General features: G+C 38.5%; 180 protein-coding genes, 2 tRNA genes, 1 pseudogene and 1 riboswitch (1 of these 184 running past the window's edge). Of the genes and pseudogenes, 88 read left to right on the forward strand and 95 right to left on the reverse strand.

Annotation, left to right across the window (positions count from 1 at the left end; all coding sequences use genetic code 11):
* Positions 1–1,282, forward strand: the 3' portion of a protein-coding gene (locus BVC88_RS13665; RefSeq protein ID WP_075351267.1) for a VPS10 domain-containing protein. The gene continues 1,781 nt to the left of window position 1, outside the view; only the last 1,282 of its 3,063 coding nucleotides appear in the window; its start codon lies beyond the left edge, outside the window; its stop codon occupies positions 1,280–1,282.
* Between the two features lie 133 nt (positions 1,283–1,415).
* Here the strand turns inward: BVC88_RS13665 and BVC88_RS13675 are convergent, their stop codons facing one another.
* From BVC88_RS13675 to BVC88_RS13690, 4 genes are all read right to left on the reverse strand, one after another.
* Complete coding sequence (locus BVC88_RS13675; RefSeq protein WP_075351269.1) at positions 1,416–1,865, reverse strand: KTSC domain-containing protein; 450 nt, start codon at positions 1,863–1,865, stop codon at positions 1,416–1,418.
* 267 nt (positions 1,866–2,132) lie between these two features.
* Positions 2,133–2,606: a hypothetical protein gene (locus tag BVC88_RS13680; RefSeq protein WP_075351270.1), complete on the reverse strand. Its 474-nt coding sequence runs from the start codon at positions 2,604–2,606 to the stop codon at positions 2,133–2,135.
* A 13-nt stretch (positions 2,607–2,619) separates the two neighbouring features.
* On the reverse strand, positions 2,620–3,762 hold the full coding sequence (locus tag BVC88_RS13685; protein WP_075351271.1) for a DUF819 family protein: 1,143 nt from the start codon (positions 3,760–3,762) through the stop codon (positions 2,620–2,622).
* The gene (locus BVC88_RS13690) at positions 3,762–5,282 is read right to left on the reverse strand and encodes a M20/M25/M40 family metallo-hydrolase (protein ID WP_075351272.1); all 1,521 of its coding nucleotides are present in this window, start codon (positions 5,280–5,282) and stop codon (positions 3,762–3,764) included. Before BVC88_RS13690 ends, BVC88_RS13685 begins: the two co-directional genes overlap by 1 nt.
* A 102-nt stretch (positions 5,283–5,384) precedes the next feature.
* Here BVC88_RS13690 and BVC88_RS13695 point away from each other — a divergent pair, with 102 nt between their 5' ends.
* Both BVC88_RS13695 and BVC88_RS13700 read left to right on the forward strand, forming a co-directional pair.
* The gene (locus BVC88_RS13695; RefSeq protein ID WP_075351427.1) at positions 5,385–6,485 is read left to right on the forward strand and encodes an XdhC family protein; all 1,101 of its coding nucleotides are present in this window, start codon (positions 5,385–5,387) and stop codon (positions 6,483–6,485) included.
* 7 nt (positions 6,486–6,492) lie between these two features.
* Positions 6,493–7,083: a nucleotidyltransferase family protein gene (locus tag BVC88_RS13700; protein WP_075351273.1), complete on the forward strand. Its 591-nt coding sequence runs from the start codon at positions 6,493–6,495 to the stop codon at positions 7,081–7,083.
* A 111-nt stretch (positions 7,084–7,194) separates the two neighbouring features.
* On the opposite strand, the gene BVC88_RS13705 is transcribed toward BVC88_RS13700, so the two are convergent.
* Positions 7,195–8,346, reverse strand: coding sequence for a cysteine desulfurase family protein (locus tag BVC88_RS13705; protein ID WP_075351274.1), 1,152 nt, complete (start codon positions 8,344–8,346; stop codon positions 7,195–7,197).
* Positions 8,347–8,417: 71 nt separating this feature from the next.
* On the opposite strand from BVC88_RS13705, the gene BVC88_RS13710 reads away from it, so the two are divergent.
* A complete protein-coding gene (locus BVC88_RS13710; protein WP_075351275.1) occupies positions 8,418–8,762 on the forward strand; it encodes a hypothetical protein in 345 nt (114 codons plus the stop codon).
* A 68-nt stretch (positions 8,763–8,830) separates the two neighbouring features.
* Here the strand turns inward: BVC88_RS13710 and BVC88_RS13715 are convergent, their stop codons facing one another.
* Entirely contained in the window at positions 8,831–10,993 is a 2,163-nt protein-coding gene (locus tag BVC88_RS13715) for a xanthine dehydrogenase family protein molybdopterin-binding subunit (RefSeq protein ID WP_075351276.1), read from the reverse strand.
* Positions 10,994–10,995: 2 nt separating this feature from the next.
* Positions 10,996–11,454 carry a (2Fe-2S)-binding protein gene (locus tag BVC88_RS13720; protein WP_075351428.1) on the reverse strand — a complete coding sequence of 153 codons (459 nt, stop codon included), beginning with the start codon at positions 11,452–11,454 and terminating at the stop codon, positions 10,996–10,998.
* Positions 11,455–11,724: 270 nt separating this feature from the next.
* On the opposite strand from BVC88_RS13720, the gene BVC88_RS13725 reads away from it, so the two are divergent.
* The 4 genes from BVC88_RS13725 to hrpB all read left to right on the forward strand — a co-directional run bounded on the left by BVC88_RS13725 (position 11,725) and on the right by hrpB (position 17,457).
* Positions 11,725–12,828: an MBL fold metallo-hydrolase gene (locus BVC88_RS13725; RefSeq protein ID WP_075351429.1), complete on the forward strand. Its 1,104-nt coding sequence runs from the start codon at positions 11,725–11,727 to the stop codon at positions 12,826–12,828.
* A 169-nt stretch (positions 12,829–12,997) separates the two neighbouring features.
* The gene (locus BVC88_RS13730; RefSeq protein WP_075351277.1) at positions 12,998–14,146 is read left to right on the forward strand and encodes a Gfo/Idh/MocA family protein; all 1,149 of its coding nucleotides are present in this window, start codon (positions 12,998–13,000) and stop codon (positions 14,144–14,146) included.
* Positions 14,147–14,380: 234 nt separating this feature from the next.
* A complete protein-coding gene (locus BVC88_RS13735) occupies positions 14,381–14,896 on the forward strand; it encodes a DUF2911 domain-containing protein (protein WP_075351278.1) in 516 nt (171 codons plus the stop codon).
* 65 nt (positions 14,897–14,961) lie between these two features.
* The gene (gene hrpB, locus BVC88_RS13740) at positions 14,962–17,457 is read left to right on the forward strand and encodes an ATP-dependent helicase HrpB (RefSeq protein WP_075351279.1); all 2,496 of its coding nucleotides are present in this window, start codon (positions 14,962–14,964) and stop codon (positions 17,455–17,457) included.
* Here the strand turns inward: hrpB and BVC88_RS13745 are convergent.
* Together BVC88_RS13745 and BVC88_RS13750 are read right to left on the reverse strand one after the other, a co-directional pair.
* The gene (locus BVC88_RS13745; RefSeq protein ID WP_075351430.1) at positions 17,454–18,074 is read right to left on the reverse strand and encodes a hypothetical protein; all 621 of its coding nucleotides are present in this window, start codon (positions 18,072–18,074) and stop codon (positions 17,454–17,456) included. The genes hrpB and BVC88_RS13745 overlap by 4 nt on opposite strands.
* 33 nt (positions 18,075–18,107) lie before the next feature.
* Positions 18,108–18,635: a hypothetical protein gene (locus BVC88_RS13750; RefSeq protein ID WP_075351280.1), complete on the reverse strand. Its 528-nt coding sequence runs from the start codon at positions 18,633–18,635 to the stop codon at positions 18,108–18,110.
* A 51-nt stretch (positions 18,636–18,686) separates the two neighbouring features.
* Between BVC88_RS13750 and BVC88_RS13755 the strand changes: the two genes are divergently transcribed.
* A complete protein-coding gene (locus BVC88_RS13755; protein ID WP_075351281.1) occupies positions 18,687–19,400 on the forward strand; it encodes a hypothetical protein in 714 nt (237 codons plus the stop codon).
* Positions 19,401–19,479: 79 nt separating this feature from the next.
* Here BVC88_RS13755 and BVC88_RS13760 read toward each other — a convergent pair whose 3' ends face one another.
* The 3 genes from BVC88_RS13760 to BVC88_RS13770 form a co-directional block, all read right to left on the reverse strand.
* On the reverse strand, positions 19,480–19,848 hold the full coding sequence (locus BVC88_RS13760; protein ID WP_075351282.1) for a TM2 domain-containing protein: 369 nt from the start codon (positions 19,846–19,848) through the stop codon (positions 19,480–19,482).
* Positions 19,841–20,146: a DUF2752 domain-containing protein gene (locus tag BVC88_RS13765; RefSeq protein ID WP_075351283.1), complete on the reverse strand. Its 306-nt coding sequence runs from the start codon at positions 20,144–20,146 to the stop codon at positions 19,841–19,843. Before BVC88_RS13765 ends, BVC88_RS13760 begins: the two co-directional genes overlap by 8 nt.
* A 108-nt stretch (positions 20,147–20,254) precedes the next feature.
* Entirely contained in the window at positions 20,255–21,334 is a 1,080-nt protein-coding gene (locus tag BVC88_RS13770) for an oxygenase MpaB family protein (RefSeq protein WP_075351284.1), read from the reverse strand.
* Positions 21,335–21,610: 276 nt separating this feature from the next.
* Between BVC88_RS13770 and BVC88_RS13775 the strand changes: the two genes are divergently transcribed.
* A complete protein-coding gene (locus BVC88_RS13775; RefSeq protein ID WP_075351285.1) occupies positions 21,611–22,504 on the forward strand; it encodes a TolB-like translocation protein in 894 nt (297 codons plus the stop codon).
* Positions 22,505–22,516: 12 nt separating this feature from the next.
* The gene (locus BVC88_RS13780; RefSeq protein WP_075351286.1) at positions 22,517–23,431 is read left to right on the forward strand and encodes an SMP-30/gluconolactonase/LRE family protein; all 915 of its coding nucleotides are present in this window, start codon (positions 22,517–22,519) and stop codon (positions 23,429–23,431) included.
* A gap of 179 nt (positions 23,432–23,610) precedes the next feature.
* On the opposite strand, the gene BVC88_RS13785 is transcribed toward BVC88_RS13780, so the two are convergent.
* On the reverse strand, positions 23,611–23,979 hold the full coding sequence (locus BVC88_RS13785; protein WP_075351287.1) for a nuclear transport factor 2 family protein: 369 nt from the start codon (positions 23,977–23,979) through the stop codon (positions 23,611–23,613).
* A 186-nt stretch (positions 23,980–24,165) separates the two neighbouring features.
* Between BVC88_RS13785 and BVC88_RS13790 the strand changes: the two genes are divergently transcribed.
* Both BVC88_RS13790 and BVC88_RS13795 read left to right on the forward strand, forming a co-directional pair.
* A complete protein-coding gene (locus tag BVC88_RS13790; protein ID WP_075351288.1) occupies positions 24,166–24,624 on the forward strand; it encodes a (2Fe-2S)-binding protein in 459 nt (152 codons plus the stop codon).
* 11 nt (positions 24,625–24,635) lie between these two features.
* The gene (locus BVC88_RS13795; RefSeq protein ID WP_075351289.1) at positions 24,636–26,906 is read left to right on the forward strand and encodes a xanthine dehydrogenase family protein molybdopterin-binding subunit; all 2,271 of its coding nucleotides are present in this window, start codon (positions 24,636–24,638) and stop codon (positions 26,904–26,906) included.
* A 48-nt stretch (positions 26,907–26,954) separates the two neighbouring features.
* Here the strand turns inward: BVC88_RS13795 and BVC88_RS13800 are convergent, their stop codons facing one another.
* Positions 26,955–27,662 (reverse strand): DsbA family oxidoreductase, encoded by a 708-nt coding sequence (locus tag BVC88_RS13800; RefSeq protein WP_075351431.1) that lies wholly within the window; start codon positions 27,660–27,662, stop codon positions 26,955–26,957.
* A 236-nt stretch (positions 27,663–27,898) separates the two neighbouring features.
* Here BVC88_RS13800 and BVC88_RS13805 point away from each other — a divergent pair, with 236 nt between their 5' ends.
* From BVC88_RS13805 to BVC88_RS13855, 11 genes are all read left to right on the forward strand, one after another.
* Positions 27,899–29,155 (forward strand): aminotransferase class V-fold PLP-dependent enzyme, encoded by a 1,257-nt coding sequence (locus tag BVC88_RS13805; protein ID WP_075351432.1) that lies wholly within the window; start codon positions 27,899–27,901, stop codon positions 29,153–29,155.
* A gap of 405 nt (positions 29,156–29,560) precedes the next feature.
* Complete coding sequence (locus BVC88_RS13810; protein WP_075351433.1) at positions 29,561–30,244, forward strand: GNAT family N-acetyltransferase; 684 nt, start codon at positions 29,561–29,563, stop codon at positions 30,242–30,244.
* Between the two features lie 35 nt (positions 30,245–30,279).
* Complete coding sequence (locus tag BVC88_RS13815) at positions 30,280–31,479, forward strand: argininosuccinate synthase (RefSeq protein ID WP_075351290.1); 1,200 nt, start codon at positions 30,280–30,282, stop codon at positions 31,477–31,479.
* The gene (gene argC / locus BVC88_RS13820; protein ID WP_075351291.1) at positions 31,466–32,434 is read left to right on the forward strand and encodes an N-acetyl-gamma-glutamyl-phosphate reductase; all 969 of its coding nucleotides are present in this window, start codon (positions 31,466–31,468) and stop codon (positions 32,432–32,434) included. Before BVC88_RS13815 ends, argC begins: the two co-directional genes overlap by 14 nt.
* Positions 32,435–32,482: 48 nt before the next feature.
* A complete protein-coding gene (locus BVC88_RS13825; RefSeq protein WP_075351292.1) occupies positions 32,483–33,613 on the forward strand; it encodes an aspartate aminotransferase family protein in 1,131 nt (376 codons plus the stop codon).
* Positions 33,614–33,633: 20 nt separating this feature from the next.
* Positions 33,634–34,602 (forward strand): Rossmann-fold NAD(P)-binding domain-containing protein, encoded by a 969-nt coding sequence (locus tag BVC88_RS13830; RefSeq protein WP_075351293.1) that lies wholly within the window; start codon positions 33,634–33,636, stop codon positions 34,600–34,602.
* Between the two features lie 12 nt (positions 34,603–34,614).
* Positions 34,615–35,415 (forward strand): acetylglutamate kinase, encoded by an 801-nt coding sequence (argB, locus tag BVC88_RS13835; protein WP_075351294.1) that lies wholly within the window; start codon positions 34,615–34,617, stop codon positions 35,413–35,415.
* Positions 35,416–35,424: 9 nt separating this feature from the next.
* Entirely contained in the window at positions 35,425–36,507 is a 1,083-nt protein-coding gene (locus tag BVC88_RS13840) for a M20 family metallo-hydrolase (protein ID WP_075351295.1), read from the forward strand.
* A 1-nt stretch (position 36,508) separates the two neighbouring features.
* Positions 36,509–37,843 carry an argininosuccinate lyase gene (argH, locus tag BVC88_RS13845; RefSeq protein ID WP_075351296.1) on the forward strand — a complete coding sequence of 445 codons (1,335 nt, stop codon included), beginning with the start codon at positions 36,509–36,511 and terminating at the stop codon, positions 37,841–37,843.
* Between the two features lie 225 nt (positions 37,844–38,068).
* A riboswitch (SAM riboswitch) is annotated at positions 38,069–38,177 on the forward strand.
* A 159-nt stretch (positions 38,178–38,336) separates the two neighbouring features.
* Positions 38,337–39,641, forward strand: a complete 1,305-nt coding sequence (locus tag BVC88_RS13850; protein WP_075351297.1) for an O-acetylhomoserine aminocarboxypropyltransferase/cysteine synthase family protein — start codon at positions 38,337–38,339, stop codon at positions 39,639–39,641.
* A gap of 8 nt (positions 39,642–39,649) precedes the next feature.
* Positions 39,650–40,699, forward strand: a complete 1,050-nt coding sequence (locus BVC88_RS13855; protein ID WP_075351298.1) for a homoserine O-acetyltransferase family protein — start codon at positions 39,650–39,652, stop codon at positions 40,697–40,699.
* A 20-nt stretch (positions 40,700–40,719) separates the two neighbouring features.
* On the opposite strand, the gene BVC88_RS13860 is transcribed toward BVC88_RS13855, so the two are convergent.
* The gene (locus BVC88_RS13860; RefSeq protein WP_075351299.1) at positions 40,720–41,175 is read right to left on the reverse strand and encodes a DUF2147 domain-containing protein; all 456 of its coding nucleotides are present in this window, start codon (positions 41,173–41,175) and stop codon (positions 40,720–40,722) included.
* A 60-nt stretch (positions 41,176–41,235) separates the two neighbouring features.
* Here BVC88_RS13860 and pdeM point away from each other — a divergent pair, with 60 nt between their 5' ends.
* The 9 genes from pdeM to BVC88_RS13905 all read left to right on the forward strand — a co-directional run bounded on the left by pdeM (position 41,236) and on the right by BVC88_RS13905 (position 49,555).
* Positions 41,236–41,883, forward strand: a complete 648-nt coding sequence (gene pdeM, locus BVC88_RS13865; protein ID WP_075351300.1) for a ligase-associated DNA damage response endonuclease PdeM — start codon at positions 41,236–41,238, stop codon at positions 41,881–41,883.
* A 57-nt stretch (positions 41,884–41,940) separates the two neighbouring features.
* Positions 41,941–42,831 (forward strand): cell division protein FtsX, encoded by an 891-nt coding sequence (locus BVC88_RS13870; protein WP_075351301.1) that lies wholly within the window; start codon positions 41,941–41,943, stop codon positions 42,829–42,831.
* A gap of 2 nt (positions 42,832–42,833) precedes the next feature.
* The gene (locus BVC88_RS13875; RefSeq protein ID WP_075351302.1) at positions 42,834–43,043 is read left to right on the forward strand and encodes a DUF3098 domain-containing protein; all 210 of its coding nucleotides are present in this window, start codon (positions 42,834–42,836) and stop codon (positions 43,041–43,043) included.
* A gap of 51 nt (positions 43,044–43,094) precedes the next feature.
* The gene (gene truB / locus BVC88_RS13880) at positions 43,095–43,778 is read left to right on the forward strand and encodes a tRNA pseudouridine(55) synthase TruB (protein ID WP_075351303.1); all 684 of its coding nucleotides are present in this window, start codon (positions 43,095–43,097) and stop codon (positions 43,776–43,778) included.
* Entirely contained in the window at positions 43,765–44,688 is a 924-nt protein-coding gene (locus BVC88_RS13885; RefSeq protein WP_075351304.1) for a bifunctional riboflavin kinase/FAD synthetase, read from the forward strand. Before truB ends, BVC88_RS13885 begins: the two co-directional genes overlap by 14 nt.
* 10 nt (positions 44,689–44,698) lie before the next feature.
* Positions 44,699–45,394 (forward strand): CoA transferase subunit A, encoded by a 696-nt coding sequence (locus tag BVC88_RS13890; protein WP_075351305.1) that lies wholly within the window; start codon positions 44,699–44,701, stop codon positions 45,392–45,394.
* A gap of 7 nt (positions 45,395–45,401) precedes the next feature.
* Entirely contained in the window at positions 45,402–46,061 is a 660-nt protein-coding gene (locus BVC88_RS13895) for a 3-oxoacid CoA-transferase subunit B (protein WP_075351434.1), read from the forward strand.
* A gap of 77 nt (positions 46,062–46,138) precedes the next feature.
* A complete protein-coding gene (gldC, locus tag BVC88_RS13900) occupies positions 46,139–46,477 on the forward strand; it encodes a gliding motility protein GldC (protein ID WP_075351306.1) in 339 nt (112 codons plus the stop codon).
* 312 nt (positions 46,478–46,789) lie between these two features.
* Positions 46,790–49,555: a TonB-dependent receptor gene (locus BVC88_RS13905; protein WP_075351435.1), complete on the forward strand. Its 2,766-nt coding sequence runs from the start codon at positions 46,790–46,792 to the stop codon at positions 49,553–49,555.
* Between the two features lie 664 nt (positions 49,556–50,219).
* On the opposite strand, the gene BVC88_RS13910 is transcribed toward BVC88_RS13905, so the two are convergent.
* The 4 genes from BVC88_RS13910 to BVC88_RS13925 all read right to left on the reverse strand — a co-directional run bounded on the left by BVC88_RS13910 (position 50,220) and on the right by BVC88_RS13925 (position 54,851).
* Entirely contained in the window at positions 50,220–51,074 is an 855-nt protein-coding gene (locus tag BVC88_RS13910; protein WP_075351307.1) for a PIG-L deacetylase family protein, read from the reverse strand.
* Between the two features lie 2 nt (positions 51,075–51,076).
* Entirely contained in the window at positions 51,077–54,478 is a 3,402-nt protein-coding gene (locus tag BVC88_RS13915) for a HEAT repeat domain-containing protein (RefSeq protein WP_075351308.1), read from the reverse strand.
* 173 nt (positions 54,479–54,651) lie between these two features.
* Positions 54,652–54,723 (reverse strand) — tRNA-Glu (locus BVC88_RS13920).
* A gap of 56 nt (positions 54,724–54,779) precedes the next feature.
* Positions 54,780–54,851: transfer RNA gene (locus BVC88_RS13925), tRNA-Glu, on the reverse strand.
* Between the two features lie 188 nt (positions 54,852–55,039).
* Between BVC88_RS13925 and gap the strand changes: the two genes are divergently transcribed.
* Entirely contained in the window at positions 55,040–56,050 is a 1,011-nt protein-coding gene (gene gap, locus BVC88_RS13930; protein ID WP_075351436.1) for a type I glyceraldehyde-3-phosphate dehydrogenase, read from the forward strand.
* On the opposite strand, the gene BVC88_RS13935 is transcribed toward gap, so the two are convergent.
* From BVC88_RS13935 to BVC88_RS13950, 4 genes are all read right to left on the reverse strand, one after another.
* The gene (locus BVC88_RS13935) at positions 56,047–57,108 is read right to left on the reverse strand and encodes a VOC family protein (protein WP_075351309.1); all 1,062 of its coding nucleotides are present in this window, start codon (positions 57,106–57,108) and stop codon (positions 56,047–56,049) included. The genes gap and BVC88_RS13935 overlap by 4 nt on opposite strands.
* 6 nt (positions 57,109–57,114) lie before the next feature.
* A complete protein-coding gene (locus BVC88_RS13940) occupies positions 57,115–57,828 on the reverse strand; it encodes a TIGR04283 family arsenosugar biosynthesis glycosyltransferase (protein WP_075351310.1) in 714 nt (237 codons plus the stop codon).
* Positions 57,825–58,448 carry a DUF6134 family protein gene (locus tag BVC88_RS13945; RefSeq protein ID WP_075351311.1) on the reverse strand — a complete coding sequence of 208 codons (624 nt, stop codon included), beginning with the start codon at positions 58,446–58,448 and terminating at the stop codon, positions 57,825–57,827. The genes BVC88_RS13940 and BVC88_RS13945 overlap by 4 nt, the downstream gene beginning before the upstream one ends.
* Positions 58,449–58,515: 67 nt before the next feature.
* The gene (locus BVC88_RS13950; protein ID WP_175574422.1) at positions 58,516–59,121 is read right to left on the reverse strand and encodes a TIGR04282 family arsenosugar biosynthesis glycosyltransferase; all 606 of its coding nucleotides are present in this window, start codon (positions 59,119–59,121) and stop codon (positions 58,516–58,518) included.
* Between the two features lie 179 nt (positions 59,122–59,300).
* On the opposite strand from BVC88_RS13950, the gene BVC88_RS13955 reads away from it, so the two are divergent.
* On the forward strand, positions 59,301–59,936 hold the full coding sequence (locus BVC88_RS13955; protein WP_075351313.1) for a peroxiredoxin: 636 nt from the start codon (positions 59,301–59,303) through the stop codon (positions 59,934–59,936).
* A 43-nt stretch (positions 59,937–59,979) separates the two neighbouring features.
* On the opposite strand, the gene BVC88_RS13960 is transcribed toward BVC88_RS13955, so the two are convergent.
* Together BVC88_RS13960 and BVC88_RS13965 are read right to left on the reverse strand one after the other, a co-directional pair.
* Entirely contained in the window at positions 59,980–60,639 is a 660-nt protein-coding gene (locus BVC88_RS13960) for a beta/alpha barrel domain-containing protein (RefSeq protein WP_075351314.1), read from the reverse strand.
* Positions 60,639–61,631 carry a sugar kinase gene (locus BVC88_RS13965; protein ID WP_317044977.1) on the reverse strand — a complete coding sequence of 331 codons (993 nt, stop codon included), beginning with the start codon at positions 61,629–61,631 and terminating at the stop codon, positions 60,639–60,641. Before BVC88_RS13965 ends, BVC88_RS13960 begins: the two co-directional genes overlap by 1 nt.
* A gap of 55 nt (positions 61,632–61,686) precedes the next feature.
* Between BVC88_RS13965 and BVC88_RS13970 the strand changes: the two genes are divergently transcribed.
* The gene (locus BVC88_RS13970) at positions 61,687–63,330 is read left to right on the forward strand and encodes a UxaA family hydrolase (protein ID WP_075351316.1); all 1,644 of its coding nucleotides are present in this window, start codon (positions 61,687–61,689) and stop codon (positions 63,328–63,330) included.
* 50 nt (positions 63,331–63,380) lie between these two features.
* On the opposite strand, the gene BVC88_RS13975 is transcribed toward BVC88_RS13970, so the two are convergent.
* The 8 genes from BVC88_RS13975 to BVC88_RS14010 all read right to left on the reverse strand — a co-directional run bounded on the left by BVC88_RS13975 (position 63,381) and on the right by BVC88_RS14010 (position 70,425).
* A complete protein-coding gene (locus tag BVC88_RS13975) occupies positions 63,381–64,031 on the reverse strand; it encodes a hypothetical protein (RefSeq protein WP_075351317.1) in 651 nt (216 codons plus the stop codon).
* Positions 64,032–64,156: 125 nt separating this feature from the next.
* Positions 64,157–64,441, reverse strand: coding sequence for a DUF1330 domain-containing protein (locus BVC88_RS13980; RefSeq protein WP_075351318.1), 285 nt, complete (start codon positions 64,439–64,441; stop codon positions 64,157–64,159).
* A gap of 3 nt (positions 64,442–64,444) precedes the next feature.
* Positions 64,445–65,833 (reverse strand): TolC family protein, encoded by a 1,389-nt coding sequence (locus tag BVC88_RS13985; protein WP_075351319.1) that lies wholly within the window; start codon positions 65,831–65,833, stop codon positions 64,445–64,447.
* Complete coding sequence (locus BVC88_RS13990; RefSeq protein ID WP_075351320.1) at positions 65,830–67,185, reverse strand: HlyD family secretion protein; 1,356 nt, start codon at positions 67,183–67,185, stop codon at positions 65,830–65,832. Before BVC88_RS13990 ends, BVC88_RS13985 begins: the two co-directional genes overlap by 4 nt.
* 6 nt (positions 67,186–67,191) lie before the next feature.
* Complete coding sequence (locus BVC88_RS13995; protein WP_075351321.1) at positions 67,192–68,898, reverse strand: peptidase domain-containing ABC transporter; 1,707 nt, start codon at positions 68,896–68,898, stop codon at positions 67,192–67,194.
* Positions 68,888–69,568, reverse strand: a complete 681-nt coding sequence (locus BVC88_RS14000; RefSeq protein WP_075351322.1) for a TetR/AcrR family transcriptional regulator — start codon at positions 69,566–69,568, stop codon at positions 68,888–68,890. The genes BVC88_RS13995 and BVC88_RS14000 overlap by 11 nt, the downstream gene beginning before the upstream one ends.
* Before the next feature lie 102 nt (positions 69,569–69,670).
* A complete protein-coding gene (locus BVC88_RS14005; RefSeq protein ID WP_075351323.1) occupies positions 69,671–70,036 on the reverse strand; it encodes a DUF2237 family protein in 366 nt (121 codons plus the stop codon).
* Between the two features lie 8 nt (positions 70,037–70,044).
* A complete protein-coding gene (locus BVC88_RS14010) occupies positions 70,045–70,425 on the reverse strand; it encodes a DoxX family protein (RefSeq protein WP_075351324.1) in 381 nt (126 codons plus the stop codon).
* A 97-nt stretch (positions 70,426–70,522) separates the two neighbouring features.
* On the opposite strand from BVC88_RS14010, the gene BVC88_RS14015 reads away from it, so the two are divergent.
* The gene (locus tag BVC88_RS14015) at positions 70,523–72,055 is read left to right on the forward strand and encodes a BCCT family transporter (RefSeq protein WP_075351325.1); all 1,533 of its coding nucleotides are present in this window, start codon (positions 70,523–70,525) and stop codon (positions 72,053–72,055) included.
* 4 nt (positions 72,056–72,059) lie between these two features.
* On the opposite strand, the gene BVC88_RS14020 is transcribed toward BVC88_RS14015, so the two are convergent.
* The 4 genes and pseudogenes from BVC88_RS14020 to BVC88_RS21775 form a co-directional block, all read right to left on the reverse strand.
* A complete protein-coding gene (locus tag BVC88_RS14020; protein ID WP_075351326.1) occupies positions 72,060–72,434 on the reverse strand; it encodes a DUF983 domain-containing protein in 375 nt (124 codons plus the stop codon).
* 87 nt (positions 72,435–72,521) lie between these two features.
* Positions 72,522–72,728, reverse strand: coding sequence for a hypothetical protein (locus BVC88_RS14025; protein ID WP_075351327.1), 207 nt, complete (start codon positions 72,726–72,728; stop codon positions 72,522–72,524).
* Positions 72,728–73,231 (reverse strand): DUF4920 domain-containing protein, encoded by a 504-nt coding sequence (locus BVC88_RS14030; protein ID WP_075351328.1) that lies wholly within the window; start codon positions 73,229–73,231, stop codon positions 72,728–72,730. The genes BVC88_RS14025 and BVC88_RS14030 overlap by 1 nt, the downstream gene beginning before the upstream one ends.
* A gap of 68 nt (positions 73,232–73,299) precedes the next feature.
* Positions 73,300–73,323, reverse strand: a pseudogene (locus BVC88_RS21775) (hypothetical protein).
* Positions 73,324–73,458: 135 nt separating this feature from the next.
* On the opposite strand from BVC88_RS21775, the gene serA reads away from it, so the two are divergent.
* Positions 73,459–75,351 (forward strand): phosphoglycerate dehydrogenase, encoded by a 1,893-nt coding sequence (serA, locus tag BVC88_RS14035; RefSeq protein WP_075351329.1) that lies wholly within the window; start codon positions 73,459–73,461, stop codon positions 75,349–75,351.
* Positions 75,352–75,384: 33 nt separating this feature from the next.
* Here serA and BVC88_RS14040 read toward each other — a convergent pair whose 3' ends face one another.
* The 4 genes from BVC88_RS14040 to BVC88_RS14055 all read right to left on the reverse strand — a co-directional run bounded on the left by BVC88_RS14040 (position 75,385) and on the right by BVC88_RS14055 (position 78,675).
* Positions 75,385–75,864 (reverse strand): hypothetical protein, encoded by a 480-nt coding sequence (locus tag BVC88_RS14040; RefSeq protein ID WP_075351330.1) that lies wholly within the window; start codon positions 75,862–75,864, stop codon positions 75,385–75,387.
* A 68-nt stretch (positions 75,865–75,932) separates the two neighbouring features.
* Positions 75,933–76,385, reverse strand: coding sequence for a DUF1572 family protein (locus BVC88_RS14045; RefSeq protein ID WP_089153091.1), 453 nt, complete (start codon positions 76,383–76,385; stop codon positions 75,933–75,935).
* Positions 76,386–76,410: 25 nt separating this feature from the next.
* On the reverse strand, positions 76,411–77,232 hold the full coding sequence (locus tag BVC88_RS14050) for an N-acetylmuramidase domain-containing protein (RefSeq protein ID WP_075351331.1): 822 nt from the start codon (positions 77,230–77,232) through the stop codon (positions 76,411–76,413).
* Between the two features lie 72 nt (positions 77,233–77,304).
* The gene (locus BVC88_RS14055; protein ID WP_075351332.1) at positions 77,305–78,675 is read right to left on the reverse strand and encodes a DEAD/DEAH box helicase; all 1,371 of its coding nucleotides are present in this window, start codon (positions 78,673–78,675) and stop codon (positions 77,305–77,307) included.
* 200 nt (positions 78,676–78,875) lie between these two features.
* Between BVC88_RS14055 and BVC88_RS14060 the strand changes: the two genes are divergently transcribed.
* The 8 genes from BVC88_RS14060 to BVC88_RS14095 all read left to right on the forward strand — a co-directional run bounded on the left by BVC88_RS14060 (position 78,876) and on the right by BVC88_RS14095 (position 87,210).
* A complete protein-coding gene (locus BVC88_RS14060) occupies positions 78,876–79,940 on the forward strand; it encodes a carboxypeptidase-like regulatory domain-containing protein (protein ID WP_075351333.1) in 1,065 nt (354 codons plus the stop codon).
* A gap of 16 nt (positions 79,941–79,956) precedes the next feature.
* Positions 79,957–81,801: a gamma-glutamyltransferase family protein gene (locus tag BVC88_RS14065; protein WP_075351334.1), complete on the forward strand. Its 1,845-nt coding sequence runs from the start codon at positions 79,957–79,959 to the stop codon at positions 81,799–81,801.
* Between the two features lie 137 nt (positions 81,802–81,938).
* Positions 81,939–83,444 (forward strand): amidohydrolase, encoded by a 1,506-nt coding sequence (locus BVC88_RS14070; protein ID WP_245803649.1) that lies wholly within the window; start codon positions 81,939–81,941, stop codon positions 83,442–83,444.
* 115 nt (positions 83,445–83,559) lie between these two features.
* Positions 83,560–84,096 carry a dihydrofolate reductase family protein gene (locus BVC88_RS14075; protein WP_075351335.1) on the forward strand — a complete coding sequence of 179 codons (537 nt, stop codon included), beginning with the start codon at positions 83,560–83,562 and terminating at the stop codon, positions 84,094–84,096.
* A gap of 35 nt (positions 84,097–84,131) precedes the next feature.
* Entirely contained in the window at positions 84,132–84,785 is a 654-nt protein-coding gene (locus BVC88_RS14080; RefSeq protein ID WP_075351336.1) for an SGNH/GDSL hydrolase family protein, read from the forward strand.
* A gap of 207 nt (positions 84,786–84,992) precedes the next feature.
* Complete coding sequence (locus tag BVC88_RS14085) at positions 84,993–85,439, forward strand: Rieske 2Fe-2S domain-containing protein (RefSeq protein WP_075351337.1); 447 nt, start codon at positions 84,993–84,995, stop codon at positions 85,437–85,439.
* Between the two features lie 9 nt (positions 85,440–85,448).
* The gene (locus tag BVC88_RS14090) at positions 85,449–86,393 is read left to right on the forward strand and encodes a DUF5777 family beta-barrel protein (protein ID WP_075351338.1); all 945 of its coding nucleotides are present in this window, start codon (positions 85,449–85,451) and stop codon (positions 86,391–86,393) included.
* Between the two features lie 265 nt (positions 86,394–86,658).
* Complete coding sequence (locus BVC88_RS14095) at positions 86,659–87,210, forward strand: YceI family protein (RefSeq protein WP_075351339.1); 552 nt, start codon at positions 86,659–86,661, stop codon at positions 87,208–87,210.
* 107 nt (positions 87,211–87,317) lie between these two features.
* Here the strand turns inward: BVC88_RS14095 and BVC88_RS14100 are convergent, their stop codons facing one another.
* The 4 genes from BVC88_RS14100 to BVC88_RS14115 all read right to left on the reverse strand — a co-directional run bounded on the left by BVC88_RS14100 (position 87,318) and on the right by BVC88_RS14115 (position 90,541).
* On the reverse strand, positions 87,318–88,985 hold the full coding sequence (locus tag BVC88_RS14100) for a DUF6909 family protein (protein ID WP_075351340.1): 1,668 nt from the start codon (positions 88,983–88,985) through the stop codon (positions 87,318–87,320).
* A gap of 145 nt (positions 88,986–89,130) precedes the next feature.
* Positions 89,131–89,697: a peptide-methionine (S)-S-oxide reductase MsrA gene (gene msrA / locus BVC88_RS14105; RefSeq protein WP_075351341.1), complete on the reverse strand. Its 567-nt coding sequence runs from the start codon at positions 89,695–89,697 to the stop codon at positions 89,131–89,133.
* Positions 89,698–89,739: 42 nt separating this feature from the next.
* Positions 89,740–89,958: a hypothetical protein gene (locus BVC88_RS14110; protein ID WP_075351342.1), complete on the reverse strand. Its 219-nt coding sequence runs from the start codon at positions 89,956–89,958 to the stop codon at positions 89,740–89,742.
* 40 nt (positions 89,959–89,998) lie between these two features.
* Positions 89,999–90,541: a class I SAM-dependent methyltransferase gene (locus BVC88_RS14115; RefSeq protein WP_075351343.1), complete on the reverse strand. Its 543-nt coding sequence runs from the start codon at positions 90,539–90,541 to the stop codon at positions 89,999–90,001.
* 148 nt (positions 90,542–90,689) lie between these two features.
* On the opposite strand from BVC88_RS14115, the gene BVC88_RS14120 reads away from it, so the two are divergent.
* Positions 90,690–92,630 carry an LTA synthase family protein gene (locus tag BVC88_RS14120; protein ID WP_175574423.1) on the forward strand — a complete coding sequence of 647 codons (1,941 nt, stop codon included), beginning with the start codon at positions 90,690–90,692 and terminating at the stop codon, positions 92,628–92,630.
* Here the strand turns inward: BVC88_RS14120 and BVC88_RS14125 are convergent.
* The 5 genes from BVC88_RS14125 to BVC88_RS14145 are packed head-to-tail and all read right to left on the reverse strand — an operon-like array spanning position 92,623 to position 98,439.
* Positions 92,623–93,801, reverse strand: coding sequence for a hypothetical protein (locus BVC88_RS14125; protein WP_075351439.1), 1,179 nt, complete (start codon positions 93,799–93,801; stop codon positions 92,623–92,625). The two genes, BVC88_RS14120 and BVC88_RS14125, sit on opposite strands and share 8 nt — an antisense overlap.
* 9 nt (positions 93,802–93,810) lie before the next feature.
* Entirely contained in the window at positions 93,811–95,043 is a 1,233-nt protein-coding gene (locus BVC88_RS14130; RefSeq protein ID WP_075351345.1) for a YaiO family outer membrane beta-barrel protein, read from the reverse strand.
* The gene (locus tag BVC88_RS14135; protein ID WP_075351346.1) at positions 95,040–96,500 is read right to left on the reverse strand and encodes a glycosyltransferase family 2 protein; all 1,461 of its coding nucleotides are present in this window, start codon (positions 96,498–96,500) and stop codon (positions 95,040–95,042) included. Before BVC88_RS14135 ends, BVC88_RS14130 begins: the two co-directional genes overlap by 4 nt.
* The gene (locus tag BVC88_RS14140) at positions 96,493–98,073 is read right to left on the reverse strand and encodes a hypothetical protein (protein WP_075351347.1); all 1,581 of its coding nucleotides are present in this window, start codon (positions 98,071–98,073) and stop codon (positions 96,493–96,495) included. Before BVC88_RS14140 ends, BVC88_RS14135 begins: the two co-directional genes overlap by 8 nt.
* A 6-nt stretch (positions 98,074–98,079) precedes the next feature.
* Positions 98,080–98,439, reverse strand: a complete 360-nt coding sequence (locus BVC88_RS14145; protein WP_075351348.1) for a response regulator transcription factor — start codon at positions 98,437–98,439, stop codon at positions 98,080–98,082.
* A 313-nt stretch (positions 98,440–98,752) separates the two neighbouring features.
* On the opposite strand from BVC88_RS14145, the gene BVC88_RS14150 reads away from it, so the two are divergent.
* From BVC88_RS14150 to BVC88_RS14180, 7 genes are all read left to right on the forward strand, one after another.
* Entirely contained in the window at positions 98,753–100,447 is a 1,695-nt protein-coding gene (locus tag BVC88_RS14150; protein ID WP_075351349.1) for an amidohydrolase family protein, read from the forward strand.
* Positions 100,448–100,451: 4 nt separating this feature from the next.
* Positions 100,452–101,831 carry an amidohydrolase family protein gene (locus BVC88_RS14155; protein ID WP_075351350.1) on the forward strand — a complete coding sequence of 460 codons (1,380 nt, stop codon included), beginning with the start codon at positions 100,452–100,454 and terminating at the stop codon, positions 101,829–101,831.
* 13 nt (positions 101,832–101,844) lie between these two features.
* Positions 101,845–103,146: an amidohydrolase family protein gene (locus BVC88_RS14160; RefSeq protein WP_075351351.1), complete on the forward strand. Its 1,302-nt coding sequence runs from the start codon at positions 101,845–101,847 to the stop codon at positions 103,144–103,146.
* 79 nt (positions 103,147–103,225) lie between these two features.
* Positions 103,226–104,401, forward strand: coding sequence for a C40 family peptidase (locus BVC88_RS14165; protein ID WP_075351440.1), 1,176 nt, complete (start codon positions 103,226–103,228; stop codon positions 104,399–104,401).
* Positions 104,398–106,503, forward strand: a complete 2,106-nt coding sequence (locus tag BVC88_RS14170; protein WP_075351352.1) for a M28 family peptidase — start codon at positions 104,398–104,400, stop codon at positions 106,501–106,503. The genes BVC88_RS14165 and BVC88_RS14170 overlap by 4 nt, the downstream gene beginning before the upstream one ends.
* Before the next feature lie 165 nt (positions 106,504–106,668).
* On the forward strand, positions 106,669–107,070 hold the full coding sequence (locus tag BVC88_RS14175) for a nucleotidyltransferase substrate binding protein (protein ID WP_075351353.1): 402 nt from the start codon (positions 106,669–106,671) through the stop codon (positions 107,068–107,070).
* A 10-nt stretch (positions 107,071–107,080) separates the two neighbouring features.
* The gene (locus BVC88_RS14180; protein WP_075351354.1) at positions 107,081–107,407 is read left to right on the forward strand and encodes a nucleotidyltransferase domain-containing protein; all 327 of its coding nucleotides are present in this window, start codon (positions 107,081–107,083) and stop codon (positions 107,405–107,407) included.
* Between the two features lie 88 nt (positions 107,408–107,495).
* Here the strand turns inward: BVC88_RS14180 and BVC88_RS14185 are convergent, their stop codons facing one another.
* Both BVC88_RS14185 and BVC88_RS14190 read right to left on the reverse strand, forming a co-directional pair.
* Positions 107,496–109,061 carry a S8 family peptidase gene (locus BVC88_RS14185; RefSeq protein ID WP_075351355.1) on the reverse strand — a complete coding sequence of 522 codons (1,566 nt, stop codon included), beginning with the start codon at positions 109,059–109,061 and terminating at the stop codon, positions 107,496–107,498.
* 148 nt (positions 109,062–109,209) lie between these two features.
* Entirely contained in the window at positions 109,210–110,121 is a 912-nt protein-coding gene (locus tag BVC88_RS14190; RefSeq protein WP_075351356.1) for a helix-turn-helix transcriptional regulator, read from the reverse strand.
* A 119-nt stretch (positions 110,122–110,240) separates the two neighbouring features.
* Here BVC88_RS14190 and BVC88_RS14195 point away from each other — a divergent pair, with 119 nt between their 5' ends.
* The gene (locus BVC88_RS14195; protein ID WP_075351357.1) at positions 110,241–111,827 is read left to right on the forward strand and encodes an ArnT family glycosyltransferase; all 1,587 of its coding nucleotides are present in this window, start codon (positions 110,241–110,243) and stop codon (positions 111,825–111,827) included.
* Between the two features lie 311 nt (positions 111,828–112,138).
* On the opposite strand, the gene BVC88_RS14200 is transcribed toward BVC88_RS14195, so the two are convergent.
* From BVC88_RS14200 to BVC88_RS14215, 4 genes are all read right to left on the reverse strand, one after another.
* Positions 112,139–113,002 (reverse strand): DUF5777 family beta-barrel protein, encoded by an 864-nt coding sequence (locus BVC88_RS14200; protein ID WP_075351358.1) that lies wholly within the window; start codon positions 113,000–113,002, stop codon positions 112,139–112,141.
* Complete coding sequence (locus BVC88_RS14205; protein WP_075351359.1) at positions 113,002–113,541, reverse strand: YceI family protein; 540 nt, start codon at positions 113,539–113,541, stop codon at positions 113,002–113,004. The genes BVC88_RS14200 and BVC88_RS14205 overlap by 1 nt, the downstream gene beginning before the upstream one ends.
* Positions 113,541–114,029 carry a QcrA and Rieske domain-containing protein gene (locus tag BVC88_RS14210; RefSeq protein ID WP_075351360.1) on the reverse strand — a complete coding sequence of 163 codons (489 nt, stop codon included), beginning with the start codon at positions 114,027–114,029 and terminating at the stop codon, positions 113,541–113,543. Before BVC88_RS14210 ends, BVC88_RS14205 begins: the two co-directional genes overlap by 1 nt.
* Positions 114,030–114,520: 491 nt before the next feature.
* Positions 114,521–115,132, reverse strand: a complete 612-nt coding sequence (locus BVC88_RS14215) for a hypothetical protein (RefSeq protein ID WP_075351361.1) — start codon at positions 115,130–115,132, stop codon at positions 114,521–114,523.
* Positions 115,133–115,520: 388 nt separating this feature from the next.
* Between BVC88_RS14215 and smc the strand changes: the two genes are divergently transcribed.
* Together smc and BVC88_RS14225 are read left to right on the forward strand one after the other, a co-directional pair.
* Positions 115,521–119,060, forward strand: coding sequence for a chromosome segregation protein SMC (smc, locus tag BVC88_RS14220; protein ID WP_075351362.1), 3,540 nt, complete (start codon positions 115,521–115,523; stop codon positions 119,058–119,060).
* A 317-nt stretch (positions 119,061–119,377) separates the two neighbouring features.
* Positions 119,378–119,617, forward strand: a complete 240-nt coding sequence (locus BVC88_RS14225; protein WP_075351363.1) for a hypothetical protein — start codon at positions 119,378–119,380, stop codon at positions 119,615–119,617.
* A gap of 19 nt (positions 119,618–119,636) precedes the next feature.
* Here the strand turns inward: BVC88_RS14225 and BVC88_RS14230 are convergent, their stop codons facing one another.
* Complete coding sequence (locus tag BVC88_RS14230; RefSeq protein ID WP_075351364.1) at positions 119,637–120,086, reverse strand: hypothetical protein; 450 nt, start codon at positions 120,084–120,086, stop codon at positions 119,637–119,639.
* A 25-nt stretch (positions 120,087–120,111) separates the two neighbouring features.
* Here BVC88_RS14230 and BVC88_RS21185 point away from each other — a divergent pair, with 25 nt between their 5' ends.
* Positions 120,112–120,351, forward strand: a complete 240-nt coding sequence (locus tag BVC88_RS21185) for a hypothetical protein (RefSeq protein WP_139316575.1) — start codon at positions 120,112–120,114, stop codon at positions 120,349–120,351.
* A 205-nt stretch (positions 120,352–120,556) separates the two neighbouring features.
* Here the strand turns inward: BVC88_RS21185 and BVC88_RS14235 are convergent, their stop codons facing one another.
* The 7 genes from BVC88_RS14235 to BVC88_RS14265 all read right to left on the reverse strand — a co-directional run bounded on the left by BVC88_RS14235 (position 120,557) and on the right by BVC88_RS14265 (position 130,363).
* Positions 120,557–121,765 carry a DNA cytosine methyltransferase gene (locus BVC88_RS14235; protein WP_075351365.1) on the reverse strand — a complete coding sequence of 403 codons (1,209 nt, stop codon included), beginning with the start codon at positions 121,763–121,765 and terminating at the stop codon, positions 120,557–120,559.
* Positions 121,749–124,136: a hypothetical protein gene (locus BVC88_RS14240; RefSeq protein WP_075351366.1), complete on the reverse strand. Its 2,388-nt coding sequence runs from the start codon at positions 124,134–124,136 to the stop codon at positions 121,749–121,751. The genes BVC88_RS14235 and BVC88_RS14240 overlap by 17 nt, the downstream gene beginning before the upstream one ends.
* Positions 124,129–126,726, reverse strand: a complete 2,598-nt coding sequence (locus BVC88_RS14245; protein WP_075351367.1) for an ATP-binding protein — start codon at positions 126,724–126,726, stop codon at positions 124,129–124,131. The genes BVC88_RS14240 and BVC88_RS14245 overlap by 8 nt, the downstream gene beginning before the upstream one ends.
* Positions 126,727–127,092: 366 nt before the next feature.
* Entirely contained in the window at positions 127,093–128,412 is a 1,320-nt protein-coding gene (locus tag BVC88_RS14250) for an MvaI/BcnI family restriction endonuclease (RefSeq protein ID WP_245803650.1), read from the reverse strand.
* Positions 128,393–129,580 (reverse strand): DNA (cytosine-5-)-methyltransferase, encoded by a 1,188-nt coding sequence (dcm, locus tag BVC88_RS14255; RefSeq protein WP_262481240.1) that lies wholly within the window; start codon positions 129,578–129,580, stop codon positions 128,393–128,395. Before dcm ends, BVC88_RS14250 begins: the two co-directional genes overlap by 20 nt.
* Before the next feature lie 119 nt (positions 129,581–129,699).
* On the reverse strand, positions 129,700–130,167 hold the full coding sequence (locus BVC88_RS14260; RefSeq protein ID WP_245803651.1) for a very short patch repair endonuclease: 468 nt from the start codon (positions 130,165–130,167) through the stop codon (positions 129,700–129,702).
* Positions 130,157–130,363, reverse strand: coding sequence for a helix-turn-helix domain-containing protein (locus BVC88_RS14265; protein ID WP_075351369.1), 207 nt, complete (start codon positions 130,361–130,363; stop codon positions 130,157–130,159). Before BVC88_RS14265 ends, BVC88_RS14260 begins: the two co-directional genes overlap by 11 nt.
* Before the next feature lie 99 nt (positions 130,364–130,462).
* On the opposite strand from BVC88_RS14265, the gene BVC88_RS14270 reads away from it, so the two are divergent.
* Together BVC88_RS14270 and BVC88_RS14275 are read left to right on the forward strand one after the other, a co-directional pair.
* Entirely contained in the window at positions 130,463–131,077 is a 615-nt protein-coding gene (locus tag BVC88_RS14270) for a hypothetical protein (protein WP_075351370.1), read from the forward strand.
* A 47-nt stretch (positions 131,078–131,124) separates the two neighbouring features.
* The gene (locus BVC88_RS14275; RefSeq protein WP_075351371.1) at positions 131,125–131,352 is read left to right on the forward strand and encodes a hypothetical protein; all 228 of its coding nucleotides are present in this window, start codon (positions 131,125–131,127) and stop codon (positions 131,350–131,352) included.
* A 121-nt stretch (positions 131,353–131,473) separates the two neighbouring features.
* Here the strand turns inward: BVC88_RS14275 and BVC88_RS14280 are convergent, their stop codons facing one another.
* The gene (locus BVC88_RS14280; protein ID WP_075351372.1) at positions 131,474–131,866 is read right to left on the reverse strand and encodes a hypothetical protein; all 393 of its coding nucleotides are present in this window, start codon (positions 131,864–131,866) and stop codon (positions 131,474–131,476) included.
* 260 nt (positions 131,867–132,126) lie between these two features.
* Between BVC88_RS14280 and BVC88_RS14285 the strand changes: the two genes are divergently transcribed.
* Complete coding sequence (locus tag BVC88_RS14285; RefSeq protein WP_075351373.1) at positions 132,127–133,572, forward strand: sulfatase-like hydrolase/transferase; 1,446 nt, start codon at positions 132,127–132,129, stop codon at positions 133,570–133,572.
* 797 nt (positions 133,573–134,369) lie between these two features.
* Here BVC88_RS14285 and BVC88_RS21680 read toward each other — a convergent pair.
* Both BVC88_RS21680 and BVC88_RS14290 read right to left on the reverse strand, forming a co-directional pair.
* Positions 134,370–134,504, reverse strand: coding sequence for a hypothetical protein (locus BVC88_RS21680; protein WP_262481241.1), 135 nt, complete (start codon positions 134,502–134,504; stop codon positions 134,370–134,372).
* Between the two features lie 254 nt (positions 134,505–134,758).
* Complete coding sequence (locus BVC88_RS14290; RefSeq protein WP_075351374.1) at positions 134,759–135,712, reverse strand: alpha/beta hydrolase; 954 nt, start codon at positions 135,710–135,712, stop codon at positions 134,759–134,761.
* Between the two features lie 214 nt (positions 135,713–135,926).
* Between BVC88_RS14290 and BVC88_RS14295 the strand changes: the two genes are divergently transcribed.
* Positions 135,927–138,080, forward strand: a complete 2,154-nt coding sequence (locus BVC88_RS14295) for a TIR domain-containing protein (protein ID WP_075351375.1) — start codon at positions 135,927–135,929, stop codon at positions 138,078–138,080.
* A gap of 1,545 nt (positions 138,081–139,625) precedes the next feature.
* Positions 139,626–141,179, forward strand: a complete 1,554-nt coding sequence (locus tag BVC88_RS14310) for a S8 family peptidase (protein WP_083639104.1) — start codon at positions 139,626–139,628, stop codon at positions 141,177–141,179.
* 509 nt (positions 141,180–141,688) lie between these two features.
* Here the strand turns inward: BVC88_RS14310 and BVC88_RS21190 are convergent.
* Positions 141,689–141,934 carry a hypothetical protein gene (locus BVC88_RS21190; RefSeq protein WP_139316576.1) on the reverse strand — a complete coding sequence of 82 codons (246 nt, stop codon included), beginning with the start codon at positions 141,932–141,934 and terminating at the stop codon, positions 141,689–141,691.
* 473 nt (positions 141,935–142,407) lie between these two features.
* Between BVC88_RS21190 and BVC88_RS14315 the strand changes: the two genes are divergently transcribed.
* Positions 142,408–142,995: a putative periplasmic lipoprotein gene (locus BVC88_RS14315; RefSeq protein ID WP_139316577.1), complete on the forward strand. Its 588-nt coding sequence runs from the start codon at positions 142,408–142,410 to the stop codon at positions 142,993–142,995.
* 263 nt (positions 142,996–143,258) lie between these two features.
* Here BVC88_RS14315 and BVC88_RS14320 read toward each other — a convergent pair whose 3' ends face one another.
* The 4 genes from BVC88_RS14320 to BVC88_RS14325 form a co-directional block, all read right to left on the reverse strand.
* The gene (locus BVC88_RS14320) at positions 143,259–144,338 is read right to left on the reverse strand and encodes a fatty acid desaturase family protein (RefSeq protein WP_083639105.1); all 1,080 of its coding nucleotides are present in this window, start codon (positions 144,336–144,338) and stop codon (positions 143,259–143,261) included.
* 71 nt (positions 144,339–144,409) lie between these two features.
* On the reverse strand, positions 144,410–144,595 hold the full coding sequence (locus BVC88_RS21195) for a general stress protein CsbD (RefSeq protein ID WP_139316578.1): 186 nt from the start codon (positions 144,593–144,595) through the stop codon (positions 144,410–144,412).
* Positions 144,596–144,613: 18 nt separating this feature from the next.
* The gene (locus tag BVC88_RS21360; protein ID WP_175574424.1) at positions 144,614–144,787 is read right to left on the reverse strand and encodes a hypothetical protein; all 174 of its coding nucleotides are present in this window, start codon (positions 144,785–144,787) and stop codon (positions 144,614–144,616) included.
* Between the two features lie 239 nt (positions 144,788–145,026).
* On the reverse strand, positions 145,027–145,305 hold the full coding sequence (locus BVC88_RS14325) for a hypothetical protein (protein WP_075351379.1): 279 nt from the start codon (positions 145,303–145,305) through the stop codon (positions 145,027–145,029).
* 379 nt (positions 145,306–145,684) lie between these two features.
* Between BVC88_RS14325 and BVC88_RS14330 the strand changes: the two genes are divergently transcribed.
* Positions 145,685–146,233: a hypothetical protein gene (locus BVC88_RS14330; RefSeq protein WP_083639106.1), complete on the forward strand. Its 549-nt coding sequence runs from the start codon at positions 145,685–145,687 to the stop codon at positions 146,231–146,233.
* Positions 146,230–147,225 (forward strand): alpha/beta hydrolase, encoded by a 996-nt coding sequence (locus tag BVC88_RS14335; protein ID WP_245803652.1) that lies wholly within the window; start codon positions 146,230–146,232, stop codon positions 147,223–147,225. The genes BVC88_RS14330 and BVC88_RS14335 overlap by 4 nt, the downstream gene beginning before the upstream one ends.
* Here the strand turns inward: BVC88_RS14335 and BVC88_RS14340 are convergent.
* Both BVC88_RS14340 and BVC88_RS14345 read right to left on the reverse strand, forming a co-directional pair.
* Positions 147,214–147,585: a hypothetical protein gene (locus BVC88_RS14340; protein ID WP_075351380.1), complete on the reverse strand. Its 372-nt coding sequence runs from the start codon at positions 147,583–147,585 to the stop codon at positions 147,214–147,216. The genes BVC88_RS14335 and BVC88_RS14340 overlap by 12 nt on opposite strands.
* A gap of 41 nt (positions 147,586–147,626) precedes the next feature.
* Positions 147,627–148,076 carry a GNAT family N-acetyltransferase gene (locus tag BVC88_RS14345; protein WP_075351381.1) on the reverse strand — a complete coding sequence of 150 codons (450 nt, stop codon included), beginning with the start codon at positions 148,074–148,076 and terminating at the stop codon, positions 147,627–147,629.
* 420 nt (positions 148,077–148,496) lie between these two features.
* Between BVC88_RS14345 and BVC88_RS14350 the strand changes: the two genes are divergently transcribed.
* Both BVC88_RS14350 and BVC88_RS14355 read left to right on the forward strand, forming a co-directional pair.
* The gene (locus BVC88_RS14350; RefSeq protein ID WP_075351382.1) at positions 148,497–148,946 is read left to right on the forward strand and encodes a YybH family protein; all 450 of its coding nucleotides are present in this window, start codon (positions 148,497–148,499) and stop codon (positions 148,944–148,946) included.
* A gap of 264 nt (positions 148,947–149,210) precedes the next feature.
* Positions 149,211–151,559, forward strand: a complete 2,349-nt coding sequence (locus BVC88_RS14355; RefSeq protein ID WP_083639107.1) for an outer membrane beta-barrel family protein — start codon at positions 149,211–149,213, stop codon at positions 151,557–151,559.
* Between the two features lie 410 nt (positions 151,560–151,969).
* On the opposite strand, the gene BVC88_RS14360 is transcribed toward BVC88_RS14355, so the two are convergent.
* The 4 genes from BVC88_RS14360 to BVC88_RS14380 form a co-directional block, all read right to left on the reverse strand.
* Complete coding sequence (locus BVC88_RS14360) at positions 151,970–152,446, reverse strand: Dps family protein (RefSeq protein ID WP_075351383.1); 477 nt, start codon at positions 152,444–152,446, stop codon at positions 151,970–151,972.
* Between the two features lie 534 nt (positions 152,447–152,980).
* A complete protein-coding gene (locus BVC88_RS14370; RefSeq protein ID WP_075351385.1) occupies positions 152,981–154,000 on the reverse strand; it encodes an aldo/keto reductase in 1,020 nt (339 codons plus the stop codon).
* Between the two features lie 48 nt (positions 154,001–154,048).
* On the reverse strand, positions 154,049–156,274 hold the full coding sequence (locus BVC88_RS14375) for an alpha/beta hydrolase family protein (RefSeq protein ID WP_075351386.1): 2,226 nt from the start codon (positions 156,272–156,274) through the stop codon (positions 154,049–154,051).
* 88 nt (positions 156,275–156,362) lie between these two features.
* Entirely contained in the window at positions 156,363–157,112 is a 750-nt protein-coding gene (locus tag BVC88_RS14380) for a DUF6090 family protein (RefSeq protein WP_075351387.1), read from the reverse strand.
* A gap of 397 nt (positions 157,113–157,509) precedes the next feature.
* Between BVC88_RS14380 and atpD the strand changes: the two genes are divergently transcribed.
* The 9 genes from atpD to BVC88_RS14425 are packed head-to-tail and all read left to right on the forward strand — an operon-like array spanning position 157,510 to position 164,113.
* The gene (atpD, locus tag BVC88_RS14385) at positions 157,510–158,931 is read left to right on the forward strand and encodes a F0F1 ATP synthase subunit beta (RefSeq protein ID WP_083639108.1); all 1,422 of its coding nucleotides are present in this window, start codon (positions 157,510–157,512) and stop codon (positions 158,929–158,931) included.
* 7 nt (positions 158,932–158,938) lie between these two features.
* On the forward strand, positions 158,939–159,322 hold the full coding sequence (locus BVC88_RS14390) for a F0F1 ATP synthase subunit epsilon (protein WP_075351447.1): 384 nt from the start codon (positions 158,939–158,941) through the stop codon (positions 159,320–159,322).
* A 1-nt stretch (position 159,323) separates the two neighbouring features.
* Positions 159,324–159,644 carry an AtpZ/AtpI family protein gene (locus BVC88_RS14395; protein WP_075351389.1) on the forward strand — a complete coding sequence of 107 codons (321 nt, stop codon included), beginning with the start codon at positions 159,324–159,326 and terminating at the stop codon, positions 159,642–159,644.
* The gene (locus BVC88_RS14400; protein WP_075351390.1) at positions 159,637–159,945 is read left to right on the forward strand and encodes an ATP synthase subunit I; all 309 of its coding nucleotides are present in this window, start codon (positions 159,637–159,639) and stop codon (positions 159,943–159,945) included. Before BVC88_RS14395 ends, BVC88_RS14400 begins: the two co-directional genes overlap by 8 nt.
* Entirely contained in the window at positions 159,935–160,642 is a 708-nt protein-coding gene (locus BVC88_RS14405; RefSeq protein WP_075351391.1) for a F0F1 ATP synthase subunit A, read from the forward strand. The genes BVC88_RS14400 and BVC88_RS14405 overlap by 11 nt, the downstream gene beginning before the upstream one ends.
* Positions 160,635–160,904, forward strand: coding sequence for a F0F1 ATP synthase subunit C (locus BVC88_RS14410; protein ID WP_075351392.1), 270 nt, complete (start codon positions 160,635–160,637; stop codon positions 160,902–160,904). Before BVC88_RS14405 ends, BVC88_RS14410 begins: the two co-directional genes overlap by 8 nt.
* A gap of 9 nt (positions 160,905–160,913) precedes the next feature.
* Positions 160,914–161,687, forward strand: a complete 774-nt coding sequence (locus tag BVC88_RS14415) for a F0F1 ATP synthase subunit delta (RefSeq protein ID WP_075351393.1) — start codon at positions 160,914–160,916, stop codon at positions 161,685–161,687.
* 3 nt (positions 161,688–161,690) lie between these two features.
* The gene (locus tag BVC88_RS14420; protein ID WP_075351394.1) at positions 161,691–163,235 is read left to right on the forward strand and encodes an alternate F1F0 ATPase, F1 subunit alpha; all 1,545 of its coding nucleotides are present in this window, start codon (positions 161,691–161,693) and stop codon (positions 163,233–163,235) included.
* Positions 163,235–164,113: a F0F1 ATP synthase subunit gamma gene (locus BVC88_RS14425; RefSeq protein WP_075351395.1), complete on the forward strand. Its 879-nt coding sequence runs from the start codon at positions 163,235–163,237 to the stop codon at positions 164,111–164,113. The genes BVC88_RS14420 and BVC88_RS14425 overlap by 1 nt, the downstream gene beginning before the upstream one ends.
* Before the next feature lie 52 nt (positions 164,114–164,165).
* Here BVC88_RS14425 and BVC88_RS14430 read toward each other — a convergent pair whose 3' ends face one another.
* Complete coding sequence (locus tag BVC88_RS14430) at positions 164,166–164,861, reverse strand: class I SAM-dependent methyltransferase (protein ID WP_083639109.1); 696 nt, start codon at positions 164,859–164,861, stop codon at positions 164,166–164,168.
* Positions 164,862–165,148: 287 nt separating this feature from the next.
* Between BVC88_RS14430 and BVC88_RS14435 the strand changes: the two genes are divergently transcribed.
* A complete protein-coding gene (locus tag BVC88_RS14435; RefSeq protein WP_075351396.1) occupies positions 165,149–165,676 on the forward strand; it encodes a hypothetical protein in 528 nt (175 codons plus the stop codon).
* Positions 165,677–165,798: 122 nt separating this feature from the next.
* Here BVC88_RS14435 and BVC88_RS14440 read toward each other — a convergent pair whose 3' ends face one another.
* From BVC88_RS14440 to BVC88_RS14460, 5 genes are all read right to left on the reverse strand, one after another.
* Positions 165,799–167,151 (reverse strand): hypothetical protein, encoded by a 1,353-nt coding sequence (locus BVC88_RS14440; protein WP_075351397.1) that lies wholly within the window; start codon positions 167,149–167,151, stop codon positions 165,799–165,801.
* Between the two features lie 80 nt (positions 167,152–167,231).
* The gene (locus BVC88_RS14445) at positions 167,232–168,833 is read right to left on the reverse strand and encodes a SulP family inorganic anion transporter (RefSeq protein ID WP_075351398.1); all 1,602 of its coding nucleotides are present in this window, start codon (positions 168,831–168,833) and stop codon (positions 167,232–167,234) included.
* Between the two features lie 40 nt (positions 168,834–168,873).
* On the reverse strand, positions 168,874–170,808 hold the full coding sequence (locus BVC88_RS14450; RefSeq protein ID WP_075351399.1) for a proton-conducting transporter transmembrane domain-containing protein: 1,935 nt from the start codon (positions 170,806–170,808) through the stop codon (positions 168,874–168,876).
* Positions 170,808–173,306 carry a YbcC family protein gene (locus tag BVC88_RS14455; protein WP_075351400.1) on the reverse strand — a complete coding sequence of 833 codons (2,499 nt, stop codon included), beginning with the start codon at positions 173,304–173,306 and terminating at the stop codon, positions 170,808–170,810. Before BVC88_RS14455 ends, BVC88_RS14450 begins: the two co-directional genes overlap by 1 nt.
* A 97-nt stretch (positions 173,307–173,403) precedes the next feature.
* Positions 173,404–173,778, reverse strand: coding sequence for a hypothetical protein (locus BVC88_RS14460; RefSeq protein ID WP_139316579.1), 375 nt, complete (start codon positions 173,776–173,778; stop codon positions 173,404–173,406).
* 575 nt (positions 173,779–174,353) lie between these two features.
* Here BVC88_RS14460 and BVC88_RS14465 point away from each other — a divergent pair.
* Both BVC88_RS14465 and BVC88_RS14470 read left to right on the forward strand, forming a co-directional pair.
* Positions 174,354–174,947 carry a DJ-1/PfpI family protein gene (locus BVC88_RS14465; protein ID WP_075351402.1) on the forward strand — a complete coding sequence of 198 codons (594 nt, stop codon included), beginning with the start codon at positions 174,354–174,356 and terminating at the stop codon, positions 174,945–174,947.
* Complete coding sequence (locus BVC88_RS14470) at positions 174,944–175,261, forward strand: antibiotic biosynthesis monooxygenase family protein (protein WP_075351403.1); 318 nt, start codon at positions 174,944–174,946, stop codon at positions 175,259–175,261. Before BVC88_RS14465 ends, BVC88_RS14470 begins: the two co-directional genes overlap by 4 nt.
* Positions 175,262–175,267: 6 nt before the next feature.
* Here the strand turns inward: BVC88_RS14470 and BVC88_RS14475 are convergent, their stop codons facing one another.
* Both BVC88_RS14475 and BVC88_RS14480 read right to left on the reverse strand, forming a co-directional pair.
* Entirely contained in the window at positions 175,268–175,777 is a 510-nt protein-coding gene (locus BVC88_RS14475; protein WP_083639110.1) for a hypothetical protein, read from the reverse strand.
* A gap of 11 nt (positions 175,778–175,788) precedes the next feature.
* Positions 175,789–176,361 carry a hypothetical protein gene (locus BVC88_RS14480; RefSeq protein WP_075351404.1) on the reverse strand — a complete coding sequence of 191 codons (573 nt, stop codon included), beginning with the start codon at positions 176,359–176,361 and terminating at the stop codon, positions 175,789–175,791.
* Positions 176,362–176,471: 110 nt separating this feature from the next.
* Between BVC88_RS14480 and BVC88_RS14485 the strand changes: the two genes are divergently transcribed.
* Both BVC88_RS14485 and BVC88_RS14490 read left to right on the forward strand, forming a co-directional pair.
* Positions 176,472–177,098: a hypothetical protein gene (locus BVC88_RS14485; RefSeq protein ID WP_075351405.1), complete on the forward strand. Its 627-nt coding sequence runs from the start codon at positions 176,472–176,474 to the stop codon at positions 177,096–177,098.
* A gap of 1 nt (position 177,099) precedes the next feature.
* On the forward strand, positions 177,100–178,170 hold the full coding sequence (locus BVC88_RS14490; protein WP_075351406.1) for an alpha/beta hydrolase: 1,071 nt from the start codon (positions 177,100–177,102) through the stop codon (positions 178,168–178,170).
* Positions 178,171–178,217: 47 nt separating this feature from the next.
* Here the strand turns inward: BVC88_RS14490 and BVC88_RS14495 are convergent, their stop codons facing one another.
* Genes BVC88_RS14495 through BVC88_RS14510 form a run of 4 tightly spaced genes read right to left on the reverse strand, consistent with a single transcriptional unit; the run spans position 178,218 to position 184,659 of the window.
* Complete coding sequence (locus BVC88_RS14495; RefSeq protein ID WP_075351407.1) at positions 178,218–180,119, reverse strand: sialate O-acetylesterase; 1,902 nt, start codon at positions 180,117–180,119, stop codon at positions 178,218–178,220.
* 40 nt (positions 180,120–180,159) lie between these two features.
* Positions 180,160–181,473 carry a xylose isomerase gene (gene xylA / locus BVC88_RS14500; RefSeq protein WP_075351408.1) on the reverse strand — a complete coding sequence of 438 codons (1,314 nt, stop codon included), beginning with the start codon at positions 181,471–181,473 and terminating at the stop codon, positions 180,160–180,162.
* Between the two features lie 31 nt (positions 181,474–181,504).
* A complete protein-coding gene (locus BVC88_RS14505) occupies positions 181,505–183,004 on the reverse strand; it encodes a xylulokinase (RefSeq protein ID WP_075351409.1) in 1,500 nt (499 codons plus the stop codon).
* Between the two features lie 11 nt (positions 183,005–183,015).
* Complete coding sequence (locus BVC88_RS14510) at positions 183,016–184,659, reverse strand: sodium/sugar symporter (protein WP_075351410.1); 1,644 nt, start codon at positions 184,657–184,659, stop codon at positions 183,016–183,018.
* A 544-nt stretch (positions 184,660–185,203) separates the two neighbouring features.
* On the opposite strand from BVC88_RS14510, the gene sdaAB reads away from it, so the two are divergent.
* Genes sdaAB through BVC88_RS14525 form a run of 3 tightly spaced genes read left to right on the forward strand, consistent with a single transcriptional unit; the run spans position 185,204 to position 188,553 of the window.
* Positions 185,204–185,881, forward strand: coding sequence for an L-serine ammonia-lyase, iron-sulfur-dependent subunit beta (gene sdaAB / locus BVC88_RS14515; RefSeq protein WP_075351411.1), 678 nt, complete (start codon positions 185,204–185,206; stop codon positions 185,879–185,881).
* An 8-nt stretch (positions 185,882–185,889) separates the two neighbouring features.
* Positions 185,890–187,233: a TolC family protein gene (locus BVC88_RS14520; RefSeq protein ID WP_075351412.1), complete on the forward strand. Its 1,344-nt coding sequence runs from the start codon at positions 185,890–185,892 to the stop codon at positions 187,231–187,233.
* 3 nt (positions 187,234–187,236) lie between these two features.
* A complete protein-coding gene (locus tag BVC88_RS14525) occupies positions 187,237–188,553 on the forward strand; it encodes an efflux RND transporter periplasmic adaptor subunit (protein WP_075351413.1) in 1,317 nt (438 codons plus the stop codon).
* Between the two features lie 52 nt (positions 188,554–188,605).
* Here BVC88_RS14525 and BVC88_RS14530 read toward each other — a convergent pair whose 3' ends face one another.
* The 3 genes from BVC88_RS14530 to BVC88_RS14540 are packed head-to-tail and all read right to left on the reverse strand — an operon-like array spanning position 188,606 to position 191,970.
* The gene (locus tag BVC88_RS14530) at positions 188,606–189,184 is read right to left on the reverse strand and encodes a Maf family nucleotide pyrophosphatase (RefSeq protein WP_075351414.1); all 579 of its coding nucleotides are present in this window, start codon (positions 189,182–189,184) and stop codon (positions 188,606–188,608) included.
* Entirely contained in the window at positions 189,174–190,472 is a 1,299-nt protein-coding gene (locus BVC88_RS14535) for a DUF1015 domain-containing protein (protein WP_075351415.1), read from the reverse strand. The genes BVC88_RS14530 and BVC88_RS14535 overlap by 11 nt, the downstream gene beginning before the upstream one ends.
* A gap of 1 nt (position 190,473) precedes the next feature.
* The gene (locus tag BVC88_RS14540) at positions 190,474–191,970 is read right to left on the reverse strand and encodes an acetyl-CoA carboxylase biotin carboxylase subunit (protein ID WP_075351416.1); all 1,497 of its coding nucleotides are present in this window, start codon (positions 191,968–191,970) and stop codon (positions 190,474–190,476) included.
* Positions 191,971–192,147: 177 nt separating this feature from the next.
* Here BVC88_RS14540 and BVC88_RS14545 point away from each other — a divergent pair, with 177 nt between their 5' ends.
* Entirely contained in the window at positions 192,148–193,398 is a 1,251-nt protein-coding gene (locus BVC88_RS14545; protein ID WP_075351417.1) for an aminotransferase class I/II-fold pyridoxal phosphate-dependent enzyme, read from the forward strand.
* A gap of 102 nt (positions 193,399–193,500) precedes the next feature.
* A complete protein-coding gene (locus tag BVC88_RS14550; protein ID WP_075351418.1) occupies positions 193,501–193,677 on the forward strand; it encodes a histone H1 in 177 nt (58 codons plus the stop codon).
* Positions 193,678–193,737: 60 nt separating this feature from the next.
* On the opposite strand, the gene BVC88_RS14555 is transcribed toward BVC88_RS14550, so the two are convergent.
* On the reverse strand, positions 193,738–195,579 hold the full coding sequence (locus BVC88_RS14555; RefSeq protein ID WP_075351419.1) for a M1 family metallopeptidase: 1,842 nt from the start codon (positions 195,577–195,579) through the stop codon (positions 193,738–193,740).
* 168 nt (positions 195,580–195,747) lie between these two features.
* Between BVC88_RS14555 and BVC88_RS14560 the strand changes: the two genes are divergently transcribed.
* Entirely contained in the window at positions 195,748–198,885 is a 3,138-nt protein-coding gene (locus tag BVC88_RS14560) for a VPS10 domain-containing protein (protein WP_075351420.1), read from the forward strand.
* 62 nt (positions 198,886–198,947) lie between these two features.
* Here the strand turns inward: BVC88_RS14560 and BVC88_RS14565 are convergent, their stop codons facing one another.
* Complete coding sequence (locus tag BVC88_RS14565; protein ID WP_217694761.1) at positions 198,948–211,445, reverse strand: HYR domain-containing protein; 12,498 nt, start codon at positions 211,443–211,445, stop codon at positions 198,948–198,950.
* Positions 211,446–211,492: the final 47 nt, after the last annotated feature.

Here is a 211,492-nt window from a genome sequence, read left to right on the forward strand (position 1 = left end):
TCAAGACGGAGGGAAAAACTGGGTGGATATTACACCGAAAGACTTACCGAAATTTTCTAGGATCAGTATCATTGATGAGGGGAAATTTAGACCTGGAACGCTTTATTTCGCAGCCAATCGCTACCAAGTTGATGATCGACAGCCTTATGTCTTTAAAACTGATGACTTTGGTAAAACCTGGACAAAAATTATTTCGGGAATTGAAGATGGACACTTTGCGCGAGCAATTCGAGAGGATTTAGAAAAGCCAGGATTGCTTTATTTAGCTACAGAGCATGGAGTTTATGTTTCCTTTAACGATGGAGAAATATGGCAGTCATTGCAGCTTAACCTTCCAGATACCCCAATACGCGATTTAGTGCTGAAAAATGACGATGTGGTATTGGGTTCTCATGGCCGTGGCTTCTGGATTTTGGATGATATCCGACCACTTCGTGCAGCAGTTGAAACCACCTCTAAAAATGAAGTAACCCTTTATAAGCCAGCCAACCCTATTCGTGGAGTTTACGATGCAGCAATACAGTATTACTTACCAGAGAAGGTAGATTCCCTGAAAATAGAAATTCTTGATTCTGATGGAAATCTAATCAACACCTACACTGCATACGGAGATTCTACAGCCCGAAATGCCCCAAAGCGTAATGCTGGACTGAACACCTTTATCTGGGATATGCGCTATCCTGGATCTACTGTTTTTGATGGGATGATCATTTGGTCGGCAAGACCTCAGCGAGGCCCTTATGCTCCTATCGGAACTTATCAAGTGAAGCTGACGGCATTGGGTAATACGCATGCTACTGATTTTGAGTTAGAGATGGATCCGAATCTTGAAGGAGTCACGGTTGATGATTTGCAAAAGCAATTTGATCTAGCTATGATGATCCGAGATAAAGTATCCGAGGCCAATGAAGCCGTGATTTTGATCCGTCAGATTGAGTCTCAAGCAGAAGCATTGGATGCTGCGCAAAAGAAGAAGATCGAAAAGGAACTTAATGCTCTTTTAAGCAAACTGCAGCTGATCGAAGAAGATCTCTATCAGGTGAAGAATCAAAGTGGGCAAGATCCATTAAACTTCCCAATAAAGCTGAATAATAGATTAGCATCCCTTCAGAGAAGTGTAGAAACTGGTCAAGCCAGACCAACTGATGCAGCCTATGTGGTTTTTGAAGAACTTTCTGGAGAATTGGAAAATCATCTCGCAAAATTGGATGAGTTGCTTTCAAAGGATCTGAAAAAGTTAAATGATGTACTACCAAATAAAATCACAATTGATAAGAAGTGATTTTAAGATTTCTCTTGATGCTAAAAAGTCTGTAAGGATTTTACTTCGAGAAATTATTCTTATTGGACAAAATAAAAAATGGCTTTCTGATCTCAGAAAGCCATTTTTTTGTTTAATTATTGAAGAAGCAAATTTATGCTTCCACCAAGGTCTTCTTTGATTTCCGATAGAGATGAGAACTCAGGATGTTTCTTCTTGCAAATCGATAAGCATTGTCTGCACTGAGAAATTTAGTGTAGGTGTTTTTTGAAACTCCAAAATACTCGTAAGTATTTCCATCCAGAAATGTAATTTCCAGAACGAGATTTTTATAATGAAAATCTTCAATACCTGTCTGAGTCGCAGTTATAGTGTATTCTTCAAGATTGGAAGCAATTGTTTCAGGAGCGATACTGACTAAAAAATGGTACCCATCAATTATTTTGGTACTCTTTTCCTGAGCTTCTTTTGCTCGTTCATCCCCTTCTTGGAATTTGTCAGGATGCCATTCTTTAACGAGATTCCGGTAAGTAGTTTTTAGCTCTTTCAGATCAATTGGTCCCTCGATACTAAATAACTTTTTGTATTCATTAATGCGCTTCATAGAATCTCTCTTAAAATTTGCGCAAAGTTACTCATATAATTTTTGAAAATGCTAAAACATGAATTCCTAAGCGTTTACCTGAATTAAGATTAATTCCTTCCATATTTTTCAATACAAAAATTGGTGTATTAATTAATCTGTAAATTATTATTTTGATTTATCCCTTGATTAAATAGCTCAGTTAATTTGTGTTTTGGTAATTCTAAAATTTCAAAAATCCAATATACCAATCACATGAAGATATTGTAAATCAATTAAATACAGGAATTAAGTCAAGTCCTCTATCCTACCCTCATAGTCAAATTGCAAATCTTCGTGAAGTCCGTCTATAAGTTTCACTGCCTTTTTGACTTGCATTTGGTAAATATTATCAAGTACGGCATGCCGATGATCCAAAAAGCCATTTTCTTTTAATTGCTCACAAAAAAACAAGATTACTTCAATCTGATCTGTCTTATTTTTAGTCAGCTTGAGCAGTTTATTCATTTTTCTTCGAATCTTCTGTGCTGATTTTTTAGCGTAATAGTAATGATCTGCCCGGGCATTTTGGAATTCGTTTGCTAAATCCTCCTGAGCCATTTCCACAAATAAACCCGGGTTGTCTTTTTCATTCAGTTTAAAAAACAGAAAGGATTTATTGTCCCTGCTAAACTTCGAAAGTTCCAAGATCACTTCTATCAGTTCCTTTTCAGGTAAGTAAGAAAGTTCTTTTTTAAGCTGTGCTAAACTCGGGATTTTCATTCCTGATTTTCTGTTAGATATTTTGAAAAAGATAGATCGTCAACATTCCCCATCCTGTACCTGTGACCATACTCAATATCGCCAACAAGACCGCATGAGGCATCAAATCTTTCCGAAAAGCCGCTGTGACAGCCGGTGCGGTGGAGATTCCACCCAAATTAGCCATTGAAGCGATTGGTACCCAAACCAAGTTTAACTTTAAAATTTTTGCGCAAATCAGCATCCCTACAAAATGTAGAATTAGCCAGACCACCACAAGCAATACGAAAACCAAGGGTAAACTCAGATTGCTGAAATCCAATCGCAAACCCAAAATCGCCATAACCAATACTATACAAATCCCTCCCAATTGAAGAGAAAAGCGGGTATTCCAAAGTTTGAAGATGTTTCCCAATACTAAACCAATTATGGATAGGCTGACTACCATTCCAAGAAAGGAAATGTTTAAAATGAAAATCAATGAAGCTATTCCAAAGAATATTAAAAGGGTGATCCAAGGATAGATTTTCCTTCCACTACTTTTCAAATCAACCGTTGATTGATCTGGAATCGGGTCATTGATTCCAAGCAGTGTACTTAAGGTTTCCCCTTTTTTAATGAATTGAAACATCAAAATCGTCCAGATATTCACCAAGATATTATCTAGAACCAATACCGAAAGAAAAAGTGACTCCGGCGTTTGAGCTAATTCTTTTAAAATTAATTGGCTGGTACTTCCTCCGATCCAACCTCCAACAATTGGTACTAATCCTTTCCAATAACTTTGACCAACAAATAGATCTGAAGACACAGGATCTACACCTGAAAATATCAAAACCAAAATCACCGGAAGTGTGGCGATGATGGCTGAGCCAACAAAAAACAGAACCAAAGGCCTAACACCTACTATGGCCAATTGTCTTAATGGCAAAGCGCTCATCACTGCTAGCAGTGTAATTGGGATGATCCAGTTTCGACTTAAGGAATGCAAATAAACTCCGGACAGATCCCATCCGAATAGATGTGTAAATCCCGCTGGGATCACATATGCAAAGAGAATTGCAGGAAACCAGTCTAATATTTTTTCTACAATTCGATTTTTTACTTTACTGATTCTCAGTACGAAAATCACTGTCAGTAAAACAATCGCCGTAGCTATCCAGTCAAGATTTTCCATTAATCAAATGATTGACTTAAGATTCCAAGACAGGTCTGGATTCCTTCCAAATAATTTCCCACTCGGATATTTTCATTAGGCGCATGAATGCTGTTGTCTGGGTTTGGGATTCGAACAGAAACAGCGGGAATTCCCAAGATATTGATAAAAGGCGCCATTGGTTGTGAGCCTCCCGTCAGCCTGGTTTTAATGTAGTTTTCCCCAAAAACCAGACTCATTCCCTTTTCCAGCCAGTTTCCGAAATCAGATTCCATTTCTGCCCGGAAAGGTTCTGAGCCGATCCGATAGTCAAATGAAATCAATTTTGAATAAATCTTTCGCTCCTGATCTGAAGGCTCACCTTCCACAAAATGATAGCCTTGATCTGCAATAAATTGTCTGACTAGTTCCACCTGCCGCTCTGCCGGAGTTTCTTTCACAGTGCGCATATCGATTTCGATGATGGCTTCGGATGGAATTATGGTACGTACCTCCTTACCTACCCAAGCTGCCCGCATACCCCGAACATTCAGCGAAGGGAATTGCATGGCTTCCTGATAGCTAGTACCTACTTTTTCAGCTTCAGCGATTCCGAGCTCATTTTGAATTTGTTCCATACTTTCGGGAACGGCTGCCATAGCTTTCAGATCAGATTCTGTAAAATTCACGCCATCATAAAAACCTGGAATCAGTACTTTTCCGGATTCATCTTTCATAGCTGAGAGTAATCGAGCTGCGGCAAAAACTGGGTTTGGAGCGAAATTTCCATACTGGCCACTGTGGAGATCATCATTTGCGCCAAATATTTTCAAGGTGATGGTTGCAATTCCTCTTGCTCCAAAAGCCAAATTGGGAAGGTTGGAAAAGTGACGAGTTCCATCCATAATAAGGATTCCATCTGCTGCAAAGAGCTTCTTATTTTCAGCCACAACTTTGGCAAGTTCTGGTGAACTTATTTCTTCCTGAAAATCCAGGATAAACTTCAGATTGACTGCTGGAGCAATTCCCTTTTGTCTGAGAATATCCAAAGCAGATAGAAACGTCATGGTTGGACCTTTGGAGTCGGACGCCGAACGAGCGAAAATCTTCCATTCTGGATCTATTTTTCCATCTAGAAAATTCCAGTTGATTGCCTCCCAATTCCCATTTATCTCCTCCATCAATTCAGGAATGTATGGGCTTTCTTGATTCCAAGCAGAAGAATCTACGGGCTGCCCATCAACTTGCATGTAAACAAGAATTGTTTTCTTTTTCGGGTCATTTTTACCTTGAGCAAAAAGATGCGGAACTCCGTTTGATGTCAATATTTGGGTTTTATAACCTCGCTTTTCCAAAGCTGCTTTAGTCCAATCCAAATTCAATTGAATGTCGGAAGGCACCTTTCCATTATTAGGAAGGCTTAGATACTCCTGAAATTCGAAAAGTGAACTCCTCAACTGGGCAGTTGAGGCTTCTATTATCTCGGATTTGCTGAGTTGAGCATTCGCTTGGATGATTGAGATAAAAAACAGAAGTATTAGCGCAGATACAGCGTGTTTCATTCTTTAAAGATTAATCCCCGATTATACAGATTTTTCTTCTGGCATTCGGAAGTATCCTCTATTTTTATGCTGAACGATTTTAATCGATATCAAAGATTTTCTATGAACGAGCAAAAATCCATTATAAAAGCCTACCAATCAGCTAAAAAGAATCAACTTAAAGTTGCACTTGCAACTGTTGTCCAAGTCGATGGCTCTGCTTACCGAAGGCCTGGAGCTAGAATGCTAATTACAGAAGCAGGTGAACTGACCGGTGCCATCAGTGGCGGATGCCTGGAAGGCGATGCGCTTCGCAAAGCACAAACCGTGATTTTTCAGCAGGAATCTATGTTGGTAACCTACGACACTACTGATGAAGATGATCAGAAATTCGGTATAGGTTTAGGGTGTAATGGTATCATTCATGTATTAATCGAACCGATTGATTTCCAGGATGAATTGAACCCGGTAGCGCTTCTTCAAATGGCGATAGAAGATCGTGAATTGGGCGTTTTAGCAACTATTTTCTCTGTAAGAAATGCTAGATCAGCACAAATTGGAACCCGATTTTTAAAGAAAGGTGATACAAACAGGAAGAAAGTAAATGGAATAGAACCGCCAGTTTTGGGACTAATTGAATCCGTATTTTACAATCATTCTTCAATAAAAAGCGAAATTTTAGCACTGGATCAATCTCATTCAATCTTCATTGAAGTGATACATCCACCGATTCAATTATTACTTTTTGGTGCTGGAAATGATACTATTCCTGTTGCCAAAATGGCTAATTTACTGGGTATTGAAGTTGTCTTAATCGATGGTAGAGCCAATCAGGCTACCGAATCCCGGTTTCCTACAGTTATAAAAATTAAAGTTTCCCCACCTGAAACAGCGCTGGAAGGAATAACTATTGATACTCATACTGTGGCTTTGTTGATGACTCATAATTTCGAATACGAGGCTACAGTTCTCGAAGCTCTCCTTTCTAAAAAACTATCTTATGTTGGGATTTTGGGACCAAAGAAAAAATCGGAAAAGCTACACGAACGCTTAACTTCTAAAGGACTAGAATTGGACTGGAGTAATGTGTTTGGACCGATTGGTTTGGACATCGGTGCGGAGAACTCTGAAGAAATAGCTTTGTCCGCTTTGTCAGAAATAAAAGCAGTTCTCGATGGAAAAATGGGTACCTTTCTGCGTGATAAACAAGGTCCAATACATTAAATAATACATGGAAAAAGCTAAAACCGGAATCATTATTCTCGCTGCAGGCGAATCTTCAAGATTGGGATATCCCAAGCAAATAGCTCAATACAAAGGAAAAACATTGCTTCAGTATGCAATTGATGCTGCTTTGGAAGCTAAAGTTGAGAAGCAAATATTGGTTTTGGGAGCGAATAAAGACGAGATAAAAAAGACTTTTAGAGGTGATTCTATTCCCAACATTCCAAATCAGGATTGGGAAAAAGGAATGGCTTCCAGTATGCAAAAAGGCTTGGATTATTTATTGAAGTTTGATGCTCCTGATCAGGTGATTATCATGCTTTGCGATATGCCGTATGTGGATTCCAAGTTGCTGAAGAAACTGATTGCTTCACAAAAGAAGACTGGAAAAGGTATTGTTGCCTGTGAATATTCAGAAACGGTAGGCGTTCCCATTCTTTTCACAAAAGCTTATTTTAAGGAATTGAAAGCACTTTCAGGAGATGAGGGTGCAAAAAAAGTTGCTCTTGCACACGAAGATGATTGTGCACTAGTTAAATTTCCAATGGGTAAAGTTGATGTGGATACGGAAGAAGATTTAAGAGATTTGAATCTTTAGGATTCTTGTCCTTGCTGCGTAGTGTTGGGGAACTGAGGGAAAGTTGAACCAAACGGTCAACGCTATTTAGGGAAGTACACTAGTCAAAAATCTTATATCCTAAATCTTAAATCAAACATTTTCCCCTCTCAACTCACCCACCACTTCCTTAACCCAATCAATAGCGTCTAGAATCTCTATTTCACTAGTCTGAAATCCCAGGCTGAAACGAATCGAAGCTCTCCCTAAATCCGAATTCAAACCCATCGCTTGAAGAACATGGCTTGGTTTTGGCGAAATACTCGTGCAAGCTGAACCAGAGCTCACTGCGACTTTCAGGCAGACTTTTCGGAGTAGCTCCTCTCCTTCTACTCCTCCGAAAGCAATATTGGTAACATGAGACAATCTATTGGATTGACTTCCATTCAAAAATGTGTTAGGGATTTCTAAGAGCTTATTTTCAAGCAAATCTCTTAGCTTTTCCAGCCGCTCACTTTCTTCATTTATAGCTTGAAACCGCATTTCTGAAGCCTTCCCCATCCCAACTATTCCAGGGACATTTAAGGTGCCGGATCTAAAACCTTTCTCATGTCCTCCTCCGATTTGTTGCGGAGTAGGCTTAGGTAAATCATGATTATGACGGATATACAATGCTCCTACCCCTTTTGGTCCATAAAACTTATGCGCTGAAATCGCCATCAAATGCACACCAGATAGCGAAATGGGGATTTTACCCACTGCTTGAACTCCATCCACAAAAAGAATTACTTGATGTTCGTTCGCTATTTCGGCTATTTCTTCAACGGGATGAATTACTCCTGTTTCATTATTCGCCCACATCAATGCGATCATTTTGGTCTCTGCTCGTATTGCGCTCTCCAGCTCCTCCAGATCAATCTTTCCTTCTGAATCAACTTTCAAATAAGTGATTTGAGCCCCTTTTTTCTCTAAAGAATCCAAACAATCCAAAACAGCTTTATGCTCCGTTTTGCAACTGATAATGTGAATCGGCTGGTCTTCAAAGACATCAAATATTCCTTTTAAAGCAAGGTTAATCGATTCAGTCGCCCCGGAAGTAAAAATGATCTCTTTTGGTTTTGCTCCAATCAAGTTTGCAACCTGTTCTCTTGCTACTTCAACTGCATTTTCGGCTACCCATCCATAGGGATGTGATTTGCTGGCCGCATTGCCAAAGTGAGTCCCAAAGAATGGAAGCATTGCCTCAATCACTTCCGGGTAGCAAGGTGTGGTTGAATTATAATCTAGGTAAATGGGGTAATTCATGAGTTCAAAATAGCTTAATATCCTCGTTTTTCTAGGTTTTGTAGTTTTGTATCTTTGAGAAAACTACGCATATGCAAGAAACCTGGACATTTGATTATTCAGATTCTTTAAACTCCAATAATCTCTCAGAATTCCTTAAGTCTAAATCAAAAGATTTAGGAATCTTTCTTTCCTATTATTATAAAAGAGACGGCGCCTTGGCTGAAAATGTAGATGTAAAATCAAAGCCGATTTTTGAGACACCAACCAGTGGGAATCTAATCTTGGAATTTGATTTAATCCATTTCAATGCTTGTCTAGGCATACACGAGAAAGAAATATCAGAGATGAAAATTAGATTTGAGATGAATGAAAGAGCAAATCAATTGATATTGACGGGAGCTTATTGGCCGGAAAGAGGAATGGATGAGATTTGATTTATCGATTGAAAATGAAAAAAGCCTTCTGAATTTAGATTCAGAAGGCTTTTAGATTTCAAGGAAAACTATGCTCTCCGAATTGCTAATTTGATATCCGAAAATTCCTCCTGTTCAATAAATGGTTGGCTTCTCAACCTTCTTCCCGTGGCAGTAAAGATTGCATTTGCAATCGCTCCTCCCGTAGGTGGTAAAGCTGGCTCTCCCAATCCAGTAGGGTCATATCCGGAATCCACATAGTGAACATCGACTTGTGGGACCTCTTTCATCCTTATTAGTTTATAGGAATCAAAGTTTTTCTGAGTTGGTAATCCATCTACGAAAGTCAGATTTCCATACATAGCATGTCCCATACCATCTACGATTCCACCTCTTACTTGATGATCGGCACCCGTGGTATTGATTACCATTCCGCAGTCTGTTGCAGCAGTGATTTTCTTCAAAACAGGGCTTCCGTTTTCTATCTCGATATCAGCCACTTGGGCCACGTAGGTTCGATGAGAGAAATAAACACTGAACCCTTGTTTTACATTTGGATTTTTACCCCAATTAGATTTTTCTTTTACTTTATTGATTACGCCTATCATGCGATCTACATCATAGCCAGGCTCTCCGGTGGGATTATTCTTGGCTTTGTTCAATAAGTTTAATCGAAACTCCACAGGATCTTTGCCTGCTTCAAGCGCAACTTCATCCAAGAAAGATTGCTCCGCATAAGCAAGAAAATTAGTAATAGGTGCTCTCCAGGCATTTGTAGTAATTGGAGAATTATGCTCAACACTCTCTACTTTATAATTTGCTACGGCAGCTGCAGGGAAATTGTCTTGTCTGGTGCTATTTCCAGAATTAATTCCTGCACCTTTTAACTTGTATCCGATCATTTCGCCTGCCTCGTCTAATGCAGCTTCGAATCTATATCTAACAGCCGGCCTGTAAGCTCCTCCAGTTAAATCATCTTCTCTGCTCCACGTCACTTTAACGGGAGCATTCATCATTTTGGAAATTTGAACGGCTTCAGCTACATAGTCAGCACGTAGTCTTCTACCGAATCCACCACCAAGCCGTGTGATTTCTACGGAAATATTTTCTGCAGGAATTCCTAAAATCTCAGCAGCAGTTTGTCTAGCTCGATCCGGAGTCTGAGTAGGTCCTATAAGTTCGGCCTTATCACCCTGAACATGAGCAAAGAAATTCATCGGCTCCATCGGTGAATGCGATAAGAAAGGACACTGATATTCAGCAGTAACGATTTTTGCAGCAGACTTAAAAGCCTGATTGACATTTCCATCCTCTCTTCGAACAGTACTTTTTCCTGTATCCAACATTTCCCGGAAGATCCTATTATGGTCTTCTGTGCTTTCTACGGCACCGTCTGCTTCATATTCCACTTTTAACAGCCTTTTGGCCTTCATCAGTGGCCAAGTAGATTTTCCTACTATCGCTACATTGTTTTCAAATTGAATCACATCCGTGACACCATTTATGTTTTTAGCTTCAGAATCATCCACCGATTTAATTTTCATTCCGAAAGGTGGTCTTTGCACCATGGCATGAAGCATTCCTTCGCGGTAAAAATCTAATCCGAAAAGTGGTTTCCCGGTAAAAATTTCAGGATTATCTACATTTTTAACAGCTGTACCAATAATTGTAAAATCCTTCTTGTCCTTAAGAGTAATCTCCTCAGGTGCAGTCATGGTAGATGCGAGTTCAACAAACTCACCAAAATGACCTGACTTTTTTGAAGCCTTATGAGAAATAATGCCCTTCTCCACAGTGATTTCGGATGCAGGTACTTTCCATGTTTCAGCTGCGGCAGCTACTAAAACAAACTTTGCAGTAGCTCCTGCTTTTCGCAATCGTTCCCAGCTATGCGGCATTGCTCCTGATCCTCCGGTCAATTGCCTATCGTATTTCTCTGTATCCAAATTTGCCTGTACGACACGTACTCTATTCCAATCTGCTTCCAATTCTTCGGCAACAACCATTGGAAAGGAAGTTTTAATATTTTGACCTAGTTCGGGATTTGGTGAATAAATCACCACATCTCCTGTTGGAGAAATGGAGAGGTATCCATTAAAACTCTTAGCCTGTGAGAGTATTTGCTCTGTTGTCAGAACCTCAACTTTTGGAGAATCACAGCTCATCCAATTAAAGCCAATAAACAATCCACCTGCCGTTGTTCCGGCAATTTTGAGAAAGTCTCTTCGATTTGTTTTTAATCCTGTAGCCATAATTATTTGATTTTAGCAGCTGTTGCAACAGCTTCTCTGATTTTATGATAAGTGCCACAACGACAGATATTTCTATTCATTGCCTCATCAATTTCTTCCATGCTAGGGCTTGGGTTTTTATCCAAAAATGCAGCAGCATTCATAATTTGACCAGCTTGGCAATAGCCACATTGTGCTACATCAATTTCATTCCAGGCCTTTTGTACCGGATGATCTCCGTCTTCAGAAAGCCCTTCGATAGTAATGATCTCATCTCCTTCCAAACTTGAGGCTGGAGTGATACAAGAAAAAATTGCCTCACCGTTTCGGTGAACTGTGCATGCACCGCATTGTGCTATACCACAGGAATATTTAGTCCCGACTAGTCCTAAATGATCCCTCAATACCCATAAGAGCGGAGTGTCATCTTCCACATCAACGGTATGGGATTTTCCATTGACTTTAAGGTTTAATGTTGCCATGATCGATTTTTTGAATTCAAGCATAAGTTAAAGAAAATCAAGGTTTGAGCGAAATTCCAGTTGATATTAACTTGAATTTTTGATGAATTGCGCTATGATCGGATGAGTGAAGGGAATTTCTTCTTTTCAAATTAATAATTTGGTTCATGAAAATTGTTTTTTCTGTCCTGCACCTTTTTGGGTTCATTCTAGTTACTACCCCAACGAAGTCAAAAACAGATTTCTGAGCCCTTTATGTCCAAATTCATTTTCAAAATCGCCAAAATCTTAATGGTATCTTTTATAATAATCGTAGCGACCTTCATTCTTCTTGGGGTTTTATTCGTCAGGCTGAGTCCGGAATTTGGAGGTACACCATCGGAACAAAAAATATCAGAATACGAGCAATTAGACTATTTTTCGGATGGCAAATTTTCTAACCTTATCCCAACAACGATGGATATGGACTTTGGAAAAACGATAAAAATGCTTCCCAAATTTTTTAAAAATGATCCAAGTCGAGTGCCGTCTTTTGAGTTGCCCATAGTGAGTCGGGATTCTTTAGAATTGGTTGCTGATAGCCTACCGACAAGATTGGTTTGGTTTGGACATTCTGCATTTTTGCTCCAAATCGACGGAAAAAATATTCTGATTGATCCGATGCTTGGGGAAGTGCCTGCTCCAAATCCCCTTCTTGGTAAAAAGCGGTTTTTCAAAGATTTACCTATCGAAATAGAAAAACTTCCTCAAATCGATCTGATTATAATTTCGCATGATCATTACGATCATTTGGATTATGGATCTATCCAAAAGTTAAAAGAGAAAACGAAGCAGTTTTATGTGCCGCTTGGTGTTGGAGCTCATTTCGAGCGCTGGGGAGTGTCAACAGATCAGATTCATGAAATGAAGTGGTGGGAAGAAGCGGAAGTGGATGGACTTTCTTTAGCATTTACACCTTCGAGACATTTCTCTGGTAGAGGGGCCACTAATCGATTTTCCACTCTTTGGGGTTCTTGGGTGATCAAAGGCAAGGACGATAATATCTATTTCAGTGGAGACGGTGGATATGGGCCACACTTCAAAGAAATAGGTGAGAAATATGGTCCTTTTGACTTTGCAATGATGGAGTGTGGACAATACAATGAGAATTGGAAAGAAATCCATATGATGCCTGAGGAAACTGCGATGGCTGGCCAGGACGTCAATGCAAAAGTTATCATGCCTATTCATTGGGCTGCTTTTACATTGGCGATGCATTCTTGGACAGATCCTGTGGAGCGCGTAACCTTGAAGGCACAGGAAATTAATCAGCCTCTTTTTGTTCCTAAAATTGGAGAATTTATAAATCTCAAAGATTCCTTATGGACCAAAGAAGAATGGTGGATTAAACCCTAATTAAACTATATCCCCTGTATCTTCGACATAAAATTATTTCAATGTAAATGAACCAGATTTGAATTCCTTAATGAAATTTTTGAGCTTGTTGAGTGTTCAAAAATCCTTTTTATTGAGCCAAAATTACTAATTTGAACTTTTGAAAAATTATTAACCCAACCTAAAACCTATGTCTCAGACAATTAAAGCAGCAATAGTAGGAACTGGATTTATCGGACCTGCTCACCTTGAAGCCCTCAGAAGACTTCCATATGTAGAAGTAACAGCCCTTGTCGAAGTCAATCAGCAATTGGCAGATGAAAAGGCTAAAATGCTCGGTATTCCAAATGCCTACACTTTTGAGGATATGCTCAAACAATCAGATATTGATGTAGTGCATATCTGTACACCTAATTTCCTTCACTTTGCGCAAGCAAAAGCTGTTTTATTAGCAGGAAAGCATGTGATCTGTGAGAAACCTTTGGCTGTTAAGATTGACGAAGCAGAAGAATTGGTAGCCTTGGCTGCTGAAAAAGGGCTTGTCAATGCGGTTCATTTCAACCTTCGTTATTATCCCATGGTCCGCCAGATGAAAACCATGCGTGAGAAAGGCGAACTTGGAGAAGTGTATTCGGTGATGGGCTCTTACCTTCAGGATTGGCTTTTCTTACAAACTGATTACAATTGGAGACTGGAGCCAGACAAATCGGGAGATTCGAGAGCTATTGCAGATATTGGGTCCCATTTATTGGATATCACCGAGTATGTGACTGGATTGAAAATTACGGAGGTAATGGCAGATTTCTCTACGGTTCATAAGACTAGATTGAAACCTTTGAAAGCAATAGAAACTTATTCTGGCAAAATGCTTTCAATGGATGATTATCAGGAAGTACCTATCAATACTGAAGATTACGCAACTGTTTTATTACGATTTGATAATGGTAATAAGGGTTCGATTACTGTTTCCCAAGTAAATGCAGGAAGAAAGAATCGATTGAATGTAGAAATTTCAGGTTCCAAGTCAAATTTTGAATTCAATTCAGAACGACCAAATGAACTTTGGATTGGCAAGCGTGAGACTGCTAATGGGCACCTGATGAAAGACCCATCTTTGCTTCATCCAGAAGCTTCAGCCTTAGTTAGTTTCCCAGGAGGTCATAACGAGGGTTTCCCAGACACATCGAAGCAAATGTTTAAGGAGGTCTATGCTGCAATCCATGAGGGAAAACAGCCTGAAAAACCTTCTTTCCCAACTTTTGCAGATGGATTACGTGAATTGATCATTGGTGAGCGAATCATCGAAAGCAATAAAAAGCAAGCTTGGGTTGCCGTTTAGGAAGTTTTAAATTATTGCTAATTGTCTTTAAAAAGACTCTTAGATTAAATTATATGTATATCCGATTTTCTGCCAGTAAATAGCTAAAAGCAATAAAAGAAGGGGATAAAGTTAGCATTGATGCTTCTTCGGTCTTCTAGCCAAATGAGCAAAGAATTTTATGTTACTGGCAAGATTGCGGATAATCAGAATTTGAATTATTAACCCTTTATTTATTTCTATAATTATCGCAAAATGAAAAACATGAATTTCACAAAAAACCTTCTTGCATTTGTCTTAATGGCATTTGTAAGTATTTCAGCTTTCGCTCAAGACAAACCAAGCCCAGCAAAAACTGCCGAAGGAATGGTTGGCGATGCGAAAGTTACAATCAACTATTCATCGCCTGCAGTAAAGGGCAGAACAGTTTGGGGAGAATTAGTTCCTCTCGGAGAAGTTTGGAGAGCAGGTGCCAATGAGGCAACTACTTTCACCACATCAAAAGACATCATGGTAGAAGGAAAGAAACTTCCGGCAGGTACTTATAGCTTTTTTATCATTCCGGGTGAATATGAATCTACTTTGATTTTCAATAAAGTAGCAAAGCAGTGGGGAGCATTTAATTACGATTCTAAAGAAGATGCTTTGAGAGTGTCAGTGCCCTCTCAACAGACTTCTACTATGGAGGAGCGATTGGTTTATGAAGTAATGCCAAGCGTTTTTGAGATCAGATGGGAATATGGAAAAGCCGCAGCCAAGCTAGGCATGTAATTCTTTTCTAGATATTCAATGAGCCACAGGGAAAAATCCTTGTGGCTTTTTTATTTTTGCACCTCATGCTTAAAAACTTCGATTACAACTCCTTTGATCTTCCAGTTGCGGAAATCATCCCACAAGTTCAAACTCATTTTTCGAATCATAATTCTCTGATTATCCAAGCCCCTCCTGGAGCTGGTAAAAGCACCTTGCTCCCACTTGCCCTTTTGGATCAGCCTTGGCTAGCCGGAAAAAAGATCATTATGCTTGAGCCTAGAAGATTGGCTACCAAAAGCATTGCGCAGCGAATGGCCAGCATGACAAATACCCAACTCGGTGATTTGATTGGTTATCGAATTCGATTTGAATCTGCAATTTCTAAAAACACCCGATTGGAAGTGATTACGGAAGGAATACTTACACGAATGCTTCACTCGGATAATGCTTTGGAAGATGTCGGGATGGTTATTTTTGATGAATTTCATGAGCGAAATCTGCATTCAGAAGTTGCATTGGCCCTTTGCAGAGAAGTGCAGCAAGTGCTTCGTCCGGATTTGAAGATTCTTTTGATGTCAGCCACAATAGATGCCAAAGAGTTATCAGGTTTGCTGAATTCTAAAATTATTGAAAGCAAGGGAAGGCAATTTCCAGTTGAGGTGAATTTTGCTAGCGAAGTTGACGAATATGCAATTGGTGAAGATACCGCAAGGCAAATTATTCCCTTGACCAAAGTTCATGAAGGAGATTTTTTGGTCTTTTTACCCGGTCAAGGGGAGATCAAAAAAGCGCAGGAGATTTTAAGAAAAGCACTTCCAAGTGATTTGGTTTTACCACTTTATGGACAGCTCTCACCCGGAGAACAAAATCGTGCTATTATGCCTGATTCAACGGGAAAGCGAAAAATCGTTCTTTCTACAGACATTGCTGAAACATCCTTGACGATCGAAGGGGTCAAAGTTGTTGTAGATTCAGGTTTTGCTAAATCATCCAAATTTGACCCAAGAACTGGGCTTTCCAAGTTGGTATTGCATCGAATCAGCAAGGATTCTGCAGATCAGCGAAGTGGCCGTGCAGGAAGATTAACTGCGGGCCATAGCTATAGGCTTTGGACAAAAGCAATACAGAATCAGCTTAATGAATTCCGTACTCCAGAACTCATGGAAGCAGATTTGACAGCTTTGGTATTGGATATGAAAGCCTGGGGGAAACAGGATATCAGATCAATGACTTGGCTCACTCCACCTCCCTCAGGCACTTTGGCTTTAGCTGAAAAGACTTTGGAAACGATTGAGGCAATTCAAAACGGAGATCTAACTCCTCATGGCAAAGAAATTCATGCCTTGCCAAGTCATCCAAGAATTGCTCATATGCTCCTTTTTGCGAAGCAGCATGATCAGCTTTGTTTGGGAACTGACATTGCGGCTATTTTAGAGGAGCGGGATCCTTTGCCTCAGGATTCAGGAGTTGATTTGAATTTGAGAATTGAAGCTTTACGAAGATTCAGAAGTCGTGGTGCGAGCATTTCCCGAATTAAAAAGATCGAGAAAGTCGCAGCTTCCTATCGTAGGATGTTTAAAATAGATCCTGAAAACACCCCTGTTGATCCTTGGCAAACAGGCTTGCTTTTAGCATATGCTTATCCTGAGCGAATTGCAGCTGCAAGACCTGGAAATAATGCTCAGTTTCAACTTGCAAATGGTAAAATAGCCGCAATCGGACATCGGGATGATTTGGCACATGAATCCTGGCTTGCGGTGGCTCATCTTGATGCTCGGGAAGGTATGGGAAAAATCTGGATGGCAGCTCCTCTGAATCCCAAGGATTTGATGCCTATGGTCAAGACCAAAGAAATCATCTCTTGGGATCGTAAAAAAGGGGGCTTAGTAGCATTGACTGAAGTTCGGATTGGTGCCATTGTGCTAGGAAGTCGTCCTTTGGCCAAAATTGAAAAAGGAGATGCCACGCAAGTAATTTTGGAGGCAATTCGAGAAGAAGGCGAATATTTATTGAATTTTGATGAGGATGCTGATCAATTGATTCTTAGAGTAGCTAGTCTCAGAAAGTGGAATCCGACTCAGGATTGGCCTGATTGGTCAGTGGCCAACTTGTGTGAAAAACCTGAAAACTGGATTGAACCTTATATTTCTGGAATTACTAAAAATGAGGATTTTAAGAAACTCAATATTTCCAAAATCTTACTTCATAGTCTTGATTTTGAACTACAGCAGGAATTGGATAAGCTAGCGCCTTCCATAATTACTGTTCCCTCAGGAAGTGATATAAAAATTGAATACAGAACAGATGGAGATGCTCCGCTCCTTTCGGTTAGACTTCAGGAGCTTTTTGGCTTATTGGAAACTCCAAAAGTAAATAATGGCAAAATTCCACTTCTGATCGAAATGCTTTCTCCCGGATATAAACCGGTACAACTGACTCAGGATTTGAAGAGCTTTTGGAACAATGGCTATTTTGAGGTGAAGAAAGAACTGAAAAGAAGATATCCGAAGCATGAATGGCCAGAGGGTCCCATTTCAGCTGAGGCGGTAAGGGGTGTTAAGCGAAAAAATCCGAATTAATCCAAATTATCCAAGTAATCGAGAAACTGAAGGAATGAGGCCAAGGTAAATGGAGTCATATCCTTTTCTCGGATTTGCATTAGAAAACTTTTCCTTACTTCCGGATAATCTTTTGGATTGTAAATTTTACAAAGAGCGGTTGCTCTAAATGCGTTATAGACAAAATTTTGGGTTTTAAAGGAATTATTCCTTTGTTCAACGAATGCACGCTCCAGATTTAGAGGGTTGATCATTTCATCCAACCATTTGAATCCGTCTGTAACGAAAAAAGACTCGGTCTTCATGATAGCTTCTGACAACTCCCAATCATTTTCAATTGTAAAACGCTTGGGTAATTTCTTCCCAATTTTATTGAGCGTTTGAATCATCGTAATAGACCTTTCAGCATAATCTTTTAGAGTTGGCAAGAACTTATGGATTATCATCTCTACTTTATCAATCCTCACTCCGAGGTTGTATTCTAAAAAACTCTGATCTGAATAGTCTGTATAATGGACAAAAATTACCTGCTTTCCATGAGGAAAATCCTTTTCAAAAAGCATTAAGGATTCAATGAATTTAAAGCCAAAATCTTTAAAAAAAAGGTCATGAATTGAGACTAAATCAATTTTGCGCATAGTATTTAAACAGCACATTTTTGATTTTGTTGTCTAATCTTCAGAAAATAATTCTCTCATTTCCAGCAGTATGGGTTCGATCTCCATCCTTTTTACGGCAACACTTCCTTCATCTTCAGGATTGTGTAGATAATGATTCCAGTGCTTCTCTGCTTTTCTTATTGTGCGGGGGGTAATATCAAATTCCACTTCATCGAGATAGTCTTTGGCAAGTGTTGAGGCTTTGAAATTTCCAAAAAGATAAACCCGGAACACATCCACAAACCGCTGGCTTAAATCAAACAATTCCAAAACCTGAACAAATACACCTTGATGAGCCCTGTTTTTTTTGTCATTGATTGCTTCAAAAATTGCATCCAAAGATTCCTCATTAAAGCTTGAATTCGAAAGCGCTCGACAAGCTAAGTATGCAACCTCCCATTGATCTCCTTTCACCAGTTCGATCAATCGATCCCTACCTGATTCATCAACTAATTTCCCGACTTTATCTGCGAAAAAATAGGCTTCTTTCTCATTAGGATCAGACATCTTAGCAATTAATCGATCGATTTCGGCTTCCATTGATTTTAAGTTTAATTTGTACAAATATACTTGAATTGCTTTTCCTCCATTATGAATTCCGCAAATCCGATAAAGATTAGTCTAGAATCTTATTTTCAATTAATCCAAAAAGGAAAGGAATTGAATCTGGAAAGGAATTATTTCTCAGAAAAGCATCAGCTCCAATTTTGGAATTCGACGGAATGGTTGTTCAAAGTGATGCTTCCATGGAATAGAATTCCTGATGCTATGGGTGATTTGAAGCCAAAGGATGACCACCATCTAGGATTAGTAATGATTCGAGCTGGAATTGCTACCACTGGCTACTTTCATAATGATGTGATGATTGATCACAAGGTATTCAGAGCCTACATGATTCGTCAAAAACAAGGGAAAAGTCAAATTAAATATTTGAAAACCAAAGGGAAATCAAGAGCTGGTTCGAGATTAAGATTAGGAGAAAGTGAGCGGTTTTTTGAAGAAATAAACGAGCGATTGACTAACTATTCTGATGAATTTCCAATCGATATGTGGGGAATCAGCTGTGCTAAAACCTTATTACCATATTTTTATTCAAGTGAACCTGCCCCACCTTTTGCAAAAGATCAGGAAAACCTAATCTCTATCCCCTTTCATGTGCAGCAACCTGATTTTGAAACCTTGAAGAAAATGCATCAAAAATTGAATCAAATTCATGTTATTTTTTCAGAGAAGGGAATGGAAGTCTTCGAAAATACGCCTTTGGTAGGTGCCATTAAATCTTCTCCCGAGGAAGAGGATTGGTAATAGATCTTTCGGTCCAAAAATAGAAAAGCCAGAATTTCTTCTGGCCTTTGGTTGGTGGTGTTAAGTAAGCAATCAGGTTTTAGTTTGTTTCACCTGGATAGTTGGCATTCAGCATATTCATAGTCTCATGTGCGACTTTAATGTTGTATTCATAAGCTAGGCTTTTGTAATTCACCAAATCCACGATTGTACCGATGAAACAAAGACCTACGGTGAGGATATAAAGGATTCCTAGTCCAATCTGTCCGAGGATGAATCGATGCAAACCTGCGAATCCAAAGAAACCAAGTAAGGTCAAGATCAGAATCATTTGAGAGTCTTTTCTTCTTGCACGATATACTTGAGCAAATAGAGAAGCTTGATCTTCATCCATACTTTTCATCAGTCCCTGGATATATCCAAGTTCCATTCCTTCCAATTCTGGAAGATGTCTCAATACATTAGCCATAGTTGTGTGTTGTTTTAAGGTTGTTTATTAAAGTCCAAATTCGAGAGAAAATCACCAGATAGGCAAACATTGCCAACGGATGCATAGACCAGGATTCTTGAAAATCTCCTTTGAGAAGCAGATTCATCGAACGACCCAACCCACATCCAGGGCACCAATCAAATCCCAACTGATCTAATGGGCAAAGGCTCATGTGATCTCCAGAATATGGATTGATGAAATAGATTGCAATAAGGCTTCCGATCCAGAATATCAATTCTAAAGGCAGTTGCTTTATCCATCGGGTGATTTCTTTCATGCCAGTAGAAATACGAAAAAGATGCCATTTGTCAAAAAGTGGCTTTTCAAGCTAATTTAAAGGAATGCCAAAATAAGAATGAATTGGATCGTACAAAAAAGTGTTCGATTATGAACGCTTTAACTCTGGGAGTTGGATACTCAGCTTTTTACCAAAGTTTGCTTTTTGGTTGAATTCAAATTGCTTTACGATTTGAGCATAGCTTTTATTTGAACCATAATTTTTCCACCCACTAAATTTAAACACCAAACCCAACAATTCTCCATTTACTGGTTGGGGAGTATAAATACCCAATGCTTTTGAAGCTTCTTTTCCTAAGAAAAAATTTAGAATCGGGATTACCTGAGATGCGATTAACTGATCTGGTATAGTTGATTTGTAATAATTGATTAAAGCAGTTATCAATCTGTTCCCAGCATCTGATTCGCGCAAATGACGCTTTCTGATGAGTTTTTCCAGTTCAAAAGCTTCTTTGGAATTATCCGGCCAATAATTGGTATCTATTCCCATCAGCTTTCCCACCCATTTCCAATAGGTCATCAGTAAATCGACATCCTCATTGGAAACCTTAAAACCCATTTTCTTCCAACCTCGAATCACAATAAGGCTAAATGTCAAATTGGTACCGATTAAATCTTCTTGGTTAATAGGTTTTCCAAATGCGTTATTCCAATCTTTTGAATAATGTGAAATGAAATACCTGCTAAAAGCATGAATCAGGCGAACTTTAGCGCAGGTTAAGTAAGCCTTCTTTTTGCTCATAAAGGCTTCTGGTTCGAAAATGTCTAGGATAAACCCACCAGTCTCTCCAAGCCGCTGACCGATATCATCCAAAATCCGCTTGGATCTCACGAGAACTTCTGCCCCATCTCCAAAAGCATAAGCATAGGGCAAGGAATAAAAGCCGAGCATAGCCAAATACAAATCTCCTTTATCATTGAATAATTCCTGCCCTTTCTCTAAAATCTCAATAGGAATTTCTTTTTGATTCAGGAAAAAGTTGAAAAAATCCTGAAACTCCAGCGGAAATGAATCTTCAATTTTGGAGGGGATTTCTTCCCAGGAATTAATTAAAGTGATTAATTCTGGATTTTTCACCAATTGACTAACTAGCTGATCTGCAATTGGATCTTGACGTGATCTTAGTAGATCAAATTCGGAATTGGTGTATAGTTCTAATTTGCTCACATCTTTCTAACCTTGTTTTTGTATTTTGGTTGATCAATTTTAAAAAATAGATGAAATACCATGAGAAAAGTTCTTTCACTGAGGAATGTCCCGATAAATATCGGGATTAGGGCATTCTATATTACCGCTAAAAAGCAAATTATAACTTGATGAAATCGAGCATGACAATAATGTCACACAGTGGGATGTCTCGATGGCTATCTGGATCGAAATGCGAGATTCCCCCGAAACAAGTTCGGGGCAGGCTATGTGGCCAAATAGAAAAATTATAAACACATGAAAAATATCTTTTCGTTGACTCTTTTTATTTTCTTAATACTTTCGATGTCGGTATCAGCACAAGGCAGTTTTGACCTCTGGGTGGTAGAAACTTCAGGGAAAGGGGGGAAATTGGAACTCAATCCAGAAACTGCATATGCATTGACAGATCGTCCGGAATATGACAACCAGCCTAGCTTTATAAATGAATATCAGATGGTTTTCTCAGCCGCTGATGAAAATGGTAATTTTGATATTATAGCCTATAATTTTGAGTCAAAAAAATTTACTAACCTAAGTAAAACTTCAGATAGAAATGAAAATTCTCCGAGGATTACAGATTGTGGAATGTATATCGCAGCAGTAGTATCTGAACCTGACAAAAAACAACGAATTTGGCTTTATCCGACCAGTTTTGAACCTGCTGAATTGCTTTATGACGACATTGAGCCAGTTGGGTATTATGATTGGTATAATAATAAAGCAGCGATGTTTATCTTGGGAAACCCAAATAAACTCGTCTATGCGGAAAGTAGAGATAATCTGATCGAGATAGACACTGAAATCGCCAGATCGATAAATCGAAGACCTAAAACCAGTTCGATTACCTATCTTTCAACTCGCGAATTCATGGATTCTGAAGATTCCAAGGCCTTTAAATTAAAAAGCTATGATATTGAATCTAAGGAACGCAAGGATTTGGGATATGGATTGCCTGGATCTCAAGATTTTATTTGGATTGACAAAAACTATCTGTTGATGGCTCAAGGAAATACTATTTATAAACGAAGATTTTCAGATGAGACCTGGGAAGTAATTGGTACAATCACTACTGATACACATCAAAATATAAGCAGATTAGCATATAGCGAGGATTTAAATGTGCTCGTGATTGCGATGGAACGAAAATAATAAACACCCAATATGAACCTGTTAAAATCAACCTTAGTCCTTTTCTCGCTCTTTTTGGTACAAGCTGCAATAGCTCAAATCGAGGATAAAAGAGGAATTGTTGCAAAGAATGCTGAGTTAGTCAAAGTCCAAGATGGATTTTCCTTTACAGAGGGTCCGGCTACGAATCGTTTTGGAGACGTTTTTTTTACTGATCAACCAAACAATCGAATTCATAAGTGGAATGCAATCACGAATGAAATTACTGTATTCAAAGAAGATGCGGGTAGATCTAATGGTCTTTATTTCATGTTAGACGGAAGTCTTTTGGCAGCAGCAGATGAAGAAAATCAGCTTTGGATGATCGGTAAGGATGGTTCTGAAGAAGTATTGGTTTCTGTATTTAGAGGAAAGAAGCTAAATGGACCAAATGATATCTGGTTACGTCCGAAAGGAGGAATATATTTCACGGATCCACTTTATGCCCGTCCTTATTGGGATGGTATAAGAGGAAAGGAATCTGAGCAAGATGGAGAACACGTCTATTACCTCTCACCTGACAAATCTGAGCTATTTCGGGTAGCAGAAGATTTGGTCAAACCCAACGGAATCATAGGTTCACCAGATGGTAAAACTCTTTATATAGCGGATCCAGGTGCAAAAAAGACCTATAAATATGAAATCCGTGAGGATGGATATCTGATTAATAAAGAACTGTTTTGTGAAAGTGGATCAGATGGTATGACAATCGATGATCGGGGTAATGTCTATTTGACAGGAGATGGAGTGAAGGTTTTTGATCGGAAAGGAGAGCAGATTGCACATATTAAAGTACCTGCAAAGTGGACTGCAAACGTTACTTTCGGAGCATTAGACCGAAAAACTTTATTTATAACTGCCTCTGACGCGGTATATACTTTGAAAATGAAAACTCATGGCGTTTGGTGAGTTTTATATGCCAAAGGATTCAAGTGCTTAAAAGAGCATTTTTCTAACTATCCCAGCTGATTGATATTTTAGAAATTCAATAAAAAATACTTAAAGGTATGAGAGTAAATTTCATTTCTGTTTATTCAATAAAAAGGGAAAGCGTCAACTTTCCCTTTTTACTTTATTGATACTTAACCTTATGTAGTTTGATTATAATGTGTTGAAACCAATTTCCATCCTTCTTCACGCTCTATCCAAACGTCCAAGAAATTCATATTCTTAGATTCCATTTGACCTTTTACAGAAAAAGTAAAAGCACCTTCGCCCTGAACTACAGCTGAAGTTCCATAAACTCTTGCGATAGTATTTTGAAAATCAATCTCTTTTAAGACGCATTCTTCAGATCGAATTTTTTCAATCAATTCTTCTTTGGTATTTACTTTTCCATGAGAATTAAACATTAAACCATTATCGTCAAAAATGTGAGTTAGGTGGTCAAGGTTTAGAGTCTCCCAGATTTCAAATTTCTTTCTGGTAAGATCTAAAAGATTAGATTCTGTAAGCATAAAATGTAATTAGGGTGATAATAAAAGGGTGAATTTGTTATTATCAAAACTTAGACCAAAAGGTAAAAAAGAAGTTTGTAAGTAATTAATTCTTTGATGTTTAATTTTTTTGATGTGTCTTATTGTTTGAATTTAGTAAAGATATTCTAGGCCAAAGAGTTTATATTTATCCTAAAATCACAAATTATGGCTCTTTTCAATCTAAATATTAACGGAAAATCCCATCAAGTAGACTTGGATCCTAACACCCCTATTTTGTGGGTTTTGAGGGATCATCTCGATTTAGTAGGTACTAAATTCGGCTGTGGTATCGCACAATGTGGTGCCTGTACAATTCACTTGGATGGTACAGCGATCCGTTCCTGCCAGCTTCCTATTTCTGCAGTTGAAGATTCTCAAATCACTACTATCGAAGGACTCTCCAAAGATGGAGATCATCCGCTTCAGCAGGCTTGGATAGAACATGATGTCCCTCAATGCGGCTACTGCCAGGCTGGTCAAATCATGACTGCTGCCGCCCTACTAAAGGAAAATCCTAACCCAACTGATGCTGATATCGAAAATGCAATGAACGGTAATATCTGTCGCTGCGGTACATATACAAGAATCAAAGCTGCAATCAAAACAGCTGCTAAATCAGCCTAAAAATAGAGATTATGACATTGATAGATAAAAAATTAAATAGAAGATCTTTCCTGAAAGTTTCTACACTGGCAGGAGGAGGAATGATGTTGAGCTTTAGTTGGCTGGCAGGTTGTAAACCTACTCCAGAGGAAGTTTTGACTATGCCAAAAGAATGGTTTGAATTAAATAGTTATATCAAAATCGGGGAGAATGGTGCGGTTACCTTATTCAACCCAAATCCCGAATTTGGTTCAAACGTTAAAACTTCCCTCCCAATGATCCTTGCGGATGAATTGGATGTGGATTGGAAAAATGTATTCGTTGAACAAGCGGATTTTTACCCAGAACGATTTGATCGACAATTTACAGGAGGTAGCCAAGGTATCCGTCAGGGTTGGACACCTCTTAGAACGGCAGGTGCTACAGCCAGACAATTAATTGTAAATGCCGCAGCACAAACTTGGAATGTATCTGCTGCTGAAATAACCACTTCGGCAGGAATGGTGGAACATAAAGCCTCTGGAAAAAAAGCCGGATATGGTGATATGGCTTCTTTAGCTGGAACTTTAGAAGCTCCAGATCCAGAGACCGTTAAGTTGAAGGATATTGCTGATTTTAATATCATTGGAACTTCAAAAAAGAATGTAGATGGCCCGAATATCGTAACGGGTAAGCCACTATTTGCTATAGACCACAAAGTAGAAGGAATGAAGTACGCTGCGATCGTGCAGCCTCCCGCTTTTGGAATGCAGTTGAAATCTTTTGACAAAAATTCTGTGACGTCAATGCCAGGAATTCAGGATGCTTTCGAAGTCAAAATTTTTAAAGACGATTATGGTAGAAACTTTTTTGACACCACTAGTTTTCCTTCACTCATTGCGATAGTTGGTAATTCAACTTGGGAAGTTTTACAAGCAAAGAAAAGTATAAAAGCAGAATGGGAAAAAGCACCTGAGAGCACTTTCCCATTGGCAGGAAGAGGCGGCCAAGTTGTGGACGTCAAAGTTCCTGAAGGATTAGAGAACTCTACCACGCACAAAGCAAAAATGAATGAGTATATCACCAAATCAGGTAATATTCTTCGTAAAGACGGGGACCCTGAAGGTGCATTTAAAAAAGCTGCAAGAGTTTTGGAAAGAACCTATTCTGCACCATTTCTGGCACATAATACAATGGAACCAATGAATGCTTTTGCGGATGTCAATGGCGATAAAGCAATCATTTATGGACCAACACAAGCCCCTGAACTGATCAGGCAAACTATTGCAAATAGTCTTGGGCTTCCAATTGAAAATATTCAGATCAACTTAGCAAGAATGGGAGGAGGATTTGGCCGTAGAGCTTATAGCCATCACCTGACAGAAGCCGCTTTGATTTCCCAGAAAATTCAAGCGCCTGTGAAAATGGTTTATACCCGTGAAGATGACATGAGCGCAGGTGTTTATCGACCGACTTATTCTGCAACTTACAGAGCTGCTTTGGATGAAAACAATAACCTACTTGCTTTACATGTAAAGGCAGGAGGAATTCCAGAATCTCCGATACACGCCAATAGATTCCCTGCTGGAGCAATTGATAATTATTTGGCGGAAGGATGGCAGATCGAATCAAACATCACAATTGGAGCTTTCCGTGCACCTAGATCTAATTTTATCGCTGGAGCAGAGCAATCCTTTTTGGATGAATTAGCTGAAGAAATGGGAAAGGATCCAATAGAATTCCGTTTGGAATTGCTAAAGCGAGCTGAAACAAACCCTGTGGGTGAAAACAATGATTACGATCCTAAGAGATATGCAGGAGTCTTGGAATTGGTAAGAGAGAAATCTAACTGGTCAAATACTACTGCAGGTATATCTAGAGGGGTATCGGCCTATTTTTGTCACAACTCCTATGTGGCTGAAGTGGTTGACATCAGCATCAAAGACAGGCAGCCAGTGGTTGAAAATGTATATGCTGCTGTGGATTGTGGAATTGTCGTCAATCCAGATTCCGCAGCAAATATGGGGGAAGGTGCAATCGTAGATGGAATAGGAAACGCTTTTTATGGAGAGTTGACATTTGAAAACGGTGCTCCAACAAAGCGGAACTTTGATACCTATAGAATGATCAGACACAAAGAAGCACCTAAAAAAATTGAAGTTCATTTTGTGCAAAATAACGAAGCACCAACTGGGTTGGGAGAACCACTCTTCCCTCCTGTTTTCGCAGCTTTGGGAAATTCACTTTATAAGGCAACGGGAAAACGATTGTATGAGCAGCCGTTCCAGCCACAACTTCTTGAAATGGAGAACCTAAGAATGTGATTAAGATAGACTTAGGAAGATTATAAACTATAAAAAATTAAATGGGGACTAACAGTCCCCATTTATGTTACAAGCCTCGCTGTCATCGCTGCCGGTCATCTGAATCGGCTGATTCGTTTTTTCATATTCGCTCCAAGCTTTTTCCAAGGTCTGAGTAAAAACCTCATCTGCTTGAGCTCCTGAGATTCCAAACTTCCGATCTAAGACAAAGAAAGGAACTCCCCTTACTCCCAACTGACGCGATTCATAAATATCCGTTTCAACGGCATTTTCATAAGCGCCAGTTTCCAATGCTTTTTTGATGGTATCCTCGGTCAATCCGATTTCTATTCCCAAAGAAATGAGCGTATTAAAATCATCTACATTTTTCCCTTCAGAGAAATATGCAGCTAATAATCGCTCTTTCATCTCATTTCCCTTTCCTGCTGATTTTGCGAGATGAATCAATTGATGAGCATTTCTTGTGTTAGCAACTACAGCATTTTCAAAATCAAAATCTAAGCCTTCCGATTTAGCCATTTCAACCACATTAGCAGTGATTTCGCGTGTTTGATCCAAAGTCCAACCTTTTGAAGCTGCTAAATGCTCCAGTGTACTTACAGATGTATCGGTTTTTTGATCAGGATTTAACTGAAAACTTTTCCATTCTATTTCTATCGCATCTTTTTGAGGAAATTTAGCCAGTGCTTTTTCCATCTTCCGTTTCCCGATATAGCAAAAAGGACAAACTACATCAGACCATATTTCTATTTTCATTTCTATTTTATTTACTTGAAAGGAAATTGAAAAAATAATGAAAGAGTTCAAATCTATCAGAAATTGAAAACCAAAGAATGTCCTTCTTGTGCCATGGAAATTGACGAGAAAGCAAGCATCTGCCCTATTTGTCAATTTGAATTCCCGAAAAGATCTCCCTGGATTACCTGGGTTGCCATTCTTCTTTTAATTATTTTTATTTTAAGCTACGTTCTCTAATCTTAACTCACTGTATGATGAATAAACGCTCTTTTCTCAAAAGTTTGGCATTTCTAGGAATTGGTTCTGGTTCGATTTTTAATTCCAAAGCTTCAGAATTCGAAGGCTTTGCCAATTTAGATTTCTCTTCTGCTGATTTCTGGGATCAAATTCGTGCGTCATACAAACTCAAACCAGAATACATAAACTTGGAGAATGGATATTATTGCTTTCTCCCACAGGAAACGCTGGAAAAATATATCACTCATATCCGGGATGTGAATTATCAAGCGTCATACTACATGCGGACGGTACAATGGGAAAATAAGGCGAAAAGTGCTGCAAAGCTGGCTGAGTTGGTTGGGGCTAGTCCTGAAGAAATTGTGCTTACGCGAAATACAACGGAGTCATTGGACTTGATCATTTCGGGTTTTCCATGGAAAGCCGGAGATGAAGCGATCGTGAGTAATCAAGATTATGGAAGTATGCTTTCCATGTTTGATTTGCAGGCTAAGCGCAGTGGTATCAAAATCATCCGAATCGATATTCCGATGCACCCTGAAGACGATGAAGATATTGTGGCAGCCTATGAAAAAGTGATTACCTCCCGGACCAAACTGTTAATGGTCCCTCATATTGTCAATATTACAGGGCATATTCTTCCAATTAAAAAAATAACTGAAATGGCCCATTCCCATGGGGTCGAAGTGATGGTGGATGGAGCACACGCTGTAGGACATTTTAAGTTTAATATTTCAGATTTGGGAGTTGATTATTATGGTTCTAGCCTTCACAAATGGCTTTCAGTGCCATTGGGAGCCGGAATGCTTTATGTGAAAAAGGATAGGATTTCAAAGCTTGAGCCACTTTTGGCGCCTTTTGATCTAAAATTGGAGACAATCGGATACCTCAATCATATAGGTACACACCCAGTAGCAACGGACTTGGCAGTAATAGACGCGATTGATTTTCATGATAAAATCGGCAGTCAGCGCAAAGAAGAACGACTGCGATACATTCAGCGCTATTGGTCTGATCAAGTCAGAGATTTGCCCGGAGTGAACGTGAATACACCTAAAGACCCTTGGAGGTCTTGCGGAATTGCGAATGTAGGATTGGAGGCATATTCCCCTTCAGAAATGGCTACGATCCTAATGGAAAAGTATCAGATCTATACCGTAGCTATTGATGGCGTAGGTGTAAGAGGCTGCAGAATTTCGCCAAATATTTATACCAGTGAAAAAGAATTGGACCAATTTGTACTCGCTTTGAAGGAAATGTCAGGTAATTCTTAAGTATCAAATTGAATATTTGATAAATTTCGCCGAACATTCATCGGATTTATTTGAGATTATTCATAATTAGGATGGTTTTCACATAAAATTTATAATAAATAAGCTGTAGGTTGATTTTTTTTGCAAATTTTCTTGCAATTCGTTTTCAAACCATTGAATTTTACTGGCTCAAATGAATTTCAAAACACAGATAGCGCAAACCTTCACTCAACCTTCAAAAAAAGGTGTTGAATTGTTGGCTATTGCTTTTTTATCTCCTTTAGTGAGGAGACATAGTTTTTTTATTAGGGCTTGACCCTTATAATAATTTGATTTTCCTGCGCGGAAAATTTTCTCGCCCATTATTTATTTCATTGATTTATTTCTAATCCCCCGAAGAGCTCGGACTTATACATGCATTTATCCATGGATAATATTTCATTTCAAATTTTAGTTGCCAATCCTTCTCATAAGAAATACTCATCTACAATTACGGATGAGATGGAAAATTCTGCAAAAGCTCGTGGAACAGGAATCGCAAAACGGACTCCCGAATATGTTGAGACCAAAATGGACGAAGGCAAGGCAATAATTGCTTTGACACAAGATGGCACTTGGGCGGGATTCTGCTACATCGAAGCTTGGGGCCATGGAAAATATGTTGCCAATTCAGGTTTGATTGTAGCTCCTGAGTTTCGGAAATACGGTTTAGCAAGAAAAATCAAGCGGGAAATTTTCAAGCTTAGTCGTTTGAAATATCCTGATTCCAAGATTTTTGGACTGACTACCGGTGCAGCTGTAATGAAAATCAATTCAGAATTGGGCTATATTCCTGTATCCTATTCGGACTTGACAGATGATGAAGCCTTTTGGAAAGGCTGTCAAAGTTGTGTGAATTATGAAATCCTGATGAGTAAAAGCAGGCAAAACTGTATCTGTACAGCGATGCTTTTTGATCCTCAGGCAAAGAAAAATAATACAGAGGACCTGGCACTACGGGATGATTTCAAAAAGGAAATCAATTTGTTTAATCGCTGGGTAAGACTTAAGAAATATGTGATGCTTAAATTGACCAAGTCGAAAGACTCAATAAATAGCTTCTTTTTATAATATTCTCCCGATTCAATGGAGTAAACCTATTTAAGATGAAAAAGATTGTATTGGCTTATAGTGGTGGCCTTGATACCACATTTTGTGCTTTGCACCTCTCCCGAGATCTTGGATACGAGGTTCATGCTGTTATTGTAAATACTGGTGGTTTTTCTGAAGAAGAACTGAAAGCTATCGAAACAAGAGCCAATAGCCTCGGCGTAGCTTCTTTCCATATTTTGGATGTGGTTGAAATCTATTATGAAGAGGTGATCAAATATTTGATCTTTGGAAATGTGCTAAAAAATCAGACCTATCCCCTATCAGTTTCCGCTGAGCGAATTCTTCAGGCAAAATCTCTGGCAGAATATGCGAAATCCATTGGAGCAAAAGCTGTTGCTCATGGATCAACTGGAGCAGGAAACGATCAGGTTCGGTTTGATATGATTTTTCAGACTATCGTGCCAGATATTGAAATCATCACTCCTATCCGGGATTTGAAGCTTTCCCGTCAGGAAGAAATCGAATACCTGAAAAAGCATGGTGTAGAAATGAACTTCGAAAAAGCCGCTTATTCAATTAATAAAGGTATTTGGGGGACTTCTGTTGGTGGAAAAGAGACCTTGACATCGGCTGATTATCTTCCTGAGGAGGCTTGGCCAACTCAGGTGACTGAGCATGATCCAAAGGAATTGACATTGACTTTTGTTCAAGGAGAATTGAAAGGGGTGAATGGAAAGAAATTTGAATCTTCAACAGCTGCAATACAGGAAGTTCAGGCACTTGCTGCTCCTTATGGAATTGGTCGTGATATTCACGTGGGTGATACCATTATCGGCATCAAAGGTCGTGTAGGATTTGAAGCAGCGGCACCTTTGATAATTATAAAAGGTCATCAATTGCTAGAGAAGCATACCTTAACGAAATGGCAACTTTTCTGGAAAAATCAATTGTCAGAATTCTATGGAAATCATCTCCATGAAGGCCATTACTTAGATCCTGTAATGCGAAATTTGGAGGCCTTCCTAGCCGATACGCAGACTTTTGTAAATGGCGATGTCCGAGTGATGCTCCATCCATATCGATTCACACTTCTTGGAATAACTTCGGAAAATGACCTCATGTCCAATAAATTTGGAAGCTATGGGGAAATGAACAAAGGCTATACTGCTGAGGATGTGAAAGGATTTACACGAATTTTAGGCAACCAAACTTCAATTTTCCATAAAGTAAATCATCCTGATGAAGCAAATTAAAACAGCCATCATCGGAGCAGCTGGATATACTGGAGGAGAATTACTTCGTCTTTTGGTTCATCATCCTGCTTGTGAGTTGGTTTATGTACATAGCAATAGTCAAAAAGGAAAAAAAGTATCTGTGGTTCATCCTGATCTGATTGGGGATTGTGAGCTGGTTTTTACTGACGAGGTTCAAACAGAAGGTATTGAAGCAGTTTTCTTGGGTCTTCCTCACGGAGAAACGAAAGGCTTCCTTGAAAAACATTCATTCAATCCAGAAACTGTTATTATCGATTTATCTACAGATTTCCGGAATGAAGCACATGGCTTTGTTTATGGACTTCCTGAAGTCAATAAATCAAAGATTCAAAAAGCTAAGCGTATAGCCAACCCGGGGTGTTTTGCTTCTGCCATTCAACTTGCTTTATTACCAGCTGTTGCCAAAGGTTGGGCGAAAAATCAGATCCATATTTCAGGAATTACAGGAAGTACTGGTGCAGGAAAAAAGTTAGCTGAAACTTCACATTTCAGCTATAGAACAGGAAATATGTCTGTTTACAAGTTGTTTGACCACCAACATCTAGCGGAGATTTCACAAACCTTTTCCCAAGTTAATACTGACTTTGATTCGGAATTGCTCTTTGTCCCATACCGCGGTAATTTCACAAGAGGAATTTGGATCACTGCTTATTTACCTTTTGAAGGTACGATTGAAGAAGCTTTGAGTGCTTATCGAGAATTTTATGTTGGAGCAGCCTTCACCCATGTCTCTGATCAGGATATTGATTTAAAGCAAGTGGTAAATACCAATAAATGTATCATCCATCTTCAGGTGAAAAAGGGTCAATTGGTGATCTATTCAGTTATTGATAATCTTTTGAAAGGAGCTTCCGGACAGGCAGTTCAGAATTTCAATCTTGCTTTTGGATTAGATGAAAAAGAAGGATTAAGATTAAAAAGTATTGCATTTTAATTCAGAAAGCTGAAATCAGAAATCAATTTTCGTAAATCGTAATTAGAAATGAAATTATTTGATGTTTATCCGCTAATGCCTGTTACAATTACCAAAGCTGCGGGTGCAAAACTTTGGGATGATCAGGGACAGGAATATCTGGATTTATATGGTGGGCATGCAGTAATATCGATAGGACATACACATCCTCATTTTGTGAAGCGGATCAAAGAGCAGTTGGATCAAATTGCTTTTTATTCGAATTCGGTTCAAATTCCAATTCAAAAGGAATTTGCCTCAAAATTAGCAGAGTTGTCCTGCCTGCATGAATATCAGCTTTTCCTATGTAATTCAGGAGCAGAGGCCAATGAGAATGCCATGAAAATGGCCTCATTTACCACGAATAAACCTGGATTTATTTCATATTCTGGTGCATTTCATGGTCGTACTTCCGGAGCAGTTGCCTTAACTGATAATCCGAAAATCATTGCCCCTTGTAACGCACGCGAAGATTTTCATATTCTTCCTTGGGAAGATTTGGAGTCAACCGAAGAAATTTTAAAAGAGGGGAATATTGCAGGAATTATCATCGAAGGGATTCAGGGCGTTGGTGGAATTCAGGTTCCATCATCTGAATTTTTGCAAGGAATTTCGGCACTTGCCAAAAAGTATGGCGCAAAATTGATTTTGGACGAAGTCCAATCTGGATATGGCCGCACCGGAAGATTTTTTGCACATCAATGGGTAGAAGGAATTATGCCTGATTTGATCAGCATGGCCAAAGGAATGGGAAATGGTTTTCCTATCGGTGGAATTCTGATATCACCGGAATTCAAATCTGCATATGGGATGCTTGGGACCACTTTCGGAGGCAATCATTTGGCCTGTGCTGCTGGACTTGCCGTTTTGGAAGTTTTGGAATCCGAAAAATTGATTCCTCAGGCTACAGTTCTTGGAAACCGCTTAATGGATGAATTAAAGGAGATTCCTGGTGTGACTGATGTGAGAGGTTTGGGACTTATGATAGGGATAGACTTAGATCGCGAGGCAGGACCCGTACGGACAGAGTTGGTTCAGAAGTATCATATTTTTACCGGAAGTGCAGCTGGAAAACATACTATTAGGCTTCTTCCTCCTTTAAATATCGAGTGGAATCAGTTAAATTCGTTTATAGTCGGATTAAAAGAAATACTTAGCTAATCATTTTCAATTTGAATTAAATGCCAAATATTATTAAGCCAGTCTCACATTTTACAAAATTTGAATCTTTTGAATTAGGTACTCAGTTGATTGATTTGGCATTAAAGTACAAATCAAATCCAGCTCTTGATCAGCAGAAAGGAAAAGGAAAACGAATTGGATGTATTTTTCTTAACCCCTCACTGAGAACACGTGTCAGCACTCAGTTGGCCGCCTTGAATTTGGGATTAGAACCTATTGTCCTCAATATGGATAAAGAAGGTTGGGCACTGGAAATGAATGAGGGGGCTATTATGAATAAGGGTACTGTTGAGCACATCAAAGATGCAGCGGCTGTACTTGGTTCTTATTTTGATATTTTAGCTATTCGGGCTTTTCCTTCTTTAACTAACAGAGAAGAAGATATCAATGATTTCGTATTTAATCAGTTCGTGAAATATTCTGGGAAGCCTGTAATTAGCCTTGAGTCTGCAATTCGTCATCCCTTGCAAAGCTTAGCCGATCAAATTACGATACAAGAGCAAACTAAAGGAGAAAAGAAACCAAAAATAGTCCTCACTTGGGCTCCCCATATCAAAGCAATTCCGCATGCAGTAGCCAACAGTTTTGCTGAGTGGACTTTAGGGATGAATCATGATTTGACTATAACACACCCTGAAGGGTACGAACTTGATGAGCAATTTACCAGAGGGGCAAAAATAGAGTACAACCTGAAGACAGCTCTTGAAAATGCGGACTTTGTGTATGTTAAGAATTGGTCTTCTTTTAACGATTATGGAAAGATTCTACAGACAGATCCAAACTGGATGCTTACAGAATCCCATTTGAAAAATGCGCCAAATGCGAAAGTGATGCACTGCCTGCCTGTAAGAAGAAATGTGGAACTCTCAGATGAAATTCTAGACGGTCATCGCTCACTTGTACAAGAACAGGCTAAAAACAGAATTTTTGCTGCTCAGGCGGCAATCAGTTTTCTCTTAGACCAGTAAAATAGTTCAGTCATGAAAATCAGTATTATTAAAATCGGAGGAAACGTAATTGATTATCCTGAGAAGCTGGAAGAGTTTTTAGTGCTTTTTGCCAAGTTTCCCGGCCACAAGATTCTTGTTCATGGTGGTGGGATCATGGCATCCAGATTTGGAGAATCCTTAGGTGTAATGCCTGAAATGGTAGACGGAAGAAGAATTACGGATAAAGACACGTTGGACGTGGTCACCATGGTATATGCTGGCTTGATTAATAAAAATATTGTTGCAAAGCTTCAGGCCCTACATGTAAATGCGATTGGTATGACAGGAGCTGATGGTAATATTATACGGTCAAAAAAACGTCCAGTCAAAGAAATTGATTATGGTTTTGTAGGTGATATTCAAGAGGTTAATACTACTCTGATTGATCATTTACTTTCGGGTGATTTATTGCCTGTGATTAATGCAATCACCCATGATGGAAAAGGTCAATTACTCAATACTAACGCTGATAGTATTGCTTCAGCTTTAGCGACAAGTCTGGCGGTGGATCACCAGGTCAACTTGTACTTTTGCTTTAATAAAAGTGGAGTTTTAATAGACGAAAAGAACGAGAATTCTATCATTCCATTGATAAACGAGGATATCTACAAAGAACTGAAGAAGGAAAAGGTGATCCACTCCGGAATGATCCCAAAGTTGGATAATGCCTTTGAGGCACTCCGAAAAGGTGTTAATTATGTCTGGATTGGAAAAGCTGAAAATCTGCATCTAGCTGCCAAGGGTAAGCTATCCGGAACCATCATCGAGCAGCAGCGATATGACCTTTACTAATTTACAAAATTGAAAAATCATCCAATCCTGCATAAAGAAGCAGTCTCTCTCCTATCTGAACTGATCGCTACGCCATCTTTTTCGCGGGAAGAAAAACATACCTCTGGGATTATTGAGGATTTCCTGATTGAAAGAGGATGTGTAGTAGAACGATCCGGAAATAATGTTTGGGCTTTTGCTGCACCTTTTGATCGAAATAAATCAACTGTTTGGTTGAATTCACATCATGACACAGTCAAGCCTAATTCAGGTTATACCATTGATCCTTTTCAACCCTTAATTAAAGACAATAAACTTTTCGGGCTTGGAAGTAATGATGCAGGAGCTTCACTGGTTTGCCTACTTTCAGCCTTTATTCATTTTTTAGGTATAGACCTTCCTTTCAACTTGGTCATGATTGCTTCGGCAGAAGAAGAGATTTCCGGAAAAGATGGTATTGCTTCAATCATAAGTCAATTACCACCCTGTGACCTTGCTATTGTTGGTGAACCTACAGAAATGGCTGTGGCAGTAGCTGAAAAAGGACTAATGGTTATTGATGCTAAAACTTTTGGAAAAGCTGGACATGCAGCAAGAGAAGAAGGAGAAAATGCGATTTATTTGGCTTTGGATGATCTTCAAAAAATCAAATCTTTTGAATTTTCAAGAGGCTCGGAGTTTTTGGGTAAATCTAAAGTTTCCGCAACGGTAATACATGCCGGACAGCAACATAATGTGGTTCCTGATGTCTGTGAATTCGTTTTGGATGTCAGAGTAACCGATGCCTACACACTTGAAGAGGCGCTAGAAGAGCTGAAGGATCAGTTAGCAGCAGAACTAAAGCCAAGATCAATGCGACTCCAATCTTCACGGCTTCCCAAGGAACATTTTGCTTGGAGTTTAATTGAAAATCTAAAGCTTAAAACTTATGGAAGCCCAACGCTATCCGATCAGGCATTAATCCCCTACCCGTCTATCAAAATGGGCCCTGGAGATTCAGCAAGATCGCATACAGCAAATGAATTTATTTATTTGAACGAAATTCAAGAAGGAATTAATGGCTATATCCAACTCCTGGAAGCCTATTCTGACTTGATTAATAATACTATTTGAAATGAAACTTTGGCAAAAAAATACTGGAAGTAAAAAAGAAGTTGAATCATTCACCATCGGTAGAGATCCTGAATTTGATTTGAGTCTTGCTCCCTTTGATGTTTTGGGTTCTATGGCCCATGCAGAGATGCTTAGTATGATTGGACTATTAACGAAAGAAGAAAATCAAATTCTTCAAAAAGGACTTCGGGATATTTACTACGAGATAGAAAGAGGTGAATTCCAAATTGAAGAAGGTGTTGAAGACGTTCATTCTCAAGTGGAATTTTTGCTTACAGAGCGCTTTGGGGATGTTGGAAAAAAGCTTCACAGTGGAAGAAGCCGTAACGATCAAGTTTTGGTGGATTTGAAATTATATTATCGAGCAGCCATACGGGAATTAGTCAATGATTCATCTGAATTATTCGATTTGCTTTTAAAACTCGCAGAAAAGCACAAAGATGATCTCATGCCTGGCTACACGCATACTCAGCTAGCTATGCCGTCTTCGTTTGGACTTTGGTTTGGATCAATTGCAGAAGGATTAAGCGAAGATCTGGGCTTACTCAAAGCTGCATTTGATCTTTCTAATAAGAATCCCTTGGGGTCTGCAGCTGGCTACGGTTCAAGTTTTCCATTAAATCGTACGATGACTACCGAGTTGCTTGGCTTTGCAGATCTTCATCACAATGTCATTAATGCACAAAATAGCAGAGGAAAGACAGAGCGTACTCTCGCATTTGCAATGGCGGGTTTAGCAGGAACCTTGAATCGGATGGCTGCAGATGTCTGTGTTTTCATGAATCAGCATTTTGCATTTGTTTCTTTCCCGGATGAACTCACTACTGGAAGTAGCATTATGCCACACAAGAAAAATCCGGATGTATTTGAATTGATTCGTGCGAAAACCAATCAAATTCAGGCTATTCCAAATACTGTAAATCTCCTACTTACCAATACTACTACAGGGTATCACAGAGATTTGCAATTACTTAAAGAAGAAATTTTTCCAGGAATAGCCTCGTTGAAGTCTTGTCTTGAGATGAGTACCTTTATGCTTAAATCCATCCGAATCAGGGAAAATATTCTCTTAGATCCATTCTATAAGCACCTCTTCTCAGTGGAAGTAGTCAATGAACTGGTATTAAAAGGTATCCCATTTCGTGATGCCTATAAAAAGGTAGGCCTTGATATAGAAAAGGGGGATTTTACACCAGACCAGACTAATTTGAATCATACGCACGAAGGAAGTATTGGTAATTTAAATCTCAAGGAGATTCAAGAAAAAATGAATCTAGCAATTAGGCAATTTAGATTTGAAGAAATTGATAAGGCAATTATGGGTCTTTTAACTTAAGGGAAAACAATTCTTCACAAATATTATAGGGTTATATATTATTCTGTCATTAGACATTAATACAAATAATTAATTTTTAAAATGGATATTATCTATGTTTAAATTTCAATTATTATTCATTTTTTAATAGTTCGAAAAAGTAATTTCTCATCTTTCTGATTAAAAAATTTTGATTTGAAAGGACTCCTGCTTTTATTTGCGGAGTCCTTTCACTTTTTGTGCTGGGATTTATAAAGAAGAGGCGAGAGACAGGCTCTATGACCCTCTGGCAACCTGGAAAGTCCAAGGTGCCAATTCCTGCCAGGTAAGCTATTCTTATTTGGAACTATAAATTCTTTGCAATATGCACATTGGATTTACCACTAGATTTCTTTCTTCCCGATTTCTCCCCGATCATAAATTATCGGCTGTTTTTATGCATTTGATTCAGTCTTAAGACTATTTCAATCTAAAATCTTGTTTTCAATATTCTAAAATCAAATCCCTTTATACCATGTCAACTAACTATCGTTTCGAAACATTACAGCTGCATGCTGGACAGGAACCCGATCCTACTACCAACTCAAGAGCAGTTCCTATTTATCAAACTACTTCATACGTATTCAATTCTGCTGAGCACGGAGCAAATCTTTTTGGCCTGAAGGAGTTTGGGAATATCTATACCCGAATCATGAATCCCACCACCGATGTTTTTGAAAAGCGAATTGCAGCTTTGGAAGGCGGTGTGGCGGCTGTTGCCACCAGTTCGGGACAAGCTGCCCAATTTCTAGCTTTAAATAATATTTTGGAGGCAGGAGACAATTTGGTCTCAACTACATACCTCTATGGGGGGACTTATAATCAATTTAAAGTTGCTTTCAAGAGGATAGGAATCGAGGCTCGTTTTGCCAAGGGTCATTCACCGGAAGCTTTTGAAGCCCTGATTGATGATCGTACTAAAGCTATATATATTGAAACGATAGGTAATCCTGAGTTTAATGTCCCAGACTTTGAGGCAATCGCTGCCGTGGCAAAAAAACATGACATTCCATTAGTAGTTGATAATACCTTTGGTGCTGGCGGATATTTATTCCAACCGCTAGCTCATGGAGCTAATATTGTAACTAGCTCAGCCACAAAGTGGATTGGAGGCCACGGGACATCTATTGGTGGAATCATTGTTGATGGTGGAAATTTCAATTGGGGGAACGGCAAATTCAAGCAATTTTCTGAGCCATCTGAAGGTTATCACGGCCTTAATTTTTGGGAAGTATTTGGAGAGAACAACCCTCTTGGCCTACCTAACATTGCTTTTGCTATCAGAGCAAGAGTAGAAGGACTCCGAGATTTCGGCCCAGCGATCAGCCCTTTTAATTCCTTTCAGCTTTTGCAAGGCGTAGAAACGCTCTCGCTTCGAGTCCAAAGAACGGTTGACAATGCACTTGCACTTGCAAAATGGCTTGAATCACATCCCAAAGTTCAAAAAGTAAACTATCCTGGACTGGAATCATCGCCTTATCATCAAGTGGCTAAAAAATATTTGAAAAACGGGTTTGGCGGAGTATTGAGTTTTGAAATCAAAGGAGATAAAGAGGCTACCTCTTCATTGATCAATAACCTAAAGCTGATTTCTCATTTGGCAAATGTAGGAGATGCAAAAACATTGATCATTCAGCCATCAGCTACCACCCATCAGCAACTTTCGGATGAGGAGCAATTGGCATCTGGAGTTACTCCAAATTTGTTAAGAATTTCATGTGGGATAGAGCATATTGAGGATATTAAAGATGATCTTCAACAGGCTTTTGATAAACTTTAAATTTATAAATGAACCTCAAAAGTGAATACGCATCTATTTCTATGATTCAAGGTTTGTTTCATTCTAATTCTTCTTTATCACTCGAATCCGGGGAAAGCCTCCCCGAATTCGAGTTGTTTTACACTACTTATGGCCAAATGAATGCAAGTAAATCCAATGTGGTATGGGTGATTCATGCATTGACGGGTGATAGTAATGTGACAGATTGGTGGAACGGGCTTATTGGGGAGGATAAATTCTTTGACCCTAGTACCCACTTCGTCATATGTGCGAATTTGATTGGTTCCTGTTATGGTTCCACAAATCCACTAAGTGAAAATCCTAATTCAGGAAAACCATACTATTATGATTTCCCACAATTAACTACTCGAGATCAGGCAAATGCCTTGGAGTGTTTGCGAACTCATTTAGGAATTACTCAAATCAATACTTTGATTGGTGGGTCACTTGGAGGTCAGGTAGGATTGGAATGGGCTATTATTCTGGGAGGGAAATTATCTAATGCCATAATTCTGGCATCCACAGCGAAGTCATCCCCGTGGGTAATTGGATTCAATGAAACACAACGTATGGCAATTGAGTCAGATTGTTCTTGGGGAAATGAAGACGAAAACGCCGGAAAAAAAGGTTTAGAGACAGCGAGAGCAATAGCAATGCTTAGCTATAGACACCCGGAAGACATCAGCAGAAAACAGCAAGAAACGTATTCAAAGCTTGATGATTTCAAGGCAGCAAGCTATTTAAGATACCAAGGGCGTAAACTCTCTAATCGTTTTAATGCATTGTCTTATTGGACATTAAGTAAGACAATGGATAGTCATGATTTAAGTAGGGAAAGGGAGAGTTTAGAATCTGCATTACAAGAAATTGAAGCTAATGTATTGACAGTTGGAGTAGATTCCGATTTGCTTTTCTTGGCTTCAGAATCTCAATTTATATCCAAAAATGTAAAACGGGGGACTTATAAGGAAATCCAATCTACAGCAGGTCATGATGCTTTTCTGATCGAGTTTGAGCAGTTGGCCTATATCCTAAAGTCATTTTATTTACAGCAATAGGAAGATTTTATTTAGCTTTCCTAGTTTGCTTTAGTCCATTCCACAGTCCTACCTACCCATGAAAACCCAAGGTATCCTTTGACCTCCAATACCTTATTGTTCTTCAATTTTAATTCACAGGAGTAAGTTTTACCTGATTCAGGATCGTAGATTTTTCCATCCTTCCAGATTCCATTGCCATATTTTAATCCTTGAAGAATTGTCAGTCCCATTATTGGTCTTTTACGAAGTTTAGGATCGGAATTTTCACTATCAAGAATAGTTTCCGAACCATTTCCTTCTGGCTCAAGCCAGATGATTTTTCCCATAAATTCAGAACCGTTTTGGATAATTTCGATTTTAGCTGATTTCTCCGTATTGAACCAAGTTCCTAAAATAGCTCCTTCACTTTGTGCCAGAACTGACGAGGAAAGAATAGTGGTAAAAAGAACAATTACCGAAGTAAGTTGACAAATTTTGATAAAAATTGATCTCATAAAATACTTATTGAACTAGCTTTGGATTTAATTACGATAAGTCCTAAGGTTATAAATTTAATGATTTCGGATATAATATATAAAAATCATCCCCTTAAATTACTTCCGGAAAAAGCAATTTGGGAACCAAATCTATCAGCAATTTTCCTTGCCGACTTGCATTTTGGGAAAGCAGCCCATTTCAGAAAATCAGGAATTCCGATACCTGAGCCCATTCATCAGGAAGATTTAAACCAAATTGCAAACCTGATTTTAAAGCACCAACCCAAAGATTTTTACTTTCTAGGGGATTTATTCCATAGTGATTGGAATGAGCAATGGGAAGTCCTGAATCAGTTTTTAAAGAATTTTACGGAAACAAAATTTCATCTGATCAAAGGGAATCATGACGTACTCTCCCCTATTGCCTATACTCGATCATCTTTTGAGATTCATCTAGAACCTCTGGCATTGGGTGATTTGTTGCTTTCGCACGAACCACTTGAAAGTGTTCCGGTCGATCAATTGAATCTTTGTGGACATATTCATCCAGGAATCAGATTGGTTGGGAAGGCAAGACAATCTGTTCGTATCCCGGTTTTTCATTTGAGAGGAAATCAACTTACGCTTCCGGCTTTTGGGAATTTTACAGGTTTGGCTCTTATCACTCCAAAAGCAGGCGATCAAATCTTTGGAGTAACTGGAAAAAAAATCATTCAAATCCTTTAACAGAATAAGATTGGCAATATCCTTGGGGAAGGTTAATTTTGAATGAAGAAATCAATTATGGCAAATCATCCACGAAATAAAAAAACGCTGGGGCACTTCAAATTTGGAAGTGTTTTATTCAGTACTACATTATCGCTTTTCATTGTGGGACTCTTCGGAGTGATCTTGATTCAAGCAAAAACACTCACTAGCCTTATTCGGGAAAACATCGAGGTGCAGGTTTTTTTGGATAAAAATTTAGAGGAAAGCGAAATCAAAGCTATCGAGTCTAACCTTGCCGATAGATCATTTATATTGAGGAAAGCAGATACGCTGGCTTTACGCTTTGTGACAGATGAAGAAGCTGCGGCTACTTTTATTGAAAGTACTGGGGAAGATTTTACCAAGTTTTTAGAAGACAATCCGCTGAGAGATAGTTTCGTGATTTCTATTGCGGAGGAATTCCAGACTGGAGAACAGCTGGAAGCAATCGTGGCTGAGTTGGAGGAAATCCCTGGAATATTTGAGGTCTCTTACATGACTGACCTTGTGGATTCAATCAATAAGAATTTACTCAAAGTAAGCTTAGTCCTTGGGGGTTTTATTTTGATTTTAATTATCACTGTGGTGATGCTCATCAATAATACAATTCGATTGGCTCTATTTTCTCAGCGATTTTTGATTCGATCCATGCAATTGGTTGGAGCTACAAGAGGATTTATCCGTAAACCATTTCTTTCAAGAGCAATTATTTTCGGAATGCTAGCAGGTGGTTTTGCTTCACTGATTTTATTCCTTTTAGTTAAATATACCCAATCCTCAATCGAAGGATTTGCAATGCTTCAGAATCAAAACCTTCTTTTTCTATTGTTTGGTGTACTAATTTTGGTAGGTGGAATTCTCTCGGTACTGAGTACCTTGCGTGCAGTGAATAAATATTTGAACATGTCTTTGGACGAACTCTATTAATAATGAGCAAATCTTCTTTTCCTTTCTCTAGAAAAAATTATAAACTGATGCTAATCGGTATCGGTATGATCATCTTGGGTTTTGTCCTGATTAGTTTGGACGGCGAGCCCCATGGCAATGGCATACTTGGTCTGACAATTGGGCCCATTGTGACTTTGGCAGGATTTATTTTTGAATTCTATGCGATTTTCGCAAAAACTGATTCTAATTAATTATCGTGAATTTCAAGGAGAATAGGATGTTTTCCTTTTCTTCCAAAATAGATGGAACAAGAGCCATACGCTGAGTTATTTTTAATTGATAAGCCCTTTAAGTGGACTTCTTTTGACGTAGTTCGAAAAGTTAGAAATACGCTAAAAATAAAAAAAGTAGGTCATGCTGGTACTTTGGATCCTTTAGCTACGGGACTTCTAATCGTCTGCGCTGGCAAAATGACCAAGCAGATTGATACGTTCATGGGTCAGGAAAAAGAGTATACCGGAACCTTTGAAATCGGAGCTACAACGGATTCATTTGATTTGGAACAACCAGTAATTCAAGTAGCTGATCCTGCTGGAATTTCATTGAGTGATGTAGAAGCTGCAGTGAAAGAACTTACAGGGGATATTTTACAGATTCCTCCCATGCATTCCGCAATTAAAGTAGATGGAAAGCGGGTATATGAATCTGCCAGAAAAGGCATTGACGTTAAGATGGAGCAAAGGCCGGTTACTGTCAGTGAGTTTGAAATAACCAGATTTGAAAACCCTACCGTTGAATTTCGAATAGTCTGTTCAAAGGGGACTTATATTCGAAGCCTAGCACGGGATCTTGGAGACAAACTAGGAGTTGGTGCCTACATGAGTTCGCTTTGTCGAACTCGAATTGGTGAATTCACTTTAGCTGAAAGCAAGAATTTGGATAATCTTATCGAAGAAATCAAATTAAGATCTGATGAAAATCTATGAGGGCTTAGCTGACTTTCCAAAGCTTAAAAATGCGGTGGTTACCAGTGGGACTTTTGATGGAGTTCATTTAGGTCATCAAAAAATCTTACAACGGATTCGGGAAATTGCCAAAAGTATTGATGGAGAAACGGTTTTAATTACTTTTTGGCCTCATCCAAGATTGGTTCTTTTTCCTAATGAACACAATCTTAGGCTTCTTAGCACATTTGAGGAAAAGACAAAGCTGCTCAGACAGTTTGGTGTTGATCATCTGGTTTCTATTCCCTTTACAAAGGAGTTTTCTGAATTGAGTTCAGAAGAATTTATTCAAACCGTATTAGTGGATAAGATCCGATGCAAGAAACTAGTCATTGGATATGATCATAGGTTTGGCAAAAATCGTGAAGGAAGCTTTGACTATCTTCAAGCGAATCATTCCAAATTTGGATTTGAATTGGAGGAAATATCCCGTCAGGATGTGGATGATATTGGTGTTTCAAGCACCAAAATAAGAAAAGCACTGGAGGCTGGAGATGTGATTACTGCTATTAATTATTTGGGGAGGCCCTATGAATTAAATGGTTTGGTAATAAAAGGACAACAGATTGGTAGATCAATTGGATTTCCAACAGCAAATATCCACATCCCCAATGATTACAAACTAATCCCCAAAGACGGTGTTTATGCTGTAGAGGCAATGGTAAATGAAAAAATTTACAAAGCCATGCTCAATATCGGAAATAGACCAACTGTAGATGGTCATAAAAAAACTGTTGAAGCTCATTTGTTCGATTTTCAAGGTGATTTGTATGATAAACAGATCACTATATATTTCAAGGCATTCTTAAGAGAAGAGCGAAAATTTGAAGGATTGGAAGCCTTGAAAGCTCAGTTAAGTCTGGATCAAGTAAACGCTAAAAAATTGCTTTAAACCCAAATATATGATTGATAAAACTGTAAAAAATGCCCAAGTCGCAGTGGCTGATATTCCAAGTAATTGCATGCTTATGATGGGAGGTTTTGGCCTATCGGGTATACCCGAAAACTGTATTTCAGCATTGTTAGAGCGAGACATCAACGGACTGACAATTGTGTCAAATAACGCAGGTGTAGATGATTTTGGAATAGGACTATTGCTTAAAAAGCGGATGGTTAAGAAAATGATTTCAAGTTATGTAGGCGAAAATGCAGAGTTTGAAAGGCAATTGTTAAACGGTGAGCTAGAAGTAGATTTAATCCCACAGGGGACTTTGGCAGAACGTGTCAGAGCTGGTGGTGCAGGTATTCCTGCTTTCTTTACTCCTGCAGGTGTCGGGACGGAAGTAGCTGAAGGAAAAGAAACAAGGGTATTTGAGGGGAAAACATATTTGATGGAAAATTGGCTTAAAGCTGATTTTTCTATTGTAAAAGCCTGGAAAGGTGATACTGCTGGAAACCTGATTTATAAAGGAACAGCCAGAAATTTTAACCCAATTATGGCTACTGCGGGAAAAATCTGTATTGCAGAGGTAGAAGAACTTGTACCGGCCGGGGAGCTGGATCCCAATGAAATTCATACGCCTGGAATTTACGTTCAAAGGATATTCCAAGGGGTTAATTATGAAAAAAGAATCGAACAGCGAACCATTTCCAAATAAACCCACTATGCTAACTAAAGATCAAATCGCACAGCGAATCGCCAAAGAGGTAAAAAATGGGCAATACATCAATCTTGGAATTGGTATTCCCACTTTGGTGGCAAACTATATCCCGGAAGATTTGGACGTAGTGCTCCAATCTGAAAATGGACTTTTGGGAATTGGCCCCTTCCCAACTGAAGCTGAAGTAGATCCTGACTTAATAAATGCAGGTAAACAAACTATAACTTTGGCAAAAGGGTCAGCCCTTTTCAATTCTGCCGAGTCTTTTGCCATGATCAGAGGTGGTCATGTGCATCTTACGATTCTGGGAGCTATGGAAGTATCTGAAAATGGTGACATCGCAAACTGGAAAATCCCTGGAAAAATGGTGAAAGGAATGGGTGGCGCAATGGATCTGGTAGCTTCAGCGGACAATATTATAGTTGCGATGCAGCACTGTTCAAAAAGCGGTGAATCGAAATTGCTTCCAGCTTGCTCTTTACCAATCACAGGAATTCGATGTGTCAAAAAAATAGTCTCGGATTTGGCGGTATTGGAAGTCTTGCCTGAAGGCGGTTTCTTACTAAAAGAGCGGGCACCTGGAGTTTCAGTTGAGGAAATAAAGTCAAAAACAGCTGGTAAATTGATCATTGAGGGAGAAATTCCAGAGATGATTTTCGATTAAAATGAACTGAAAGAACATTCTTGGAGTTTGCTGAATAATTTTGAAATCAGAGTAAAAAGAGAGTTAACATAAATTGAATGAAAAAATCAGATATCCATTTTCAGGTAGAACTAGACGAAAATAGTTTACCAAAAGCCATTCGATGGGATGCTTCAGACAAAGAAGGCGAAGGTTTAGAGTCCACAAAAAGCATCAGTTTGAATGTTTGGGACAATTTGAATCATAGTACACTCAGAATTGACCTTTGGACTGAAGAAATGTCCGTGGCAGAGATGAAGCGATTTTATATTGATATTCTTGGAGGAATGGCCCAAACTATCTTGAACAGTACAGGTGATGAGTACATGTCAGAAGAGATGAAAGATCTTTGCGATCGTCTCGTAAGACATGTAAATGAAGAGAATAGTAAAAAATGATACTTTTGATTAAGATCAAAAAAACCTGATGACAATCAGGTTTTTTTTTTATGGTAAATTCTTCAGTAAAAAACATTCATTTTTCAATTTTATAAAAAAGTAGCAGATTCATTCTAGTATAACCAATTGCACGCCCTAAAAAATTGAAAATCAACAATAAACTACCTCAGTTTCCAAAATTAGATTATTTTTAGATTTTAGTTTTGTGATTAAAATTTGGGTTCAAATATTTTTTTATTCGCTAATTAGGCTAAATTTCGGACAATTACACCCAATCAATTATCAAATAAATCCCTAAATAAAAGTATGCCTATGAGCTACATTACTTCAAGAATGAAGGGTTCGGTATTCCTGTTCACCCTTCTAGTTTCCTTAATATCGGTACAAGCATTTGGACAAACCGTGGTAAAAGGAACAATTATCGATGCTGAGACAAAAGAAACCCTAGTGGGGGTAAATATCTTGGTAAAAGGAAAAGTGATAGGAACTATTACGGATTTATCCGGAAAATACACGCTAAGTGTAAATCAGGAGCCTCCTTTTACTTTGGTCTTTTCTATGGTAGGTTACAATACCAAGGAAGTAGAGATTACAAATGGAATGACTACCCTTGACATGGCTTTGACAGAAACCTCCATTTTAGGTCAAGAAGTGGTTGTGTCGGCTTCTAGAGTTGAGGAAGGAGTTTTGCAATCGCCTGTTTCCATTGAGAAAATGGATATTATTGCGATTCGAGATGCTCCTCAAGCGAGTTTCTATGACGCCTTGAATAATCTTAAGGGAGTAGAAATGAGTACGCAGTCGTTGACATTTAAGTCTTTCAACACGAGAGGTTTCAACGCCAATGGCAACGTAAGAACCGTTCAAATGATTGACGGAATGGATAACCAGGCTCCTGGTTTGAATTTCGCAGTAGGTAATATCGTAGGTATTTCTGAACTGGATCTTGAAAGTGTAGAATTACTTCCTGGTGCTTCTTCAGCTCTTTATGGTCCAAACGCTATCAATGGTATTCTATTGATGAATTCCAAAAACCCATTCCAATATCAGGGATTGTCAGCTAGCGTTAGAACAGGTATCATGGATGAATCAGGAAGAAGTACTCCTACGACTGGATTCTATGATTTCTCAGCTCGTTATGCAAAAGCTTTTAGCGATAAAGTTGCATTCAAAGTTAACGTACAATATTTAGAAGCTGATGATTGGCAAGCAAATGACTTTAGAGATCAGTCTCTTCTAAACGGTTCATCAATTGCAGGTGGTACAAGAGAAAATAATCCTGGATTCAATGGAGTGAATATTTACGGAGATGAAACTAGCGTAAATATGCAAAGTATTGCCCAAGGTTTAGTTAATGCAGGCTTCTTGCCTAGTGCTGCTCTTGGTATTATTCCAAATACATTTATTTCAAGAACTGGATATGCAGAAAGAGATCTTGCAGATTATGGTACGAAATCTTTGAAATTAAATGCTGCCATTCATTGGAGATTAAATGACAGAGTAGAAGCTATTCTTCAGGGTAATTACGGTTTTGGTACTACAGTTTATACAGGAGCTGACAGGTATTCGATTGCGAATTTCAAACTTGGACAGTACAAAGCAGAATTGAGAGGTTCAAACTGGTATGTAAGAGCTTATACTACTCAAGAGCGATCAGGTGATGCTTTTGCTGTTGGTATCGCCGCTCAGGGAATTAACGAAGCTTGGAAACCAAGCACAACCTGGTTTCCACAATATGTAGGAGCTTATGCAGGAGCAATTTTACAAGGTGCAGATCCCACAGCAGCTCATAGTTTTGCTAGAGGGATCGCGGACGATGGAAGATTAGAGCCTGGAACACCTCAGTTTAACCAAGCTTTGGCAGGTGTAACAAGTAGGCCAATTCCAGGAGATGCCAATGGTGTAGGAGCTCAGTTTGTAGATAAAACAAACTTGTATCACTTTGAAGGTTCTTACAACCTATCTGATCAAATTAAATTTGCAGAATTTATAGTAGGTGCTAATTATAGAATTTATCAACTGAATTCTGAAAAAACACTATTTGCAACAGATGAGAATGGGGATGAATTTACTATTGCTGAATATGGTGGATATGTTCAGGGTTCAAAGAAGCTTTTCAATGATAAATTCAAATTAACAGCTTCTGCTCGTTATGATAAGAATGAGAACTTTGCAGGTCAGTGGTCTCCAAGAGTATCTGGAGTGTTTACTCAAGGGAATCACAATATTAGAGCTTCTTATCAGACTGGATTTAGAATTCCAACTACTCAGGATCAGTACATTGATCTAGTAACTCCTCAAGCAAGATTAATTGGTGGTCTTCCTTTGTTTAGAGATAGATATAATTTGACAACTGGACCAGTTTTCACACTTCAAGACGCCCTTTCTGGGAACTTTACAAATCCATATCAATTCACCGAATTTAAGCCTGAGACAGTTAAATCTATAGAATTTGGATATAAGGCTCTATGGGGAAATAAATTTTTAGTAGATGCATATTATTACAATAATAGATTTGAGAATTTCATTGGTGGTCAAGTAATTGTTCAGCCAGCACCTACACAATCAAATCCCGCTGCTAGAAACGTTTATTCCCTTCCAACAAATAGAACTGAGACTATTAAGTCTTGGGGTTGGGCTTTAGGTTTGGATTATAAATTGCCAAAGAATTATACGATTGGAGGTAATGTTTCCTTCAATACTTTGACAAATTTGGAAGAATTAGCTGAAACTGGTTTCCAGCCAAGTTTCAATACTCCTGAATATAGATATGTATTGAATTTTGCAAACAGAGAAGTAGTCAAAAATCTAGGCTTTGCAGTGGCTTACAGATGGCAAGGCGAATTTGTTTGGCAGTCTTCTTTCGTAGGTCCTTCAGTGTCTACTCAGCAACTTTCAGTAATGCCGGCATTCGGTACATTTGACGCTCAAGTAAGCTATAAGCTAAAGAGCTTGAAGTCAATCTTAAAAGTTGGTGGATCTAACTTATTTAACGATGGCTATCGACAAGCTTGGGGTAACCCGACTGTTGGAACGATGTATTTCGTAAGCTTGACTTTTGACGAGTTCTTGAATTAATCTTCAAGCGTCACTTTAAAGTACCTAAAGCCATCTCAATTTGAGATGGCTTTTTCTTTTTTTGGTACTACCACAAACTTAATGGAGTCGGCCTAGAGGGTTTTGATTAGAAAACCTGAAAAACATTCTTTTGGACATTTTATGAATATCCTGCGTCAAATTCTTTTATAGAATGTCTCAACCGAAGGTTACTGCAATATATCATCCTTAAGGCGCGGGGGTGGACATGGAAGCGGGCCGGCGGTGGCATGTGGGGAGAAGCATTTCCATGTCTTGGACTTTTGCTTCTTTCGGGCCAAGCCAAAAGAAGGAAGAATAGCTTAGTAATGGATTGACCGTATCGTCATCATTTTAAGCGGAATGTTTTAGAGATTAAATCAAATTATACTCTTTGAAATCGCTGCGTTGAATAATATTATCTAGCCCTATAAAAAACATATTTCCACTAAATTAAGGGTAAATCTCTTTTTTTAAAGCCTTGGCAAGACGAAGTGTTAGCGATCAATTTAGAAAGAATCAAACCCAGCCTAGGAAAAATCGAATTACTGATACTAGAAATAAACTCAGGTTGAGTCAAATCAATTATGAGTAAAATCAATTAGAAATGATCGTTTTTTCGTGGATATACTTTCCGATGGAAGTTATCTCACCTAATGAGAATATCTTATTTCACTTCATGAAAATACTCTCGATCAAAAATCCTGGAATAAATCCAAGAAGGAATCTTATCGTGATAGGGCATCAAATCCTTTAAAACATCTTGTTGTGTTTCGTGGGATTTCATAACTGCCAAAACCCGGTCAAAATAAGGTTGGGTATAAACTGAAAAATCCGGTTTTGGTAATCCCTCTTCCCTATCTCTTGGATAGTTCCTTTGAAAACCGGAGGAAAGTTGAAGTGCCACCTCAATCTGTTTTGGGGAAAGAGTTATTTGGAAAAGTTTAACAGGAGAAAAATTTTCCTTTCCTCTTTTTTCCAAAAACACTTGTTCTAACGCTAGTCCACTTAATCGGTGATCGGGATGACCGTATAGTCCGACTTTACTATCATAAGAAACTAGTATATCCGGATTAATCTTCTCTATCCAGTCTAAAGCTATTTCCTTTAAACTGTCAAGCCCAATATTTTCTAAACCGCTATCAGGATAGTTTAAGAGGTTCAATTGAGTCACTCCAATTAATTCTGCGGATCGCTCCATTTCTAACGTGCGTAATTCAGCAAGTTCAGATTTTGTGTGTTCAGCGTTGGAATTTCCCGCTTCTCCTTTTGTCAAGGTGACTAAATAAACCTCATTTCCATTTTCCAAAAGATTCATAAGTGTCCCTGAAACTGCCACTTCATCATCTGGATGTGGGAAAAAAGCCAGAACCTTTTGAGGTTGTTCACTCATGAATAAGCTTTTCCGCTGGGGAATATCAGAATCATGAAGCTGGTTTTTACCGATCAGGATTAATCCAAAAGAAAGGGCGATCAGCATCAAAAATATGATGCCAATCACCCAAAAAAAGAATTTTTTCATTCTTATTCTCTAGTCAAAGTACTTAAGAAACTAACCAGGTCTCGAAGTTCTCTTTTAGTCAAAAGAGTACCCATCGGAGGCATACTTGACATGGCCATTTTTGATTCTTTGACATCTGACTTTTGGATTTTTCGTTCGGGTTCTGAGCCTATTTTTACTACAACAGATTGATCAGAGTCCTCCATTAGCATCCCACTTATTTTTTCGCCAGAATTGAGTTCTAAAGCAATTGTTCCATAACCAGGCGACAGACGCTTGCTAGGCTCGACAAGTGCAATCAAAAGTTCTTCTCTACTCAAGGTATTAGCGATGCCAGAAAGACTTGGTCCTGCATTTCCACCCATATCATCGTAGGCATGACATCGAATACACTGAGCGGTTTGATTTTCAAAAAATATCCCTCTTCCAAGCCTTACATTACCTTCGGCTAACGCTCCAGAGTATTTTTTCCACTCCTCTCCATTTGCCTTAGCGTTTAAAATTGTAGTGAACCTTTCCATTAATGAATTTGAAGCAGTGTTTTTGACTGCTTCTTCCAATTCAACCCATGTGCCATCAGGAAGTTTTCCACTTTCGAAGTTGCTTAAGATTAATTCCCATTCTTTCAATTCCCCACTTCCTTCTAAACCTCCTAAAGTCAATAAAGCAGTTTGTTTTTCAGGGATAGTTCGCTTATTGATTATTTCATTCAATAAAGCCACCTTTTGGTCTTTAGGTAAGTCTGTCTCAGATAAATAAGAAAGCCCTGCCACTCGAACAGCCTGTTCTGAGTCTTTCATGGCCTGCGTAATAGCCTGTCCTAAGATCGGAGAATTCATGGCCTTAAGTGAATTCAGCGATTCCACCTTTACTATAGAAGAGGGATCATTTTTCAACTTGGTAAATAGTGCTTGATCAGCATCCAAAACTTTGAGTTTACCAAGTGCTTTTGCAGATTCAAGCCGAATACCTGGCTCTCTTGAGTTGAGCTGGGCAACTAGATCATTTTTTGAAATTTCGCGAATCAGCACAGGATCTCGAGTTACTTCTCCACGATATCTTCCATCTACCCGATCTACCAAAGATGGTTTAGACCAAGTTCCTACTGCAGCGATGGCTTCTTCCTGAAGTGTCAATGGCACATCATTTTTGTTTATAAACTGTAGCAAATCTGTCAAATTCTCTTCATTACCTATTCTTTGATTTGCGCTGATTATTCTTCTTACCAAGGGTTCATTTCTAAAAGTCGTCATAGCGACTAATTTGGCCAAATTTGGTAAAGCTTCAGGGACTGAAAAATCGTCATGAATCGCTCGTGCGGTTTCAGTGACAATGAATTCATCAGAATCGCTTAGAAAACGGGCTAATTCAGGAGATTCCAATCTCCTTAGCGCAATAACTGCCCCAAGTCTAACAGCCTTGGATGGATGGGAAAACAAGCTTGCAAGAGGCTCGACTTTCCCGATTCGGGCCAAGGCTAGTGTAGCTGCATGTCGGAGATAAGCATCCTCATCATTATTGGATTCAATTAAAGAAATTAAAGGTTGTATAGCTTTTGCGTCTTCCGTTCTACCCAAAGCCTCAGCTGCGAAAAATTGAACTCTTGGATTTGGATCAGTAAGATTCTTAATTAATTTTTCTGAGGCATTGTCATATCTGATATCTCCTAGCCACTTTGCAGCTTGAGCTTTGATTTCAGAATCTGAGTCTTCCAACAAAGGGACCAACGCATCAGCATGACTAATGTCATTCATTCTCGCTAATTGACTGATCCCTACGATTGCATGTATTCTTGCGAGTTGATTACTTTTATCGACAATGACTTCTTGAAAGATTTCCATTCCACCATTTCCTCTTTTGGCTAGTTCGAATTGAGCTTTTCTTCTGATTCTAAGATCAGGGTGATAAAGTTCTTTCTTTAGATTAGCAGAACTTAACTTTTTAAAGTCTGATTTTAACTTCTGTTCTGTCTCTGCTTGAATTTCTTTTAAATCACTATTCTCTTCCTCTAACTTCCAGATTCTCCCATAATTTTTTGTTCCCCATCCGTCAATCCAATCAGCCAAATACAATGCACCATCTGGTCCAAAATCTAATCCTGTTGGCAAAACACCAGATAGAATTCTTTCAGTTTTTGTCATTTCAAAACTTGCTCCTTTCTGTTGAAGTTGAAAAGCATGAATTCCTGATCGAGAAGGATTGCCTACAAACTCAACTACGAAAAAACTGTCTTTCCACTTAGAACCCAACGCAGTTCCTGGGTTATAAACCATACCAGTCGGTCCAGAGACATAGTTTTGAATGCAGGGTGTAATAAAAGCCGCTTGCCCCTCCCATCTTGGAAGAAAAAGTTTTTCATCCATCCATACCTTGTAAGGGTTATTGTCAGGGTCGAGGTATTTTCCAAATTGCCAATTAGTTCTCCAACCAGAGTCTGAACCATTGGTGAGGTAAACCAGGCGTTCTTTTTCACCCGGATGATCACCATCATTGTCAACAGAAATCAAATTGTTGTATGCATCAAAAACGAATTCATGGGTATTTCTAACACCCATCGCATAAATTTCAAAATCACTTCCATCCGGATTCGCCCGTGCTATAACTCCTCTATTAGGGTATTTCCATTCTTTTCCATCTGGACCTGTTCCATTAAAACCTATGTCCCCTATTCCCCAATAAACACGCCCATCCGGTCCCATTTCCAAACCTGACATTCCATGAGCTCCAAAACCAATATGGATTCCATAACCATGTGAAATCGATGTTTTTTCATCCATCAATCCATCCCCATTTTTATCTACTAATCGCCACATATCCGGACCAACTCCAACAAAAAGTGCGTCTTCTCCCATCATCACTGCCCCTGCTACATCTGTGACTTCATCATTAAAATCTTGTACGATTATTTGAGATTGGTCGGCATATCCATCACCATCGGTATCTTTCAAGGTATAGATTTCCTCTTTTTGAACTGTCATATCTCTCCAATCGTGAGATCCATCTCCATTTAAGTCGGCGAGCCAAGTATTTTCAGAGGATCTTTCAGGAGAAAGTTCACTTCGAAGGAAAGCACGTTTGTCCTCAATATTCTGGAGTGATATCGATCGAATCTCCCAATGCTGATGACCTCTAATGTCAAATTCCGAATCCTTTTGACGGTTTGTTCTTGAATAAATTAGATCTCCATTATCTAGAACCTGTATCGAAATTGGGTCATAGACAAGAGAATCCACACCCCATAGGGATAATTTTAATCCATCTTCCAGAACAGGCGTTACCTGAGCCTCAATGGCTTTGACTTGAATCTGAACTTCCTCTTTGGTCAAGCTTTTAATTCGCAGGTCTTCAGTGTTTTTTTGACAAGAAAAAGCAAAAGTAGCAATCAGAAAAAGCGAAGAATTTGATAGTGAAAAGATTTTGGGCATAGGTTTAATTGTTAAAATCAAACCTTAAGATAAATAAAATGATTACTATCTAATTGCCTTTGGTAAAAAGCTGGTATAAAAACAAAAATCCCGACCATAGATCGGGATTTTGTTCACTTTAACCACTAACAACCATAAAACAAAAATAAAGAAAACTCAAAATATGAGTTTAGTAGTCGGTACGGGAATCGAACCCGTGTTTTATCCGTGAAAGGGATACGTCCTAACCCCTAGACGAACCGACCATATTCTAAAAATTTCAAAAATTTACTATTAACACATTGATTATTAGTAAAATATGTAGTCGGTACGGGAATCGAACCCGTGTTTTATCCGTGAAAGGGATACGTCCTAACCCCTAGACGAACCGACCATTACTACCCTTGAAAACGTGCTTTTCTGAAAGGTTGTGCAAATATAGAGGGTTAAGATTATAATACCAATTAGGCTACCAAAATTTATTTGGTTTAACATTTAAAATGCTGAATTAAAGGAAGAAAATATTCTTTGAAGAGATTGAAGATGAATTATCTATTTTTGAGTTGTATTAGAAAAGAGCGAATGAAACCAACTAAAGAAATCCGAATTGCTATTAATGGATTTGGAAGAATAGGAAGATATACTGCCAAATTAATATTGGAAAATAAGGATTTAAAACTTGTGGCAATCAATGATTTAGCTGAGCCAAAAGCGATTGCACATTTATTGAAATATGATTCAATTCATGGGAAACTAGAGAAGAATATCGCCTTAAATTCGAATGAATTGACTTATAATGATCAATCAATCAAATTATTTGGTATTTCAGATCCGGAACTTCTTCCCTGGAGGGAATTGGATATTGATCTTGTGATTGAATGTACAGGTAGATTTACTGAGCGCTCCGGAGCAGAAAAACATTTAAGTGCTGGAGCAAAAAAAGTAATTATCTCCGCTCCTTCGTTAGATCCTACCATTAAGATGGTTGTCTTGGGTGTCAACGATAATATTCTATCGGGTAATGAAAAAATTGTTTCAAATGCTTCTTGTACTACAAATTGCCTTGCTCCTATGGTAGCTGTCTTGGATAAAAACTTTGGAGTAGTAAAAGGATTTGCATCTACTGTTCATTCCTATACTAACGATCAAAACCTTCATGATGCACCGCATCGTGATCTTAGAAGAGCACGAGCCGCAGCCTATTCAATCATTCCTACTACCACCAACGCAGGAAAAGCTTTAGATCTGGTATTGCCGGAATTATCGGGAAAAATCGAAGCATCAGCCATGCGAGTACCAGTTCCCGATGGATCTTTGACAGATTTGATCGTAGAGCTTGAACAGGAAGTAACTGATGAAATGATAAATGATGCATTCAGAAAAGCGAGCGAAGAAGATTTAAAGGGTTTTTTGGAAGTAGAAGATGAACCAATTGTTTCTATTGATATCATTGGAAATCCTCATTCTTGTATCATTGATGCTGCTTTAACCTCTACTAAAGGCAAAATGGTGAAATTGGTAGGTTGGTATGACAATGAAGCTGGCTACGCAAACCGTCTTGTCGATCTTGCTAAGAAAATAAGCAAAAGCTAATCCTTGACACGATTCAGAGTTAAAGCCTTTAAAACTAAATCAGGTAATGTCGATTGAGGGTTTCGGTTCCTAAGATTCAAATTCCAGCCTATCTTTTCAATAATGGGGATTTTGTAGGTTTCTACCATTTCTATCAAGGTTCCATCCGGATCTTCAATGTAAGCGAATCTTCCGGCAGCCTTTCCCATGTCAAATTCATTTTCGCTATCAACTGTAAATTCTACCCCAATCTCTTTGAGGTTTCGTTTTAATTCATGCATTCCATTGACATCAAAACACACATGGATAAATCCTAAATCCCCCCAATTTCGATCTTTAAATATCACATTCCTTGAAGGATAGTCAGTTTCGATTAATTCTATTTGCGTTTGACAAAGCAGCTTTCCAAATGCTCCTGTAGCTTTTTTAGATGCTTGTAGAATTACTCTTCGGAATTCAGTTTTTTCATTATCAACTTGGTTAAAATCCACCCAATTTTTCTTTTCATCTGCCAATATTTCAACCTGTTGGAAATGTTGTTGGTAGATTGGAAGCACTTTCTCAATTGAGCTTACTCCCATCACCACACCCAATACTCCTCCAGTAAGATCTTTATTCTTGAAACACCAAGAATCGTTTTCAATAATTTCAAAAATATTTCCGTCTGGATCTTTAATGAAAAAATGCTTCACACCCACTGGATTTGGCTCTGGTTTTCCAAGAATAGTAGCTCCAAATGTATTTAAGTGATCATATGTTTTGTAAATATCTTTACTTCGGATTTTCACTGCCAAAATTCCAAGATCAGTCCATTTTAATTTTTCTTTGGAGGCTAAAGGTGTTTTGGAGGTGTACTGCCAAATTTCAAAGCCTCCTCCCCCTTGCATATTCATCGCTAGAATCGCATGACGGCTTTCGACTTTATTTGATGTATACCGAGTCATTAATTTTGCTTCAGCGCTGTCTTGGAAGATCGGAACATCAAATTTGAATGCTTTTCTATACCAAGCCCAAGCTTCTTCAGCATTCGATACACCTATGCCTACTTGTTGAATTCCATTAATTTGAACCTGATTCATTTACTTTTATTGATTTAAATTCTTATTTAATCTACTAAAATATAAAGTTTTTATACTTTCTGGATGAACTCCCATTTTAAAAGCCATGATCGCTAGAAAGTTGGCCCATTGAACTGAAAGCCAACTATTGGTTTCATATTTTCTAGCAGAAACTAAAATGGACTTTTGGAGGACTTTGAATTTGGTGACTTTTCTGATTCGTTTGACAAGTTCAAAATCTTCCATTATTGTAAATCGCTCATCGTAGCCCCCAAGCTTATTAAACAAAGACTTAGAAATAAAAAGTGTTTGATCTCCACCACCTGCAAATACCCCATTGAACCGAGTGAACCAACTGTTGATCTTGAGCAATTTACTGGTAGAATCAAATTTATAACGATAACAGCCCGCTTCAATTCCCTCTGAAATTGCTTGAAGAATATCTTCCTCAAAACTCATCATCGGCCGACTATCTGCATGTATAAAATATAGGATATCCCCGTTTGCATGTTTTGCCCCGAGATTTAACTGTGCCGCACGAGATTTCAATGGGCTTAAAATTACCCTAGCATTACATCGCTTTGCGATATCAATTGAATCATCTAAACTTCCTCCATCGACCACTAAAACTTCTAAGACTTTGTGCCTTTTAGATTCAAGAAGTATTGGTAGGAGTTCCTCTAAATTATTTGCTTCATTCCAAACAGGAATAATTATCGATATGGTGTTTTCAGATCTCAATAAATTCGCTTTATCACATAGTTTTTGATGGGATTTTGAATCAGCGCATGGTCGAGTTCACCATTGATAAACACAAATTTATTCCGATTGCCGTTTATTTCTATTTGATATACTCCCTTCTCCTTTTTGGAAATTGGACTAGTCAATCCAAAAGTCTCAGAGATCATTGTTTGTTGAGGGCTTGGTTCCTGAAAATAAAATTTGACAATTGAAAATGGGACTAAATTCTGAATCGAGATTTTATTATCGAATTTGTAAGAATGCGAATCAACTGAATAAGATGTCCCATTCCACTTGATTTTGCTAAAAAATGAACCCCGATTTGAAATTGACTTTGAATCTGAACTGATCATTTTTCCATTTTTATAAATAGAATTGATAGTCAATTCTACATTGATCTTTCCAAAAAACCAGAAACTAACCAAACTTTCAAGGTTGTATTCGATTATTTCATTCCTTTTGATTTCCTCAACTTTCATGTCGCCGATCTGAAAACCAGCCAATTCTATTGCGTAGGATTTTGTTGTTGTTTGCGCAGTGACACTTCCGAAAATGATGATTCCGATTAAGATTAAAATGAGTCGGATTTCAAAAGTCCTTTTTGAAATAAATTTCATCATGTATAATAGGTATTAATTATTGATGTGGAATTGGATAGTTTCATTTCTGTTAGAAAAATGATGGTGTTCAATTTTTTGAATTAAGTTCAGGATTAAATCTGCCTTTTACTTTTTCCCAATCAGCTATGTTGTCTATGTCTGATAAAGTATCAATAATTCCTATCGAATAGTTTAACTCCTGGAGTTTTGTTAGGGTTTGATTTAACACTTGGTCAGTACTCCAATCAATCTCTTCGAATATTTCAGGAATCAACTTTTTTAATCCAAGCAAATAATACCCTCCATCATAGGCAGGACCTAAAACTGCATCGTTTTGATCTAATTTGCTGAATGCTTTTTGAATATGATTAGGCATTAGGTCAACGCAATCTGTCCCTATAATTATTACATGATTATAACCTTCTGAGAATACGGTCTCAAATGCATTTCGCATTCGTTCGCCAAGATCTTTTCCTTTTTGTAATCTTTCTTTAAAGAATCGTTGACTCGCAAATCCTTTTTCTGGGATAAAATCGGAATAAAATACAAAACGATCAGTTTCAATTTCTTTTGAAACTGAATGGGTGTGATTAATTAGTATTTTATAAATCTTTAGTGCATTTTCATCTCCAACTGATGTTGCCAATCTTGTTTTAACTCTTCCAAGAATTTCATTCTTTTGGAAAATAATCAATGCGGTTTTACTCATTTCTCATAATTATAGAATCGCTTTCAATTTTTTGTAAGTTAAATAAGGCGACAAATTCTTATAATTTCTCTCTTTTTATCCAAAAAATGAATTTAAACCGAACTGTATGATCGATGATCCGTACATTAGTCTATTAAATCTATAGACTTTAAATAAATAAATTCATGTCACTACGTTTAGGCGATACCGCACCAAATTTTCAAGCAGAAACCTCACAGGGAAAAATTGATTTTTATGAGTATTTAGGAGATGGTTGGGGGATTCTTTTTTCTCATCCTGCTGATTATACACCTGTTTGTACTACAGAGCTTGGAGCAGTCGCAAAGCTCAAGGAAGAATTTGCAAAACGAAATACCAAAGTAATCGCACTCAGTGTGGATGGGTTGGAAAGCCACAAAGGATGGATATCAGATATCAATGAGACACAAGGGACTGAGGTGAATTTTCCAATTATCGCAGATCAGGATCGTAAAGTATCTGAGCTCTACGATATGATACATCCTAATTCCAATGAAAACTTTACCGTCCGGTCAGTTTTCGTGATTGGAAATGATAAAAAAATTAAGCTTATGATTACCTATCCTGCAAGCACAGGTAGAAACTTTGATGAGCTATTACGGGTGATAGACTCTTTGCAGCTTACTGCAAACTATTCTGTAGCCACTCCTGCGAATTGGAAACAAGGGGAAGACGTAGTGGTATCTCCTTCAATCAAAACAGAAGATATACCAGCCAAATTTCCTAAAGGTCATAAAGTGATCAAACCTTATTTGAGAACGACTCCTCAACCAGATTTATAATTTAGCTATCAAACCTAATTTAAGGCTCCAAAAGGAGCCTTTTTTAGTTTTTTATCGCCTCAATTATTGCCAAGGCATCTGCTATTGTTTCTTTGATTTCAGTAAAGGCCCTTTTTGCGATTAATTCTTTTTTGAAAAGCTGAGAACCCATACCTACGCAAAGAACACCTGCATCAAACCAGGTTTTGATGCTTTCAGCTGTTGGTTCCACACCTCCTGTTGGGATGATTTCCACTTTTGGAAGAACCGCATGAACAGCCTTTACAAACTCTGGTGTCAAGACATTTGCAGGATAAATTTTCACTAATTCAGCACCTAGCTCTTGCGCAAAAAAGACCTCTGAAACAGTCCCACAACCCGGAATCCATGGCGTTTCAGTTTTTTGGCAATATTCACCAAGCTTTGGATTCATGACCGGTGCCACAATAAACTCAGTTCCCATATCCAAAAAAATCTCTGCTTCCCAAGTATGATAAATTGTTCCAATTCCTAAAGAAAGTCCGGGCATTTGATCGGCCATTTTTCGAAGAGCTGGAAAAATCGAGGGAGCTTCTTTACCTCGGTTCACCATTTCTATCACTCGGATTCCGCCTTCATAAGCAGCTTCCAATAGTTTAAGACAAATGGTTTCATTCGGATTAAAAAAAATTGGCATAATGCCAGCTTGATCCATTTTTTGGATAAATGGGGTTGGGTTTCTCATTATCTTTTGATTTTACCTATAGACTCTCCTATTACTAATTCATGAACCTCTGCCATGCTACAAAGCAAGACATCGCCTGGAACACTGTGCTTGATCGCTCCCGCAGCCACTGCAAAATCTATTGCATCCTGAGGAGCCAAATACAACAAGCCTTGAATCAGTCCCCCGGCAAACGCATCTCCAGTACCTACCCGATCTACGATATGGGTCAGGTCGTAGCTTTTAGAAGTAAACCACTCATCAGCACTGATCAAATCTCCAATCAGAGTATTGTGTGATGAGCTATGGGATGTTCGTTCTGTCTTAGAGATGTATTTCAGGTTTGGAAATTTATTGAACATATGACCCTTGGCATGTTCAAAGTCATCAAATTCAATATTCAAGCAAGCTGAGAAATCACGTTTTCCAGCGATCATTACTTGTGTAAGTTCCATCAAGTCAGGCATTACTTCATGAGGTTTTTTTCCAAATTGCCAGAGATTGCTTCTGTAGTTCAAATCACCGCTTGTTGGAATGCCTCTTTTTTTAGCCTCTTGCAGAGCCTTTAAAGTTAAAGTTGCAGACTCCTTAGATATCGCTGGACTTATTCCTGACCAATGAAACCAATCTGCATCAGCAAATACATTCTCCCAGTTTAGATCATTTCCATCAAAGTTTGCAAATACAGAATCAGCTCGGTCATAGATCACCTGTGAACTCCGCTGCATTGCTCCTTGCTCCAAAAAGTAAATACCCATTCTCCCAGGATAATATTTCACAAAATCCGTCTTAATCCCATTTCTTCGAAGCCTTGCAGCAGCGGCCCAGCCAATTTCATGATCTGGGAATGCCGTTAGGTGGTACGCATTGTTCCCCCAAAAAGCCAAAGCTGCACCCACATTGGCTTCAGAGCCTCCAAATTCCACATCATAAGAATTGGTTTGAAAAAATCGCTCATTTCCGGGAGGCGAAAGTCTAAGCATTACTTCACCAAGTGTTACAATTTTTTTCATCAGTCACTGTTTTTTTTCTAATTTGAAACCACTTACAACTACTCAAGCTTTTTTTATGCGAAATAAAACTTTGGTCCTCCATCCTCATGATAATGTCGGAGTTGCCTTGACAGATTTATCAATTGGAGAACTTATCAAAGATTCTGAAAATACAGTTAAGATTCAAGACGATATCTCTGCAAAGCATAAATATGCGCTGAAAAACTTTACAGCCGGCGATGACATCTTGATGTATGGAACTATTGTAGGAGAAGCTACACAATCGATACCAGCTGGAGGTGCCATTACTCTGGCTAATATTCGTCATAAAACCCGTAAGTATCGAACTTCCTCTCAAACCTATTCCTGGAATCCTCCCGATATCAATTCCTGGAAAAACAAGACTTTCCAAGGTTACTTAAGGGAAGATGGTCAAGTGGGAACAGCTAATTATTGGTTGGTGCTTCCATTGGTTTTTTGCGAGAATACAAATATTAAATTATTACAAGAGGCCTTCGAAAATGCTTTAGGCTTTGCCAAGGTCAATCCTTATGAGCGTCAAATTAGAAATCTTATTTCTGGCTTGGGTAATGAAGTGGTACAAAAAAGTACGGAAACGGTTACGAACGAAATAACTGAAAAAGACTTTAGAGTTTTTGAAAATCTAGATGGCATTCGATTTTTAACTCATAATGGAGGCTGTGGTGGCACTAGAAATGATGCTGAAACACTTTGTGCATTATTGGCAGGATACATACATCATCCCAATGTTGCAGGTGCCACAGTTTTGTCTCTTGGTTGCCAAAATGCGGAGGCAAAAATTTTGGAACGTAAACTTCAGGATCTTCAAAAGGGGAATCCAAAGCCTGTGATTATTTTTGATCAGCAGCAGGAAGGAACTACAGATGATTATATCACCAAAGTAATTGCCCAAACCTGGGAAGGTCTCAAGGTTGCAAATCAAAGTAAAAGATCTTCTCAGCCTATCAGTAAGCTTGTAATCGGTCTTGAGTGTGGTGGATCTGATGGTTTCTCCGGTATTTCAGCCAATCCAGCGCTTGGCAGAGTTTCTGATTTGGTGGTAAGTAACGGAGGAAGTGCTATACTTTCGGAATTTCCCGAACTCTGTGGAGCAGAACAGAATCTCATTGATCGCTGTAAGACACCGGAAATCGCTCAAAAATTCATTCGTTTGATGGAAGAATATGCCGCTGCTGCTGACCGAGTAGGATCTGGATTTGATATGAATCCAAGTCCTGGAAATATAAAAGATGGGCTACTTACTGACGCGATAAAATCCTGTGGTGCGGCAAAAAAAGGAGGAACTGCCCCTATTTCAGGAGTTTTGGATTATACCGAATATTTGTCCTCTCAAGGATTAAATCTATTGTGCACTCCAGGAAATGATGTGGAGAGTACTACAGGTCTTGCCGGTAGTGGAGCTAATATCATTCTCTTCACGACTGGTCTTGGTACCCCAACCGGAAACCCAATTTGTCCTGTGATTAAAGTTGCTACAAATCATAAGTTGACATCAAGAATGTCTGATATTATAGATTTTAATGCGGGAAGTATTATTTCAGGCGATCAGACGATCGAAGAATGCGGAGATGATTTACTTGAACTTGTACTAAAAGTAGCTAGTGGGGAAATAATTGTAAAAGCGGATCAAAAAAGGAATTTTGACTTTATTCCATGGAAACGGGGGGTATCTCTATAAAAAAATAGCGATCAATTATGATCGCTATTTTTTTATAAGTTTAAAATAAATTAATACGTTATTCTACCTTTTATAACACTTGAGCCTTTGCCACTTGAGGGACTGAAAAAGCCATTAACTTCTGCTGTTCCTGTTGCTCCTTTGAATTTACCTGTTCCACCTACAATCTCTACTTCAGCTACAAAGTCTGCTCTGCTTCCATCTGCACTAAAAGTAACTTGATTGCTAATACTCGAGAACCATACAGAATTTCCTTTTTTGTCTGTGGTTACTGAACTAACATTATCTGGAACATCAGTAATACCTAGCTCATTTAATTCCTCACCAAAAAACATGGTAACAGGAGCCGCGATTGTTTCTAATCCATTTGGACCAAATTGAGCAAATTGGTTTAGGAAAGTCAAGGCTTTACCCATGTGCGAAGAGTTCCCAACGCCTGAGCCTGGATAATAAGTCTGATCTGGACCTCCGGTAGAATTTTCACCAGGTACTGGAAAAAGAGAATTTTCAAATCGTTCGAAATAATTCCTTTCTGCTCTTTTTCTCAAATTTTCTTCTCCATTAGCAGGTGAATTAATAGATTCTATTTGCTTAGCATCTTCTTGAATTACAGGGGATTCTATTTCTGTAGCACAGGAATAAAGCACTAAGGATGCCGATAATACTAAGGCAGGTTTCAAGAGTAATCGTGTTTTTTTCATTTAAATAATTTTAAGGTTGATTGTTTTTTTTTAATAATGGTTTTTACGTTGGTATTTAAAACTAATCGACACGGAAAAATACATATCAATTAATTTGCTTTTCAAACCAATAAAAGTGCCAAATATTAAAATTCTAGAATAAAAAATTTTGCTTTTGCAGCTTTTTCACGAATCATCCGTGCTTTTTCATATTCCTTAGAATAGTACCAATTCATTGCAGAATCTTTATCCGGAAATTCTAGCATTACTAATCTATCGTGATTCCACTCCCCTTCCAGTACAAGTACTTCTGTACCCCGAACTAAAAATTTTCCTCCAAATGATTCCACCGTTGCCGGGGTTAGTTTTTTATACTCTTCGTATAAATCACGATCGTGGATATCTACCTGTACTAGGACAATTGCTCCCATAACTTATTCATCAAAACCTAAACCTGCTGCAAAGCGGCTTTTTGCAAAATTTATCCTCCGTTTAGACACTAAATCATTTAGAGTCAGTTTTGAACTAAAAAGGGAAACCTCACGAGCATTTATTAAAAATAAACTGCTTTCACCAATTTCAAATCTTCTTATTTCTCCTTGAAGTAAGGATTCTAAACTAGTGACATTCTGAGAAAAGGTGACTATCTGCGTATTTATAACTTCAAAACTATTGATCTCTGCTTCCAGTTTGGTTCGGAGTTCTACCTCTTTTAAGTCTCGAGAATTTTGTTTGAAATCAATTTTAGCATTTGCCAAACCAAGAGCTCCTCTACTTTTTCTCCAAAGTAGTGGCGTATATACTGAGACTCCCCACTTGTAATTGTTTTCAAAGAATGGAGAATTAAAATCCCCTAGATTCTCAGTCAAAAAGTTGTATTTAAGTTTTACTACAGGGAGGATTTGTTGGCCTTTTAACTTACGCTCTACGCCCAAACTCGCCAGTTCAAAATCCGCAATTTCCAATAATGGATGAGATGAAACCGCTACGCGGAGATCTTCTTTTTCTAAAATTGGAGCAAATTCATCATATAAGCCTTGAGGAATGACACCGCTCTCCAACAACATTGGATTACCATCTTCATCCCAAAGAAAGGTATTCAAAAGTTGAGATGCGCCAAAGAATGCATTTTCTGCAGATTGAAGGCTATATTGTCTATTGAGTAAAATTGCAAATGCCTCTACTGTATCGATTGCAGGCAAATCACCTTGTTGGTAGGCAATTTTGATTGCATCAAATCTAATCTTTGCAAGTTCAACACCTTCATTTAATACCTTAACATTTTCATGGGCTACTGCCCATTTCCAATAGGATTCTGAAGCATTAAAGTAGAGTTCATTGAGTAATTGCTCCCGTTGAGAAACGGTTGATTCCTGATAAATTTGCGCTTGTCGTAAAGCAGCTCTTCGCTCGTCCAAGATCAATCCTTGACCAAGGTTTACAGAAGCTCCAGCAGCAAATAATCCATCAATAGGTACAGAACCTTCAGGGTTAAGAAATTGTCCTGTATTCCTTTCAAAGGTACCATTTAACTCAATTCCAGCCCAAGTTGGAATACTGATTCCTGCCTCTTGCTTATCGTAATAGGTATTCTCCTTAAATTCTTTCTTATCCATTGTTCCATACAAAAGAGGGTCGAAACCTCCCCTAGCTTGTCGGACTTCCATATCTCCCATTCTCAGATTGATTTCTGCTTGGGCTGCGATTGGATGATAGGACCTAACCCAAGTCTGAAAAGAATCAAAATCAAGCGTATCCAGCGTCTGGGACCACCCAATAAGATAAACAAGAAAAAAGGTAAAGCTTAACGAAAACTTCTTCATTTTTTATTTTTGGCTAGGCCGTCTTTTTCTTCTTGTGTGTAATAATCTGCCGGGAATCCATTGAGCTGTCGCCATATTTCATACCAGACAGGAACATCATTCAACAATGCAATTCCATCAGCACCGGATCCCATTCGGAGTAAATCAGGCCATGGTTCTTCATCTGGATCTTCTGCAACGACCACACGATATTGGTTATTTGGTCCTGCAAATTGGTCAATAGCAACCACCTGTCCCCCAAAGGTACCATTAGAGAGCTGTGGCCATCCTGAAAAGACAATCGCAGGCCATCCATCAAAAATGAATCTCACCTTATTTCCGACTTTAATTAATGGCAAATCAACCGGCTGGACATACATTTCTACTGCAAGTTCGGCATTAGATGGAACGATATTTAAAATTTGGTCTCCCTCTTTAATCGTTTCTCCTATTCCTACTTGAATTGCCTGAGCCAAATAGCCATCCTGAGGAGCTAAAATATGCCTGAAACCTGTACGTGCTTCATAATTGGAGTATTGATTTTCAAGTTTTGTGGCTGTGGCTTCCGCATCGTATTGAGAAGACATTGCTGTATACATCTCGGATCTCGATTTGGCTAATTTGTCCCGGAAATCATTTTCGATTGCATCAAGATCAATCAAAGCAGTAATCTGGGAATTTTGACTACTTAAATAATCATTTTCTGCTGCAAGAAGCTTTGCTTGAACGTCTTGAAATTTCAGTCTTCTAGTTTCTAAATCAGTCAAAGATCTTAATCCTTCCTCATATAGTTTTTCTGCTCGCGCCAATTGTTCTACACCGATTTTAAAATTCACTTTAGCCTGCTCAAAATATATACTGTCCGACTGAACTTTTAGATTAGCCATATTCAGCTTGTTCTGAGCTTGCTTAAGTTTCAAAATATTATTTGCCTCGATTGCCTTGATTTGTGATTGAAGTTGCCCAACCTTCTCTTTATAAGAGTCTGCAGATAATAATTTCGCATCTACCTGAAGTTGAGTTCTTGGCAATAACATCGAATCAAAGTATTCATCTTTGATTTCGGAAATCTGCAAAATTGTATCTCCTTTTTGCACAAATGCACCTTCTCGAACATACCATTTCTCAATTCTACCAGCAATTACCGAATGGATGGTTTGAGGTCTCTGCTCTTGTTTCAAAGCAGTGACATACCCTTTGGACCTAATATTCTGAGTCCAAGGCAAAAAGAGCATGATAAACATCACTATCAAAATACCGGTAAGAATTCTTACTCTTCGCTTACTTTCCTTGATAGGCAAAGTCATTACCAAGCTTTTAGCTCCGCTAAAAGGAATTGACTCTTTTATTTTAACATTAGAAATATCTAACATAGTATTTTATAAATTCTTAGCTATGAATGAATTATAACTTTGATGGTCTCCATTAAAGACTAGTTTCCCTTTTTCCAACTGAACAATTTGAGATGCTTTAGCAAGTATTTCCGCTTCATTAGATATTAATACCAAGGTCCAATTTCCATTAAAAAGGAAATCTGTGATTCTGGCCTTAGTCTTTGCATCAATGTGGGTCAAAGAATCTTCCATAATTATTGCCTTAGGTTCTCCTAGGAAGGCCCTTGCGAGTAAAATACTTTGAGCAAGCTTTCTTGAAAGCCCCTTTCCCTCAGGCTGAAGCATAGTATCCAAGTCAGATGGTAATTGATAGATATAATCTTTAAGATCAACTAAGTCTAAGATGTACTCCAATTGGTCCACGTCAAAATCTCTTCCTACCAAGATATTTTCCTTGATTGATCCATGGAAAATTTGCTCTGTTTCTAAGCAATCTCCAACCATTCCACGATACTTCTCCAGGTTGATCATCTCTATTGAGAGATTGTTTACTTTAACTTCACCTTCATATTCCTCATACAATCCTGACAGTAAAGCCAAAAGAGCACTTTTTCCACTACCACTTTTCCCGTTCAAAACCACCTTCGAACCAGGGTCAATTGATAAAGAAACATTTTGAAGGATCGGCTCAATAGAATCGTGAGGTTGAAAGGTTACATTTTCTAGTCCAAATTGTAAACCTTCAGGTTTTGATACAATTACTTTTTCAATATCTGAGCTATGTTCCAATTCCAAATCCATCACATGTCCAATCTTTTCAACTGAAACCAAAGTGTCGTAAACCGTTTCCAACGAAAGAATTAACTTTTCAACAGCATTCACTACTAGAATGATAATTACCTCAGCTGCTACAAATTGACCAATACTGATCTGGTCATTAATTAATAATAAACTACCTGCAAGGAGTAAACTAGTGACAATAAGCACTTTAAATACAATCATGATCTTGTACTGAAAGATCAAAACAGAGAAGTGCTTTGTCCTGAAATCCACGTATTTCTGGATTAATTTATCTGCTCGAAGTATGGGTAGCCGAGTATTTCCAACCAGTTTGAAAGTATTCAAAGTTCGTCCTACTTCCTCAAGCCAATATGCAGTTTGGTATTTATAAGTTGATTCCTTCAAGGCAGTCTCCATTCCTTTTGGGCTGGTGAAATAGAAAATTAAGGTCAAAATTCCCGTCAAACCTAAACCAAACAAAATGAATGTCGGATGATAAAATGATAATAAGAGGAGGCCAAAAAAGACTTGAAGAAAGGCTGTGGAAAAATCAATCAAGATTTTGGAGAGTCCTTTCTGAAGATTGACGATATCGAAAAAACGATTGACAATCTCAGGGCCATATTCACCATGAAGTATCTCGGATTTTACTTTCGGAAGCCGATATGCCATAGCTAATCCAGCTTTTGAGAAAATCCTTTGCTGCAATTTTTCCGAAATTTGAAGTTGTGAGATCTGAAGAAAACCCCCAAAAGCTACACCCAGAGCAACAATTATCACTAGGATGACCCATGAAGTTGATATTCTTCCTCCCAAAATAAAATTCAGAATTGCCTGAATTCCGAGCGGCAATGAAAGAGTAACAATACCATTCAAAATCGCATAGAAATAAATTGCGTAGACTTGATTTTTTTCCTCCCTCAATAGGCTAAATAGCCTTGCTACTGGAGTCATTCCATTACTACTTTTCATTAGTGATCGCGTTGATTACGAGTTGGTGAAAGAATTGATATCTCCCTAAGGAATCTATTGACCGCTCAGTCATTCCTGGAAGATGAAGTGAATTAAATGATTGTAATAGACTTGACTCCATCACAGTAGAAACCAGTGTTTTAGGATATTCATAATAGGGGTTGATCTCTTGAATAATAGATGAGATACGCTCTCCAAATTTGTAAACTTGAGCAAAAATCCCACTCTCATGTTCATCGTCCACTGCCTTGGTCAAATAGCCCTTTAGTGATTCATTTACCACCAAAGATCGAAGGACTAGAGGATTAAGGTATTCATTTTTAGTAAAAATGGGGCCATCAACCATTAATTTAAGTGCTACACCAAGTCTCTCTCCAGGATCAGTGAGGTTTGCAGTTGCATAAACTAAATTAATCTCCATCCATCCCCAGTACCAAGCTGTCAAATAAAGTAAGAGCTTATGCTTATTTTCAAAATAGCGGTAAATCGCTGCTTCAGTACTCCCAATCTCCGTGGCAAGCTTTTTAAAAGTGAATTGCTCTACCCCAAGCTCATGAATTAGCTTACATCCCTTCCTGACAATTTCGGCACCTAAATCTGATGTAAATGGCTCTTTTAAATAAAGATTACCATTCACTTCTACTTTAGATTTACTCAATATACTTTCCATAAAATACCTTCAAAAACAAGAATACAACGGAAGTAATTGAATTAGGTTTAGTAAAACTCTGTTTTTTGTTAGTAATATTAACAAAAAAATACTTTTACTTACTTATGACTTAAATGCCATTTCAATTAAAACATTTAATGGTATGATATTCAGGGTTTTTTCATTTGTAGCCTCGAGAATCACGAAAGGAGCATAACCGGCTTTATAAGCTTCTAACCACCTCAATGCACAAAGACACCACCTGTCCCCTGCTTTTAGACCGGGAAAATCATAGGCAGGGATAGGTGTCATTAAATCGTTTCCTTTAGATTTTGAAAACTCCAAAAAATCTTCGGTCATCACCGCACATACCGTATGCGTACCAAGATCCTCTGGTCCAGTCTCACAACATCCTGTTCTATAGTACCCGGTCATTGGAGTTTTGCTACAGAGTTCTATTTTCTCCCCAAATAAATTTATTCCATCCATGATCCCTGTTATTTAGTATAAATGAAAGCCCACCAAATTAATAATGGATGAATCAACACCAAGCGGATCCATCCTATCCATTCAGAAACGCAAAGTCCCTCCTCTAAACAGGACCCTATCTGAATAAAATAGACATGGGAAGGTATAAAGGCCACTAGCATTGCCACAATTCCCCAAGCGGCAATCTTTCTTGTTTGTGGAATCAGAAGGCCAATAGCACCTACTACCTCCGCTATTCCAGCTATGGTATTTAGAAGATCCTTTTCTGGCAAGTATTCAGGAATCAAAGGGAGATAAAACTCAGGTTGCAAAAAGTGATTTATACCACCTAAAAAATAGAAGGCAGCCATTAGGTATTTCCCAATTTTCAGAAGTAATTGTTTTTTCATTTTCTGTTTAATTTAAAAACTCATTGAGTTCATCGAATCTCAACAATTTCTTTTCTTTCTTTTTTGACAAGATTTTAGCATTTATATTGATCACTCGATGTCAAAATATCCATCTTTTTTTAGGCTGAATGTAAGACCTTATGTTTTTTGGCCTCCATTTATTCTTCTAATCTCAGCTGTTATTTCCAGTATTTTTCTACCGGAAGTTTTCTCCAACCAGATCAGAAATCTACAACAAGCAATCTTAACTTATTTCTCGATTGGTTTCAGTTGGGTTTCATTTTTAATGCTTTTTTTGGTAATCATCGTATTCTTCTCTCCTTTAGGAAAGTACAGAATAGGTGGAGCGAAAGCAAAACCAAGGCTTTCAAAATTAAGCTGGTTTGCAATTATACTTTGCACTACTATAGCTGTTGGTATTTTGTTTTGGGGAAGTGCTGAGCCTTTAAACCATTATTTTTTTCCACCAGATTTCTTTGACCTGAAACCAGTTTCTACTGATGCTAAAAATTTTGCGCTCGGTGCCTTGTTTTTTCATTGGGGTTTTACCCCCTATGCGATTTATGCTGTACCTGCATTGGTATTTGGTTTGATCTTATACTCGGACAAACCAAGATATTCTTTAATAAATATCATAAAGCCCATTTTAGGTAGAAAAAGTGGTAGAAATTGGTCAGGAATTTTAGATTCAATTTGTCTTTTTGCCTTAGTTACAGGCATGGCAGCATCTCTGGGAGCTGGCATCCTAAGCCTTTCTGGAGGGGTTTTATCTTTTTTTCCAGATTGGAGTCCAGTGTTAATTCAGCCTGCGATAACACTTTTGATCCTTATCACTTTTTTGATTTCGGCCTCCTCTGGGATTGAAAAAGGAATTCGCAGTCTTTCGCTATTCAATCTTGGATTCTTTATTTTGTTACTGGTTCTATTTGTTATTCTTGGGCAAGGATTAGCTATTTTTCCTGCATTTGTTGATAATTTGAAAACTTATTTCAACTATTTTTTGGATTTAAGCTTACAGATTTCGGGAGCAGGAAATCAATGGACTTACGATTGGACTACCTTTAACTTGGCTATTTGGACAGCCTGGGCTCCTATTACAGCACTCTTTCTTGGTAAAATTGCAGTGGGTCGGACAGTGAGAGAATTCTTAATTTTTAACCTTTTTCTGCCTGCTATATTTTGTACACTTTGGATGAGTATTTTTGGTGGAGCTACTCTAGGATTTGCTGAACAAGCACCTGATTTTTATAAAAATCTATTGGAAGTATCCGGCCCAGAATCTATTATTTATCAAGTTTCCTTAGACATGGGATACTTCAAGCTTTTTTCTCAACTTTTTATTTTGGCTATGTTTATTTCCTTTGTCACAGCTGCCGATTCCAGTACAGATGCACTTGCAAGCATCAGTATGGATAAAGCTGGTAATGATGTATTCAAGACAGATGTAAACCTCAAAGTAATTTGGGGAACGTTAATGGCAAGTCTTGCTTGGGTGATGATTACTTTTGCGGGGGTAGATGGAGTACGAATGCTTTCCGTAATTGGTGGGCTTCCGGCACTTATTCTAATTAGTCTAGCAACTTATAGCTTGGTATTGTTACTGATAAATCCCAAAAAACATTTGCTTTAAAATCTCAATACCCTCTGTATTTCAGTTTACTGGCTAAATAAAGGTAAAGTACTTTGGAATAACGAAGCATTAAAGGCAACAGAATAATATTAGCGACTACTACAGAGGTAAGATACATCCATAGCTCTGGCTTTTCAATTAACACATTCAAAGCGACTAAGGCTGTTATTACAAGAGCTACAGAAAAAGCGTAGCTGATGTACATTGCACCATAATAAAAATCAGGCTCCGGCATCAGATTAGCATTACAAACCGGGCAAGAATGATTGATGGAGGTAAGATTTTTAAAACTCATTTTAGAGCCTTCGAAAAGATCCCCTTCCCGACAATTCGGACATTTAGCCGTCAGGATAGCTTGAGTCTTGCTTATTTTTGACATTCTTGCTTTTTGCTTCGAAGTAAAACTTCTTTGGGCGTTTTCTTGGTGACTTTAATTACTTATTCAAACAGGAGGAGAAACTACTTATCAAAAGTATAATTCATCAAGATCATAATCTTTTCCTATTCCCCACTGCAGTAATTCTTCAATGGTGTATAATTCTAAAGTATCAAGATCTTTTACTTTAAAATTAGCTCCTCTCAATCTAGAAACAATTTCCAATTTACGGATCTCTCCTTGATTGACTAGTAAATACTTCCTACCTACTCTAAGGTTATCCAGAGCGATAGGCATTAGGCTTTATCCTTTATAATAACACCTGTAGCCTCAAATGTTATTTCTCGCTTAGGTTCGGTGATTGCTGCAACTTCCTCCTCACTCTTTCCTTGATCTTCTGCAAAATGTCTTAAAGTTTCTACATCAGTAGTTGTCAATGTGGCAACTCCATCAAGAATGATAGGAAATCCTTGAGAATTGGTGGGAACAAAAAAACCATAATCCTTAAAAGTAACCCGCATACTTTCACCGTTTGGAAGGTCCATCGTAAGCCAACAGCCTTTTTTGGTACACACTTCATTGATTTCTCCAGCAATTTTACCTTCGAAAGTTCCGTTCTCCATCACAAAAGAAATCATCTCTGCTGGATTTACTACTTCTTGATCAGAAACTGAAGCACCATAATTGCCGGCAATGATGTCAGCAGATTTTTCGGTTTCCATCTCTTTCTTTGGAGATTCTTGACAAGAAATCAATAAACCAAAACCAACTGCGAGGACAGATAAAAATGACTTTTTCATAAATATATCGGATTTAGAACTTCAAAAATAAGACTAAGAATCGCAAGTAAAAAGAATTTGATTGAAGATTATTGAGCTAAATCAGAAAACAATATTATTCAACTATTGAAAGCATTTGTTGAAAAAAAATTAGTAGAGAAAAGATTTTAAACAATTTTTACAATAAAACTTCCAATTTTTTAACAATGCTGTAATTTTACCAAAGAATTTATATTTCAAACCTAATTATGCCTCAATCCACAAAATTCATTATTGATTTCGACAGCACGTTCACACAGGTAGAAGCTCTAGACATACTTGGAGAAATCAGTTTGGCCGGAGATCCTCAAAGAGATCAAAAGCTCAGGGCGATCGCCGATATCACAGATAAAGGAATGGATGGTTCTCTTACTTTTAGAGAAAGTTTAGAGCTGCGTTTGGAGATTTTAAGTGCTTCTAAAGGCCAAATTTCTGATCTTATTGAAGCATTGAAAAAGAAAGTCTCAAAATCTTTTGAGCGGAATAAGGAGTTCTTGCAAGAGAACTCGAATGATATTTACATCATTTCGAATGGATTCAAAGATTTTATCATTCCGATTGTAGCAGATTATGGAATTCAAAAGGATAATGTGTTTGCCAATGAATTTATTTATGATCAATTAGATCGTATTGTTGATTTTAATCGGGAAAACCCGCTTTCCAAGAATAACGGAAAAGCTGAAACAATAAAGCAAATCAACCTTGAAGGAGATATCTATGTCATTGGTGATGGGTACACCGATTATGAAATCAAAGCTTCAGGATTGGCAAATAAGTTTTATGCTTTTACGGAAAATGTAAGCAGACCTAGAGTCACTTCTCAGGCAGATCATATTGCGCCTAGTTTGGATGAAATTTTATACGTTAATAATTTGAATAAGAAGTTTAGCTATCCGAAAAGCAGGATTAAAGTTTTGCTTTTGGAAAATGTGCATCAAATCGGAGTGGATTTGTTTAAGGAGGAAGGATATGAAGTAGAGGTAATTAGCTCTGCAATGAGTGAAGAGGAACTTTGTGAAAAGATTAAGAATATTTCGATTCTTGGTATTCGCTCCAAAACTAACGTGACAAAAAAGGTTCTTGAGAATGCTAATCGTTTACTTTCAATTGGGGCTTTTTGTATTGGTACGAATCAAATTGATTTGGAGACTTGTCAGGAAAAAGGAATTGCGGTATTTAATGCACCCTTTAGCAATACACGCTCGGTAGTGGAAATGGCAATTGCCGAAATTATTTTTCTGATGAGAAGTTTTGCCGACAAATCAGTGGCGATGCATCAGGGAAAATGGGATAAGTCTGCAAGTGGTAGCTTTGAAATCAGAGGAAAAAAGCTTGGAATCATCGGCTATGGCAACATTGGTGCACAGCTTTCGGTATTGGCCGAAAATATGGGGATGAATGTTTTTTACTACGATGTCATCGAGAAATTGGCCTTGGGAAATGCAACCAAATTAAATTCTCTGGAGGAATTATTAAGTACTTGTGACATTATTTCTCTTCATGTCGATGGCCGAAAGGACAATAAGAATATAATTGGCAAAAAGGAAATTGCTGCAATGAAAAAAGGGTCAATATTGGTTAACCTCAGCCGTGGACATGTAGTTGAAATCCCTGCGTTGAAAGATGCTATTCTTTCGGGTCACTTGGCAGGATGTGCTGTAGACGTTTTCCCAGAGGAGCCAAAAAATAATTCAGAGCCTTTTGTCTCAGAATTGATCGGACTTCCAAACACAATTCTCACACCTCACATAGGAGGAAGTACATTGGAGGCTCAGGAAAATATCGCCCGATTTGTTCCAGGAAAAATAATGGAATATATCAATACAGGTAACACTTACAATTCGGTGAATTTCCCAAATATTCAACTCCCTTTCCTTAAAGATGCGCACCGCCTGATCCATCTTCACCAAAATGAGCCTGGAGTCTTGGCTAAAATCAATCAGATTTTGGCTAACTATGAAATCAATATTGTTGGTCAGTATCTGAAAACAAACGAACGAATAGGGTATGTGATTACTGATATTGATAAAGCGTATTCTCCTGATGCTATTGATGAGCTTAAAACCATTAAAGGAACAATCAGATTTAGAATGTTGTATTGATTTGAAAAAAGCCTCGTTAAAACGAGGCTTTTTTTATGCTTTTTGAATTCTAAGCTGGCCAACAAGAATCATACTTGCGAAAAAAGTCCAAACTACTATAGGGTAAATTAGATAAGAAAGTGAAATGGATAATTCTGCTACTTCCACTCCTATTCTTATGGCGCTTATAATTATTAACCCATTTCCGATAAGTCCAAATTTAAGTGCTGAGACACCTGTTAATTTTTCTAATCCCAAAGTATAATAAGCATAAGTTGCGCAAACCACTGCCAAGATAATTACCATTCTTGCCAAGTCTAATGCTTCTAAAAGTATGAGCTGGTATCTCAAGTAGGCTAGAAATAAAAACAATCCAACCCAAACAATCGGAATAACAAAGCCCGCCGGCTCAAACCATAATCTTTTTCTCAAAGAATTACCTTCAAACTTCAATCCTAACAATGGTGCAGGAATATTTATCAAAAGTAAAATTCCGAGGAATAAGGAAATATTAAAAAAAATCTCGCTTACCATGTTCTGTTAACTCGATGGTAAACAAAATGTTTAACCAATTGAATTCCCATTATCCTAAGAATTATATGCTAAATCCTTTTATCCAAAAACCTTCTATGGTAATTAATCTGGCCAAGATGATAATTGAGATGTCCATATAGATGTGTAATGAAAAAACAATGAGTCATTTTTTTTCCAAATACCTCAAGCGGATAATCCTTTTCGACTAAAGAAATATCCATACCTTCTAGGCTGACAATAAGCCTTTTTTTACAATTGTTGATTTCATTTACCAACTCTTGCCTTGGAACATCTTTCGCCCCAAATTCAAATTCTCGATTCCTGGTGTAATCGAATCCTCCAATTTCTTTTCCGATAAAATTATTCAGATTTCCAATCAAATGTAAGGTTAGATTACCTGCTGAGTTGCTAATTGTACCATCTATCAGCCAAAGGTTTTTCTCTTCAGAATAACTTTCTATTTCTTGAATAAGCTTGTCTAAATCACGCTCAAAAAGCGTGATGAAATTTTTTAAAATCATAAATGAAAATTAAAACATCAAAAAATTAAGAATATTTTTGATAAGCCTTCGCCATTTTTATATCGTATTTATTTTGTGCATAAGCTGGTCCATTGTAGCACTTTGCAAATTTTGCCCAATCTTTATTTTTCAAATGAGAAAGGCATCCAAAAGTGGATATATATCGTCCAAAGGCTTCTAACTGATTGCTTTCGTGGATATACATCTCATCTACAAAGTTTTGTACGGAGGGATAACCAAGTTTTAAAGCGTGAAAACCCATAATTTGGTAACTGCCCCAAGAAGCTGAAGCAAGTGCGGCTTCTTTAACCCTTGGGTCAGAGGATATGGATGCTGCTTTTTCCATTCGGAGATATTCATTTGTGCCTCCTAAATAATGCTTTCGGGTGAAATTTTTATAAAGTACAGTTTCATTTGAAGGATTTGACAGACTGGAAGGATCTATTCCCCTTTCTTTTAACTGCCTCCAAAATATGTGACCCTCGAATAAAATCTTTGGTCTGCCATCAATGAAAAAACCTTTTCCAGAACTCTCAACTTCATTTACTGCTTTCACTGCAGCCAACTCCAGTCCATACTTTTTAGAGAAATCTATGAGATCCTGTTCATCTAAAAATTTATCCCCAAAAGATTCTGCTGGTTTGGTTTTTTCAAGTAGAATGGTCCAGGTTTTAATCCCAACCTCTCCGTCAATCACTAATCTGTTTTTAGACTGAAAGTCTTTAACAGCGGCTTCGGTCAAAGTCCCAAAATATGAAGTGATCGGAATTTGATAACCCAATTTCAACAGCAATTCCTGTAAAAATGCCACCGAAGAACCACGGGATCTTAGTTTTATGTATTGCATAATATCTGCTTTAAAAATAAAAAGTCCTTCAATTTAGTTGAAGGACTTTAAATATGCAATGCTTTATTGACCTTATTCCGGATCAATTACATTCCTTCGAGGCCCAAATTTACCTGACTTTTTTTCGATTGAAGCTGGTTTTTGCTCAGCCTTAGTGGTGTTTGAGTCGTTTGTTTTAGTGCTTTTTGTCTGATTAAAAGTGTCGGTTTTAGGCTTAGAATGATTCTTAGACTGTCCCCCTTCCCTTTTTTTAAAGTTTGGCTTTTTTCCTGAATTGGATTTACCTGCTTTTTCTGGTTCTCCAGTATAAGTTGGACCTTTTTCAAATCCTTCCGGTAAAGGATTCTGAGTTATGTTCATTCCAATCAATTTTTCAATTCGAACGAATTTGTGTTGATCTTTTGGATTGACAAAAGTGATAGCTTCCCCTTCTTTATCTGCACGGGCTGTACGTCCCACACGATGCACATAATCTTCTGGATCGGAAGGTGTATCATAATTGATTACCAATTCTATACCTACCACGTCGATTCCACGAGAAATAATATCAGTTCCAACAAGGATTTTGACAGCCTTATTTTTAAAAGCTGACATGATTTTTTCCCGCTCTACCTGCTCCAAATCTGAGTGAAATGCTTCCACATCAAAATGCTTCCTAAGGATTTTGAATAATGATTTTACTTTTTCCTTGGTTGATGCAAAAATGATAACCGCTTCATATGCTTTCTGTGATAGTATATGCTTTACCAGTTCCTCCTTTTGTGTATCGTAAACTGAATACATTGATTGGGTAACTCCTTCAGCTGTTTTACCTAGCGCAATTGAAATCTCCTCAGGTTTATTTAGAAACTTCATGCTAAACTGACGAATCTTCGGAGGCATAGTCGCCGAAAAAAGGATTGTTTGACGGTCTTTTGGAAGGTAATTTACAATCTTAAGGATGTCATCTGAAAAACCCATATCCATCATCCGATCTGCTTCATCCAGAATCAAATGCTCTAGGGTACTAAGATTAATTTTTCCACCAGCTAATAGCGCGATCAATCTGCCTGGAGTGGCAACAACTATATCTGCACCTGTTTCCAAGGCTTTCTTTTGCTGTTCCCAGACAATCCCATCTCCTCCTCCATAAATTGGAATGGAACTAACCCCAAGGAAATAAGAAAATCCCTGAATCTGTTGATCTATTTGAATTGCAAGTTCCCGAGTAGGTGCCAAAATCAAGGTGTTGAGTCTATTTGAACCTGATTTGCATATCTTATTTAATATCGGGAGAATAAAAGCTGCAGTCTTTCCTGTACCAGTTTGGGCACAAGCGATTAAATCTTTGTTTTGAAGTATAACAGGAATTGCTTTTTCCTGAATTGGTGTAGGTTTTTCATAACCCATGGCGTCCAGTCCATCCTGAAGCGAAGGTTCGAAATTAAATGCTGAAAATTCCAAAATTAAAGGGATTGTTAAATTCTGTAAAGAACAAAAAAACTTTGTCTTCTCAAATATACCTCCGAAATCAACAGAAAGCCAAATCTATAGCACAGCTGAGTGACATTCAAATCTACTAAAAGTCCAATTTGTATTCAAAATTGGAAAGAATCCATCAATTAGGTTATATTTCAACTTAATCTAAGCCAACCTACAACTTGATGAATTTTAAATTTTACCTACGACTCTTCCTCTTCCTTTGTACCACAATTTTCTTTGGCTCCAATCAATTGTTTTCTCAGGTATTTGAAATTAAAGGTAGGATTGTAGATTCTGAAACTCAGGAATATTTAGAAGATGTAAGTGTGACATTAAGAGGAACAGCTTTTGGAGTGAAATCAGTAGCAGGGGGCAATTTTTCAATTGAAAATGTTGTTGAAGATAAATACATTCTTTCTTTAAATCTTGAAGGTTATAACTCTTACGAACAGGTAGTTAAGCTTAATAAAAACATAAACCTCGGAGATATTTACCTTGTGAAATATGGCGCGGAAGGTTCTGGTGCTGCATTGCAAAAGACTATTCGAGCTACCAATATCACCAACCTCTTTAATGACCGTCCGAATATGTTAGGGGGAAATATGGTGTATGGTATCGCCCCAGAACCAGCTAAAGTGGAAGGAAATTATTATCTGGATAAAAAATGGAATACTGCTTCCCTCCTGCTTTATAGAGATCAGAAACTTTTGGAAGGTTTTAGAGCCCGATACAATATTGTCGCTAATCAGTTTGAGTTGATGGAACCTGAGTCTAACCAGATATCGATTATGATGGGTCTTCGAGTTCAAAATTTTGTTTGGGTAGATTCCGCATACAAGGTGCCTAGGTATTTTGTGAACGGAATGGATTTTTTTGATGAAGGAAGTCCAATATCTGGATTTTTTGAGGTCTTGGTTGACGGAGAATTACCCTTAATGCGAAGAACTGAGGCCATATTCAAAGAATCAAATTACAATACAGCATTGATGGTTGGGAATAGAAACCATCAAATTCTTAAAAGGAATACCTATTACTATTTAGAAGGAAAAAATGTAATTGAAGTTCCAACCAATCGTAAAAAGCTATTTGCGCTTTTTGGCGAAAAAGCAGAAGAAATGGAAGAATTTGTCAATCAAAACAGTCTCCCCACTCGAGATCCTAGTTCTCTTTTTCAAATATTCACGCATTTCAATTCTCAGTTCGAAGGCTTTCAGCCTATTATGAGTCAACTCCTTGATCAAAATTAAATAAACAACTAATTATATGCTTAAGAAATATACATTTATTGCTTTACTGTTCTTACCGTTATTGACTTTTGCTCAGCAAACCCAAAAGCCAGTGCTCCATGGGAAAAATTGGGTGGCAATTACAGGTAAACCTCTCGCAGCCACTGCTGGATCCCAAATTTTTCAACAAGGAGGCAATGCCGTAGACGCTGCATGCGGGATGCTAGCCGCTACTGCGACGATGTGGGATGTGCTTTCATGGGGCGGTGAAACCCAAGCTTTGATTTACAACCCTAACACTAAAAAAGTGATTGCTATTAATGCCATGGGCTATGCACCCACTGGTGCTACGGTAGATTTCTACAAATCTCAAAACATGGATTATCCTCCTGCTTTTGGTCCGTTGGCAGCAACTACTCCTGGAACTCCGGGTGGATTGATGACTATGCTGGCTGAGTATGGTACTATGAGTTTAACGCAGGTTTTGGAACCGGCGATGCAGCTTGCAAAGGGATATCCTATTGAGGAAATGACTGCCAACAACATAGAAAAAGGGAAAGATCAAATCAAGGGATGGCCTTACTCAAAGAAAGTATTTCTCCCTCATCTAGGTCAAGAAAGAGAAGCTCCAGAGGCTGGCGAAATCTTTGTTCAGGAGGATTTATATCAAACGTTATCTAAGCTTGTTGAAACCGAAAAAGCAGCCCTGAAAGCTGGCAAAAACCGAAAAGAAGCTATCTATGCTGCTTATGAGCGATTTTATAAAGGGGATATTGCAAAAGAGATTGTCAGAGGTACTCGCGAACAAGGCGGGCTATTTACGGAAGCAGACTTGGCAAATTGGAAAGTGAAAATTGAGGAACCTCTTTCGGTTAATTATAAAGGTATTGATGTTTACAAACTTCAGGAATGGACACAAGGTCCAGCCCTACTTCAATCCTTGAATATTCTCGAGAACTTCGATTTGAAAAGCATGGGATATAACTCTGCCAATTATATCCACACCATTTACCAAGCGATGAATTTGGCTTTTGCAGATCGGGATTTTTATTATTCTGATCCAGCCTTTGACCCTGTAAGTCCCATGAAAGGATTGCTTTCAAAAGAATATGCCAAAGATCGGGCGAAACTGATCAAAGACAAAAATGATCCAACAATGGGTCCTGGAGATCCCTATCCTTACCAAGGAGGAACAAACCCTTTTAAAAATCTGCTGGAACAAAACAATAAAGCTGTAGCCATAAATAACCCGGGCCAACCATTAGGCGGACTTGATGATCCATTTTTGGAGCAATTCCAGCGGGGAACTACTTCCATTGAGGCAGCGGATGCAGAAGGTTGGGTAGTTTCAGTTACGCCTAGCGGTGGATGGATTCCAGCGGTAATCGCCGGAAACACTGGGGTTGGTTTAAGTCAGCGAATGCAAAGCTTTGTTTTGGATGAAAAATTGAATCCGTATAATCTACCAGAGCCGGGAAAAAGACCAAGAGTCACCTTGACTCCAAGTTTAGCGATGAAAGATGGAAAACCATTCTTGGCCTTTGCAGTACAAGGCGGAGATTCACAGGATCAAAACTTACTTCAGTTTTTCCTCAATGTGGTAGAATTTGATATGAATGTGCAACAGGCGGCTGAGGCGGCAAATATGAATTCCTATCAGATGCAAAGCTCCTTTGGTGCACATGAGATGAAACCAGGCGCCATGACATTGCGGGAAGATACCCCAAATTGGATTCGTGCTGAATTGACAAAAAAAGGATATCTAATGGATTTCTGGCCACGAACTTCAGGCCCTATTAATGCCATATGGTTTGATTGGAAACACGGAAGTTTCTGGGGTGGATCAAGCAATTATGGGGAAGACTATGGGATTGCATGGTAGAATAAGCTTTCTGAGGGCAGTTGGCAATAGTAACCTTTGTGGTCTTTTTTTGACCTCGAAGGTTTATGCTAAAAAGCAGTGAGAAGTCCCGAAATCGGGAAGATGGAATAAATAGAAGGATTCCAAAATTTATAAATATGATAGAACTTAATAATACTTGCATGAGTAGTTCAAATTCTCTAAACACAGGATATTCGAAAAAAGGATATTTATTCTTTGCCCTATTCTTGTCATTCAGTACACTTTCTTTTTCTCAAAAAAAAGTCAAGCCAAATCCTCTAAAGATCGAGGTTCAACAATCCATTGATACTCGTTATTCGGATTTGACTGACCTGAGTGATAAAATTTGGTCATTTGAGGAAATCGCTTTTCAGGAAACCCAATCTGCTGCTGCGCTATCCGATTACGCAGAGTCATTAGGTTTCAAAGTAACTCGTGGCGTAGGTGAGATTCCCACAGCATTTGTTGCAGAATATGGTTCCGGAAAACCTATCATCGGGATCATGGGAGAATTTGATGCGCTTCCTGGCCTTTCTCAAAACAAAGTGCCTTATAAGGATCCCTTGCATGTTGACGCGCCTGGTCATGGTTGCGGGCATAACCTTTTTGGTGTAGCCTCCTTAGGCGCTGCAGCTTCTATCAAAGATTTGATTGAGAAAGGGGAATTAAAGGGAACAATTAGATTTTATGGAACTCCGGCCGAGGAGAAATTTTTCGGGAAACTCTGGATGATTCGTGCCGGGCTCTTCAATGATGTGGATGTGATGATGGATTGGCATCCTGCCGATGAGACCAAAGTAAATGCTCAAAAAGGATTGGCTTTAGTTGATTTTCAAGTGGAATTCAGAGGGCAAGCAGCTCATGCTTCAGCTGACCCTTGGAATGGGCGAAGTGCATCTGATGCCTTGGAGCTTTATGCAAATGGCATCAACTATTACCGTGAGCACATCAAACCTACGGTAAGAATTCATTATCATATTCAAGACGCTGGTCAAGTAGTGAATGTAGTGCCAGATTATAGCAGAATTTGGGTTCGTGTTCGAGACAGTAGCCGAGAAGGATTATTGCCAGTTTGGGAGCGAGTTGAAGCTATGGCTGAGGGTGCTGCGATTCTTGCAAATGTGGACTATAAAGTGAGCTTGATTTCAGGGGTTCATGAAATGCTGATCAATCGAACTGGTTCTGAAGTGCTTCAAAAAAACTTAGAATCACTTGGACCTATCAGCTATACTGAAGAGGAACAGGTTTTTGCAAAGAAGATTCAAGAAAGTGTTAATAAGCCTCAAATAGGATTGGTGTCAGAGATCAAACCATTAGAAGAAACATTAGAACACTCTATGGGTGGGTCCACTGATGTGGGTGATGTGAGCTGGAATGTTCCGGTAATCAGTTTGAGCGCAACTACTGCTCCAAATGGCACTCCATGGCATTCTTGGGCTGTTGTTGCTTGTGGCGGTATGTCAATCGGACACAAAGGAATGGGCTATGCTGCCAAAGCTTTGGCTATGACGATGGTAGACCTATATCAAGATCCGGCACTTATTGAATCAATACAAACAGAATTCAAGACGACTAAAGGAGATTATGTTTACAAAGGAATAATCCCTGATGGACCTCCCCCAATCACGTCGAAGTTGCAGTGATATTTTAAGAATAGTCTTAAGTCTAAGCTTTTAGGCTTCATTTAAATAATCCAGAAGAGATTGAAATACAAAATATAGTTTGGTTTGTCCAGACATCAAAACTGGTTAAAACTACATGCCATACAATCGCAAAGTAATTTTATATATTTCAATGAGCTTGGATGGCTATATCGCAAGCCTTGATAATAGTTTGGATTTCCTTTCTTCAGTTGCTCAGGAAGGTGAAGATTATGGTTATACTAACTTTGTTTCTTCTGTTGATACAGTAATAATTGGTAGAAAAACCTACGAGAAGGTGCTTTCTATGGGATATGAATACCCACATGTAGATAAAGCGGTGTACATCATTACTAGAAGTGAACGGGAGTCTATTGGTAGTTTTAACTTTTATACTGGAGACCTCGGTGAATTGATAGCCGATCTTAAGTCAAGACCTGGAGGAAATATTTATTGTGATGGAGGTGCCGAAATCGCAAATGAGTTGATGAGAAACAACTTAATAGATGAGTTTATCATTTCTGTGATTCCAATTCTTCTTGGAGATGGAGTTTTACTTTTTAGAGGAGGCCGACCGGAGCAATCACTGCGATTAATCAATTCGAAGTCCTTTGAAAAAGGCCTTATACAACTTCATTACAGTAAAGTTGAGTAATCATATTTACTCTAAGCAACCTAAAAGCTAATCTGATGAAACGATTCCTTATCCTTATTTTTCTACTGATTTCTATTGGATTATCGTCTTTTATCTGGAAGCAAAAGAAAATCCTGATCATTGGAGATTCTATTTCCATAGGTTACACGCCATATGTAAGGAGATCTTTACAGGGGAAAGCTTTGGTCACCCATAATCCTGGCAATGCGCAACATACTGGTACTGGACTTGAAAAGATCGAAGAGTGGATAGGCGATGAAGAATGGGATTTAATTCAACTTAATTGGGGATTATGGGATTTGGTCTATCGACACCCTGATTCCAAAGTCAATGGAAACCGTGATAAAGTAAATGGAAAAATCACATTTAAAGTTGAAGAATATGCAGCTAACCTGGATTCTATAATCACAAAAATCAAAGATTTGAGTGATGCCAAATTGGTATTTGTGACTACTACTTATGTTCCGGAAGAAGAGGTTGGTCGGAACACTTCTGATGTTCAAATTTATAATGCTGCCGCAAAAGAAGTTATGAAAAGACATGGAGTTCTAATTAATGATATTTATTCAACTTCAAAAGATATCCATGTTGAATATGGGCTAGGAGACGGAGATGTACATTATGACGATAAAGGCTATTCTGAACTTGGAAAGCTTGTTGTTGCTTATCTTTCAGATCAACTTTTTTAGTTCGTTTCGTTTAATTATTTTTTCAAAGTTGCAGTTTAAAAAGAATACAATTTTTTGACCTTTAGGTAGTTATAAATAAAAGGCTAGGTTCTTATTTAGTGAAACTTGTTTCAGTTAGAAATAATTTAAACAAATCTTAAGAATTGCTTAAGGAAACCTCCAAAATCAAAGTCCTAGCTTGTTTCACGAATTAACTACCCTAAAGAAATGGAAGAAAAACTATCCAGAAACGCATTCTTAAAATCCCTTGGGTTTAAAGGTGCTTCGCTTTTAGCCGTCTATTGTGCTGTACCCGCTTTAAGCAGTTGTATCAATGAACCTTCTCCAAACGATCCAGGAGGAGGCGGTTCCACTATAGATTTCACACTTGATCTTAATGATTCAGCCTATTCTGCGCTAAAAACTGTTGGAAAGTATGTCATTGCCAATAGGATAGTGATCGCCAGAATCTCCTCGACTACTTTCGCTGCTGTCACTCAGGTTTGTTCGCACGAGAACAAAGCAAAAGTAATCTATCGTAATGCTGAGTTTTATTGTCCGGAGCATGGTGCAAAGTATGATGTGAACGGACGAGGACTTAACTCCAATGGGAAAAATGGCTTGACGGTTTATATGACAGCTTTTGATGGAAGTCTACTCCGGGTTTTTTCTTAATAAAAGACCATGCGAATCAAAAATATATTGCTCTCTGTATTTATCCTTTTTTTTGGATTAGTAGGAAAAGCATTTGCTCAGGATGATTTGATGGCAATGTTGGATGAGGATCTTTCTAAAGAACCGGTTTATACATACGCCACTTTCAAAGCAACCCGACTAATCAATGGTCAGACCGTGGAAACTATTTCAAAAAAGCACCTCAACTTCTGGATTTCCCATCGTTTTGGTGCAGTGAATAGCGGATTCATAAACAATTTCTTTGGGCTGGATGAAGCAAAAATCCGCTTGGGATTAGAATATGGAATAACTGACCAATGGTTAATAGGCGCAGGAAGAAGTTCAATGGAAAAGACATATGATTTCTATTCAAAATATAAAGTACTGCGCCAATCAAATAAAATCCCGGTCACAGTCACAGTAATGGGAGGTTGGGCCATCAATACCATGAATACGGGATATATCACCGAAACTGGTGCTGAGATGAAGTTCTTCAATAATCTTGAGCGATACTCCTATCATGGGCAGTTACTAATTGCTCGTAAATTCAATGAAAAACTTTCTCTTCAACTAATGCCAACCGTTCTACATCAGAATCGAGTGGAAAGTGCATCAATCGAAAACACAATGCTTTCCATGGGAGGCGGGGGTAGATACAAACTCTCAAACAGAATTACGCTTTCGGCCGAATATTACTACAACTTGGTGGATAAAAACCAATATCAAAGTGAAACAGGTCTTCCCTACCCTTTTCACAACTCCCTTTCTTTGGGTGTAGATATTGAGACCGGTGGACACGTCTTTCAGCTTCATTTCACCAACTCTAAAGGTATGATTGAAAAACAGTTTATCGGGCAGACAATCGGTACCTGGGAAAACAAGGATATTTTCTATGGATTCAATATTGCAAGAACATTCAGTCTGGATAAGTCAGCAAAAAAGAAAATCAAATGAAATGCCCATAAGAAAAGTGCTCAAACAGGGCAATGATTATTCAGGGCAATCATTATGACCATTAAAAAATCAATAATAAACAGATGAAATGCCCATGAGAAGTATCTTCTCTCACACAGGGGGATGATTATCAAGGGCATTCCATATGGCCTCTAAAAAACAAAATTATAAACATATGAAATCGGGCAAAACCAAAGATTCACAAAATGGTGTATTTATCAGCTTTGCGAGATTCCATGCGACCCATGAAAAACAAGTATAACGCATGAAAAAGCTAATCATCTTCGTATTCCTTTACTGTTCTCAATTTGTAATTGGAAGTGCTGTTGCACAAACGCTCTTTTCAACCTCAACAGGTGAGATCTCTTTTTATTCTTCTACCCCAGTGGAAGATATAAGCGCTGTGAATAAAAAAGTCGGCAGTATCATCAATTCAGATACGCGTGAAGTTGCAGTTCAAATGCGAATCACTGATTTTTCATTTCCTAATAAATTGATGCAAGAGCATTTCAATGAAAATTATCTAGAAAGCGAAAAGTATCCAACGGCATCATTTAGAGGTAAAATCATTGGTAATGAAGATTTTACTGTGCCCGGAGATTACGCTGTAAAAGCCACTGGTTTGATGAAAATTCATGGAGTGGAAAAACCTATGGATTTGATCGGTAAGATCCATTCAGATGGTAAACTGTTAAATCTCAAAGTTGAATTTTTAATCAAACTTGTTGATTATAAAATTGAGATCCCAACCTTGGTTTTCGCAAAGATTGCTGAGGAAATACAAGTCAAAGGAACGCTGGACTTGGTGAAAAAATAAGAATTTCAAATGTTAGGATAAATTCCATTTTTGAATTTATGATTCAAAAAAAAGCCGTTGAAGTGAATACACTTCAATGGCTTTTAATTTTTAAACTTTATCGGATTTTAAGAAAAAAGCTTTTCCAGAATCTTGTAGGTAATCAAATAAGTAGGCCTCACCCCTTCCATCCCCAAAGCTCCGGATGCTAAAGTGCTTCCAGTCTCCAAAGGATTATCAGATGCATAATAAGCATATAGCACTTTAACGTTTGACCGTATGCTTCTACGGATTTTTGAAGCAGACTGAATCGCTTTTTGATAATGTGCTCCTTCCATTTCCAAACCTACAGCATGCCAGGAAGACTCCATAAAATAAGTCAGAATGTCTTTATTCTGAAGGGAAGTTCCCAATACAGTAACCATTGAACCAGAATAAACCCCTAAGCCATAGCCTTCGAAATCTGATTTTTTGAACTCGTTTTTGAATGGATAATTATCTGCAGTTCCTTCAAAAACATGTGAGTTTGGAATCATCAAATCTCCCTTTCCTCCATAAAGTATTCCCGCTTTACCCATGATAGAGGTTGAAATGATATCCAAAGGACTGGTTTTTTCTTCCCTATGATATGGCTTCAACAATTCATCAAAACATTCATAAGCCTGTTCCCCAAAAGCATAATCCATCACCACAAAAACAGGTCTTTTACTCTTGTCTTTGGGTAAAATTACTCCAGGAATCAGCTCATCTTTTTCCAATAATGCTGTATCAATAATTTGAGCACCAATATTTGTCCCAGATTCATCCGGGAGATTGATAAATCCATGCTCCAATGCATAATCTTCTATAGCTTTCCCCTGATTCCCTTTCGTGTTTGTGCTGATATCCATCACCACATCCTCCAATGATTGGTAATCCTTGAGATCGAGAAGTTGAAAACCATAAATGGTATTCAATACAGAATGAAGATTGGCAGAGATAATATGAATAGGACGTTTTAAAAGGTCTTTTTGATCCAATGTAGCTTTGATCCTTTTTGCCCAAAGCTCTCCATATACGTGATGACCTACCCTTTCCCGAAGGGTAGCTGAGAAGGAAATCTCTCGATCCATTCCTTGAACACTCTCTTCAAAAGCCAACTTTCCTAAGTGATAAATAATTGAAAATAGGCTATTTGAATTCGAGCTACGCTTAAATTTATCTACAGCAAATAAGGTTTCCTCAAAGGTACGGCCGATCAAATGACTCAAATAAGCACTGGCTGCTTCTTTATTAAAGTCTTCACCATTTTGCTCTTTTGTCACTATCTCTTCCAGCATACGCCAGTTGGTATTTATTTTACCTTTGGCATCTGTACTGTTTTGAAAGATTTTATTGGATTCGATATTCAAAAATGTCAAATGAGTAAGAATATCATAGATGTCGGAGCGGCCTCTTGTCATCTCCACATACATAATATGCTCATCCAAACGGTAGCAGTTTCGCTTTCGCTTTGGAGGAATGATCGGAGTTAGTTTAGAAGATTCGTAGCCCTCTCTACTGATCAACCGGACATAGCGACATTCTTCTATACCTCGTGGAAGTCGTTCCATTACATACAGCAATCCATCAAGCTCCACTTTTTCAGGATCGGTAATCGTACCGTAGATTTCAGGGCTTAGGATTCGAAGTGCCTCTACTAAGCCTTCGCCTGATATACCATTTGGTTTATAGACTCCTCGGGTGAATAAATGCCTCATCGTAATGTATAATCGCTCAATGGCAGCTCGGGATTCTTGGGCTCTAGTTCTTTTCATATGAATACAATAGCTTCTTAAATAGCCATCCCGATAGCTATCGGGAGGAATCTCGCAAAGTACCTAATCGTACAGGCATTTGACTTTCTTGTCATGCTCGATTTCATCATTGCAAATTAGTTTTGCAGGACAAAAGTAGGAAATCCTATTTTAATCGATCACTAAAAAATTTCTTTAGCTTATCCACTTTCGGTTTTACCACAATTTGACAATAAGGTTGACTTCCGTTCAAATTGTAATAATCCTGATGATAGTTCTCCGCCGGATAAAAATTAGTGAAGGCAGTAATCTCTGTGACAATCGGGCGATCAAAAACCTTAGAATCATTAAGTTCTCCTTTTAGCTTTTCAGCAATCTCGCGCTGCGATGTAGTATTGTAAAATATAGCAGATCGATATTGAGGACCTACATCGGCACCTTGACGATTTAATGTTGTGGGATCATGAGTAACCCAAAAAACCTCCAAAATTTCTTCTAGAGAAATCACTTTAGGGTCGAAATAAACTTCAATTACCTCAGCATGTCCGGTAGTGCCATTACAAATTTCCCGGTAAGAGGGATCTTCAACAAATCCACCAGAGTAACCTGAAACAACTTTTTCTACTCCTTTCAGTCTTTGAAAAACTGCTTCTGTGCACCAAAAGCAACCAGCACCTAAAGTGATTAATTCTAAGCCATCAGGAATGGAAAGCGAAGTTGTAGGAAGATTCATAGAATTATATTTTCTGTTCAAAAAATTAAAACCCAATAACAATCAGATAAGTTTGGAAGGTTTACTGATTTTGGAATTATGGGGTAGATCATGGTTGAGATTTATAAATTCACTATCAGATTTGATTTCTATCAAACCCTCCTGGTACAGTTGTTTAACTGTAAGAAAAACATCCTCTTGAAATAACTCCCAATCTTCCGGATACATTTGCTGTATTACTTCCAAAGGAGAGAACTCAACTCCTTTTTTTTGATTAAGCATTGCTAGTATCGCGATTCTGAGAATGTCCACAAGGAATTAATCAATTGCATACCATGACAAATGCAGGCGGTAAATTTTTTAGAGTAAAGCTGGTTTTAACCCTTTCGAAATGCTTTTTGAATAAGTTTTTCAACAAGTAAGAATAACAAATCTGAATAAAAAATCCATTTGGGGATAGTGCGAGCTTACTCTGCTCCAAAATCTGATATTTTACATCTAAGGGAATCAAACTAAATGGTAATGAAGAAAGTACATAATCCGCTTTTTTCCCTTTAAGATATAAGTGGATATTTTCTGCTGAATCATTGATGATATGGACATTTTCTTGTGGAAAAAGCTTTTCCATAGAGTCACAAAATGATTTGTTAATTTCAAAAACAAATAACTCGGCATTTGGCGACATGCGATCCACAATCCCTTGAGTGATACTTCCATCTCCACCTCCCAGCTCGACAATTATCTTTGAATCCGCAATGTTTGCATGCGAAAGCATTTTTGCTACCAGTGCCTTTGAACTAAATGTCAATGCTCCTGTGGTACTGATATTTGAGTAGAGCTCTACCCATAAATCTGATTTAGTCATATATCTTTTTTCGGACTCCAAGATATCTTATTTTGCCCTATATTTTAATTAGATTTGCCTAAGAAATATTATAAATATGGCCCAAAAGGCTGAAATCCACTCAGATTTACCAGTAAAAATTCAAACTACCCTGAAAAATTTCTGGGGTATGTCCTTGATATTCTTTATTCTAATGATCGGATTCCGTTTCTTGGAATTAAAGCTTGTTTTCGATTCTCATATTTTACCTTTTCAGTTTGATGAGGTTTTGACTGTAGGATTGCTGGATGATATCAGCTGGTACTTTTATTTCGTGGGATTGCTTTTAATCTTACACGGTATTGTTTCTTTTTTTTCAATTAAAATTGCCAAATGGTTCAGCCAATTAATATTTGGGATTGCATTAGTAATTCAACTGGCACTAACTTTTTACTTCTCTAGATCTCTGATTCCCTTAGGAAAGGATCTTTACGCCTACAGTACTTCTGATTTGATTTTGACGGTAGAAGCTTCAGGCCAACTGAACCCCACCAACTTGATTTTTATTGGGATTTTCTTTGTGGTGCTCCTCTTTTTATTACAAACTGGTATTTGGATCATGCGGCTGTCGCTAAGGAGTTACCTCTATGTAACGGGAATTTCCTATTTGTTACTTTTGGTCGCTGTAATAAATCCACTTGTTGATTTAAAAAGTCAGGATGAGACTAAGCAAAACATTAAGTTGAATAAATCCAGTTTTTTGGCTTTTCAGACTTTTGATTACTTCATGTTTACCAATGAGTATTATTTTGATTTTTACTTAAGATCAACAAATGAAGGACTAGCCGTGAAGAAGGATTATTTTGATCCTTCTTTTCCATTTGCTTTCAAAGCAAACTATCCAGATGTATTGGGGCCCTATTTCGATAGCTTGGAAAAGGCTCCGGATATAGTTTTCGTTTTAATCGAAAGTATGGGAAAAGCCTATTCTGGGACAGATGCTTATTTAGGAAGTTTTACTCCATTTCTGGACTCCTTAGAACAGCATAGCTTAGTTTGGATGAATAATGTGTCTTCGACTGGAAGAACATTCGGGATTCTTCCAGGTATTTTTTCAGGATTGCCGTTTGGAGAAAAAGGTTTTCTGGAGCTATACCAAGATTTCCCTAAACATGAATCACTATTAAGTGTGCTGAGAGAAAATGATTATGAAGTCCGCTATTTCATTGGAGCAGATCAAAATTTCGATAATCAAGGCAGTTTCCTGAATTATCAGAAAGTAGATCAATTGGTAGATATTTTAGGTTTTGATCCGAAATATGAAAAAGCTCCTTCAAATACTGGTTTTTCGTGGGGATATTCAGATAAGGAATTGTTTCGCAATGGTTTGGAAAAACTTCCACTAAATTCCTCTAAACCCCAACTTAGAATTTTTCAAACTCAAACTTCTCATGATCCATATCTAGTACCAGAGCTTCCGTTTTATCAAAGCAAGTTGCGAAGTCATTTGAAGGATAATTTAAAATTAAGTGATTCTCAAATTGGTGATTATCTGGCTTATGAAGACGTCTACATGACACTTTTATATGCTGATGATGCAGTTCGGGAGTTTATGGAGGCTTATTCCAAACGTCCAGAGTTTGAAAATACGATCTTCATATTTACAGGTGATCACCGATTGCCTGACATTCCTATGTCCTCAAGATTAGACCGCTTTCATGTGCCATTGATTATCTATTCCCCTTTGATTACTCGCCCAAGCTATTTTAGAGGAATGACAAGTCATTTTGAGGTAACACCGAGTATTCTTGCATTTCTTAGGGATCAAGCAGGTTTAAAAATGCCGGAAATAGCTACTTGGCAGGGTCAAGTTCTAGATACATCAAGGGTATTCCAATCCAAATTAGCTATGCCTTTAATGCGAAATAAGAATCAGCTCTTGGATTACTTAGACGGTGAGTTTTTCTTATCTGATGGACAGTTATTTACAATTTCAGACAATTTGAATATCGACCCTGTAACAGACAATGATTTGACCAATAAGCTGAACGGGCAATTCGAAGATTTTAAAAACAAAAATAATTACATGGTTCAAACCCGGAAATTACTTCCTGTCCAACAGATCAATTAGTCACCCGATCTTCAGCCTTCTCAATAATCTGAGATATTAAAGGAAAGTAGTAATTCCAAAAAAAACTTTCACGGTCCTTGTAATCTGACACTAAGTGGAACCCTCGCCAAAGTATTGGAAGTCCCGTGAATCTAGCTGAACCCAAATCTACTTTCATATCCGTAAAATCTCCTGAAAAGTAATAAAACTGGCCCTTATCAGAATTTTTCACCACCGTGGCAGGAAAAAATCGAGGCAATCCCATTGCTTTAAGTTTCTCTAATCCTTCGGAACTTGGATTGATATCAAAATATGAAACTACTTCGTAACCTCGATCAATTAAAACGATATCAAACCAATCCGGATATGGGACTACTTCAGGGAGTTGAAAACCTGTCTTGTTAAAATAGGGTGTTCTAATTTCAGGGATGCGGGATTGATAATCTTTTTTATAGGTAAGCGCCTCTACTTTCCCATCTTCATGCACAAATACAAGTCCAGGACCTTTTCCTATCCACGTGTTGTCATGTTGCTCAAGGTAGTTTGTGACCAACCATTTGGGTAGCAGTGTACTTGCAGTAGTATCAAGTTCTTCAAAATAGCGTGCAATCCAACCTGTCCATTTGATTCCAAGTTCATTCTCTATTTCTGTACGGTTAAATTTTGTCGTTGGAGAATCAAAGGAATTAAATTCTACTATAGTGGTTTTGTTTTGTTTTGCGGCCTCTCTCACAAGTTTGATTTCTCCCTGATTCAAACCTCCAAATACCTTGGAAGAACGCTCTTTTTGATTGGTTTTATTTAAATCATTCTTATATACTCCATAAGTATCTGCTAAAAAAAGCACATCAACAGGCTTAATTCTAGCTTCTATTTCAGCATCAGTGAGTTTGGAAAAGTCATCTCCAAAAGCCGGTTCATTTTCACTTGCCAAATGATACCCGTAATAATCCTGAGTGAAATCATAGTACCTACCTTCCTTATTTTGGATTTTTTGATATTCAAGAATCCAATAGAATGATTGGTGCTCGTTGTAGGTATCATTAGTGACTGATTTATCAATAACAACTATTTCAAGTTGCCTTATGGGATAAAACAGCCAAAAGGAATAACTAATCAAAGGGATTAGTAAAAAAGCCAGGATGATAGGTAAATATTTCCTAACTACTAATTTGAATTCTTCATTAAGCATAGGATTCAATTAAAACCGGTATTCTGCACCGATTGAGATATTCAAATTATTTCTAAAACGATCTGTGCTTAATTCATCCCTACTATAGCCTGTGTAGCCAAAAATCATAAATCTTGGAACTATCAATTGTTGATATCCCAGCCGAACTCGGTATGAATTTAGAAGTTGGGATGGATCTCTACTTTCCTCGTCAGGAGACACACCAGAGCTAATTTGCATACTGAAAAAATCCTCACCAGTCTTAAAGTAATAACGCGCTTGAATATTTCCGGAGGTGCCCGCTCCGACTTCTTGAGGGATTACGTTTACCCTAAAATTAAACCACCAATTCCCTACATATTTACCTAGAGAGGCAGTATAAATATTTGTGACTTCTGAGAACCTCAGGTATCGGTATCCACCTTCAATTTCCCAAGCCTTTGGCAGATTAAAGTAAATAGATGTACCAAAACGGAAATTTGGAAAAAAACTTGCTCCAGAAGCCCCGACATTGACATAGGCATAAGCGTTTTTTCCCACCGATGGATATGCATCCAACTCATACAAGGTACCAGAACCTTCGAATCGATAGGCTTGCGTCACTCTTGCAATTAACGATCCTGTGAATTTGGTACGGGTTCTTCCATAGAGTGAAAAAGTGTTCCAAGGGCTAATATCACCAAAATAAGTGTCGTAATCATAAGTGACGCCAACTGCATTGTTTCTCCTTAAACGCTGCAAATTTTGAATGTATCCCAGAAAACCTTCCTGTTTAAATTCGCTCTCAAAAAGATCATCAGCAATTTTATAAGCAGCATCATAATCTTCTTGATTGTAATACAATCGAGATTCTTTATAGGCTAGTTCCGGAGGAAAAGCAGATCCAAAATTAGCTTTAGCACGATCTATTACTTTAAAGCCTTCCTCATAGGCTCCCGACCAAGTCAAATTATCCAAATAAGCAGAATAACCATCAGCGTAAGTTGGAGATGCGATGATAGCTCGTTCTAAATAAATCGAAGATGAATCATTTTTTCCTTCCCAGGCGTAACTTCTTCCAACTAAAATCAGGATATCAGCATAGTTTGGATATTTATCCAATGCACGAAAAGCAATTTTCCTTCCCTGAATATATTGTCCATCCATGATCAAGGTACGGGCCTCTGCCATTAGGACATCTGGATCAAAAGAATCTTGAGCATTTATTGGGAAATTGACCCCAATCATCAAGATTAATAAAAGAAAAAGTATCTGTTTTCTCATGAAGTTAGGGTTGATTCAAGATTCTTTTTATCCTCTGATTTTTTAAAGCCGTGTCGAATCATTTGACCCCAGCCACCTTTGCCCTTGATAAAATCCCAGTGCCCACGTAATCCCCACCAAACCACTTTAGGATGAACCAAAAAAGGTTCAATTAATATTGTCATTATCAAGCGATTCAAATCCTTCCTATCCTTGTAATTATTAAAAGCGATCTGTTCGTAAAGAATACTAAATGAAGAAACCAAAATGGTTAGTAAATACATCACTAAGAATATGGCTATAAAATAAAAGGCACTGAAATCTCCGATAATGATTAATACTAGCGTATAAAGCACTCCCAAGGTCTCCAATACAGGAGCCATTTTTTCAAATAATGACCAATAAGGATAAGACAACATTCCGAGAATACCGTAGGAAGGATTCAATCGAATCTCTTGATGTAGTTGTAGGGTTTCAATAGATCCTCTTATCCATCTATTCCGCTGTTTAGAAAGTGTTTTTTCATCTTCCGGCACCTCTGTCCAGCAAAGCGGATCAGGAATAAACCCCACCTTGTAAGGGATGTTTCTTTCTTCCATATATCGTCGCATCCGCACGACCAATTCCATATCCTCTCCTACTGTTTTGGTAAAATACCCACCTACTTCCACTACCAATTCCCGCTTAAAAAATCCGAATGCCCCGGAGATAAGCATGAGTCCATTAATTCGGGTCCAAGCCATTCTTCCCATCAAAAAGGCCCTGAAATATTCTATTACTTGGAATCTCCCGAATAATGAACTGGGCACTCTGTAAGTGGTAACTGTTCCATCTGTAACATCACAATTGTTAGCAATCCCGATAACTCCGCCTACCGCGATTACTTTTCGATTGGTCTCTTCCATAAATGGTCTGACCATTTTTGAAATAGCATCCTGAGAAAGAATACAATCCACATCAATGCAGGCCAAAATTTCCAATGAAGAAATATTAATTCCTGCATTGAGTGCATCTGCTTTTCCTCCATTCTCCTTATCGATCACGATAAGCTTTACATATGATCTATTTTTTGATTTATAGATTCCCCGTACAGTTTTGGTGTTTATCTTTTCCTCATAAGCGAATCGAGTTTTTTCTAATTCAAAAGCATGAATCAGTCTTTCTAATGTATCATCCCTCGAACCATCATTGATGATAATTACCTCAGTTTTTCCATAATGGAGCGAAAGCAAACTTTTCACATTTTGGACAATAGATTTCCCCTCATTAAAGGCCGGTGCTAGAATAGAAACTCCAGGGGCTATAGGTGAAGTAATGATATCATTGAAATCTATAAATCGATTTTTTTTGAGGTGATCTCGCATTTCCAAAGCACTAAGAATCATTACTGTCAAATAAACTAGTATGACGGAGAAACTTAATACCAAGAAGATCACTCCCAGTATCTCTAATATTAAATAGAAAAGAAAGCTATACATAGCTCAACAAAGGGTCTTCAAGGTGATGGTAAATTGCTTGAGTATCTTGGTCCTCTTCATTTAAAACGTAGGTTTTAAATGACTCATAGTTTAGCTTTTTAAGGCTTTCCATAAGGAGCATTTTTATTTCAAATCTTCTGTTTTGAGCCAATAGCTCTAGAATCATTTTCTCTGAACTTTTATCTCCAAGACTTCCGGCAGCTTTTATTGCCTGCCTGGAAAGTTTATCATTAGTTGATTGCATAGATGAATTAATCAAAGTAGTATAACTTGGCACACCTAAAACTTGAATAGTTTTTAGAATCTCAATTTTCTCCTCATCGGAAGCCTTGGTGGCTATGCCACCAATTTTCTCAACCAGATCCACGCGACCAACCATTCGAACCAGTTTATATCCAAATAGTCTTACAGTGATATTTTCGGAATCAAAAAGACTTACCATTAATAGTTTTCGAGTTGGATAGAGATACTTAATGATCCTCAGATAATTCATCTGTTGCCAATTTGAAAGTGGATATTTTTGATTTTTCAAAAATGATAGATCAACTTCTCTGGAGAGATTTAGTAGCGTGGCTGCTGCATTTGTCCGGATATGAAAATTGGGAGAATTCAAATGTTTCTTCACAAGTGGCAGGAATTCTTCCAGATCCATTTCATTAATTTGGATTAGTCCGCTAACAATAGCATCCCACTTTTTGCTGTTCACTTTTGATTCAGAGATTTTATATAATCCCAATCGCTTAAAAAGTGCTTTTAATTTATCCTTGAAATCACCCTTCATTTTCTTATTCAACGAAATGATGTTTTCAATCAAAACTTCCTTGAAGAGCTTATTGGAAAGGCGATGAGCTGGAAAATAGATCTCAATTTCTTCGTTAGGTAAATTCTTAATCTCCTCGAGGCTAAGATTGAACAGGATTTGAGATAGCGGGCTTGAAATCTCTTTTTCAAAATCGCTTCTTAATTGTTCTCTTCGGTTTCTTCTGGATTTGAAAAGGATCATAAAAAAAATCATCCCTCCAGCAATTAAGAAAAACACTGTAATAATCAAGGCGATCATAAAGATCTTGAAATCAGAAAAGTACCCAAAACCAACATTAAACCCAGGTTGAAATGGTGAGTCTTGAGCTAACAATACTAAATCTTGAGAATTGATATTTTTCTTTTCTGCCGGAAAAATATCATTGTTTCGAAGCAATGCAGAAACAAATTCAGATGCAGCCGCTTCCGTGGAAGGTTCGTCGTAAATTAAATATTGAAAGTTTGCTGAGGAAGCTAAAATCGAATCCAATCCTGATCTAAATTTTTTGAGTTGGGAAATTGAATCAATCGAATTAGAATACCACATTCCTAAATCGGCTCTGTTCCAGATGGCAGTATCTTTAGCAGGAAGTTGAAAATTGGCAGGTAATGTGAATCGAAACTTAAGTCCAGGGACTTGTTCTTGGTTGCTGAGAAATTCAAAAAAACTAGTAGAGTCAGAGAAGTAGGTTTTTTCTTGGCAAAAAGCCGTTGTGGATCCAAAAATTAGGATCAATAAAACTCCCAGTATCCTTTTTCCAACAAAGCTCATTTTAACCTATCTCAGAATTCTTTTGACCCGCATGGCAAGTTCATTCGGGTTAAATGGTTTGGAAATAAAATCAGATACCCCAAGATTAAACGCCTCTAGTACGATGGATTCTTCTTCTCCTAAAGAGCTTAGCACTATAATTGGAGTATTAGGTTTTTCCTTCCGCGCATGATGAATGATCTCAATCCCATTTTTGAATGGCATCATTACATCGGTTATAATTAGGTCTGGATTCTCTGTATTTATTGCATGAATTCCTTCGTTGCCATCCTTGACAGTAAGAGTGATATAACCGTCTTTATTCAAGCGAAATTCTACTAAACTAGAGATAAGCAAGTCATCTTCAATAAGTAATATTTTTTTCATAATGGTACTAAACGAAAGAATAAATATACTAGCTCATTTATAATTTCAGTGCCATTTAACCAGTCAAATAAATTTAAAAACAGACCGTAGGCTTTTGAATTAATGAAACTGTATCTCATCTACATAAAGACACCATTGATCAAAAAATTAGTAAGAAAAAAATAATTCCGAAAGGATACTGAAATAGCATTTCTTAGCTTGTGAGTTGAAAAAAACCAATCAACTGGATAAAATTTGGAAATTGAGAAGTGACAGTTTGGGACTTTCTTACCTCCATATTTTATTGAAATTAAATTAACCTCACTAAATATTTATGAAAAGAACACTATTCAAAGCAAGTGTGATTTGCATGCTGTTGGGAGGCTCTATCTTTTCCACTCAAGGGTTTGCCCAGAGCGATCCAACTGGAAAAAAGAGAGTTACTGATACTTATGCAATTACCAATGCTACTGTTTTCACCGCACCGGGAAAGGCAGGAGTCAAAGCCACTGTGCTCATCAAAGACGGTATAATCATGGGTGTTGGCTCCAATCTTAGTATCCCGACTGAGGCAAGACAGATCGCCGGAGATTCCTTATTTATCTATCCGGGATTCATTGATGGTGCAAGCAATGCGGGAATCACCAAACCAAAAGATCCTGAAAAACCAGAGAATTTTGTTTCTTCAAATCCACCGGATGAAATCGCCGGAATAACTCCATGGAGATCTGCTGTTGATCAATTCGCAATGGATAGCAAGGTAGAGGATCTGAGGAAAAGTGGATTTACATTAATCCAGGTCGTTCCTGATGGTGGAATGATTGCTGGAAAGTCAGCTGTCATGATCTTGGGTAATGAAGCTTCTGCAAATTTGATTAAAGAAAATACTGCATTGGCAGCAAGCTTTAGAGGTAGTCGCGGGATGTACCCGGGAACGGCTGCAGGTGTAATGGCCAAGTTTCGTGATGTATATAAAAATGCTGAACTGACTAAAACCAACTCTGACAAATTCGCATCCACTCCGGGAGTAAAAAGACCAGCGATCAACGATACCTATGCTGGTATGAAGGATGTTGTATCCAAAACTACTCCAGTGATGTTTTCTGCATCTTCAGAACTTGAAATCAGAAGAGTTTTGAAACTTCAGAAAGAGTTAGGCTTTAATTTGATCTTGACGGATTTAGAAAACTACGAAGGGGTAATCAATGAAATCAAAGCCTCAGGCGCAAAAGTGTTGATTAAAGCCGAGGTACCTGATGACAAAGCAATTAAAGCTCAGAAAGAGGATGCCTCAGCTGATGTGAAAGCACAATATGCCAGAGTAAAAGAAGCTTATGACAAATCAATTGCCCAAGCTGGTAAATTAGAAGCTGCAGGGATACCATTTGCATTTACCACTGCTGGTGTAAAAACCAGTGATATTGGAAAGTCTTTAAAGACTATGATTGATAATGGTTTGTCAGAAACTGCGGCTTTAGCAGCATTGACGACAAATCCAGCAGCAATGATGGGTCTAAGCAGAGAAGCTGGAACCATAGAGAAAGGTAAAATGGCCAATCTGGTTTTGACAACTGATACGCTCTTCAGTGAGGATTCGCAAATTAAGCATGTAATCGCTGACGGCTACATTTTCGACTATGAGACAAAAGCTAAGAAAAAAGCTTCAGATGCTGGAAATGGAACTGGTGGAGTTAAAATCGCAGGAAACTGGGATTACACGACAGAAAGTCCTGCTGGTAGAGGTGCAGGAGTAGTTGCAATTAAGAAAGAAGGAAACGAGTTTGGAGGAACAATTACGTATGACGACCCATCTGGATCTGGAAAAGCAACTGCCCCAATCAAAGACGTAAAGTTGGATGGTAATTCACTATCCTTTGCATTTGAAGTAAATGCACAAGGAATGTCAATTGTGGTTGAAATCTCAGGAACAGTAGAAGGTAACTCCATGGAAGGAACTATGGCTGTGGGACAATTTGGTTCATTCCCTTTTGAAGCTACTCTTTCTCCATCGCTAACTGCTAAAAACTAAATACATGAAAAAGATAAATTATTTTCTTGCAGCACTGTTGGGATTGAGTTTTTCATTTGCCTCAGCCCAAACACCAAAAGGCAGCGTGTTAATAAAGAATGCAACAGTACTTACTGTAACCAAGGGAACACTTCAGAATACTGATGTTTTGGTTCAGGATGGGATTATCAAAGAGGTGGGTTCCAACCTATCCGCTCCATCTGGTGTCCAAACCATAGACGCAACAGGTAAATACCTGATGCCTGGAATTATTGATGCTCACTCCCACGTGGGACTTGATGTGGTCAATGAGGCTACTTCGCCTATCACTGCTGAAGTGCAGATGAAGGATGTAGTAAATCCTACTGAAATCGGTATCTATCGTGCTTTGGCAGGTGGAGTCACAATTTCACATGCGATGCACGGATCTGCAAACGTAATTGGAGGACAAAATGCTACTTTAAAGCACCGTTGGGGAACAAAAAATCCTGATGACATCATCATGGCTGATGCCCCAAGAACGATCAAATTTGCACTCGGTGAAAACCCGACTCGAGTTCATGGTAGAGGTAATGGTATCCAACCAAGAAGTAGAATGGGCGTGGAAGCAGTAATCCGAAATGGATTCAATGAAGCCATCCAATACAAAAAAGCTTGGGCTGATTACAATGCTGCTGCTTCCCAAAAAGGAAGTACCGCTACTGCACCGGAATATGATGAGCGACTTCAGACCCTTGTGGATATCTTGGATGGAAAAATCATTATCCATTGTCACTCCTATCGTGCAGATGAAATCTACATGTTGATCAATGTGGCGAGAGATTTCAATATCTCAAAGCTGGTATTCCAACATACCAATGAAGGTTTCAAAGTAGCTCCGGAAATCGCTCAATATACAATGGGTGCATCTGTTTTTGCAGATTGGTGGGCTTACAAGTTTGAAGTTTATTATTCCACTGCTTTCAATGCTGCTATTCTTAATGCGAATGGAGCAATCACTTCCATCAATTCTGACTCAGCTGAATTAATCAGACACTTATACCATGAAGCTGCTAAAACCCAGCGATATGGAGGAATGACAGATGATGAGGCTTTGGCAATGATCACTATCAATCCAGCTCGTCAACTTGGAATCTCTGATAAAGTAGGTTCGATTGAAGAAGGAAAACAAGGTGATTTGGTGATTTTTGATTCTCATCCATTGTCAACCTACACTGTTCCACAAATGACTTTTGTGGATGGTGTGAAATACTTTGATATCAAAGAAGACAAAAATGATCAGCGTCTGGCTGTGAGTCCTACCGAAATGGTTGAGGATGTCTATCTACGTATCGAAACTGAAAGATGTATGCAGGATACTGAGCATCTATTTGAGATGGCCAGCAATTTATTTAATCAAAACTAATCACCCCGAAGACATGAAAAGACTAACAAAATCCTTTTTCGCCTTCTTGATCGCCATGCTTCCCATGGTGGCTATGGCTCAGATCGACGGGGAGTTTATTAAACCTCGTTCAGGCAAATTCTTATTGAAAAATGCTACGGTAGTAACCATTACCAAAGGCGTCTTGAATAATACTTCAGTACTTGTAGAAAATGGAAAAATCCAGGAAATCGGAGCTTCCATCGCTGCAAATGGTGCTGAAGAGATCGATTGTACCGGATTATTTATTTATCCGGGAATGATTGATAGCGGAACCAAATTGGGACTTGCCGAAGTAAGCTCAGTTCCTGAAACTGTTGATTTTTCCGAAGTAGGAAACTTCACTCCTAACATGCAGGCTTTGACTGCTGTGAATCCAAACTCTGAAGCTATTCCGGTTACTCGGGTTTCTGGTGTGACTACAGTATTGACAGTGCCATCAGGGGGATTATTCCCTGGTACAGCTGCATTGATCAATTTGAATGGCTATACACCAGATCAAATGTATGCAGGTTTTAAGGCAGTTGTAATGAATTTCCCTAGCTCAGGCAGAAGAGGAAGATTTGATCGTAGATCAGATGATGATATCAAAAAGGCCAATGAGAAAGCATTGAAAGATGCAAATGAACTCTGGGAAAATGCTAAAACCTATCTTAAACTAAAGAACGAAGGTGCAAGCTTAGAATATTACCCTGAGATGGATCAACTGGCAAAAGTTATCTCCGGAGAACTTGCTCTACTAGTACAAGTGGACGCTGCTTCCGATATTCAAAATGCCCTCAAATGGTTGGAAGGAAAAGACGTTAAAGTAATCTTGAGTGGTGTTTCTGAAGGATGGAGAGTTGCAGATGAAATCGCAAAATCCGGATATCCTGTAATCACAGGTCCTGTTCAGGATCTTCCAACTCGTGAATCTGATCGTTATGACACACCTTATGCGAATGCAGGTAAAATGGCAAAAGCTGGAGTAAAAGTAGCTATCCGAACTGACGAGATTGAAAATGTAAGAAATCTTCCTTTCCATGCAGCTTATGCAGCAAGCTATGGAATGGGAAAAGAAGAAGCTTGGAAAGCAGTAACAATCAATGCGGCAGAGATCTTTGGAATTGCAGATCAATATGGTTCTGTGGAGCAAGGAAAAGTAGCCAATTTGATCGTAGCGACTGGTGATCCATTTGAGACTCAATCTCAGATCATGCATGTGTTTATTGATGGTTATAGAATTCCTCTTTCAAATAGACACATTCGTCTTTATCAGGAATTTCTCGAAAGATCTCCAGGACTTAAGTCTAAGTAATCTTTCATAATTTATTAAACCACAAGAATTACTTTCTGATGAAGGTCTTTCTTGTGGTTTTCTTATTTTTATGAGCCCTATGAAAAAATCTATCCTCGCCTACTCTTTAACCTTTCTTGCACTCTACTCTTCCTGCTCACCAGAATCTTCGGACCAGAAAGTTGCTGTGCTGATCGATGAATACAAATCTGTCTATGCTCCTGACAAGCGGGTTGCACTATGGAATCTAACCTTTGAAAACGATTCTCTCAAAGGAGAAACCGACCAGCTCGAAGCCTACAATGAATTACTGGCGGAATTGTCAGCGAAGGAATTTAAGTTTATTGACGCAGTGAATCAACTCCCGGAGAAGCAGCTAGGAGATCAGATCAAGGCACTCGTAACAATTTCAGTAGCCAATATTCGAAGTCAACCTAAGCATTCTGCAGAATTAGCTACCCAAGCCTTGATGGGCACTCCACTTAATGTATTAAAAGAAGATGATGGCTGGTATCTAGTCCAAACTCCAGATCAGTACCTTTCTTGGGTAGATCGAGCTGGGATTCAGCTGATGTCTGAGCAAGAAATGGAGAACTGGTATCGTTCTCCCAAATTAGTTTTTACCGATTTAGTGGGATATGTCTGGAAAAGCCCAGATGCCAAGGAAATGATTTCAGACCTTGTAGCTGGTGATATTTTGACCATTGAGAATGAAACCATCAGTCATTATTTAGTTTCCCTTCCAGACCAACGTAAAGGTTGGATTGAGAAATCAAAAGCTCAAGATTGGGAAACTTGGACCTCCTCCCGAAACACAAGTCCTGAGAATTTGATCTCTACGGCAAAACAAATGATGGGATCACCTTACCTCTGGGGAGGAACTTCCATCAAAGGAATGGATTGCAGCGGTTTTACCAAGACTATATTTTATCTCAATGGTCAGATCATTCCTCGTGATGCTTCACAGCAAATTAATGAAGGTGAATTGATCGATGCAGACAAAAATTGGGAGAAGCTGCAGGTTGGAGATCTTCTTTTCTTCGGTGAGAAAGCTACTTCAGATAAAAAAGAAAAAGTCGTCCATGTGGGAATGTGGATTGGAAATGGAGAATTTATACATTCCAGAGGTTTGGTTAGAATCTCCAGCTTCGATCCCGAAAATCCTAACTATGACGAATACGAGCTTAACCGATACCTAAGGACCAAACGAATTGTCAATGTTCCTTCTGAGCATGTCCTTTCAGTTTCAAAATTACTTACAACCAATCAGCCATGAAGATATTAAAACCCTTACTTAGCCTAAGCCTGCTTACAACCGTAAGCTTTGGACTTGAGGCTCAGCAATTGGATGGTTTTTTACAAAAAAGCCAATCCAAAGAAAAAACAATTGAGCAAGAATATTTGAATGCAGTCAAATTTGACCGATTCAAAGTGCATCTAAAAGAACTTACCAAAGCTCCACACATCGCAGGAACTCCGGAAAATGAAGCTGTAGCTGCTTACATGACTAAGGTGATGAGCGATGCCGGAATGGATGTGAAATCTCATCCTTATGATGTCTATCTCCCAAATGATCCAGGAGAATCATTGCTGCAGATCATTAGTCCTGAGACGATGACACTTTCGCAGCAGGAAGGTCCAATTGCGGGGGATGAATTCTCTACAGATCCTCGCCTGCATAAAGGATTCAATGCCTTTTCCGGATCAGGTGATGTTACTGCCGAAGTGGTCTATGCGAATTATGGCACCAAGGCTGACTTCGAAAAGCTGGCTGAAATGGGTGTAGACTTAAAAGGCAAAGTAGTGATTGCACGCTATGGAGGTAATTTCAGAGGTTACAAAGCGAAATTCGCTGAAGAATCTGGTGCTGCTGCTTTGATCATTTATACTGACCCGGAAGATTCAGGTTCTGGGAAAGGCGGAGTCTATCCTGATGGCCCTTTCTTCAACGAAACTACTATACAGCGAGGTTCTTTACTGACTTTAGACTATACAGGCGATCCATTGACCCCATTTGAGCCGGCACTTCCAAGAGATGGTGCAAAACAAGCAAAGCGTCTTGATCCATCGGAAGTAGCTTTTCATACCATTCCTGTTTCCCCTATTGGATATGGCGCCGCAAAAGAAATCTTAAGCCGAATGAAAGGTTCCGCCGTACCTGAAGCTTGGCAGGGTGGATTGCCTTTTGACTATAAAATAACCGGAGGATCTGATCTGAAAGTGAGAGTCATGGTAGACCAGAAATCAGACTTTATCCGTGCAAATAATATCATCGGAACATTTGTCGGAAGTAAATATCCTGATGAGTGGATTATCCTCGGAAGCCACTACGATGCATGGAGCTTCGGAGCAACTGACCCTAATTCAGGAACTGCGATGATGCTGACTTTAGCCGAGGCAATTGGTGAATTAGTGAAAAATGGTGAAGCCCCTGCCCGATCTATCATGATTGGACATTGGGATGCCGAAGAGCAAGGAGTGATCGGTTCTACCGAATGGGTAGAGCAATACCAAAAAGAACTGGGAGCCAAAGCAGTGACTTATATGAACTTTGATGGTGGAGTATCAGGCAGGAATTTCGGTATTTCATCTGCCCCTACCTTGAAAAATTTGATCATCGAAGCTTCCAAAGAAGTTCAATATCCGGATTCCTCCAAGACTGTTTTTCAGGTATGGGCTGGTAAAAATGAAGAGCCAAGAATCGGAAACCTTGGAGGTGGATCTGATCATATTGCCTTCTATATGCATGTGGGCGTACCAAGTTTGAGTGGTGGAGTTGGAGGACCAACAGCCTATCATTCCAATTATGACAATTTTAATTACTACAGCAAATTTGTAGACCCTAGCTTCAAAATGGGCGGAACAGTGGCTCAGGTGATTGGTATTCTTACCCTTCGACTTGCTAATGCGGAAGTGATTCCTTACGATGTTTCCCGCTATGCGCGAGACCTTCGTGGACACTTTGACAATGCGGTTAAAAATGTAAAAACCATTGCTCCTGATTTCAATTCATTTGATCAGGTCGATGCAGCAATCAAGAAATTGGAAACGAGTTCTTCTGCTTATGAGACAGCATTGAATGGTGCTTTGACTTCAGACAATCTATCTTCAAAAACTATCCATAAACTAAACGTAGGTTTACTTGCTTTGGAGAAAAGCTGGATTGATCCAAAAGGAATGTATTATGGCAGTTGGTATCGTTCGCTTTATGTGAGTAACGATCCATTCTCCGGATATGCTTCATGGATACTACCAGGTATTCAATATGAAGTGGAAATCAAATCTACTGACCGCCTGGAAGAATGGGATGCACGCTATGCAAAAGCGATTCTTGACCTGAGCAAGAAGGTGGATAAATTGACTAAAAGGATCAAGTGATTTTCAAGTCAGAAGTTTGAAGTGAGAAATCTGAAAATTTGAATGAAAAAAAGGGCGAAAATTTTTCGCCCTTTTGCATTTAGATTCGAAATATTTTTAAACAATAGAAGTTTTAAATTCCATAGGCATTATAAGCTTTGATTTGAAAATTTTATAAATTAAATCATGGAAAATCAAGACATACGTTGGAAACAGCGTTTTGATAATTTTAAAAAGGCCTTTGCACAATTGGATAAAGCGGTCCTAAAGGGAGACTTTAATGAATTGGAAAGACAAGGATTAATCAAGGCTTTTGAATATTCTTATGAATTGGCCTGGAATACTTTAAGAGATTTTCTTTTGAGTAAAGGGTATTCTGATATTATCGGATCCAAAGATAGTTTCCGACTTGCTTTTCAGTTGGGATTAATTGAAAATGGTAATCTTTGGATGGATATGGTCAGGAGTAGAAATCTTACCAGCCATACTTATAATTTGGAAACAGCGGTATCTATTGAAGAAGAAATAGAGAAAAATTACCACAGGATGTTCAAGCAATTGATTGAGAGGCTTGATCAAGAACTCTAATTCCCCCATCATGTATAAAGAAATTAAAGCCAAAGAAATAGGACTGTCAGAAAGCGATCTGAATGAGATTAGAGATTTTGCTCGAAAAAATGAAAAAATCAAGCAAGTAGTGTTGTATGGTTCTCGTGCTAAAGGTAATTACAAACCTGGAAGTGATCTTGATTTGGTTTTAATCGGCGATAAGTTAGAATTGGCAGATCAGCTTTCTTTTTGGGCGGATTTAGATGAAAGTTGGCAGCCTTATTTTTTTGATGTTGCAATTCTTCAACATATCAAGAATGATGAATTACTTGACCACATAAACCGAGTAGGTAAAGTGATATATGAGAAACTCTAATGACCTATATACTATCAAGGAGAATTGAAAAGCCCCGAATTCTTGAAATTCGGGGCTTTTCAATTACTCACATAGGAAAAACAATCTATTAATAAACTCCCAAAGCTGCGGCTGCATTCAGATTGCCATAGCCATATTCAGAGCTTTTATTTGGATAGAGTGCTGAGGTGGATCTCATTTGATTCAGCACTTGATCCCTATTCCATCCTGGATTTTTTGACCAGATTAATGCGGCTATACCTGAAGCGGTAGCAGTTGCCACAGAAGATCCTCCCACAGTAGCAGGAGTATCACTGTATAAAGCAGTAGTCAAAGGCTTATTTTCAGTACCAGATCGCTCCATTACTACCGTAAACTCTACCTGAGAACCGGAATGACAAGTGCTGCATCGTTGATATCCATTTCCTTCTTTCACTCCAGTGACTGCAACTGTTTCAGACATGGTAGCGGGAAAAATCACCCCAACCCAATTCGTAAAAGTAGTTGAGGTTCCAGCTGCGGCAAAAATGAGCTTGCCACGATTATGTGCATAGCGGACGGCATCAGCCACTTTGGAGTTTGAGAATAAATCTCCAATTGACATGCTAATGATTTTTACATCGCTTCTTTTTCCCAAAAGAACCAAAGCATCTGCTACTCCATCTTTCTCATTCCCAGCATTAAAAATCACATCGCTTGTCCCTCTGACAGAAATAAGATTGGAATTGTAAGCGACCCCTACAGCATTTCCCACTGTATTTCTTGGGGAAGCAACAACGCCTGACATCGCTGTGCCGTGACCGCATTGATCATTTGGACCATCTGGACGCTTCCACCACCAAAATCCAGTTTGATAAGTACCAAAAGCTTGTACACTTCTACTGGAAGATTCCCCACTGTTGAATTGGGAATTCAGCATAGGTTGATTAGGGGATAATCCAGTGTCAATTACACCTACTGTAATCCCTGATCCTGTACTTTGACTCCAAGCCTGAGAGATTCCCATTTGATCATAGTTCCAGGAGGCTTTAGCATTTGGAGAAACACTTACAAAATCCCCAGCAGGAATTCCAGCATCTGGTTCATTAGAGCAACCCGCATCACTCAGGATTCTTTCATTTTCATTTTGATTCAGCAGGTTGTAATCAAATTCATAGCTTCTAGGCTCGAAATACCTTAACTCACCCATATTTCGAAGATTTTGTAAAACTTGAATATTGGTCACCTTCATTTCGAGATAAGGCAAATCCTCATGAATACTCGCTGCTTCATCGCCTGTTCTTGCTTGAGGCGTACCTTTTCTACCCATAGATTCATTGACCACAGAAATAATTTTTGAAGCTGCATTTTGCCAAGTGGAACTCGAGACATCTTCAATTCCAATTCTTGAATTTGGTTGCTGAATATCTGCCGGTTGATAGCCGATAGTCAGTGTAGAGTCTGAATACATCAGCGCACTAAATACCAATTCATCAGATTGATTTGCCCAGATGAAATCGCCAGTTTCATTGAGGGATTTCAAGATGAGTTGATCGATCTCGGATTGAGGTATCAAGGTGGTTTGAACCTCAGCTTGATTCTGATTCTGAATCACTGGTTGCTCTTCCTGATTACAGGAAAACAATAAAAGGCCGACTAAAAAAAGGCCTAAAATAAGTTTGGTTTTTTGTAACATGATTAAAAAGGATTTGATTAAAAATAGATAGATAAAGGAATTTAAAAATTAAAGCTCTGAATACCAACATTTAAAAATAAGTTTCTTCTCTCAAGCTATCGATTTGAGAATCTAAAATGGTAAAGCACAAGAATTACAAAACTTTAATTCAAAAATTCGCCCGAGCCAATTGATCATTCAAATAGGACTTCATCTCCTCCCCTTCCTCAACCGTAATTTCACCCGGAAGCCCTAAAATAAATCTTGCCAAACCCGGAAGTTGAGGGATTTCTCCATTGAAAAAATAGCTGTTCCTATTCTTGATATACATAAATGGCCGGGCATTGGGATGCTCCTCCATCATCAATTGATAAGCCTTTTTACTAAGCTTCAATTTGACCAAAAATTTATTCTTTCCGGAAAACCCAAAAAGCTGAGTACCCGGCAACAAATGCTTGGATTCAAAAGACCAAGGGATTTGACTTAAAACTACCTCTCCGATTCTCTCGATCTTAAAAACTTTCATGCTCTTACTTTCAATCTCAAATGCATGAATTGCTTCGTAATTGGATGAAAAAGCCACTGGCTCCACCAGTCGATCACTGGTAGTATCCGAACTCAGGGAATAGTAATCCTTCAACCAAACCTGAACTTTCTCCTGAATCCCCTTTCCGATTTCATCTACCAACCTACCAAGATTGGCCTTGAAGAGTTCTTCAGTAACTTTTTTCACTTCAGATCGTACGGCCAACTTCTTCAGAATAGAATCATGAAGCAAATTTCCCTTTCCCTGACTTTCAATCATACTTCGAAGCCATTGGCTTTCTTCTGCCGAAAATGCCCCATAATTCAGGGTTTGATCCATTCCAGTCTGTTGCTGTATCTTGTATTTGCTGTATTCTTTGACTACCTCAAAACCCAAAGCATCCAGCAGTTTGAAATAGCGATAAATCGTCCGCTCATCTGTTTCAAGTAATTCTGCCAATCGATGAACCGGCTTACCAATGTTACTTTGAAGTAAATTGATCAGTTTAAAAACCCGTAAAATCTTCTGCTGTTCGATCTGAGATGCCTGCGCCATTACTTTTGTATTTAGAGTTCCAAATTAAAGAATGAATCCCTGATCCAAAAACTGAATGACAGTTATTGTCATTTTTGATCATCTAGTTCAAAAGAAAATATTTCGGCTATTTTTGAGCAATGAGTCAAATTTCCTTAGATATCAAAGCACAAGTCAAGAGATATCAAGTCTCTTTTTACGCTGTGTTTTTTCTAATAAGCTATTGGTGGGTGGGCTTCGATGGGATCACCTTCAGTGATGATGTCTTTTACATGCTGGCAGGAGAAAGCTTCTGGAATGGGACAATGGTCTTTTCGGATTATCACTTCAGCACCCGCTGGGGAGCATATATTCCGGCAGGACTGATCGGTTTTCTTTTTGGAAATGATCCCCATACGGTTTCTGCGATTTCCTTGGTTAGTTACATAGCCACTTATTTTTTACTTCTTAGAATTACTCAGGGCAACTTACAATTGACTTGGATGAGTCTTTGGTTTTGTACGCCGGTGTATTTCCTGCATTTTTTGACCAAAGTATATCCTGACAGTTTGCTTGTTTTCTGGACATGTCTTGTTCCTTTTGCAGCTATCTATCGGCATCAGCATCCAATCAAAGCTGGAATCCTTCTGGTGTTTGCGCTCTTTATGGGTTTTCTTACCAAAGAAACGATCGTTTTCCTAGCTCCTTTCCCCATACTTCTTTTCTACTTTGACCGAAAAGAAGGAAATGTAAGTTTCAAATTCTACACTTGGATATTACTTACTGGAATCATTCTCGGCATAACTTATTTAAGCTATTTCTGGATGGCATTTGGAGATCCTTTCTATCGGATCAACTCGCTTCAAGCCGGACACTACATCTCAGCTTATACCTATGCAGACAAAGGTTTCTGGTCAATTTTGGAGCGTTTGACGATTCTTCCCTTTCAAACTTTTGTAGAAAGAGCTTATTGGCCGTGGCTTGTTTTTGCATTGCCCGGAATGGCTTTTGGATGGAAAAATAGAAATAGTCCTGCCTTTAGCTTCACTTTGGCCTTTGCTTCCTTATTTCTTGGATTTTGGTTTATGAGCACAAATCTGAAATTTTACAATCCCATCTACCTCAATCCTCGACACCTGATCATCTTGATTCCACTTTTAGCTTATCTGATTGGGTCGGGTTGGGGAGAATGGCAAAGCAATAGAAAATGGCAGTTTCGAATTGCAGGACTTTTGATTTTGGGAGTAGTGATCGCCTTACTGATGCAGGATTGGAAAATGGCTGCATTCAATGCTGTTTTGATTCTTCCTGTTTTTCTTCGAAATCAAAAAATCCAATTGATTTCCTTGCTGCTAATCTTAATTCTTCCTGCGATGTATTCGATCTATTATCAGCAGAATCTTAAGCAGTACGATGGCTTAATTGAAAACTTAAGTAAAGAAACACAAGTCACTGACTTAAAAGAACCTATATATACTCATAGCTTTCTGGATTTTAGTAAAAAAGTACTAATTCCAAATGATTCAATAGCCCAGGATTTGATAATTCCTTTATACAAATTCCCTACAGATTCTCGGGATTTTCCTTCAAGATTAAAAGTGCTGATTTACGATTACTACCAACATGCATACCCCGAAGAGCAAGTGGATATCGATGCGATCAATCCATGGCTAGCGAAAAACTATGAGCTCGTCGAAGAACGGAAATCAGGAAATATAACGGTGTACGAGTATACGTTGAAGGAATGAATTTGAAATCGGCTTCGCGGAAATAGACCTTTGGTGAAATACACTTCGTGAAATACGCCTACGGCGAAATACTGTTTCGAGAAATATGCTTCACGATATCAGTTAATATTCCGTCCCTAGGACACAAAAATATCTTCCACTCTCTTATTCTCTATTCTCCCCCACTAACTATCGGGGCTCCTTATCTCCTATTCTCCTATTCTCTTTTCCCTAATCCCTTTTATCTAATCCCCAAACCCTTTTCCCTAATCCCTATTCTCTATTCTCTTATTCTCCCCCGATAGCTATCGGGGCTCCTATTCTCCCAATCCCTACCTCCTTCTCCCCATTGCAAAGATCCTATTCACATTGAAACCCAGTCGAAACTCATCTCCAATCGTACCATTTCCCCCAGCCAATAAATATTGCTCATTTAGCGCTTGAGAAGTCACGAAATACATTTGGAACACATGTCCTCCTGCCTCGATATCCCAACCTATTCCAAAGTTATTTCGAAGATCTGTATTCAAATTTGGAATGTATTGAAGGGAAAGTGAGCTACGATCAGTCACTTTAAATTTCCCGCTAAATCCTAATGCCAGATAGAACTGCTCCGTGCCTTCAATCTGATAGACAGGTCTTGGATCAGTAAAATAGGCCATCATTGGTGTGAGTTGAATACTGATCTTCGGAGAAAACTTTCGAGCCAACATTACCTGACCAAAGTAACTCGTCCGCTCTCCGAAAGTCGGAGCGGCTTCAGGAAGGAAATCATAATTGGAAGTATTTACCCCGGCTCCACCTGCCAAACTCAAAGAGAAAGGTTTGCTTCCATTTTGGGTTTGCTGAAAGATATGATATCGGCCAAAGACATTATAAACCTTGTCTCTACTGCTTCTAGAAGCGGCAAGGGATAATTTATCACTCAAGGCAAACTCAAAACTGAATTGAATATTTGCGCCATTGTCCAAACCGAATAGATTCTCAATTCCTCCATCCAAGGTCCCGAAGGTGTGCATAATGGCAAAATGCATAGACTTTTTATCCAAGGGCTCTACGGTCAATAAATTAATGTGCCTTGGTGCATGGAAGATCAACTCCACAGGTTGATTTTCATTCACAAGCTTTCGCTCTAACTGTGCAGAAAGAGTTAAAGGAAGTAAAGCAAGTATAAAAAAGAGTAAAAATCGATTCATTACTTTTTGGGTTTCAGAGTGGCTTTGATACTGACTTCTTGATTTTCTGCTAGCTCATAAAAGACCAACTTTGGAAGTGGAATTTTATAATCTGAAAGCAGCACTTCAAAGCCTGCTTCTAACTCCAACTCACCTTTGGCATTTTTACTTAGCGTTCCTTTCACCTGTATTTCTCGCTCCACCCCATGAATTTTAAACTTCCCTGCAGCAGTCACGGGGCTTTTAGTCCCGATAGTTAGGGAAGGAATCGGCGTTATTTTTCCTGTAAACTCAGCAAAGGGATATTTCTCTGTTTCCAAATAATTATCCCGCATGTGCTTGTCTCGAAGTCCAATCCCAGTATCCAGGGTATTTAAATCCACATAGAAATCCAGTAGATTTTGGGACAAATCAATTAAGCCATTCAACTGATCAGAAGCTCCATTGAATTCACTCAGAGGAGCTTTGGAAAGAAAATTCACATTCCCCGACTCTGTGATGAAGCTTTGCGCCGCACTGACATTGGTAATAAAAAAGAAAAGGAGTATTAGCCGCTTCATTACTTGGTTACAGTTAAAACTGTTCCATTCAAGGCGGTGGTAAATGATCGTAAGGGTTGATTTGCTGGTCCTTGCAAGACATTTCCGGAAGTGTCAAACTCCGAACCATGGCAAGTACAGGTAAATTTACTGCTGGCAAAAGTCCAGTTACGATCGCATGCTGAGTGCGTACAAACTGATGTCAAGGCCCGATAAGAACCTCCAACATTGACAACGAGCGTTTGAGCATCGATGACCAACAACCAACCACCAGTGGCAGCTAGTGCAGCTTGAGAAGTTAAATCAATTCGAATGGTATTTCCCGACACAGTTACTCCATTTGAACCGGTTGGCGGTGGCGTATTAGGGCGATTAGGCTCTTCTGATTCTGAGCATGCTGTAAAAAATGAAAGACCAAATGTGGTCATCACGGCAGTCATTCCTGCACGCTCGATAAATTCTCTTCGGGATTTAGTCAGACTACCTGACTTTGATTTGATTTGTTCCATTGATCTCGTTTTGTGGGATTTACGAGATTAGAACCTAGTTTGGATTATGTTGTTTAAAAAAAATATGATAAAAGGAACTTTTTGAAATAGCCTTTCGGTAAAATAAAGCTTAGCTGAAATACGCCTTCGGTGAAATACTGCTTCGCAGAAATATACCTATGATGAAATAAGTCTTTGCTGAAATACCCCTTCGGCGAAATACTGCTTTTCAGAAATACACTTTTGGTGAAATAGGGCTTTGCCGAAATAAACCTTCGACGAAATATGCTTTTTGATATTAGTTAAGATTCCGTCCCAGAGACGCATAAAAAATTTCTAATCCCTATTCTCTAATTCTCTATTCTCCTATTCTCTTACTCTCCTAATCTCCAATTTCTTTTCCCTATTCTCTATTCTCTTATCCCCCAATCCCTTTTCCCTAATCCCTAATCCCTATTGTCTTTTCTCTTACTCTCTAATCTCTATTCTCCTATTCTCCCAATCAACCAACTTCAAAAATACTTCTTCGTCAAAATCTCATTCAAAACAATCGCATCTCGCACTGACTTGGGATTTTTCAGCAGTTGAGCATATGGATTGACTTTACCAGATTTCACATCGCCTCGTTCAATTTCCAAAGTTGGGATTTCCGGAGATTTACCCGCATCGGAGATTTTAGTACGTACTTTTTCCTCATAAGCACCTTCGTAATACTTGATCTCATCATCATCCTTTTTATCGTACCAGGACTTTTGCTTCTCATAAGTACTCGCAGGCTTTTCGTAAGAAGAAACAGGCTTCTGATAAGTAGATTCTCTTTGTGTGTAAGTGGATTCAGGTTTGTGATAGCTACTGTCGGACTTGGGCTTTTCGTAAGTAGATTCAAAACCACGAGAAGGCTTCTGAGGCTGTGGTGTAGGAATTTGTGTTTGCTGCACAGGCTTTGGACTTTGCGCCTGACGGATTTCTTTGAGCAAATCCTCAAAAGAAACCGGTCGCTCCTCTTCTTCAGGAGGCGTTCCCGAAGCATCCATCTGACGCTGTTTTTTCTTTTTGTTTTGCGTAGCCTGGTAGATAAAATATCCTATCACTGCCAAGATGTAAACGATGTTTCCCAAATCCATAGGGTCAAGATAAATGTTTCTTGGGAGAGTAGCTGAATTTTGGAGTAAATTTTAAGTTTGTGAGCGGTCAACAGTCCACAGACGACGGTCCACCGCATTTTCCGAAATGTCTTTGACGGATGTTTTTATTTAAGTCTACGGTCTACAGTCCACTGCTAATTCAAATAGGATTTTAAGTCAACGGTCCACAGACCACAGTCTACCGCTAATTCAATAATGTCTTTGACGAAACGCTCAAAAGTAATTCTCATATGCGTCCAAAAGACAAACTAGAATCGGCTGTCGTCTGTTAACCGTGGTCTGTTGACAAATTAACAATCGTATTTTCCTTTGACAATCCCCCGATTGGTCTTATTTTGTTTGTTTAATTCGAAGGAAAAAATAGCGTATGCTGCTCAGTAAGCTAGAGATCAAGGGATTCAAAAGTTTTGGTGATAAAATGGTGATCAATTTTGACAAAGGGATCACCGGTGTCGTAGGCCCAAATGGCTGCGGCAAGTCAAATGTAGTGGATGCAATCCGCTGGGTTTTGGGCGAACAGAAAACCCGAATGCTCCGATCGGACAAGATGGAAAACGTGATTTTCAACGGGACCAAAAACCGTAAACCCTCCAATCTGGCCGAAGTTTCCCTGACTTTTGAAAACACCAAAAACCTCCTCCCTACAGAGTACACCTACGTTACCATTACCCGTCGCTACTACAGATCCGGAGAGAGTGAGTACCAAATCAATGGCGTCACTTGCCGATTGAAGGACATCACCAACCTCTTTATGGATACGGGGATCAACTCGAATAGCTATGCGATCATCGAGTTGAAAATGATCGACGAGTTGCTCAACGATAAAAACAACTCCCGTCGTGAGCTTTTCGAAGAGGCGGCAGGAATCTCCAAATTCAAAAACCGAAAGCGGGAAACGCTCCGCAAGCTGGAAGATACCGATGGCGATCTGGCCCGAGTGGAAGATTTGCTTTTTGAGATTGAAAAAAACCTCAAAAGCCTGGAAAAGCAGGCCAAGCAAGCCACGAAGTACTTTGAAATCAAAACCGAATACCGGGAAGCCAGCATCAACCTTGCGAAGAAAAGCATCGAGAAATACAGCAAAGCCCTCATCGATGCAGCTAAAAAAATCCAGGATGAAAGTGATCAGAAACTCCAATTCCAAACTCGGATCACCGATCAGGAAGCAGTTTTGACCCAACTCAAAACGGATCTTATCAGCAAAGAAAAACTGCTCTCCTCTCGCCAGAAGGCATTGAACGAGCATGTGAATAAAATCCGGGCTTTTGAATCGGAAAAGAAAATCAAAAACGAACGACTCCGATTCCTTGAGGATAGATCCCAAAAACTGCGGGAGCAGATCGATACGGATCGCAAGTCCAATGATCGAGCGGGCTTCAGTATCCGATCCCTACAGCAGGAAAAGGAATCTGCCGAAAAGATGCTGGCCGAAAAGGAATACATCGTCTCCGAACTTCGGGAGGCCTACGATGCTCAAAAGCTCATTCATTCGGAGCATCAGCAATCCCAAAAGGAAATTAACCTCGCCTTTGAAAAGGGCAAGGAAAAGGTCTATCAACTCGGAAAAGAGGTTGAAATCAAACAGATTCAGCTTTCTACCTTAAAGCAGGAACTCGAGCGAACTTCCTCTGATGATTCCTCGCAGGAGGCTTCCTTGGTGGACTTCGAAAGCAAAATCGTCGAACTGAAATCCGAACTGGATGAGTCCATGGATGGCTTTCAAAAGCTCAAAGCCAAGCAGGAGGATTTGGACCAAAAGATCGAAGAGACCAATCGCGTGATCGAAATGATCCGGGAAGAACTCACTTCTTCCTCCCGTAAGCTGGACTCCAAGACCAACGAATTCAACCTCACCAAATCCCTGGTCGAAAATCTGGAAGGATTTCCCGAGGCCATCAAATTCCTCAAGAAAAATCCAAGTTGGGGCAAGGATATTCCCCTCCTCTCCGATCTCCTGACTACGGATGAAAACTACCGAGTTACCATCGAGAATTTCCTGGATGGCTACATGAATCACTATGTGGTAGAAACCGAAGCGCAGGCCATTGCGGCCATTCAGCTGCTTTCGGATTCGGCACGAGGCAAAGCCAATTTCTTTGTTCTCGATCATTTTGAGAAGTTCAAGTCCAGCCAAAGCCAGCTTTTCCCCAATGCCATCGCGGCTACGGAGATCATCGAGTACGATGTGAAGTATGCCCGGCTGATCAACTTTATCCTGGACAATGTCTACATTGTCTCGGGAGATTACCGGGATTTCCCAACCAATACGGATGCGATTTTTATCTCCGAATCAGGCAAATACACCAAGCGTAAATTCTCCATTTCCGGAGGTTCCGTGGGCCTTTTCGAAGGAAAGCGAATCGGTCGAGCCAAGAACTTGGAAAAGCTGGACAAGGAAATCAAAGAACTGAGCAAGAAGGTCAGCACCACCCGAAGCAATCTGGATCAGAAGCTTTCCGATCTGATGAAGCTGAAGGAAAAGAACTACCGCAAGGAGCTCGAGGACTGGCAAAATCGCATCAATGAGACGAATCAAAACTACGTCTCCATCCGCACCAAAAAGGAGCAGCTGGCGGAGCTCTTGTCCAGCAATGCTAATAAGCGGGAGGATATCCTCGAGCGCATCGCTTCCTTGGAGGAAAGTCTGGAAAGCATCCAACCGGAGCTAAGCCTGGAAAAAGAAAGCTTTGCGCAGCTGCAAATCCAACTGGAAGAACTGAACGAAAGTCTGGAAACCGAAGCTACCCGATTGGCGGAAAAGTCTCAGGCCTTCAATGCCGAAAACATCACCTACCATCAGCAGCTCAATCGAGTGGGAAGTCTGGATCAGGAGATCGAATTCAAGCAATCGGCCTATGAGGGTTCGAAGGAGCGGATAGAAAAGTCCCAGGCCGAACTGGCTCAACTCGATGGGGAGATTCGTACCCTACTCGATACCAATGAGATCAAGGATGATGAGCTGATCGAACTGTACAGCGAGAAGGAAGCCATCGAAGGCGGCGTGACCGAAGCTGAAAAGGACTATTACGGCAGTCGGGCCCTGATTGATGAGACCGACCAGCAGATCCGAAGCTACCAGCGTGCCAAGGAAGCCCATGATCAGCAGCTGCATGAACTGGAAAACCAGAGCAATGAAATCAAGCTGAAGATGACCGGCATGAAGGAGCGACTCAGCGTGGAGTTTGAGCTGGATCTGGATGAACTGATGGCAGAAAATCCTGCACTCGCTCCGGAATTCGCGGACTTCCAGGAAGCCGAACTCAGAGAACTGGTACGCAAGCAAAAAGAAAAACTGGAGAAAATCGGCCCGATCAATCCGATGGCGATGGAAGCCTACGATGAGATCAAGGTGCGGTACGATTTCATTACCAGCCAAAAAGAAGACCTGATCAAGGCTAAGCAATCCTTGCTTTCCACGATTTCTGAGATCGATCAGGTGGCCAAAGAGACTTTCTTGCAAGCCTTTGAGCAGATCAAGACCAACTTTATCAAGGTCTTCCGCTCCCTCTTTACCGAGCAGGATGACTGTGATCTGACCCTGGTCGATCCGGATAATCCACTGGAATCGGCGATCGAGATCTTGGCGAAGCCAAAGGGCAAACGACCGCTGACCATCAATCAACTGAGCGGAGGGGAAAAGACCCTGACCGCCACTTCCCTACTCTTTTCCATCTACCTGCTAAAGCCTGCGCCTTTCTGTATCTTCGATGAGGTGGATGCCCCACTGGATGATGCGAACATCGATAAGTTCAACCAGATTATCCAGCAGTTTAGCCACGAGAGCCAGTTTATTATCGTCACGCACAACAAGCGCACCATGGCCAGCACAGATATTATCTACGGCATCACCATGATCGAAGCGGGAGTTTCCAGAGTGGTTCCGGTGGATTTAAGGGAGTTGGCTTAGATTCACTTCACTACTTATTGGAAAATTTTCTTAGGTCTCGATAACTATTAAGAATTGGTTTATAATAAATTGAAAAGCAGAAATAAAACCATCTTTTACATCCAATAAAATAATAACTTTAAATGAAATCTAGTATTTCAAACCTAAGATCAAAACGGGTTAGTTAATCATCTTTTTCAACTGCTAGAAAGATGATTGGATAATAACATGAAGAAGGGTGCACAGATAGAGTTTTGACTAAAACGATATTGGATTTAGCTAAAGAAGTATAGAGGATGAAGGGAAATAATTAAATTTTTGAAACCAGTTTAAAAAAAATGAAGATAGAACAAGCAAAATCGGAAAATGACATTTTAGAGCTAATTGATGAAAATCTACTTAAAAAAATACCTGAAGACAAAATTTCTATGATTGCCAAAAATATTTTGGATGTTGAAAAATACTTCAGAGGTGAACTTCACCTTAGACCTGAAGATATTTTGGCAACAAGGATATATAGTCTTACCCTTCAAAAAATAACTCAAATTTATTTCGAAGGAAAAACCTATAAGATTTAGTGGATAATAGGACCCATGATTATAAATTTCTTTCATAGGAAGCAATACATTTCCCAGCAAAAGAATCAAAATCTTTGATTCTAGACAAAAGCTCTGGAATTTTTATTAATTCATTTCTAGCATAATCCCATGCTTTTAATTCACGATCCAAGATAAATTCATTGCCAGCTTTACGGAAATCCGAAAGTGAAATGGCCCCAGACATGTGATGGCCAAACTCATGCAAAATAACCCAAATAGCTTCAATCGGATTATCACAATAGTTCATAATCGGAATTCGAATTTTACACTCACCGTTAGAATTCTGAAACTCATGAACAGAAGCACCTCTATCGTATCGCGCCGAAATTGAACAATTCTCATTCTCAATTTTCTCGAAAATTAAAATTAAAACCTGTCGAAATTCTTCAAGATTACCATTTTGACAAAATTCATTGATCTTCAATTGAAACTTACTAGATATATTCATTAAAAATAACTGCTAAAATATGACTATGACTACTAAAATATTGGTTACTTGTGAATGTGGCCACAATGGGTATATCATTTTAAGAGAAAACGATACTCCTTATTCATCAGATTTCTGGGAATATTATAAACTTGAAAATTTAAATGGTGATTCCTATCAAACTAAATCTTCAACTGGCTGGAGTGAAATATTACATCAAATGAAACCTAGTTGCCCAAAATGCGGAAGCCAACTCAATGAATCTAACCTTAAATCAAGATTTTAAGTTAACATCTGAAAAGTATGTTATTCTCGTTGTATTCAGATAATATCTTTACAAATTTCAGCTAACAAGATCAGACACTAAAATATATGATCAGAGTAAGAATATAACTTAATCAAGTTAAATTAAAATGAGCTAATTAGGAATCAGCCAAATAAAACATCTTAAAAGGCAATAACTTTTCTCCTTATGGACACTAAATGAAATCCTAACTTAAATTTTCACTATCCTCTTTTCTAATAATATCATAATACAGATTTAGAGTTCTTTTGATCTCAATAGCAATCAACTCAGCCTTTGCAGTTGGAACACCGTTACTTATAAGTTTAAACTTGGGAGTTAAGGGCATTTCTTCAGGCAAAATGTATTCATCTGGGACTGTTTGAAGTCTTAGCCCCTCCCGTACTGTTAATCTTCTTGGTTTTGTTGGGTGCAAATGAACTTCATTATTTCCATAAGCTACCGTAGGACTATATTTGAAGCGATGTAATCTCTTAAAAGATTTTCTATTAGTATCACCTTCAGAAATTTCAGAAAATTTTATTGATTTTGGGTTAAAATGCTCTTTTTGGTTCGGATGCTCATCGGTTAAATCTCCAATTACACTTTGTACACAAAGTGAAGAATGTCCGTTCAATTCAAATTCTCCTTTACTATTTCCAAATTCCCAATTCTCTGGCCATTTAAACTTCTTCGGATTTTTGAATAATGGAGATGGCCAATGAAATACCTGATTTTCAACATGAGAATATTTCAACTTAAGATTGTCAAATTCAAGTTGAAATCCAGCCTTTTTGACTTTATTAATTATCCTTTTTTGAAATGCTACAAGTGCTATTCTTGGCCTATCTTGTGGATACCCATATTCAAGAACATTTAATAGATCATGCCATACATAATAACCTGAATTTTCAATTTCTTTTACAAAAGCATCAAAAGCAATTCTATGCCTCTTCGTTTTATAAAGTCCTTCCACATTTTCAAAAAACAGAAACTTTGGTTTGATTTTTTTAACGATATCAAGATAACTATAAATTAGTCTACCTCTTTCCCCTTCAATTCCTCCATTTTTTCCACCTACTGAATAATCTTGACAAGGAGGGCCACCAATTATCCCTGTGATATTGGAATGCTCAATTTTCAAACGTCTCTGTTGCTTTTTACAGGATGCATCCACAGGTTGCAGTGTCGGAATATGTTTAACAGTTCCATTTTTAATATACTGATTTTCAGATTTTTCAAAGTATGACTTTAAACCAAAATTGTACGCTTCAATAAAATATTGATTAATCTCGACTGCTTCTGTTATCTGGAAACCTTGATTGATAAATCCGATATCCAGAAAACCTCCGCCAGAGAAGAGAGAAAGCACATTATAATTTATGGCCTCTAGAATGCTGTTATTGTTTACTCCCATAATTATTTAAAACTCCTGTTTTTAACAACCTCCCCTGTTCTCGATCAAATTCTAATTTGATGTTTTCTACTGGCATGTGAATTTGACATAAAAGAAGATTTTCTAAGCTCAATCTATATGGAGGATTGTTTTCAGGTAAAAGGGGGAATGAATTTTCACCTAAAACCACCATAGCTTGCTTAAGATTTATATTAGAATCAATAAATTCCTTTCCAAATAGATCAAAAGCCGTCAAACCATCAATACCTATAAAACTGTGATTTGCATATTCATTAAAAAGTGGAAACTCAATTTTCAAAGATAAATTCTCTTCTACCCAATTCTTTGAGAACACTACTTTATTTTCCTTGAATACCTTTTTGGAAATTACTATTTCGTTAACGCTGAGATTATTAACTGCCTGTACAAATTCAGGCGTTAAAACAGATATTATGTCTTCTTTCCTTAAAATAAGGTCTAATTTAGATTTATCTCTATTCTTGTCTCGGTTTCCCGTCAGTTGTAACCAAGCCTGATGATCTCCTTGAACTTCTTGTAAGTTGTATGGGAATCCAAAATGGATACTTTGAATTTTTATGGGGACTCTTTGATAAAGGCCGATAGTGTTCAATCCCATTCTAGTTTTATATTGCCAATATCTTTGCAAAACATATTCCCTAAATTCTCCCTTAATTCGAGCGATTCTTTTAATCGGGAAAATTATAATAGTATCTTCAATTTGGTGGGATACATTAAAACTATAGTCTCCAGTAAGTGAAGATGGATTAATACCTTCTTTTAAAATAAATTCATGAACCTTAATTTTATCATTGATTTCTTCAATTAATTCTGGAAAATACTTAGTCCATTTTTCAGGCAATAACTTAATAATTGAAGGAAGAGGAAAATTGCTTTTGGAATATCGAGAAAAACCATCTTCGTTTAAACTACATAAATCTAATATTCGGAAGTCAAAAAAATTCTTAGTGCCTAAATCAATTTCCAGTAGCCCCTTTATTCCATTATAATCAAAGTGATTAATTACTACTCGATTAATTTGAGAAGAATCTACTTTTGAATCCTGCTGGAGTTCATAGAATGAACATTTAATTAATTCTGCAAGTTTTTCATTGCGGTTAACATTTGCTCCATTTGATCTTACGACTAAGTCACATTCTTGTCCTGCAAGCATATAAAGTTGACTATCTATCTCAAATATATCACCTGGTGCAGGAGGAGAACAGAATTTGTTAATACTTTGATTGAATATCTCAAAGGTTTCCATCTCTTCAAGTTCGCGGTGAAATTGAATGTCCAAACCTCTATTACCGGTAATAGATGAAATGAAATTTGAATTAATTAAAGTTGTGAGGCCAATCATGAAGTTTATATCAAAGCCTTCTGGGTCATCATTTAATAGTTTGTCTTGAACTTTCTTATTAGAAAGAAGATCAAACCATTTATTGAATACATTAAAAACTGTATCACCATCAGTATGTGCCATACCAGCCAAATACAACATATTTTCTATACCGGATTCTATTACTAATCGATTTGAAGAATCTAAAGACTCTTTCCGGTATTTATATATTTGATCAAAAAAAGTAGCGAATGCTGATAATGCTAGTGCTTCTGATACCTTGTTAAGAGCTTGAGCATCATCCTTCCGCAATTGGATATGAAAGTAACTCTCCAGATTATTTGGTTCGATTTCTTCTACTAACTGAGAAGTATACAAAACGCTGAAAAATCTATTGATTTCATTATTTCCATCCCTCAAATTGTCAATTATCTCACTACCTAACTGTCCATCAGACAATTGTCTATCAACAATAAGCAAAGGAAATTTATTTCTTCGTCGTTCATTTACAATCCTTATATCTTCTTCAAACTTTGTAAACTCATCTCCAATAAGGCCTCTGTATAGTCTTATGGATTTATCTATGCCAATTTCACTCAAGCTTTCAAAAAACGGATTGTATGTTAATGTGCTTTCCTTTAATCTTAATCCATACATCATTGAAAGCTCAGCAATTGCATCTTTACTCTCCATACTCTCAATGATCCGAATTACAGTATCTGCAATATCTTTTAAGTCATCTAATCCCTTATGCTTTAGTAAATCTGATATTAAACCAGCCTCAATAAACTTTTGATCATCAGGTGTAATCTCCTCTAATTCGCTCAATCCACCTACCAGTTTATTTAATGGAGCAATAAGATCATTCTCAATCCCTGCCAAACTCAACATAAAAAGATCACGATCTAATTGGTTCAAGCAACATATAAATGTAACTATCTCCTGTGAATCTGTGACTGGAGTGAAATCATCATCTATTAGGATGATCAGATCAGTCTTAAGCGTATCTATAAGTTGCTGAAATTTATTCATTAGGATTATCACCTATAACTAGTGAAAAAATAAACCTATTACCATACATATTTTCTTCAGGTAATAGTATAATATTTCCTCCAAAGGATTCAAGAAGTTTTTTGACGATGTACATTCCCATGCCTCTACCTTCTTTTTTTCCTGATTGAAATGGATGGAAAAGAACGTCTTGCATATCAGGTGATACACCAATTCCTGAGTCGTAATAATGCAAAGTCAATTCATCAATTTTTTCAATAGTTATTCTATCGTGTTCATTTCTTTTGTATGTGTTATCATAGGCACTCTTCTTTTGTCTCTCTCCGATCCAATAAAGAGAGTTATCAATTAAATTATAAAGCACATGTGTTAGGCTACCTTTTGGAATAAACCAAGTATAATTATTAGGTCCAATAAAATTAAGATTAGTATTTAATTTTTTAAGTCTTTTACTAAATCTAAACTGAAAGTCTGAAGTAAACTCAAAGATATTTTCTTTAACAAACTCATTTGAAGTTCCTTGCTTGATAAATGTTTTTTCCAAAAAATTGTAGAATAAGTCAAGTTCTTCAATTCTAGTATGTAAGAAATCTAGACGTTCTGAAACAGGTTTAAGATTGTCCTTATACAATCCAATTTCTTTCATATCTAGCAAATAGGATTTCAGAGCCTCTACATAAGTGGTATAATTTGTACCAGATCTTGTATTCAAAAGAATTGAATGCAATTCATGAGTCATTACTTCTGTAATGAGACCATTAGCCATTAGTTTGTAATTGTTATACGACTCTTTTTGTCTTTCTTCAATTATAACTAGAGTATCTTTAGCAGCCTTTAAAGTGCTAATGCTGCTAGTCAAACTATTTGACAAGCCATAATTTGTGGGGTCTAATTCAGCTATTATTTTCTGAACTGCTTTTATTTTTTCCTGAGAATCCAAATTTATATTACTACTAATCACCTCAAATCCTGATTTAAATTTCTCTAAATCGACCAATGTCTGCTTTAATAATTTCTCAGACTCATTAACTTGTTCCTTTAATTCTTTAGGTGTGTTTTTAGGAATTAAATCTTCTTCATAAAGAATATCTCGAATTAAATAATAAGCTGTTGTACTGAGATTATAAAAATCATGATTAAATATTCTTTGTAGAAACCATTTTAATGCTATAGAATATTCATTTTGTTTAAGCTCTTGCCTCGAACTAATTTCCTTAATATATCTTTGATAAAAATCATTTAACTTGACATAGCCTATAACATTTCCTAATTCAAAACGAAAAAATTGCTGTCCTCTTGTTCGCGCTTGTTGAAGATTCAACCAATCACTATCCTTATCCCCTAAATTGGCAATTCTAAATTTATCCCTATATAACTTGATTCCATTATGGAAATTCAAAAAGTTTCTTATAGATTTAATATTTTCTCCTTTCGGAATTAAACTTTGATTTTTTGCACCTTCTACTAATAAATTTAACCGAAATGCCTCTCTATGGAAAGAATAAACTTCACTGCTTATAGGAGTAATTTTTTCAATTGATGACTTAAATAATCGATTCTTTCCATCCATTTCTTTCTCCATAAACTCATCAAGAAAATATTCTTTCTTAAGATTTCTGTCGATCCTATCCTTATATTTTTCTAAAAGCGAAATATAAAATTCAGAGCTCTTTCTCCCTCTCTGAAAAAGATTCTTACCAAGTACTCGAAGATGTAGGAGTTCTATATACCAAGGTTTTAGCTCCAATTCTATATTCAATGTTTTTTTTCCATCTTTTTCTTTCAGTGTGAACCTATGAATTGATTGGGCAATTTGTATACTTTCGTTGTGGAATGACGATTTAACTCTTTTGCCGTTTAGGTAAAAGTTAATATTGAATTGTTCTTCAATTTTCTCAAATGGTGAGTAAAGAAAACTTACTGATGATTGTAGCCCTTCTTGAAGTACGATCACATCGTCATCATCGTCTTCAGAATTTGAGAATAATCCAAGCTGTTCTGGCCTCTTGTCATCAATAAAGCGATCAAAACCTTTATCTTCTACAAACCAGAGCCTTGTGTAGGATTGACTTGATACTTTTTCAAACTCAGCTTCAGGTGCGTCTTGGTCTAAATCATTGAAAAAATTTATCCATTCGATTTCAACAAAGTGTATTTTCTTTTCATCATTGTTGTTAGTAGAGGTTTCAACAATAAGAATTGGTCCAAGCCGCTGTGAAGCAAGACGACCAAGTCCTTTATCTCCCAAAGTAATTTTATCTGCTCTACTTATTTTAGCTTCAGCTTCCTTAAGACTCTTTTTGAGATCTGACCCTACGGTGAAAAAACCTTCTTTAAGAGTCTTTTTGCTCATTCCTGTCCCGTTATCCTCAATAATGATTAACCGATTATCACCAATAACACCTTTTACTTTAGCAAAGAGATTTTCATTAATAGGAATAAGTAATTTGGAATGGTTGATTTGATCAATATTGTCCAAAAAATGTACATTGACATCTTTTGCTCTAGCATCATAAGAATTTTTTAACAATTCTGTGAATGCTACTTCATCAGATGTAATTAACTCTGTCCCGAGCTGCTCTAATATTCTGGGATTATATTCAAATTTCATAATCAAATTTAATACTATAATTAAATTTACTTTCTATAAATGATAGATTTAAAAATTTCCTTCTTAGTCTTAATTAAAATCTTAGAAAAGAATAACCATCTTAAGTTTATCCATAAAATAGAACGAATAAAAATCAATCTACCTTTCATCTCAAATTGTTCCCGATTAAAAAGAGTTTTCTCAAACGTAATCTATACATTTTCAATACCAGCAGATATCCCAAAACTGCTTTTTAAGTCTTTCGGGTAATAAGTTTTTGAGAAATCATTTAAAAACAACAAGAAATCAATTTCTAACCCAATCAATTTTAGAAATAAATTTATGTCCGTTAATCAATATTTTTTTGAATAAAAAGGCGAATCAATATTAAAGGTTGAGTAAATCTAACTTTTCATTCATTTTATATAAGTTCCCGAGGTTTCCAGATTTAATCCTGAACTGGCTGCGCCTTTTTGTTTTTGGAGTTCCCTTAGTGGCATTTTCCATTTTAATCCCTGGATCATAATAAATATTTCCTGCAGCCATTTCTTGGAGGACTAAAGTAAAATCAGTTCCAGATCCTAGAGTAACTTTATTGCCATACCAATATTTCCGCTCAGGTTTAATTTGGGAGAGTGAAGGAATATAACAAGCAAGATTGTGTTTTTTATTCCAATGCTTTAATAAAGATGCAAAAGACCAAGTTGCCACTTCTATGCCTGTGTCATCAATGAGTGCAATCCGTCCATCGCTATTTTTTATTTTCCCTATATCTGCATCAAATCCAATAAGCTCCATTTTCAGATTGGTCAATGGATGTAAAACACCAATCCTGTGTACTCCCCCAAAATTGATCCGATCCTCTTTACCATTCCTGTCTGGGTAGCCATATTTCCTCAAAAACTCAACTACTCCTTGTTCTTTGTAAAAACCACCCGTTGGCTCTGGTGTCATTAGGGTGATGATTGCACTTTGGGTCCTGAGGAAATTAGATACCCCAAATTGTTTGAGTTCCCAACCCAGAAAGTCTGGTTCTGAATAACCGTTTGGTGTAATACCCAATTCAGCCTCGAGTGTATATCCCCCACAATTTGGAGCTAAACATTGCAATATGGAACCATCTTTATCAAGTCTTTTAGATTCGATATATCCCAAATTATGTATTCGTTGCAATTGATTTAACAATTCTTCTTTAGCTACCTTTTCTGATTGAATTTCATAGACCTTAAAGACTCCATATTCTTCTAATTCTTTGATAGAATTAAAATCTGTTGCTAATGACGAATCAGGATGGGCCACATACCCAAGGATTTGACCATGATCAGTTACCGCCAAAAAGAGAAGTCTTTCGGCCAACCTAATAGTCATAAGACCTGAAGGTGGATTTTCTGATTTCTGTAAAAATCCTGAAAACCTAATTTCAGGGTATTTAGGATATAAAATCAATTGTGATTTGGGAGCTGGGCTCAGATTCCCCTCTTCTGTAATCCATAAAAAATCAACGCTTGCTTTAAATCTATCTCGTTCCCAATTACCCGAAGAATCTGCTACAATTTCTTTAATTGGGAACACATTTAATATATCAAAGCTACCAGCGAGATAAACTTGATTTTTTGAATTATCATTGGGTGATAGGCTTTTAACAAAAATCTTTTTGCACCCATAAGCAGAAAAAATACTAAATAAGCTATCTAAGGTCATATTCATTAAAAGACTTAATAATTTGAGATCCCACTGCTTCCATCAATGGCTGAACCACAGAGTTCCCAAACTGCTTATAAGCTTGAGTATCCGAAATATAAAAAGGAATTACAAAATTTTCCGGATAACCTTGAAGTCTAGCACACTCTCTTGGCGTAAGGCGACGCGGATTTTTACCATCCTGAGGAATTAGTATTTCCGAGCCATCTTTATAGTATCTGGCGCTTAAAGTTCTTGAAATTCCATCAAAGTTGACCAAGCCAAAACCAAAGCCATTTCCTGCTGCCTTGTGTTTTTGAGCATATTTCTGAAGGTAATCCCAAAGCTTATCAGACAAGGTATATTTTTCATCTACTTCCTTTTCCAAAATATCTTCTACAACCATTGGGGGATTTTCAGGCATTTCAGGAAATGAGAAATTCTCTTCCCCATTAAATATATTCGTGTCAAAGCCTACAATAATAATACGCTCCCGATGCTGTGGCGCGTAATATTTTCCATCTAGTACTCGATAATGAATATTATAACCTAACTCTCTCAGTGTCTCAGAAATAATTTTGAATGTCTTCCCTTTGTCATGGGAGACTAAATTCTTTACGTTTTCCAGAAGAAAAGCCTTTGGCCTTTTATGCTTCAGAATTCTTGCTAGATCAAAAAAAAGCGTACCCTGAGTTTCATCTAAAAAACCATGAGTTCTTCCCAAAGAATTTTTCTTAGAAACCCCTGCTATGGAAAAAGGCTGACATGGAAATCCTCCTACTAAGATATCATGATCAGGGATTTCCGTTTCGTCTATTTTTGTAATGTCACCAAATGGAACTTCTCCAAAATTGGCTTCATAGGTCTTTTGGGCGTAGTGGTTCCACTCACTGGTGAAAACGCATTTACCTCCGAGATTTTGAAATGCCATTCTAAAACCTCCAATACCTGCAAAGAGATCTATAAATTTAAATTGTGGGTTTTCTGGAGGAGGAAAAGGAATATCCCATTTTATTGGTAAAACTCCTTGCAACCAAGGGTCTTCAGCTAGTCCAAGATTATTTTCAATGTAATCTAATGCGCCATTTTTATAGTATTCTCTTTGGTCACTAGTGGAAGAATGCAGAAAATGAGTTAAAAAAGCTAATTCTGATTGTTCTGGTTTTTTGATTTCAACCTTGTACTTTTTTCTCAATTCAGAATATTTTACAGTCATTATTTAATCGGGCTATACGATAATCAAAGATATTTAATTCAGTTGGGGATTCTAATCAAAAAATTTAATTGATTTAAATGAGACAAAAAATGTCAAGTTTATGATTTAGTTATCTTTTGAATTTCAGATAAACACACCCCCAACTCCCCCTTTACCTCAAAATCCCAAAACCTCAATATAGTCCAGCCTTTAGATTGATAGTAGAAATTCACTTCCTGATCCCGCTGCATATTTCGTTCGATTTTGGCGATCCAGAATTCCCGGTTGGATTTGATAGTATGTTTTCGGTTTTCCCAATCATAGCCATGCCAGAAAGCACCGTCAACGAAGATCACCAGCTTGTATTTTTTCAGACTGATATCAGGTTTACCGAAAAGTGACTTCTTTGGAGTTTTGTACCTCACTCCTGCTTGCCATAAGGCTTTCTTTAAAAGTTTTTCTGGTTTAGTCCCTTTGGATTTGATTTGGGACATATTGAAGGAACGGGCTTTGGTAGTATAAAAACCGTTCTCCTCAGAGAATTGAGGGATTGCTATTTTGGGACGTATGTAGGGTTTATTCTTCAAATAGTTCCTTGGTTTTAATTCCCAATGCTTTTGCAAGACTAACAATTACCTCCAAGGATACATTCCGTTTGCCCTGCTCGATCCCGGAAATATAGGGGCGGTTTAATCCAGACAATTCTGCCAATTGCTCCTGCGAGATTTTCCGTTCTTTTCGCATCTGCGCCAAGCGCTTTCCAAACTCCTCTTTTATATCCATTGAAATTTCTTGAATCAAAAATGTTCACTATTGTAAACATTTGTAATATTTCCTTATCTTAAGGTAATCTGATTTGTCAACCATTTCAACAAACATACTATGTATAAAAATCATTTGCCCGAAACCTTACCAGTAAACTGGATGATCGCCGAATGTGATGAAGCGAATGGCTATTTAGAATTCCTTGGATTCAAAGATGAGTTTTTGGTTTCGGTAATGGAATCAAGTTATGATAATCCATCCCAGCCTTTTCATCTTTCCATGAGTCAATTGAAAGGGATTCTAAGTAGGTATGATTTTGAAAATCTAATGTGGCCAGAATGGTTTAAAACAGCCCAAGAAGCTATTGCTTCAGCTATCGCATTGATGAATTGGATTAATCAAAATTGGGAAAACTTTTACCCTGTGACTTTGGAAGTGCTTGTTTCGCTGGGAACCGAAAAACAATTACCGATTCTCCGAGGCTATTTTGAAGGAGAATTGATCATCCACAATTTTAGTAATGAAACCTTGATATTTCGAAAAGTAAATCTACTTCGGGGTTTGGCTTCTTATTCAGAATCCGCAATTGAGACTATTTGCCATTTCTTCGAATCCTATAACCTCAAAATTGAAGAAGTAAAAGGTGGTTTGCTGACCAATGAGAAGTTTCAGTTGATTGAAGACTTAAGGCCAGCAGTTTTGGATAAACTAAAAATCAATCAACTAGCTTAATCTATTGCAGGCAAATAGAAGAATTGTTAACTGAAATTCTCATCATTATGAAAACTGTATATTTTCTTTTTGGCAAAGAAGCTTCAGAAATGTTGACTGCAGAAGGTATGGAATCTCTTAAGGAAGCTTTGGAAGAAGGAGATGATTTGAGTTTCGCACTTTACGAATTCACCCCGGATACCAACCCGGCAGAGTTTCTTCACAGTTTCAAAATCTGGGGAGAGTATTCTGTCATCACTAAAGAAGAATTTATCGAATTAAAGGAGTGCCTCTAATTCTTCAGGATCATTACGGTTCGAAGCCTATGAGCATCAACTGGGAGTTGAATGAACCCATCCCGCCATTTCTCTATCAGGCTTCGGCAAAGCTTTCTTTAGGGTAACTAAATAATCCCTCCTATTTCCCAGCCAGCATCCCTTGGACCCAATCTAGGGCTTCGGCTTTTGTCTTGACAATCTGATATGGAACAGGCTGCTTTTGAAAAGAAAAGATCATATTGAGGATGCCGCGGATCAGGGAATTGGGGATAATATAGGCCGTACCCAAGCAATGACTTTTCATCAGGGCTTCATTTTCCTTCAGCCAGTTGGCCTGCATCTTTTGATGGGCGATGTCGGGAATACTGGCTTTGGTGGCATCGAAGATCAGGACGAGCGGGCCACCATTGCGATAGCAAGCCTTGTTTTGATCCAGGTAAGCCTGAAAGTTTTCATCCGTGCTTTTAGCTCCGGTAAATCCAATTCTAATAATTGGAAAGGAAGATTCGTCGATGATTGCGTAGGGTTCCATGTCCTAGAAACCTGAAATGAATCAAAGAGTTTGATTGAGGCAAAACCCTAGCTGGAAGATTTGTGAAAGACATGGAAAGACTTACTCAAATTAGTTCCGAATCGAAATTGGGAAAATCTAAAGACCGGGAATCGCTTCGTGTTTTTGCATGATTTATCGAAACTGGTCTCCCCTAGCTGGATGATTTTGCAAAGCGTATTTTAGTATCTTCGATTTCCCTTTGTCTTAGTAAATCATCCACTCGATTTCATCTTTCTAACATGAAAATTCTACTTTCCATTTTTGCTTTTTGCCTCCTCAGCGGCCAAGCCATATCCCAAAGTACTCGCCCAAATATTGTGGTGATCGTGGTGGATGACATGCGATTTGATGAATGGAGCGGCGGTGGACATACCTATCTCCAGACGCCCAATATTGATCGCTTGGCTGCCGAAGGAACCACTTTTGATCGAGCCTATCATGCCATTCCGCTTTGCTCTCCCAATCGAGCCAGTATCTTGACCGGTCAGTATCCCTCCAGACATGGGATTATTGACAACACTTCTCGGGATCAGGCAAGTTTTATGCTCGACCTTTTCCCAAAATACCTCCAAGAAGCCGGCTATAAAACAGCCCATATCGGAAAGTGGCACATGGGGAACAGTTCGGCTCCACGGCCGGGCTATGACTACTGGGTCTGCATGGAAGGACAAGGCAGCAGTTACGATCCCTTGCTCTATGAGGGAGATAGCTCCTACAAGGCCAAAGGATATACCACCGATGTATTTACGGAGAAGGCTGTGGGGTTTATAAAAAACAATTCCAACGAGAATTTTTTCCTGTACATTGGACACAAAGCCATTCATCCGGAATCCTTTCAGCGAAATGATGGAAGTACAGATTTGAGTGTACCCAAGGAGTTTATCCCTGCAGCACGACACCAAGGAATGTATGAAGGAAAAATCTTTGAAAGAAGGCCCTCCTATTCCCCCACAGCGGAGGCAGATGCGGACAAGCCGGTCATTCAAAATGCCTTTCAAATCCGATCTACTATCCTGGAAGAAGATCCCAGATGGGGAACTAGTATGGACCTGGGTGTCTCGGAAGCCTCTATCCAACGACGTGCTGAAATGATGCTTGCGGTCGATGAAAGCTTAGGAAAGATTGTGGCTGAACTCAAAAAACAAGGGGTTTATGAAAATACCTTGATCATCCTGACCAGCGACAATGGCTATTTTTTCGGGGAACATGGATTTTCTCTGGAGCGAAGATTGCCTTATGAAGAATCGATCAAAGCTCCACTGATCATTACCTATCCCCTACTAGCTAACAAAAAAGAAAAGGTAGCCGGTTTGGTATTGTCTATTGATTTGTCAGCCACTGCTTTGGATGCGGCGGGACTAGCAATGCCTAAAACCATACAGGGAAAATCCCTGCTGCCTTTGATCAGGGGTCAGGAGAAAGAAATCAGATCCTCCGCTTTAGTGGAATACTTTAGTAATGAACAGCCTTTTCCCTGGACCGCCCAATTGGATTACCGGGTGATCATCAAGGATGATTTCAAATACATCAAATGGCTCAGATTTGATGAAGCAGAACTCTATGACTTAAATTCCGATCCCTATGAAATGAACAATTTGATCGGGAATCCAGCCTACGCAGAAACTCTTGCCAACCTAAAAACCGAACTCCAAAAGCTTCAAATCGAGGCATTGGGATTGGATTAAATGGGTCTATTTGTTATTCCCTCTGCTATTCGACATTTGCAATGTCGAATCCTTATCCAAGGATTTTCAATCCGTTAAATAAATCCGTTTCCATCCTCCCGCACCAACCCATGCATTCCAAATGATGATCCTGCACGGGAGGGAAACAAAATTGATACCCTATTACCCCGGGTTGAAACCCGGGGCTACAATCAAATCGCTCCTCTGGAGCTTTTGTAAAAATGATATTTAGGGTAATTTTTCAATTCTTCTAAAACTATGTTTTCTCTGTGGCTATGTGGTAAAAAAACTCTGTGAAAACTCCGTGTTCTCTGCGTCTCTGTGGTAAAAATAAATCCGTTTCCAACCTCCCGCACCAACCAATGTTTTCCAAACGATGATCCTGCGCGGGAGGGAATGGTGTGGGGTCCATTTTTTACCATGGCCCCGATAGCTATCGAGGGCACCCATGGCTACAATCAAATCGCTCCTCTGGAGCTTTTGTAAAATTGATAATCCGGTAATTTTTCAATTCTCTGCTATTCGACATTTGTAATGTCGAATCCTTATCTAAGGATTTTCAATCCGTTAAATAAATCCGTTTCCATCCTCCCGCATAAACCCATGTATTCCAAATGATGATCCTGCGCGGGAGGGAATGTTGTGGGGTCCATTTTTTTACCATGGCCCCGATAACTATCGAGGGCGCCCATGGCTACAATCAAATCGCTCCTCTGGAGCTTCTATAAAAATGATAATCAGGTAATTTTTAACTTCAAAAGCTATGTTATCTATGGTCAATATGCGGTTTAAAAAATTTAACTCTGTGAAACCTCCGTGTCCTCTGCGTCTCTGTGGTAAAAATAGATACGTTTCCATCCTCCCGCATGAACCCATGTATTCCAAATGATGATTCCGCGCGGGAGTCCTTGATAAGGTTTAGCGCTATCCATGGGTTGCGCCCATGGTTATTGAAAATTAGACAGCTCCGCTGTCGTTTTCTTTAGGTGATAAGAGAATAAGAGTTCCGATAGCTCTGAGGAGATTAAAGCTATGTTTTAAATGATCACTATTAGGTTTATAAAATCCCCTTACCCCCTTTGGAAGGGGGAATTTGATTCGAGTCTACTTTTTCATTCTCGAATTGCTGAATGAGAAGGTGTAAAAATAGAACTCTGCGAAAACTCTCTATCCGTATTGTATCACTCTACATTTTCTCGTTAGCAGCCTCCAGAAACTTATTTACATCCAGCCAATGGATAAAGGCATCAAACCAGCGGTTGCTGGTGCGCCCAGGGTTGCCCAGTCCAAATCCATGTCCTCCGTTTTGGTAGAGATGAAATTCTACAGGAATTCCAGCTTTGTACCAAGAATCGATTACCCCAAATTGTCCACGAAAAAGAAAATCATCCGTAGCGATTACATTAAACATGGGCGGTGCGTTTTTAGGAACTTCCACGGGACCCATTCCTCCATAGATTGGACCGATAAAGGCCAGATTCATAGTTTTAGAATGAAGCGTTGCATGCATGGTCAGTCCGGCACCTGCCGAAAATCCGATCATTCCTATTCTGGAAACATCAATCCCCCATTCTTCTGCCCGATCCAAGATCATCGCATAAGCAGCTTCCGCATCTTCGAGTTGATTGGAAAGATCTCGCTGTAAGGGAGAAGGCGCAGTGGTAGCGGGGGATCCATCGGTGGCCGGAGCTGGAGCAGGTCTAGGACGGTTCATCCAAGCAGAAAAATCATCCAAAGTCTCTGGAGTAGGATAAAGTCTATATTTCAACACAAAGGCGGCAATTCCTTGCTTTGCCAATGCCTCAGCCACTTCCCAGCCTTCATTTCCCATGGATAGCCAACTGAATCCTCCCCCAGGAGCGACAATCACCGCTGCACCATTTCCTTTACCTAGCGCTGGGAGAAAAGGTGTCAAAGTCGCCGTAGAGATATTGCGAGCCATAGGATCACCCCACTGTCGGAACCAAGTCTCTGGCGCAGGTTGATCTGCTACCCCACCTGTCCCAAGTAAGATTGCATTGGGCTCGCTTGGGTTTTCAAGGGGATAAATGGTCCCATCTTGTGCTGTGGCAGTAAAGCCAATGAAAAGGAGGCAGAGTAAAAAAGCAGGCTTGAGCAGATTTTGGAGTGAGTGAGGCATGGTTATTTAGGGTTGAGTGTGGAAAATTAAATCAGGAATAGAATTGAATTAAGGTAATAAATATTAGTGACAAGAAAATTTATAGCTTAAAAGTTTGACAGCTAATAGTTGTGTGATTTCAAAATTAAACCCTGCTAAAACAACAAGTAATTGTAAAGTTTTGTAGGTTAAAGAGCTGAGATGTTGCCTGATTGGAATAGAAATTCACCAATAAATGTATAATGCTTTTATATCCTACTCTCATGCCGCTGATGGTAAACTTGCCCCTGCATTGGAAAAGGGGCTGCAAAGATTTGGTTTACCCTGGTGGAAGAGACGTGTATTAAATATTTTCAGAGATGAGTCTAGTCTTTCTGTTTCGCCCCATTTATGGGCTAATATTGAAAAGAGCTTAAGTGAATCTGAGTATTTAATTTATATGGCATCGCCCAAGTCCGCTGATTCAAAATGGGTTAGAAAAGAAATCGAATATTGGATTGAAAACAAATCACTTGATACACTTATAATCGCTTTGACAGATGGGGAGATAATTTGGAATGATGTCCAAAGGGAATTTTATGACACTGAAAACAATTCTCTTCCTGATATTTTAAAAAACAGATTTCAGGAAGAGCCCTTCTATATTGATCTTAGACCCTTAAAAAATAAAACTGATCTCTCTTTAACAAACCCACTTTTTCAAAAGGAACTGCTTAAGCTAGCAGCCCAACTTCATGGTAAAGCACCAAAGGATCTGGCAAGTGAGGAAATTAATGCACAACGCAGGTGGAAACTTATCAGGAATTCTGCCTTCATACTTCTTATTGGTCTTTTAGGGTTTTCTGTTTACCAGACAGGTGAAGCCATTAAAAAAGGAAATGAAGCAATCGAGCAGACAAAAATCGCAAGAACCCAAGCTAAAAAAGCAATCGCCAGTAGTCTGAACGCCTCTTCAAATCTTTTAAATCAGACAGATGCTACAATCAGTTTCAGGCTTGCAGAATATTCTTTACAATATGACAGCACAAGTTTAGAAGCCTATTCTGCACTGCTAAGAGCTTTTTATTCAAATCCTCACTTCTATTTGGGAGAACTTCATGGAAGTTCATTTTATGATAAAAAAGCTCAAAAAATGAAATATCTAAAACCATCTTCTGATTTTGAGTATGTGGAACCGGATATAAGAGTGTCTGAAAATTTTTTGAAAAAAAATGGAATTAATCAAATGAGCGAACATTTATTCTTGAGCAAAACAATTTTGTCTCCCCAAAAAGATTTTGCACTTTTTTATTATACCCCGGAATCAGACAATGCTGAATTTATGGTTGAGCTTTGGGATCTTAAGGATCGCTTCACCAGGATAGGAAGAAACAGATGGAATGAAGAAACTCAGGATTGGTATAATGATCCTTTGTACCAGCAATATCTTTCGTATAGTCAGGTGGATGGATTTGACGATCTCAATTTTTCTTTTGACAATAGATATCTCGTAGTACCAAAAGAAAATAAAGCAAGCATAATTTCAATACCCTTAATCGAAGAGGAATATCTAGGGCGGAATTTTGAAACATATACACCCTTAGAATTTCAAATCAGTAGTTCAAGTTCTCAATTGATCAGAGCAAATTACAGCTCATCAGAACACATCGTCAGTACGATTGATTTGAAAAGAGATACCGTGTCTTTTAACCTTCAAAAAATGCCATTATTATCGATTCCTTTTGATAGTAAGACCACTTTTTACAGTGATAGCAGCGGGTCTTATGTATTGGCAGAACATACTAGTACTACCACGATTTGGAATCTGATTGGTGAAAATTTAGGGACAGGTAAAATTATCCAAGGTGTATTTGTGCCTAATTCAAAAGACAAAAGTGTTTTAAAAGATCTAAAAGTGATTCCATTGCTCGATTCTAAGTATTCTAATTCATACGGATTTGAGGAAGATACTATCGCCTCTTCAAAAGATGGAGGATTAAAAATAAATGGTTCTACAGTTTATGATTCTCTTGGAAATGAGGTCGTCTCTTTAGAGGGACACTCAGAAATTATATCTTCAGTAGATATTTCAGATTTTGGAGAGTTTTTTCTAACCGCCACCTGCCCGAAGCTTGATGCTCCTGAAACCAAGTTATGGGATAATAAGGGGAATGAACTTTTAACCATTAGAAAGTTTGGGGGTAAAGTAGGGTTTTTACCAAACAGTAAGGCTTTTTTTACCTATACCATAAGATGCTGCGCGGAATGTGACTCAGATCTTAGACTCGTCATTTGGCCAATTGAAAAAAAGCTTTTGATGAATTGGGTAAACCAAAATCAATTTCACGAATTGTCAGATATAGAGATGCTTCAATTTGGGATTGATACGGATTTATTGAAAGAAAATTAAAGCATCCCTTCCACCCAATCCAATGCTTCGGTTTCAGTCTTGACGATCTAATATGAGGCGGGCTGCTTTTGAAATGAAAAAATCATATTAAGTATTCCTCTAATTGCTGCATTTGGGATAATATTAGCCGTACCCAAGCAATAAGTTTTCATCAGAGACTCATTCTCCCTGAGCCAATTGGCTTACATCTTTTGATGAGCTAAGCTCGGAATACTGGCTTTGGAGGCATCGAAAATCAGGACGAATGGATCTTCATTTCTGTAGCAAGCCTTGGTTTGATCCAGGTAAGACTCCCAATCATAGGATTTTCAAATCGTAAAATAGATCCATTTCAATCCTCCCTCACCAACCAATGTATTCCAAATGATGATTTTGCGCGGGAGGCCTTGACAAGGTTCATTACTATCCATGGGCTACGCCCATGGTTATTGAAAATTAGACAGCTCCGCTGTCGTATTCTTTAGGCGATGAGAGAATAGAGAATAAGAGTTTCGATAGCTCTGAGGAGATAAAGGCTATGTTTTCTCTGTGGCTATGTGGTAAAAAAAACTTTGCGAAAACTCCGTGTCCTCTGCATCTCTGTGGTAAAAATAAATCCGTTCCCGGACTCCCGCATCAACACATGTTTTCCAGATGATGATTCTGCGCGGGAGGTATTAAATGTTTGGGGTTTCTTTTTTACCATGGCCCCGATAACTATCGAGGGCACCCATGGCTACAATCAAATCGCTCCTCCGGAGCTTTTATAAAAATGATAATCCGGTAATTCTGCTATTCGACATTTGAAATGTCGAATCCTTATCCTAGGATTTTCAATCCGTTAAATAAATCCGTTTCCATCCTCCCGCATCAGTCTATGTATTCCAAATGATGATCCTGCGCGGGAGGCCTTGACAAGGTTCATTACTATCCATGGGCTACGCCCATGGTTATTGAAAATTAGACAGCTCCGCTGTCGTATTCTTTAGGCGATGAGAGAATAAGAGTTTCGATAGCTCTGAGGAGATAAAAGCTATGTTTTCTCTGTGGCTATGTGGTAGAAAAAAACTCTGTGAAAACTCCGTGTCCTCTGCGCCTCTGTGGTAAAAATAAATCCGTTCCCGGACTCCCGCACCAAGCCATGTATTCCAAATGATGATTCTGCGCGGAAGGGAATGTTGTAGGGTCCATTTTTTATCAAGGGTTCCACCTATAGCTACAATCAAATCGCTCCTCTGGAGCTTTTGTAAAATTGATAATCCGGTAATTTTTAAATTCAAAAGCTATGATTCCTATGCGGTTTATAAAAAGATCCGTTTTCACATTCCCTCATCTGCATGGGTTTTTATCAATACATAACTCAACCTACTTTTTACCTACCCATAAAACTGTCATTCAGATGGTAATCTTTTTATTTTATAAATAATTCAGGTACATTGAAAGGGAAGATCGGAAGGGTTTTTTGCCTACTAGTCAAAGAGAACCTTCTAATAATTTAAGTAAGCCAACAAAGTTTAATACCTCATTTGAATTCTATTTTTCCCATTTTTCACAAAAAAAACTAAAATGATGAACATCAAAAAACCCAGATTATCGCATCTAGTTGTAGTAACAATTTTACTGTTTGCAGGATGTGACAGTAGCATGATGCAGGTTGATGATCCAATCGATGCGCAAGCTCTAAAAGAGCAAATCAATTCGAGTCAATTCAATCTTAGTGAGTTAAAAGAAGTAACGGATTTTTCCAATTTGAGAGAGGGGGATTACACCGGTAGATTTTTGATTATTAGTAAAGGCCAAAATCTATCTAATAACCTAGCGAGTAGCATTAAAAAAGCAGGTGGTGAAATTGTGAAAACCTATCCAGAGATCGGTGTAGCAGTGGCAGTATCCCGATCAAGTGATTTTTATGAAAAAGCACAAGGCATAAAAGAAATTGAATCCATTACCGCGGATATGATTTTACAATATACCGAAGAGCCAGAGACAATCGGCACTGAGAGTATCATTGAGGCTAATGCGATAGGTACCCCGTTTAACTATCAGGATGCATTTTTTGATGGATTTCAATGGGCTCCTGCTTCTATCGATGCTCCGGCTGCATGGGATGCGGGATATACCGGTGAGGGTGTGAGAGTTGCTGTCATTGATGGGGGATTTCATTCAGTCCACCAAGATTTAGCTCCTAATATGGATATCGCCAGCTCTAGATCAACAGTTCCTGGTTTTGCCTTCAATCAAGATGTAGGTACATTTTGGCATGGAACTCACGTAGCCGGTATTGTTGCTGCTGCAGGTCTTGGCATAGTAGGAATAGCCCCAGAAGCCACCATAATCGGCGTAAAGTCACTTCATAATGGTTCAGGTGCTTTTGAATGGATCTTGGATGGAATCTTATACGCTGCCACTCCACAATCAAAAGGCGGTGCTGGTGCTCAAATCATCAATATGAGCTTAGGTGCGACTATTGATTACAGAAATAACTGGGGAGACAAAGATTTTAGAAATGAATTTAGAGAATTACAGAAAATCTATGACAGGGCTACCCGATATGCTTATCAAAATGGAGTAACGGTAATTGCCTCAGCTGGAAATGGTGGGACCAATTATGACGATGCAAAGGAATTGTACAAGCTCCCAGCAGAGAATCAGCATGTGTTGTCAATCAGTTCTACTGGTCCTACTGGTTTCGTATTGGGAAATACTAACTTCTCTCAACCAGCATACTACACAGATTATGGAAAATCCCTAATAGATTTTGCTGCTCCAGGTGGAACTGTGGGACTTGCTGTTGTAGAAGGCAATTTCAACCCCTGCACCTTGGTAGGAACAAATGTGCCATTTACAACTACCTGTGCGGTTTTTGACCAGGTTTTAAGTTCTTCCAGAGGTTCTGGCTCATCTATTAGCAATTATACTTGGGCACAAGGAACTTCCATGGCTGCCCCTGCTGCTGCAGGTGTGGCGGCATTGATCATACAAGCCAATGGTGGATCTATGAATCCCGCACAAGTAAGGGCTAAGATGAGTCAATCTGCAACTGATCTTGGTAAGCCAGGACAAGATGAGTTTTATGGAAATGGCTTTGTGAATGCCGCCAAAGCTGTTGGGGTTAATTAATCCTTATTACTGTTTTTGATTAGTAGGAGCTAGTGATTTTAATTTTAAACCACTTTCCACAAAAAAAGAAATTCACTTTTGATCTTAATTTTAAGAAGCCTTCGGTTGAAAAATCGAAGGCTTCTTTATTCTAATACCTATCATAGGATTTACAAACCTTAAAATAGATCCATTTCAATCCTCCCGCACCAACCAATGTATTCCAAATGATGATCCTGCGCGGGAGGGAATGGTGTGTGGTCTATTTTTTACCATGGCCCCGATAACTATCGAGGGCGCCCATGGCTACAATCAAATCGCTCCTCTGGAGCTTTTATAAAAATGATAATCCGGTAATTCTGCTATTCGACATTTGAAATGTCGAATCCTTATCCTAGGATTTTCAATCCGTTAAATAAATCCGTTTCCATCCTCCCGCACCAAGCCATGGATTCCAATTGATGATCCTGCGCGGGAGGCCTTGACAAGGTTCATTGCTATCCATGGGCTACGCCCATGGTTATTGAAAATTAGACAGCTCCGCTGTCGTATTCTTTAGGCGATGAGAGAATAGAGAATAAGAGTTTCGATAGCTCTGAGGAGATAAAAGCTATGTTTTCTCTGTGGCTATGTGGTAGAAAAAAACTCTGTGAAAACTCCGTGTCCTCTGCGTCTCTGTGGTAAAAATAAATCCGTTCCCGGACTCCCGCACCAAGCCATGTATTCCAAATGATGATCCTGCTCGCAAGGTCTTGACAAGGTTTAGCTTTATCCATGGGCTGCGCCCATGGTTCCTCCAAGGCGGACAGGCATGAATGGTTTTATGCCTTCGGCACTACAAAATATAATTCGAGTTAATTTTTCAATCCGCCACGGCGGACAAGTATTTCAAATGTTTTAATCTTCCAATTCTTCAAAAATTCAAAAGCTATGTTTTTTCTGTGGCTCCCATGCTAGCAAAAGATTCGGTTCTGTCCATCGGTCAAACAGGTAAAACCAGCCTAGACTCAAATCTTATATCCTAAATCTTAAATCACCTCTCCTAGGCCTCTTTGTCCAATATCCGATTACTGTACTGTCTTTGCATTGTTTTATAAATTTTACCGGAAAAAAACCAAATCTGTTCGGGAAATAATCGCTGCTTTTCGTCCAAAGTCCCAGAAATATATTGTGATTTTTTTTTAATTAGAATACTATCATCCGCATCAGACGGAGCTATAACTTATCTGTTTACCTAAACTTCAAAACTATGAAAAAGCTTTTAATGCCACTCCTTTCGATTTTTATTCTGTCATCCTGCGGCATAGACAGTATGAACGACATGCAGCCAAACATGCAAAACGATGAAAACATCTCAGCCTTGATTTCCAATGGAGATTTTGTGGGCAAAGCCGCCCCCGGACAGGATGGATTAAATCCTGAAACTCTGAAAAATGATAAAAAGCAAGTGACGGATCAATACCAACTCTTGGGATCTGCGGCAGACGGTTTAGCGACAGGTTTCATCCTTAAGGAAGGCCTCCCAGTCACCCTGACTGCTTCTGGACAAATCGGCTTTTACTTCGCTGGTCTTGCAGATCCTGCTTCACCAAACGGTCGCCCGGAAGTGGGTTCTTTTAATGGCTTTCCGCTGATTTCTTTGATCGCTAAGGTTGGCGACGGTCCATTGCAATTTATAGGCGCAGGACCTCAGGAGATTACAGGCGTCGGTGAATTGGTACTTTATGTAAATGATCCCTTTTTCCCAGACAATTCAGGCTTTTGGGATGTGGAAGTTAGCTATGAGTGTTTTCCTGGTTTTGGGTTTGGCGACAAGAATCATTACCACTGCAAGTAATTTGTTGAATAGATCGATTAGCAGAATAACAAAAGCCCCGATAGCAGTTCGCTTCGGGGCTTTTCTTTTTTAAATGCACCACTATGACGCCTAGTTTGCTAAGCGGGAAAATCAAATCAAGGGTACGATTGCCAATAATCGTTTCATTTTTTTCAGCTTTCTCATTTTAGACTTCTGATTTCAAAGCTCGGGGATCAAAAAACATTCGTTTCTATTCAACGGTCAAGCAGCTAAAATCAGCCCTAACTCGGATTTTTAAAGGGTTAAGCCCTTCCCAACTGACGAAGCATTTTTACATGATCACCTAGTGCCAAGAGAAATGTCTTTTTCTCGAGGTAAGGGACTTTAAACTCTTGAGCTGTTTCTGCAACAATCTTGGAGATCTTCTTATAATGAATGTGGCAGATATTCGGAAATAAATGATGTTCTACTTGAAAATTCAATCCTCCAATCAACCAAGAAAAGATCTTGCTTTTTGGGGCATAATTACTGGTAGTAGCCAATTGATGCGTAATCCACTCATTGGCAATTTTCCCATTTTCATCAGCTTTGGGAAAAGTAGTTTCTGAAAGGATATGCGCCGTCTGGAAAACCAAACTAATCAAGATTCCAGTCACGAAATGCATCGACAAAAAGGCCAAGATTATAATCCAAGCCGGTAGTGGCACCATAATCAGAGGCAGCACCAATGCATAGGAGTAATAGAGTGCCTTCCAGGCTGTAATTTTCAAGATCTCTTTTCTGAAATCACCATCGGCTTTGAAGTATCCCATTTTCTTATAGCGATTTGCTCTCACAAAATCCTTGGTAGTGATCCAAGAAATCGTAGAAAGACCATAGAAAAACCAGATGTAGAGGTATTGAAATCGATGGACCCAATACCGCTTGGCATTCGGGGTAAAACGTAAGAAAAACGGTGCATTAATATCATCATCACCATGATCAATATTGGTATAGGAATGGTGAAGCACATTGTGTTGGATTCTCCATACGCTGGCATTGGCACCAATCAGATTCATAGTGTAGCCCAGGTATTTGTTGATCAGGGGACTTTTGGAATAGGATCCGTGAATGGCATCGTGCATCACTCCCATTCCTATGCCTGCCATACCCAAACCACTGAGGATATAGAGCACAAACAGCAGCCAAGTGCTAGTTACCAACCCCGAGCCAATAAAGCCTAGCGGGATAAAGAAAGCGGAAAGCATGAAAATGGTTTTAAACACCATGCTGCGATCCCCATGCTTGTCTTTGTTACTGGTTTTGAAATATTCATTCACCCTTAAATGCAGGGTTTTAGAAAAATCAGAAACTCCAGTTTTATCGAATTTTATACTTTTCATTTGCTTTTTGATAAACGCTCATGTTCAACTCCCCTTTAGGGATTGTTGTGTTCAAAGCGGGTTTTATTCGTTCAATAGGTTTGTAATTCGGCAAAAATCAATTCTAATTCCGGTCGGGTCTTTTCCAATTTTTTAGAAAGACTTTCCATCATTAGTTCTCGTTGACCTTCTGGATATTCAAAATCCATATCAAGTAAAATTGAGAATCGCTGTTTGAGCATTACTTTCTGCTCTCTCCAACTCCGTATTATGTTCATGCCTTTGTTGGTTTATGTTTAATGAATTATTTCTCTTTCGAAGAGCGCCAATTCCTTCTTTTCCGGATCATCAGCAAAGGTGCAGTAGTAGATCTTGGCGAAATATTTCCTTACAATCATCTTTACTTTCGGAGCTACTTTGGTAGACACATGCTGTCCTATTTTGAAATAGGTTTCTTCTGAAGTATTCATTGGGCTTATTTTTTAGTCTGTCTTGCTATCTAGTCAACAGTTTTATACCAGTATTAATTCATAGTGGCTAATATGAAGTACATGATTCGGGAAAATAGAATTTTATTAAAATTGCTTTTGGAAAAATAAACTTGCTTGATCTTTAGCTAAAGGCATATTTTATTTTTTAAAAAAAAATTCCTTGCCGTCAGCAAGGAATGATTTATTCGCTAAGAGGGATGAAAATAACTTGACTGAGTTTACTCCCTAGCCGCTTCTAAGGCTGCAATATTATTGTCCTTATAGTACTTGTCGCGATATTCTTGAAACTCCTCTTCCAATGCCGAAACTAAGTTAAGATTGGAATCTACATTCTGCCACATTTCAGGGAGTTTCTTCTCCAAGAGACTCACGCCTAGGTTGATATTATCCGCTTCTATCTTCGATATTTTCTTCAAAACAGAGAGCTGGCTATTTCTCAAATCTTCAAATTCATTTAGGATTTTATCCATCAATTCTACTTTCTCTAATTTATCCATGGGTCATTTTTTTTTAAGAGTATAAAAATTTACTACTCACAGAATATACGAAATAAAAAGGACAATGAAATTTGACAACATTATAAACTTCAGAAAATCAGTCTAAAATGTAGTTTGAATACTATTATTTATTTCATTTTTCCCTCCTTTAAAATCGGGTTAAACTAGTCGAAACTCTTGTCACTATATTGGTCAAAAGGAACCCTAATCCTGCTCATAGTGGATTTTATTCTTTCATTCGATTACTTAAGAATCAGTCTTCAAAAAATTCTCTGAGTTGCGTTAAAGCTTATATTTCTAAAATAATAGCTTAACTTCATTTCGGTTGTAAGGAAGTTTTATTCGGGTAGAATTCATTCACTTTAATCTTTTTAGAATTATGATGAAAAACACCTTTAAATACCAGTTTTCCTGTTTGCTCTTGATTTTATTTTTAATTGTCATTGAATCACAGGCGCAACAATTTCACTTTGACCTGGGACTTCGGAGTCAGAAATCATTTGGCCTCTACTTTGAAAATGGAGTGGTGGGACAAGTTTCATCGGAAAATATTGCTAAAAACCAGCTTAGTCTTGGTCTAGGCTACACTACTAGTAGATTGGGATCAGCCATGGGCAGCAATGCCATCAAGCAGGATAATTATCAAGTTTGGCTTTCGTATTATTTTAATAAAACGCATCGAATCTATCCATTTGTCAGCTTGGGTAGTGGGTACTTTAGTGCTGATTATGAATCAGATGATTTTGAGGTATTGGACCATAGTTCAGCGTTGTTTTCAGCAACAGCAGGTTTCGAGTATAACACTCCTATCCTATTGAAAATGAACCTTGCCTTAGGATATAATTTCATCTCCGGAAATGGTCTAGAGGGACCTGGAACCCTTTATCCAGTTTTTGCGCAACTCAATTTTTACTATCCATTGAAATGAAAAGATTTGACAAATTACCTGCATCAGTTCAAATCGAGAATTTCCTTCGATTTATTCCTAGAGCTTTAAATGCGATTTTATTGGCTTTGATAATAAGCATCAGTTCCTGTGGGGATCCTTCTGAGATTTCAGACGAGTTATTGGATGGGAAAATTATTTTTGATCCTTCCTTATTAGCTCCGGAAAACTACCTGACCTCATTGAAGTACCCTAATCCGAGTCCCTCGGAAGCTACTAAGCCAGTTTTAATCTTATGTCATGGCTATAGTGCTACCACCTTTGAATGGTCAGAATTTATAGAATGGACTGGAAATCCCAATGCTTATTATACCTCCAGCGTCCTGTTGGGTGGCCATGGTCGAACTTATGAGGAGTTTAAGTCAAGCAATTGGCATGATTGGCAACAGGCTATTTTCGACGAATATGAAGCGCTTATAGCTGCTGGTTATACCAATATCCATTTAGTTGGTTCTTCTACCAGTGGAGCACTTATCCTAGAGGCGATTTCTTCTGGATATTTTAATGGAAAAACAGCTCCAAAAAGTGTTTTTCTAGTGGATCCAATTGTACTTCCTTCGGACAAAATACTGCCCTTGATCGGATTTCTTGGACCGTTAATAGGTTACACTGAGGCTTCTAATACTCCGGGTGAAGAAAGCTATTGGTATACTTATAGACCACAAAAAACACTTCAAGAACTCCAAGAAGTCATTAAAAAAGTACGTCAAGATCTACAGAGTGGAATTAAGCTTCCTGCGCAAACTTCGCTAAATGTCTTTAAGTCAACCAATGATTCCAGCGCAGATCCAGTGAGTGCAGTGCTAATCCAAAAAGGAGTCAGCCCTTCCAATCAGCTGAATGTAACAATGGTTAATTCTAGGCTCCATGTATTCACCAGATTGAAATTTCGGAAGGAAGAAATAAGTGCAGCGGATAAACAAAATCAAGTTCAAACTTTTCAGAGAATTGTAGAATTAGCACTATCCAAGTAAGTAGTAAATTCCTTTCAAGCCCAACTTTAATTTTTTCTTAAAATCCAAATCCATCAGGACCCAATATTCTGGGTCTAAAATGAGCTTTTTTGATTCAGAACTTACTTTAAGGAGAAACTCATTGGACTTTTTATCAACGTTTAGGATTTCCATTTGAGTTTTTCCATCCCCATAAAGGATAGCTATCAGCAAGGGTATTTTGATGAGATTCTCATTTAGCTGAACTTGGTTCAAATTGATTTTTACTTCTTGTTTTTGACCATTGTAAGTCCAATCTCCAGCAATATTCAAAGCACCGTGTTTGTAGAGCCACTGCTCGAAAAACTCTAAGATCTTTTTTTTAAGAATAAGTCTTTTCAATCATGGGGAAAAATAATCTGCAATAGTAAAAAATAAACCCTCTACCCTTTTCTAACCATCTCGATATGCTCAATTCCATCCTCATCATAGACATCTCCATCGGATACAAAACCCAAGGAAGAATAAAAACCATGTGCATAGGTTTGTGCGCCAAGACGGATATCCCCTTTCCCAAAAAATTTATGGCAATACTCAATAGATAACTTCATCAGGATTCTCCCAAGACCTTTTCCCCTAGCCGACGGAGAAGTAATCACCCGCCCGATTGCCATTTCGGAATAAGACAAACCAGCAGGAACTAATCGACTATACCCTACCAGTTCCTGACCTGAATACAATAGAAGATGGTAACATTTCTGATCCTTATTATCCTGATCCAAAAACACACAGTTTTGTTCCACCACAAATACCTCGCTACGTAATCGCAATAAATCATAAAGTTCATCAACAGTAAGTTCTTGAAACGACTTGATAGTGTGGGTTAAATTCATGGATTTAAGCTTTGAAAGATTCTGCGATCTTAATTAGTATTTCAAATTAATGTAGAGTGCAATTTAAGACTGTCCTCGGAGGATTACTACTTGTCTACGGTTAGTCTTTATTTTTAAAATTCAAAAAATTAATCCCCTTTCATGCCGAGCTATAGTTCAATAGCCACAAAGTGAACAGCATAAGTGGCTGATTTAAATATGTAATTAGAACCATAAAATTTTATTTATCAGATATTTATGGTAATTTCTCAAGAGATTTTTAAAGGCTATATCATAGCAATCTGAATTCATTCGATTTATTATTCGAACAGAAATAACAAGAAAATTGAGATCGCCTTTCAAGTAAAAGATTTTTAGTGCGAGTACTGACAGGGAAGCCGAAAACTGATTAGAGTAGGCATCAAAGAAAATTAGATTTTTATGAAAACCAAAATGAAATTGAGTTTGAGCATCGTGCTGATGGCACTATTATCCTTCCCCCTTATGGCTCAGGATATGGAAAAAGAAATGGTGGAAATGACCAAAAAATATGAAAAAGCCTACAATGCTGAAGATGTAAATGCTTTAGTGGCTATGTATACTTCTGATGGAGTCAGAACTTTTAATGATGGGAGAAACTACAAAGGCGCTGCAGAAATAGCCGCAGGATTAACAGCGGAGTTTGCTGCCAATAATTTTAAAGTAAGTATCAAACATGAAAAAGTTGTACCTGCCGGAGTTGGAAAAGCTACTGCAACTGGTACCTACCGTGTTACTGGGAAGACTGCTGAAGGTGAGTCTGTAGATGTGATGGGTAAATACACCAATACCTTAATAAAAATAGATGGGGAGTGGAAAGTGGCCAGAACTGATGGGGAAATTATTCAATAAATGTCCAAATTAAGATTAGGTAATTCATTTAAGGCGTAGCTAAATACTACGCTTTTTTATTTTTCATGAAATTGAAATTCACTTTCTAAATTCTTCATTCTAATGGTAATGTTGATTTTTTTGAGCAAAAAAATAAACTGATTTCCATTCATTCTCCCTTTAAACTACCGCTTGTCAAAAAGGATAAACATATTAACTAAGAGTCGGTTAGGTCTATGAAGAACCTAAACCAGAACTGAATTAATACCATTGAAGCCTTTGAAGATGAATAAAACATTACCGAGTAAATCAATATGGAGATCAGTTTCTTTTGCTTTTTTTCTCCTAATTTTTAATCCTTTAATCTCTTTTGCTCAGACAAGCCAGGTTACTGGAAGATTGATTGATTCCAAGACTCAAGAGCCAGTAAGTTATGCCCAAGTTGCACTTTTTGGCAATTTGGAAAGCAGCAATCCCGAAGCTTATTCAGATACAAATGAAGAAGGAGTTTTCAATTTGAATGTCCCTTCTGGAACGTATGTTTTCAAAGCTTTTTTCCTTGGCTATCAGGATCTAATTGTTTCAGATCTAAAAGTAAATGGAGCTATCAATTTGGGCGAGTTAGTTTTCGTGAGCGAAGGCCAAAACCTGGAAGAAGTTTTGGTTACCACCTCTAAGCTTCCTGTACGAACCACACTCGAGGGCTTGATAGTTACTCCTGAAAATAATCTGGCAAATGCAGGTGGAACCTTACTGGATATTCTGAGAAATACCCCTTCAGTGTCCGTGAGTGAGGATGGTGGGATTTCATTGAGAGGAAGTTCTAATACCAATGTGCTTATTAACGGAAGAAATTCTTCCCTTACTCAAAATCTCGATCAGTTGCCTGCAAGTATTGTTGAAGAGATCAAAATCATCAATAATCCTAATGCGCGTTATGATGCAGAGGCTGAGGGCGGCGTGATTGATATTGTGTTGAAGAAAGGTATAGAACTAGGGACTCATGGTGGTGTAGAGGGTACTTATGGTACAAGAAACCGATCAAATGTCGGTGGAAGAATCAATCACCGTAATTTCAATTTTAATGTCTATGCTGGGTTTAATCACAGAAACTGGAAGTCTGTTGGCGAACGGAGATCTACCCGAGTAATTTTCGAAGACAACGAAACGCTTGATCAAAACACCACAAGTTCAGATCTGGATGTAGGAAATAATTTCAATTTCGGCTTAGACTATACTTTTGGAAACAATACACTCAGCTATGAAGGTGTGTTTCAGGCAAATGAAACCAATAATCTCAATACGCTTTTTGCCCAACAGGTTCGGCAAGGAAAGAATTTCGATTATGTCCGCAGAAACGATGAAAATGAAACGGATGATGGGCTAGACAATGCCTTGATTTTTGAGCATAATTTCAAAGAGAAAGGGCATTTGGTCCGGGCAACAGCCAGTCACTCCTACCGAAATCAGTTTAAAACTCAGCGAATCGATATCTTCAATAATACCCTCCAGCCTTTGCCTGAAAACCTGACCGGACAAGAGCGAGCATTTACAGATGAGGTTCGGAATATCACAGTTGTGCAGGCCGATTACATTAAGCCGATGGAAAATGGAACATTTGAAACGGGCCTGAAGTCTAATTTTAGAAAATTTGATAATGATTTTCAATACCAACGATTTGATGAAGGAAGTCAGGACTTTGTAACTGATCCAGCAGTGAGTAATCGCTTTGTCTATGAAGATCAAATTCATGCAGGCTACCTGATTTACTCCGGTAATAAATCAAAATTTGAATATGGAGTCGGTGTCCGTGGTGAATTCACTCAAGTAGATACCTACCTGTACAATTCAGATGAAGCAAATCAACAGCGGTATTTCAACCTTTTCCCAAGCGTACAGGGCTTGTATAATCTTAATGAAACTCATGGAATCAAATTCACCTACAGCCGTAGAATAGATCGTCCAAGAGCTTGGAGACTAAATCCTTTCCCAAATATTACGGATAGTCTGAATGTCAGAAGAGGTAATCCAAATCTGATTCCAGAAATGATCAATTCCTTTGAATTAGGGCATTTAGCAAACTTTGAGAAGGTCAGTTTAACAACCAATCTTTTCTATAGAAAAATCAATAATCAGATCGATTTCATCACGATTGTAGAAGATGGGATTTCTTATTCACAGCCGGAGAATTTGAATTTTGCCCAGCTTTATGGAGTAGAGTTTATTGGTACCGCAGAGCTTTCAGATTGGTATTCACTAAATGGAGGAATGACCTTTTCCGGAATTGAAGTGAATGCTTCGAATATCAATGAAGAGTTCACCAATAAGGGCTTCACTTGGAATGCCAAACTTAATCAGGATTTCAAACTTCCTTTAGGATTCAACTTTCAGATTGCGGCCAATTATGAATCACCGGAAATTCAGGCACAGGGAAAAAGTCTAGCGGTTTATTTCATTGATTCCAGCATTCAGAAGTCGTTTTTGGAGCGAAAAGGAAGTGTTACTTTGAGCGTGCGGGATGTATTTGACACACGAAGATATGCCGGAAATTCGCTCACCAGTAGCTTCTCTCAGGATTTTTACTCCAAGCAGGAGACTCGGATTATTTTACTTTCAGCAAGATTTAACTTCTAAATAAAAGAAGATTAAGCTGTTTTTAAAATGTACTATTGTTATCCGTAGAGGTCGTGATGATCTAGTTTTATTCGATTTTCTAGGTGGAAAACGGAAGACAGGATTATTCCTAAATCAAATCTCCTCCTAGTTTTCCATAATTGTAATTTGTGAGCTAGCGAAAAAGTGTAAATGCAGTATCCGATCTATTACACGTTTTTATTTTAAAGCACCTGAATATTTCTTGTTATCAGGTTGTTACTCTTTTAGAAAAGGGGTAGAAAATGTGGTTTAGCCACATCTTTTACCCCTTTTATATTAATTTGATTTTTGGAGGTCGAGCAATGGTTTGGGAACCTATCCAACCAAATCGAGGATATTTTGATCTACAGTCAAAGAAGCGGATAATATATTTTTTAATTTTCCGAATCTTATTGATTTAAAAATGAAGAATACATCCAAACCATTTTTTCTTGTGCCCTTATATAATCACTCATTAAAGCATTAGTACCTTCATCATCCGCATCAGCTGAAATTGAAAGAAGTTCCCTTTGAAGTATTATTATTGTTTGGAATGAAGTTAAAATATCTTCAACAGCTTTTATTCCATCACTCACTTGGACACTTTCTTTAATTTTAGAAGTATTCTGATAATCAGCATAGTTATGGAATGGTCTATACCCCAAAGTCAAAATTCTCTCTGCCACTTCATCTATTTTCAAGAGTAAATCATTATACAATTCTTCAAACTTTAAATGTAATTCAAAAAATTTCTCCCCTTTTATATTCCAATGATACCCGCGCGTATTTTGATAAAAAATTGAATAATTTGCCAATAAATCATTTAGTTTTTGAGCCAAATGTTTTGCCTTGTCATTATCAATTCCGATTCGATTTTTATTATCCATTTTGTTTGTTTTTTTAGTTATTTAAATTATTCTTTCAAAAATAGTTATTACATATCTTAATTATTGTAACAATAATTACTTACCTAATGTTAAGGTTTTTAGAATTTTAATGAATGGTGATTTTATAATTCTGAGTAACAAAATAAAATGTCCTTCAATCGAGATAATGAAGCTGTTTAGATTTTGATTTGTCAGACCTTTTCAATTTCTATCAAAATGCTTTTAATTTTTTAATAAATGTCTAAAGCAATAATTTATTTCAGTTTTCATACAATCAGATTTAAAGGACTCTTAAAAAATTATTGCCAGAGTTGAGTTCTGTATTTATTAGTCTTAGTTTAAACCTTACTGCTGTAGCGCAGGGTCTTCAGTCTGGAAAAGGAAAAAAGATAACTGAAATCATGACCCATCATTATTTAATTAGTAATGGATTAGTGAAAGCAAGAAAAGCCATGTTTAACAATAAACATGGCTTTAAATTAAAAGATTGAACAAAGATCAAACTTTGAACTAGTCAGAATAGTAGCTTTTTAATTACTTTCTATAAGCAGATTGCCGCTCGACCATCCAGCCGGGATATTGTATTGGCAAAGGACTTACTTCATCAATTTTTGCAAAATCTGAAGCTGTCAATTGAATTTCAGTTGAAGCGATATTTGCATGAAGTTGATCTAATGTTTTTGCCCCAATAATAGTACTGGTAACACCTATTTGCTGTCTTACCCAGGCTAATGCAATTTGGGCAATACTAGCAGAATGAGCTTTTGCAATCTCTCCCATTACATCTACCAAATCATAAGCTTTTTCTTTGTCGATTGGCGGGAAATCAAAATTAGCCCTTCTTGAATCTGCGTCTGCGCCTTCTCGGGTGAATTTGCCAGTCAGAAAACCACCAGCCAAAGGACTCCAAGGGAAGATCGCCAAATCATGATCTGCTGCCATTGGAATCAACTCATGCTCAATGTCTCTGCTTACGGCAGCATAATAGTATTGAAGCCCAATAAATTTATGATAGCCTCGGTAATGTGCAATAGCTTGAGCTTTCGCTACCATCCAAGCGGGCCAGTTGCAAATAGCTATATAGCGCACTTTCCCGGAGTCTACGATGTCATTGAGTGATCTAACAGTCTCTTCTAAGGAAGTTGATGGATCGACTCCATGAACATATAGGATGTCCATATAATCCAATTGCATTCGTTTTAAACTTGCCTCAACAGAATTGAAAATATGGTACCGAGATAATCCGGTGCTATTTGGCTTTTCATTCATTCTGGCCAGAACTTTAGTGGCGATGATAATTTCATCACGATTTACCTTTAGATCAATTAATCCTTGTCCCAAAAGTTGCTCCGACTGACCAAAAGAATAGGCATTTGCTGTATCTATAAAATTGATTCCAGATCCGATAACGGCAGAAAGCATTTCATTCACTTCTTTCTGCTGGAGCTTGCCGATTTTTTCCCAAATCCCAGCATTTTGACCTCCAAAAGTCATGGTTCCAAAGCAGAGTTCGGAAACCATCAAGCCTGTTTTACCTACTAAATTATACTTCATTTTGAGTTTGAGTTATAGTTATAAATAATTCAGTTGCCTGTATTTTACTTAGTTTGTGCTATCCTCTTCTTTGGCTTTTTCCTTTTCTTTGGTGAATTGCTTTTCATAAAAGTCAAAGATGCGTTTCCATTGATCATGGTAGTCACTTTCACCACTTGCCCAGCCAGCCCCATGACCACCCTTGAGGTAATTTACCCAAACCACCTCTTTGCCCAATCGACGCATTGCGTAATAAAGCTCGCGGGAATTTGTTCCAGGGACATTCCAATCTCCTTCTCCAGTCAGGATCAAGTGGGGAGTTTTGATTCGGTCAGCATGCAATACCGCAGTAGTTGCAAAGTATTTCAAAGGATCATCCCAAAGTGAACCTCCTATTCGATCCTGTCCAACTTCTGCTGCTGCATAGTTACGCGTTCCGATTTTAGGGCTATCGCCCAGGAAACTGATAATATTAACTTTTCCGGAAATATTGATAGCTGCTGCAAATCGATCCGTTTGAGTAATTAATAAGGATGTAGCATAGCCACCATAACTCACGCCATGGACTCCAACTTTATCATTGTCGACTTTTCCTTCATCTACCAACTTATTGATTACAGAAGTGATGCCTTTTACCCATGCTTCCCCAGGATAACCGATTTCCAAATCTACTGATGGGCGAAGTGCAAAGTAACCCTGATTGGCAATCAGGTTCATATTACGATTGTAGCCATTGTCAAAAAAGGTTTCATAAACTTCACATACCAATGGGTATTTTTTACCCGGTTCATAATCAACAGGATAATACAAAACCCCTTTTAACTCCTTGCCATCCATATCCCGGTAGCTTATTAATTCTGAATGTGTTAGATTCTTGTTGTTCATCCATGGATTCAAATCTGTCAAGGATTTCATATTGCTAAAACTAGCATCTGATGCCATTACATTTGGAGGCATATCTCCATCGGAAACACTTAGGATGTACTTGCTCCCATCTTTAGATTTCTGAACATTGGTATAGAGATTACTATTGATCAAAATATCATCCATCTGCTTTGCTTCTAGATCAAACCTTGTGAAGCCTCTCTCCCATTTTTCTTTGCTGGAATAGTTAAAAAATAGGTAGCGCTCATCTTCTGACCAATTTAAAAGGTCTAGGCTTGGAGCTATTTCTTTATCCTCAGGTAATTCATAAATCATTTCAAGTTGATCACCTGCAGCATCTGCAAGCCAATACCCTTTTTCAGAGCTTAGCAATAATTTCCCTTCACTCGGACTCCAAGTCATGATCGAAAACTTCACTTCTTTTTTCTTTTCTTCATCAGCGTATGCTTTTCCTTTGGTTAGGTTTTTTACGTCATCCTCCCCAAGTGTTTGGATGAATACATACCCAGAATCCACCCAAGCATATTTGCTTTTGTTTTCTGTCCATGTGAAATTCCGTCTTTTCTCATTTCTTGGATAAAGGATTTTTGCCGAATCTTGGTTAGCCAGATTTAAGTACGCTGTTTGATATTCTGTTCCTTTATTTCGCTCATAAGCGGTTTTTAGAGGAAAGACCTCATTGAAAATTAAATGTTGGCCATCGGCAGTTACATTGATTCCATTATAATTTGATTCGGGTAAAAGCTTGGAAGCTTTCCCATTTGAAAGATTGACTTGGTGTACTTCGGTAAGGCTATTTGTATTTCTTATTTCATCCCATTTTAAGAATGGCTTTGAACCATCATAAACTACAGTTGGACCACTTGTAGCTTCATTATAAATAGCCATCGCACTTTCTAACCAAGAGGCCTCACGGGTATGAACCAATAAGGATTTGCTATCTGGAGTCCATGTAAGTTCTGAATTAGCGATTAGAGGGTTCCCTGAAATACTTATCGCTCTAAGTTTTTTTCGTGCTACATCATATACCATGAGATGAAGCTTTTCCTCTTTTTCTTCCAAAAAAGCGATTTCGGTATTGTTTGGTGCCCAAGCAAGAGAGGTGATTTTAGCAGCACCAGCATAAGGTCTTATTTCAGAAGCATCTTCGGTGTTGATGATCACTAATTCACCTGGCAATACATTCAGGTAACTTGGATCCTGAAATCTAAAATGATCTGTGTCAAATCGTGCACTCCCATCCATGACCATTCCGGCAAGGTATTTCCCATCATCGGAAAGAGTCTGGCTGCCTAAACTCTTCACCCTGATCGCATCCTCAGTGGTAAAAGCAGTTTTTTGGGCAATGCTTGGAGATAGGACAACTATCCAAAGCAAAAGGGATAGGGATAAAAATTTAAATTTTAGCATGTTTCAATATTTGGTTGAAACAAGATAGGGCAATTTTGAAAAAATTTTAGAATCAACCTTCAATAGGTCAATCAACTTTGGATATCTCCTAATCCTCCTTTATAAGTTCACGCAACTTAGGCAGCAGGTCATTAATCACTTCAGAGACTCTAATCAAGCCATTTTCAGTTTGCCTGTAATTCAATCTTTTCCCGGCACACATGGCATTAAACTTTGTAATAAAGTCCGACGAAGATATATTTTTCCAAATTTCCTCATACAATGGCCCACTTGAAACAATGTCTATATCAGTTTTAAAAGTATATGTACTTCGGTACTCATTTACAGCAAACATGTAAATATTGAAAGCATCCTCGCTTCCCTTCTCAGTCCGACCTTGAAAACTATAAACAGCATAAATTTCCTGCAGTAATTCCTTTTCAAAAAGATTAATCTCTCCCGATTGCACCATCGTATTGTAGGCACTTTTATTAGTAAACTCGATCGTGTTCACTGTCGGACTATATTCTTTACTCGCTATTTTAATCAATGTATCCAAGTTCGCTAGAGGAGCTGTCGCCCTTCTTTCGTAATCATCCAAAATGAGTCGATCTCTTTCTATTCTTCGCTGATCTCTGACGATTTGACTACTATCTCGTTGTAGGTTTTCAATTAGTATGACCACATTATTTTTCAACTTCTTTTTATTGCCCTGGTCTACGTTCCAATTGTTGAGCTGCAAAGCAATTAAGATTCCGATGACCACCAGAATAATCTCTCCTATGGCATATTGAAAGTACTTCCCCATATTTTTTCCTTCGATAAGTTGGAGTCTAATTTTTCTGAAGAACTTAATCATTTGCTGCTTTCTGGATTTTATTACCTAACGAAGACTTGAGCTCGGATAAATTATACTGAAACTTTTCCTTCATATCCAATTATCAATTAAGTCATTTTTTGCAGAATAAAACCTTCAATAGCTACTTTTTACTCGGTTTGTATTCCAGAATCAAATGACTGAAACATGCGAATTATGCAACTTTTCTTTTTATAGGTAAAATCAATTTGGCTTTCAACTTTCGAACTTGAAAGTTATAACTCAAGAGTCCTTTTAGTCTCGATAGGAACTGATTTTTATCAGCTTTTAAAATGGTTTTACTCAAGAAAAAAAAGAATAGATATAAGTAAATTTATAATTCACTGAAATATAAGCGCTTAATACGTTGATCAATCCACTTTTGTAAGCCCTAATAAAATTGAAAACTAAAATTCAAACCGGCAAAATAATAAGTATACGTGGCAGTGTGGTGGATATTGGTTTTGAGGACTATTTGCCTTCCATCAATACCCTTTTACATACCGGAAAAGATAAAAATATATCCATCGAAGTATTAGCACAACTAGACGCTAACCGAGTCCGAGGCATAGCTTTAAAACCAACGCAAGGTTTAACAAGGGGAATGCTCGTAGAAACAGAAGGAAAACAACTGGCAGTGCCTATTGGAAAAAGTATAATGGGTCGAATGTTTGATGTTTTTGGAAATGTGATTGATCATCAAGGGAAGCTTACTGATGTGAAATGGAAAAATATCCATCAAGCTCCTCCTTCCTTAGCAGATAGATCTACAAAGTCAGAGGTTTTTCTGACTGGAATCAAAGTGATCGATGTGCTGATTCCTCTGGAGCGAGGTGGTAAAACAGGTTTATTTGGCGGTGCAGGAGTGGGCAAAACTGTCCTGCTTACCGAAATGATCCATAATATGGTGGGGCATAATAAGGGTGTGAGTATGTTTTGCGGAATTGGTGAGCGCTGCCGTGAGGGCCATGAATTGTATCAGGACATGCAGACTGCAGGCGTCTTGGAAAACATGGTGATGCTCTTCGGGCAAATGAATGAGCCGCCGGGGGCCCGTTTTCGTGTAGGTCATGCTGCCTTGACAATGGCAGAATATTTTCGTGACGAAGAACATCGAGATGTCTTGCTGCTTATCGATAATATTTTCCGATTTATTCAGGCAGGGATGGAAGTCTCTGGTTTGATGGGTCAAATGCCTTCAAGACTTGGCTATCAACCAACTTTGGGTACAGAATTGTCCCAATTGGAAGAACGAATCGCCAACACCAAATCGGGGGCGATTACTTCCATTCAGGCTGTTTATGTTCCTGCAGATGATCTAACCGACCCTGCTGCAGTGCACACTTTCTCGCATTTATCCGCTTCTATTGTCCTTTCCCGAAAGAAGGCCAGTGAAGGAATGTACCCAGCTATTGACTTGCTTGAATCTAATTCAAAAATGGCCACTCCAGGGATTATTGGAAAAAGGCATTATGAGTTAGCACAAGCAATCCGAAAAACTTTGGCTCACTATGAAGAACTGAAGGATATTATTGCAATGCTTGGTTTGGAACAATTGTCAAATGAAGACCATAGGATCGTAAATCGAGCAAGACGATTAGAGCGGTTCCTAACTCAACCATTTTTCACAACTACCAAATTCAGTGGAATAGATGGAAAAGAAGTCAGCCTCGAGGAAGCATTGGATGGATGTGAACGAATTCTTGCGGATGAGTTCAAGGACATCCCCGAAAGTGCTTTTTATATGATTGGAAGAGTTGAAGAAGCATTGATGAAAGGCAAAAAAGAAAGTGATCACGAAGTAGTCTCGGAGAAAAAATAAAATGACCATGAACCTCAAAATATTACTGCCATTTCGAGTATTCGCTGAGGTAAAAAATGTAAAACGGATCGTGATGGAAACGAGTGAAGGATCTTATGGGATTTTACCGCAGCGTCAAGATTGCGTAGCAGCCTTGGTTCCGGGAATACTAACCTATGAATCAGATAAGGTAAATTATATAGCTGTTGATGAAGGGATTATGATAAAATCGGGAACTGAGGTTTTTGTTTCTGTTCGTCAAGCAATCGGTGGCGTTGATTTGGGTAAATTACATGAACTCGTAGAAAAGGAGTTTAAGCAATTTGATGAAACAGAGAAAAATATTCGCTCAGTCATATCGAAACTGGAAACAGGCCTGATGCTGCAGCTGGAAAAATTTGGAAAAGAATAGAATGGATCCCAAAAGCACTAAAAACAGAACACCGTTCAGTCATTTGGTTGCTGATAAAGAAAGGCGAAAAATAGCTGCGCAAAAAAATAAACGGAGTGTTTGGTCTGGCTTTGGATTATTTGGAATTATAGGCTGGTCGATTGTAGTCCCCACGATGGCAGGTGCTCTCATAGGGATTTGGTTAGATAAAAATTCCCCTCAAACCTTCTCGTGGACCTTGAGCCTTTTAGTTGTCGGTCTTTTCGTTGGTTGTTTGATGGCTTGGAATTGGATTAAAAAAGAACATGGAGAGATAAATAATAAAAACGAAAACAATGAATGAGATAATTTTAATAGGATTGGCGCTATTAGCCGGAATAGGACTGGGATTTATTTTCTTTGGTGGTTTATGGTGGACTGTCAAAATCGCTACCAACTCAAGAAACCCTGCTTTATGGTTTTTAGGTAGTTTGGCTTTACGCTTAACACTGGTTTTAGCAGGGTTTTATATTATCGGAGTTGGAGACTTATTACGATTGCTAAGTTGTTTCACCGGTTTTTTTATTGCCCGGTTTCTAGTCATTCACTTGACCAAAGCATACGATATGAGGCATCAAAAAGAGGAAACTACCCATGAAGCTTAGTCCCGACGAAACTATATTTTGGGAGTATGGATTTCTCACCATCAATCTTACCCTAGTAACTACTTGGGGGATTATGCTTTTGCTGGTGATCACCTCTATTTTGATCACAAGGAGACTAAAAACAGATATACAGATTTCCAGATGGCAGTGCATGCTTGAAATTATTGTAACAGGAATTAATAGTCAAATCAAGGAAGTGGGAATAGCAAAGCCCGAGAAGTACATTGGCTTTATCGGCACCTTATTCTTGTTTATTCTGGTTTCGAATCTGCTGATTATTATTCCTTGGTATTCCCCTCCTACTGGTTCGCTATCTACCACTGGAGCATTGGCTATTTCAGTGCTTTTGGCTGTCCCCTTTTTTGGGATTAGTGAGAGTGGAGTCAAGGCTTATTTGAAGACATACTTGTCTCCCTCTTTTATCATGTTACCATTTAATATCATAGGTGAACTTTCAAGGACTATTGCACTGACTATACGCTTATTCGGAAATATCATGAGTGGCGGATTGATTGTTGCCGTTTTACTTAGCGTAGCCCCTTTTATTTTCCCGGTTATTATGACTGTACTAGGTCTATTAACAGGGACAGTACAAGCTTATATATTTAGTATTCTCGCAACAGTCTACATCGCTGCGGCAGTGAGTGAAAAAAGAAAAAAAACAACAACTAAACTAAAGGAGGTAAAAAATGGATAGTATCACAATTATCGGAATTGTCTCGATTATCATGGCTGGGCTTACAATCGCTATTGGAAGTATATTTCCAGCAATATCAGAAGGTAGAGCAGTTTCAACAGCTTTACATTCAATTGCGCAGCAGCCTGATGCTGCACCTACAATTACCCGAACTCTATTCGTGGGATTGGCGATGGTGGAGTCCACAGCGATCTATTGTTTTGTGGTTTCTATGATCCTCATTTTTGCAAATCCATTTTGGAATCATGTCACTGCACTTTAATTCGAAACGATGGAAATAAATTGGTTTACATTAGTCGCTCAAATTTTCAACTTTTTCCTTTTAGTGTGGCTACTAAAACGGTTTTTATACAAACCGATCTTAGATGCTATTGATAAAAGGGAGCGTAAAATCTTAGACCAATTGAATGATGCTGAGGCTAGCAAAGCGGAAGCTCTTAAACAGCAGGAAGAGTATAAAAAGAAAAATACAGCCTTTGATATAGAGAAAAAAGAATTGATGAATACTGCGATTTCTGAATCTAAAGAAATGCAGACTAAACTTCTGGAAAAAGCTCGAGCAGAGGCGGAAGCTTTAAAAGATCACTTAGAAAAAACTGAAAAAGAAAAACAGAATAATCGAGAAGCGACTCTATCCCACAGGATTAAGCAAGAAGTATTTGCCATTTCCAAAAAAACGCTCGCTGATCTTGCTTCAGTAAGTTTTGAAGAACAAGCAACAGCTGTTTTCATTAAGCGCTTAAAATCCTTAAAAGGTGAGGATTTAAATCAATTTATAAGTGCTTTTAAAAGTGGTAAAATCACCTTAAGAAGTGCTTTTAAGCTTTCTGATCTTCAATTGAAACAAATAGAAAAAGAAGTCAATGAATTGCTCGAAAAGAAATTAGACTTTTCGGTTGAAGTCTCTCCTGATTTGATTGGTGGAATTGAGATAAGTACCACAGATTATAAGCTTGCCTGGTCCATTTCAGGCTATCTTAAGGATTTGGAAGAAAGAGCTTTTGAAAAAGAAAATGTCAAAAAAACAGGTGTTACCTCTTCCTAAGCTATGTCTAAACAAGAAACAGATAGCAGCCTACTAAACACTTTCAAACAACTCGAAGAAAGCAGAATTGACCATGAGTTTTCATTTTCCCCTCGTGAAGTTGGAAATGTGGTGAGTGTCTCTTCAGGGATAGTAAAAGTATCTGGACTTCCGGGAGTAGGTTTTGAAGAGTTGCTGAAGTTCCCGGGTAATCTATTTGGGATTGCTTACAACATAGATGAACATGAAATCGGGGTTATTCTTTTGGGTAACGAATCCCTTCTAAACGTTGGTGATGAGGTAATACGTACCAAACGTGTCATGGACATACCCGTAGGCGACTCACTGATCGGAAGAATTGTAGACCCTCTCGGTGAGCCTTTGGATGGAAAAAAGGAATTATTTGGAACCCAACGCTATCCCATAGAACGACCTGCAACAGCAATCATGGATCGGGCAGCAGTTTCTGTTCCTTTACAAACAGGATTAAAAGTGATAGATGCATTGATTCCCATTGGTCGTGGGCAACGAGAACTGATCTTAGGAGATCGGCAGACCGGCAAATCAGCTATTGCTTTGGATACTATCATAAATCAAAAAGGCAAAAATGTAATTTGCGTTTATTGCGCCATTGGTCAACGTGCAGCATCCGTTGCAAAAGTAGTTGCTCAACTTAAGGAAAAAGATGCTTTGGAATATACAGTGATCGTAGTAACTGAAGGAAATGATCCCCCAGGACTCAAATATATTGCACCCTATGCTGCTACCAGTATTGCAGAATATTTTATGGAGCAAGGCCGTGATGCGTTGATTATTTATGATGACCTCACCCACCATGCCCGAGCCTATCGGGAGTTGTCCCTTTTGCTAAGAAGGCCACCGGGTCGTGAAGCTTTTCCAGGGGATATTTTCTACATCCATTCCAGATTATTAGAGCGGGCCACGCATTTGAGTGAGAAGCTAGGTGGTGGTTCGTTGACGGCCTTGCCTATTATAGAGACTGAGGCTCAAAATATTTCAGCATATATCCCGACCAACTTGATTTCCATTACTGATGGTCAGATTTACCTTTCTCCAAAACTATTTGAGTTGGGGGTATTACCAGCTGTCGACGTTGGAAAATCTGTCTCGCGAGTAGGTGGAAAAGCTCAGCTAAAAGGTTATCGATCCATTACTGGTAATCTTAAATTGGCATATTCTCAATTCGAGGAATTGGAAAACTATGCACGTTTTGGTACCCGGTTGGATGAAGACACTAGAAAAACCATTGAGCATGGAAAACGCATTCGTTCCTGGTTGATTCAGCAGGAATTACAACCCATGTCAGTTGCAGAGCAAATAATTGTACTGCTGGCATTAACTGGTAAGTTTTTCGATACTATTCCGATTCATAAAGTTCAGGAAGCAGAAACTCAATTACAGAGAAGCAGCATAGATCTTCCGACAGAAGTACTAGGACGGCTGAATTCAAATGAAAAACTAAGCGAAGAAGACAAGAAAATCATTTTGGAACTGATTGAAAAAGTCATTTCGCCATTTCAGGAAAAATCTGATGAAAATTCTAACTAATGGAGACTTTAGCTCATATAAGAAGAAAACTAGAAGGTGCTGAAGATCTTAAATCTGTGGTGCGAACAATGAAAGCCATGGCAGCTTCCAATATTGGCCAATATGAACAAGCTGGAAAAGCACTTAGTGATTACAATCGAACCGTAGCTTTGGGTATTATCGCATATTTCCATGACAGAAAAGAGTTGAAAAGAGCAAATAAAAAAAAGCATAGCGTAACATGCGCAATTGTTTTTGGCTCTGATCAAGGGCTCGTGGGACAATTCAATAATACCCTTGCAGACTTCGTGAAAGAAACCCTCGCCAAACTTGAAGGAGAAAAAATAATTTGGGCAATAGGTGATCGTGTAAAACAAGTCTTGCTTGATCGGGGGTTTACGCTGAGAAACTTATTCCACGTTCCAAATTCAGTGGATGGAATCACTCCTTTGGTAAGTCAATTATTATTGAAAAGTGAAGAAAGTATTCATAAAAAGGAAGTAGAACATATCTATGTTTTTCACAATCAACCTAATGCGAGTGGTATTGGATATACGCCAGTAAAGCTGCAATTGCTTCCTTTGGACGAAGATTGGAAAATCAATCTGTCCGAATTAAAATGGCCAACAAAAATACCTCCTCAAGTAGCAGGAGGAGAACAGGCTACACTACTAGCACTAATTCATGAGTTTTTATTTGTGAGCCTCTATCGCGCCAGCGCAGAATCCCTCGCAAGTGAAAACGCAAGCAGATTGTTGGCTATGCAACGGGCAGAAAAAAATATTGAAGAATTACTGGAGAATTTAAATCGTAAATATCATAGCATACGACAGTCTATGATTGATGAAGAACTTTTTGACGTAATATCAGGGTTTGAAGCACTTAAGAAAGATATCTAGTCATCTCATATTTAGGTTTTTGGACCCAAAATTATTACATTAAAAATTAGCCTTAATTTACTTTCCGCTGATACAAAGCATAGCTGTACGGTCTTTCTTCTCCAGAAGGCATACTATATGTGTAATCAAAAGCATCTAGTAATTTAAAGTCTTTACCTAAGCGCTCTTGGAACATTTTTTCTTCGTAGCGAAATACGGGTAAGCCTGAGCATTTATCTGCTCCTTTCAGATTAAACTCTGCAAAAACCACGTAACCTCCAGGTTTTACTTTTTCTTTGACAGCTTTAAAATAGGTTTCCTGATCTTTTTTCTCTGTAAAAAAATGAAGTACCGCACGATCAAACCAAAGCTGAACTTGTGGAATATTCAATAATGTTTCTGGTTGAAGAATATCCCCTACCCGATACTTGAGTTTTTCTCCAAGTCTGTTTTTTACTTCTTGAATTGCCACTTCACTGATATCGGTAACCCAAATTTCACCAAGCCCTCTTTTTAGAAGTTCATCAGGAAATCGACTAGTTCCTGATCCTACTAAAAGAAGCGTGTCATATGAATTCAATTTGCACTGATCCAAGAGTCTAAAACTTGGAGAAAAATCATTCTCAAACCAGCCCAATTGATTTTCTGGACTTTTCTGATAAGCCTTATCCCAATGACTTTTCAGCTCAGTGGAGTGATCAGAAACTACTGAACTTCCACAGCAGGATTTGTTTTTATCTTCCAGTTTACACGAAGGCGCTTCTTTCATAGAATACAAAAGTCGGCCAAGTATTTTAGGATTTAAGTGTATTAAGTCACATATAGCAATGTTTGAAGCTTAAAGTGATTTTAAACTATTTATAGACTCATCCTTCAAATAAGTCTATATTTTCAAAATCCTATATAAATAGGTTATTGCATAGGTACTGGTTAACAGACAGCATAAATATTTAATTTTACTAAGAGCAAATTAGGACCATTCTGAGAATTAAATTCTCAGAAAATAACTATTCCTAGAAATATAAAAAAAACAAATAGAAACTGCTACATTCATAAATGTTCACCCATCAGTTCAATCAAAAATTCAAGAGAAACTTCCATGTGAAGTCTATCCTCTTGGTCACTTTATTTTCCTTTTTTACTCTCATGCTTTCTATCAGTTCAGTTTCTGCTCAAGTAAAATCAGAAGCTAGCATGGAAGCATTTAGAAAAAATACCTTTCATGGAGGCCTAGGTTTTGCAGGAATCATTGTCACTGCAACCATAAATTATGAGCGAATGCTTACCCAAAATTTTGACCGAAAGATCGTAGCGACTTTTGCAAAAGTAGGATATGGCACTTATGGGGGATGGACGGATAGCGGACAGTATGCTTTTGTTCAATATGGTTTTCTCACAGGCAAAAAAGCAAATCACTTGGAAGTAAGCGCTGGTCCCCTATTTTGTATTAATGGTGGCGAATTGGGTTTGCCAGTTGCATTTGGAATAGGTTACCGGCATCAAAAACCAGGAAAGCCATTTATGTTCCGAACGGGAGTTTCATTTCCCGAGACTTTACATTTTGGAATGGGACTTTCTTTTTGATCCTGGGTAACCAATTTTGTAGCGCTACCACATTTTTTATTTATCTAAATCCTCATTTTCCCGAAAAAAGAATAAGAATCTTAAAAAATAACCCCGAGGAATTTCCCCGGGGTTAATCTAGTTCAAAAGGCAAATTGATATTGCATCACCAGCATACCTTTTCGAGGATCAGCAGTGTTTTTTTCCAGCTTCTCTCCTATTCCTGAGGCCAAAACAGGTCTGCTTTGATAGTCTAGCGAAAGTTTGGATCGATGAGCGGCCTGGAGCCAATTTACTCCTAAATCATAAACGGTAAATGGATTGGCTACTCGCTCAAAATCAGAGACAATTAATTGAGCATAGGGTTGTAAAGTACCTAACTTGCCTAACAAGTCATTTCGCATCAGATAGCCCACTTGAGTATAATACACCTGACCTGTACCGATAAGCGGGAAACTATTTCCAGCCCCATTAAAAGATCCTTGTCCTTGAGTGACCCCATTAGCTGGATTCATTGCACCACCATTTCTAAGGTAATTTGGTCCAAAATCATAATCAATATAGGCTGCGTAAGCGGTTATTGCAGATCCTTTTTCCTTGTCCAACGGTGAATCAAGAAACACATCCAAACCAAACTGTTTGCTTGGAGCAAGGATTTTTTCACCTTGAGCAGTAGCACGATACTCCACTGCATTTGCTTGAGAAGCAAAACCCGACCCTATGTTCAGCACCTTCTTTTTACCCAAGTAAGTTCCAACCATGTAAGGGAATTGGTTACTTTCCTTTTCCCAAAATTGCCACATGAAATATCCTTGATATTGAACCGATGGAGCTTGGGCGCTGTAGTAAGCTTGATTAGTCACTCCATCCGGCAAGGTTGGCACTGGACTCAACGCGGTCTGTATGGGAAATGGATTAGAGGCTGAAAGTCTGTAATCAAAACCTCCTAATTGACCTTTTGCATACACCCCAAGTTTTCTTACAAACTGATCTGAAAGATCATTGGTGGACTCCTCAATGAATGGTAGATCCAACCCCAAAATGGTCCCAACTGATGATGAAGAATAGCGAACAGTTCCATTCACTCCATGAAGTCCAGCGCCCAAAGAAAATTTCTTGGGAATGATTGCATATTCTGCCGTCACATCATGAAGAAACATCCCAGGTTTCCTACCTGAAAGCGACCCAAAGCTATTAATTCCGAACTGAGTGTAGATGAAAATCTGATCCGTCAACTGACCAAAAGCCTGATAACGTACTCGTCTCAATCCAACATCAAAGCCATCTGTTTTTGGAGTTCCGAAAATGGTAGATCCCGGATTAAATTCCGTGTATCGAACCCAAATTTGCCCTAATCCCGTCCCTCGGATGTAATGGGTTTTCTCATCGTTGAGAAAGATTTTGAGCTCCTTGTCTTGGGCTTTTGCAATAGGTGCCAGAAAACCTAGCAACAGCAATAGCATTCCCAATAAATTATATTTTATGAGTTGATTCATTTTGATTTTTTTGTACGTAAGGAAACCCGAAAAGCCCTTTTTGTGATTCCAGAGTGACTTTTCCGGATTGCTTACAAATACTATTGAATAGTTTTTTTCAACTTTCTTGCAGCCAATTCATGATCAGAGGCAGGAACGTGATTTTCCAGTCCTATAATATGCACTGAGCCCCCATTTCCTTCATAGTCATGCTGGAAGTGATGTAAATTCTCCATCACAGAGTGATCGACTAGCTTTGTGTTTTTCAAATCAATAGTAACATCAAAACCAGCTGGGATTTCTTCCAATTTTCTCTTAATGCCGAGATAGTTTGAGAAAATTGCTGCTTTATCTATCTCTACCAAATATTTATTTCCGTTGAAAGAAACCAAGGTTGGTGCTTTGAAGAAGGAACTGATTGGAGTACCGTTCACAACGTGCAAAATCACCTTCAACAAAATACCTGCTGCTATACCTACCAGAAGGTCTTCAAAAAGAGTGAAGAAAATAGTCACTAAGAAAATAGCCAATTGCTCCCGACCGATTTTCAAAGTATTTACAAACTCTTTAGGATGAGCTAATTTAATTCCCACTGTGATCAACATTGCAGCAAGAGCCGCATTTGGAATCATTTCGATTACCGGTGTAGCCACCAAGACAAAGATTAGCATGAATAATCCATGGAAGAAGTTTGCCCATCTGGTTTTTGCACCGCTGTTGACGTTTGCAGAACTACGAGCCACTTCAGAAATCATGGGAAGTCCTCCTAAAAATGCTGCTAATGTATTACCGGCACCTACTGCAATAAGATCACGGTTATTGTCTGATTTACGCTTGTAGGGATCTACCATATCAATCGCTTTCACCGTCAGCAAAGATTCCAATGAACCTACCAAGGCAAACATGATTATGTATTTAATGAAAATTCCAGTCATAGCCAACCCGCCAAAATCAACATTGTACTTTACGTTCTCCACAAAATTCCCAATATGTAGCAAGGCATATGTTGGTTCGGTATGTTGAAAATCCATCAACAATTCGGCAGGAATAGCAATTAACAATACTACCAATGGAGCTGGAATTTTTTTGATTATAGGATTTTTGATAAATGGCCAACCCATCATGATGGCCAAAGAGGCTACCCCAATTAAAGTCGCTCTCGGATCCATATTTGAAAAGAATTTCGGAATAGCTCCGATCATACTAAAGATGCTGAGGCCTTTATACAAGTCAGGATTTACATCCAATAATACTGGAATTTGCTTGGCAATGATGATGATACCAATCGCAGCAAGCATTCCGTGAATAGCTGATAAGGGAAAGATATCTGCCAGTTTTCCAAGTTTGAATACTCCAAAAAGGACCTGAACTATCCCGGCTACTACCATAGCACCCAAGGCAAAACGCCAGCCTATTTCTCCGCCGCCAAACTCATTTACCGCGCCAGCTACTACTACGATCAGTCCTGCTGCCGGACCTTTAATTGTTAATTTAGAACCAGCAATCATACTGACTACCACACCACCAATAATGGCAGTAAGCAGACCCATGATTGGAGGAAACTCTGAGGCTTTTGCAATACCTAAACTGAGAGGCATCGCCAACAAGAACACCACAAAACCTGAAATGGCATCTGCAGTGAAGTTTTCTTTTAATCCTGCCCATCCATCTTTAGGAAGGGAAAGCTTGGTTGATTTTTCCATAATATATGTTTGGGCTTTCTGCCCGATATTTTTTGAATAATTATTTGATAGCCTTAGTGGCTAGATCTTTTGAATTGAATAGTTGCTTTTTTTTGAGTGCTAACTCTTCTGAACTCAAGGCAGAAATCTCCTGGTCAATTTGACTGCCCATAAAGAGTCTTGCTAAAATCCTGATAGTCACAATTCCCTCCATCACAAAGGTGAGTGCGGCTATGGCGGCTAGTAAGATTTGATCCTCGTGAATATGTGAGAACAGTAAATCCTCACCCAAGAAAGTTGGAGAAAGTGGGAAGCCCATCAAACCCAAAGCACTGACTAGAAAGAGGAAAGCAACAATTGGATACTTTGCTACATATCCTTTGTAATGGTGTAATCCATGCTGTCCGGTTTGGCGCTTGAGCCAATCGATGATCAACAAACCTGAAACTCCAAAGAAAATCACCCCACTGAGGTAGATGGCAACTTGAGGCCAAGCAAAGAGCTCGTTCTCTGCGATCGCCAAGACCATCCAAAAGTGATTCAAGATTAATAAGATCCAACTTAGTCTTGCCGAGTTTCTCTCTGAAAAGGCTTTTAAAACCATTAATAGAGCAATAAACCCGAAAATCGTAGGGAGATAAATTCGGATGTTTTCAGGAATTTTAATCTCTGCTACCAACAAACTCAAACCAAGAATATAGCTTGGGATAAAGTAATATAAAACTGACTTATAGCTTAAGAAATCCAATCTATGACCTAGATTTTTCAAAGGTCTGAATACGATTCGATTGATCAGTTTATCCAGATTCCACTCCTTCAGACTCCAGATATAGAAGGATAGGATCAATCGGGATGTAAAGCCTGACTTTATGTTTTTCTTCTGCGGATTGAAACCATAGAATTGCTCACGAATCAAGTAGCTGACAATAGAAGGTGAAACCAACAATTGATAGGTTCTTAGGAAAGCATTTCCAGCGAAGTGAATCATTGCCAAGGTTTCCAATCCTGCTGCCACTTCTATAAACATGATTCCTATCTGAGTCAAAGAAGAATAGCCAATCTGAGTTTTCACAGATGTTTGTACTCTCGCGATCATTGTGGATAGAATAGCCGTAGTCAAACCAATCAAGGCGATAATGATTCTTACGGTTATTTGATCTTCCCAGAACGGGAAGGTTCGTAATAGAAGGAAAACTCCTAAATGAACTGACAAAGAACCGTAGAAAATCGCCGATGAAGGTGTTGGACCTTCCATAGCTCTTGGAAGCCATGAGGAAAATGGAAACTGAGCTGATTTAGCTGCAGCAGCCAAAAGAAGCATCAGGGATATAAATAAACCTAAGCCAGCATGACCTGCCAAATGCTCGTGCACTAGTTCAGAATTTTCTAGATTGATGAAAGTCACATTCCCGTGCCAAAGGTGATGACTTGCCCACATCGCCAAGATCATCCCGACGTCACCTATACGATAAATAGAGAAGACTCTAACCGCATTTCGAGTTGGTAGGTAATTATTTCGATAAAACGCCACAAGAAGGAAAGAAGAAATTCCTAACACTTCCCATCCAATAAACAGTGTTTCAAAATTGCCTGCTAAAACAGTAATGGTGAATCCTAAGTAAAAGAAGAGGATAGTATTGAAGAATCGCTTATAACCTGGCTCACGATGGAGGTAATATCGACTGTAAAATGTGATCAAAAATGTCAATAATGATCCTACAACAATGTAAACTGCTCCAATACGATCGAAAAAGAAATCGATCAAAAACTCAAAATTAGGATTTTTGTAGAGTACGTACTCTTCCAAATTCAGGGTCTGAAATCCGTTAATTCCCCAGAAAATCAAGAAGATAAATATACTTACCAAGTTTAATCCTGCAGTATAGAATGCAACCTTTGAAAGTAGGTTTTCCTTCTTTTCAGGAACTAATAAACTGACTATAAAACCGATGAGAGGTATCCCAATCATCAGTTGGATCCATGCTGATAACTCCATTAAATTGAATCGATTAAGTAAACTGGAAGATTTCCTGCTTTATCCTTTACATTATCCTGTAAATGCTCGATATGCTCGATTTTACTTACAGGGATATATTGGACAAACTCACCGTCTTTATATTGGAAAAACTTTTTGGTTCTCGGCTCGATCACCACAAAGTGAACCCAATAATTTTTTATCCATTCATAAGTCCCAGGGTTTGCTTCAAACACCCTCATCACTACTTCTGGATCATGCTCTACGATCAACATCAATCGAATTGGATCGTGAATCTCTACCATTTGATAAGGCAAACCGGTTTGCAAATCACCATCTGCTCCATTTGCCACACCAATTAGCCCCATGACATTGTGAGGTAGCTTGGTTCCTGCACCCAGTTTGGCATTATCCATTCTGGAGAAATAATATTCAAGATTAATCCCTCCGCAAACAGGAGCCGCAGCACCAAGAATTTTTGTCAGCGCCATTCCATCAGGATCCTTACGATAATCGTAGGAATTAAGAAATGCACGACGATCAAGAAAGAGTCCCTTAATTGTAGATTTTCGCGAAACAATACAAAGGCTATTTGTGGCGTGATTGTATTCAGGTCTTGGTTCGAAAAGCGAAAAAGCTCGCTTTTTAACCGATTCATGAATTGAGATCGAAGATTTTGCCTTGGATTGGGTTGCGAATCTTCTGGAACGTTCTACAGAATTCACATCCAATGCCTTATTGAATTTCTTCACATTTTCAAGATGTGCTTTCGCATTTTCTGGATTCAAAACATCAAGATCATAAAATTCGATTTCATCCTTAGTGGTATCGTGAAGTGCTCCGACAAATTGAGTGTTTGATTCGATCTCAATTCCACGTTCGGCTAAAATCGCCCTTACTCTCGCATCATTTGCCATATGTGCAGCTACTCTTGCATTGACGGAACCTGGCCTACCACAACATGCACCACAATCGTAACCTGCATAATGTGTATTATTTATGCTTGAAGCTCCATGACCAACGAGGTAGATTAAAGGAGAAAAACGATCCATTAATCCAATACTTCGTAGCATGCCCTCAACACGATCAGCCATTTCTTCCAATTTGAACCCGATCTGTAAATCCCCTTCAAATTCTCCCTGATGCTCTATACTCAAAGTTCCTTTAGGATCCATATGCTTGAAAGAAGATACTTCCAAAGCAGATGAAGAAGGACTGAAGATGTTTTTTACCAAATTGACCGCTGACCAAAAGCCAACTGTCTGGGCACTAATCCATCCTCTGACTAAGGAATGGTTGTATTGATTGAAATGGACATCTTTTTGAAGTTTCTTATGATCCGCTGTCTCTTTAATGAGATATTTTGGAGTCATCGGAGCTGGGCAAACTTTAGTATGAAATTTCCCAAACTCTGGTTGAAAATAGAACTCCACATTAAAGAAACCTGGAGTCCCATATGTAGCGCAATTCGGATCTATAAATTCCAAATATCGACGAGTAGAACATTCTCGATCATCTATGCAAAACAAAGCCTGAAAACTCGGAAGATTCGGAGATTGGAAAGCTGGCTTCACATGCATGATACCAGCTAATACTTCATCATAATAACTCCACTCAAATGCTTCCTGGAAGCATTGAAGAATTAAATCTTGCTCTCCAAAGGGATTGTTCTCGAATAGTTCTGAGGTATGGTGCGGAAATCGAACTCCAATTGGAATCCAGTTTTCTCCAAATTTCTGGTCCAAGGCATCAATTTCAAGCAAGCATTCGAAGATGACTAAATCCTCAAATTTGATTGATTTTCGATCCAAAAGAGACTCAGGTTGATCTTCTAAGACTGAGATCATTCCAGACCAACCTGGATGAGCAAATTGCTGATCAAATAAGTACCAGCCATACGCTTCAGGTTTTCCTACCAGGATTACCAGAAGTGATTCCAATCTTAAATTCGGATCTTCAATCAATCTTTTTACTCGATCACTTTTAAACAGTGAGGAGTAACTTTGCGCATGAATCTCTCGAATTGATTCCAAAAACCCATTTGCCTCAAGCGGAAAAGCCCAAAGTGAAATACCTTGGTCCAAATAGGCCGACAGAAGCCTGAAAAGGAATGGATGGATAACTTTATCCAAATTGATATGGTAATCTACTTTCCAGTGAGCTCGAAACGAACCAACTTTTGAGTAAGGATTCTCGACTTCAGGAGATTCAAGAATTTTCACAGCCCAGTGAACTGCTTCCTCTTGGCCAAAGTGGTTGCTCAGGATTTTCTGTAAGATTTCGCTTTTAATTTTCCCCTCTTTATAGAGAGATTTATATTCATCGATTGATAAATATCCTGTATAGCCAAATTGTACATTGGCTTGTTTTAATGCCTGATGGAATGGAAGGTGTTGAAAAGCATGCAAGGTGTTGTGATGGACAAAGTCCTTCAACGGCGCTTGACTAGGTAGATAATGCCTTAATTCATGCATGATCTCATCTAATCCATAAGCATGGGAATGCTTTGAATGATTCATAGTTAGAAAGCTGGTAAATGTGAGTAAATGGCTTCCTTAAAATAGGAAGCTGTTATTCAATTCAAAAAGATTGAAAAGAATGGCAATTGCCTAAAAATCAAGCAGGAAAGGATTTCCAGTTATGAAAAAGATCGTAAAGATGTAATCCTTCCATCTTCGGTTTTGAAGTATAGAAGGTATTCTCCCAGTTTGAGTAATTCTTTGTAGAGACACCTTGAGTTGCTGTCTCTACAAAATAAAGTAAGGGAAGATTCTCTGACTCTGTTTTCTCTTCTTCTTCTTGACTTTCGATGAGAAGTACCTCAAACTCCGAATCTTCAAGAAGTAAAGGGTGAAGCTTAGAGTCAGTGATTTCAATGGAAATCTTCGCTTCATCTGAATTTGAAGCAAGGCCTAGCGTATCGCCCATCTCAATTCCAAATAGGAAAAGAGACCTAAAGACAAATAATAATACGCTTAAGATTAAAGTCATATGTTTCAAAAACATCGAAATGTAGTTATTTTTTGAAAAATTTAATAAATATTTAAAAGATTTATACAATCCATAATTTTTACTTATATTTTTTCATTATCCATTAAATATACCTTTCCAAAAAGCTTTATTTTAATTATACTGAAATAGAAAAATTTCACTAAAATCAGGAAAAAAATAAGTCCGGCTATTAACCGGACTTTAGGGGTGATTTAAACAACTTTTACTAATTTTTCAAAAGGGGTGATTTTTATTAATTCCGCATAAGAGAAATAAAAGTTTAAGTATTTTTGAGGAAGTTAATTTGTCTTGGTAGGGCTAAAACTATTACGTTTTTTAATTTAAAACCTAAATTTCTTTTTAATCAAAAATGCCGAAAACAGAGCCTTAAAATGAATAACCATTTTTTAAATACTCTGAAAGTTTCAAATGTAGATCTAGAAACTGATTAGTTCACCCAAAGGAATACTTATTTGATATTAATCAAAAGACTGATATTCTGATTATTGATCACTTTTTTATAAATCCTCATTTTAAGCTTATCAATTGATTATTTTGGAGTCAAATTTATATCTATGAAAACAGTTGGAATATTCCTTTTTGATAATGTAGAAGTTTTGGACTTTGCTGGCCCTTACGAGGTTTTTTCAGTTGGTTCTCAATTTTCAGAGTTGAAAGATTTTCAAGTATTTACATTTTCTGCAGATGGTGCCAGTATAAAGGCAGTAAATGGACTTTCGATAAACCCGGAATTCGGGATCTCTAATTTGCCTCAAATCGACTATTTAGTAATTCCAGGAGGAGAAGGTACAAAAAAGGTAGTGGCCCAAGAGGAGCTACTTAAGAAGCTTGAAGGTTTAATTGATTATAGCGAATGGACGATGACAGTCTGCTCAGGTTCTAGAGTTTTAGCATGTTTAGGTCTCTTGGATTCTAGACCATTTTGTACTCATAATAGTGTTTATTCAAATATTTCACAGATTAGCCCTTCTGCGATTCCAAGACCAGACAAACGATTTATTCAATCTGATTCAAAGCTCTATACCGCGGCTGGAATCTCAGCAGGAATAGATCTTGCTTTTTACCTTTTGGAGAAAACATTCGGGAAAAAACTAGCTTTGGAAACGGCACAATATATGGAATATACTACTTACCCTACTTCAAAATGATTGCAAATACTCCACCTCCTCCCTACTATGCAGTAATTTTTACGAATCTCAGAACAACAATTGAGGAAGGATATGCTCAGACAGCCACCGAAATGGTGGATTTGGCAAGTCAACAACCTGGATACCTAGGATACGAAAGTGTACGTGATAGTCTGGGAATTACCATTAGCTATTGGAAAAGCTTGGAAGACATCAAAAACTGGAAACAGGTCAGCGATCATCGGTTAGCTCAGAAACTTGGGAGAGAAAAATGGTACAAAGCTTATAAAACCAGGATTTGCCTAGTTGAGCGTGACTATGGTTTTGAAGTTTAAAAAAATTTAAAATGCGTAGCCCACGCTAATCCCTGCAAATAGAGGCCAGAATACACCATTCCCAAAAAACGGAGTAAGACTTGCTCTAAAAAGAAAACCACCGTCAACCGGCTCCGACCGGTATCCAAAGATCATATTCCCAGTGATCCCATCCTCAAATGTCGGATCACTACCAGATGCAAAAGTATTGGATCTATCCGAACCTAGAAGATAAGTACCACCTAATCCCATTTCAAAATATTTTCCCCGCTTTCCCAAAAGATAATTTAATCCAAAAGGAAAAGTAGCTACCGAAGTCCCATCCAAAGCAAAATAAGATCCTCCAACTTTAAAACCCAGACCATCAAGACGATTTTGGAATCTTTGGTCATAATTGAAGGAATAGCCAATTCCATTTCCTAAGACTTCGAGATAAACTGCCCGACTTTTAGGCCGAACAAAATCATCTGAGTAAGACTGCGAGAAAACAGTAACATGAAAACCTAAGATAAGAGTTAAAGCAATTAAGTATTTCATCAAAAGGAGGTTTAGAATGCATAACCAAAACCTACTCCTGCATAAAGTGGCCAGAATCCATTGTTATTAAAAATCGGATTCAAATTCACTTTCCAAGTAAACCCTCCATCCACAGGAATTCTTCGGTAACCAAAATTCATCGTACCCATCACACTTGGTGATCCGTCAACATCCAGAATAAAACTGTAGGAAGAACTGCTATATTCTTGGCAAATGTATTGACCTGTATTCTGATCAAAATATCCGGAAATGCAGTAATCCGAATAATCATTGTCAAAGGCGAAAACCGTAGCACCTATTCCTATTTCAAAAAAGTGAACTCCTTTTCCATAGAGTCGATTAACCATAATAGGTGCTGAGAAAAATGATTCGTTTGTAGTCGTATATCCTCCTAGACCTACCCGCATTCCCCATCCTTCAACTTTTGATTTGTCAAATCTAAAATCGTAATTAAAACTGTAAGGAAGTCCTGCACCACCTAATTCGACATAAATAGATTTCGAAGGAACTTTTGATTCAAACTCCTGTGCACTGGCACTAAGCATGAAGAATATTAAAATAATAGAAGTAAAAAGGTATTTCATAGTGTTTATTTAGGAGTATTCATTGCGATGATACGTGATATTCTCCAAATAGATGCCTAGTTTTTTATAAATTTTAAAGAAATTGAGAGTGAAACTAAATTTTACCAATCATGAAATTTAAGATTGCAAAAAAATCATTTTTCTTTCCCAATGATTTCAAGGTGTTTAAATCAACACTATCAGTTTTTTTTGCCTACATGGGGCTTATGATCATTGGATCTTGTATAGAAAATGTCGACTCTGACCCATTTGGTCGATGTCCATCTGCATATAAAGGATTAGCAAAGGATATAAAAGTGCTCTATGGACCCTACAAGGACAATCGCTATTCTACCGAAAACGATCAGGTACCTTTCGATGATTTCACGTTCAATCTTGAGTTGGATATTGAAAAGTCAAATGAAGCCAATCTGGGCTCTTCATTTCCTGGTAAAGCTTATGCTTTATCCTGTTTGGAGGCTTTCAATGTTGGTAATATTTCAAATATCGCGATTATTTTAGCTGCTCCCTACGAAGGAATTCAAAGTGGGACAGATATTTCCTATTTGTTTTTTGTCAATGAAAAAGAGCGACTTTCTGAGTTTCGTGATTTTTCGAAAATTTCCAGGTACATAAGTCTCAAACTGGAAAAAGCCCCTGCGAAAAATACTCAGCTTAAAACAAAAACTGTTTTATACCTTCGTGACGGAACTCAAAAGATCTTTGAATCCACCTCCCCGACCCTAATCCCAAATTAATATGCTTCGCAAAATATTTCTAGGCCTTTTCGCCACAGCAATGGTTTTAGTTATTGTTTACATGCTTGGACCAAAAGTAGAACGGGAAGAATTAGTTATTGAATTCCCGGAAGTACCGACTCGCCTTTCAGAATTATCTGCTTATGTGGCGCAGCGTGAGGACACAGTAATCGGATTAAAACCTGGAAATGAAGCCTACATTGTTTGGGCCGATAGCTCAAATAAAAGCAAGACTCCCTATTCCATTGTTTACATCCATGGATTCAGCGCTAGTCCAATGGAAGGCGATCCGGTTCACCGGTTTTTGGCTGCACATTTTGGGGCAAATCTCTTCGTGACCCGACTTCCTGAACATGGAATTAATCGTGAAAATGGGATGGAATACTTAAGTGCTCAAGCTCTTGCAAATGCCGCAGGTGAGGCTTATCAAATCGGTAAAAGTCTAGGAGATGAAGTAATTGTTGTGGGAACTTCAATGGGTGGAGCTTTGAGTATTTTGCTAGCGAGTCAGCAACCCGATATCAAAGCTTTGATGCTTTACTCACCTGCCATCCGAGATTATGGAAATCGCTTGGAAGCTTTTTTTTCTCCTTGGAGCAAAAATCTAATGGAAGCAACCATGATGGACCACAAGGTTCTTTATCAAAAGCGGGAAGGGGAAAAATTAGCTTATTGGTCTGATCAAATCCATGTCAATGGATATGAAAGTCTTGCCGTGCTGATGTACAGTGAAATGAATAAACCTACTTTTCAAAAAGTAAAGCAGCCCTTGTTTTTGGGATATTATTATAAAAGCGAAGAAGAGCAGGATTTTGTTGTTTCAGTTCCTAAAATGCTTGAAATGTTTGATGAAGTAGGAACTCCAACCAATTTAAAAGTGAAAAAGGATTTCCCTAATTCTGGAAATCATGTCATCGGAAGTTCAGTCACCTCCAAAGATTGGGAGGGTGTGTTATTTGCCTCTATTGACTTTTTAGAAAACACCGTAGGTATTCCTTCCAGAGAAGAATATCAGCAGCGAATAGATCAAATTCTGGAAAACGAAAAATTATTGGAAGAATCAGGGAATTAAAAAAAGGGTCAAGTAATTTAAACTTGACCCTTTTGACCCTTTCTGCTTTATTCAAAATTAAAGCGAAATGGTTCGGCAGGAAGTCCTATTGAGTTAACTAGATTAACTCCCGGATTATCAGCCCAAGCATATCTTATCTCTCCATTCGCTAAATTTTCTGGCAAGTTCACTAGTACTGTAGATTTATCAATTAATTCTGCTTTTGCTTTAGAAAAATCCCCTTTTGAATCTCCAATAATAAACCCTAGTAGCTCCTCTCCTTCTTTAAGCTGAAGTCCGTCTCCAATTGATTTGAATTTAATTTTCAGACTTGTTCCTTCACGCTCAAAGCTTTCAAATTGAGGTCCAGAGGAGAGGACTTTATCACCGTATGCAACATTTTTAGCTTGTAGCCATAGTCTTTCTCCTACATCCTTTTTATTTCGAGGATGGATATCATCCGCTTCCCCTATATCAATAATGACCGCCATTCCTGTATTGGGAAGTTCTAGCGTATTCTTTTGTGCCTCTCTTAAAAATGCCCAATTACTATCAGGCTGAACCTCTTTACGTTCCATAAAATTAGCCAACTGAACAAACAGGAAGGGGAAATCCCCTATTTGCCAAATATTTCTCCAGTTGGTGATCATATTGGAAAACACTTCTTTATACTCTTCGTGTCTTCCTGCATTGCTTTCACCTTGGTACCAAATGACACCTTTAATTGGATATTTAGCAAGTGGAAAAATCATCGCATTGTACATCATTCCTGGCTTGAATGCATAGAATTCTACAATTGGCAATTCAGGCTCAACGATATTATTAGAATACGACCATGTTCCTTCCAGCGATATCTTATTGCCATTTTGATCTAGATACATTTCTCCAGGACTTCCAATTACAGGCTGATTATTCCAAGTATTTACTACTCTCAAAGTCAGCACATTCGTACCTTTTAAAAGATTGGATTCTGGCAAAATTATATCATCGAATGGTTTCCCCCAGTCTTTGTAGAATACCTGCTTTCCATTTAAATAGACAAAAGCCATTTGCTCAATATCAGGAAGATGAAGTGATACATTTCCTGTTTCCTTGAGAGAAAACTTTTTTCTTACCCACGCAATGTGCTGAAGAGGATTAGCAGCTGGAAGAGTTATTTTTCTCCATTTAGAATCGTTGTATTCCATTGAAGAAACTTCATTAGCGACCAAAGAGTCTGGACTTTTTGCCTGAAGATCTCGAATCTCTCTTCGTTTTTCGTTTGTGAGATTTTCCTTTTCCCACTTTTCAGGGTTTGCAAGAATATCTTTGGCTTCTTCCTGGTACGAATGTGCCTGAGCAGCCAAAATCTCTAAATCAGTCCAACCTTCAGCTGGTGATCCTCCCCAGTTTGATTCAATAATTCCTACCGGCACCTTCTTTTCAGCATGATTTCGCTTCGCAAAAAACCATGCAACTGCAGAAAAATCAGGCAAGTTCTCTTTTGTTGCTACTTTCCATTCTCCACCTTTAAGCTCAGTTTGTGGGATAGCGCTGTAAGAGTTTGGAACCTTGAAAAACCGAATTTCGGGATTTCCTCCCTCTTCAAATTCCTGCTCAGCTCCGACAACGGAAGATTTTAATTTCCACTCCATATTAGACTGTCCACCGGCAAGCCAGACATCTCCTATGTAAACATCATTTACCTTTTCTTCATTTACCTGAAGTATATATGGACCCCCTGCTTCAGATTTAGGAAGCTCAACAATCCAGGTACTATCTGCATCCACACTCGCACTTCCTACTAACCCGGCCAAACTGACTCGCACATTTTCTCCCGGAATACCTTTTCCCCAAACCGAAATAGAAATATCTCGCTGGATAACCATTCCGTCAGAAAACAATCTCGCCAGCTGAACTTCAGAATCAAACTTGTCAGAATCACAAGAGAAAAGAGCCAGAAAGGCTATTGAGTAAAGGAGCTTTTTCATAGTCAAATCGATAAAAAAGAGACCCGAAGGTCTCTTTTGATTAAATGTAACGATTTAATAGGTTTTCAAAATATTCTTGCTTACCAGATATTTTTTGAGGTTCTCCATGCTCAATAGCATAGTTTCTTAAATCCTCCAGGGTCAATTCTCCATTTTCGAAAGCCCTTCCTTTACCGAGATCAAAACTTGAATACCGATTCTTTCTTCGCTCGAGGTAATCGGATTTATCCAAAATATCCTGAGCTATGAGCATGCCTCTGGCAAATGCGTCCATACTTCCAATATGGGCAAGAAATAGATCTTCCATATCTGTAGAGTTTCTTCTGATTTTTGCATCAAAATTTACTCCCCCTCCTTGAATCCCTGAGGATGTCAAAATCGTCAGCATAGCTTCAGTCAACTCCTGAAGGTTTAGCGCAAATTGATCTGTATCCCATCCATTTTGATAGTCACCTCTGTTGGCATCTATACTTCCAAGCATTCCTGCATCAGCTGCTACTTGCAATTCATGCTGAAATGTATGTCCTGCAAGCGTTGCGTGGTTGACTTCAATATTCAATTTGAAATCCTTATCCAGTCCATATTGACGTAAAAATCCAATTACCGTCGCAGAATCGTAATCATATTGATGCTTTGTAGGCTCCATTGGCTTTGGTTCGATGAAGAAGGTTCCTTTGAATCCATTTTTCCGGGCATAGTCTCTTGCCATGGTTAGAAATTGTGCGAGATGCTCAGTTTCCCGTTTCATGTCGGTATTCAAAAGAGACATATATCCTTCTCTTCCGCCCCAGAACACATAATTCTCTCCATTTAAAGCAATTGTAGCATCAATTGCATTTTTAACTTGAGATCCTGCCCATGCAACTACATTAAAGTCTGGATTGGTAGATGCACCATTCATGTAGCGTGGATTAGAAAATACATTCGCAGTACCCCAAAGTAATTTAACTCCAGTATCTGCTTGCTTTTGCTTAGCGTAATCAGTGATGATCTGCATATGCTTCTCATATTGTGATAAGCTTGATCCTTCGTCGATCAAATCGATATCATGAAAACAATAGTAAGGGGCTCCGATTTTAGTGATAAACTCAAACGCAGCATCCATTTTATCTTTCGCACGCTGTACTGGATCCGAAGAGGCATCCCAAGGATGCACGATTGTCCCAGGTCCAAAAGGATCTCCGCCAGTTCCACAGAAGGAATGCCAATAGGCAATGGCAAACTTGAAATGCTCTTTCATGGTTTTTCCGGCAATAATCCGGTTTTCGTCGTAATAGCGAAATGCCAACGGATTATCGGATTCTTTCCCTTCAAATGGGATCTTATCGATACTTGAAAAATAGGTTTTCGACATAATTAAATGGTTTTTTAGGTTTTGTTGCTTTTTAATTTAAATTTTTAATTGACTCTAGTTTGTTTTTCCAATTTTGATAAACTTCTTGGTAAACATCCAAGAAATTATCATTAGGTTCTACTGTTTCCAATAATTCCAATCCATGGAAAGCTTCATTTTCTGTAGAATATATTCCAGCACCAATACCTGCTCCACGTGCGGCTCCCTGAGCCCCATCAGTATCATAAAGCTCCAGCACTACATTATTCATATTTACAAAAGTCTTTCGAAACAAAGGACTTAGGAACATATTTGCATGACCTGCTTTTACTGTTTTAATATTCATTCCCATGTCCTGCATGATTCTGAATCCATAAGTCAAAGCTGACACTATTCCCTCCTGTGCCGCTCTGATTACATGATTTTTATTATGGGTCAAAAGGTCCAATCCCAGCAAGTGAGATCCAATATTTTGGTTCTGAAGGATACGTTCTGCGCCATTTCCAAAAGGAATAAATACCAAGCCATCTGATCCAATTGGGGCTTGGGAAGCCAACATATTCATTTCAGAATATTCTAACTTATGTCCTCCTAAGAGCTTATTCAACCAGCTATTTAAAATACCTGTTCCGTTCACACAAAGTAAAACCCCATAGGATGGTTTTTCTTTAGTATGGTTCACATGAACGAATGTATTAACTCGAGATTTAGGGTCATATAAAGGAGTATCACATACCCCATATACAGTACCAGAAGTACCAGCTGTAGTGGCCAGTTCACCTGGTTTCAATACTTGAAGTGAGAATGCATTATTGGGCTGATCACCAGCCCGATATGTAATCGGAACTCCAACTTCTATTCCTGTTGCTTCACTCGCTGACGCTGTAACTTCACCTTGAATTGAAAAGGAAGGAACTGCCTTAGGAATCCAACTTTCATCGATTTGATAGTTTTTAAGAATTTTATTACTTATTCCATTTTCTTTAAAATCCCAGAAAACACCCTCAGAAAGTCCTGTCTCAGAAGTCAAAATTTCTCCCGTCAACATCATAGCGATGTAATCTCCCGGAAGCATTATTTTATAAATCTTAGCTGCTAATTCCGGCTGATTTTCGATCACCCATCTAAGTTTGGATGCTGTGAAATTCCCGGGAGAATTCAACAGATGGCTTAGGCAATATTCTTCCCCCAAATCAGAAAAGGCTTTTTCGCCAATCTCGACGGACCTGCTGTCACACCAAATGATAGATGGCCTTAGTACATTCTTGTTTTTGTCGACAACCACTAAACCATGCATTTGGTATGCAATTCCAATTCCTTTAAGCTCTCCACTTTTTACTTCTGCTTGAGAAAGAACAAATTTGGAAGCTTGCTTTACATATTTCCACCAAATCACAGGGTCTTGCTCTGCCCATCCTTTTTCTGGGGAATTAATGATCATCTCCTTTTCCGGAAATGCTTTTGAACAAATAGATTTACCAGATTCTGAATCCAGTAAGGAAGCCTTCATTGAAGAGCTTCCTATATCAATACCTAACAGTAATTTTCGCATGCTTTCCGATTTTACCAAAATACTATATAAAGTGCAGCGATAATTCCAGAGATTATGAAGGCTCCAATTTTGAATCCTGTACTTGTTTTAAACAAGTCACTGTTGATTTCTATGCTATTTGGATGATCTTTTCCTTTTCCTTCGATCAAACTGATAGCAATCATTAAAGCTGCTAATATTAAGAACACAACTCCCATTCGATCGATGAATGGTAGATCAGGGAAAGCGATTTTTAAAACTACTGAAAGAGGAATACTTAAAGCTGCTCCTACTAATGCGGCGTTGGAAGTAGTCTTTTTCCAAAATACTCCAAAGAAGAAAATTGCAAATACTCCCGGGCTAATAAATCCAGTATATTCTTGAATAAATTGGAAGGCTTGATCAAGCTGTCCCAAAGCTGGAGCTACGATAGCGGCAACCAAAAAAGCAACGGCAGCTGTGATTCTTCCCACTTTAACCTGCTTGCTCTCACTTGCATCTTGACCAAAATATTTCTTATAAATATCCATAGTAAAGATGGTAGAAGTACTATTGGCCATGGATGCCAAAGAAGACACGATTGCGGCAGTTAATGCGGCGAAAGCCAAACCTTTCAAACCTACTGGAAGCAGCTGCAATAGTGTTGGATAAGCTCTGTCCGACTTTATCAATCCAGTTGCCGGATCTTTCATTGACTCAATAAAACCTACATCTATTCCATTATTTACAATTACAAAAGCTGCAATCCCTGGTATTACAACAATAAGAGGCATTAATAACTTTAAGAATCCGGCGAAGATCATTCCTTTTTGTGCCTCATCTAAGCTTTTTGCGGCCAAAGCTCGCTGGGTGATATATTGATTAAAGCCCCAATAACTCAAATTGGTAATCCACATACCACCTACTAGAACAGAAATTCCAGGAAGGTCAAGATAAGCATCCCTAGTCCCTCCTTTTCCATCAGGAATCATCATTTCTCCCTTGGAAAGTATCATTGAAAAATGCCCTGGCACTTCTCTACGAAGCAAGCCTAAACCTTCCCAAGCATCTCCACTACCCACCATTTGCAAGGCTATATAAGTGGTGGCCAATCCACCAGCAATAAGGAAAACAACCTGTACTACATCAGTCCAGGCTACCGCTTTTAATCCTCCATAAATCGAATACAACATTGCAAAAAGCGCAAGACCGATGATTCCATAGACTAAAGGGACATCTAGTATGGTATTTAAACTAAGAGCTCCTAGGTAGAGTACCGAAGTCAAATTCACAAATACATATAAAAGCAACCAGAATATGGCCATGGTAGTACGAACCCTTGTATCATATCGGTCCAGCAAAAAGCCCGGCATAGTGTAAATACCCTTCTTGATATAGATGGGAAGGAAAAAGATAGCCACCACCAACAGAGTGGCTGCTGCCATCCACTCATAAGTAGATATAGCTAAGCCAAGCGCAAAACCAGAGCCCGACATTCCAATAAATTGCTCAGCTGAAATATTTGAGGCAATTAGAGAAGCTCCCACTGCCCACCAAGGCAATGCTTTTGAAGCCAGAAAATAATCAGAAGAGTTTTTGACATGACCTTTTTTTTCTCTGGAAACAAAAAGGCCCATCCCTATAATGAGTAAACAGTAGCCGATGAAAACGGCTAAATCTAAGGGTTCTAAGAGCATGAATTAGTAAGGTTAAGGTTTGGGTTGAACTTTTGGGTAATTGACTAAACTTGATTGAGAAAACCATTAAAGATAAGATTTTATGCAAACGTCTGCATAAAAAAAATAGACAATTTGATTTCAATATAATTGCCCGATTTCAAAGTTTGGAAATAATTTCTAGCATTTACTAAATCCGGAAAGACCTAACATATTGAAATACCAACTATTACTGAAGAAAGTAAATCTTATTTGTCCAGAATAAGGCTTTTTAAAATTTTCTTTAAAATTATTTTTTTTCAAATTTTAGTAAGCTTGAAAAACTAAACTAATTTTTTTGATAGGTTTTACATTTGCAATCATAAATGAAGAATTTAAGAGTTGTTTCGGAATCGCTCAATAAAGTGTTCGATAACGTTCACTTTAATTAAATGTATCAAAAATATTATGTTAAAATTATTTAACCATATACCATCTATAGCCTAATTACTACAAAAAATAAGATTTTTAGTAGAAAATGCTGTCAGTCAAATTACCTTAGCATCAAAATTGGGTAAAATAACCTATGTCAAATAAAAGTAGTGTTTTTGATATGATCGGACCGGTAATGATTGGGCCATCCTCCTCACATACCGCAGGTGTAGTCCGAATCGCGAGGGCAGCAATCCGAATTTTAGGTGGGGTTCCAGATGAGGCATCAATCACATTTTATAACTCTTTTGCCAGAACCTATGAAGGGCATGGAAGTGATCGTGCCATTATAGGAGGATTAATGGATTTTAGAACAGACGATGCTCGAATAAAGGATGCATTAGAAATCGCTAAGGAAAGAGGTTTAATCTACAAGTTTAAATCTATTGGAAACTCTTCTGTTCATCATCCAAACACCATTAAACTCAATCTTAAAAAGGGGGATCGAATCATTGAGGTTGTAGGGGAAAGCTTAGGTGGCGGAGTGATAAACATTGCAGAAGTAGATGGATTTGTTGCTAATTTTTCAGCACAAAACCATAGTTTAATTATCAAAGCATCTGATGTTGCTGGCGCAATTGCGTTTATTTCAAGTATAATTGCACAAGAAAAAGCAAATATTGCAACCATGTCCGTTTCGAGAAAAGGCAAGAATAATTTAGCTTGCCATGTAATTGAAATGGATTCTGGTATTCAAAAAATAACTCTTGAATACCTGAGATCGATTCCTTGGATCAAAGAATTAATTTACATACCAGATATAGACCTTTAATTCCACACATGAAAAAGTACATTTGGAGTCTTTTTTTAGCTTCAGGTTTTATTTTCCAAGTTCAAGCGCAGGATATTCCGGCAGGTCCTTATGATCTGCAGACAGCGGTTGATATAGCTTTGGAAAATAACCTTACACTAAAACGAAGCGAACTAAACCAACTTAGTAACGAAGCAACAGTAATGCAAAATAAGGGGGCGAGATACCCTACTTTCTCTACTGGAGCTAGTACAGGATACCGATGGGGTAGATCCATTAACCCAGTAACTAACCTATTTGAAACAGCAAGAATCGGGAATATTAATCTTTCTGCTAATTCTAATGTCACATTGTTTGCTGGAAGTCGGGTGACAAATACTTTAAACCAGAGTCAGACCAATTTGGAAGCTGGGCTTTACAATATAGAGGCTACAAAAAATAATATTACACTTAATATTATTAATCTTTTCGTGAATGTAGTTTTCAACCGAGAGCAAGTGAATATTGCAGAAAGTCAACTTGCAACCTCGAAAGAGCAATTAGATCGAACCAAAAAATTGGTTGAGGCAGGTTCACTACCACTTTCTGATCAATTAGACTTGCAATCTCAAAATGCAACGAATGAATTAGAGGTGATCAACGCAAGAAATAACCTTAGAATATCCAAACTTAATTTGGCTCAAGCGATGCAAATCCCATTTACCGAGGATTTCCAAGTGATTGAGCCCGAATTTGTGATCAATGAAAATCTCATGGCTACAGAAACTCCTGAAATAATTTACAACACAGCTGTAGAAATTATGCCGGAAATTAAATTAGCCCAATCCAATGTCGAAAGTGCAGAATATGGGGTTAAAGTTGCAAAAGGAGCCTTTCTCCCAACACTTGGTTTAGGGGCAAATTTATTTTCCAATTATGTAGACCAAGCTTTTGGAACGGAGCGTCCAACTTTTGGTCAACAAATTGAAAACAACTTGTCACAATCCGTGAATTTAAATTTAAGTATTCCGATTTTTTCTCAGCTCAACAACAAAGCAAATGTTCAACGTGCTAGAGTTCAGAAACAAATCAGTGAAGTAGCCGAAATCGAAGCGAAAAACACCTTGAGACAAGATATTGAAACTGCCTATAACAGTGCTCTTTCTGCTGAACAATCCTACGAAGCAAATTTGATTCGATTAGAAGCAGTTCAGGAGTCTTTCCGGATCGCTCAGCAACGATTAGATGCTGGAGCCATTAATTCAGTTGATTTTCAAGTTGCTCAAAACAACCTCTTCAACACTCAGGCAGATTTGTTAAATGCAAAATACACTTACATCTTTAGAGTCAAAGTGCTCGATTTCTACCTAGGTAATCCCATTAATCTTAACTAAACCATGGCAAACAAAAAATCAAATAAACTATTGTATTACTTATTTGGTGCAATAGTAGTTCTTATAATTTTCGCAGTAATCGCCAGAAAAGCCGGATGGGTAGGTGGAGTAAAGGAGCTAGAAGTAGAAGTATCAAAGGCTGCAAAAACAAAAATTGTTGAAAAAGTGAGTGCTTCCGGTGAGATTCAGCCTGAGGTAGAAGTAAAACTAAGCCCGGATGTGGCTGGTGAAATCATCGAATTGAACATCGAGGAAGGTGACTCTGTAGAAGTGGGTAAACTGCTTGTTAAAATCCGTCCTGACAACTTCATTTCTGCACTGGATAGAACGAAAGCAAACTTAAATCAACAGCTTGCAAATCTAGCGCAAGCCAAAGCATCGCTGCAACGATCAGAAGCTCAATTCACTCAAGCAGAATTGAATTTTGAAAGACAGAAAAAACTATATGAGCAAAAAGTAATTTCTGATGCGGATTACGAAACAGCGCAGGCAAATTATATATCTGCCCAGAAAGATTTGGAAGCTGCTAAGCAAAATGTAGTCGCTTCAGAATTTATCATTAAAAGTTCACAGGCAACAGTTAACGAGGCAGCTGAAAACCTTAGGTTAACCAATGTGTATTCTCCAGTTAGTGGAATTGTATCAAATCTATTGGTTGAGCAAGGGGAAAGAGTAGTGGGTACACAGCAAATGGCTGGTACTGAAATGCTGACTATTGCCGACTTATCAAAAATGGAAGTGAGAGTAGATGTCAATGAAAATGACATTGTAAGGTTAAGCCTTGGTGACACCACTGTCATTGATGTGGACGCCTATGCTTACACAGGTAAAAAATTCATGGGGATTGTCACTTCTATTGCAAATACTGCAAACGCAAAATCATCGCCTGATGCAGTGACAGAGTTTAAGGTTAAAATCAGGATTTTAAATAGTTCTTATCAAGATTTGGTACAAGAAGGAAAGAAATACCCTTTCAGACCAGGAATGACCGCATCTGTAGAAATTCTGACTACCTCAAAAAACAATGCGTTAGCTGTTCCGCTTTCTGCAGTTACCACTCGTGACAACCAATTAGACACTTTAGCTGGTGGAACGACCAAGTCAAAAGAATTGGTATTTATCAACGATGGAGGTGTTGCAAAATTGAGACAAATCAAAACTGGTATTTCTGATTTCCAAAATATCGAAGTCCTTGACGGAATTAAAGAAGGAGAAGAAATAATCTCAGGGCCTTACTTTATTGTCAGCAAAGAACTAAAAGATGGTGACAAAGTGAAGGTTTCAGAAGGAAAAGCTAAAATTGAAGTAAAAGAAGATTAATTACTTCAAGAACCAAAAAAGCCTTCTCTGTACGTACAGAGAAGGCTTTTTTTTACCATTTTTTCAGTTGTTCATAGATAAGATGGAGGGGAAATCCCATCACATTAAAATAGGACCCTTCTATTTTTGTCACTCCCATAAAACCTATCCATTCTTGAATCCCATATGCACCAGCCTTATCGAAAGGTTTGTAAACTTTGATATAATGCCAAATCTCATCTTCTTCCAAAAACCGAAAAGTAACTAAGGTCTCATCCTCCATAGTAATCATTTTGGATTTACTCCTCAGCGTCACAGCAGTCATTACTTTATGAGTCGCTCCTGAAAGACTTTTCAGCATATCAAATGCTTCTTGCTCCGTCTTTGGCTTACCTAAAACATGATTGTTTTCAAGAACAACTGTATCTGATGTAATCAAAATTTCATTATCACCCAACTGATCTCCAAAAGCATCTGATTTCAGCTTAGAGAGATAGGCTGCTACATATTCTGCCTTAAGGTCAGGCGGCACTATTTCATCCACTGGGCTAAGTCTGATTTCAAAATCGACTTCCAAGCCTCTCAACAATTCTTGTCGCCTTGGAGAATTGGAGGCTAATATGATTTTTTTATCCTTTAGGTTATTCAACATAAGCTTGATAATCAAAATGAAATTCAGATTGGTCAATACTGGCGAATAATAAACCTCCCAGTGCTTTTGGATAGAAGTAGGTGGATTTTTGAGGCATCACAAAACCAGACTTACAGACCTCCAGAACCTGTGCAAGCTCAAGTTCTCTCGTGATTACAGCAAAGCTTGCATTTCCAGATTTAACCTCTTGAATACAGCGCGAAAAATTCCGTTCATATACCAATTGATCTGAATTTCTTTGCTGGTCTGAAGAAATTCCAAGAATACGTGTAAATACAAGTTCATGTAATACTTCCAAATCTAACTTCCGAATAGGGTCTGGTAAATGTTGATTAAAGGTTTGATATTTTTCTTTTGATAGCTGTAAAAGATAGCTCTCCTCTCCTATTACTAACCCAAAAGACCAAGGCTTGTGAAAGGCATACCCTCCTAGTTCTTCTGAATCTCCGAACTTTTTCACTTCAAACCATTCGCTGACTTTAGCCATAAATTCACCCTCAGTCATTTTAAGCCCATAAAATAATCGGTGCGTCGGAAGGATTTTTAAATGATTTCCAGCTGTATTGGTCAAATACATCATATGATAATCAAATCCCTTCCATTTCTCCTCGGACAAATTCCCTTGCTGCGATTTCCGATAAGCTATTGCACCTTGTAATCGGTGATGCCCGTCTGCTAAAATGATTTTTTTATCCCTCAAAACCTTCAAAAACTTTGAAATAACCTTAGCATCATGAATTACTCCCAGTACTTCTCTCACACCTTGATAGTCTTCCAGTTCATAAAGAGGAGAAGCTATCGCGGCATCCATGTGAACCTCTAAACTCCCCTCCAAATCTTCATATAATCCATGAGTAGGGCTAGCTTGAATTTGACTACTTTTTAGAAGTTCTATCCGGTCATTTACTGCAGAAACGATTGTATTTTCATGTCTCAAAATAACATTTTCATCCCAGTCATAGGCCTTAATCTGACAGATAAATCCCTTTCTACAACGCTCCTCTTGTTCTCCTGGTAATCTAAAATATTGATAATAAACATAAATTCCAGGAAGAAGGTCTTGTTTCAAAATCCCTTCTTTTTTCCATTTTTGAAGTGTCAATGCAGCTTCTTGAGCTGGATTTGCTCCTTTGGGAACTGATAGATGAATACTATTTAGTGGGTTTTCATACAACAGTTTCCGCTGCTTGGCTGATACTACATCAAATAATGGAGCAGATAATTCTTCTATTCCAGAAGCTAATTCATCAGAATATCTCCAGGCTTTTATAGGTAAAATCTCCGCCATCTTAATTTAATCTCTTTCTCCAAGCTGACTCATTAGTTCCTCCTTGGCTTGAGTTTGGAATTGAAATATTGGTCTCTTTTTGAAGAAACTCTACAGCCAAGGCCGCTAACAATTCAGATTCTTCCAAAGTCAAGTCAGAATCCAAAACTTCTGGGGTAAAATAATGCTCGACAAATTTCGTGTCGAAATTCCCACTTATAAATGCTTCATGGCTTAGGGCAAATCTGCAAAAACCAAGAGTTGTTTGAATACCACTTATCTTATATTCATCAATCGCTCGAATCATCCGATCAATAGCAGAAGTTCTATCCTCAGCATGAGTGATTAATTTTGCAATCATAGGATCATAATAAATAGGTATTGCCATTCCTTGTTCAAAACCATCATCCACTCTTATCCCAGGTCCTTCAGGTCTTTGATAAGTATGTAAAGTCCCTATATCCGGAAGGAAGTTATTTCGTGGATCTTCTGCATAGACTCTTACTTCTATGGAGTGACCATGTATTTTAAGATCTTCTTGAGAAAAAGATAGCTGCCTACCCTCTGCAATATAAATCTGTTCACGAACCAGATCCTTTCCTGTGATCATTTCTGTCACCGGATGCTCCACCTGCAGTCTGGTATTCATTTCGAGGAAATAAAAATTCAATTGATCATCCACAATAAATTCTACGGTACCTGCTCCATAATAGTCACAAGCTTTTGCAACTCCTACAGCGGCATCTCCCATAGCTTTTCGCATTTCCGGAGTAACTACTGCTGATGGAGCTTCCTCAATTACTTTTTGATGTCTTCGCTGAATCGAGCATTCCCGTTCAAAAAGATAAACCACATTGCCTTTCTGATCACCTAAAATCTGAATCTCTATATGACGAGGTGAGGTAATGAATTTTTCGATAAAAACTGCTCCATCTCCAAATGCAGATTTAGCTTCACTGACCGCTCGCTGCATTTGTGATTCAAATTCTTCTTCATTCTCCACAATCCGCATCCCCTTACCTCCTCCTCCGGCGCTGGCCTTAATCAGAATTGGATATCCGATTTCTGCTGCTCTTCTTTTTGCAACTGAAATATCAGAGATGGCCTCTTCGGTTCCAGGGACAAGTGGTATATCATAATGAGAAACTGCTTGTTTGGCAGCAAGTTTACTACCCATTACTTCTATAGATTCAGGAGATGGACCAACAAAGATGATTCCTGCATCTTTCACTTTTCTGGCAAAATCAGCATTCTCAGAAAGAAATCCATATCCAGGGTGTATAGCATCGACATTTAACTCTTTCGATAGCGAAATTATTTTTTCTCCTAGCAAATAAGATTCCGATGATGGAGCTGGACCAAGACAAATCGCTTCATCTGCAAAATGAACATGAGGTGAATTACGGTCTGCTTCACTGTACACAGCTACAGTGCTGATTCCCATCTCTTTTGCAGTACGCATGATTCTTAGGCTTATTTCACCTCTATTAGCAACTAGAAGTTTTTTAATTTTTGACATATCTATAATGTTTATTTGGGTATGCGGTAGGCAGAAAGCGAAATAAAGAAATAAATCTGAGCTTTATAAAGAATCCTTGAATCACCTACCGAATTTTGCTTGGGAGGCATTTAAGTTTTATTTTTGGCGTTTAATGGATTGAACATTAAAAAAACATATCACTAAATAACAAAAGCTTTGGATCTATTTGCAAAATTAAAAACGAACATGGGACCCTTAGGCAAACACTCTGAGTTTGCAGATGGTTATTTCTCTTTCCCAAAATTAGAGGGAGAAATTGCTCCAAGAATGATTTTTCAAGGTAAAGAAGTTCTTACCTGGAGTTTGAATAATTATTTGGGTCTCGCCAATCACCCTGAAGTTCGTAAAGCTGATGCTGACGCAGCTGCAAAATGGGGCGCAGCCTACCCAATGGGCGCAAGAATGATGTCTGGACAAACTAGCTTGCATGAAAAGCTTGAAGATGAACTGGCTGAGTTTGTAAAAAAAGAGAAAGCCTATTTATTGAATTATGGTTACCAGGGAATCATGTCTGTCATCGATTCGCTACTAGACCGCAAGGATGTAGTCGTTTATGATTCCGAATGCCATGCTTGTATAATAGATGCACTTAGAATGCATATGGGAAAGCGATATGTATTTCCTCATAATGATATCGAAAGTTGCGAAAAGCAATTAGAAAGAGCTACCAAACTAGCTAATGAAACAGGAGGAGGAATTCTTGTAATTACCGAAGGAGTTTTTGGAATGACCGGTGACCAAGGTAAGTTGAAGGAAATCGTTGAGCTTAAAAAGAAATTTGAATTTCGCCTTTTAATAGATGATGCACACGGGTTCGGTACAATGGGGAAAACCGGTGCTGGAACCGACGAAGAGCAAGGTGTCCAAGATCAAGTAGATATTTACTTTTCGACTTTTGCTAAATCAATGGCAAGTATCGGAGCTTTTGTGGCAGGTGATGCAGATTTGATTCTTTATTTGAGATACAATATGCGTTCTCAAATTTTCGCAAAGTCATTGCCAATGCTTTTAGTGGAAGGTGGTTTGAAACGATTGGAATTATTAAGATCTCAACCGGAATTGAAGGATAATCTTTGGAAAATCGTCAATGCATTGCGTAAAGGACTCCATGAAAATGGCTTTAGCACCGGAAAATCAAATTCACCAGTTACACCGGTAGTTTTGAATGGAACAGTAGGTGAAGCCGCAGCTTTAACAAAAGATTTAAGAGAAAATTACGGAATTTTCTGTTCTGTAGTAATCTACCCAGTAGTACCTAAAGGCATGATTATCTTAAGGTTGATCCCAACTGCGGTACATACTCTTGAAGATGTAAATGAAACTATTCTAGCATTTGCTGCGATCAAAGAAAAGTTGACCAGCGGCTTTTATAAAAATTCAGAACTCGCTATTTCTTTCGGAGAATAAATTTTTTTTCAAAAAAAATGCCCTCTGGATTGAATTAGCAAGTATTTGACCTATATTGGAAGCAAATAAACTTATCATCAACCTAAAAAAAACACTTTTACTATGAGCAGATTTAGTGAAGTTAGAGATTTGATCCTCGGAATGGAGGAAGATTTCGTTAAGTTCTACGAAAAAGGCAACCAGGCTGCAGGAACAAGAGTAAGAAAAGGAATGCAGGACCTAAAAAACATTGCTCAGGACATCCGTAAGGAAGTTCAGGACAAGAAAAACGAAGGTTAATCTTCAAATAAAAAAAGGTGACTTTTCAGTCACCTTTTTTTTTATGCCTAATCTATTTGATTAGAATTCTATTTTATTGTTTTCACGCTCCAAATCAGCCATTCTCATTGAAGGATCAATTTCTACAGATTTGATAGTATCCATTTTTTTATTGATCATAATAGATTTGGTATAGTTAGTCCAAGGCCAGTCCTCTGTCAAAATACGCTCAGGCATTCCAGATTCATTTTCCTTTTCACCTCTCATAATCACCAATGGCAAATAAACCTGTTCTGATGAGCCATCTTTGTAAGTGATGATCAAATCAACTGGCATAGGCATCAAACCCAATCGCTCTAATATAATTTCTGTTTTATCTCCTTGGGGATTTACAGATTTTACACCGTAATCAATTGTCTTTGTGGAATTCACAAAGTATTCTTTGTACCAATCCAACTCCATTCCGCTCTCTTTTTCCATTACTCGAATAAAATCATTCACGTTTGGATGTTTGAATTTCCAAGTATCAAAGTATTTCAACATCCCCTGATCTCTGACTTCATCACCAATTACGTACCCTAGCTGGGCTAAGAAAGTTGCCCCTTTTGAATATGCCGCTGAGCTATACGCAGAATTTGTATTGTAATGATCAGAGTGGGTACTCATAGGTTCTTCCAGGCCAGACTTAGCAAGCTTAAAATATCCTGAATAGGAACCTGCCAGAGGATTTTTAGATTCGGAATAAATCGAACTCATCGCAAGACTTGAAGCATAACTTGTAAATCCCTCGTCCATCCAAGGATAAAGTGATTCATTGGATCCTAAAACCCCGTGAAACCAACTGTGTGCTAATTCATGCACCATCACTCCTACCAGACTTCTGATGCTACGCTCTCCAGTGATAAGTGTGGACATCGCATATTCCATTCCACCGTCTCCACCTTGTACTACCGAGAATTGCTTGTATGGATACTGACCAAAATGCTGGGATAGATAGTTAATTGCTTTTGGCGTGTATTCTTTAAGTTTTTCCCAATTTTCAGATGTTTTTTCGCCTGGAATAAAGAAATGATGAACTGTAATTCCATTCTCCATCTGCACCTTATCATGTTGGTATTTAGGATCTGCAGCCCACATGAAATCGTGAACCATTGGGGCTTTAAAGTGCCAAGTCAAGGTGTTTCCTTTTGGTGAAGGCACCTTTACACCCTCATCTTGATAGCCATGACCAATTTCATTTGGATTTTGTAAGTAACCAGTTCCTCCTATTACATAGGTTTTATCCAAGGTGATTTTCACATCAAAATCACCCCAAATCCCATAAAACTCTCGTCCAATATATGGATTTGAATGCCATCCCTGTTCATCATAATTCGCCACTTTTGGATACCATTGAGCCATGGAATATCGTACTCCTTCCTCCCCATCGCGACCAGATCTACGAATCTGAATAGGCGTTTGACCCATAAATTTCGACTCAAACTTAACCGTAGAATTTGGCTGAATAGGTTCATCCAAGTAAACTACTAAGATTGTTTCCTCTTCTGTGAATTTGACAGGTTTCCCATTCATTTTTAATTCAGTCACATGGAGGTAACCTATTTCGTCAGGTTTTAATTTGGAGATCCGATCAGCTACCCTACGGTCAGGATCAGCTATCGTACGAGATCTTTCATCCATCATACTCCCAGGTTGGAAAGCATTGTAATACAAGTGAATAAACACCTTATCCAATTCATCCGGTGAATTGTTAGTGTAGGAAATAATTTGCGAACCAGTATATTGATTTGTTTTAACGTCAAGATTAACAGCTATTTCGTAATCTATCGCCTGTTGAAAACGACCAGTTTGAGCAGAGACTTCTGCTATTAAAAGCAGGCAAAGAAAAAGCCCAATAAAAGGCCTTGACAAATGTGAATTCATAGAATAATAATTTTTTTGTTAAAGAAAATGAAATTGACATCCACCCCCAAACCATCAATAAAAAACTAGGAAAAAATTGAAATTTTTAAAATCCAGTCCCATTGAAATAATTTGTAGATATAGTCTTATCAGTTTTTGTTTAATTGAAGCAGAAAAAAAATAAATTCTATGAAAAAAATTTACATCCTCATTTTAGCCACCTTCTTAAGCTTCACGGTAAGCGGACAACAGGTGGATATGGATTTGTTTAAATCCATGAAGACAAGAAATGTAGGCCCTGCCGGCATGAGCGGAAGAATAACTGCAATCGATGCCATTGATTCAGATCCTACAACCATCTATGCAGGCTCTGCTTCGGGTGGACTTTGGAAGTCTACTTCAGGTGGAATCACTTGGAAACCCATTTTTGATGAGCAAAAAGTACACTCCATCGGAGCAATTTCTATTTACCAAAAGAATCCAGATATAATCTGGGTAGGAACTGGTGAAGGGAATCCTCGAAATTCACTAACCATGGGCGGAGGAGTCTATAGATCCTTAGATGCAGGCAAGACTTGGCAGCTCATGGGTCTGGAAAAAACTAAAGCTATTCACAGAATAATCGTTCATCCAGATGATTCTAATACAGTCTTTGTTGGAGCGATTGGATCACCTTGGGGAGAGCAAGAAGACAGAGGTGTTTATAAGACAACAGATGGAGGGAAAACTTGGAAAAAAATTCTCTACGTAGATTCCAAAACAGGTGTTGGTGAGATGATTATGGATCCCAATAATCCAAATAAGATCTTTGTCAATATGTGGCAACACCGTCGCTATCCTGACTTTTTCGAATCCGGAGGGCCTTCTTCAGGTCTTTATTTGACATACGATGGTGGTGAAAATTGGAAAAAACTTGATGAGACCAATGGAATTCCAAAAGGAGACTTAGGAAGAATGGGTCTTGCAATCTCAGCTTCAAATAGCAATAAAATTTATGCATTAATTGAGTCTAAAAAGAATGCACTCTATGTCTCTGAAGATGGAGGAAATAAATTTGAAATGATAAACAGTGGAAGTGATATCGGAGATCGGCCATTTTACTATTTCGAGATTTATGCTGATCCAAAAAATGATAATCGACTTTACACCCTTTATAGTAGAGTGGGTATGAGCGAAGATGGCGGTAAATCCTTCCAACAGCTTCTTCAATATGAAGGAGTTCATCCAGATCACCATGCTTGGTACATCAATCCTAACGATCCAAAACTAATGATTGATGGAAATGATGGAGGATTAAACATCACAAGAGACGGTGGTAAGACCTGGTATTTCGCAGAAAATATCCCAGTCGGACAATTCTATCATGTGAATGTAGACAATGAACTTCCTTATAATATTTATGGAGGCATGCAGGACAATGGCTCTTGGGTAGGACCTTCTTATATCTGGAGAAGAGATGGAATCAGAAATACCTACTGGCAGGAAATTTCCTTTGGAGATGGTTTTGATGTGGTCTCCTACCCAGGTGATTCAAGATATGGATACACCATGTCTCAAGGCGGTAATGTTTCCCGTTTTGATAAGCTCACAGGACATAATAAAACCATCAGACCAACACATCCAGATAAAGATGTCTTTTTGAGATTCAATTGGAACGCAGCAATCGCTCAAGATCCTCATGATATAAACACCATATATTATGCATCTCAGTTTTTGCATAAATCAACAGACCGTGGGGATACTTGGGAAATCATTTCACCGGACTTGACCACCAATGATTCTACAAGACAGCGTCAACAAAAGACTGGAGGATTAACCTTTGATATTACAGGAGCTGAGAATAATACTACAATCGTAGCTATTGCTCCTAGCCCTGTGGATCCAAGTGTAATCTGGGTTGGAACTGATGACGGAAATCTACAAGTGACTAAAGATGGCGGAAAAACATGGACTAATGTAGTTTCTAAGCTTTCAGGACTACCTAAAGGGTCTTGGATTCCTCAAGTTCAGGCTTCCCAATACGATGCAAATGAAGCTTGGGTAGTTGCGAATGATTATCGAAATAATGATTTCAGTGCCTATGCCTATCACACTTCTAATCTTGGCGGAAGTTTCACCAGAATAGCTGATGACTCTAAAGTTTGGGGATACACGCTATCGATCAAGCAAGACACAGAAGTTCCTAATCTAGTTTTCTTAGGAACTGAATTCAGTTTGTATGTCTCTTTTGACAAAGCTAAAACTTGGAATAAGTGGGAACATGGATATCCAAAAGCAGTTTCCACTTATGATATGACTATTCAGGAGCGTGAAGCTGACCTTGTAATAGGTACCTTCGGAAGATCAATGTGGGTTTTGGATGATATACGTCCTTTACGAGTTTTTGCACAGAATAACGGTAAACTTCCAGAATCGAAAATCACAGCGGTTCCGGCATCAGATGCTTATCAGGCAGAGATTCAACAGCCTCATGGTGAAAGATTCCCAGCAGACGGAAAGTACGCTGCCGAAAACAGAGAGTTCGGTGGACGTTTAAGTTTTATTATAAATCAAGCAGATACTATAAAGTTGGATACGGTAACGGTTTCGATTTTCAATGAAGCAGGAGAGCAAATCAGAACATTGAAAACTGTGCCTGTCAATGGTGTAAACCGGATCACTTGGAATCTGGATCGTAAATCAACAGCTGAAATGAGCAACTCTCCACGAAGAGGAGGTCGAAGAAGCGGATTCTTTGAACCAAGCGGTGGAGATGCACTTCCAGGAAAATATAAGGTAGTTTATGCATTCCAAGACTCCAAAGCTGAGACTACCATTAATGTTTACTCAGATCCTAGAATCAAAGTTAATTTGGCAGATTTGAAAGCTAAAGAAGATTTTATGAAGAAATTGGAAGGCCTTACTTCGGAAGTCAGTGCTTCAACAGAAAAGTTGGATAACGCACAAAAAACAATTGACAAAGTGTTAGCAATGACTAAAGATATTGAAACTGAAGAGGCAAAAGCACTTACCAAAGCTGCCAAAGATGTTAAAAAATCATTGGATATGACTAGAGAAGCTTTTGATGGACCTACTTTAGAAGGTCAGGGAATCGTAAGAAGCCTATACCCTACGACAATGACTATGGTAAGTCTACCTCGTAGATATGCTGGTTCGTCCTATACCGCTCCTGGAGCTACAGAGCTACGTTTATATGATCAAGCACGTTCAGCTGCTGATGAGGCAATATCTAAAGTAGAATTGTTTATGAATGGCGACTGGAAAGCTTTTGAAGAAAAAGTAAAGGCTACTCCAATTGATATTTTTGAAGAAGTCAAAAAGGATTAAACAGACCTAAAAAAAATTAAAGCGCTTGGAAATTTATCCAAGCGCTTTTTTTGATCCTATGCCTAATTATTTTTTATCAATCTCCTTGTGATCGTTTGATTATTAATCTGTACTTGAATTTGGTATAATCCATTACTCAGTGCACGTAGATCGATATTTCTAATAAATCCTTTTTCGTAATCTCCGGACTCTTCAAAGACTAATCTTCCTGTAGCATCAAACACCTTTAATTGGATAATCGATGGCTGGGAAATATCTATTTTAACATTGGTCTCCGATACAGCAGGGTTAGGATAAACTAACACTGAATTTTCCTGCATTTCTCTAAATAACTCAAACTCTTTGGTGAGGACATTTCCTACGATGTCTGAACTGGAGATATTAATAGGGAGGATATCTGTTCCCATTTCATTTCCCTTCCAAATCAATCTATTCTCTTCAATTTTGAAGTTTGAATTTGGTAGCAATTCGTAAGAATGGAAATCATCAGCTGTATCAACCGTTTTTAAAACAGCAATTATATCTCCTTCTTTCACATCTATTGGGATAATAACATTCGATAGAAGTATATCTGTTGGAGAAGGTTTATCCAAAACAAGAACTGATACTTGGACATTTTCAGATAATACTCCTAGTTCCGAATCCTTTAAAACACCTTCTACAAATTGAACACCTTCTAAGATTGGATCATATTGATCCATATTCCAAAGAATTGGCTTTTCAGAAAGTGAATTTTCAATTCCTGTTAAATCTTCATGAATTCTTTCCTTTGAAGTATTCCAGTCCACAACCATCAATTCCAATTCTCTATACGACTTGTTTTTCCTTTTTTCAGGACTATGAACCGTGATGCTACCTCCTGTTATTTTTGTCGACGCCTCTTTATAATCTGAAGCTCCTTTTTCATTATCATAGATAATTTCAGAAGTTGAACTATTCCAAATCTTAATCCTAAACTTGTCTATCTCCTTTTTACCATATTTCTTTTTATCATCTTTTTTATCCCCATCCACAGCTGACACCATAAAGGAATATCCCGAATTCCCATTGATAGTTCCCTTCCCTTTATAAATAGCCTTATATCCTGCAATTACCAAAGACATATCATCATAGGAAGAACTATTAAAATTAAGGCCACCATTCTTAAACTGGAACTCTGTGTTGCCATCTACTCTATTACTTCCTTTTTTGTATTTGGCTACGAAACCGAAGTTGGCTCTACCTTCCGCATTCATATCTTGTAAATAAGCTCCCTTCGGAGACCATATAGTACCTCCTCCAGTTACAAAACCTCCATCTGGATCATAAATAACAGCTAGGTCCGTTAATCGCTCAACTTTGTTACCACATTCATCTATCACAACCAATTTGATTTGGTATACACCAGCTTTTGAATAGACGTGTTGAGCATCAAATCCAAAATCATCAGACTCATCATCATCGTCGTCATCATCACAATCCGAATCTTCCTTATGCTCTGAATGCTTGTGTTTTGTATTAAAACCGTTGAAGGTTTTGTTAGGCATGATTAAAGAACTTATATAACGAGAATTATAATCTGATTTATCGTGACGAGGTTTATCATCTGAGTCATAATTTATAACTGATGTTGTTGTTCCGTCATCCCAATCCCAATAAGCCTCTACAATAGAACCTAAAACCATAGCTGAAACCTTGATTTTTGAATAAACAGGTTTTGGATCCAATGGTCCTGAAATCGAGATTATTTCTAAGTCACTTAAGCATGGCTCATCAGAACAGCTTCCAGCAATTCCTGGGTTTTTAAATTCATCAGAATCATCACAATCATCCGGGTTGGCTACATAGCCCAAAGGCATGTTGCAGGATTCTATCGAGTTATTCGGATCTCCAAAGCCGTCGCCATCCTGATCTAAATAGTAAGTGGTCAAGCCAACCGCATCCGGATCTGCGTCATCCACTAAACCATCGCAGTCATTGTCAATGCCGTCACAGATTTCAGGTGCTCCTGGATAAACCGTGTTATTGAAATCATCGCAATCTCCTTCGCTAGGCTTGAATCCATCACCGTCTGAATCATTTTCGTTAAGAATTATTGTAACAATTGCTGTCTCATCATTTTCATTTCCATTGACATCTCTTGCAGTCAAGATCACCATATTGTCACCAACGTCTACACTTGAGAATGTATAGTTATCCAGCACTAGGGATAGAATGCCGCAATTGTCAAATGTTCCATCATTAACATCTTGTGGAGTAATTGTTAAAGTCTCTCCTTCATCAATATTGAAAGTTCTATTTCTAGTAATTACTGTAGGCAATTCCGAATCAACAACTGTTACCATGAAGCTGGCAGTTTCTCCATTTCCATGAATGTCTTTCGCAGTATAGGTTACTATCGTTTCACCAACTGGGAAGATTGTACCTGATTGATAGTTTGAATTGAATGTATCTATTCCACAATTGTCGATTGCTTCAGGTTCAATCCAACTCACTATTGCTCCACAAACTCCTTCATCATTGTTTACAATGATGTTACCAGGAACATTCGTAATCAAAGGTTTCTCAATGTCATTTACTGTGATAGTCTGAATTACCTCTTCAGCAGCATTGCCATTCACATCCGATACATTCCAAGTAATCGTAGTCTCTCCAACAGGATATGGTGCGGTCAATTCAAGGCCGTCACTTCTGACTCCTGTCGGATCGCCAACAGCGCAGTTATCCGTTGCAGAAGCAGTCGCGGTAAAGCTTGCTTCGCAAAGTCCAGCTTCGGTATCCAGGTTCTGATCTCCATTGGTGGTTATCACAGGAAGTTGAGTGTCAGTAACAGTAACATTAAAGCTACATGTTGATTGATTTCCAGCTCCATCTGTAGCAGTGTAGATTACAGTAGTTATTCCAACTGGGAATAAAGTACCTGGTTCAAAATTGCTATTCAGGATCACTGAGCCGCTGTTATCTGTAGCTGTTGGTTCAATCCAATCGACCAAAGCTCCGCAGTTGTCCGCATCTGTTTCTACAGTGATTCCAACTGGGCAATCACTAATAATTGGATCTTCATTATCTCCACTTTCTGTGATATCTATTTTAAAACTGCATTCCTTTGTATTACCAGCAAAGTCTGTTGCCTGATATATTACAGGTGTAGAACCAAGCGGGAAGAATTCTCCACTCGCCAGTCCACTGATCAATTCTAAGCTGGCAATACCGCAGTTATCCGTCGCTATTGGCAAATCATAGTTGATCACTTTCCCTGTTTCTCCAAATGCAACTGTGGTACTGATGTCGGATGGACAAGTAATCACAGGAAGCTGATTATCTATTACGGTAATAGTCTGAACAACTGCTTCGGCAGCTTTTCCATTTACGTCTGAAACATTCCAAGTAATCGTAGTCTCTCCAACAGGATATGGTGCGGTCAATTCAAGGCCGTCACTTCTGACTCCTGTTGGATCGCCAACAGCGCAGTTATCTGTAGCAGAAGCAGTCGCGGCAAAGCTTGCTTCGCAAAGTCCAGCTTCAGCATCCAGATTCTGATCTCCATTGGCGGTAATAACAGGAAGTTGATTGTCTCTTACAGTAATGGTCTGTACGACTTCTTCGGCAGCGTTTCCATTTACATCTAAAACATTCCAGGTAATGATGGTTTCTCCCACTGGATACGGAGCAGTCAAATCAAGTCCATCACTTCTGACTCCTGTCGGTTCGCCAACTGAGCAGTTATCGGTAGCAGAGGCAGTCGCCGTAAAGCTTGCTTCGCAAAGTCCAGCTTCGGCATCCAGATTCTGATCGCCATTCGTGGTTATCACAGGAAGTTGATTGTCAGTTACGGTAATAGTCTGAGTTACCGCTTCTGCAGCTTTTCCATTTACATCCGACACATTCCAAGTAATCGTAGTCTCTCCAACTGGATACGGAGCAGTCAAATCAAGTCCATCACTTCTGACTCCTGTCGGTTCGCCAACTGAGCAGTTATCGGTAGCAGAGGCAGTCGCCGTAAAGCTTGCTTCGCAAAGTCCAGCTTCAGCATCCAGATTCTGATCGCCATTCGTGGTTATCACAGGAGGTTGTGAATCAATCACCGTTACTGTGAAGCTACATGTTGATTGATTTCCAGCTCCATCTGTGGCGGTGTAGATTACTGTTGTTATTCCAACTTGGAATAAAGTACCTGGTTCAAAATTGCTATTCAGGATCACTGAGCCGCTATTATCGGTGGCAGTAGGTTCAATCCAATTGACCAAAGCTCCGCAGTTCTCCGGATCTGTTTCTACAGTAATCCCAACCGGACAATCATTAATAATTGGATCTTCATTATCCTCGCTTTCAGAGACATCAACTGTAAAACTGCATTCCATTGTATTACCAGCAAAGTCTGTTGCTTGATAGAGTATAGTTGTAGAACCAAGCGGGAAGAATTCTCCACTTGCCAGTCCACTGATCAATTCTAAGCTGGCAATACCGCAGTTATCCGTCGCTATTGGCAAATCATAAGTAACCACTTTTCCAGTTTCTCCAAATGCAACCGTGGTACTGATGTCGGATGGACAAGTTATCACAGGAAGCTGATTATCGATAACTGTAATAGTCTGAACAACTACTTCGGCAGCTTTTCCATTTACATCTGAAACATTCCAGGCAATGGTGGTTTCTCCAACTTGATATGGTGCGGTCAATTCAAGTCCGTCACTTCTGACTCCTGTTGGATCGCCAACAGCGCAGTTATCCGTAGCAGAAGCAGTCGCAGTAAAGCTTGCTTCGCAAAGTCCAGCCTCGGCTTCCAGATTCTGATCTCCATTCGTAGTTATCACAGGAAGTTGATTGTCAGTTACGGTTATGGTCTGTAACACTTCTTCCCCAGCATTGCCATTCACATCCGATACATTCCAAATAATGGTAGTCTGTCCAACTGGATACGGAGCAGTCAAATCAAGGCCGTCACTTCTGACTCCTGTTGGATCGCCAACAGCGCAGTTATCCGTAGCAGAAGCAGTCGCGGCAAAGCTTGCTTCGCAAAGTACAGCTTCAGCATCCAGATTCTGATCCCCATTCGTGGTTATCACAGGAAGTTGATTGTCTCTTACAGTAATGGTCTGTACGACTTCTTCGGCAGCGTTGGTATTTATATCCGATACATTCCAGGTGATAGTAGTCTCTCCAACTGGATACGGAGCAGTCAAATCAAGTCCATCACTTCTGACTCCTGTAGGTTCTCCAACTGAGCAGTTATCATTAGCAGAAGCAGTCGCTGTGAAGCTTGCTTCGCAAAGTCCCGCTGTCGCATTCAGATTCTGATCGCCATTCGTGGTTATCACAGGAAGCTGATTGTCAGTTACGGTTATGGTCTGAATTACCGTTTCTGCAGCTTTTCCATTTACATCTGAAACATTCCAAGTAATCGTAGTCTCTCCAACCGGATACGGAGCAGTCAAATCAAGGCCGTCACTTCTGACTCCTATTGGATCGCCAACAGAGCAGTTATCTGTAGCAGAAGCAGTCGCGGCAAAGCTTGCTTCGCAAAGTCCAGCTTCAGCATCCAGATTCTGATCCCCATTCGTGGTTATCACAGGAAGTTGATTGTCTCTTACAGTAATGGTCTGTACGACTTCTTCGGCAGCGTTTCCATTTACATCTAAAACATTCCAGGTAATGATGGTTTCTCCCACTGGATACGGAGCAGTCAAATCAAGTCCATCACTTCTCACTCCTATTGGTTCGCCAACAGCACAGTTATCCGTAGCAGAAGCAGTCGCAGCAAAACTTGCTTCACAAAGTCCAGTTTCTGCATCCAGATTCTGATTTCCATTCGTGGATATCACAGGAAGTTGATTGTCAGTTACGGTTATGGTCTGTAACACTTCTTCCCCAGCATTGCCATTCACATCCGATACATTCCAAATAATGGTAGTCTGTCCAACTGGATACGGAGCAGTCAAATCAAGGCCGTCACTTCTGACTCCTGTTGGTTCGCCAACAGCGCAGTTATCAGTTGCAGAGGCAGTAGCAGTAAAGCTTGCTTCGCAAAGTCCAGCTTCGGCATCCAGATTCTGATCTCCATTCGTAGTTATCACAGGAAGTTGAGAATCAATTACCGTTACCGTGAAGCTTGCAGTTTCCACATTCCCATGAATATCTGTGGCAGTGTATGTCACTATTGTTTCTCCCTCTGGGAACGTTTCACCAGATTGGCGGTTTGATGTGAAGGTTGCAATTCCGCAATTATCAGCAGCATCTGGTTCTGTCCAAGTGACAACAGCTCCACATGTATTAGCATCATTGTCGATATTGATATTGGCTGGAACATTCGTGATCACTGGTTTAATTTCTTCTACAACAGTGATCAAAACAACCTCTGTTGCTACATTGCCATTGGTATCTACCACCTTATAATTAACCGTATTCTCTATACCTATATTGGAGCAATCAAAATCAATTGCTTCTAGGCCAGTCTCGAAGTAATACTCAGCAATACCACAATTATCAACAGATCCATTTTCGACCATTCCGATAGTCAAAGTCCCTATTCCTAAATCATTTAAATAGACCGTTATATTCTGTTTAACATTGATATTTGGAGCTTCTAAATCACTCACAACTATTTCAGCAAATTCCGAAACAACGGTAGAATTGGAATCTGTAACTCTTACCTCATAACTTCCTTTTGATAAATTATCAAATAGGTTTGAGCTACTGTTTGTGGCGATAAGGTTACCTTCTTTAAACAATTCCAGAGTAAATGGACCAGTGCCTGCAAAAGTTATGACTTCAAGTTTTCCATTTCCTGCATCTACACAGGATTCATTTGTAATATTGATATCAATTCTAAAAATCTCTTCGAATTCTGCAATCACATCTTTATCAGAATCCATCGTAAGAATGAACTCATCTGATGCGCCTGTTGCATCTCCTAACCATTGGTTAAATCTCCATCCTACTGCTGGAATTGCAGTTAAGACAACTTCTGAATCAGGGTCAAAATTATTTTCGTTTGGACTTCTGGTAATAACACCTGAGCCAACTACCGAAGAACTAAGGACAAACTGTAAATTCTCACAGTAGCCTTTTGTTATCGAATTATCATCCAGATTATATTCATAAGGATAAGCATCTACTATTTCTGCATACAACTCAAATGTGTTACTCAGAACTGTGAATTCAAAAGCGGCTAATTCGTTGGTTTTTGGTCCAACATTAACTTGTCTTCTTGCAATCTCTTGTAGCTCATCTCCTATTTTGTGATATAAAATTAGTGTGCCTTCAGTCCCTACATCTCCCTCATTTCCGACCGTAATATCTACAGTAATTAACTCTCCATTTTCAGGACAGTCTACACTTAAACCCAGGTCTTCGAAATACAGGTTTGGAGCATCGCCTACAAAAATTGAACGAATGGCTGAATTGTTATTCCTGTTAGCATCATCAAGAACTTCTTCGACATCAATGATTGCCTCAAGGTTCTTCAAGCCTCCAACCGCACTGCTGTAAGGCTGAGTAATAGCCACAGTTCCATCCTCACCTGCAGCAACTCCAGAAACCAAGACGTCATCACCCAACTGGACTCCATCAACATTTAATCGGACTTTAAATGGTCCTGCAGGAACAACTCCTATATTATCAAATGAGACAAATACATTGATCTGTTCATCTAAATCAGGATTGATTTTAGTTGGGGATATATAAGGTGGTAAAACTCTTAAATCCGGGCCTGGAGTATTGATTGTGATTTGTCTTGAATACGAATTATCACTTTCGTTGCACTCGGTGAAATCGTCTGTTTCATCGACCACAACTTTCAAAGTAAAAGTACCTGCTTCTGTAAATATGTGTGGAACAGACACAAAATTCCCTAAACCCGAATAGGTGGTTGGTATTTCATCAATACTTGTCTCTTCAATTAAAACATCATCTAGATAGAACCTGACATTCACATTGCTTGGAATAAACAAGCCGGTATTTTGAATATAGGCATACAAATTTTGAACTGTATAGACTTGAAATTCACCTTTCCAAACGCCTGACAAGAACCGTATGGAAGGTTTTAAATCCACGCAAAGAGGCATTGAAGCAGAGTTATTTGATTCAGAGACTTCTTCTATTTCTCCCAGGTTATCCGTCACGAAACTCACACTATGATTACCGTAAGAGGCTATTTGTGTAACTAACTGAATGGAATCAATTTCATTTTTAAGTAAGCCATCAGAATAAACTGATGTTTCAGTTCTGTCTATTCCATCTTCTCTAATAGTGAATTTATTTTCAAATGAAGCAACTAGATCAGAATAACCACTATTCGAGAATTTAGCCTGAATCGTAAAGCTTTCCCCTGGAATCGGGAGTTTCGGAATTACTGAAAGCAGGTATTTTGACGTACTTAGATCCGGCTTTTTAGGTAGGTATTTAATAATTTTTGTAATGGTATTATTATTCTCATTTCCCTCGGAAATTTCACCCGAACCAATGGGTTCGTCTACCTTGACCTCTATTACATGATCGCTTGTAGTAGTAAAAAGATTTGATAGCGAGAAAGTGGCAGCTCCACATCGATTGATAACTGGAACGGTTCTTGAATCAAAAAGAACTCCATCCAAATAAACATTCACATTGACTGAGGATGCTGTAGCTATGCCCCCGTCATTATAAGCCCTTACATTGAAAACATAGGGATCTTCAAGATTAAAAGTCTCTCCTCCAATGATAAGAGGTCTTAATTCAGGAGTCGAGCTATAGTTTTTAAAATTCTGTCTATCTGAATTATTATACTCAACCTTCTCCGAAACCTGATTAAAAGGATCAACAATCATCTCCACAAAGCATGCAGGATCTGAACAATTATTGATGATGGAAGGAATAGTAGTAAACGGATATTCAATGAATTCTCCAGGGTTTAGAGACTCCACTACAAATTCAGCAAGCACTCCCTCGCATGAACTATACCGTACCACAAAATTCTCCGCTATAGCATCTCCTGTATTGGTAACTTTAGCTGTTCCAGTTACCGTTTCCCCAGCTAGAAAGTAATTTTTTGTACCAAAATTTATAGAAATATCACTGACAAGATCTGGCTTAAGGGTAACATTCGGGTCTTCTACCACCGAAATAGTTAAAGGTCCAAATGACTCAACAAATCTTCCATCATCCACTTCCCCACTTACAGTATAATTTCCTGTTACTGGGAATCCTGAAAATGTCGTACCAAAAGTGCCTTGTGATGAAGTAAAAGTAGACCGCACTCTACCGTCACTGACAACCCATCTCACTGTAGCATTTTTTACTTTAGGAGTAACAGCAGGATCCAAACCTGTAAAAGAAGCAAGACCGGAAATTGTTACATTTTCCCCGACATAGTAAGTCGTTTTGTTTGTATTCGCAGAAACTGAAATCCCTTCCGGAAGGGCATAAAAGCGAATTGCGAAGTTATTCAGCTCATTTTTCTCCAGTAAGTTTTGAGCAGAGTCAAGTACAACTTTAATTTCATGAAACCCGGAATTTGTAAATGCATAATCAAAGGAATAATCTGTAAATGACTGAGGGTCGACTGAGGTGATTTGATCAGTTTTGATGAGTGTTTGATCATCAAAAATGAAGATATCGAAATTCTCAGCCAGATAATCGGAGGTATTGGTAATTTTGGCTGTTATGGTAAAGTTTTCTCCAATTGCAGGTTCATCATTGCTAAACAAAATATCATCTGCAAAAATCGCAATATCCAAGAAATCAGTAGTCACTAAAGGACGATCGCTAAGAAGTGGAATTGCTAAACAGCCACCTTCATTTGAAGCTTGAATCCGGGTATTCCAATTCACATCATTCGTTAATCCAGAAACTGTAACGGTATAAATTTTCCCATTAGTGACATCACTATCTGCCGGATCTTCTTCTACCATTGAAAATTCAAGAGTTTCCAAATCAGAGGTCATCACCACTTTTGGATATCCTGAATCAGGAAGAGATCCGTTTACCTCAGAATATTTCACACGGAATACAAAATCTGTTTCGTTTGTTCCGACTGTTGGAGAAACCAAATCACTCTCATACCCTTCATCCCCAACAAACCGTAAAGTTGGAATTTCTGCAACTTGAACAGTTGTAAATAATTCCACCGAACAACCATTTCCATTGGTAACAATCACCGAATAGGTTGTAGATTCTGAAGGGTTTACACTTATAGAAGGCAATACAGATCCATTGCTCCATAAGTAAGATGTTCCACCAGTTGCCGTTAGACTTGCAAAAGTATTTTTGCAAATAGTTTGATCTGGAGAAATCGTAGCTACAATATCTGGGTAATGAGTAATATTCTTTTCAGCACGGTCATTAATAGAGTTCTCATCTATACCTACCAAATATCCTGCAATCAGGTAATCCCCTTTTGAACTTAAGTCAGCTTTTTGGGTAAAAGTATAGGTATAAACTTCACCTGGAGAAAGCACCAAACCAATTGGCAAAGTCTCCTGGATTATTTCAGTTCCATTGACTGAATAAGCCAATATCAAATTCTCTGCGAAAGTACTTCCCACATTTTCTATTCTGAGGGAAACAGCCTCTTCGGTAGTCAAAGAACAATCTGAGGAAGGATCAATTATAGCATTTGCTGAAATGTCTAATCCATTTACTGCGGTAAACTCTACTGCTCCCAGACTTACTGGCAGAGTTCTAGGATTATCTTCGATGTCTGTCGAAACAATAGCGGTCAAATCAAATCCATTTGATGCCAAAGCTTCATTCTGAGGAACCAAATTCGAACTTGAGAAAAAATCTGAATTGACAGTTACTGAATTAAGATCCTGAGAAGAAGAACTTCTCCAAGCGGCTAGATTTGAATTAGTCGAAGCACCCCATAATCCTAGATTACTACCAGTGGTAAAGAGGTTGTTATAATTACTTTCTGCAATTGCTGAAGTGGCTAAAATCTTCAAGGCATAGCCAGTTCCAGATTGGAAAATATTGTTGACGAATTTATTACTTCCACCACTCGAAGCATATTCCAATGCTGCTCCTGCGGATTGATTCCAGATCGAATTATGATAAAACTGAAGATAATCTGTATTGGATAGGTAAACTGCCCTATTTGGTCCTTCGGAGTAAAAGAAATTATTATAAACCAAATTTGAAATAGAAGCTGAACCAGCAATATTTACTAACCTCAATGCATTCCCTTTCCCACTGACAACTCGGTTATTTTTTACTAACAATCCTTCCGAAACATTCTCAGCATAAATTGAAATCTGATCTTCAGTAGAGCTGGTATTAAGCGTATTTCCAATAATTTCTGGGGCTAATTGATTATTGAGATAAATGCCTCTAAAACCTATTTCATTTAGTGTATTCCCGCTTACTAGTGTTCCTGACATGCGATTATTACTACCATTCGAGGAGATATAAATACCGTAAACTCCACCAGTTACCGTGTTATTTAAAACCCGGGTATTTTGCCCAAAGGAAGGGGCTATATCAATTGCCTTCTTCAAAGCACTGGTCCCTGTAGCTATTGGGCTTTGTATTTTTAATCCTTCAAAAAGTAAATCTGTAGCTCGGTTTCTAACCTGAATCACCTGAGCTGTTCCAGTAGTTTCAAAAGTCAGGTTCTTGAAAATATAATGTTCAGCATTATCCAGTTTCAAAGTATAATCCACTATATGACTGATTACTACGAGGTCTGGATTTTCATTAGCTGATTCAAAAGTAATAGTTGAAGTTTCTGTTGTTCCTGAAACTGATCCCAAATTAACTTGTCCAGTATAAGTACCATCAGCGATTAAAAAACGAACTGCTCCTGAAATTCCATTTAAGGTCAAAGCCTCAGAAGCCGCAGCAAAAGTTGTGAAGTTTCGATCTCCACTTCCAGCAGGATCAAGTGTATAGTCTCCAATCAAAGGCGCTCCAACTATAGCAAACTCGTTAGCTCCAATGCTCACTGGGGCTGTTCTAGGATTGCCATCAATATCTGTGGAAACAAATGAAGTTAAATCAACGCCAGCTTCTGTGAGACTCGGACTTTGAGCTAATAGATCAGTATTTGAAATAAACTGTGGATCTACATTTAATGAATTTGCATCTTTTCCAGAAAGTGATTTCCAAGAATTTAAATCTGTAGCATTGCTGGTCCCCCATCTTCCCAGGTAAACACCTGAAGTGAAAAAGTCATTGTAATCCATCTCATCCAAACCTGTCGAGTTAGCCACATTCACCGCATAGCCTGTGTTCGACTTGAAGATGTTGTTCTTGATTTTGTTTCCCGCTCCACCCGAGCCAAAGTAGTAAATGCCCTGGGCTCCGCCTGTCGTATTGATGTTGTTGTGGTAAAAACCCTGGTACTGATTGGATACAAAGTATACCGAATAGCTACCTGCCTTTGAATGAATCTGGTTGTTGGCAATCAAGGCCGGGGAGCCCGCAGTAGCGGTACAGCTGGTCATATACAGACCATATTGATTCGCTCCCTCAATCCGGTTGCCAGTAAAGCGAAATGCCCCCTCTACTTCGTCTATAAAAAATCCATCCGAACTCGACGAGGAAGATCCCAATAATATCACGTCGTTATCGGTGATTGCTGCTCCGGTCAGGTATTGCAGTACCATTCCTCTATAAAATTGATCAGTCAGCTCATTGTTGCGGATCTCTCCCC

Source organism: Algoriphagus marinus (assembly GCF_001936475.1).
Classification (GTDB): Bacteria; Bacteroidota; Bacteroidia; order Cytophagales; family Cyclobacteriaceae; genus Algoriphagus; species Algoriphagus marinus.

What these genes read in the sequence shown, in the direction of transcription:
- BVC88_RS13795 (WP_075351289.1), top strand. Translation starts at nt 24,636, where the DNA reads ATGACATTGATAGATAAAAAATTAAATAGAAGATCTTTCCTGAAAGTT.
- argH (WP_075351296.1), top strand. Translation starts at nt 36,509, where the DNA reads ATGAAACTTTGGCAAAAAAATACTGGAAGTAAAAAAGAAGTTGAATCA.
- BVC88_RS14345 (WP_075351381.1), bottom strand. Translation starts at nt 148,076, where the DNA reads ATGAATTTAACCCACACTATCAAGTCGTTTCAAGAACTTACTGTTGAT.
- BVC88_RS14165 (WP_075351440.1), top strand. Translation starts at nt 103,226, where the DNA reads ATGAAAAAATCTATCCTCGCCTACTCTTTAACCTTTCTTGCACTCTAC.
- BVC88_RS14480 (WP_075351404.1), bottom strand. Translation starts at nt 176,361, where the DNA reads ATGAAATACCTTTTTACTTCTATTATTTTAATATTCTTCATGCTTAGT.
- BVC88_RS14050 (WP_075351331.1), bottom strand. Translation starts at nt 77,232, where the DNA reads ATGCAATACATAAAACTAAGATCCCGTGGTTCTTCGGTGGCATTTTTA.
- BVC88_RS14275 (WP_075351371.1), top strand. Translation starts at nt 131,125, where the DNA reads ATGAAAACTGTATATTTTCTTTTTGGCAAAGAAGCTTCAGAAATGTTG.
- BVC88_RS13775 (WP_075351285.1), top strand. Translation starts at nt 21,611, where the DNA reads ATGAAAAATATCTTTTCGTTGACTCTTTTTATTTTCTTAATACTTTCG.
- BVC88_RS21680 (WP_262481241.1), bottom strand. Translation starts at nt 134,504, where the DNA reads ATGGATAGCGCTAAACCTTATCAAGGACTCCCGCGCGGAATCATCATT.
- BVC88_RS13690 (WP_075351272.1), bottom strand. Translation starts at nt 5,282, where the DNA reads ATGAAACACGCTGTATCTGCGCTAATACTTCTGTTTTTTATCTCAATC.
- BVC88_RS14225 (WP_075351363.1), top strand. Translation starts at nt 119,378, where the DNA reads ATGAAGATAGAACAAGCAAAATCGGAAAATGACATTTTAGAGCTAATT.
- BVC88_RS14175 (WP_075351353.1), top strand. Translation starts at nt 106,669, where the DNA reads ATGGAAAATCAAGACATACGTTGGAAACAGCGTTTTGATAATTTTAAA.
- BVC88_RS14325 (WP_075351379.1), bottom strand. Translation starts at nt 145,305, where the DNA reads ATGGATAAATTAGAGAAAGTAGAATTGATGGATAAAATCCTAAATGAA.
- BVC88_RS14320 (WP_083639105.1), bottom strand. Translation starts at nt 144,338, where the DNA reads ATGAAAAGTATAAAATTCGATAAAACTGGAGTTTCTGATTTTTCTAAA.
- BVC88_RS14085 (WP_075351337.1), top strand. Translation starts at nt 84,993, where the DNA reads ATGGAAGAAAAACTATCCAGAAACGCATTCTTAAAATCCCTTGGGTTT.
- BVC88_RS14145 (WP_075351348.1), bottom strand. Translation starts at nt 98,439, where the DNA reads ATGAAAAAAATATTACTTATTGAAGATGACTTGCTTATCTCTAGTTTA.
- BVC88_RS14025 (WP_075351327.1), bottom strand. Translation starts at nt 72,728, where the DNA reads ATGCCTATCGCTCTGGATAACCTTAGAGTAGGTAGGAAGTATTTACTA.
- BVC88_RS13710 (WP_075351275.1), top strand. Translation starts at nt 8,418, where the DNA reads ATGCAAGAAACCTGGACATTTGATTATTCAGATTCTTTAAACTCCAAT.
- BVC88_RS14540 (WP_075351416.1), bottom strand. Translation starts at nt 191,970, where the DNA reads ATGTCAAAAATTAAAAAACTTCTAGTTGCTAATAGAGGTGAAATAAGC.
- BVC88_RS14355 (WP_083639107.1), top strand. Translation starts at nt 149,211, where the DNA reads ATGAATAAAACATTACCGAGTAAATCAATATGGAGATCAGTTTCTTTT.
- BVC88_RS13695 (WP_075351427.1), top strand. Translation starts at nt 5,385, where the DNA reads ATGAACGAGCAAAAATCCATTATAAAAGCCTACCAATCAGCTAAAAAG.
- BVC88_RS13875 (WP_075351302.1), top strand. Translation starts at nt 42,834, where the DNA reads ATGAGCAAATCTTCTTTTCCTTTCTCTAGAAAAAATTATAAACTGATG.
- BVC88_RS14130 (WP_075351345.1), bottom strand. Translation starts at nt 95,043, where the DNA reads ATGAGAAAACAGATACTTTTTCTTTTATTAATCTTGATGATTGGGGTC.
- pdeM (WP_075351300.1), top strand. Translation starts at nt 41,236, where the DNA reads ATGATTTCGGATATAATATATAAAAATCATCCCCTTAAATTACTTCCG.
- BVC88_RS13850 (WP_075351297.1), top strand. Translation starts at nt 38,337, where the DNA reads ATGTCAACTAACTATCGTTTCGAAACATTACAGCTGCATGCTGGACAG.
- BVC88_RS14095 (WP_075351339.1), top strand. Translation starts at nt 86,659, where the DNA reads ATGAAAAAGCTAATCATCTTCGTATTCCTTTACTGTTCTCAATTTGTA.
- BVC88_RS14390 (WP_075351447.1), top strand. Translation starts at nt 158,939, where the DNA reads ATGAACCTCAAAATATTACTGCCATTTCGAGTATTCGCTGAGGTAAAA.
- serA (WP_075351329.1), top strand. Translation starts at nt 73,459, where the DNA reads ATGCCTCAATCCACAAAATTCATTATTGATTTCGACAGCACGTTCACA.
- msrA (WP_075351341.1), bottom strand. Translation starts at nt 89,697, where the DNA reads ATGAATCTTCCTACAACTTCGCTTTCCATTCCTGATGGCTTAGAATTA.
- BVC88_RS21360 (WP_175574424.1), bottom strand. Translation starts at nt 144,787, where the DNA reads ATGAATACTTCAGAAGAAACCTATTTCAAAATAGGACAGCATGTGTCT.
- BVC88_RS13675 (WP_075351269.1), bottom strand. Translation starts at nt 1,865, where the DNA reads ATGAAGCGCATTAATGAATACAAAAAGTTATTTAGTATCGAGGGACCA.
- BVC88_RS14230 (WP_075351364.1), bottom strand. Translation starts at nt 120,086, where the DNA reads ATGAATATATCTAGTAAGTTTCAATTGAAGATCAATGAATTTTGTCAA.
- BVC88_RS14435 (WP_075351396.1), top strand. Translation starts at nt 165,149, where the DNA reads ATGTTCACCCATCAGTTCAATCAAAAATTCAAGAGAAACTTCCATGTG.
- BVC88_RS13870 (WP_075351301.1), top strand. Translation starts at nt 41,941, where the DNA reads ATGGCAAATCATCCACGAAATAAAAAAACGCTGGGGCACTTCAAATTT.
- BVC88_RS13990 (WP_075351320.1), bottom strand. Translation starts at nt 67,185, where the DNA reads ATGTTAGATATTTCTAATGTTAAAATAAAAGAGTCAATTCCTTTTAGC.
- BVC88_RS13705 (WP_075351274.1), bottom strand. Translation starts at nt 8,346, where the DNA reads ATGAATTACCCCATTTACCTAGATTATAATTCAACCACACCTTGCTAC.
- BVC88_RS14415 (WP_075351393.1), top strand. Translation starts at nt 160,914, where the DNA reads ATGGAAATAAATTGGTTTACATTAGTCGCTCAAATTTTCAACTTTTTC.
- BVC88_RS14250 (WP_245803650.1), bottom strand. Translation starts at nt 128,412, where the DNA reads ATGAATATGACCTTAGATAGCTTATTTAGTATTTTTTCTGCTTATGGG.
- BVC88_RS14290 (WP_075351374.1), bottom strand. Translation starts at nt 135,712, where the DNA reads ATGCCTCACTCACTCCAAAATCTGCTCAAGCCTGCTTTTTTACTCTGC.
- BVC88_RS14245 (WP_075351367.1), bottom strand. Translation starts at nt 126,726, where the DNA reads ATGAAATTTGAATATAATCCCAGAATATTAGAGCAGCTCGGGACAGAG.
- BVC88_RS13910 (WP_075351307.1), bottom strand. Translation starts at nt 51,074, where the DNA reads ATGAAAAAATTCTTTTTTTGGGTGATTGGCATCATATTTTTGATGCTG.
- BVC88_RS14030 (WP_075351328.1), bottom strand. Translation starts at nt 73,231, where the DNA reads ATGAAAAAGTCATTTTTATCTGTCCTCGCAGTTGGTTTTGGTTTATTG.
- BVC88_RS14335 (WP_245803652.1), top strand. Translation starts at nt 146,230, where the DNA reads ATGAAAAGATTTGACAAATTACCTGCATCAGTTCAAATCGAGAATTTC.
- BVC88_RS14285 (WP_075351373.1), top strand. Translation starts at nt 132,127, where the DNA reads ATGAAAATTCTACTTTCCATTTTTGCTTTTTGCCTCCTCAGCGGCCAA.
- BVC88_RS13945 (WP_075351311.1), bottom strand. Translation starts at nt 58,448, where the DNA reads ATGATGAAATTTATTTCAAAAAGGACTTTTGAAATCCGACTCATTTTA.
- BVC88_RS14400 (WP_075351390.1), top strand. Translation starts at nt 159,637, where the DNA reads ATGAATGAGATAATTTTAATAGGATTGGCGCTATTAGCCGGAATAGGA.
- gap (WP_075351436.1), top strand. Translation starts at nt 55,040, where the DNA reads ATGAAACCAACTAAAGAAATCCGAATTGCTATTAATGGATTTGGAAGA.
- BVC88_RS14370 (WP_075351385.1), bottom strand. Translation starts at nt 154,000, where the DNA reads ATGAAGTATAATTTAGTAGGTAAAACAGGCTTGATGGTTTCCGAACTC.
- BVC88_RS14070 (WP_245803649.1), top strand. Translation starts at nt 81,939, where the DNA reads ATGATAGAACTTAATAATACTTGCATGAGTAGTTCAAATTCTCTAAAC.
- BVC88_RS13790 (WP_075351288.1), top strand. Translation starts at nt 24,166, where the DNA reads ATGGCTCTTTTCAATCTAAATATTAACGGAAAATCCCATCAAGTAGAC.
- BVC88_RS13825 (WP_075351292.1), top strand. Translation starts at nt 32,483, where the DNA reads ATGAAATTATTTGATGTTTATCCGCTAATGCCTGTTACAATTACCAAA.
- BVC88_RS14475 (WP_083639110.1), bottom strand. Translation starts at nt 175,777, where the DNA reads ATGAAATACTTAATTGCTTTAACTCTTATCTTAGGTTTTCATGTTACT.
- BVC88_RS14505 (WP_075351409.1), bottom strand. Translation starts at nt 183,004, where the DNA reads ATGCGAAAATTACTGTTAGGTATTGATATAGGAAGCTCTTCAATGAAG.
- BVC88_RS13810 (WP_075351433.1), top strand. Translation starts at nt 29,561, where the DNA reads ATGGATAATATTTCATTTCAAATTTTAGTTGCCAATCCTTCTCATAAG.
- BVC88_RS13735 (WP_075351278.1), top strand. Translation starts at nt 14,381, where the DNA reads ATGAAAAACATGAATTTCACAAAAAACCTTCTTGCATTTGTCTTAATG.
- BVC88_RS14470 (WP_075351403.1), top strand. Translation starts at nt 174,944, where the DNA reads ATGATTGCAAATACTCCACCTCCTCCCTACTATGCAGTAATTTTTACG.
- BVC88_RS14395 (WP_075351389.1), top strand. Translation starts at nt 159,324, where the DNA reads ATGGATCCCAAAAGCACTAAAAACAGAACACCGTTCAGTCATTTGGTT.
- truB (WP_075351303.1), top strand. Translation starts at nt 43,095, where the DNA reads ATGGAACAAGAGCCATACGCTGAGTTATTTTTAATTGATAAGCCCTTT.
- BVC88_RS13960 (WP_075351314.1), bottom strand. Translation starts at nt 60,639, where the DNA reads ATGAGAAACCCAACCCCATTTATCCAAAAAATGGATCAAGCTGGCATT.
- BVC88_RS14215 (WP_075351361.1), bottom strand. Translation starts at nt 115,132, where the DNA reads ATGGATTTGGGAAACATCGTTTACATCTTGGCAGTGATAGGATATTTT.
- gldC (WP_075351306.1), top strand. Translation starts at nt 46,139, where the DNA reads ATGAAAAAATCAGATATCCATTTTCAGGTAGAACTAGACGAAAATAGT.
- BVC88_RS14530 (WP_075351414.1), bottom strand. Translation starts at nt 189,184, where the DNA reads ATGTTGAATAACCTAAAGGATAAAAAAATCATATTAGCCTCCAATTCT.
- BVC88_RS14565 (WP_217694761.1), bottom strand. Translation starts at nt 211,445, where the DNA reads ATGGTACTGCAATACCTGACCGGAGCAGCAATCACCGATAACGACGTG.
- BVC88_RS13815 (WP_075351290.1), top strand. Translation starts at nt 30,280, where the DNA reads ATGAAAAAGATTGTATTGGCTTATAGTGGTGGCCTTGATACCACATTT.
- BVC88_RS14350 (WP_075351382.1), top strand. Translation starts at nt 148,497, where the DNA reads ATGAAAACCAAAATGAAATTGAGTTTGAGCATCGTGCTGATGGCACTA.
- BVC88_RS14060 (WP_075351333.1), top strand. Translation starts at nt 78,876, where the DNA reads ATGAATTTTAAATTTTACCTACGACTCTTCCTCTTCCTTTGTACCACA.
- BVC88_RS13750 (WP_075351280.1), bottom strand. Translation starts at nt 18,635, where the DNA reads ATGGAAGCCGAAATCGATCGATTAATTGCTAAGATGTCTGATCCTAAT.
- BVC88_RS13685 (WP_075351271.1), bottom strand. Translation starts at nt 3,762, where the DNA reads ATGGAAAATCTTGACTGGATAGCTACGGCGATTGTTTTACTGACAGTG.
- BVC88_RS14420 (WP_075351394.1), top strand. Translation starts at nt 161,691, where the DNA reads ATGTCTAAACAAGAAACAGATAGCAGCCTACTAAACACTTTCAAACAA.
- BVC88_RS13760 (WP_075351282.1), bottom strand. Translation starts at nt 19,848, where the DNA reads ATGGCTAATGTATTGAGACATCTTCCAGAATTGGAAGGAATGGAACTT.
- BVC88_RS13830 (WP_075351293.1), top strand. Translation starts at nt 33,634, where the DNA reads ATGCCAAATATTATTAAGCCAGTCTCACATTTTACAAAATTTGAATCT.
- BVC88_RS14280 (WP_075351372.1), bottom strand. Translation starts at nt 131,866, where the DNA reads ATGGAACCCTACGCAATCATCGACGAATCTTCCTTTCCAATTATTAGA.
- BVC88_RS14425 (WP_075351395.1), top strand. Translation starts at nt 163,235, where the DNA reads ATGGAGACTTTAGCTCATATAAGAAGAAAACTAGAAGGTGCTGAAGAT.
- BVC88_RS14310 (WP_083639104.1), top strand. Translation starts at nt 139,626, where the DNA reads ATGATGAACATCAAAAAACCCAGATTATCGCATCTAGTTGTAGTAACA.
- BVC88_RS14075 (WP_075351335.1), top strand. Translation starts at nt 83,560, where the DNA reads ATGCCATACAATCGCAAAGTAATTTTATATATTTCAATGAGCTTGGAT.
- BVC88_RS14125 (WP_075351439.1), bottom strand. Translation starts at nt 93,801, where the DNA reads ATGCTTAATGAAGAATTCAAATTAGTAGTTAGGAAATATTTACCTATC.
- BVC88_RS14100 (WP_075351340.1), bottom strand. Translation starts at nt 88,985, where the DNA reads ATGAAAAGAACTAGAGCCCAAGAATCCCGAGCTGCCATTGAGCGATTA.
- BVC88_RS14090 (WP_075351338.1), top strand. Translation starts at nt 85,449, where the DNA reads ATGCGAATCAAAAATATATTGCTCTCTGTATTTATCCTTTTTTTTGGA.
- BVC88_RS13765 (WP_075351283.1), bottom strand. Translation starts at nt 20,146, where the DNA reads ATGAAAGAAATCACCCGATGGATAAAGCAACTGCCTTTAGAATTGATA.
- BVC88_RS14560 (WP_075351420.1), top strand. Translation starts at nt 195,748, where the DNA reads ATGAAAAAAATTTACATCCTCATTTTAGCCACCTTCTTAAGCTTCACG.
- BVC88_RS13745 (WP_075351430.1), bottom strand. Translation starts at nt 18,074, where the DNA reads ATGCGCAAAATTGATTTAGTCTCAATTCATGACCTTTTTTTTAAAGAT.
- BVC88_RS13755 (WP_075351281.1), top strand. Translation starts at nt 18,687, where the DNA reads ATGAATTCCGCAAATCCGATAAAGATTAGTCTAGAATCTTATTTTCAA.
- BVC88_RS14065 (WP_075351334.1), top strand. Translation starts at nt 79,957, where the DNA reads ATGCTTAAGAAATATACATTTATTGCTTTACTGTTCTTACCGTTATTG.
- BVC88_RS14150 (WP_075351349.1), top strand. Translation starts at nt 98,753, where the DNA reads ATGAAAAGAACACTATTCAAAGCAAGTGTGATTTGCATGCTGTTGGGA.
- BVC88_RS14040 (WP_075351330.1), bottom strand. Translation starts at nt 75,864, where the DNA reads ATGGTAAGCGAGATTTTTTTTAATATTTCCTTATTCCTCGGAATTTTA.
- BVC88_RS14235 (WP_075351365.1), bottom strand. Translation starts at nt 121,765, where the DNA reads ATGGGAGTAAACAATAACAGCATTCTAGAGGCCATAAATTATAATGTG.
- BVC88_RS14200 (WP_075351358.1), bottom strand. Translation starts at nt 113,002, where the DNA reads ATGAATCGATTTTTACTCTTTTTTATACTTGCTTTACTTCCTTTAACT.
- BVC88_RS14455 (WP_075351400.1), bottom strand. Translation starts at nt 173,306, where the DNA reads ATGAATCATTCAAAGCATTCCCATGCTTATGGATTAGATGAGATCATG.
- BVC88_RS14410 (WP_075351392.1), top strand. Translation starts at nt 160,635, where the DNA reads ATGGATAGTATCACAATTATCGGAATTGTCTCGATTATCATGGCTGGG.
- BVC88_RS13980 (WP_075351318.1), bottom strand. Translation starts at nt 64,441, where the DNA reads ATGGGAGCAATTGTCCTAGTACAGGTAGATATCCACGATCGTGATTTA.
- BVC88_RS13975 (WP_075351317.1), bottom strand. Translation starts at nt 64,031, where the DNA reads ATGAAAAAAACACGATTACTCTTGAAACCTGCCTTAGTATTATCGGCA.
- BVC88_RS14005 (WP_075351323.1), bottom strand. Translation starts at nt 70,036, where the DNA reads ATGGATGGAATAAATTTATTTGGGGAGAAAATAGAACTCTGTAGCAAA.
- BVC88_RS14525 (WP_075351413.1), top strand. Translation starts at nt 187,237, where the DNA reads ATGGCAAACAAAAAATCAAATAAACTATTGTATTACTTATTTGGTGCA.
- BVC88_RS14430 (WP_083639109.1), bottom strand. Translation starts at nt 164,861, where the DNA reads ATGAAAGAAGCGCCTTCGTGTAAACTGGAAGATAAAAACAAATCCTGC.
- BVC88_RS14465 (WP_075351402.1), top strand. Translation starts at nt 174,354, where the DNA reads ATGAAAACAGTTGGAATATTCCTTTTTGATAATGTAGAAGTTTTGGAC.
- BVC88_RS14195 (WP_075351357.1), top strand. Translation starts at nt 110,241, where the DNA reads ATGAGTCAAATTTCCTTAGATATCAAAGCACAAGTCAAGAGATATCAA.
- BVC88_RS14155 (WP_075351350.1), top strand. Translation starts at nt 100,452, where the DNA reads ATGAAAAAGATAAATTATTTTCTTGCAGCACTGTTGGGATTGAGTTTT.
- BVC88_RS14120 (WP_175574423.1), top strand. Translation starts at nt 90,690, where the DNA reads ATGTCCTTGATATTCTTTATTCTAATGATCGGATTCCGTTTCTTGGAA.
- BVC88_RS21190 (WP_139316576.1), bottom strand. Translation starts at nt 141,934, where the DNA reads ATGGATAAAGCTAAACCTTGTCAAGACCTTGCGAGCAGGATCATCATT.
- BVC88_RS14240 (WP_075351366.1), bottom strand. Translation starts at nt 124,136, where the DNA reads ATGAATAAATTTCAGCAACTTATAGATACGCTTAAGACTGATCTGATC.
- argB (WP_075351294.1), top strand. Translation starts at nt 34,615, where the DNA reads ATGAAAATCAGTATTATTAAAATCGGAGGAAACGTAATTGATTATCCT.
- BVC88_RS13905 (WP_075351435.1), top strand. Translation starts at nt 46,790, where the DNA reads ATGAGCTACATTACTTCAAGAATGAAGGGTTCGGTATTCCTGTTCACC.
- BVC88_RS14270 (WP_075351370.1), top strand. Translation starts at nt 130,463, where the DNA reads ATGTATAAAAATCATTTGCCCGAAACCTTACCAGTAAACTGGATGATC.
- BVC88_RS14445 (WP_075351398.1), bottom strand. Translation starts at nt 168,833, where the DNA reads ATGGAAAAATCAACCAAGCTTTCCCTTCCTAAAGATGGATGGGCAGGA.
- smc (WP_075351362.1), top strand. Translation starts at nt 115,521, where the DNA reads ATGCTGCTCAGTAAGCTAGAGATCAAGGGATTCAAAAGTTTTGGTGAT.
- sdaAB (WP_075351411.1), top strand. Translation starts at nt 185,204, where the DNA reads ATGTCAAATAAAAGTAGTGTTTTTGATATGATCGGACCGGTAATGATT.
- BVC88_RS13855 (WP_075351298.1), top strand. Translation starts at nt 39,650, where the DNA reads ATGAACCTCAAAAGTGAATACGCATCTATTTCTATGATTCAAGGTTTG.
- BVC88_RS14010 (WP_075351324.1), bottom strand. Translation starts at nt 70,425, where the DNA reads ATGAAAAAACAATTACTTCTGAAAATTGGGAAATACCTAATGGCTGCC.
- BVC88_RS13730 (WP_075351277.1), top strand. Translation starts at nt 12,998, where the DNA reads ATGTCTCAGACAATTAAAGCAGCAATAGTAGGAACTGGATTTATCGGA.
- BVC88_RS13780 (WP_075351286.1), top strand. Translation starts at nt 22,517, where the DNA reads ATGAACCTGTTAAAATCAACCTTAGTCCTTTTCTCGCTCTTTTTGGTA.
- BVC88_RS13985 (WP_075351319.1), bottom strand. Translation starts at nt 65,833, where the DNA reads ATGAAGAAGTTTTCGTTAAGCTTTACCTTTTTTCTTGTTTATCTTATT.
- BVC88_RS13890 (WP_075351305.1), top strand. Translation starts at nt 44,699, where the DNA reads ATGATTGATAAAACTGTAAAAAATGCCCAAGTCGCAGTGGCTGATATT.
- BVC88_RS13680 (WP_075351270.1), bottom strand. Translation starts at nt 2,606, where the DNA reads ATGAAAATCCCGAGTTTAGCACAGCTTAAAAAAGAACTTTCTTACTTA.
- BVC88_RS13700 (WP_075351273.1), top strand. Translation starts at nt 6,493, where the DNA reads ATGGAAAAAGCTAAAACCGGAATCATTATTCTCGCTGCAGGCGAATCT.
- BVC88_RS14045 (WP_089153091.1), bottom strand. Translation starts at nt 76,385, where the DNA reads ATGATTTTAAAAAATTTCATCACGCTTTTTGAGCGTGATTTAGACAAG.
- BVC88_RS14490 (WP_075351406.1), top strand. Translation starts at nt 177,100, where the DNA reads ATGCTTCGCAAAATATTTCTAGGCCTTTTCGCCACAGCAATGGTTTTA.
- BVC88_RS14160 (WP_075351351.1), top strand. Translation starts at nt 101,845, where the DNA reads ATGAAAAGACTAACAAAATCCTTTTTCGCCTTCTTGATCGCCATGCTT.
- BVC88_RS13895 (WP_075351434.1), top strand. Translation starts at nt 45,402, where the DNA reads ATGCTAACTAAAGATCAAATCGCACAGCGAATCGCCAAAGAGGTAAAA.
- BVC88_RS13725 (WP_075351429.1), top strand. Translation starts at nt 11,725, where the DNA reads ATGGTATCTTTTATAATAATCGTAGCGACCTTCATTCTTCTTGGGGTT.
- BVC88_RS14520 (WP_075351412.1), top strand. Translation starts at nt 185,890, where the DNA reads ATGAAAAAGTACATTTGGAGTCTTTTTTTAGCTTCAGGTTTTATTTTC.
- BVC88_RS13970 (WP_075351316.1), top strand. Translation starts at nt 61,687, where the DNA reads ATGCGAAATAAAACTTTGGTCCTCCATCCTCATGATAATGTCGGAGTT.
- BVC88_RS14495 (WP_075351407.1), bottom strand. Translation starts at nt 180,119, where the DNA reads ATGAAAAAGCTCCTTTACTCAATAGCCTTTCTGGCTCTTTTCTCTTGT.
- BVC88_RS14265 (WP_075351369.1), bottom strand. Translation starts at nt 130,363, where the DNA reads ATGGATATAAAAGAGGAGTTTGGAAAGCGCTTGGCGCAGATGCGAAAA.
- BVC88_RS14135 (WP_075351346.1), bottom strand. Translation starts at nt 96,500, where the DNA reads ATGTATAGCTTTCTTTTCTATTTAATATTAGAGATACTGGGAGTGATC.
- BVC88_RS14080 (WP_075351336.1), top strand. Translation starts at nt 84,132, where the DNA reads ATGAAACGATTCCTTATCCTTATTTTTCTACTGATTTCTATTGGATTA.
- BVC88_RS14185 (WP_075351355.1), bottom strand. Translation starts at nt 109,061, where the DNA reads ATGTTACAAAAAACCAAACTTATTTTAGGCCTTTTTTTAGTCGGCCTT.
- BVC88_RS13935 (WP_075351309.1), bottom strand. Translation starts at nt 57,108, where the DNA reads ATGAATCAGGTTCAAATTAATGGAATTCAACAAGTAGGCATAGGTGTA.
- BVC88_RS14440 (WP_075351397.1), bottom strand. Translation starts at nt 167,151, where the DNA reads ATGAATCAACTCATAAAATATAATTTATTGGGAATGCTATTGCTGTTG.
- BVC88_RS14000 (WP_075351322.1), bottom strand. Translation starts at nt 69,568, where the DNA reads ATGGAAAGTATATTGAGTAAATCTAAAGTAGAAGTGAATGGTAATCTT.
- BVC88_RS21195 (WP_139316578.1), bottom strand. Translation starts at nt 144,595, where the DNA reads ATGAACATAATACGGAGTTGGAGAGAGCAGAAAGTAATGCTCAAACAG.
- BVC88_RS14180 (WP_075351354.1), top strand. Translation starts at nt 107,081, where the DNA reads ATGTATAAAGAAATTAAAGCCAAAGAAATAGGACTGTCAGAAAGCGAT.
- BVC88_RS13885 (WP_075351304.1), top strand. Translation starts at nt 43,765, where the DNA reads ATGAAAATCTATGAGGGCTTAGCTGACTTTCCAAAGCTTAAAAATGCG.
- BVC88_RS13995 (WP_075351321.1), bottom strand. Translation starts at nt 68,898, where the DNA reads ATGAAAAGTAGTAATGGAATGACTCCAGTAGCAAGGCTATTTAGCCTA.
- BVC88_RS13915 (WP_075351308.1), bottom strand. Translation starts at nt 54,478, where the DNA reads ATGCCCAAAATCTTTTCACTATCAAATTCTTCGCTTTTTCTGATTGCT.
- BVC88_RS14205 (WP_075351359.1), bottom strand. Translation starts at nt 113,541, where the DNA reads ATGAAGCGGCTAATACTCCTTTTCTTTTTTATTACCAATGTCAGTGCG.
- BVC88_RS14110 (WP_075351342.1), bottom strand. Translation starts at nt 89,958, where the DNA reads ATGCTTAATCAAAAAAAAGGAGTTGAGTTCTCTCCTTTGGAAGTAATA.
- BVC88_RS13805 (WP_075351432.1), top strand. Translation starts at nt 27,899, where the DNA reads ATGAATAAACGCTCTTTTCTCAAAAGTTTGGCATTTCTAGGAATTGGT.
- BVC88_RS14170 (WP_075351352.1), top strand. Translation starts at nt 104,398, where the DNA reads ATGAAGATATTAAAACCCTTACTTAGCCTAAGCCTGCTTACAACCGTA.
- BVC88_RS14405 (WP_075351391.1), top strand. Translation starts at nt 159,935, where the DNA reads ATGAAGCTTAGTCCCGACGAAACTATATTTTGGGAGTATGGATTTCTC.
- BVC88_RS14510 (WP_075351410.1), bottom strand. Translation starts at nt 184,659, where the DNA reads ATGCTCTTAGAACCCTTAGATTTAGCCGTTTTCATCGGCTACTGTTTA.
- hrpB (WP_075351279.1), top strand. Translation starts at nt 14,962, where the DNA reads ATGCTTAAAAACTTCGATTACAACTCCTTTGATCTTCCAGTTGCGGAA.
- BVC88_RS14315 (WP_139316577.1), top strand. Translation starts at nt 142,408, where the DNA reads ATGAAAAAGCTTTTAATGCCACTCCTTTCGATTTTTATTCTGTCATCC.
- BVC88_RS13800 (WP_075351431.1), bottom strand. Translation starts at nt 27,662, where the DNA reads ATGAAAATAGAAATATGGTCTGATGTAGTTTGTCCTTTTTGCTATATC.
- BVC88_RS14450 (WP_075351399.1), bottom strand. Translation starts at nt 170,808, where the DNA reads ATGGAGTTATCAGCATGGATCCAACTGATGATTGGGATACCTCTCATC.
- BVC88_RS14020 (WP_075351326.1), bottom strand. Translation starts at nt 72,434, where the DNA reads ATGTCAAAAATAAGCAAGACTCAAGCTATCCTGACGGCTAAATGTCCG.
- BVC88_RS14485 (WP_075351405.1), top strand. Translation starts at nt 176,472, where the DNA reads ATGAAATTTAAGATTGCAAAAAAATCATTTTTCTTTCCCAATGATTTC.
- BVC88_RS21185 (WP_139316575.1), top strand. Translation starts at nt 120,112, where the DNA reads ATGACTACTAAAATATTGGTTACTTGTGAATGTGGCCACAATGGGTAT.
- BVC88_RS14210 (WP_075351360.1), bottom strand. Translation starts at nt 114,029, where the DNA reads ATGGAACAAATCAAATCAAAGTCAGGTAGTCTGACTAAATCCCGAAGA.
- BVC88_RS14330 (WP_083639106.1), top strand. Translation starts at nt 145,685, where the DNA reads ATGATGAAAAACACCTTTAAATACCAGTTTTCCTGTTTGCTCTTGATT.
- BVC88_RS13785 (WP_075351287.1), bottom strand. Translation starts at nt 23,979, where the DNA reads ATGCTTACAGAATCTAATCTTTTAGATCTTACCAGAAAGAAATTTGAA.
- BVC88_RS14295 (WP_075351375.1), top strand. Translation starts at nt 135,927, where the DNA reads ATGTATAATGCTTTTATATCCTACTCTCATGCCGCTGATGGTAAACTT.
- BVC88_RS14375 (WP_075351386.1), bottom strand. Translation starts at nt 156,274, where the DNA reads ATGCTAAAATTTAAATTTTTATCCCTATCCCTTTTGCTTTGGATAGTT.
- BVC88_RS13860 (WP_075351299.1), bottom strand. Translation starts at nt 41,175, where the DNA reads ATGAGATCAATTTTTATCAAAATTTGTCAACTTACTTCGGTAATTGTT.
- BVC88_RS13965 (WP_317044977.1), bottom strand. Translation starts at nt 61,631, where the DNA reads ATGAAAAAAATTGTAACACTTGGTGAAGTAATGCTTAGACTTTCGCCT.
- BVC88_RS14190 (WP_075351356.1), bottom strand. Translation starts at nt 110,121, where the DNA reads ATGGCGCAGGCATCTCAGATCGAACAGCAGAAGATTTTACGGGTTTTT.
- BVC88_RS14140 (WP_075351347.1), bottom strand. Translation starts at nt 98,073, where the DNA reads ATGAGCTTTGTTGGAAAAAGGATACTGGGAGTTTTATTGATCCTAATT.
- xylA (WP_075351408.1), bottom strand. Translation starts at nt 181,473, where the DNA reads ATGTCGAAAACCTATTTTTCAAGTATCGATAAGATCCCATTTGAAGGG.
- BVC88_RS14535 (WP_075351415.1), bottom strand. Translation starts at nt 190,472, where the DNA reads ATGGCGGAGATTTTACCTATAAAAGCCTGGAGATATTCTGATGAATTA.
- argC (WP_075351291.1), top strand. Translation starts at nt 31,466, where the DNA reads ATGAAGCAAATTAAAACAGCCATCATCGGAGCAGCTGGATATACTGGA.
- BVC88_RS14460 (WP_139316579.1), bottom strand. Translation starts at nt 173,778, where the DNA reads ATGACTTTAATCTTAAGCGTATTATTATTTGTCTTTAGGTCTCTTTTC.
- BVC88_RS14015 (WP_075351325.1), top strand. Translation starts at nt 70,523, where the DNA reads ATGTCAAAATATCCATCTTTTTTTAGGCTGAATGTAAGACCTTATGTT.
- BVC88_RS13715 (WP_075351276.1), bottom strand. Translation starts at nt 10,993, where the DNA reads ATGGCTACAGGATTAAAAACAAATCGAAGAGACTTTCTCAAAATTGCC.
- BVC88_RS14380 (WP_075351387.1), bottom strand. Translation starts at nt 157,112, where the DNA reads ATGATTAAGTTCTTCAGAAAAATTAGACTCCAACTTATCGAAGGAAAA.
- BVC88_RS13720 (WP_075351428.1), bottom strand. Translation starts at nt 11,454, where the DNA reads ATGGCAACATTAAACCTTAAAGTCAATGGAAAATCCCATACCGTTGAT.
- BVC88_RS14360 (WP_075351383.1), bottom strand. Translation starts at nt 152,446, where the DNA reads ATGGATAATAAAAATCGAATCGGAATTGATAATGACAAGGCAAAACAT.
- BVC88_RS13955 (WP_075351313.1), top strand. Translation starts at nt 59,301, where the DNA reads ATGTCACTACGTTTAGGCGATACCGCACCAAATTTTCAAGCAGAAACC.
- BVC88_RS14115 (WP_075351343.1), bottom strand. Translation starts at nt 90,541, where the DNA reads ATGACTAAATCAGATTTATGGGTAGAGCTCTACTCAAATATCAGTACC.
- BVC88_RS14550 (WP_075351418.1), top strand. Translation starts at nt 193,501, where the DNA reads ATGAGCAGATTTAGTGAAGTTAGAGATTTGATCCTCGGAATGGAGGAA.
- BVC88_RS14555 (WP_075351419.1), bottom strand. Translation starts at nt 195,579, where the DNA reads ATGAATTCACATTTGTCAAGGCCTTTTATTGGGCTTTTTCTTTGCCTG.